Annotated in this window: 224 protein-coding genes, 3 riboswitches and 1 other annotated feature (2 of these 228 running past the window's edge); of the genes, 78 read left to right on the plus strand and 146 right to left on the minus strand. The window is 62.0% G+C overall.

Features of this window, described 5'->3' with window-relative positions:
* Positions 1-2524, minus strand: partial view of an S-layer homology domain-containing protein gene (locus AC3YUO_RS03630; RefSeq protein WP_489961691.1) — the 5' portion only. It extends 59 nt beyond the left edge of the window; only the first 2524 of its 2583 coding nucleotides appear in the window; the start codon lies at positions 2522-2524; its stop codon lies off the left edge, out of view.
* A gap of 593 nt (positions 2525-3117) precedes the next feature.
* Here AC3YUO_RS03630 and AC3YUO_RS03635 point away from each other — a divergent pair.
* A complete protein-coding gene (locus AC3YUO_RS03635; protein ID WP_489961692.1) occupies positions 3118-3522 on the plus strand; it encodes a hypothetical protein in 405 nt (134 codons plus the stop codon).
* A gap of 69 nt (positions 3523-3591) precedes the next feature.
* Here AC3YUO_RS03635 and AC3YUO_RS03640 read toward each other — a convergent pair whose 3' ends face one another.
* The 3 genes from AC3YUO_RS03640 to AC3YUO_RS03650 all read right to left on the minus strand — a co-directional run bounded on the left by AC3YUO_RS03640 (position 3592) and on the right by AC3YUO_RS03650 (position 12214).
* A complete protein-coding gene (locus AC3YUO_RS03640) occupies positions 3592-6399 on the minus strand; it encodes an S-layer homology domain-containing protein (RefSeq protein WP_489961693.1) in 2808 nt (935 codons plus the stop codon).
* 1435 nt (positions 6400-7834) lie between these two features.
* On the minus strand, positions 7835-9493 hold the full coding sequence (locus tag AC3YUO_RS03645; protein WP_489961694.1) for a ribonuclease J: 1659 nt from the start codon (positions 9491-9493) through the stop codon (positions 7835-7837).
* A 330-nt stretch (positions 9494-9823) separates the two neighbouring features.
* On the minus strand, positions 9824-12214 hold the full coding sequence (locus AC3YUO_RS03650; RefSeq protein ID WP_489961695.1) for a sugar phosphate nucleotidyltransferase: 2391 nt from the start codon (positions 12212-12214) through the stop codon (positions 9824-9826).
* 103 nt (positions 12215-12317) lie between these two features.
* On the opposite strand from AC3YUO_RS03650, the gene AC3YUO_RS03655 reads away from it, so the two are divergent.
* From AC3YUO_RS03655 to AC3YUO_RS03665, 3 genes are all read left to right on the plus strand, one after another.
* Positions 12318-12536: a DUF1653 domain-containing protein gene (locus AC3YUO_RS03655; RefSeq protein WP_199648674.1), complete on the plus strand. Its 219-nt coding sequence runs from the start codon at positions 12318-12320 to the stop codon at positions 12534-12536.
* Positions 12533-12865: an arsenate reductase family protein gene (locus AC3YUO_RS03660; RefSeq protein ID WP_489961696.1), complete on the plus strand. Its 333-nt coding sequence runs from the start codon at positions 12533-12535 to the stop codon at positions 12863-12865. The genes AC3YUO_RS03655 and AC3YUO_RS03660 overlap by 4 nt, the downstream gene beginning before the upstream one ends.
* Before the next feature lie 150 nt (positions 12866-13015).
* Positions 13016-14005 (plus strand): helix-turn-helix transcriptional regulator, encoded by a 990-nt coding sequence (locus AC3YUO_RS03665; RefSeq protein WP_489961697.1) that lies wholly within the window; start codon positions 13016-13018, stop codon positions 14003-14005.
* On the opposite strand, the gene AC3YUO_RS03670 is transcribed toward AC3YUO_RS03665, so the two are convergent.
* The 5 genes from AC3YUO_RS03670 to AC3YUO_RS03690 form a co-directional block, all read right to left on the minus strand.
* Entirely contained in the window at positions 13966-14394 is a 429-nt protein-coding gene (locus AC3YUO_RS03670; protein ID WP_489961698.1) for a hypothetical protein, read from the minus strand. The genes AC3YUO_RS03665 and AC3YUO_RS03670 overlap by 40 nt on opposite strands.
* 72 nt (positions 14395-14466) lie before the next feature.
* On the minus strand, positions 14467-17718 hold the full coding sequence (locus tag AC3YUO_RS03675; RefSeq protein ID WP_489961699.1) for an S-layer homology domain-containing protein: 3252 nt from the start codon (positions 17716-17718) through the stop codon (positions 14467-14469).
* A 287-nt stretch (positions 17719-18005) separates the two neighbouring features.
* Positions 18006-18833, minus strand: a complete 828-nt coding sequence (locus tag AC3YUO_RS03680) for an HAD family hydrolase (protein ID WP_489961700.1) — start codon at positions 18831-18833, stop codon at positions 18006-18008.
* A gap of 12 nt (positions 18834-18845) precedes the next feature.
* Positions 18846-20453, minus strand: a complete 1608-nt coding sequence (locus AC3YUO_RS03685; protein ID WP_489961701.1) for a peptide chain release factor 3 — start codon at positions 20451-20453, stop codon at positions 18846-18848.
* A gap of 144 nt (positions 20454-20597) precedes the next feature.
* Positions 20598-21851: a CapA family protein gene (locus AC3YUO_RS03690; RefSeq protein ID WP_489961702.1), complete on the minus strand. Its 1254-nt coding sequence runs from the start codon at positions 21849-21851 to the stop codon at positions 20598-20600.
* Positions 21852-22036: 185 nt separating this feature from the next.
* A riboswitch (cobalamin riboswitch) is annotated at positions 22037-22257 on the plus strand.
* A gap of 100 nt (positions 22258-22357) precedes the next feature.
* Between AC3YUO_RS03690 and AC3YUO_RS03695 the strand changes: the two genes are divergently transcribed.
* From AC3YUO_RS03695 to AC3YUO_RS03710, 4 genes are read left to right on the plus strand one after another with little or no spacing between them, the layout of a single operon-like run.
* Positions 22358-23353: a prenyltransferase/squalene oxidase repeat-containing protein gene (locus tag AC3YUO_RS03695; protein ID WP_489961703.1), complete on the plus strand. Its 996-nt coding sequence runs from the start codon at positions 22358-22360 to the stop codon at positions 23351-23353.
* Between the two features lie 23 nt (positions 23354-23376).
* Positions 23377-24210, plus strand: coding sequence for a DUF4430 domain-containing protein (locus AC3YUO_RS03700; RefSeq protein WP_489961704.1), 834 nt, complete (start codon positions 23377-23379; stop codon positions 24208-24210).
* 3 nt (positions 24211-24213) lie between these two features.
* The gene (locus tag AC3YUO_RS03705; protein WP_489961705.1) at positions 24214-25071 is read left to right on the plus strand and encodes an energy-coupling factor transporter transmembrane component T; all 858 of its coding nucleotides are present in this window, start codon (positions 24214-24216) and stop codon (positions 25069-25071) included.
* Positions 25053-27677: an ATP-binding cassette domain-containing protein gene (locus tag AC3YUO_RS03710; RefSeq protein ID WP_489961706.1), complete on the plus strand. Its 2625-nt coding sequence runs from the start codon at positions 25053-25055 to the stop codon at positions 27675-27677. Before AC3YUO_RS03705 ends, AC3YUO_RS03710 begins: the two co-directional genes overlap by 19 nt.
* Before the next feature lie 78 nt (positions 27678-27755).
* Here the strand turns inward: AC3YUO_RS03710 and gdhA are convergent, their stop codons facing one another.
* From gdhA to AC3YUO_RS03775, 13 genes are all read right to left on the minus strand, one after another.
* The gene (gdhA, locus tag AC3YUO_RS03715; protein WP_489961707.1) at positions 27756-29108 is read right to left on the minus strand and encodes an NADP-specific glutamate dehydrogenase; all 1353 of its coding nucleotides are present in this window, start codon (positions 29106-29108) and stop codon (positions 27756-27758) included.
* Between the two features lie 274 nt (positions 29109-29382).
* Complete coding sequence (locus AC3YUO_RS03720; RefSeq protein WP_489961708.1) at positions 29383-30267, minus strand: GNAT family N-acetyltransferase; 885 nt, start codon at positions 30265-30267, stop codon at positions 29383-29385.
* A gap of 57 nt (positions 30268-30324) precedes the next feature.
* On the minus strand, positions 30325-30537 hold the full coding sequence (locus tag AC3YUO_RS03725) for a PspC domain-containing protein (RefSeq protein WP_489961709.1): 213 nt from the start codon (positions 30535-30537) through the stop codon (positions 30325-30327).
* A gap of 133 nt (positions 30538-30670) precedes the next feature.
* Positions 30671-31267 carry a hypothetical protein gene (locus tag AC3YUO_RS03730; protein WP_489961710.1) on the minus strand — a complete coding sequence of 199 codons (597 nt, stop codon included), beginning with the start codon at positions 31265-31267 and terminating at the stop codon, positions 30671-30673.
* The gene (locus tag AC3YUO_RS03735; RefSeq protein ID WP_489961711.1) at positions 31264-32445 is read right to left on the minus strand and encodes a DEAD/DEAH box helicase; all 1182 of its coding nucleotides are present in this window, start codon (positions 32443-32445) and stop codon (positions 31264-31266) included. The genes AC3YUO_RS03730 and AC3YUO_RS03735 overlap by 4 nt, the downstream gene beginning before the upstream one ends.
* A gap of 275 nt (positions 32446-32720) precedes the next feature.
* On the minus strand, positions 32721-34094 hold the full coding sequence (locus AC3YUO_RS03740) for a S1C family serine protease (RefSeq protein ID WP_489961712.1): 1374 nt from the start codon (positions 34092-34094) through the stop codon (positions 32721-32723).
* Between the two features lie 205 nt (positions 34095-34299).
* A complete protein-coding gene (gene ytvI, locus AC3YUO_RS03745) occupies positions 34300-35460 on the minus strand; it encodes a sporulation integral membrane protein YtvI (RefSeq protein WP_489961713.1) in 1161 nt (386 codons plus the stop codon).
* Between the two features lie 147 nt (positions 35461-35607).
* Entirely contained in the window at positions 35608-35928 is a 321-nt protein-coding gene (locus AC3YUO_RS03750; protein ID WP_489961714.1) for a DegV family protein, read from the minus strand.
* The gene (locus tag AC3YUO_RS03755) at positions 35886-36470 is read right to left on the minus strand and encodes a DegV family protein (RefSeq protein ID WP_489961715.1); all 585 of its coding nucleotides are present in this window, start codon (positions 36468-36470) and stop codon (positions 35886-35888) included. The genes AC3YUO_RS03750 and AC3YUO_RS03755 overlap by 43 nt, the downstream gene beginning before the upstream one ends.
* A 128-nt stretch (positions 36471-36598) precedes the next feature.
* The gene (locus tag AC3YUO_RS03760; protein WP_489961922.1) at positions 36599-36808 is read right to left on the minus strand and encodes a DUF896 domain-containing protein; all 210 of its coding nucleotides are present in this window, start codon (positions 36806-36808) and stop codon (positions 36599-36601) included.
* Positions 36808-37026, minus strand: coding sequence for a DUF4177 domain-containing protein (locus tag AC3YUO_RS03765; protein WP_489961716.1), 219 nt, complete (start codon positions 37024-37026; stop codon positions 36808-36810). The genes AC3YUO_RS03760 and AC3YUO_RS03765 overlap by 1 nt, the downstream gene beginning before the upstream one ends.
* Positions 37027-37044: 18 nt before the next feature.
* On the minus strand, positions 37045-37845 hold the full coding sequence (locus AC3YUO_RS03770) for a YlmH family RNA-binding protein (RefSeq protein WP_489961717.1): 801 nt from the start codon (positions 37843-37845) through the stop codon (positions 37045-37047).
* A gap of 119 nt (positions 37846-37964) precedes the next feature.
* On the minus strand, positions 37965-38291 hold the full coding sequence (locus AC3YUO_RS03775) for a helix-turn-helix domain-containing protein (RefSeq protein WP_489961718.1): 327 nt from the start codon (positions 38289-38291) through the stop codon (positions 37965-37967).
* A 143-nt stretch (positions 38292-38434) separates the two neighbouring features.
* Here AC3YUO_RS03775 and AC3YUO_RS03780 point away from each other — a divergent pair, with 143 nt between their 5' ends.
* A complete protein-coding gene (locus tag AC3YUO_RS03780) occupies positions 38435-38602 on the plus strand; it encodes a hypothetical protein (RefSeq protein WP_489961719.1) in 168 nt (55 codons plus the stop codon).
* Between the two features lie 35 nt (positions 38603-38637).
* Here the strand turns inward: AC3YUO_RS03780 and AC3YUO_RS03785 are convergent, their stop codons facing one another.
* The gene (locus tag AC3YUO_RS03785; protein WP_489961720.1) at positions 38638-38964 is read right to left on the minus strand and encodes a helix-turn-helix domain-containing protein; all 327 of its coding nucleotides are present in this window, start codon (positions 38962-38964) and stop codon (positions 38638-38640) included.
* 156 nt (positions 38965-39120) lie between these two features.
* On the opposite strand from AC3YUO_RS03785, the gene AC3YUO_RS03790 reads away from it, so the two are divergent.
* The 6 genes from AC3YUO_RS03790 (at position 39121) to AC3YUO_RS03815 (ending at position 44165) form a co-directional block, all read left to right on the plus strand.
* A complete protein-coding gene (locus AC3YUO_RS03790) occupies positions 39121-39390 on the plus strand; it encodes a hypothetical protein (protein ID WP_489961721.1) in 270 nt (89 codons plus the stop codon).
* A gap of 529 nt (positions 39391-39919) precedes the next feature.
* Positions 39920-41719: a threonine--tRNA ligase gene (gene thrS, locus AC3YUO_RS03795; RefSeq protein ID WP_489961722.1), complete on the plus strand. Its 1800-nt coding sequence runs from the start codon at positions 39920-39922 to the stop codon at positions 41717-41719.
* A gap of 195 nt (positions 41720-41914) precedes the next feature.
* Complete coding sequence (locus AC3YUO_RS03800; protein WP_489961723.1) at positions 41915-42535, plus strand: flavin reductase family protein; 621 nt, start codon at positions 41915-41917, stop codon at positions 42533-42535.
* Positions 42536-42647: 112 nt separating this feature from the next.
* Positions 42648-43061, plus strand: a complete 414-nt coding sequence (locus AC3YUO_RS03805) for a hypothetical protein (protein WP_489961724.1) — start codon at positions 42648-42650, stop codon at positions 43059-43061.
* Between the two features lie 16 nt (positions 43062-43077).
* The gene (locus tag AC3YUO_RS03810; protein WP_489961725.1) at positions 43078-43638 is read left to right on the plus strand and encodes an RNA polymerase sigma factor; all 561 of its coding nucleotides are present in this window, start codon (positions 43078-43080) and stop codon (positions 43636-43638) included.
* On the plus strand, positions 43635-44165 hold the full coding sequence (locus AC3YUO_RS03815; protein WP_489961726.1) for a hypothetical protein: 531 nt from the start codon (positions 43635-43637) through the stop codon (positions 44163-44165). The genes AC3YUO_RS03810 and AC3YUO_RS03815 overlap by 4 nt, the downstream gene beginning before the upstream one ends.
* Before the next feature lie 56 nt (positions 44166-44221).
* On the opposite strand, the gene AC3YUO_RS03820 is transcribed toward AC3YUO_RS03815, so the two are convergent.
* A complete protein-coding gene (locus AC3YUO_RS03820) occupies positions 44222-45487 on the minus strand; it encodes an HlyC/CorC family transporter (protein WP_489961727.1) in 1266 nt (421 codons plus the stop codon).
* Between the two features lie 480 nt (positions 45488-45967).
* Between AC3YUO_RS03820 and rpmG the strand changes: the two genes are divergently transcribed.
* The 8 genes from rpmG (at position 45968) to AC3YUO_RS03860 (ending at position 52144) form a co-directional block, all read left to right on the plus strand.
* Entirely contained in the window at positions 45968-46135 is a 168-nt protein-coding gene (rpmG, locus tag AC3YUO_RS03825; protein ID WP_008980220.1) for a 50S ribosomal protein L33, read from the plus strand.
* Between the two features lie 36 nt (positions 46136-46171).
* Entirely contained in the window at positions 46172-46462 is a 291-nt protein-coding gene (gene secE / locus AC3YUO_RS03830; protein WP_489961728.1) for a preprotein translocase subunit SecE, read from the plus strand.
* A gap of 11 nt (positions 46463-46473) precedes the next feature.
* Positions 46474-46995, plus strand: coding sequence for a transcription termination/antitermination protein NusG (nusG, locus tag AC3YUO_RS03835; RefSeq protein WP_118641717.1), 522 nt, complete (start codon positions 46474-46476; stop codon positions 46993-46995).
* 121 nt (positions 46996-47116) lie between these two features.
* Positions 47117-47542 (plus strand): 50S ribosomal protein L11, encoded by a 426-nt coding sequence (gene rplK / locus AC3YUO_RS03840; protein WP_087396349.1) that lies wholly within the window; start codon positions 47117-47119, stop codon positions 47540-47542.
* A gap of 13 nt (positions 47543-47555) precedes the next feature.
* Positions 47556-48248: a 50S ribosomal protein L1 gene (rplA, locus tag AC3YUO_RS03845; protein WP_489961729.1), complete on the plus strand. Its 693-nt coding sequence runs from the start codon at positions 47556-47558 to the stop codon at positions 48246-48248.
* A 496-nt stretch (positions 48249-48744) separates the two neighbouring features.
* Positions 48745-49296 (plus strand): 50S ribosomal protein L10, encoded by a 552-nt coding sequence (rplJ, locus tag AC3YUO_RS03850; RefSeq protein WP_489961730.1) that lies wholly within the window; start codon positions 48745-48747, stop codon positions 49294-49296.
* 74 nt (positions 49297-49370) lie between these two features.
* Positions 49371-49748, plus strand: coding sequence for a 50S ribosomal protein L7/L12 (rplL, locus tag AC3YUO_RS03855; RefSeq protein ID WP_118641721.1), 378 nt, complete (start codon positions 49371-49373; stop codon positions 49746-49748).
* Positions 49749-50008: 260 nt separating this feature from the next.
* Positions 50009-52144: a C69 family dipeptidase gene (locus tag AC3YUO_RS03860; RefSeq protein ID WP_489961731.1), complete on the plus strand. Its 2136-nt coding sequence runs from the start codon at positions 50009-50011 to the stop codon at positions 52142-52144.
* Between the two features lie 69 nt (positions 52145-52213).
* Here AC3YUO_RS03860 and AC3YUO_RS03865 read toward each other — a convergent pair whose 3' ends face one another.
* Complete coding sequence (locus tag AC3YUO_RS03865) at positions 52214-53119, minus strand: AEC family transporter (RefSeq protein ID WP_489961923.1); 906 nt, start codon at positions 53117-53119, stop codon at positions 52214-52216.
* Positions 53120-53237: 118 nt separating this feature from the next.
* A complete protein-coding gene (locus AC3YUO_RS03870; RefSeq protein ID WP_489961732.1) occupies positions 53238-54014 on the minus strand; it encodes an enoyl-CoA hydratase-related protein in 777 nt (258 codons plus the stop codon).
* Positions 54015-54206: 192 nt separating this feature from the next.
* Here AC3YUO_RS03870 and AC3YUO_RS03875 point away from each other — a divergent pair, with 192 nt between their 5' ends.
* Positions 54207-55751, plus strand: a complete 1545-nt coding sequence (locus tag AC3YUO_RS03875; RefSeq protein WP_489961733.1) for an oligosaccharide flippase family protein — start codon at positions 54207-54209, stop codon at positions 55749-55751.
* Positions 55752-56532: 781 nt separating this feature from the next.
* Here AC3YUO_RS03875 and AC3YUO_RS03880 read toward each other — a convergent pair.
* Both AC3YUO_RS03880 and AC3YUO_RS03885 read right to left on the minus strand, forming a co-directional pair.
* Complete coding sequence (locus tag AC3YUO_RS03880; protein WP_489961734.1) at positions 56533-57210, minus strand: DUF2461 domain-containing protein; 678 nt, start codon at positions 57208-57210, stop codon at positions 56533-56535.
* Positions 57211-57246: 36 nt separating this feature from the next.
* Complete coding sequence (locus AC3YUO_RS03885) at positions 57247-59184, minus strand: VanW family protein (protein WP_489961735.1); 1938 nt, start codon at positions 59182-59184, stop codon at positions 57247-57249.
* 353 nt (positions 59185-59537) lie between these two features.
* On the opposite strand from AC3YUO_RS03885, the gene AC3YUO_RS03890 reads away from it, so the two are divergent.
* Positions 59538-60713 (plus strand): 5-bromo-4-chloroindolyl phosphate hydrolysis family protein, encoded by a 1176-nt coding sequence (locus AC3YUO_RS03890; RefSeq protein WP_489961736.1) that lies wholly within the window; start codon positions 59538-59540, stop codon positions 60711-60713.
* A gap of 58 nt (positions 60714-60771) precedes the next feature.
* Here the strand turns inward: AC3YUO_RS03890 and AC3YUO_RS03895 are convergent, their stop codons facing one another.
* Positions 60772-61251 (minus strand): dihydrofolate reductase, encoded by a 480-nt coding sequence (locus AC3YUO_RS03895; RefSeq protein ID WP_489961737.1) that lies wholly within the window; start codon positions 61249-61251, stop codon positions 60772-60774.
* 34 nt (positions 61252-61285) lie between these two features.
* Entirely contained in the window at positions 61286-62116 is an 831-nt protein-coding gene (gene thyA / locus AC3YUO_RS03900; protein ID WP_489961738.1) for a thymidylate synthase, read from the minus strand.
* A gap of 170 nt (positions 62117-62286) precedes the next feature.
* On the opposite strand from thyA, the gene AC3YUO_RS03905 reads away from it, so the two are divergent.
* The gene (locus AC3YUO_RS03905) at positions 62287-62874 is read left to right on the plus strand and encodes a hydrolase (RefSeq protein WP_489961739.1); all 588 of its coding nucleotides are present in this window, start codon (positions 62287-62289) and stop codon (positions 62872-62874) included.
* Positions 62875-62935: 61 nt separating this feature from the next.
* On the opposite strand, the gene AC3YUO_RS03910 is transcribed toward AC3YUO_RS03905, so the two are convergent.
* From AC3YUO_RS03910 to AC3YUO_RS03925, 4 genes are all read right to left on the minus strand, one after another.
* A complete protein-coding gene (locus tag AC3YUO_RS03910; protein ID WP_489961740.1) occupies positions 62936-64030 on the minus strand; it encodes a 2-hydroxyacyl-CoA dehydratase subunit D in 1095 nt (364 codons plus the stop codon).
* A gap of 7 nt (positions 64031-64037) precedes the next feature.
* A complete protein-coding gene (gene thiW, locus AC3YUO_RS03915; protein WP_489961741.1) occupies positions 64038-64565 on the minus strand; it encodes an energy coupling factor transporter S component ThiW in 528 nt (175 codons plus the stop codon).
* A 328-nt stretch (positions 64566-64893) separates the two neighbouring features.
* A riboswitch (TPP riboswitch) is annotated at positions 64894-65001 on the minus strand.
* Positions 65002-65028: 27 nt separating this feature from the next.
* Positions 65029-66873: an ATP-dependent zinc metalloprotease FtsH gene (ftsH, locus tag AC3YUO_RS03920; protein ID WP_489961742.1), complete on the minus strand. Its 1845-nt coding sequence runs from the start codon at positions 66871-66873 to the stop codon at positions 65029-65031.
* 193 nt (positions 66874-67066) lie between these two features.
* On the minus strand, positions 67067-67594 hold the full coding sequence (locus tag AC3YUO_RS03925; RefSeq protein ID WP_489961743.1) for a QueT transporter family protein: 528 nt from the start codon (positions 67592-67594) through the stop codon (positions 67067-67069).
* A gap of 221 nt (positions 67595-67815) precedes the next feature.
* Between AC3YUO_RS03925 and AC3YUO_RS03930 the strand changes: the two genes are divergently transcribed.
* Positions 67816-68256, plus strand: coding sequence for an SseB family protein (locus AC3YUO_RS03930; protein ID WP_489961744.1), 441 nt, complete (start codon positions 67816-67818; stop codon positions 68254-68256).
* Between the two features lie 53 nt (positions 68257-68309).
* Here AC3YUO_RS03930 and AC3YUO_RS03935 read toward each other — a convergent pair whose 3' ends face one another.
* The 7 genes from AC3YUO_RS03935 to AC3YUO_RS03965 all read right to left on the minus strand — a co-directional run bounded on the left by AC3YUO_RS03935 (position 68310) and on the right by AC3YUO_RS03965 (position 75701).
* A complete protein-coding gene (locus AC3YUO_RS03935; RefSeq protein WP_489961745.1) occupies positions 68310-69662 on the minus strand; it encodes a M56 family metallopeptidase in 1353 nt (450 codons plus the stop codon).
* Positions 69663-69678: 16 nt separating this feature from the next.
* A complete protein-coding gene (locus AC3YUO_RS03940; RefSeq protein WP_489961746.1) occupies positions 69679-71010 on the minus strand; it encodes a M56 family metallopeptidase in 1332 nt (443 codons plus the stop codon).
* A gap of 32 nt (positions 71011-71042) precedes the next feature.
* Entirely contained in the window at positions 71043-72335 is a 1293-nt protein-coding gene (locus AC3YUO_RS03945) for a M56 family metallopeptidase (RefSeq protein WP_489961747.1), read from the minus strand.
* Between the two features lie 50 nt (positions 72336-72385).
* Positions 72386-73411, minus strand: a complete 1026-nt coding sequence (locus AC3YUO_RS03950) for a M56 family metallopeptidase (protein ID WP_489961748.1) — start codon at positions 73409-73411, stop codon at positions 72386-72388.
* A gap of 3 nt (positions 73412-73414) precedes the next feature.
* Positions 73415-73768, minus strand: coding sequence for a BlaI/MecI/CopY family transcriptional regulator (locus AC3YUO_RS03955; protein ID WP_489961749.1), 354 nt, complete (start codon positions 73766-73768; stop codon positions 73415-73417).
* Positions 73769-73948: 180 nt separating this feature from the next.
* Entirely contained in the window at positions 73949-74383 is a 435-nt protein-coding gene (locus tag AC3YUO_RS03960; RefSeq protein ID WP_489961750.1) for an acetolactate synthase, read from the minus strand.
* A gap of 16 nt (positions 74384-74399) precedes the next feature.
* Positions 74400-75701 carry a phenylacetate--CoA ligase family protein gene (locus AC3YUO_RS03965; protein ID WP_489961751.1) on the minus strand — a complete coding sequence of 434 codons (1302 nt, stop codon included), beginning with the start codon at positions 75699-75701 and terminating at the stop codon, positions 74400-74402.
* A gap of 73 nt (positions 75702-75774) precedes the next feature.
* Positions 75775-75847: riboswitch (Fluoride riboswitch) on the plus strand.
* 73 nt (positions 75848-75920) lie between these two features.
* On the opposite strand from AC3YUO_RS03965, the gene AC3YUO_RS03970 reads away from it, so the two are divergent.
* Positions 75921-77132: a cation:proton antiporter gene (locus tag AC3YUO_RS03970; protein WP_489961752.1), complete on the plus strand. Its 1212-nt coding sequence runs from the start codon at positions 75921-75923 to the stop codon at positions 77130-77132.
* Between the two features lie 3 nt (positions 77133-77135).
* Here AC3YUO_RS03970 and AC3YUO_RS03975 read toward each other — a convergent pair whose 3' ends face one another.
* The 3 genes from AC3YUO_RS03975 to AC3YUO_RS03985 are packed head-to-tail and all read right to left on the minus strand — an operon-like array spanning position 77136 to position 79824.
* Complete coding sequence (locus AC3YUO_RS03975; RefSeq protein WP_489961753.1) at positions 77136-77708, minus strand: indolepyruvate oxidoreductase subunit beta; 573 nt, start codon at positions 77706-77708, stop codon at positions 77136-77138.
* A gap of 3 nt (positions 77709-77711) precedes the next feature.
* A complete protein-coding gene (gene iorA, locus AC3YUO_RS03980) occupies positions 77712-79451 on the minus strand; it encodes an indolepyruvate ferredoxin oxidoreductase subunit alpha (protein ID WP_489961754.1) in 1740 nt (579 codons plus the stop codon).
* 55 nt (positions 79452-79506) lie between these two features.
* A complete protein-coding gene (locus AC3YUO_RS03985) occupies positions 79507-79824 on the minus strand; it encodes a YerC/YecD family TrpR-related protein (RefSeq protein WP_118641762.1) in 318 nt (105 codons plus the stop codon).
* Positions 79825-80416: 592 nt separating this feature from the next.
* Here AC3YUO_RS03985 and AC3YUO_RS03990 point away from each other — a divergent pair.
* On the plus strand, positions 80417-82051 hold the full coding sequence (locus tag AC3YUO_RS03990) for a class I adenylate-forming enzyme family protein (protein ID WP_489961755.1): 1635 nt from the start codon (positions 80417-80419) through the stop codon (positions 82049-82051).
* A gap of 61 nt (positions 82052-82112) precedes the next feature.
* Here the strand turns inward: AC3YUO_RS03990 and AC3YUO_RS03995 are convergent, their stop codons facing one another.
* The 22 genes from AC3YUO_RS03995 to AC3YUO_RS04100 form a co-directional block, all read right to left on the minus strand.
* Positions 82113-83117, minus strand: a complete 1005-nt coding sequence (locus AC3YUO_RS03995) for an ATPase P (protein WP_489961756.1) — start codon at positions 83115-83117, stop codon at positions 82113-82115.
* 90 nt (positions 83118-83207) lie between these two features.
* Positions 83208-84692: a carbon starvation CstA family protein gene (locus AC3YUO_RS04000; RefSeq protein WP_489961757.1), complete on the minus strand. Its 1485-nt coding sequence runs from the start codon at positions 84690-84692 to the stop codon at positions 83208-83210.
* 141 nt (positions 84693-84833) lie between these two features.
* Positions 84834-85397, minus strand: a complete 564-nt coding sequence (locus AC3YUO_RS04005; protein WP_489961758.1) for a DUF2313 domain-containing protein — start codon at positions 85395-85397, stop codon at positions 84834-84836.
* Positions 85394-86449 carry a baseplate J/gp47 family protein gene (locus tag AC3YUO_RS04010; protein WP_489961759.1) on the minus strand — a complete coding sequence of 352 codons (1056 nt, stop codon included), beginning with the start codon at positions 86447-86449 and terminating at the stop codon, positions 85394-85396. The genes AC3YUO_RS04005 and AC3YUO_RS04010 overlap by 4 nt, the downstream gene beginning before the upstream one ends.
* 19 nt (positions 86450-86468) lie before the next feature.
* Positions 86469-86813, minus strand: coding sequence for a hypothetical protein (locus AC3YUO_RS04015; protein ID WP_489961760.1), 345 nt, complete (start codon positions 86811-86813; stop codon positions 86469-86471).
* Position 86814: 1 nt separating this feature from the next.
* Positions 86815-87216 carry a hypothetical protein gene (locus tag AC3YUO_RS04020; RefSeq protein WP_489961761.1) on the minus strand — a complete coding sequence of 134 codons (402 nt, stop codon included), beginning with the start codon at positions 87214-87216 and terminating at the stop codon, positions 86815-86817.
* A 10-nt stretch (positions 87217-87226) separates the two neighbouring features.
* Positions 87227-88177 (minus strand): hypothetical protein, encoded by a 951-nt coding sequence (locus tag AC3YUO_RS04025; RefSeq protein ID WP_489961762.1) that lies wholly within the window; start codon positions 88175-88177, stop codon positions 87227-87229.
* A complete protein-coding gene (locus AC3YUO_RS04030; protein ID WP_489961763.1) occupies positions 88174-88740 on the minus strand; it encodes a LysM peptidoglycan-binding domain-containing protein in 567 nt (188 codons plus the stop codon). The genes AC3YUO_RS04025 and AC3YUO_RS04030 overlap by 4 nt, the downstream gene beginning before the upstream one ends.
* A gap of 42 nt (positions 88741-88782) precedes the next feature.
* Complete coding sequence (locus AC3YUO_RS04035) at positions 88783-89340, minus strand: hypothetical protein (RefSeq protein WP_489961764.1); 558 nt, start codon at positions 89338-89340, stop codon at positions 88783-88785.
* Complete coding sequence (locus tag AC3YUO_RS04040; protein ID WP_489961765.1) at positions 89337-89597, minus strand: molybdopterin oxidoreductase; 261 nt, start codon at positions 89595-89597, stop codon at positions 89337-89339. Before AC3YUO_RS04040 ends, AC3YUO_RS04035 begins: the two co-directional genes overlap by 4 nt.
* Positions 89591-89974 carry a hypothetical protein gene (locus AC3YUO_RS04045; protein WP_489961766.1) on the minus strand — a complete coding sequence of 128 codons (384 nt, stop codon included), beginning with the start codon at positions 89972-89974 and terminating at the stop codon, positions 89591-89593. Before AC3YUO_RS04045 ends, AC3YUO_RS04040 begins: the two co-directional genes overlap by 7 nt.
* A 3-nt stretch (positions 89975-89977) precedes the next feature.
* Positions 89978-90367: a hypothetical protein gene (locus tag AC3YUO_RS04050; protein ID WP_118641772.1), complete on the minus strand. Its 390-nt coding sequence runs from the start codon at positions 90365-90367 to the stop codon at positions 89978-89980.
* A gap of 26 nt (positions 90368-90393) precedes the next feature.
* The gene (locus AC3YUO_RS04055) at positions 90394-91452 is read right to left on the minus strand and encodes a phage tail sheath C-terminal domain-containing protein (RefSeq protein WP_489961767.1); all 1059 of its coding nucleotides are present in this window, start codon (positions 91450-91452) and stop codon (positions 90394-90396) included.
* Positions 91449-91949, minus strand: coding sequence for a hypothetical protein (locus AC3YUO_RS04060; RefSeq protein ID WP_489961768.1), 501 nt, complete (start codon positions 91947-91949; stop codon positions 91449-91451). The genes AC3YUO_RS04055 and AC3YUO_RS04060 overlap by 4 nt, the downstream gene beginning before the upstream one ends.
* Positions 91946-92251 carry a hypothetical protein gene (locus AC3YUO_RS04065; RefSeq protein ID WP_489961769.1) on the minus strand — a complete coding sequence of 102 codons (306 nt, stop codon included), beginning with the start codon at positions 92249-92251 and terminating at the stop codon, positions 91946-91948. The genes AC3YUO_RS04060 and AC3YUO_RS04065 overlap by 4 nt, the downstream gene beginning before the upstream one ends.
* A 23-nt stretch (positions 92252-92274) precedes the next feature.
* Positions 92275-92628: a hypothetical protein gene (locus AC3YUO_RS04070; RefSeq protein ID WP_489961770.1), complete on the minus strand. Its 354-nt coding sequence runs from the start codon at positions 92626-92628 to the stop codon at positions 92275-92277.
* A 1-nt stretch (position 92629) separates the two neighbouring features.
* Positions 92630-93643 carry a phage major capsid protein gene (locus tag AC3YUO_RS04075; protein ID WP_489961771.1) on the minus strand — a complete coding sequence of 338 codons (1014 nt, stop codon included), beginning with the start codon at positions 93641-93643 and terminating at the stop codon, positions 92630-92632.
* 23 nt (positions 93644-93666) lie between these two features.
* Positions 93667-94005 (minus strand): hypothetical protein, encoded by a 339-nt coding sequence (locus tag AC3YUO_RS04080; RefSeq protein WP_489961772.1) that lies wholly within the window; start codon positions 94003-94005, stop codon positions 93667-93669.
* Between the two features lie 24 nt (positions 94006-94029).
* Complete coding sequence (locus AC3YUO_RS04085) at positions 94030-94965, minus strand: hypothetical protein (protein ID WP_489961773.1); 936 nt, start codon at positions 94963-94965, stop codon at positions 94030-94032.
* Positions 94962-96101, minus strand: a complete 1140-nt coding sequence (locus AC3YUO_RS04090) for a serine/threonine protein phosphatase (RefSeq protein ID WP_489961774.1) — start codon at positions 96099-96101, stop codon at positions 94962-94964. The genes AC3YUO_RS04085 and AC3YUO_RS04090 overlap by 4 nt, the downstream gene beginning before the upstream one ends.
* A 293-nt stretch (positions 96102-96394) precedes the next feature.
* On the minus strand, positions 96395-97651 hold the full coding sequence (locus tag AC3YUO_RS04095; RefSeq protein ID WP_489961775.1) for a PBSX family phage terminase large subunit: 1257 nt from the start codon (positions 97649-97651) through the stop codon (positions 96395-96397).
* Between the two features lie 3 nt (positions 97652-97654).
* Complete coding sequence (locus AC3YUO_RS04100) at positions 97655-97951, minus strand: XRE family transcriptional regulator (protein ID WP_489961776.1); 297 nt, start codon at positions 97949-97951, stop codon at positions 97655-97657.
* A 229-nt stretch (positions 97952-98180) separates the two neighbouring features.
* Between AC3YUO_RS04100 and AC3YUO_RS04105 the strand changes: the two genes are divergently transcribed.
* The 9 genes from AC3YUO_RS04105 to AC3YUO_RS04145 all read left to right on the plus strand — a co-directional run bounded on the left by AC3YUO_RS04105 (position 98181) and on the right by AC3YUO_RS04145 (position 113343).
* Positions 98181-99329, plus strand: a complete 1149-nt coding sequence (locus AC3YUO_RS04105) for a D-alanyl-D-alanine carboxypeptidase family protein (protein ID WP_489961777.1) — start codon at positions 98181-98183, stop codon at positions 99327-99329.
* 198 nt (positions 99330-99527) lie between these two features.
* Entirely contained in the window at positions 99528-101756 is a 2229-nt protein-coding gene (gene glgB, locus AC3YUO_RS04110; protein ID WP_489961778.1) for a 1,4-alpha-glucan branching protein GlgB, read from the plus strand.
* An 83-nt stretch (positions 101757-101839) separates the two neighbouring features.
* Positions 101840-103048: a glucose-1-phosphate adenylyltransferase gene (locus tag AC3YUO_RS04115; protein WP_489961779.1), complete on the plus strand. Its 1209-nt coding sequence runs from the start codon at positions 101840-101842 to the stop codon at positions 103046-103048.
* Entirely contained in the window at positions 103045-104160 is a 1116-nt protein-coding gene (gene glgD / locus AC3YUO_RS04120; RefSeq protein ID WP_489961780.1) for a glucose-1-phosphate adenylyltransferase subunit GlgD, read from the plus strand. The genes AC3YUO_RS04115 and glgD overlap by 4 nt, the downstream gene beginning before the upstream one ends.
* 111 nt (positions 104161-104271) lie before the next feature.
* Positions 104272-105708: a glycogen synthase GlgA gene (glgA, locus tag AC3YUO_RS04125; RefSeq protein WP_489961781.1), complete on the plus strand. Its 1437-nt coding sequence runs from the start codon at positions 104272-104274 to the stop codon at positions 105706-105708.
* A 134-nt stretch (positions 105709-105842) separates the two neighbouring features.
* A complete protein-coding gene (locus AC3YUO_RS04130; protein WP_489961782.1) occupies positions 105843-108275 on the plus strand; it encodes a glycogen/starch/alpha-glucan phosphorylase in 2433 nt (810 codons plus the stop codon).
* A 194-nt stretch (positions 108276-108469) separates the two neighbouring features.
* Positions 108470-109609, plus strand: coding sequence for a DUF4317 domain-containing protein (locus AC3YUO_RS04135; RefSeq protein WP_489961783.1), 1140 nt, complete (start codon positions 108470-108472; stop codon positions 109607-109609).
* Between the two features lie 156 nt (positions 109610-109765).
* Complete coding sequence (locus AC3YUO_RS04140) at positions 109766-110545, plus strand: polysaccharide deacetylase family protein (protein WP_489961784.1); 780 nt, start codon at positions 109766-109768, stop codon at positions 110543-110545.
* 326 nt (positions 110546-110871) lie between these two features.
* A complete protein-coding gene (locus tag AC3YUO_RS04145) occupies positions 110872-113343 on the plus strand; it encodes an S-layer homology domain-containing protein (RefSeq protein WP_489961785.1) in 2472 nt (823 codons plus the stop codon).
* 87 nt (positions 113344-113430) lie between these two features.
* On the opposite strand, the gene AC3YUO_RS04150 is transcribed toward AC3YUO_RS04145, so the two are convergent.
* On the minus strand, positions 113431-113856 hold the full coding sequence (locus AC3YUO_RS04150) for a hypothetical protein (RefSeq protein WP_489961786.1): 426 nt from the start codon (positions 113854-113856) through the stop codon (positions 113431-113433).
* A 204-nt stretch (positions 113857-114060) separates the two neighbouring features.
* Here AC3YUO_RS04150 and AC3YUO_RS04155 point away from each other — a divergent pair, with 204 nt between their 5' ends.
* Positions 114061-114936: a prephenate dehydrogenase gene (locus AC3YUO_RS04155; protein WP_489961787.1), complete on the plus strand. Its 876-nt coding sequence runs from the start codon at positions 114061-114063 to the stop codon at positions 114934-114936.
* A 170-nt stretch (positions 114937-115106) separates the two neighbouring features.
* Here the strand turns inward: AC3YUO_RS04155 and AC3YUO_RS04160 are convergent, their stop codons facing one another.
* Positions 115107-115412: a hypothetical protein gene (locus AC3YUO_RS04160; RefSeq protein WP_489961788.1), complete on the minus strand. Its 306-nt coding sequence runs from the start codon at positions 115410-115412 to the stop codon at positions 115107-115109.
* A gap of 732 nt (positions 115413-116144) precedes the next feature.
* Between AC3YUO_RS04160 and AC3YUO_RS04165 the strand changes: the two genes are divergently transcribed.
* The 7 genes from AC3YUO_RS04165 to AC3YUO_RS04195 all read left to right on the plus strand — a co-directional run bounded on the left by AC3YUO_RS04165 (position 116145) and on the right by AC3YUO_RS04195 (position 122850).
* Complete coding sequence (locus AC3YUO_RS04165) at positions 116145-117326, plus strand: cation diffusion facilitator family transporter (RefSeq protein ID WP_489961789.1); 1182 nt, start codon at positions 116145-116147, stop codon at positions 117324-117326.
* 96 nt (positions 117327-117422) lie between these two features.
* Entirely contained in the window at positions 117423-118115 is a 693-nt protein-coding gene (locus AC3YUO_RS04170; RefSeq protein WP_118641805.1) for a response regulator transcription factor, read from the plus strand.
* 272 nt (positions 118116-118387) lie between these two features.
* The gene (locus AC3YUO_RS04175; RefSeq protein WP_489961790.1) at positions 118388-119824 is read left to right on the plus strand and encodes an ATP-binding protein; all 1437 of its coding nucleotides are present in this window, start codon (positions 118388-118390) and stop codon (positions 119822-119824) included.
* A 155-nt stretch (positions 119825-119979) separates the two neighbouring features.
* A complete protein-coding gene (locus AC3YUO_RS04180) occupies positions 119980-121236 on the plus strand; it encodes a S1C family serine protease (RefSeq protein ID WP_489961791.1) in 1257 nt (418 codons plus the stop codon).
* Positions 121233-121718, plus strand: coding sequence for an NUDIX hydrolase (locus tag AC3YUO_RS04185; RefSeq protein ID WP_489961792.1), 486 nt, complete (start codon positions 121233-121235; stop codon positions 121716-121718). Before AC3YUO_RS04180 ends, AC3YUO_RS04185 begins: the two co-directional genes overlap by 4 nt.
* Positions 121715-122611, plus strand: a complete 897-nt coding sequence (locus AC3YUO_RS04190; RefSeq protein ID WP_489961793.1) for an aldose 1-epimerase family protein — start codon at positions 121715-121717, stop codon at positions 122609-122611. Before AC3YUO_RS04185 ends, AC3YUO_RS04190 begins: the two co-directional genes overlap by 4 nt.
* Complete coding sequence (locus tag AC3YUO_RS04195; protein ID WP_118641810.1) at positions 122608-122850, plus strand: hypothetical protein; 243 nt, start codon at positions 122608-122610, stop codon at positions 122848-122850. Before AC3YUO_RS04190 ends, AC3YUO_RS04195 begins: the two co-directional genes overlap by 4 nt.
* A gap of 78 nt (positions 122851-122928) precedes the next feature.
* On the opposite strand, the gene AC3YUO_RS04200 is transcribed toward AC3YUO_RS04195, so the two are convergent.
* From AC3YUO_RS04200 to AC3YUO_RS04235, 8 genes are all read right to left on the minus strand, one after another.
* Positions 122929-124032, minus strand: coding sequence for an LCP family protein (locus AC3YUO_RS04200; RefSeq protein WP_489961794.1), 1104 nt, complete (start codon positions 124030-124032; stop codon positions 122929-122931).
* Positions 124033-124213: 181 nt separating this feature from the next.
* Positions 124214-125656: a hypothetical protein gene (locus AC3YUO_RS04205; RefSeq protein WP_489961795.1), complete on the minus strand. Its 1443-nt coding sequence runs from the start codon at positions 125654-125656 to the stop codon at positions 124214-124216.
* The gene (locus AC3YUO_RS04210) at positions 125653-126126 is read right to left on the minus strand and encodes an RNA polymerase sigma factor (protein WP_489961796.1); all 474 of its coding nucleotides are present in this window, start codon (positions 126124-126126) and stop codon (positions 125653-125655) included. The genes AC3YUO_RS04205 and AC3YUO_RS04210 overlap by 4 nt, the downstream gene beginning before the upstream one ends.
* Positions 126127-126226: 100 nt before the next feature.
* A complete protein-coding gene (locus AC3YUO_RS04215) occupies positions 126227-126430 on the minus strand; it encodes a helix-turn-helix domain-containing protein (RefSeq protein ID WP_489961797.1) in 204 nt (67 codons plus the stop codon).
* 344 nt (positions 126431-126774) lie between these two features.
* Positions 126775-127788 carry an alpha-hydroxy-acid oxidizing protein gene (locus tag AC3YUO_RS04220; protein ID WP_489961798.1) on the minus strand — a complete coding sequence of 338 codons (1014 nt, stop codon included), beginning with the start codon at positions 127786-127788 and terminating at the stop codon, positions 126775-126777.
* A gap of 340 nt (positions 127789-128128) precedes the next feature.
* Complete coding sequence (locus AC3YUO_RS04225; RefSeq protein ID WP_489961799.1) at positions 128129-129820, minus strand: Na/Pi cotransporter family protein; 1692 nt, start codon at positions 129818-129820, stop codon at positions 128129-128131.
* A gap of 299 nt (positions 129821-130119) precedes the next feature.
* Positions 130120-131718 (minus strand): ABC-F family ATP-binding cassette domain-containing protein, encoded by a 1599-nt coding sequence (locus AC3YUO_RS04230; RefSeq protein WP_489961800.1) that lies wholly within the window; start codon positions 131716-131718, stop codon positions 130120-130122.
* Between the two features lie 180 nt (positions 131719-131898).
* On the minus strand, positions 131899-132786 hold the full coding sequence (locus AC3YUO_RS04235; protein WP_489961801.1) for a LysR family transcriptional regulator: 888 nt from the start codon (positions 132784-132786) through the stop codon (positions 131899-131901).
* Positions 132787-132888: 102 nt separating this feature from the next.
* Here AC3YUO_RS04235 and AC3YUO_RS04240 point away from each other — a divergent pair, with 102 nt between their 5' ends.
* Positions 132889-133911 carry a YeiH family protein gene (locus AC3YUO_RS04240; RefSeq protein WP_489961802.1) on the plus strand — a complete coding sequence of 341 codons (1023 nt, stop codon included), beginning with the start codon at positions 132889-132891 and terminating at the stop codon, positions 133909-133911.
* Positions 133912-133969: 58 nt separating this feature from the next.
* Here AC3YUO_RS04240 and AC3YUO_RS04245 read toward each other — a convergent pair whose 3' ends face one another.
* On the minus strand, positions 133970-135340 hold the full coding sequence (locus AC3YUO_RS04245) for an MATE family efflux transporter (RefSeq protein WP_489961803.1): 1371 nt from the start codon (positions 135338-135340) through the stop codon (positions 133970-133972).
* On the minus strand, positions 135333-135761 hold the full coding sequence (locus tag AC3YUO_RS04250) for a MarR family winged helix-turn-helix transcriptional regulator (protein WP_489961804.1): 429 nt from the start codon (positions 135759-135761) through the stop codon (positions 135333-135335). The genes AC3YUO_RS04245 and AC3YUO_RS04250 overlap by 8 nt, the downstream gene beginning before the upstream one ends.
* Positions 135762-135945: 184 nt before the next feature.
* Here AC3YUO_RS04250 and AC3YUO_RS04255 point away from each other — a divergent pair, with 184 nt between their 5' ends.
* Both AC3YUO_RS04255 and AC3YUO_RS04260 read left to right on the plus strand, forming a co-directional pair.
* Positions 135946-136569: a class I SAM-dependent DNA methyltransferase gene (locus AC3YUO_RS04255; protein ID WP_489961805.1), complete on the plus strand. Its 624-nt coding sequence runs from the start codon at positions 135946-135948 to the stop codon at positions 136567-136569.
* 57 nt (positions 136570-136626) lie between these two features.
* Positions 136627-137997 (plus strand): aldehyde dehydrogenase, encoded by a 1371-nt coding sequence (locus tag AC3YUO_RS04260; protein WP_489961806.1) that lies wholly within the window; start codon positions 136627-136629, stop codon positions 137995-137997.
* A 45-nt stretch (positions 137998-138042) separates the two neighbouring features.
* Here the strand turns inward: AC3YUO_RS04260 and AC3YUO_RS04265 are convergent, their stop codons facing one another.
* From AC3YUO_RS04265 to glf, 43 genes are all read right to left on the minus strand, one after another.
* Entirely contained in the window at positions 138043-138864 is an 822-nt protein-coding gene (locus tag AC3YUO_RS04265; RefSeq protein WP_489961807.1) for an amidohydrolase family protein, read from the minus strand.
* A 3-nt stretch (positions 138865-138867) separates the two neighbouring features.
* The gene (locus AC3YUO_RS04270; RefSeq protein ID WP_489961808.1) at positions 138868-139914 is read right to left on the minus strand and encodes an acyltransferase family protein; all 1047 of its coding nucleotides are present in this window, start codon (positions 139912-139914) and stop codon (positions 138868-138870) included.
* Positions 139915-139992: 78 nt separating this feature from the next.
* Entirely contained in the window at positions 139993-140574 is a 582-nt protein-coding gene (locus AC3YUO_RS04275; protein ID WP_489961809.1) for a LysE family transporter, read from the minus strand.
* Between the two features lie 173 nt (positions 140575-140747).
* Complete coding sequence (gene rplQ, locus AC3YUO_RS04280) at positions 140748-141092, minus strand: 50S ribosomal protein L17 (RefSeq protein ID WP_489961810.1); 345 nt, start codon at positions 141090-141092, stop codon at positions 140748-140750.
* 317 nt (positions 141093-141409) lie between these two features.
* Entirely contained in the window at positions 141410-142363 is a 954-nt protein-coding gene (locus AC3YUO_RS04285) for a DNA-directed RNA polymerase subunit alpha (RefSeq protein ID WP_489961811.1), read from the minus strand.
* 131 nt (positions 142364-142494) lie between these two features.
* Complete coding sequence (gene rpsD / locus AC3YUO_RS04290) at positions 142495-143097, minus strand: 30S ribosomal protein S4 (protein ID WP_118641829.1); 603 nt, start codon at positions 143095-143097, stop codon at positions 142495-142497.
* Positions 143098-143117: 20 nt separating this feature from the next.
* Complete coding sequence (gene rpsK / locus AC3YUO_RS04295; protein WP_118641830.1) at positions 143118-143519, minus strand: 30S ribosomal protein S11; 402 nt, start codon at positions 143517-143519, stop codon at positions 143118-143120.
* Positions 143520-143532: 13 nt separating this feature from the next.
* The gene (rpsM, locus tag AC3YUO_RS04300; RefSeq protein WP_118641831.1) at positions 143533-143901 is read right to left on the minus strand and encodes a 30S ribosomal protein S13; all 369 of its coding nucleotides are present in this window, start codon (positions 143899-143901) and stop codon (positions 143533-143535) included.
* Positions 143902-143919: 18 nt separating this feature from the next.
* Positions 143920-144033, minus strand: a complete 114-nt coding sequence (rpmJ, locus tag AC3YUO_RS04305) for a 50S ribosomal protein L36 (protein ID WP_008982609.1) — start codon at positions 144031-144033, stop codon at positions 143920-143922.
* Between the two features lie 245 nt (positions 144034-144278).
* Positions 144279-144497 (minus strand): translation initiation factor IF-1, encoded by a 219-nt coding sequence (gene infA / locus AC3YUO_RS04310; RefSeq protein WP_020989775.1) that lies wholly within the window; start codon positions 144495-144497, stop codon positions 144279-144281.
* Positions 144479-144772, minus strand: a complete 294-nt coding sequence (locus AC3YUO_RS04315) for a KOW domain-containing RNA-binding protein (RefSeq protein WP_489961812.1) — start codon at positions 144770-144772, stop codon at positions 144479-144481. Before AC3YUO_RS04315 ends, infA begins: the two co-directional genes overlap by 19 nt.
* 5 nt (positions 144773-144777) lie before the next feature.
* Positions 144778-145536 (minus strand): type I methionyl aminopeptidase, encoded by a 759-nt coding sequence (gene map, locus AC3YUO_RS04320; RefSeq protein WP_489961924.1) that lies wholly within the window; start codon positions 145534-145536, stop codon positions 144778-144780.
* A 5-nt stretch (positions 145537-145541) separates the two neighbouring features.
* Positions 145542-146174 carry an adenylate kinase gene (locus AC3YUO_RS04325; protein WP_489961925.1) on the minus strand — a complete coding sequence of 211 codons (633 nt, stop codon included), beginning with the start codon at positions 146172-146174 and terminating at the stop codon, positions 145542-145544.
* 23 nt (positions 146175-146197) lie between these two features.
* Positions 146198-147580 (minus strand): preprotein translocase subunit SecY, encoded by a 1383-nt coding sequence (gene secY / locus AC3YUO_RS04330; protein WP_489961813.1) that lies wholly within the window; start codon positions 147578-147580, stop codon positions 146198-146200.
* Positions 147581-147582: 2 nt separating this feature from the next.
* The gene (gene rplO / locus AC3YUO_RS04335; RefSeq protein WP_118641834.1) at positions 147583-148023 is read right to left on the minus strand and encodes a 50S ribosomal protein L15; all 441 of its coding nucleotides are present in this window, start codon (positions 148021-148023) and stop codon (positions 147583-147585) included.
* A 16-nt stretch (positions 148024-148039) separates the two neighbouring features.
* Entirely contained in the window at positions 148040-148222 is a 183-nt protein-coding gene (rpmD, locus tag AC3YUO_RS04340) for a 50S ribosomal protein L30 (RefSeq protein ID WP_118641835.1), read from the minus strand.
* 14 nt (positions 148223-148236) lie between these two features.
* Positions 148237-148737 (minus strand): 30S ribosomal protein S5, encoded by a 501-nt coding sequence (rpsE, locus tag AC3YUO_RS04345; protein WP_489961814.1) that lies wholly within the window; start codon positions 148735-148737, stop codon positions 148237-148239.
* 18 nt (positions 148738-148755) lie between these two features.
* Entirely contained in the window at positions 148756-149115 is a 360-nt protein-coding gene (gene rplR / locus AC3YUO_RS04350) for a 50S ribosomal protein L18 (protein ID WP_489961815.1), read from the minus strand.
* 17 nt (positions 149116-149132) lie between these two features.
* On the minus strand, positions 149133-149678 hold the full coding sequence (gene rplF, locus AC3YUO_RS04355) for a 50S ribosomal protein L6 (RefSeq protein ID WP_489961816.1): 546 nt from the start codon (positions 149676-149678) through the stop codon (positions 149133-149135).
* Positions 149679-149692: 14 nt separating this feature from the next.
* The gene (rpsH, locus tag AC3YUO_RS04360) at positions 149693-150091 is read right to left on the minus strand and encodes a 30S ribosomal protein S8 (RefSeq protein WP_118641839.1); all 399 of its coding nucleotides are present in this window, start codon (positions 150089-150091) and stop codon (positions 149693-149695) included.
* A gap of 737 nt (positions 150092-150828) precedes the next feature.
* Positions 150829-151014, minus strand: coding sequence for a type Z 30S ribosomal protein S14 (locus AC3YUO_RS04365; RefSeq protein WP_118641840.1), 186 nt, complete (start codon positions 151012-151014; stop codon positions 150829-150831).
* A 14-nt stretch (positions 151015-151028) separates the two neighbouring features.
* On the minus strand, positions 151029-151580 hold the full coding sequence (gene rplE / locus AC3YUO_RS04370) for a 50S ribosomal protein L5 (RefSeq protein WP_489961817.1): 552 nt from the start codon (positions 151578-151580) through the stop codon (positions 151029-151031).
* A gap of 20 nt (positions 151581-151600) precedes the next feature.
* A complete protein-coding gene (rplX, locus tag AC3YUO_RS04375; protein ID WP_489961818.1) occupies positions 151601-151918 on the minus strand; it encodes a 50S ribosomal protein L24 in 318 nt (105 codons plus the stop codon).
* A gap of 15 nt (positions 151919-151933) precedes the next feature.
* On the minus strand, positions 151934-152302 hold the full coding sequence (gene rplN, locus AC3YUO_RS04380; RefSeq protein ID WP_489961819.1) for a 50S ribosomal protein L14: 369 nt from the start codon (positions 152300-152302) through the stop codon (positions 151934-151936).
* Between the two features lie 12 nt (positions 152303-152314).
* Positions 152315-152575, minus strand: a complete 261-nt coding sequence (gene rpsQ / locus AC3YUO_RS04385; RefSeq protein WP_118641843.1) for a 30S ribosomal protein S17 — start codon at positions 152573-152575, stop codon at positions 152315-152317.
* A gap of 15 nt (positions 152576-152590) precedes the next feature.
* The gene (rpmC, locus tag AC3YUO_RS04390) at positions 152591-152788 is read right to left on the minus strand and encodes a 50S ribosomal protein L29 (RefSeq protein WP_489961820.1); all 198 of its coding nucleotides are present in this window, start codon (positions 152786-152788) and stop codon (positions 152591-152593) included.
* Entirely contained in the window at positions 152788-153219 is a 432-nt protein-coding gene (gene rplP / locus AC3YUO_RS04395) for a 50S ribosomal protein L16 (protein WP_489961821.1), read from the minus strand. Before rplP ends, rpmC begins: the two co-directional genes overlap by 1 nt.
* Positions 153219-154049 carry a 30S ribosomal protein S3 gene (gene rpsC / locus AC3YUO_RS04400; RefSeq protein WP_118641846.1) on the minus strand — a complete coding sequence of 277 codons (831 nt, stop codon included), beginning with the start codon at positions 154047-154049 and terminating at the stop codon, positions 153219-153221. The genes rplP and rpsC overlap by 1 nt, the downstream gene beginning before the upstream one ends.
* 15 nt (positions 154050-154064) lie before the next feature.
* Positions 154065-154397 carry a 50S ribosomal protein L22 gene (gene rplV, locus AC3YUO_RS04405; protein ID WP_489961822.1) on the minus strand — a complete coding sequence of 111 codons (333 nt, stop codon included), beginning with the start codon at positions 154395-154397 and terminating at the stop codon, positions 154065-154067.
* A 14-nt stretch (positions 154398-154411) separates the two neighbouring features.
* Positions 154412-154684, minus strand: a complete 273-nt coding sequence (gene rpsS, locus AC3YUO_RS04410; RefSeq protein ID WP_118641848.1) for a 30S ribosomal protein S19 — start codon at positions 154682-154684, stop codon at positions 154412-154414.
* A 14-nt stretch (positions 154685-154698) separates the two neighbouring features.
* Complete coding sequence (gene rplB / locus AC3YUO_RS04415; RefSeq protein WP_489961823.1) at positions 154699-155532, minus strand: 50S ribosomal protein L2; 834 nt, start codon at positions 155530-155532, stop codon at positions 154699-154701.
* Between the two features lie 15 nt (positions 155533-155547).
* The gene (gene rplW / locus AC3YUO_RS04420) at positions 155548-155847 is read right to left on the minus strand and encodes a 50S ribosomal protein L23 (RefSeq protein WP_489961824.1); all 300 of its coding nucleotides are present in this window, start codon (positions 155845-155847) and stop codon (positions 155548-155550) included.
* Positions 155847-156467 carry a 50S ribosomal protein L4 gene (gene rplD / locus AC3YUO_RS04425; RefSeq protein WP_489961825.1) on the minus strand — a complete coding sequence of 207 codons (621 nt, stop codon included), beginning with the start codon at positions 156465-156467 and terminating at the stop codon, positions 155847-155849. The genes rplW and rplD overlap by 1 nt, the downstream gene beginning before the upstream one ends.
* A 19-nt stretch (positions 156468-156486) precedes the next feature.
* Entirely contained in the window at positions 156487-157215 is a 729-nt protein-coding gene (gene rplC, locus AC3YUO_RS04430) for a 50S ribosomal protein L3 (protein WP_489961826.1), read from the minus strand.
* A 420-nt stretch (positions 157216-157635) separates the two neighbouring features.
* Positions 157636-157950, minus strand: coding sequence for a 30S ribosomal protein S10 (rpsJ, locus tag AC3YUO_RS04435; protein ID WP_489961827.1), 315 nt, complete (start codon positions 157948-157950; stop codon positions 157636-157638).
* A gap of 463 nt (positions 157951-158413) precedes the next feature.
* Positions 158414-159160 carry a hypothetical protein gene (locus AC3YUO_RS04440; protein ID WP_489961828.1) on the minus strand — a complete coding sequence of 249 codons (747 nt, stop codon included), beginning with the start codon at positions 159158-159160 and terminating at the stop codon, positions 158414-158416.
* Entirely contained in the window at positions 159157-159957 is an 801-nt protein-coding gene (locus AC3YUO_RS04445; RefSeq protein ID WP_489961829.1) for a permease prefix domain 1-containing protein, read from the minus strand. The genes AC3YUO_RS04440 and AC3YUO_RS04445 overlap by 4 nt, the downstream gene beginning before the upstream one ends.
* Complete coding sequence (locus AC3YUO_RS04450) at positions 159942-160691, minus strand: hypothetical protein (protein WP_489961830.1); 750 nt, start codon at positions 160689-160691, stop codon at positions 159942-159944. Before AC3YUO_RS04450 ends, AC3YUO_RS04445 begins: the two co-directional genes overlap by 16 nt.
* Entirely contained in the window at positions 160688-161482 is a 795-nt protein-coding gene (locus AC3YUO_RS04455) for a permease prefix domain 1-containing protein (RefSeq protein WP_489961831.1), read from the minus strand. Before AC3YUO_RS04455 ends, AC3YUO_RS04450 begins: the two co-directional genes overlap by 4 nt.
* Entirely contained in the window at positions 161470-161646 is a 177-nt protein-coding gene (locus AC3YUO_RS04460) for a hypothetical protein (protein WP_489961832.1), read from the minus strand. Before AC3YUO_RS04460 ends, AC3YUO_RS04455 begins: the two co-directional genes overlap by 13 nt.
* Positions 161647-161836: 190 nt before the next feature.
* A complete protein-coding gene (locus AC3YUO_RS04465; protein ID WP_489961833.1) occupies positions 161837-162187 on the minus strand; it encodes a PadR family transcriptional regulator in 351 nt (116 codons plus the stop codon).
* Between the two features lie 136 nt (positions 162188-162323).
* The gene (locus tag AC3YUO_RS04470) at positions 162324-163352 is read right to left on the minus strand and encodes a glycosyltransferase (RefSeq protein ID WP_489961834.1); all 1029 of its coding nucleotides are present in this window, start codon (positions 163350-163352) and stop codon (positions 162324-162326) included.
* 47 nt (positions 163353-163399) lie between these two features.
* Positions 163400-164572 (minus strand): UDP-galactopyranose mutase, encoded by a 1173-nt coding sequence (glf, locus tag AC3YUO_RS04475; protein ID WP_489961835.1) that lies wholly within the window; start codon positions 164570-164572, stop codon positions 163400-163402.
* A 189-nt stretch (positions 164573-164761) separates the two neighbouring features.
* Positions 164762-164994, plus strand: a binding site (T-box leader).
* A 44-nt stretch (positions 164995-165038) separates the two neighbouring features.
* Here glf and AC3YUO_RS04480 point away from each other — a divergent pair.
* Together AC3YUO_RS04480 and ileS are read left to right on the plus strand one after the other, a co-directional pair.
* On the plus strand, positions 165039-165236 hold the full coding sequence (locus tag AC3YUO_RS04480; protein ID WP_489961836.1) for a PF20097 family protein: 198 nt from the start codon (positions 165039-165041) through the stop codon (positions 165234-165236).
* Positions 165237-165308: 72 nt separating this feature from the next.
* Complete coding sequence (ileS, locus tag AC3YUO_RS04485; RefSeq protein WP_489961837.1) at positions 165309-168077, plus strand: isoleucine--tRNA ligase; 2769 nt, start codon at positions 165309-165311, stop codon at positions 168075-168077.
* A gap of 992 nt (positions 168078-169069) precedes the next feature.
* Here the strand turns inward: ileS and AC3YUO_RS04490 are convergent.
* Both AC3YUO_RS04490 and AC3YUO_RS04495 read right to left on the minus strand, forming a co-directional pair.
* Positions 169070-169216 carry a plasmid mobilization protein gene (locus AC3YUO_RS04490; protein ID WP_158579217.1) on the minus strand — a complete coding sequence of 49 codons (147 nt, stop codon included), beginning with the start codon at positions 169214-169216 and terminating at the stop codon, positions 169070-169072.
* 83 nt (positions 169217-169299) lie between these two features.
* Positions 169300-169452, minus strand: coding sequence for a ribbon-helix-helix domain-containing protein (locus AC3YUO_RS04495; protein WP_489961838.1), 153 nt, complete (start codon positions 169450-169452; stop codon positions 169300-169302).
* A 121-nt stretch (positions 169453-169573) separates the two neighbouring features.
* On the opposite strand from AC3YUO_RS04495, the gene AC3YUO_RS04500 reads away from it, so the two are divergent.
* From AC3YUO_RS04500 to AC3YUO_RS04520, 5 genes are all read left to right on the plus strand, one after another.
* Positions 169574-169759 (plus strand): hypothetical protein, encoded by a 186-nt coding sequence (locus tag AC3YUO_RS04500; RefSeq protein ID WP_489961839.1) that lies wholly within the window; start codon positions 169574-169576, stop codon positions 169757-169759.
* A 211-nt stretch (positions 169760-169970) separates the two neighbouring features.
* Positions 169971-170237, plus strand: coding sequence for a 30S ribosomal protein S15 (rpsO, locus tag AC3YUO_RS04505; protein ID WP_087395918.1), 267 nt, complete (start codon positions 169971-169973; stop codon positions 170235-170237).
* 374 nt (positions 170238-170611) lie between these two features.
* Positions 170612-172762 carry a polyribonucleotide nucleotidyltransferase gene (locus AC3YUO_RS04510; RefSeq protein ID WP_489961840.1) on the plus strand — a complete coding sequence of 717 codons (2151 nt, stop codon included), beginning with the start codon at positions 170612-170614 and terminating at the stop codon, positions 172760-172762.
* 109 nt (positions 172763-172871) lie between these two features.
* Positions 172872-173909 (plus strand): acyltransferase family protein, encoded by a 1038-nt coding sequence (locus tag AC3YUO_RS04515; protein ID WP_489961841.1) that lies wholly within the window; start codon positions 172872-172874, stop codon positions 173907-173909.
* Positions 173910-174404: 495 nt separating this feature from the next.
* Positions 174405-175922, plus strand: a complete 1518-nt coding sequence (locus tag AC3YUO_RS04520) for a M14 family zinc carboxypeptidase (RefSeq protein ID WP_489961842.1) — start codon at positions 174405-174407, stop codon at positions 175920-175922.
* 132 nt (positions 175923-176054) lie between these two features.
* Here the strand turns inward: AC3YUO_RS04520 and AC3YUO_RS04525 are convergent, their stop codons facing one another.
* Genes AC3YUO_RS04525 through AC3YUO_RS04540 form a run of 4 tightly spaced genes read right to left on the minus strand, consistent with a single transcriptional unit; the run spans position 176055 to position 180148 of the window.
* Entirely contained in the window at positions 176055-177092 is a 1038-nt protein-coding gene (locus AC3YUO_RS04525; RefSeq protein ID WP_489961843.1) for a DUF4340 domain-containing protein, read from the minus strand.
* On the minus strand, positions 177092-178468 hold the full coding sequence (locus tag AC3YUO_RS04530; RefSeq protein WP_489961844.1) for a Gldg family protein: 1377 nt from the start codon (positions 178466-178468) through the stop codon (positions 177092-177094). The genes AC3YUO_RS04525 and AC3YUO_RS04530 overlap by 1 nt, the downstream gene beginning before the upstream one ends.
* A gap of 16 nt (positions 178469-178484) precedes the next feature.
* A complete protein-coding gene (locus AC3YUO_RS04535) occupies positions 178485-179189 on the minus strand; it encodes an ABC transporter permease subunit (RefSeq protein WP_489961845.1) in 705 nt (234 codons plus the stop codon).
* Complete coding sequence (locus AC3YUO_RS04540) at positions 179186-180148, minus strand: ABC transporter ATP-binding protein (protein WP_489961846.1); 963 nt, start codon at positions 180146-180148, stop codon at positions 179186-179188. The genes AC3YUO_RS04535 and AC3YUO_RS04540 overlap by 4 nt, the downstream gene beginning before the upstream one ends.
* Before the next feature lie 188 nt (positions 180149-180336).
* Here AC3YUO_RS04540 and AC3YUO_RS04545 point away from each other — a divergent pair, with 188 nt between their 5' ends.
* The 17 genes from AC3YUO_RS04545 to AC3YUO_RS04625 all read left to right on the plus strand — a co-directional run bounded on the left by AC3YUO_RS04545 (position 180337) and on the right by AC3YUO_RS04625 (position 195581).
* Positions 180337-181113 carry a TIGR00282 family metallophosphoesterase gene (locus tag AC3YUO_RS04545; protein WP_489961847.1) on the plus strand — a complete coding sequence of 259 codons (777 nt, stop codon included), beginning with the start codon at positions 180337-180339 and terminating at the stop codon, positions 181111-181113.
* A 39-nt stretch (positions 181114-181152) separates the two neighbouring features.
* Positions 181153-182238 carry a metallophosphoesterase family protein gene (locus AC3YUO_RS04550; RefSeq protein ID WP_489961848.1) on the plus strand — a complete coding sequence of 362 codons (1086 nt, stop codon included), beginning with the start codon at positions 181153-181155 and terminating at the stop codon, positions 182236-182238.
* Positions 182235-184493, plus strand: a complete 2259-nt coding sequence (locus tag AC3YUO_RS04555) for an ATP-binding protein (protein ID WP_489961849.1) — start codon at positions 182235-182237, stop codon at positions 184491-184493. The genes AC3YUO_RS04550 and AC3YUO_RS04555 overlap by 4 nt, the downstream gene beginning before the upstream one ends.
* An 87-nt stretch (positions 184494-184580) precedes the next feature.
* Positions 184581-185237, plus strand: a complete 657-nt coding sequence (gene lepB / locus AC3YUO_RS04560; protein ID WP_489961850.1) for a signal peptidase I — start codon at positions 184581-184583, stop codon at positions 185235-185237.
* Positions 185238-186223: 986 nt separating this feature from the next.
* Positions 186224-186793: a DUF3793 family protein gene (locus AC3YUO_RS04565; protein ID WP_489961851.1), complete on the plus strand. Its 570-nt coding sequence runs from the start codon at positions 186224-186226 to the stop codon at positions 186791-186793.
* Between the two features lie 66 nt (positions 186794-186859).
* Positions 186860-187288, plus strand: coding sequence for a flavodoxin (locus tag AC3YUO_RS04570; RefSeq protein WP_489961852.1), 429 nt, complete (start codon positions 186860-186862; stop codon positions 187286-187288).
* A 126-nt stretch (positions 187289-187414) separates the two neighbouring features.
* Positions 187415-187810 (plus strand): zinc ribbon domain-containing protein, encoded by a 396-nt coding sequence (locus tag AC3YUO_RS04575; protein WP_489961853.1) that lies wholly within the window; start codon positions 187415-187417, stop codon positions 187808-187810.
* 13 nt (positions 187811-187823) lie between these two features.
* Entirely contained in the window at positions 187824-188648 is an 825-nt protein-coding gene (locus tag AC3YUO_RS04580) for a purine-nucleoside phosphorylase (protein ID WP_489961854.1), read from the plus strand.
* 33 nt (positions 188649-188681) lie between these two features.
* On the plus strand, positions 188682-188924 hold the full coding sequence (locus tag AC3YUO_RS04585) for a hypothetical protein (RefSeq protein ID WP_489961855.1): 243 nt from the start codon (positions 188682-188684) through the stop codon (positions 188922-188924).
* Position 188925: 1 nt separating this feature from the next.
* Positions 188926-190230, plus strand: coding sequence for an amidohydrolase family protein (locus tag AC3YUO_RS04590; RefSeq protein ID WP_489961856.1), 1305 nt, complete (start codon positions 188926-188928; stop codon positions 190228-190230).
* Positions 190231-190292: 62 nt separating this feature from the next.
* Positions 190293-192119: a putative polysaccharide biosynthesis protein gene (locus AC3YUO_RS04595; RefSeq protein ID WP_489961857.1), complete on the plus strand. Its 1827-nt coding sequence runs from the start codon at positions 190293-190295 to the stop codon at positions 192117-192119.
* Positions 192120-192212: 93 nt separating this feature from the next.
* Positions 192213-193013: a nucleoside triphosphate pyrophosphohydrolase gene (gene mazG / locus AC3YUO_RS04600; protein WP_489961858.1), complete on the plus strand. Its 801-nt coding sequence runs from the start codon at positions 192213-192215 to the stop codon at positions 193011-193013.
* 80 nt (positions 193014-193093) lie between these two features.
* A complete protein-coding gene (locus tag AC3YUO_RS04605) occupies positions 193094-193369 on the plus strand; it encodes an HU family DNA-binding protein (RefSeq protein WP_489961859.1) in 276 nt (91 codons plus the stop codon).
* 72 nt (positions 193370-193441) lie between these two features.
* Positions 193442-193684, plus strand: coding sequence for an RNA-binding S4 domain-containing protein (locus AC3YUO_RS04610; RefSeq protein ID WP_118641883.1), 243 nt, complete (start codon positions 193442-193444; stop codon positions 193682-193684).
* A 1-nt stretch (position 193685) separates the two neighbouring features.
* The gene (locus tag AC3YUO_RS04615; protein WP_489961860.1) at positions 193686-194714 is read left to right on the plus strand and encodes an FAD:protein FMN transferase; all 1029 of its coding nucleotides are present in this window, start codon (positions 193686-193688) and stop codon (positions 194712-194714) included.
* The gene (locus AC3YUO_RS04620) at positions 194711-195085 is read left to right on the plus strand and encodes a NusG domain II-containing protein (RefSeq protein WP_489961861.1); all 375 of its coding nucleotides are present in this window, start codon (positions 194711-194713) and stop codon (positions 195083-195085) included. Before AC3YUO_RS04615 ends, AC3YUO_RS04620 begins: the two co-directional genes overlap by 4 nt.
* A complete protein-coding gene (locus tag AC3YUO_RS04625) occupies positions 195066-195581 on the plus strand; it encodes a Gx transporter family protein (protein ID WP_489961862.1) in 516 nt (171 codons plus the stop codon). Before AC3YUO_RS04620 ends, AC3YUO_RS04625 begins: the two co-directional genes overlap by 20 nt.
* Positions 195582-195628: 47 nt before the next feature.
* On the opposite strand, the gene AC3YUO_RS04630 is transcribed toward AC3YUO_RS04625, so the two are convergent.
* The 8 genes from AC3YUO_RS04630 to recJ form a co-directional block, all read right to left on the minus strand.
* Positions 195629-196498, minus strand: coding sequence for a nuclease-related domain-containing protein (locus AC3YUO_RS04630; RefSeq protein WP_489961863.1), 870 nt, complete (start codon positions 196496-196498; stop codon positions 195629-195631).
* A gap of 616 nt (positions 196499-197114) precedes the next feature.
* Entirely contained in the window at positions 197115-199001 is a 1887-nt protein-coding gene (locus tag AC3YUO_RS04635) for a glycoside hydrolase family 13 protein (RefSeq protein ID WP_489961864.1), read from the minus strand.
* Positions 199002-199045: 44 nt separating this feature from the next.
* A complete protein-coding gene (locus AC3YUO_RS04640) occupies positions 199046-199984 on the minus strand; it encodes a uridine kinase family protein (RefSeq protein WP_489961865.1) in 939 nt (312 codons plus the stop codon).
* A gap of 42 nt (positions 199985-200026) precedes the next feature.
* Complete coding sequence (gene hemZ / locus AC3YUO_RS04645) at positions 200027-201547, minus strand: coproporphyrinogen dehydrogenase HemZ (RefSeq protein ID WP_489961866.1); 1521 nt, start codon at positions 201545-201547, stop codon at positions 200027-200029.
* 856 nt (positions 201548-202403) lie between these two features.
* Positions 202404-203018 carry an MBL fold metallo-hydrolase gene (locus AC3YUO_RS04650; RefSeq protein ID WP_489961867.1) on the minus strand — a complete coding sequence of 205 codons (615 nt, stop codon included), beginning with the start codon at positions 203016-203018 and terminating at the stop codon, positions 202404-202406.
* Between the two features lie 23 nt (positions 203019-203041).
* Entirely contained in the window at positions 203042-203485 is a 444-nt protein-coding gene (gene dtd, locus AC3YUO_RS04655; RefSeq protein WP_489961868.1) for a D-aminoacyl-tRNA deacylase, read from the minus strand.
* Between the two features lie 336 nt (positions 203486-203821).
* Positions 203822-206062: a RelA/SpoT family protein gene (locus AC3YUO_RS04660; protein WP_489961869.1), complete on the minus strand. Its 2241-nt coding sequence runs from the start codon at positions 206060-206062 to the stop codon at positions 203822-203824.
* A 155-nt stretch (positions 206063-206217) separates the two neighbouring features.
* Positions 206218-208278 carry a single-stranded-DNA-specific exonuclease RecJ gene (gene recJ, locus AC3YUO_RS04665; RefSeq protein WP_489961870.1) on the minus strand — a complete coding sequence of 687 codons (2061 nt, stop codon included), beginning with the start codon at positions 208276-208278 and terminating at the stop codon, positions 206218-206220.
* A gap of 1002 nt (positions 208279-209280) precedes the next feature.
* Here recJ and mnmG point away from each other — a divergent pair.
* The 4 genes from mnmG (at position 209281) to secG (ending at position 213254) form a co-directional block, all read left to right on the plus strand.
* Positions 209281-211167 (plus strand): tRNA uridine-5-carboxymethylaminomethyl(34) synthesis enzyme MnmG, encoded by a 1887-nt coding sequence (gene mnmG, locus AC3YUO_RS04670; protein ID WP_489961871.1) that lies wholly within the window; start codon positions 209281-209283, stop codon positions 211165-211167.
* 329 nt (positions 211168-211496) lie between these two features.
* The gene (locus AC3YUO_RS04675) at positions 211497-212408 is read left to right on the plus strand and encodes an MBL fold metallo-hydrolase (protein WP_489961872.1); all 912 of its coding nucleotides are present in this window, start codon (positions 211497-211499) and stop codon (positions 212406-212408) included.
* A 39-nt stretch (positions 212409-212447) separates the two neighbouring features.
* Positions 212448-212828: a RidA family protein gene (locus AC3YUO_RS04680; protein WP_489961873.1), complete on the plus strand. Its 381-nt coding sequence runs from the start codon at positions 212448-212450 to the stop codon at positions 212826-212828.
* 192 nt (positions 212829-213020) lie between these two features.
* Positions 213021-213254, plus strand: a complete 234-nt coding sequence (gene secG / locus AC3YUO_RS04685) for a preprotein translocase subunit SecG (RefSeq protein WP_489961874.1) — start codon at positions 213021-213023, stop codon at positions 213252-213254.
* Between the two features lie 73 nt (positions 213255-213327).
* Here the strand turns inward: secG and AC3YUO_RS04690 are convergent, their stop codons facing one another.
* The 5 genes from AC3YUO_RS04690 to AC3YUO_RS04710 all read right to left on the minus strand — a co-directional run bounded on the left by AC3YUO_RS04690 (position 213328) and on the right by AC3YUO_RS04710 (position 218529).
* Positions 213328-213942 carry a cytidylate kinase-like family protein gene (locus AC3YUO_RS04690; RefSeq protein WP_489961875.1) on the minus strand — a complete coding sequence of 205 codons (615 nt, stop codon included), beginning with the start codon at positions 213940-213942 and terminating at the stop codon, positions 213328-213330.
* A gap of 39 nt (positions 213943-213981) precedes the next feature.
* Positions 213982-215331 carry an ArsB/NhaD family transporter gene (locus tag AC3YUO_RS04695; protein WP_489961876.1) on the minus strand — a complete coding sequence of 450 codons (1350 nt, stop codon included), beginning with the start codon at positions 215329-215331 and terminating at the stop codon, positions 213982-213984.
* A 335-nt stretch (positions 215332-215666) separates the two neighbouring features.
* Positions 215667-216659: a pyridoxal-phosphate dependent enzyme gene (locus AC3YUO_RS04700; protein ID WP_489961877.1), complete on the minus strand. Its 993-nt coding sequence runs from the start codon at positions 216657-216659 to the stop codon at positions 215667-215669.
* Positions 216660-216670: 11 nt separating this feature from the next.
* Positions 216671-218104 (minus strand): Na+/H+ antiporter NhaC, encoded by a 1434-nt coding sequence (gene nhaC, locus AC3YUO_RS04705; RefSeq protein WP_489961878.1) that lies wholly within the window; start codon positions 218102-218104, stop codon positions 216671-216673.
* A gap of 56 nt (positions 218105-218160) precedes the next feature.
* Entirely contained in the window at positions 218161-218529 is a 369-nt protein-coding gene (locus AC3YUO_RS04710) for a RidA family protein (RefSeq protein WP_489961879.1), read from the minus strand.
* A gap of 175 nt (positions 218530-218704) precedes the next feature.
* On the opposite strand from AC3YUO_RS04710, the gene AC3YUO_RS04715 reads away from it, so the two are divergent.
* Positions 218705-219370 carry a helix-turn-helix transcriptional regulator gene (locus AC3YUO_RS04715; protein WP_489961880.1) on the plus strand — a complete coding sequence of 222 codons (666 nt, stop codon included), beginning with the start codon at positions 218705-218707 and terminating at the stop codon, positions 219368-219370.
* Between the two features lie 52 nt (positions 219371-219422).
* Here the strand turns inward: AC3YUO_RS04715 and AC3YUO_RS04720 are convergent, their stop codons facing one another.
* From AC3YUO_RS04720 to AC3YUO_RS04745, 6 genes are all read right to left on the minus strand, one after another.
* Complete coding sequence (locus AC3YUO_RS04720) at positions 219423-220868, minus strand: nicotinate phosphoribosyltransferase (RefSeq protein WP_489961881.1); 1446 nt, start codon at positions 220866-220868, stop codon at positions 219423-219425.
* A gap of 534 nt (positions 220869-221402) precedes the next feature.
* The gene (locus AC3YUO_RS04725) at positions 221403-221963 is read right to left on the minus strand and encodes a GNAT family N-acetyltransferase (protein WP_489961882.1); all 561 of its coding nucleotides are present in this window, start codon (positions 221961-221963) and stop codon (positions 221403-221405) included.
* Positions 221964-222063: 100 nt separating this feature from the next.
* Positions 222064-222801: a DivIVA domain-containing protein gene (locus tag AC3YUO_RS04730; RefSeq protein ID WP_489961883.1), complete on the minus strand. Its 738-nt coding sequence runs from the start codon at positions 222799-222801 to the stop codon at positions 222064-222066.
* A 166-nt stretch (positions 222802-222967) separates the two neighbouring features.
* Complete coding sequence (locus AC3YUO_RS04735) at positions 222968-223444, minus strand: cell division protein SepF (protein WP_489961884.1); 477 nt, start codon at positions 223442-223444, stop codon at positions 222968-222970.
* Positions 223445-223488: 44 nt separating this feature from the next.
* Positions 223489-224208, minus strand: a complete 720-nt coding sequence (locus AC3YUO_RS04740) for a YggS family pyridoxal phosphate-dependent enzyme (protein WP_489961885.1) — start codon at positions 224206-224208, stop codon at positions 223489-223491.
* A gap of 304 nt (positions 224209-224512) precedes the next feature.
* Positions 224513-224637 carry the 3' end of a biotin/lipoyl attachment domain-containing protein gene (locus AC3YUO_RS04745; protein ID WP_489961886.1) on the minus strand. It continues 1138 nt past the right edge of the window, so only the last 125 of its 1263 coding nucleotides appear in the window; its start codon lies beyond the right edge, outside the window — the gene reads right to left on this strand; it ends in the stop codon at positions 224513-224515.

Raw genomic sequence — 224637 nt, forward strand, 5'->3', positions numbered from 1 at the left:
CCAGCAGGATAGCGCCCTCGAAGCCGGTCACGGCAACCAGCTCCTCCAGGGTATCCACATCGTCGCCAGTGCCGCTAATGGTGTTTACGAACACGGCATTGGCAGCCTCAGCGTCAGCAGCAAACGCCGCCTGAGAACCACTGTTCACATTCACAGTCAGGGCAGTGCCCAGCTTGCTGAAGGTGATAGCCTGAGTGTTGCTGGTGTAATCATAGTAGTAGGCGTAATCGCTGTTGCCCAGAGCGGTCAGGGTGTAGTAGCCATCAGCGTCCTTCTCGAAGGAGCAGAACTTGTTGGCAAAAGAGGACAGGCTGCTGCTCTTGGAGTTGAAGGAGATCTTCTCACCCTGCAGATTGTAGGCCTCGTAGGTGTAGAACTGGTTATTACCGTCGTGGCCGCCGCCAGTCACAGCCGCAGAGGCAACATAGATGATGTCGGAAGCAACAGTGGCGCTGTAAGTGCTGTTCTTAACCAGAACCACGGACACATAGGGATCGCCGTTGGAGTCCTTCACTACCAGAGCGGCGGTGTTGGCGGCGATGGTCTTGGTGATGCCGCCGGACACAGCAGTGGTCTTATCGCCGTTCTCGAAGATGTAGGTGGTGTTGGCATCCACATAGGCCTTGGTATCGGTGCTGCCATTGGCCAGAGTGATGATCTTAGTGTCAGCCTTAAAAGCAACCTGGGCTTTCAGCTTATCAACACCAACGGTCACGCCGGAGGTGCCGACGCTGCTCCAGTTGCTGCCCAGCTTACCAGCGCCGACAGCCTTCAGGATCAGATCGCCATCGGAGTTAGTGTCAACAACATAGAAGTTATCCTCAGAAGCGGTAAGAGAGGCCTTGGAGGACAGGATCTTGTAAGTGCCATCCATGTAGACAACCTTGACATAGCTGATCTGCTCGCCAGCAGCGTTCACACTCTGATAATCGTTGCTGACAGCGTACACAACATCGTTCACGTCAGCAGTAGCAGCCTTACCCTCCAGGCCGATGATGTATCCATTCAGCAGGTAAGCAACATACTCGGTGTTGTTCACGGAGGGAGTAGAGTACTTCAGCATCAGCTCGGTGCCGTCAGCAGTAGAGTACTTGGTGCCGGCAATGCTCAGAGAAGTAACATTACTAGCAGTAGCATCGGAGCCGGTATAAGCGGTAACCTTGCCGGTAACAGACTGAGCAGCCTCAACCTTGATTACATCGGCAGCAGCGGCAGCATTAGCGGTAGCAGTGGTCTTGTTGAGATAGACAATGACATAGTCATCTTCAGCAAAATCCTTGCAGGCATAGCCGTTAATGTCAGCGTTGCTGGTCTTGGAGTAAACGGTCAGGTCGATCTTGCGATCGGCAGAAGCGGTAGCAGCGGTTACCTTATCAACCTTGGCCAGCAGACCATACTGAACCAGAACAGCATCAATGGTGCCATCATCGTTCTGGTCAACGATGTTCACAATAGCACCGTCATAGTTGGCAAACGCGCCAACCTTGGTGGTGCTACCCTTCCAGGTAAGGCTGGAGGAGTTGCCATCGCTGGTGTCAAACTTCACTTTACCGGAAGCAGCATTGCCGTTCTCCTGAATGGTGATGGCAGCGCTAGTCCACTCACCCAGCTTGTACAGATCACCAAAGGTAACCTCGGAAGCATTGGTGTAAGAAGCAACCACCTTGGCAGTGGAGTAAGTGCCGATCTCCTTGTCAGAGCCAGTGCCATACTCCCACTTGTTTCCAGTAAAACCAAAATCTGCGGCCTGGCCAGTGGTCAGCACCAGATCACCCTTATACAGCTGCTCGCCCAGCTGAACAGTGCACTTGCCAGCATTGAAGTCAGCACCAATGACATCGGCATAGCCGCCGTCAGCACAGGTAACCTGCAGAGGCACATACTTGATGGAGCTACCGATAGTCACGTCACCGATGGAAATACCATCGTTGCCCTCGGCCTCCACAACGTCGGCCTTCAGGGTGTTCAGAGCGATCTGAGCCACGTCGTTGCGGGTCATAGCGGTGGTAGCACTGGCGGTAATGCCGTCAAACAGGTTGATCTTGGTGCCCTGCTTCACGGTGGCAACCTGCCAGTCAGAGCCAAAGTCGCTGGCGTACTGGAAGTAACCCAGAGCCTTCATCATCATCAGAGCAGCCTGGGCAGTGGTGACCTCATAGTTGAAGCCATACTCAGTGGCACTGATGCCGGCAGTAATGCCGTCAGCATAGCAGGCGGCCACAAAGCCGTTAGCCCAATCGGGCACATCAGTGAAGGGCAGCTTGGTACCGGCAAAGTCGGTAGCCTTGTAGCCCAGCAGGTTGGAGATGACCACGGCCATCTCGCCGCGGGTGACCTTCTGGTCGGGGTTAAAGTTGCCCTTGTCGTCACCGGACATGACGCCAACGGCCTGCATGACCTCAATGGCTTCCTGATTGTTCTTGGAAGTCACGTCGGCATAGCTCGCACCGGTTCCGACTACCATCATGCCGAGGAGCATGACAGAAGCCAGAGCCAGGCTGAGAGCCCGCTTCAGGTTTCTCATTGGAATTCCTCCTTTTAATATTTGGTCCTCCAGTATGTAACTTTTTGGACCGTTTTCCGGGCTTCCAGACCCAGAATTCGGGTTTCAGGGAACTTTTCTGGCTTTTTAGACCAGTATAACGCCCCTTTCATCGCAAAAAACGTGTGTAAAATTGAACTAAAATTAAAAAAACAGGCTGTTTTCTAGTAAAAAAATTACCTTGGTAGACATTTGGTAGACACCCAGAAAATGGAAAAACGCGGAGCCCTTGAAACACAAGGGCTCCGCGCCTTTTTTGGTAGACATTTGGTAGACATGGTGGTTGGCTGCGCCGGAAAGCAATTCCTGCACGCAAGTTCAAGACAAATTTGGGGTGCAGGTGATGTGCGGTATAAATCTAAAACAGGGGCGGGCATGATATCATGCCCGCCCCTGCATTTACATAGTTCAAAATAGCTATAGTGCACCTTAATTTCCAGAAAATGTATTTTTACATGCTATTTTGCATCCCATCCCACCAGAGATGAGAGGAATTAGCCCTCGTGTCCTTCCGTTTTGATGGGAGGACGTAAATCCCTTATCATAACGGTTTACACAAAGAAGGAGGAATTTAGATGGCAAGCAACCAGACCAGCAATTATGGACTCAATCAGTGGGCAGCAGAGGACGCTGTACTGCGTGAGGAGTTTAATCGGGATAATGTGAGACTGGATGAAATATTGGGGGCATTAAGTGAGGAGCACATTCTTATCGGTTCATATGTAGGGGATGGTGTCGAAGAGCGAACCATTCAGCTACCTTTTACCCCTCGCTTTGTGATGCTGTCCGGATATTACAGCGTTGGCAATGCTTCTTTTGCTATATTATCGCTTGCCTTTGACAAGTACCGTCACAGCTTTAACGGGGGCGATGGGAACAGTGCCACGGGAACTATGGAAATTGTCGATGGAGGATTTAAGGTACAAGGCATTCAACACAATGCACTGGATTCGGAACAGCATTATTTTGCCATGCGGTAAGAGCAAAGGGACAGCCTATACAGGCTGTCCCTTTTGCTTTATTTGCTGGGAATTCTCAGTGCGGGTTCATTAGTCGACGGTCACAAAGATAGCGGCCACATTGGAGGTAGCAGCGCCGTCCTTGGACTCGAGAACCACATAACCACCGTTGCCATTGACTTCGAGCAGGTCGCTGTCAATGTAAACAACCTGAGTCTTGTCAGTCATGTTGTAATAGACGGTGCCAGCCTGAACCATAGAACCGGACACGGTCAGGGTAGCGTCGTACACATAGTACACGTTGGTCAAGGTGGTGTTGGTGGTACCACACAGCAGGTCGGTGCTGTTGGTCACGATCTTCTCGGAGCTGTACTTGTACAGACCAGAAGCGGCCAGAGCGGTGCTGTTGCTGGTGGTCAGGGTGATGGTGGAACCATCGGCCAGAACCGCCTCATAGCTGTAGCGGGCATCGCTGCCAGTACCGTTAACGGTGTACTTGGTGTGATCCACATAAGCATAGTTAGAGGTCTCAGCAGTCAGTGCAGAGGCGATAGTGACATAAATCACAGAGGCGGTACCAGTAGCAGTGGTAGCGCCACTGCCAGTAGCGGTCATCACAACGCAAGCATTGTCAATAGTGCCAGCAGTCACAGTGTTGGGCAGGCCGCTGTTGCCGGTGTAAACAGTGGCAGTCTTGTCATCGCTGTTGTAAATGACATACTTGGAGTTCTTGTCGACGATGACAGTATCAGAGTTGCTGCCAGTGACACTGGTCACTTCGTCAGCCAGATTATCCACATCAGCATCCAGGTACACGCTGTCAACGGTCATGCTGCTGGAAGCAGCAGCCAGACCCTCCAGGGTAATGGTGTTGTCCTCCAGGGTGTAGCCGTAGACGGAGGCCAGAGTACCAGCAGCGGTCTTGACAGTGGTATCAGTGTTAGACACAGTACTTCCAGTTCTGGGGGCATCATAGACCATGATCTTAGTGCCCTTGATGTAGTAGTCACCAGCATTGAACTTCACCTTGCTGGTGATAGAATTCCAGTCGGCATCGGCACCGCCACTATGGCTAGTAGCACTGGCACCAGCAGGACTATTGTCAGCATCGGTTCCAATCACGCCATCGCCAGCCTTGACCTTAGCAATTGCAACATTATAAACAGCCACGGAGCCGTCAGCCAGGACCACACGGGCCTCAACAGAGGGAGTGGTGCCGTCAATGGTGGTGGTCAGCTTGCCGTTGGTGTCCACAATGTAGGCATAATCGGTAGAGGCGGCGGTGGAGGTGGTGTTCACCACGTAGCCGTACTGGTCAATGTAATACACGGCTTCCTTGCTGCTGTTGTTGAAGGAAGTGAGGGCAACCTGAGTGGTGCCGGTCTGGGTGTCAACACCAGTACCAACCTTGTACTTAGTGCCGGAAATGGTGATCTCGCCATCAGTGGTCTTAGCGGTCTGAGTACCGGTCACAGAAGTGGTGGGATAGACATACAGATCGCTGCCGGTGGGCTGGACATAGGTCACGATATCGCCCTTAGCAAGCTTGCTGGCCATCACGATAGTGTCGTCGCTGCTGTCATCCACATAGTCGATGCCAGTAACGGCAGAGCCGGTGATGGGAGTCACAGTGTAAGTGGTACGATCCTTGGCGGTCACAACATTGGTAACCTCACCAACGGTGTAGGTGATGGTAACAATCTCATAGATGTGGTTGTTGTCATCCGCATACACCTCAACAACCTTGCCGTTGGCAGTCAGAGCAGCCAGAGCTTTGGCAATGGTATCGTTAGTAGCAGTAAAGTCGATCTCAGCGCCAGCATTCTTGTTGTTGTAAACCAGATTACCGATTGTGGCACTGGCATAGTTATTAATATCAGCGCTGGTGCTGTAGGTGGTAGTGTTGTTAACCTTCTGCCAGTCATCGCCAGCTTCAGCAGTGCCATTACCATTGGCATCCACATAGACATAGTAGCTGGCCAGGTCCTTTGCGACATTGTCAGCCTTAACAGCACCAGTGTAGGTCAGGACGGGAGTCTTTACAGCAAAGGTAGCATCCTTGCCCTCATAGGTCCAGGTATAGCCGGGACGGCCGAAAGCATCCTCAGTAGCGCCGTTGTTCTTCTTCAGGTCGGTGCCGTACAGCTTCTCGCACAGCTGCTGAGTACCAACGGTACCGTCGGTAGCGCCGGCACCGGCATAGTTGGCAGCACCCTCACCAGTAATAGTAATGGGATTATACTGGATGGTGTAGCCAGTGACGATAGAAGTGCCATCGGGCATGGTAATGTTGGTGCCCTGGCTGCCGCTGTAATCCACCACAGAAGCCTCCAGAGAATTCAGAGCCATCTGGGCGACCTCGTTGCGGGTCAGAGCAGAAGAAGCACCGGCAGAGATGCCGTCGAACAACTGAATCTTGGAGCCCTGCTTCACGGTGGAAACCTGCCAGTCCTGACCAAAGTCAGGAGCAAACTGGAAGTAACCCAGAGCCTTCATCATCATCAGAGCGGCCTGAGCAGTGGTGACCTCATAGTTGAAGCCGAACTCAGTGGCGCTGATGCCGGCGGTGATGCCGTCAGCATAGCAGGCGGCAACATAGGCCTTGGCCCAGTCGGGTACGTCGGTGAAGGGGATGGAAGCCCCCACAAAGTCCTCAACCTTCAGGTTCAGCAGGTTGGCCATAACAACAGCCATCTCGCCGCGGGTAACCTTCTGGTCGGGGTTGAAGTTGCCATTGGTGTCACCAACCATGACGCCAATGGCCTGGATGACCTCAATGGCTTCCTTGTTGTCCTCGGAAGTCACGTCGGCATAGCTCGCGCCGGTTCCGACAACCATCATGCCCAGGAGCATGACAGAAGCCAGAGCCAGGCTGAGAGCCCGCTTCAGGTTTCTCATTGGAATTCCTCCTTATAATTTTTGGTTCTCTGGTATTTCTACTTTTTGAACCGTTTTTCGGGAAATTTCCCGATTTTTAGAGGTTTTGGGAACTTTTTAAGGCGTTTAGGCCGGTATAACTCCCCTTGCCTCTGTACGTATCATACCAGACCCCTCCCCCAAAGTCAACGGCTTGGACCGAAGTGTAACAAAACCGTAATATTGGGGTGAATAGGCCATTTTGGAGGAATTTCATCACTTTTTTACCTGCTTTTTCCCGGTGTCCCCGGAGCACGGACAGGCTTTTGGTCACATTCACGGCACTATTCCGCGACACTTTTTTGTGTTTTCACTTAAAATATTTTTTCCACAGTCTGTGGCATCTCTGTGTGCAACTTTCTTCAAATCAGGCTCCGGTGTGGAAAGAGCACCAGAGCAGCGGCGCAGCCTTCCACCGGGTCTGAGGCTGCGGTGCGGGTCACGCAGGAGGCAAGCGGCTATGGCCCCCTGCCAGGGCCCTTCGCAGGGGCGGATATCATCCGCCCGTTCAAATTATGTGCCTGCGGGCGGGATGGGATGGTTTCGCCCTTCGGGGCGAGTAACTTTCTGTACGGACAGAAAGTCACCAAAGAACCGTCAAAGGGGAGAGGGATTTCGATTTCCCTCTCCCCTTTGAAATCCCCTCTCCTTAAAACGACCAATCAGGGGGGGCTTCGGGTCCCTACCCCCTCTGTCTTGCTTCGCTCGACATCTCCCCCTGACAGGGGGAGTCGGCCCCCTATTGGATGTACCCCCCGGGGGATGGCAGTAACCTGAAAACTTCTGCGCCGGAATAGACCCGCGGTCGACGAAACCGCCAGAGGGTGCGGACCTGGAGCAGGTGCGTGTTCACGGCAGTCTTGCCCATCCGGCACCAGCCACGGAGGCGGAGCAACTACCGAATCGCCGCGCGAGGGCGGAACGCCAGGCGCGACAGCTCTTGTAGGAGTTTAAGCCTGTTCAATCAATACGGAGCGGCAGCGGGCGGCGCGAGGAACGGTGTCCTGTCCTTTGCCCGCGCCGAATGGAGGTACAAAGCCCCTTGGTGGCTCCCCCGTAGAAAAAACAAGGGGTCCGGGGGGAGGCGGGATAGGGCATTGTTAAATGCCCGTGAGCCGCCCCCGGCGGTCTTTTGGTTCCTTTTGTACCGCTACAAAAGGAACTCGCCCGCAGGCGAAATCCACACGTGTCTTTTTGTGGCCAGGCAAAACGGGCGGATGATATCCGCCCCTACGAAACAGGATCAACATGCGGGCAAATATGGCTCCCATCCCTTAACGTATCCCCAGTCGGGCGCAGAGGCGAAGCGAAGCTTCGCACAAAGTTCTTTGCCAAGCTTTCTTTCAAGAAAGCGGGACGCCCTCCTTATATAAATATAAGGAAGGCGTCCGTATGCCGTATGCTAAGCGTACTCCGCTCAGACCTCCATGATAACCGGCAGAATCATGGGAGAACGCTTGGTCTTTTTATAAAGGTAGTTGGACAGGTCGCCCTTGATCACGCCCTTGATGGCGGACCAATCCTTGGCGTACCGGGTGTCTACACTCTCCAGAGCCTCCAGGGCCACCTGGCGCAGTTCCTCCATAAGCCCCTCCGACTCCTTCACATACACAAAGCCGCGGGTGATGATGTCCGGCCCGGACACCAGAGCGCCGTCCTCGCCCGACATGGACAGCACCACCACAATCATGCCGTCCTGCGCCAGATGCCGCCGGTCCCGCAGCACCACGCTGCCCACGTCGCCCACGCCGTAGCCGTCCACAAATACCTGACCGGCGGTGACGGTGCCGGTGATTTTGGCCGACTTCTGGGTCAGCTCCATCACCTGGCCGATGTCCGCAATGAGGACATTCCGGGGATCCATGCCCATCTGCTGGGCCAGCTTGGAGTGGATCTGCAGCATGCGCTGCTCGCCGTGAACAGGGATAAAATACTTGGGCTTCACCAGGGCGTGGACAATCTTCAGCTCCTCCTGGCAGGCGTGGCCCGACACGTGCAGGGCACGCTCCCGCTCGTTGAGCACCTCGGCCCCCTTGCGGTAGAGCTCGTTAATCACGTTGCCGATGGCGTTCTCGTTGCCGGGAATGGCGCTGGCCGAGATAATGACCCGGTCACCGGGCAGAATATCCACCTGGCGGTGGGTGTTGAAGGCCATGCGAGTCAGAGCGGACATGGTCTCGCCCTGGCTGCCGGTGGTGATGATACACACCTTGTTCTTGGGCAGGGACTTGATGTGGTTCAGGTCCATGAGCACTCCGTCAGGAATGTTCATATAGCCCAGCTCGGTGGACACCTTCATAATATTCTCCATGGACCGGCCGGTCACCGCCACCTTCCGCCCATAGCGGGCGGCCACGTCGATGATCTGCTGAATGCGGTCTACATTGGAGGCGAAGGTGGTGACGATGATCCGCTCCTCACAGCCCCGGAACAGAGCGTCAAAGGAGGCGCCCACGCTGCTCTCGCTCCGGGTGTAGCCCGGGCGCTCCACGTTGGTGGAGTCCGCCAGCAGGGCCAGCACCCCTTCGTTGCCCAGCTGGCCCAGACGGGCCAGGTCGATCATGCCGCCCTGGATGGGGGTAGTATCAATCTTGAAGTCGCCGGTGTGGACGCAGGTGCCCACCGGGCACTTGATGGCGAAGGCCACCGCGTCGGCGATGGAGTGGTTGACGTGGATGAACTCCACGCTGAACTTGCCCGCCTTGACCACGCTGCCCGGCTCGCAGGTGATGAGCTTGGTGCGGTCCAGCAGCCGGTGCTCCTCCAGCTTCAGCTTGATGAGCCCCGCGCTCATGCGGGTGGCGTAGATGGGAGCGGTGACGGAGCGCAGCACATAGGGCAGCGCGCCGATGTGGTCCTCGTGGCCGTGGGTGATGAAGATACCCCGGATCTTGCTCTGGTTCTTGATGAGATAGCTCACGTCGGGAATGACCACGTCGATGCCGTACATGTCGTCATCGGGGAAGCCCATGCCGCAGTCCACCACAATGATATCTCCGCCGTACTCGTAGACGGTCATGTTCTTGCCGATCTCATTCAGGCCGCCCAGGGAAATGATTTTCAATTTTTCTGCCATAAATACTCCTTATTCCTCAAAAATGGGTGATGTATGGGACAGAATGGCCACAAAAAGCCGGCCGTGCTCCTGGCACAGCGGCAAGACGGAAGGACGGCGTTCAATCGGCCCTGCCTCGCCGGTTGAAGCGCGCTGTCCCTTCGTCTTGGGATTCTGTCCTTTGGTTGTGCCCGCGGTCCGGCCCCGTCTGTGTGCAATTACGGCTGGGATGCGCGGAATTTATTTAGACGCGGTGGGCGGGAACCGCCGGCTGCCGCGTATAAATCCAGAATATAGCAGGTACAGTATAGCACATTTTTCAAAAAAGTACACTATGCGTTTGTAGAGAATCTATTTGTCGCTTTTTTCCGCCCCTTGGGCATCACGCCGGGCGATTTGACGGTCCAGTGCGGCGGTTCGGTGGGCATAAAAATCACACAGCTCCGCGGCCAGCTCCAGGTCGGGACCCTCCGCCACCACCCGCAGGGCCGCCCGCCGGGCCAGAGGGGCCAGGTACACCCATCCCTCCCCCGACCGCAGCCGCAGGCCGTCCCCCTGGGGCGTACAGCCACGCTCCCGGGCCAGGGCCTCCATCACCGCTCCCCGGTTGGCGGACAGGGGCACCTCCCGCTTCCAGGCGGAGAACCGGGGCGTCTTGGAGATGAGGGTCTCCAGGCTCTGCCCCGCCGTCCCCATGCGGGCGCAAATCCGGGCCGCTGCACTGGGGGCTGACCACATCCAGGGCTGCTCCCCGTGGAGGCGGCGGGCCTCCTCCCCGTCCCGGCCCAGGCGGAGGATGGTGCCGCTGTACCCGGCGGCCACCAGCTCCACTGCGGCGGTGGCCTGCTGGGGCACCGCCGCCCGGCCAAGGCCGTTTTCCATCTCAATGAGCACCGCCAGGGTGAGCAGCTGCCCGGAGTCCAGCAGGGCGCCCCGCTCATCCCGTGCGGTGAGGCGAAAGCCCCCGTGGCCGGCATAAAAGGCGGGGATACCGGGCTGCCACCGATCTTCCACATGGCAGCCCAGGGCCAGCAGCGCCTCCCGCACCGCCCGGTTTTCCGCCGTGTCCGTCCCTACCGCCGCCCGCACTCGCCGCAGAGGAGCGCGGCCCAGGGCGGCCTTGGCGGCCACCGCCTCTCCCACCTGCTCCGGGGTGATCTCCAGCCGCTCCAGCCGGCCCACCCGGTCTCCCCGGACCCTGAAAAAGTCTCCCCGGGCCAGGGTGTGCTCCAGCTGCCGCTGCCGTTCCCGCTCCAGGGGCAAGCCCAGTTGGTCAAAGAGGTGGAGGTAAACCTGCCCGCCGTCCGTCTCCTCCACAAAGAGGGAGACGGGCAGCTCCCGCTCCCGGGCCAGCCAGGCACCCTGGACCGGGCACTCCAGACCGTGGGTCAGGGGACGTCCTCCGGCGGCGGCCACTCCCGCCACCGCCGCCCGGGCCAGCATACGGGCCCCGGGCCGGTCACTGCACCCCAGCCCCACGGCTCCCGCTGCCCCCAGGGCGCTGCCCAGGGCCACCAGACTTTCCGGGCCCAGATCCTCCCCCAGCACGCCCTGGATGACCCCCTCCTCACCAAAGCGCAGGGTGCCTTTCTGGCTGCCGCTGGTCACCGACTTGGTAAGCCGGCAGCCGGCGGAGGCGCTCTGCCCCGGCCACAGGCACACCCGCTCCAGCAGCACCGACTCCTCTTCCGCCAGGGCGTTTTCGCCCAGCACCGCGCCCTCGTTGAGCACCGCGCCCCGGCGCACCGCCGCGTCCCGGCACAAAATGGCCCCGTACAGAGTGGACCGCGCCCCCACGGCCGCCCGGGGCAGCAGCACCGACCGCTGGACTATGGCCCGCTCTCCCACCCGGGCACCCCGCTCCAGCACGGTGTGGGGGCCCAGCAGGCAGCCCTCTCCCAGCTCCACGTCCTCCCCAACGAAGCAGGGGGGCACTACCTTCACGGAGCGTGGAATGGGCTTGGCGCTCCAGATGCCCGGGGCGCGCTGTTGGAGGCCAAGCTCCACCTTCAGCCTTCCGCTCAGCGCATCGCACACACACTCCAGATAGGCGCCGCAGTCCCGCAGATCCCGCCAGCAGCCCTCCAGCGGGACGCTGTGGAGCTTCTCCCCCCGGCGCAGCAGCTCCGGAAACAGGTCCCGGTTCAGATCGGGGCACTCCACCTGAGGCAACGCCTCCAGGGCCCTGGGGGAGAGAATGCAGATGCCGGTGCTGACCAGGCTGGTGCCTACCTGGCTCCAGTCGGGCTTGTCCACAAAGCCCTGCACCTGCCCCGCCCCGTCGGCCACCACCAGGCCGTACTCCGGCGGGTCGGGGCGGCGGCTGAGCACCAGGGTGGCCGCCGGGGCCATCTGACGGTGGACCTCCACCGCCCGCTTGAGGTTCAGATCGCACACACAGCCTCCTCCCATCACCAGGAAGTCCTCCTCCCCCAGATGGGGCAGGCAGTGCCGGACGCTGCCCGCGGTGCCCAAGGGTTCCTCCTCCACGTAGGTAAGCTCCACCCCCAGCCGTGCCCCATCCCCGAAAAAGGCCCGGATTTCCCGGTCCCGGCTGCCCAGGGCCACATACAGCTGGGTAAACCCGTGGCGCCGGAGCAGGGCAATGGTGTGCTCCATGACCGGCCGCCCCAGCAGGGGCAGCATGGGCTTTGGCGTACCCAGAGACATGGGGCGCAGGCGCACCCCCGCGCCCCCCGCCAGAATCACCGCCTTCATCACATCCCACCATCCTTTCTTCATTGCCCCCTAGTATTCCCGTCCCGCCCGCCTTTCATCCCCGCTTGTTCTCCGGGCGCAAGTATGCTATACTTTTCCCCAGAAATCAGGACAGGAGGCGGCGCATATGGACATCCGGCCCGGCCGGTACCGCCATTTTAAAGGCGGCGAATACGAGGTGCTGGGGGTGGCCTCCCACTCGGAGACCCAGGAGCCCATGGTGGTATACCGGGCGCTCTATGGGGAGCGGGGGCTGTGGGTGCGCCCCGCCGCCATGTGGAATGAGTGGGTGGAGCGGGACGGCTACGCCGGGCCCCGGTTTACCTTTGTGGAGGACCAGACATGAACATTCAGATTTTCGGCAAGAGCAAGTGCTTCGACACCAAGAAGGCGGAGCGTTGGTTCAAGGAGCGGCGGGTGAAGTTCCAGAGCGTGGACGTGCGCAAGTACGGCATGAGCCGCGGGGAGCTGGCCAGCGTGAAGAACGCCGTGGGGCTGGAGGCTATGGTGGACCCGGGCCATCCGGACGCGGTGCTGCTGAGCTACCTGGCCTCCAACGAGGCCAAGCTGGACAAGCTCTTTGAGGACCCCACCCTCCTCCGCACCCCCATCGTGCGCAACGGGAAGCAGGCCACCGTGGGCTACTGCCCCCAGGCGTGGGAAAGCTGGTCATAAGGAAACAGGCGGAGCCGCTTTTTTCAGCGGCTCCGCCTTGTTTTTTTGCCGTCCCGGTGGTATTCTTTGGGAAAGTCCGGTTTATGGGACACACTTTCCGGTAGGCTTTTCTTATTCCCGGCATCCTTTTGTTGTTGAGGAGGAGAAAACATGGCAAAAAGCGCCTTTCAGAAGACCAAGCTGCTCCATCTGGCCCAGCTGCTGCTGCATGAGACTGACGAGGACCACCCCATCACCGTGGCCCGGATGATTGAGGAGCTGGGCCGCTATGACATCAAGGCCGAGCGCAAGAGCATCTACGACGACCTGGAGGCCCTGCGCTCCTTCGGGCTGGACGTGCAGTGCCGGAAGGGGAAGTCACCGGGTTGGTTCATCGGGGAACGGGAATTTGAACTGCCCGAGGTAAAGCTCCTCATGGACGCGGTGCAGTCCTCCCGCTTTCTCACCCAGAAGAAGAGCGACGCCCTCATCCGCAAGCTGGAGCGGCTGGCCAGCGTCCACCAGGCCCGGCAGCTCCAACGGCAGGTGTACGTCAGCGGCCGCATCAAGGTGATGAACGAGAGCATCTATTATAATGTGGACAAGCTCCACACCGCCATCGCCGGGCAGAAGGCCATCACCTTTAAATACTTTGACTACGACATCCGCCGCCAGAAGGTCTTCCACCGGGAGGGACGGCGGTACACCGTCTCGCCCTACGGCCTCATCTGGAACAACGAGAACTACTACCTGGTGGCTTTCGACCACCTGAATCAGGAGATGCGCCACTACCGGGCGGACAAGATGTGTGAGATTGTGGTCACCAATCTGGACCGCCAGGGCCGGGAGCGCTACCCCGACTTCCAAATCGCCCAGTACGGCCAGAAGCACTTCGGCATGTACTCCGGCCGTGAGGTGACGGTCACTCTCCGGGGAAAAAACTCCATGGCCGGGGTGGTGTGGGACCGGTTCGGCCAGGAGGTCATTCTGGTCCCCGACGGGGAGGAGCACTTCACCGTCACCCTGCCGGTGGTCATGAGCCCCCAGTTTTTCGGCTGGCTCTTCGGCCTGGACGGCGGTCTGGTGCTCACCGGTCCCCGGCAGGCAGTGGAGGCCTACCGTCAGAAGCTGTCCGCCGCCGCCGCGGAGCTCTCCACCTGATTCTCCCCCGTCCCCCGCTCCTGGACGCACACCAGATCGTAAAGCCGCAGCAGTGCCGCCGCCAGCACCAGGAAGGCGGCCCCGAAATTCAGGTTGGCGGAGCACTCCGCTCGTCCCCCGGTCCCCCGGGTACTCTGCCATGTCTCCAGGCTGAGGCCGAAAAAATATGTAAGTGCCCCCACCACAATGGCGCTGGCGGGCAGGCGCAGGGGAAATACGTCGGGAAATTCCCCCTCCTCCCCGGCCAGATAGCGGCACAGGGCCTGCCTCTGGAGGGCGGTGGCCTTCCAGGAGAGAAACAGGGAGAACAGCATGAGGGCCAGAAAGACCAGGGACCCGTCCACGTCCTCCAGCTGCTTTTGAAGCTCTTCCCGCTCCGATTGTTCCATAAAAACGCACCCCCTCGGTTCAGTTTATCCCGAGAGGGTGCGTTTTGTGCGTCAATTTAGGTATTTAAGGTCTCAAGCCAGGGTGGCCAGCTCCACAAAGCGGGTGAGCATGGCGGCCACCTCGGCCCGGGTGGTGTTGGCCCGGGGATTCAGGTTGCCCAGGTTGTCTCCGGACAAAATGCCGTTGGCGCAGGCCCACTCCATGGCCTCCTCCGCCCAGGGGGAGACCTTGTCTCCGTCCCCAAAGCCGGACAGGGAGCCGCTCCCCGAGGCGATGCCCATCTGTTGTGCGCTGCGGTAGAGCATCAGAGCCAGATCCTCCCGGGCAATGGGGGCGTCAGGGGCGAAGGAATTGCCATCCACGCCGCCAGTGATGCCCTGCTCCACCGCCCAGCTGGCGGCCTGGGCGTACCAGGCATTGGAGGGCACATCCTGGAAGGTGTGGCTCTGGCCGGCGGCCGGGTTGCCCTCCAGCTTGTGGAGCACCGTGACCACCATGGCCCGGGTCATGGACAGGTTGGGGGCAAAGCGGCTGCTGTCCACGCCGGAGAACAGGTCCCGGCTGGTGACAAAGCCCACCTGAGGGGCAAACCAGTCGCTGGTCTTCACATCGCTGTGGGTCTGGGTGTTGTCCACCAGCTCAATGCGGGCGGAGCGGTCCAGACGGACGGTCAGTCCATCCTTTGTGAGGACAGACTTGGGCAGCACCTGACGGGTGCCGTCCTCCTTCACCAGCACGGCCACGGTGCCGGCCTTGGGGGTGCAGGGGATGTTCAGAGAGGCCTGCTTCACGCCCTGGGGCAGGGTGACCACGGCGCTCACCGCCCCGGTGGAGGTGGTGGTCACCACCGCGCTGGCTCCGGTCTTTTCATCGGTGACGTTGGTAATCACATCTTCGCCCGGCTCAACGGGAGGAACCTCTCCGCCGCCGGCACCTCCACCGCCGCCAGCGCCTCCACCGGCTCCACCGCCGCCGGCACCGCCTCCGCCTCCGGCGGGGGGATCCACGGGCTCCTTATCCGCGGTGGGCACCTGGAGAATGGCGTTCCAGGCGTCCCGGCGGGCCTGCTGGACCGCCTCGGCCGAGGCGGCGGTACGGATGTCGGCCTGGCCCTTCTCCAGGGCGCTGGCCAGAGCAGCCTGGCCCTTGGCGGAGTAGTCCTGCAGATTCAGGGTCTCATACTCCTGCTGGAGGGTCTGGGCGGCGCTGCGCTTGTGCCCCGCCAGCTCGTGGCGGCTGGACAGGTCGGAGCGCACACTGGCGGACATGTAATCGGTCAATGTTCTGTCCAGTCCATCATAGGAGGCCAGGGCGCTCTGATAGGCGTCCAGGTCCTCGGCGCGGACCTGGCTCATGGGCCGCTGGCTGAGGCCCTCCTCCAGGTCCTCCAGCCACTGGGCCGCCTGGCCCAGAGTCATGAGCTTCTCCACCTGGGGCTGGATCTGGGCGGACGCCGCTCCCAGCACCAGGTTCTGGTCCTCTTCTCCCTCCAGGGGGCAGTACTGGGCCAGGTTGCCCTGCCCGGCCCCCTCCAGGGCTTGCTGGGCCAGGCTGTGGGCCTGGGCGGCGTTCGATTGGGTCAGCTTGCCGCCGGAAAGATAGGCCAGGGCTTCGCTGTGGGCGCTCTCCCAGCTGTCCACCACGTGGTCAATCCGCTCCTGAGCGGTGGGAACGGCCTTCATGGCCGCAACGCCCTTGTCCAGGGCGGTCTGCATAGCGGGTTTCTCCTGGGCAGCCTTGATGTTGTCCACCGCCTTTGTATAGGCGGCAGAGAGAGAATCCCAGTCCTCCCCGGTGTAGGGCAGGGTACCCTCCGTGGCCGAGGCCAGCTCCTGGAACGCCTCCTCCAGCTGGGTCAGATAGGGCTTCTGAATCTCACTGAGGGGCTGACGCCACACGGCGTACAGGGTGACGGTGTCGGTGCCGTCGGTGAGGTTGAGCACCTGGGCCTCGTTGGGATAGCGCACCGGGCCGTCGGGCTCCAGAGCCCAGCCGGCAAACTCCATGCCGGTCTTTTTGTAGGCGTTGGCGGTGAGCTTGACGGCGGTGCCGTAGGTAGCGGAAAAGGTGTCCATCGTGCCGCTGGTTGCCCCGTTGCCGTCCAGCTGAATGGTGTAGGAGTTGGGTGTCCAGCGGGCGTAGAGGGTTACCCGGTCGCCGTCGGTCTTGGCTCCGGCCAGATTGGATACCTGCTGTTTGTCGGTGAGGGGATTATAGTCCTCCCAGCTCAGCTGGCTCCACTTCTCAAAGGTGTAGCCCCGGCGCTGGAACTTGTTTTCCGTCAGATTGAAGGTCTCTCCCCACTGGGCGGAAATGGGGTCCATGGAGCCCGTGCCGCCGTTGGGAGAAAAGTAAATGGTATACTGATTGGGAACGCGGCGGCTATACAGGGTCTGGCCCTCGGCCTTCAGCTCCTTGGGGGCAGGAGTCTGGTACTCCTCATCCAGGAACCACTCCGCCCGGTCGTGGCCCTCAATGGGGTCCTGCTCCTCGTAGTCGTCCAGATAGACGGTCAGCTGGGGGGAGTTGGGCAGCTTGATGGTCTCCACCATGTTGTTCCGGGCCACAAAGCCGCCCCCCTCCAGCTTCAGGTTGCCGCTCATGTCCAGGGTGGTCAGCTTATTGTGATCAATGTGGAGAAAGTTCAGCTCGGACAAATGGGTCACGTCAATGGAGGTCAGCTGGTTGGCGAAGGTTTCAATAAACTCCAGGGCGGTGTTGTCCGTCAGATCCAGCGTCTTAAGAAGATTGTTCCGGCAGTAGAGGGAGCGCAGGCTGGTGCAGCCGGAGAGGTCCAGCTCGGTCAGCAGGTTCATCTCGCAGTTGAGGGCAACCAGGTCCCCATGGCCCGAAACATCCAGACTGGTCAGCCGATTGTAGGCACAGTAGAGGGAAATCAGTTTGGGATTTTTGCTCACATCCAGCTTGGTCAGCAGGTTGTCGGTGCAGTACAGCCGGGTCAGGTTGGGGTTTTGGGTGAGATCCAGCTCCGTCAGCTTGTTCTGAGAGCAGTTCAGCGTCTCCAGATTGGGGAAGGCGGCCAGGCCCTCCAGGCTGGTCAGCCCCTGGCCGGACAGGTCCAGGGAGGTCACCGCCTGGCGCTCGGCCAGGGTAAGTACGCCATCCGCACCCGCACCGTTCAGGTTGCGGGCGTCCTTCAGCCAGGCGATCAGCTTGGCATCGGAAAAGGCCTGGGTGATTTCCACATCACCGGAAAGAAGCCCGGTATCGCTGCCCCCCAGGGCGGCGGCGGGCAAGGTCAGCTGGCCGGCCAAAATCAGCGCGGCCATGGCGGCGGTCATACGCCTTGCATGCAATTTCATATTTCCTCCCGCTTTTCAATAAAGATAATTATTTGTAACTCATTGTCCGCCTATTATATCGGAGGACCCCTGGACTGTCAATGGAAAAACTGCTGGAAACCCCTCCATTTTTTCCATGTTTATTAGCAGAAAGGTTTAATATTGCAGAAAATCAAAACAAAACGCCCGTTTTTTGAAGATTCACCCATCATTGTTGTAGGATTTTTATCCGGCATTTGTATCATAAAGTGCCATTTTTTGAGGCAGTGGGCAAAAAAACGTCCGCAGACGTGTCTGCGGACGTTTTTTTAAATCAGAAACCACTGGTTGAGTACCTGGGCCACTCCATCCTGCTGGTTGTCCCCGGTGACGAGGTCAGCCGCCGCCTTGGTGGCCGGATCGGCATTGGCCATGGCCACCCCCACGCCGGCGGTTTTCAGCATGGAGATGTCGTTGGTACCGTCTCCAAAGGCGGCCGTCTGGGCCGGATCCAGCCCCAGCACCTCACACAGGGCCAGCAGCCCGTGGCCCTTGGTGGCCCGGGCGTCGTTGAGCTCCAGGTTCTCCGGCATGGAGATGGACAGCACCGCCTCCGGGTACCGCGCCTCCAGCCAGGCCTTCACCCTGGCCCGCTCCTGGAGGTCCGGGAAATAGAACTGCATCTTCTGGATGTCGCTGCCCGCGGCCCGGACCGTCGCCCGAAAGTCCTCGCAGCGGTGGCGGGTCAGGCGCACCAGGCGGATGGACTCCGGGTCCCGGATGTAGTGCTCCAGGTTGTCCAGATAGCGCCCATCCATATACCCGTCGTCGTTCTGGAAGCAGTCCACCGTAGCGTCGATGGACCCCATATCGTCAAAAATGCGCTCGGCCGTGGCCAGAGGGATCTCCGCCCGGTAGAGGACCTTGTCCTCCTTCCGGTCATAGACCTTGGCCCCATTCATCAAAATGAAGTACCGCAGAAAGGGCAGCTCCCGCACCATCTCCGGAATCCCCCGGTAGATGCGCCCGGTGGCGATGACGATCTCCGCCCCCGCCCGGGCCGCCCGTTCCAGGGCCGCCCGGTTGCCCGGAGAGAGAGTCTTCTCATGGGTGAGCAGGGTGCCGTCCAGGTCGGTCAAAATAAGCTTCGGCTTCATGCCCTCACATCCTTAAAACTTGGCGCCGCCAAACTCCGCCAGCTGCAGACCCTTGTTCCGGTCCTGCACCCACTGGATGGACCACTGGGAGGCGAACAGCAGCAGCTGATTGCCCTTGTAGTCCTCCACCAGCTTGGCGTCGTTGGGCAGGAGCAGGTCCTCCTCCTTGAGGGCGGGGGCGTCCTCGTCCTCCTTCACAATCCAACGCAGGTACTCGTAGGGCAGGCCCTCCTTGTAGAGCTCCACGTTGTACTCGCTGCGCAGCCGGTACTCCAGCACGTCAAACTGCAGGGTACCCACCACGCCCACAATGACCTCCTCCATACCGGTGTAGGGGGTCTTGAAGATCTGGATGGCGCCCTCCTGGGCAATCTGCTCCACGCCCTTCAAAAACTGCTTGCGCTTCATGGTGTCGATGGAGCGGATGCGCTCAAAGTGCTCGGGAGCAAAGGTGGGAATGGGGTCAAACTTGAACTTCTTGCTGGGGGAGCACAGGGTGTCACCGATGGAGAAGATGCCCGGGTCAAAGACACCGATGATATCGCCGGCGTAGGCCTCCTCGATGATCTCCCGCTCCGCGGCCATCAGCTGCTGGGGCCGGGAGAGGCGGATCTTCTTGCCGCCCTGGACGTGGTAGACCTCCCGGTCCGCCTCAAACTTGCCGGAGACCACCCGCATGAAGGCGATGCGGTCCCGGTGGGCCTTGTTCATGTTGGCCTGGATTTTAAAGACGAAGGCGGAGAAGTCGTCGTCAAAGGAGTCGATGATCTCGTCTCCCGCCTTCCGGGGCAGGGGGGCGGTGGTCATGCGGAGAAACTCCTCCAGGAAGGGCTCCACGCCGAAGTTGGTGAGGGCGGAGCCGAAGAACACGGGGGACAGCTTGCCGTGGCGCACCCGCTCCAGGTCGAAGTCGCAGCTGGCGCCGTCCAGCAGCTCAATCTCGTCCACCAACTGGTCCCGCTTGCTCTGTCCGATAAGGTCAGCCAGGGCGGGGTCGTCGGGCTCAATGACGGTGGCGGTGGCCGCCCGGGCGTTGGTGTTGGAGGTGAAGTGGATGACCTTCCGGTTCTGCCGGTCGTAGACGCCCTTGAACTCCTTGCCGCAGCCGATGGGCCAGTTCATGGCATAGGTGTCGATGCCCAGCTCCTTCTCCAGCTCCTCGCACAGCTCAAAGGGGTCCCGGGCCTCCCGATCCATCTTGTTGATGAAGGTGAAGATAGGGATGTCCCGCATGGCGCACACCTTGAACAGCTTCCGAGTCTGGGCCTCCACGCCCTTGGCGGCGTCGATGACCATGACGGCGGAGTCGGCCGCCATGAGGGTGCGGTAGGTATCCTCAGAGAAGTCCTGGTGGCCGGGGGTGTCCAGAATGTTGATGCAGAAGCCCTCGTACTGGAACTGCATCACCGAGGAGGTTACCGAGATGCCGCGCTGCTTCTCAATCTCCATCCAGTCGGAGGTGGCGGCCCGGGTGTTCTTCTTGCCCTTGACCTGGCCGGCCTGGGCGATGGCTCCGCCGTAGAGCAGGAACTTTTCCGTCAGGGTGGTCTTACCTGCGTCCGGGTGGGAGATGATGGCAAAGGTTCTCCGGCGCTTGATTTCCGATTCGTACTGTGACAAAAGGGTCCACTCCCTTACAAAAATTCTGATTAAGCAAATTATTTTACCACAAAAGCGCCTGCTCCCGCAAGGGGAGGGGGCGTTTTTTCCAAAAAAGGACGGCGGAGGACAGGGCGTTTCTGTCCTCCGCCGGGCGGTTTCCGTTTATGCGGCCAGGTCTCCCTCCGCGCCCAGAATCTTGTGGGCGTGATCCAGGGCCTCCTGAAGCTTTCCGTAGGCGGCCTTGTCCACCAGGGTGCTGGTGCCCGCCTCATACTCCTCCATGGCCTGGTGGATGTTCAGCAGGAAGCGCTTCTCCCCCACAGGGGCGCTGTCCCGGTGAATCATGTAGTAGGGCACATAGCCCACCTTGGTGACAGAAGTGGTCCCGTCGGGGGCCTTGGTGAGCTCCAGGTCCAGGATGGCGGTGGTCATGGTGGCGGGGGCGGGGTCATACTGGTTGGAGATGAAGTTGCCCAGGGAGTAGCACACAAAGCCCTCCCGCTCCTGTCCGTCCCAGCCGGTGACCGAAATGGTCTCGTAGGGCTGGAGCACGTGAGGGTGACCCCCCAGCACCAGGTCGGCCCCCTGCTCCACCAGGAACTTGGCCAGCTCCGTCTGGTGGCTGTTGGGAGAATTCTGGTACTCAATGCCCCAGTGGATCATCACGGCGATGAGGTCGGTGTCCAGGCCACGGGCGTACTCCAGGTCGGACTTCAGCCGGTCGTAGTCCGGGTTTTCCAGGGTGGTATAGTAGTCCAAATTGAAGAGGTTGGCTGCGTACATCTTGTCCGAGTCCAGCTGGAAGCCGTTGAGGCCGTAGGTGTAGGACAAAAAGGCCACCGAGATGCCCCCCACGTCGGCCACATGGATGCCGTGGTTTTCATCCAGCTCCTCCTGGGAGCGCTGGGTACCCACGTGGGCCAGGCCGATTTCATCCAGCACGTCCAGAGTGCGGTTAATCCCGGCAATGCCCTTGTCCCGGCAGTGGTTGTTGGCGGTGGACAGCAGGTCAAAGCCCGCCTCCTTGGCCCCGTACGCCAGGGCGTCAGGGGAATTGAAGGCGGGGAAGCCGGAGTACTCCGGCCCTCCGGCCAGGGTGGTCTCCAGATTGGCCACGGCGTAGTCCGCCTCCTCCAGCTGCTGGGCGGCAAACTGGTACATGTGGCTGTAATCGTACTCCCCCGTCTCCGCCACGTAGGCGTCCTTGGTAATGGGCATGTGGCTCATGATGTCTCCGGCCACCATCAGCCGGGACACCACGGGCTCGGGCTCGGGTTCCGGCTCCGGCTGGGGGTCGGGCTGGGACTGGGCAGCGGAGGACTGGCCCTCGCCGGCGGGAACTTCGCCCCTGGGCACATGGGCACAGCCGGAAATCAGCAGCGCAAAAGCAAGCGCAGCAGCAAGCAATTTTTTCACGGGAATTCTCCATTTCCGTCGGTAAAATTTTCGCCGCCGGGGCGGACCGGACACGGGCCGGGCCGTCGAATGGCGTCGAAGCGGGTCTGACGCCCCCATTATATCTGTACCATGGGAAAAAGTAAAGCCATCCCAGAAGGAAAGGCGGTTGACAAGGGCGGCGGGATCCCGTAATATTTTCCATAGAATTTCACACACGTCCAAGTGTCCCACCGGGCGGGAAAGCCCGGCGGGAAGAATAGGAAACCGGGTGCAAAGCCCGGACGGTACCGCCGCTGTAAGCGGGGGAAAGGCGCGGGCGGCGAAAGCCGGTCATTGGGGAGACCTGAGAAGGCTCCGCGCCCCGGACCGGCTCCGGCCGGACCCTCCCGCAAGTCAGAAGACCTGCTTGGACCCCTGCTCCGCCCCGCCGGGTCGGGGCACCTTGGTACGCGGAAAACGGCCGCGGCGGCAGCTGCCGCCGCGGCCTTGTTTACACTGGAATCCAAAAAGGAGGCCACTTCCCTATGAAACGAACCATCCGTCTCTTTTCCGTTTTGGCTCTGGCCGCCGCCCTCACCCTGGGGACGGCCCTGCCCGCTCTGGGGGCTCAGACGGCCCAAATTGACCAGGCTCTGAGCCGAACCGCCGCCTATGTCTCCGCCGCCGTGCCCAGCCCCCAGGTTTCCTCCATCGGAGGGGAATGGGCGGTGCTGGGTCTGGCCCGCTGCGGCCAGCTCACCCAGAGCCAGCGCGCCGCCTACCTGACAGCCCTGGAGACCACCCTGGAGGAGACCCAGGGTGTGCTGTCCCAGCGGAAGTACTCCGAGTACGCCCGGGTGGTGCTGGCCCTCACCTCCTTGGGGGAAGATCCCAAGAGCGTGGGAGGCTATGACCTCATCACCCCCCTGCTGAACACGGAGATGGTGGAGTGGCAGGGTATCAACGGCCCCATTTTCGCCCTGCTGGCCCTGAACAGCGGGGATTACGCCGGGACGGAGGCGAAGGAGTACTACCTCCAGGCCATTCTGCAGGCCCAGGGGACGGACGGAGGCTGGTCCCTGGCGGGGAGCAAGGGAGACCCGGACGTCACCGCCCAGGCTCTCCAGGCCCTGGCTCCCTATGAAGCCACCAGCCCGGAGGCAGCCCGGGCCATCCAGCGGGGCCTTGCCTGTCTGGAGGCGCTCTTCCGGAACGGCTCCTTTGTCACCTCGGAGAGCTGCTCCCAGGCTCTCATCGCCCACGCCGCTCTGGACCGCACCGCCCCCCAGAGCTTGGTGGAGGAGCTTCTCTCCTACCAGCAGTCCGACGGCAGCTTCGCCCACCTTCCGGGTGGAAAAAGTGACCTGATGGCCAGCGAGCAGGCTCTGTGCGCCCTCACCGCTCTAGCCCGGCAGGAGCGGAACCTCTTCCCCCTCTACGACATGACCGCCGCCGGGACGGAGCAGGCCAATTCCGACTTACTCACCGCCCTGTTCCGGGCCCGTCCCGCCTGCGCCGCGCCCGACCCCCGGGCCGCCTGACCCAGGCTTAGGAGGAGACCACGTTGAAGAAAAAACAGATCATCATCGCCGCGGTGGCCGTGCTCCTTGTGCTGGCCGCCGCCTTCTGGTACGGCGGGGACGCCCCCGGCCTCCAGGGCTGGAGCCTGTCCCAGGATTCCTCCCAGAGCGCCGCCAGCTCGTCCCAGAATTCTTCCGCCGATTCGTCTGACCCTTCCTTCTCCGCGGAGCCGGAGGGGGACAACTCCGCTTCGGACGGCGCATCGGTAGAGGGCAGCACCTCCGGCGAGGGCGACCAGCCCGCTCCTCAGGAGCCTAGCTCCTCCGCCCAGGGGCAGAATGCCCCGGACCAGAGCACGTCCACACCTGACACGTCCTCCAAGCCGGAGGAGACAACGCCCCCCACCGACCCCAAGCCCGAACCGGAGACCCCCTCCTCCAGCCAGAACACTCAGCCGGAGGAGCAGGCCACCACCTGCTCCATCTCCATTGTCTGCTCCACCGTGCTGGACCACCTGGACTGGCTGACCCCGGGCAAGGAGGACATTCTCCCCGCCGGCGGCGTCATGCTGGCGGCCACCGAGGTGGAGCCCCAGGAGGGAGAAACCGTCTTCTCCCTCCTCCAGCGGGTCACCCGGGAAAATGGCATTCCCATGGAGGCCAACTTCACCCCCGGCACCGGCTCTGCCTATGTGGAGGGCATCGGCAACCTCTATGAATTCGACTGCGGCCAGCGCTCGGGCTGGCTCTACTTTGTCAACGGCATCTCCCCGGGGTACAGCTGCTCGGAGTACACCCTGAAGCCCGGGGACCGGGTGGAGTGGATCTACACCTGCGACCTGGGCCAGGACGTGGGCGCTACCGTGGCGGGGGGCTAGGCCATGACCTTTTCCAACTGCCATCCGGCGGTGCCGGCCCTGTGGTTTGCCCTGGTGCTGGCCTTCACCGTCACCACCTTCCATCCCCTGCTGCTGGGAGTGGCACTGCTGACCTGCTGGCTGTGGTGGGGACGGCTGGGGGAGCGGCCCGGGACGGGGCGGCTTCTGCCTCTGCTGGTGCTGGCCGCCCTCTTTAACCCCCTGTTCAGCCACGCGGGGGTGACGGTGCTGGCCTATTTTCCCAACGGCAACCCCCTCACCCTGGAGTCGGTGCTCTTCGGGCTGGGGGCCGCCCTGATGCTGTGGGCCGCCCTGGCCTGTGTGGGCTGTCTGGGCCGGGTGATGACGGCGGACAAGTGGATGTGCCTGCTGGGCCGGGCCGTCCCCATTTTGTCCCTGCTGCTGTCCATGACCCTGGGGGCCATTCCCCGGCTGCGGTCCCGGTTTGCCCAGGTGTCCGCCGCTCAGCGCCGGGTGGGCCACCGGGGGGATACCGGACTGGAGCGGGCCCGGCTGGGCCTTCGGAACCTGGGCGTGGTGCTGGCCTGGTCCATGGAGGACGCCCTGGTGCGCTCTGACTCCATGGAGGGCCGGGGCTACGGTCTGCCCGGCCGCACCAGCTACACCAATTACCGCCTGGAGTCCGGGGACCGGGAGCTGCTGATCTTTCTGGCCTGTACCGGGGGCTACCTGCTGCTCATGGGGCTGCAGGGTGCCCTGTCCTGGCAGTACTACCCCATGGTGAAATGGAGCGGTCTCAGTCTGTGGTCCCTGTCCGCCCTGGTGGACTGGACCCTGTTATGCGCCCTGCCCCTGTATCTGGAGTGGAAGGAGGAACGGAAATGGCACAGCTCCAACTGAATGACCTGACCTTCTTCTACCCCGGGCAGACCGCCCCCGCCCTGGACCAGGTGAACCTCACGGTGGAGCGTGGGGAATTTCTGGTGCTGTGCGGCCCCTCGGGCAGCGGAAAGAGCACCCTCCTGCGGCTTTTGAAGCCCGCCCTCGCCCCCCACGGCCGGGTGGAGGGCGCCCGCCTGTGGGAGGGCCGCCCTCTGGAGGAGCTGGACCGGCGGGAACAGGCCCAGTCCATCGGCTTTGTCCTTCAAAGCCCGGAGGAGCAGATTGTCACCGACAAGGTATGGCATGAGCTGGCCTTCGGCCTGGAGAGTTTGGGCTATTCCCAGACGGCCATCCGGGCCCGGGTGGCGGAGATGGCCGCCTTTTTTGGCCTGGAGGGCTGGTTCCACCGGGACACCGCCTCCCTGTCCGGGGGGCAGAAGCAGCTTTTGAATCTGGCCGCCGTCATGGCCCTGGGACCCCAGGTGCTGCTGCTGGACGAGCCCACCAGCCAGCTGGACCCCATGGGGGCCCAGAGCTTTCTGGACTGTCTGGGGCGGGTGAACCGGGAGCTGGGCACCACGGTGGTGCTGTGCGAGCACCGACTGGAGGAGGCTCTGCCCCTGGCCGGGCGGTGCGGCGTGCTGGACCGGGGGCGGCTTTTGGTGTGCGCCCCGCCCCGGGAGACCGCCGCTTACCTCCGGAATAACAAACATCCCATGGCCTCCGCCATGCCCACCCCGGTGCGGGTGTGGGCGGCCACGGAGGGGGAGGGAGACTGTCCTCTCACCGTGGGGGAGGGCCGGAACTGGCTCTCCGGCTATTCTCAAATCCACCCCTTGACCCCGCCGCCCCCGGCGGAGCCCTTCCCTGAGACGGAGCCCGCCCTGGAGGCCAGGGAGGTGTGGTTCGGCTACCGTCGGGAGGAGCCGGTGCTGCGGGGGCTGTCCCTCCGGGTGCCTGTGGGGTCCCTGTGCGCCCTCATGGGGGGCAACGGGGCGGGCAAGTCCACCCTGCTCCACCTGCTCGCCCGGGGAAACCGGCCTCAGAAGGGGGAGCTGCGGCTGCTGGGCCGGCCTCTGGAGGACTGGAGCGAATCCGACCTCTTTCAGGGCGCCCTGGCCCTGCTGCCCCAGGACCCCAAGGCCCTCTTTGTGGGCCGCACGGTGGAGGAGGACCTGGCGGAGGTGGAGCCCAATAAGGAGCGACGGGCCAATCTGGTCCGCCTGTGCCGCCTGGAGCATCTGCTGAGCCGCCACCCCTACGACCTGTCCGGGGGCGAACAGCAGCGTGCCGCTCTGGCCAAGGTACTCCTCACCCGGCCAAAGGTGCTGCTGCTGGACGAGCCCACCAAAGGCATGGACCAGCCCTTCCGGGAGGAGCTGGCGGAGCTGCTCACCACCCTGCGAAAAACGGGGGTCACCCTTCTGATGGTGAGCCACGACATCGAGTTCTGCGCCCGCTGCGCCACCCACTGCGCCCTCCTCTTTGACGGGGGCATCACCGCCTGGGGCAAGCCCCGGGACTTCTTCGCCCGGAACTCCTTCTATTCCACCGCCGCCTGCCGCATGGCCCGGGACCTGGTCCCCGGGGTCATTACCCCACAGCAGCTCATTGCCGCCTGCGGCGGAACCGAGGCCGCGGTACAAACCTCTGAATCCCCCGGGGAACCGGAACAAGTCCCCCGTTGTACAGCCCAAACGCCTCCCTCCACCGGTCGGCGCTCTCCCATTTCCCAGCGGCTGGGCCTTCTGGCCCTGGTAGTCTGTCTGGCGGCGGGAGTGCTGGCCTGGCGGGGCGTGCCCTGGCTGGCGGGGCTGGCATCGGGGGCCTGGCTGCCCTCCCTGCTGTGGCTGGGTGCGGCCGCTGTGACCCTGTGGCTGCTGGGGCTGGGACGGCGGGCTCTGACCCGGCCAAAGCCTGTCCGGGTCAAAGGCGAGGGCCGGTGGCTCACCGCCCTCTTCCTCCTGGTACTGTGCCCCCTCACCCTGCTGGCGGGCATGTATCTATTGCAGGACCGGAAGTACTACTTTATCTCCCTGCTGGTGCTGCTGGAGGCCCTCATCCCTCTGCTTCTGAAGACGGAGCGTCGTGCGCCCCCTGCCCGGGAGCTGGTGGTGCTGTCGGTGCTCATCGCCCTGGCGGTGGCCGGGCGGGGCGCCCTCTTCATGCTGCCCCAGTTCAAGCCGGTGGTGGCCGTGGTCATTGTGGCCGGGGTGGCGCTGGGCGGACAGGGGGGCTTCCTGGTGGGGGCGGGCGCCATGCTGGTGTCCAACTTCTTCTACGTCCAGGGGGCCTGGACCCCCTGGCAGATGGCCGGGGCCGGGCTAATCGGCCTGCTGGCGGGCTGGCTGGCCCCAATGGTAGGCCGAAATCGGGTGACCCTGTGTCTCTTCGGCTTTGTATCCACCGTGGTGGTGTATGGCGGCCTTCTGAACACCGCCTCCCTGCTTATATTTCAGCCAAACCCCACCTGGGAGATGCTGGTCACCTCCCTGGCCCTGGGCTTTCCCCTGGACCTGGTCCACGGGGCGGCCACCGCCTTCTTCCTGTGGGCGGCGGGACCCGCCCTGCTGGAGAAGCTGGAACGGGTCAAATTAAAATACGGCCTCAACGGACCGGAATAAGGCATAAAACAAGCGGTGCCGCTCTCCTGAGAGAGCGGCACCGCTTTGTTACATTCTAAGGGATTTTTAAGGAGTGGCTTAGAAAATACCCTGAGCCATCATGGCGTCGGCAACCTTCTGGAAGCCCACGATGTTGGCGCCGGCCACCAGGTCATAGCCCAGGCCATAGCGCTCAGCAACCTCAACGGAGGAGTGATAGATGTTCTTCATGATGCCCTGCAGCTTGGCGTCCACTTCCTCGGCGCTCCAGTACAGGCGCTCGGCGTTCTGAGCCATCTCCAGCTCGGACACGGACACGCCGCCGGCGTTGACAGCCTTGGAGGGAGCAACCACCATGTGCTTCTGGCTCTTCAGGAACTCCAGAGCCTCGTTGGTGGTGGGCATGTTGGCAACCTCGATGTAGTACTTCACGCCGGACTCGGCAATCTTCTTGGCCCAATCCAGGTTGACGTCGTTCTGGGTAGCGGCGGGCATGTAGATGTCCACGTCCTTGACGCCCCAGCACTTCTGGCCTTCCACGAACTCGCAGCCGAACTTCTCAGCATAGGGCTTGCAGTGCATGGGATCCTTGGCGCGCATCTCCAGGATGTAGTTGAGCTTCTCCTCGGTGATAACGCCGTCGGGATCGTGGATGTAGCCGTCGGGGCCGGCAAAGTAGGTAACCTTGGCGCCCAGCTCAGCAGCCTTCTTCATGATGCCCCAGCCCACGTTGCCGTAGCCGGAAATGGCGATGCGCTTGCCGCTGATGTCCTCGCCGTCGTGCTTCAGAGCCTCGACCAGGTAGTAGACAGCGCCGTAGCCAGTGGCCTCGGGACGCAGGATGGAACCGCCGGTGCACACAGCCTTGCCGGACAGAGCGCCGAACTCGGCAGCGCCCACCAGACGGCGGTACTGGCCATACATATAGCCGATCTCACGGCCGCCGCAGCCCAGGTCGCCGGCGGGGCAGTCGATGTCCTGGCCGATGTGGCGATACAGCTCGCTGATGAAGGCCTGGCAGAAGCGCATGACCTCGGCGTCGCTCTTGCCGCGAGGATCGAAGTCGGAACCGCCCTTGGCGCCGCCGATGGGCAGGCCAGTCATGGCGTCCTTGAACACCTGCTCAAAGCCCAGGAACTTGATGATTGACAGGTTGACGGAGGGGTCAAAGCGGATGCCGCCCTTGTAGGGGCCGAGGGCCGCGTTGTACTGAACGCGGTAGCCGCGGTTGACATGCCACACGTGGTTGTCGTCCTCCCAGGTCACGCGGAACTCGATGGCGCGCTCGGGCTCGACCATGCGCTCCAGCAGAGCAGCCTTCTCATACTCGGGGTGAGCGTTGATGACGGGCTCCAGAGAGGTCAGAACCTCCTCCACAGTCTGCAGAAACTCGGGCTCGTTGGCGTTCTTCGCTTTGGTGTCGGCCAGGACGCGTTCGATGTACTTGTTCATAATTGCATTCCTCCTAAATAATTCATGCGTGGATGACGGATTTCCTGCATTTATGGGATTTTTTCGGGGTGCAAGGGGAAAAAATGTCGTTTTTTTCCTTCTTTATGTATAGCATACCACAATTTCCGAAAGAGTAAAGCATAATTTTTGTGGAGGTCACCACAACCAAATAGTTGTGGTAAAATAGCTTCATCACTTTACCGTGTTGGTGAGCCACGAAAAAACAGCCCTTCCTACAAAAAAGAAGGGCTGTTTTTGTATAAAATGCAAGTTTTCAGTCAAATGCCAGACCCAGATAGGCGGTGGAGGACCAATCCCAGCTCCGGGACAGCTCCGGATCCAGCCACTTGAGCATGCCGAATTGCCCCTTTGCCCGGTTGGCGGCGCACTCATCGGGCGTCCGGGGACCGCGGACCAGCCAGCGCTGGGCGGGGGCCACCCGCCCGAGGTCGGAGAGGGCCAGCCGGCAGGCCTCCGGGCTGCCCAGATACTCCTTGAGCACCACCAGGCCATCCCCCGCCTCCTCGGCGCACAGGCACACCGGACCGGCGGCGGTGTTCCCCACGAACAGGCCTCCTGTTCCCAGGGCACAGCACCCGGCCTGATACCGGAGGGCGTCCTCGGGGAAGGCGATGTGGGGCAGGTCCGCCAGCAGCGTCTCCCGCACTCTGCCGTACTCCGCCGGCTCGGCCTTCTGAAGGACGGGTTCCCTGGCCGGGGGCAGCTCCTCCGGGGTGAGGGCCAGCTCCACATGGCGGAAGCACTCCCCGAAGCCGTTGGCCCCGAAGAAGTTGTGCAGGGAGGGCTGGGCGGGGACGGTGGTCACCGCTGGGATGCCCAGGGAGCGGAAGTAGTCGTCCGCCCAGGCCAGCAGCCGCCCGGACAGACCGCGGCTGCGCCAGTCGGGGTGGGTGGCCACGGCGTAGAGGTAGGCGGCCCGGTACTCGCCCCGGCCGGGCACCACAAATTGGGTGTCAAACCAGGCGGTCATGGCCCGCACAGCCCCCTCTGCCTCCAGCACCAGCACCCGATCCGGGCGGTAATAGGTGGCAAAAAAGTTGTCCACATAGGCCCCGTCGTCGCCGAAGGCCAGGTACCAAAGCTCCCGCAGGGCAGGGATGTCCTCCGCGCGGGAGAGGCGAATGAGTTCTGTCTCCATATTGGTTCCTCCAAACGAAAATGCGCCCCCGCAGTGGGCGGGGGCGCGGATAGGTTCTCAGTAGCCGGGATAGACGTCGCTCTTCTTGGGAACGATGAAGGCGCAGGCCACATAGATCCAGAAGGCGGCGGAGAAGGTAAAGAAGATACCCACCAGCCACAGGATCCGCACCAGAGAGGGATCTACATCAAAGTACTCCGCGATGCCGCCGCACACGCCGGCCAGCATCTTGTAGGGGCCCTCCGTCCGATAAAGCCGTTTTCCGTTCATATCCAATCTCCTTTCCGGGATGCCACGTCCCGCCCAGGGGGCAGATGCGGCACGTCCCACTTCAGGGGTTTCTCTTCTCTTTCAGGATACGCGAACGGGATTGAAAAATCCATAGGGGAAACATTAAAAATCCTTAAAATTTCCCTTTCCTCCGCCGCAGCAGCCACAGCCGCCGTGCCAGCAGGGCAGCGGAGATGGTAAAAAACACCTCCAGCGCACTGGTGACCATGCCCCCGGCGGCAAAGAGGACGCCGGAGAAAAAGACGATGCCGCCCCAGTCCCGCAGATGATACCTCCAGCCCTCCAGCTCCTCCCGGCGGCAGGCCAGGCACACCGCCAGCAGCGCCAGCATCAGCAGCACGCAGGCCAGGGCGGCCAGCAGCACATGGAGCTTGGCAAAGCGCGGAAAGTTATCCGGCAGGTAGGGCACCAGCAGGGCTCCGGCCAGACACAGGCAGGCGGTGCTCCCCAGCGTCCGAACGACAATCCGGCCCCTCCGCTGGGGCAGGGTGCGGGCCAGGGCCAGCAGGATGGTGAAAAAGTAGGCGGCCGCCAGAATTCCCCACAGCACAAAGCCCCGGTAGGCGTCCTTGCCCGCCACAGCCAGGACGGAGAAATTGGTGCGGAACCAGGCCATACTGCCCGCAAAGAGCAGGGTGTAGGCGGGAATGAGAAAGCAGGCCGTGAGATCCACCAGCAGCCGGGGCCAGTCCGTTTTCCGCCCTCTCAACTCCGCTCCACCTTGGCCACCAAGTCGCCCTTCTCATTGAAGCGGACGGCACGGATGTCGTTGCCGGTGTTCTTCTTAATCTCATCCAGCCGCAGGCCCTCGGGCACCGAGGACACCAGGGAGAAGGCCACGCCGTGGCGCTTGGCCCGTCCGGTACGGCCGATGCGGTGGATGTAATACTCGTTTTCGTCGGGCACGTCGTAGTTGAAGACGGCGTCCACGTCGTCAATGTCCAGGCCACGGGCGGCCACATCGGTGGCCACCAGCACCCGGATCTGGCCGTCCCGGAACTTCTTCAGGGTCTTCTCCCGGGCGGACTGCTGGATGTCCCCGTGGATGGCCTGGCAGGAGATGCCCCGCATGGACAGAAGGCCCGCGAGCCGGTCGGTCATGTTCTTGGTGTTGCAGAAGGCAATCACCCGCTCATAGCCCCCCATGGCCAGCAGCCGGGCCATGGTGTCCGCCTTCTCGCCCCGGTCCACCTCCAGGCGGTACTGGGCGATGTCGGGCTTGTTCTCCTGGTCGGCGGGGACGGTGATCTCCACCGGCTGACGCTGGTACACCCAGGAGATGTCCAGCACCTCCCGGGAGATGGTGGCGGAAAAGAGGCCCAGGTTGCGCCGCTTGGGCATCTTGTCCAGAATGTGGGTCACGTCCCGGACAAAGCCCATGTCCAGCATCCGGTCGGCCTCATCCAGCACCACGGTCTGCACCTTGTCCAGCCGCACGGTGCGCCGCTTCATGTGGTCCATCAGCCGCCCGGGGGTGGCCACCACAATCTGGGGGTCCTTCTTCAGCTGGGTGATCTGCTTGTCAATGGGCTGTCCGCCGTAGAGGCACACCACCCGCACGCCCTCCTTGAAGGCGCACAGGTCCCGCAGCTCGTCCTGGATCTGGATGGCCAGCTCCCGGGTGGGGGCCAGCACCAGGGCCTGGATGTCCCCGTTCTCCGGGTCAATGTGCTCCACCATGGGGATGCCGAAGGCAAAGGTCTTGCCCGTGCCGGTGGGGGCCTTGGCAATGACGTCCTTCCAGTCCATAAAGTAGGGGATGGCCCCGGTCTGGATGGGGGTGGCCTCCACATAGCCCTTCTTCTCAATGGCCCGCATCAGCTCGGGGGACAGGCCCAGCTGGTTGTAACGGGCGTGCTCGTTTACCGTCTGTCCGTTGATTTCCATGGATTCATCGTTCCTTCCTCTGTCTGTTGTGATCCAAGGCCTACCCAACCACACAGAAGATGTGAAACGCCGTTTTTCCCGGCGCGGCCCCGAATCCCGGGGGCAGCTCAGCCGCCCCATAACAATCCAGAATATATTATATCCGTTTTTTTCGTCTTTGTCCACGGTTTTGGTCCTTTCTCAGGCAAAAAGCGCCTGTCCGCCGGAAATACACGGCGGACAGACGCTTTTCTTAGGAGGAAAATAAAGATAAGAAACCAAAAGGGGAATGGAATTTACCAGTTGAAGCCGCCGAAGGGCCACTGATAGTAGTAGCCGTTTCCGCTCTGACCCTGCTGGTTCTGCTGGGAGTCCTGCTGAATCTGGTTGGCGGACTCGGTCTGCTCATTCTTCTCGTCGAAGGTAATGGTGAGCTTCTGCTCCTGCTGGTTCCGGACAATGGTGAGGGTTGCGGTATCGCCGGCCTTGTAGTTGGTGGACAGGGCGGCGGTGAGGGCGGTGGAGGAGTCAATGGCGGTGTCGTCAATGGCGGTGATGATATCATCCACCTGCAGGCCGGCCTTCTGGGCGCAGGAGCCCTCGGCCACATAGCTCACGCGGGCGCCGGCGGTAATGCCGAAGCTCTGGAGCTCGTCGGACACATCCTTGACCTGGATGCCCATGTAGGGCTTACCGGTGACATAGCCGTGCTCAATGAGCTCGGTGAAGATCTCCTTCACGTCGTTGATGGGGAGGGCGAAGCCCAGGCCTTCGGCGCTGACGCCGGACTGGGATTGGGTGTACTTGGCGGAGACGATGCCCACCACGTTGCCGTAGCTGTCAAAGAGGGGGCCGCCGGAGTTGCCGGGGTTGATGGCGCAGTTGGTCTGCAGCACGTTGAGGGTGGTGGAGACGGTGTTGCCGTTGGAGTCGGTGCTGGAGGTGGTGATGAGCCGGTCCAGAGCGGAGACAATACCGTCGGTGAGGGAGTAGGTCAGCTCGCCCAGGGGGTTGCCGATGGCGTAGACCGTCTCGCCCACCACCAGCTGGTCGCTGTCGCCCAGGGTAACGGGCTGCAGGCCGGTGGCATCAATCTTGATGATAGCCACGTCGTTGTCCTGCTCGCCGCCCACCAGCTTGGCGGTATACTTGTCGCCGTTGGCGAAGGAGACCTCGATGGTGACGGAGGAGTCCTCGGCCGCGTCCTCAATGACGTGGTAGTTGGTGACGATGTAGCCGTCCTGGGTGAGCACGAAGCCCGAGCCGGAGGCGGCAGAGGTGGTGGTCTGGCCGAAGATGTTCACGGTGGTGTTCACCGTAATGCCCACGCAGGAGGCCAGGTTGGCGGCGTACAGCTGCTCGGCGGTCATGGGCTCGCCGTTATTGTTATTGACCACGGTCTGGACCTGAGGGCGCTCGCCCTCATAGACGACGGTCTCAGGCTGGTTCATCTGGGCGTAGAGGGCTGCGCCTCCCACGCCGGCTCCGCCGCCCAGCACCACGCAGGCCAGCAGCAGAGCTGCAATGCGCAAACCGGTCTTCTTCTTTTTGGGGCCTTTTCCGGGTTCAACAGGGCCGCCGGTTGTGGGAATGGGGTCGGTGTAATCACCGAAGCTGCCCCGATAACCATCATTTTCACTATTGTAGAAATTGAATTCGTTGTTCTCCATAATTCCTACGCTCCTTTGCTTACAACCGGGCCTGTGGAGGTCCGGCTCCTTTTTACAGTGCCTATCTTAACGCCGAAATATGAAAAAATCGTGAAGAAAAAAACACGCTTTTTTGAACTTTCCCAAAATAAACTTTGACCGTGCCGAAAAACGAGGCTGTCCGCCGGCCAAACGCCCTGCGGACAGCCTTGTTTGCTCCGCCCCTTCAGTCCTTGGGCGGGTGGTGGGAGAGGATGGCGGCGGTGTCCCGTGCGGCGGCGGCCAGGTCCAGCCGCAGCCCATGGAACATGCCCATTCCCGCCAGATTCAGCAGCACCAGAAGGCAGATGGGGCCCAGAATCATGCCCAGGACCCCCGCCACCTTCATGCCCACATAGATACTCACCAGCGAGAGGATGGGGGACAGCCCCGTCTGGTCGCCCACAAACTTGGGCTCCATCACCCGGCGGAACAGGGCGATGACGCCCCAGATGGCCATAAGCTCAATGGCGGTCTGAAAGTCCCGGGTAAAGAGGGCAATAGCTGCCCAGGGGACCATGACGGTGCCCGCACCCACAATGGGGATAAAATCCAGGATGGCCAGCCCCAGGGCCAGCAGCAGGCCGTAGGGCTGCCGGATGAGCAGAAATCCGCCCAGCAGAATAAAGAACACGCCCACGGACAGGAGAAGCTCCGCCTTCAGGTAGCCGCCGAAGGCCCCAAGGGCGGTGGAGCGGACCTGGCGGCAGAAGTGCAGCAGGTTATCCCCCATGCTCTGGGCTGCCCGGGAGCGCAGATAGGGGTAGTCGGCGGTGAGGAAGTAGGTGGCCATGAGGAAGATGACCAGGGCAATGACAAAGGAGGGTACACCCATGGCCTTGGTGGTGGTGTAGTCCACCAGGGTGTTGAGCAGATTAGGGGTGGCGGTGGACAGCCATTCCAGCAGCCCGTCGATCACCGACTGCACCGTCTCGTTCAGCTGGGGCGGCACCAGGGTCCACAGGCGGGCAAACAGCTCCTCCGTCTGGTCCAGGGCCCCCTGGAGGCCGTCCAGCAGCCCCTGCCAGTTCTGGGCCAGGGAGACCAGCTCGTTGGCGGCGGCATAGCCCAGAAATCCGATGGCCGCGCCCAGCGCGCCGAACACCAGCACCAGCAGAAGCCCAGTCAGAACGGGCCGGGACAGGCCCAGGCGGCGCTGGAACCACTTCACCAGAGGGTTGAGCAGCGCCGCGGTCACCAGCGCGGCAAGAAAGGGCGCAAACAGGGACAGCAGTGTAGGGCCGAACAGGGCCAGCAGCACCACCGTGACAACGGTCAGAACCAGACGGATTCCCAGCCGGAACCACAGCCAGCCCCGCTCCCGCCAGGTCAGTTGTCCGGGATTCATGAGACAGTCCTCCTCCATGTGTGTCTTGTGTATTGTGTCCAGCATACCACAAAAAAGATGAATAAAATGTAAAACCTGTCCCGCTCCAAATTAAAACTCTATTAAAAAGCGGCTGGCCGGGGACAGTCCCCGGCCAGCCGGCACAAATCAGGTCCAGTATACGACCCCCACGAGGTTGGGGCCGGCGTTGATGGCGATGACGCCGCCGATGTGGTACTCCATGGCAGGCTCCTGGCCCAGGGCGTGGACCGCCGCCTCGTGGAGCTTGTCCGACTGTACGTCGTTGTTGCCCCGGATGAGCAGGTAGGGGCTGTCGGGACGGCGCTCCTTCTGGCACAGGTCCAGCAGGGTGGGGATGACGTTCTTCTCCCCCCGCACCTTGGTGAGGATCTTGGAGTCCCCGTTCTCAAAGGTCATAATGGGCTTCAGGCCCAGGGCGTCGCCCACAAAGGCGGCCGCGGCGGGCACCCGGCCCGACTTCTTGGCAAAGCGCAGGTCCAGGGGGCGAACACCACCCGCACCCGGTCGATCCAGTCCTGGATAAAGGCCACAATCTCCCCGGCCTCTTTCCCCTCGGCCGCCATCTTGGCGCCCTCCACCACGGGGTAGCCGTAGCACATGGTATAAGTACGGGAGTCGATGATGTGGATATGGAAGGTCTCCTTGGCCTCGGGGTGGTCCTCGAAGAATTCGTCCCGGGCCTGAATGGCATTCTGATAGGTGGCCGAGCCCTTGGAGTTGATGGAGGTGTGGATGAGGTCGGTGTACCCCTCCTCCCAGGCCTGCTCAAAGCACTCCTGGAACAAAAAGGCGGTCAGCTGGGCGTGGGTGGGAATCTGGGGGGCCGCCAGAAGCATGCCGTAAAACTCCTCGGGGGTAAAGTCCACGCCGTCCCGGTACTCCTTGTCTCCCATGGCGATGGGGAAGGGAAGTACCTGGATGTGCAGCTCCTCCCGGAGAGCGGCGGGAATATCAGCGGCGGAATCAGTCAAAAATTTAATGTGAGCCATAGTGGCCTCCTTCATTAATATATGGAACTGCCTTTCCTGGGAAAGGGCGGTCTCTGCCGCAACATGGCCATTATCCCAGAAAGCCGCGTCCTTGTCAATGCGGGAAGGCGTTCCGAGTCTCTCCAGATTCAGGGCTTTTTGGGCCGGAGAGGACGGCGGCTGCCGTCGGGGTACTGGATGATGGTGCTGTTGAGCTGGGCGGTGAGGCTCTTCTTGTAGGCCTCAATGTATTCCCGCCGCAGGGTGTCCCGCTCGGCAATTTCCTCCGGGGTCAGTCCCTCGGGGGTCTTGGCCTTCCGGGCCAGGATGTTAATCCGTTCGATTTTTTCCTTTGTCATCATGGCGTCTGTGCCTCCCGCTCAAAAATCAAGTCAATGCGGTCAATCTGTCCGGTGGCCCGCTGGGTGGTGGGCAGCCAGCCCACATAGCGCCAGCCCTCCGCCGCCCGCTGGGCGATGATCTCCCGGTGCCCGCTGGTGTCGATGCGCACGCCCCCAAAGAGGCTGTATCCCGTTCCCCAGTCGGTATCCAGGGAGACAAAGTCGTATTCCAGCATGCCGCTCCGCTCCTTTTCTCAAATATACCGCTCCAGCACCAGCATGGTGCGGCCCTTTTTGGACTGGCCGGGGACCTCCTTCACCACGCACTTGCCCAGACCCCGGCAGGTGAGCACGTCCCCCTCCTCAATCAGCTTGTCCCCTTTCAGGCACTCCCGGTGGTTGACGGCCACCTTGCCCGCGGAGATGTAGGCGGCGGCCTTGGATCGGGACAGGGAGAAGCCCGCTCCCAGCACCGCGTCCAGCCGGGGGGAGGCCACCGTGTCCCGGATGGTCTTCACCTGCACCGGGGCGGGGGTGAGCTGGTCCAGGGGAATCTCTTTGAGGCGCACCTTGTACCGCCCGGCTCCCTCCCACTGGGAGAGGAGAATGGGCAGCGCCTCCCGCAGGGCCACCACCTGGCAGCGGCCCGGACCGGGCAGCAGGATGTCCCCCAGCTTTTCCCGGGTCAATCCCAGGCCCATGAGGGAGCCCAGAATGTCCCGGTGTCCCAGGGAGGCCTCGGCGGGGAAGGCGGCCTCCAGGGCCCCCAGCGGCCCCTCCGGGTCGGCGACGGCATCGTCCTCCTCCTGCCAGTCGGGGAGAAAGAGGCACACCTGCCGCTCCGCCCCCTCATAGCCCCCCCAGAACCGGTGGCGGGGGTGTCCCCAGGCGGCAAGCAAATCGGATACCGAGGCCTGCTCCCCCGGAGAGAGAAAGGGAGTGTGGGCGGGGACGCCCCGGTCCTGGGCCAGCTCCAGCTTGTCCAGCGCCCGGGCCAGCAGCACCCGCTCCTCGCCGCTGCGGGCGCAGCGGTCCAGCAGCTCCTTTTTGTTCAAGCGCTCCTCCCCTTTCCAAAATCGTATGACCAGTATATGCGAGCCCCGCCGCCCTTGTCAATGGCGGAAGGACAGCAGAAAGGCAGCCGTCCTACGGACGGCTGCCCGAAAAATGCACCTTACAGCTTCTGCCCGGACACCCAGGTAATAAAGCGGTCGGCCAGCTCCAGCTGCTTTGGGTCCAGCCCCCGCAGCTTTTCGGCCACATCCTTCCAAGCCTCGTCGTGTCTGCGCACCGAGCCCACCAGAAATTCGTCGGGGGTGGTGTCCAGGGCGATGGCCAGACGCATAATCAGTTCGGTGGAGGGGATGGAGTTGCCCCGCTCCACATTGGACAGATATTTATAGGCCATGTCCGCCCGCTCTTCCACCTCGCTCTGGGTCAGCCCCAGTTCCTTTCTCCGGCGGGCAATGTGTCTGCCAATCTGTTTGTAATCCAGTTCCATGTCCACCACTCCTTTTCTCCTTTTATGTTATGGAACTGGATGCTTAATCAAACATAATTAGAAGTGGTTTCCATCTTGACATACAGAAAATCCGTGTTTAAAATTGAATTACTTCTTATAGCACGAAAAGGAGGCGTCCCGGCATGTACCAAAAGATGTACTACACCCTCTTCAACGCCATTACCACGGCTCTGGGCCAGCTGGAGCGGGGTGCCGTCCCGGCGGCCGTTCTTACGCTGAAAACCGCCCAGATGGACGCCGAGGACCTGTTTCTTGACGGGGAAGAACCAGAAGACGGCCACTGCCCGTAATGGACAGCCGCCGCCCTGCTTTTCCGGTTTTCCGGTTATTTAAACTGAGAGACCCAGGAAATAAAGGAGTCTGCCATGTCCAGCTGCTCCTGGTTCAGCCCCCGCAGCTTTTCCGCTACATTCTTCCAGCTTTCCACATCTTCCCTGCGTGCCGCCCCGGCCAAAAGCTCGTCCGGTGTGGTATCCAGCGCCCGACAGATGCGGACAAAGACCTCCAGGCTGGGGATGGACTTGGCCCGTTCTATGTTGGAGAGATAGTTGCTGTTGATGTCACACCGTTCACACACCTGAATCTGTTTGAGCCCGAGGGCACGCCTGCGCGCCGCAATCCGCTGCCCGATCTGCCGATAATCCAGAGCCATAGCCTCACCCCTTAATGTCCTATTCTTTTTTCTTTTTATTGTATTACTTTCCTCTTCTGGAAAAATAATCTATAAGTTGTTTTTACACTTGACAAGGTAATTTTTGGAGATTATAGTTGCTTTATATACTTTTAAGTCGAATTGAGAGAGTTTAATATGAGTACTTCCCATCCGGAACTGCTGGAATATCTGGCCAGCCTGGTAAACTGCGAATACATCTCCGACCTGCGCTGCCGGGTGCCTGCCGCCGCCGTGGGACGTGCCCTGGGCTCCATCCCCGCCGGGGACTTTCCCGAGGAGCAGTGGCGTGAAACCGCCTCCTACCTCACGGGTGAGGACTGTACCGGGAAAAACCGGGAGAGCTGCCGGCAGACGCTGCTGGATTCTTACCCCGCCCGGGGCAAGAAAAATAGTTCCCGCCCTTGACACCGGCCGCGCCGGGTGATATAGTGTCTGCGTAAAATGGCGCAGACGGAGAAGAGGCCGCGTCTGCCGCGCTCAGAGAGGGGCATGCTTGGTGTGATTGCCCCGCGCAGGTATGCGGCCGGTACCACTCCTGAGCCGCTGGCGAATGCAGAATGCAGAATGCAGAATGCAGAATGGGTTTTCCCCCCTCTGCCCTGTGCTCTCCTTCGGCAGAAAGCCGGGCCGGGTCCTCCCGTTACAGAGGTCACAAGCGACGGCTTTTTGTTTGCCGTAAGCAGGGTGGAACCGTGGAGCATCAGAGCGCGGAAAATAGACACGCAGGGAAGCTTGGAGCAAAGCGAGGGCGCGAAACCAAGGCCGCCGCAGGCGGGCTGTTTCAAGTCCGAGTCGGAGCGAAAGCGACCCGGCCGCGTGTCCAATTTGCAGCGTGACTAGGATACGATGCCTCACCCCTGACACACCATCAGGGGTGGGGCATTTTTTGTTTGCCTTCCGCCCCGGAAACGAATCTGCGAGGAGGTCTTTTATCATGTCCGAAGAAGTGAAAAACGAGTTTACGTTCGAAAATCCCGAGTACCGCAAGACCTATTGGCACACCTGCTCCCACGTCCTGGCCCAGGCCATGAAGCGCCTGCACCCCGATGTGAAGCTGGCCATCGGTCCCGCCATTGAAAATGGCTTCTACTATGACTTTGACACCCCCCGCCCCTTCACCCCCGAGGACCTGGAGGCCCTGGAGGCTGAGATGCGGAAGATCTGCAAGGAGAAGCTGAAGCTGGAGCGCTTTGAGCTGCCCCGGGCCGAGGCCCTGAAGCTGATGGAGGAGAAGGAGGAGCCCTACAAGGTGGAGCTCATCAACGACCTCCCCGAGGACGCGGTCATCTCCTTCTACAAGCAGGGCGAGTTCACCGACCTGTGCGCCGGCCCCCACCTGGACTCCACCGGCCGCATCAAAGGCAACGCCGTCAAGCTCACCAGCGCCACCGGCGCCTACTGGCGTGGCGACTCCAGCCGCAAGATGCTCCAGCGCATCTACGGCGTGGCCTTCCCCAAGAAGGATGAGCTGGACGAGTACCTGGCCAAGCAGGCCGAGGCGCTGAAGCGGGACCACAACAAGCTGGGCCGCGAGCTGGAGTACTTCACCACCGTGGACGTCATCGGCCAGGGCCTGCCCGTGCTGCTGCCCAAGGGTGCCCGCGTGGTTCAGCTGATGCAGCGCTGGATTGAGGACACCGAGCAGAAGCGGGGCTACCTGCTGACCAAGACCCCCCTTATGGCCAAGCGGGACCTCTACAAGATCTCCGGCCACTGGGACCACTACCTGGACGGCATGTTCATCCTGGGCGACCCCTATGACGAGACCAAGGAGTGCTTCGCCCTGCGTCCCATGACCTGCCCCTTCCAGTATCAGGTCTTCCTGAACCGCCAGCGCTCCTACCGCGACCTGCCCATGCGCCTGGGTGAGACCTCCACCCTGTTCCGCAACGAGGACTCCGGTGAGATGCACGGCCTCATCCGTGTCCGCCAGTTCACCATCTCCGAGGGCCACCTCATCCTCCGCCCCGATCAGCTGGAGGAGGAGTTCAAGGGCTGCCTGGACCTGGCCAAGTACTGCCTGGATACCCTGGGCCTGCTGGACAAGTGCACCTTCCGCTTCTCCCAGTGGGACCCCGCCAACCCCAACAACAAGTACGAGGGTACCGCCGAGCAGTGGGAGCATGCCCAGAGCGTCATGGCCCAGATCCTGAAGGACCTGGACGTGGAGTACACCATCGGCATCGACGAGGCCGCCTTCTACGGCCCCAAGCTGGACATCCAGTACAAGAACGTCTACGGCAAGGAGGACACCCTGGTCACCATCCAGATCGACATGCTCCTGGCCGAGAAGTTCGGCATGTACTACATTGACGAGAACGGCGAGAAGAAGCTGCCCTACATCATCCACCGCACCTCCATGGGCTGCTACGAGCGCACTCTGGCCTACCTCATCGAGGAGTACGCCGGCGCTCTGCCCACCTGGCTGGCTCCCGAGCAGGTCCGCTTCCTCCCCGTCACCGACCGCGCCGCCGACTACTGCGCCGACCTGGCCCGCAAGCTCTCCGACCAGGGCTACCGGGTTGAGGTGGACTATCGCAACGAGAAGATCGGCAAGAAGATCCGCGAGGCCCAGCTGGACAAGGTCCCCTATATGCTGGTCATCGGCGACCGGGATATGGAAAACGGCACCGTCTCCCCCCGCCACCGCGCCGACGGCGATCTGGGCGCCATGTCCTTCGAGGACTTTGCCGCCCTGCTCAAGGACGTGGTGGACTCCAAGGCCAAGAAGTAATTCCACCTTATCTGTGCATAACCGGTCCGTCTCAGGGAACGCTGAGACGGACCGGTTTCTTGTTCTTAAGAAATAAATAAGAATTATTCTCATTTTCTTCTGGACTTCTGCCCCAACCTGTGCTATGCTTCAAACAGAAGAAAGCACACCATTCCGCCGCCCTTCGGGGCCGCTGTTTTGAGGAGGAACTCCGCCATGAAAAATCCCAAGGCTATGTATGCCCTGAGCTATGGCCTGTTTGTGCTCTCCGCCCGCCAGGGGGAGAAGGACAACGGCTGCATCATCAACACCGCCATGCAGGTCACCACCGAGCCCAACCGCATCATCATCACCGTCAACAAGAGCAACTATACCCACGATATGGTGCTGGCCACCGGCCGCTTCACACTGTCCGTCCTGTCCGAGAAGGCGGAGTTTTCCACCTTCCAGCGCTTCGGCTTCCAGTCGGGCCGGGATGTGGACAAGTTTGCCGGCTTTGAGGAGCACGCCGTCCGGGGGGACAACGGCATTCTCCGGGTGACCAAGGGCGTCTGCGCCTGGCTCAGCGCCAAGGTGGTTTCCACCATCGACCTGGGCACCCACACCCTGTTCCTGGCCGATGTGGAGGACGGAGACGTGCTGAACTCCGATCCCGCCGTCACCTACACCTACTATCAGGCCAACATCAAGCCCAAGCCCCAGGCCGCCGCTCCCTCGGAGAAGAAGCGCTGGGTGTGCGTGGTGTGCGGCTATGTGTACGAGGGCGATTTCCTCCCCGAGGACTTCATCTGCCCCTGGTGCAAGCACCCCGCCTCTGATTTTGAGCCCCTGCCCTGATGAAACTCCCATTTTCCGCCGGAAGCTTCCTTCCGGCGGAATTTTTTTGCACATTTTGCGCAACCAACCGCTCCGCTGTGCGTCTAATGGAACAGAGAGGAGGCAAACCGCCGTGGGAAAACGAATTATGGTAATTTTGGCCGGACTGGCTCTTGCCCTGGGGCTTCTCATATGGTACGTTTTTTTCCGGGGAGGCCGCCCCTTTGCCAGTCTGGAGGCAGGCGACCTCCGGTCCGCCTCGGTCCGCCTGTCTCCCCCGGATGTGACGCTGGAACTGACGGGGGCGGAGCGGGAGGAGCTGGCGGGGCTCCTTCAAATGGCGGTCACCCACCGCCGGGATGACAGCTGGCGGGAGTACGCTGGCCAGGGCGTGACCTACACCCTGGAGTTTACCGACGGCACCGTCCGCACGGTAACGGAATTTTATCCCTTTTTAATTGTGGACGGGGTGGGCTACCGGGCGTCTCACGACCCCTGCCAGGCCTTGAGCCAATTTGGAAACCGAATTTTGTCGGCGCGCGGATAGGGAGAGGAGGTTCCCTGTGGAAGACAGCATGATTGTGGATCTGTACTGGGCCCGCTCGGAGCAGGCCATCGAGGAGAGCGACCGGAAATACGGCCGCTACTGCCTGTCCATCGCCCGGAGCATTGTGGAGCTGGAGGAGGATGCGGAGGAGTGCGTCAACGACACCTGGCTGCGCTCCTGGAACGCCATGCCGCCCCAGCGTCCGGGGGTGCTCTCCGCCTTTTTCGGCAAAATTACCCGGAACCTGTCCCTGGACCGGTGGCGGAAAAACCGGGCGGCCAAGCGGGGCGGCAGCCAAGTGGAGGTGGCCCTGCTGGAGCTGGAGGACTGCCTGCCCGACCGGAACACCCCGGAGCGGCAGCTGGAGGCGGCGGAGACCGCCCGGATTATCTCTGACTTTCTGAGAAATCAGCCGGAGCTGGACCGGACCTTATTTGTGCGGCGGTACTTCCATCTGGACTCGCTGGAGAAGCTGCAGGCCCGCTTCGGTCTCACCGAGGGCCAGGTGAAGTCCCGGCTCTACCGCACCCGCAAACGGCTGAAGCACATTCTGGAGGAGGAGGGAGCCGGCCTATGACATCGGAGCATTTACTGGAGGCTATGGGCCTTCTGGATGACGACCTCATTCTCCAGGCGGAGCGGTCCCCCGCCCGGAGGCCCGTCCCCTGGCAGCAGTGGCTGGGGCTGTGCGCCTGTCTGGCCCTGGTGTTCCTTGTGGGCCGGGGCATGGTGGAAAACTGGAGCGGCAGCAGCAACACCTCCAGCGGAGCGTCGGCCAGCACCTCCGCCGGGGCTGGGGAGTCCTCCGGTGATGTGGGAAGTGTCGGCGCCTCCTCTGGTTCCACCGCTCTCCCGGACGGCTCTGTCTACATTCTTGTGGAAAACCGGAGCTACCTCTCCACCGGAGAGACCGTCCCGGAGCTGCCCACCGGAGCAGAGGAACTGGGCGTTCTGTCGGCGGTTGAGGATGGCGTCTCTTCTCCCAGCACCAATGGAGCGGAGTATGTGGGCTGTACCCTCTATGCCGGGACGGACGGGCTGCTGTATGTCCAGTCTGACCAGGGGGACTATGCGGTCTTTGCCCTGGCGGAGCCCTCCCCTTGAGCCTTATGAAAAAACGCAGGCCCGCGCAAATGCGCGGGCCTGCGTTTTTAAATCCATTATTTTTCCGTTTTTTCCTGGTCCTCCATGACCTGGACCTGAATTTCCAGCACCCGGCGGTGCTCCACCTTGGTGACGGTGACGTCCAGACCCTCGGCCTGGAAGTGATCGCCCTCCTCGGGCACCCGGCCCACCTGCTCCATTACCCAGCCGGAGACGGTGGCCGCGTCGCACTCTCCCTTCACCTGGAACAGGTCGTACATGTCGTCCAGGTCGGCGGAGCAGGCGATGAGATAGCTGCCGTCGGACTGCTTCTGGAAGGTCTCGATGACCTCGTCATGCTCATCCCAGATTTCGCCCACCAGCTCCTCCAGGATGTCCTCCAGAGTGGCGATGCCCTCGGTGCCGCCGTACTCGTCCACCACCACGGCCATGTGGGCCTTATTCTTCTGCAGGATCCGCAGAAGCTCGGAAATCTTGGTGTTGCCGGTGGTGTAGAAGACGGGGGCCTTCAGGTTCTTCAGCATGGTCTCGCCCCGGTAGCGGGCGGCATAGAAGTCCTTCTCGTGGATAACGCCCACGATGTTGTCAATGGTCTCATGGTAAATGGGAATGCGGGAATAACCGCTCTCCACAAACAGGGAGGCCATCTCCTCCATGGAGCTGTCCTCCTCGGCGGCCACCAGATCCACCCGGGGGGTGAGAATCTCGGAGACCTCCAAATCATTGAACTCGATAGCGTTGCGGATGAGGTCGCTCTCGTGCTCGTCCAGACCGCCCTCGGTCTCGGCCTGGTCCACCATGCCCACAAGCTCCTCCTCGGTGATGCCGTCGCCGCCGCTGTTGCGGATAACCATAGACAGCAGCCGCTTCCACTGGCCGAACAGGAAGTTCAGAGGCGCCAGCACCAGCAGGAACAGCCGCAGGAGGGGAGTGGCAAACATGGCCCAGCTCTCCGGGTGCTCCTTGGCCAGGCTCTTGGGGGACACCTCGCCGAAGATGAGGATGACCACCGTCAGCACAATGGCGGACACCGTGGGGCCCCGGAGGTCATCAATGAGCTTGATGAACAGCACCGCGCCGATGGTGGTGGCCACGTTGTTGACAATGTTGTTGCCGATGAGGATGGTGGACAGCAGCTTGTCGTAGTCCTCCGCCAAAGCTAGGGTCTTGGCCGCCCGCCGGTCGCCGGCGTCCGCCTTGGTACGCAGGCGGATGCGGTTGAGGGAGGTGAAGGCCGTCTCGGTGGCGGAGAAGTAGGCGGACATGGCCACCAGGAAGATAAGTGCGACAATCATGCCTATACTGGCACTGTCAAGTTCCATGTGGAAAATATCAACTCTGCTTTCTTCTTAAAATTAAACACATAATATTATGTATTTGGTCTGGAGTATATCATACCTTTTCCGGGAATGCAACGGATTTTCCCGGGCAAAAGGCTGGATTTTCGCCTTCCGGCGCAATTTTATCAGGAATTTAACACAAAAAAGGCCAAAAAAAGACTTGACTGCCCTCTGTAACCTGTGGTATAGTAATTCTACCTGTGAAAAGGGGCTTTTTTGTCGTGCGCATTTTTACGGTGTCTGCGCCCGAACCCCTCCCCCATATGAGGACACAGGGAGGCAATCGGCCGGACCCCACCGTAGCGTCTGACACTGGTATTGTGTCCTTGCGTCGCTGGATCCGGCCTGCGGGCTGAATCCGGCGTTTTGCTTTTTTCGGCACTCGCCCGTGTTTTTGACCCGACCACACGGCGGCCCACCACCGGGACGGACCGCCCAACTTTAAAAGGAGGTGCCGAACAAATGGCAAGCAAGGCCGGCGCGCGCATCAAGATCACCCTGCGGTGCTCTGAGTGCAAGCAGAGAAACTACAACACCATGAAGAACAAGAAGAATACCCCTGACCGCCTGGAGCTGAACAAGTATTGCCCCTTCTGCAGAAAGCACACGGTCCACAATGAGACCAAGTAATTGGGTCTCTCAGGCTGAAAGGAAAGAAGGGTAACAATGGCTGAAAACGAAAAGCTGGAGCAGACCACTCCGTCTGGCTCTGACAAGGCCGCCAAGGCCAAAAAGGACAAGAAGTCCGACAAGAAGCCCGGTTTCTTCGCCCGCATCGGCAAGTGGCTCAAGGAGATGAAGGTCGAGCTGAAGAAGGTCCAGTGGCCCACCCGCAAGCAGACGGTCAACAATACCCTGATCGTAATTGCCTGCGTGATCGTGGTGGGTGTGTGCATCTGGATTTTCGACTACCTGGCCGGCAGCGTCATCGACATCATCATTAATCTGCTGGGTTAAGGGTGACGGACATGGCTGACAACGCGAATTGGTATGTGGTGCACACCTATTCCGGCTATGAGAATACGGTGAAGGCCACCATCGAGAAGTATGTGGAAAACCGGAACATGCGGGATTTGATTCATGAAATCAGCATCCCCATGGAGACGGTCACCGAAATTACCGACAACGGCCCCAAGGACGTGGAGCGCAAGGTATTCCCCGGCTACGTGCTGGTGAAGATGGTCATGAACGACGAGACCTGGCACGTCATCCGTAACATCCGGGGCGTCACCGGCTTTTTGGGCGAGGGAAACAAAGCCATCCCTCTGTCCGACGCCGATGTGGCCGCTCTGGGCGTAGAGAAGCGGGAAGTCGTGGTCAGCTATCAGGTGGGCGACAGCGTGCGCATCACCGACGGCGCCCTGGAATCCTTCCTGGGCACTGTGGAGGAAATCGACCTGGACCGCAGCAAGGTCCGCGTGGTGGTGTCCATGTTCGGACGCGAGACCCCCGTGGAGCTGGAGCTGGACCAGGTGGAGCCCGCCAACTGAGTTTTCCCGCATTGCGTTTCCCCGCGGCCTAAAGAGGCCGCCCAACGTGGGAGGGACAAAAAAGTCCCGCCAATGGGCCTCCGGCCCAACCAAACCACATTTATAATGGAGGTGCTCTTTCGTGGCACAGAAAGTAACTGGATATGTAAAACTGCAGATTCCCGCCGGCAAGGCAACCCCCGCCCCCCCTGTTGGTCCCGCTCTGGGCCAGCACGGCGTGAACATTGCCGCCTTCACCAAGGAGTTCAATGAGCGCACCAAGAACGACGTGGGCATGATCATCCCCGTCATCATCACCGTGTACGCCGACCGCTCCTTCACCTTCGTGACCAAGACTCCCCCCGCTGCCGTCCTTATCAAGAAGGCCTGCAACATCGAGTCCGGCTCCGGTGTGCCCAACAAGACCAAGGTGGCCACCATCAGCAAGGAAGACGTGCGCAAGATCGCCGAGACCAAGATGCCCGACCTGAACGCCGCCAGCGTCGAGGCCGCCATGAGCATGATCGCCGGTACTGCCCGCTCCATGGGCGTCGTCGTGGGCGAGTAAGGAGGGTGCAGAAATGTTTAGAGGCAAGAAATATCAGGACAGCGTCAAGAAGATTGACAAGAATACTCTGTATGACACCAACGAGGCCATGGGCCTGGTCGTAGAGACCGCCACCGCCAAGTTCGACGAGACCGTCGAGCTGCACGTGAAGCTGGGCGTTGACTCCCGTCACGCTGACCAGCAGGTCCGCGGCGCCATCGTGCTGCCCCACGGCACCGGCAAGACCCAGCGCGTGCTGGTCTTCGCCAAGGCCGGCAAGGCTGACGAGGCCCGTGCCGCCGGCGCCGACTACGTAGGCGAGATGGATCTGGTGGAGAAGATCCAGAAGGAAAACTGGTTCGACTTCGACGTGGTCGTGGCCACCCCCGATATGATGGGTGTTGTGGGCCGTCTGGGTAAGGTTCTGGGCCCCAAGGGCCTGATGCCCTCCCCCAAGGCCGGCACCGTCACCATGGACGTGACCAAGGCCGTCAACGAGATCAAGGCCGGTAAGGTGGAGTATCGTCTGGACAAGACCAACATCATCCACTGCCCCATCGGCAAGGTCTCCTTCGGTGCTGAGAAGCTGGCCGAGAACTTCAACGCCATCATGGGCGCCATCATCAAGGCCAAGCCCGCCGCTGCCAAGGGTCAGTATATCAAGAGCTGCACCGTGGCCGCCACCATGGGCCCCGGCATCAAGATTAACGGTGCTAAGCTGGCCTAAGAAGCGCCGGATTCCCGAGCAGGGGAGCTAAGGACAAAGCGGATGGGCAAAGCCCAGGACTGCCGCAGGCAGGCCGGGTTTGCCCGGAGTCGGCGGACTTAGCGACCCGGCCGTGAGGGAACAGAGGCGTGACAAAAAGCGTCTGAGCCGTTGCGAGCAGCACGGATGGACCGGAGCGAGGTCTGCAAACCAGGATGGGCAAATGCCCGGCCGTTTGCGGGCCAAGTCGCAGGGAAGCCGTGCGTTGCGAGCAGGCGAGGCGTGATATTTGGCTGACAGCCCGAATTTTTCCCAATTTGTTCTCTCTCCCGGACAGGTTTTGCTTGACAAAGCCTGTCCGGGATGATAGAATCTCCTATGCGTTCAAAGACAGCAGGTATCCGGCTTGCCGGATGTAAGTCCTGCCGAGAGTGCTTTCAGAAGAATACTTTTGATTGTACTGTCCTCCTGTCCTTTGACGCGGAGGATTTTTATTTTGTTGGAGGTGAATCCAAAAATGCCTAACGCAAAGGTCCTTTCCGAGAAGCAGGCCATTGTTGCCGCCCTGACCGAGCAGCTGCAGGGCGCCGCCAGCGGCGTTCTGGTTGACTACAAGGGCATCACCGTGGCTGAGGATACCGCTCTGCGCGTGGAGCTGCGGAAGAACGACGTTCAGTACGGCGTGGTGAAGAACACCCTGGCCCGTTTCGCTATGAACAATGTCGGTCTCAGCGAGCTGGACGACGTGCTCAACGGCACCACTTCTCTGGCTACCTGCGCCAACGACCCCATTGCCCCCATGCGCGTCATCAACAAGTACGCCAAGCAGCTCAATGGTAAGTTCACCATCAAGGGCGGCTTCATGGACGGCAAGGTGCTCTCTCTGGAGGAGATCATGGCTCTGGCCGAGCTGCCCTCCAAGGAGGTCCTGCAGGCTCAGGCTCTGGGCATGATGCTGGCTCCCATTACCAGCCTGGCTATCGTCCTGAAGGCCATCGCCGAGAAGGATGGCGAGCCCGCCGCTGCCGAGGAGGCCGCTCCCGCCGAGGAGGCCCCCGCTGCCGAGTAATTCGGCCCATTGCTCCCGCGAGGAGCTTACAAACATTTTAAAATCAAACCATTTATTTAGGAGGTATTTTCACCATGGCTAGTGAGAAGATTACTGCCCTCATCGAGGAAGTGAAGGCCCTGACCGTTCTGGAGCTGTCCGAGCTGGTTAAGGCTCTGGAGGAAGAGTTCGGCGTGTCCGCCGCCGCTATGGCTGCTCCCGCCGCTGGCGGCGCTGCTGCTGAGGCTGTTGAGGAGAAGACCGAGTTTGACGTGGTTCTGGCTGGCTTCGACGCTGCTGCCAAGATCAAGGTCATCAAGGCTGTCCGTGAGATCACCGGTCTGGGTCTGGCTGAGGCCAAGGCTGTTGTCGAGGGCGCTCCCAAGGCTCTGAAGGAGGCCGTATCCAAGGACGAGGCCGAGGAGATGAAGAAGAAGCTGGAAGAGGCCGGCGCCAAGGTCGAGCTGAAGTAAGCTTCCTTTTCTCCCATTCATCTGCAACGAAAAAGACCAATGGCAAGCACTTGCCATTGGTCTTTTTTAACTTTTTTGCCCTGTCTGTCGTCTTCGCGGCACCCCTCCGCTTTATTTTGTTTGTTTCTACCAGGCCACCTTGTTTTTTTCTTAAATATATGGTATAAATTGTATATATCCTATGCCGCTCTTGGGACAGAGCGGCCGCTTCGTTTCGCCGGAAACAACGAAATTGAGGGAACAGTGAAAGGAGAATCACAATGAAACGATGGACCTGGAAGAAGTTGCTCACAACCGGGGTCGTCACCGCAGCCCTGGTTATGGCAAGCGTAGTTGGAGCCTCCGCCTGTACCACCATCTACGTGGGCGGCAACCTGGTGGAGGAAGGAACTCCCTTTGTGGCCCGCACGGAGGACTACGGCTCCGACATGAACAAGCTGTGGTTTATCTGTGAGGCCGGAAAGTGGAAAGAGGGAGATACCTACACCAGCTGCCCGGCATACGGCGCCATGGAGTGGACCTTCACCCACGACAGCTACCGGTTCACCCACTTCACCAATGACATCTACTACGACGGCGTCTGCCCCGAGTGCGGAGAAAAGGTTGTAACGGACGATCCCAGCGATTTTCATTTCTCCTACACTGAGTTCGGCACCAATGAGAAGGGCGTGTCCGTGTCCGCCACCGAGACCATCGGCGGCAACAGCGAAGTAAAGGCTATCGACCCCAATGTCAAGACCGGCGAGAAGGGCGGCGGTATCGAGGAGACCGATATCCCCACCATCATCCTGGCTGAGGCCGCCACTGCCCGTGAGGGCGTGGAGCTGCTGTGCGACATCTATGACACTTACGGCGCATATTATGACTCCGGTCTCTTCATCTGCGACCAGAATGAGGTCTGGTACATCGAGAACTGCTCCGGCACTCAGTACATCGCTCTGAAGCTCAATGACGACATGATCTTCATCGAGCCCAACATTGCCATCATCGGCGAAATCGACCTGGATGACACCGAGAACGTCATCGCCTCCGACCGTCTCATCGAGGTGGCCAAGCAGGCTGGTACCTTCGTGGGCAACGAGGAAGAGAACATCATTGACTACAAGGCCTCCTACGCCACCAACAGCTCGGGCAACGCCCGTATGCCCGACGGCCTGAAGTTCCTGAATCCGGAAAAGTACGGCTCTGTGGACAGCGAGTACCTCAATGAGAACAACGACATCTTCACCATCTCCAACGTGAAGGACGGCAAGATCGTCCCCCTGTATACCAACATCCAGGCCGATCGGATGCTGGACAAGAACGACATCTTTGACTTCTACAAGCTCAGCTCTGTGGGTAAGCCCAGCAACCAGGAAATCGAGATCTTCCAGCTCTTCAAGGACGAGCCCGTGGAGACCGGCACTGTGGGTTGGGTCGGCGTTGGCAACATGTCCAACAACGTCTTCGTCCCCTACTACCCCATGCTTCTCACCGATATGTATGACGGCTATCAGGTTTCTACCCCCGTGGTGACCCAGTCCGCCACTCGTCCCGATGGCTTCTGCACCTGGACCACCAAGAACGACGGTAAGTTCGTGGTCTATCCAGAAAACTGGAGAGATTCCTATTACTTCACCTTTGAGGGTCTGGGCGGCTACATCCTGTACGCCGAGCAGATCACCGGCCAGCCTGTCAGCAACACCGACAAGCAGTACGTTCTGGACCAGCTGGACGCTCTGCAGCAGGAGATCAACACCCAGTTCGCGGCCATGGATCCCAAGGACACCACCAAGGTAGGTATGGAAATGGCCGAGAAGGCCCACAAGAAGGGCCTGGAGCTCATTGACTATCTGATGGACAAGGCTCCCTCCTTCCTGGACGTGCAGTCCAGCGCCTGGTACTATAACGCCGTGGAGTTTGCCAACGAGAAGGGCCTGCTCAGCGGCATCGGCAACGGCAAGTTCGGCCCCAACACCACCCTGACCCGCGGCATGGTGGCCCAGATTCTGTATAGCATGGCCGGCAAGCCCGCCGTCTCTGAGGCTGACCGTGGTACCCCCTATACCGACGTTGCGGACAACGCCTGGTATGCCGACGCCGTGTATTGGGCCCGCCAGAAGGGCATCGTCAGCGGCGTCAGCGAGAATCAGTTTGCCCCCGAAGCTGCCATTACCCGGGAGCAGCTGGCTGTGATGCTCTACAACTACGCCGGCAAGCCCGATGTGCCCAATCTGGCCCTCACCTTCACCGACAAGGACAGCGTCAGTCCCTTCGCGGATTACGCCATCCGCTGGGCCGTGGACGAGGGCATCCTGGGCGGTACCGATGACAACCGCCTGCTGCCTCAGGGCTCTGCTACCCGTGCCGAGGCTGCTCAGATGATCATGAACTTCTATAACCTGACCCATACCTGATAAGCGCGCTTTTCCTGAATCCATAAAATAAAAAAGGCTCCCGGCCATCAGCCGGGAGCCTTTTTTCGGTTAAAGAAGAAGGGCAATGAGCGGAAGGGTTACCATACACAGCAGGCTGGACAGGCACACCGACCGGGCGGCCAGCTCCGTGCAGCTTCCGTAACGCTGCGCCATAGCGGTGGTCACCGAGGCACTGGGCATAGCCATGATAATCAGTGTCACGCAGGTGACCAGAGGATTCTCCACTGGAATGGGAAGCAGCAAAACCCACGTCAGCAGCGGCAGCAGGACCAGACGGGTAATGACACAGGTGATGGCGTCCCGGTCCCGGAACAGGCTGGACAGAGGGCTTCCCGCCAAAGTCATGCCGGTAATCAGCATGGACAGGGGAGTGGTGATGTTGGAGAGCTGCTCCAGGGGCGAAAAAATAACCTCGGGTACGGGAATCTGGGCGGCATAAAAAATAAGACCCAGCAGGATGGAGGCGTTGACGGCACTGAACAGCACCTGTTTGACGGACAGCCGCTCCTTTGTCCCGTCTTCACACCGGTCCAGGGATACCTGGCTGGCCCCCAGGCTATACATCAAAAGATTGGAGGGGATGCCCAACATAACCGCCAGCGCCAGCCCCTCATCTCCAAACAGAGCATAGGCGACGGGAAATCCCATGAATCCGTTGTTGGAGAAGGTGGTACCAAGCATCCAGATGCCCCGCCGTCCCTCCGGCACCCGAAAGACCCGCGTCAGCCCGGCGCTGACGGCCGCGTAGAGGAAAAACAGCACCGTTCCAATTCCTACGATAATCAGGGCGTCCCGGGCGAAGCTGGGGTCGAAGGGACGAATCATAGAGGTGAAAATAGTAGCGGGCAGAGTTACCTTCAAAAGCAAGCTAGTCAATGCCTCGGCTGCTGACAGAGGGAGCAGACCGCCCCGCACCACGCCGTAGCCCACTCCTACGAGCAAAAACAGTCCCACCAAATTAGACAGTAATACCTGAATTGACAGCTGCGTATTCCACGCCCCCTTATTTGATCCAAGGAAAACCGCCGGCAGTGCCGGCGGTTTTCCAATCCGGTTTTATTGAAACCGGGACTCAACGATTCTTAAAGCCGGGCAGCTTTTCCTTGTTCAGGAAAGCGGCCATGGCGTCCTTCTGATCTTCGGTGGCAAAGCACAGGGCGAAGGCCTCGCTCTCGTAGGCCACACCGGTGTTCATGTCGGTCTGCAGGCCCTTGCGGATGGCGGCCTTGGACTGGCGCACAGCCACCTGGGCGTTGGCGGCGATGGCGTTTGCCAGCTCCAGCGCCTTGTCCATCAACTCCTCGGGGGGATAGACTTCGCTCACCAGGCCAATCTCCTGGGCCCGGGCAGCGTTGATGTTCCGGGCGGTGAGGATGAGCTCCATGGCCCGGGAGGCCCCCACAATCCGGGGCAGACGCTGGGTTCCGCCAAAGCCGGGGGTAATGCCCAGTCCCACCTCGGGCTGGCCGAACTTGGCCTTCTCGCTGGCCAGACGGATGTCACAGGCCATGGCCAGCTCGCAGCCTCCACCCAGCGCGAAGCCGTTGACCGCGGCGATGGTGGGCTTGGTCAGGTTCTCCAGCTTCAGGAAGACCCGGTTGCCCAGCACGCCGAAGGCCTTGGCCTGAGCGGCGGTGAGCTGAGACATCTGGCCGATGTCCGCGCCGGCCACGAAGGAGCGGCCCGCGCCGGTGAGCACGACGGTGAGAATGTCCTCATTCTCCTCCACCTGGTCCAGTACGGCATCCAAATCCCGGAGCACCTGGTCATTCAAGGCATTGAGGGCCTCCGGCCGGTTCATAGTGATAACGGCCACAGGGCCTTTCTGCTCGAGGGTCACAAAAGCCATGGTTGTTTCCTCCTTAAAACGTTCCGTTTTCCCGGGGGCGCCCTGGAGGCACGCATCCCGGTGCTTCAATGGCATTATTATAATGCGTATGGAAAAAAACCTCAAGCCTCTTTTCCCGCTTTTCCCCCATTTGCCTCCAGCGGGCATGAACGGGCCGGGGCGTGAATACTCTGTTGAAGAGGGGGGATGACCGTGGAGGAGCGCAGACTGTCCGCAGGGCAGGGGGCCCTGTTTTTAACGGTGCTGGGGGCAGCATCCCAGCTGCTGGGGTTTGGGTACCGGGTGGCCCTGTCCCGGCTGGTGGGGGCCCAGGTGATGGGGCTTTATCAGCTCATTATGCCCGTCTACTCGGTGCTGCTGTCCCTGACGGCGGTGGGACTGACGGCGGCGGTGTCCAACCTTATCCCCCAGCATCTGGCCCTGCACAACAGCCAGGGCGCCCGCCAGACCCTCCGCACCTGCCTGCGGATGTTTTTTCTTCTGCTGCTCCCCCTTGGCGCAGCCGTCATTGGGGCCTCGGACTTCATCTCCGTTCGCTTTCTGGGCGACGCCCGGACTCAGCTGGGACTGATACTTCTCATTCCCTGCACCGCCCTCACCGGGGTGGAGAACATGCACAAGCACTTCTTTTACGGCTCCGGGCTGGTAAAGCCCCCGGCGGTGGTGGAGCTGCTGGAGCAGCTCATCCGCACCGCGGCGGTGCTGGGTCTGCTGGTGCTGTTTCTACCCCAGTATCCCGAGCGGGTGGTGGGACTCATTGTATGCGGCATGGTGGTCTGCGAGGTGTTTTCCGCCCTCACGCTGCTGATCCTGTGCCGCCGCGCACTGCGCCGTTCCGGCCTCTCCGGCCCCGGGGAGCCCGCCCGCGTACGGCGGCACCGCATCGCTGCCATCGCCCTGCCCGTGGGGGCCAACGCCCTGCTGGGCAACCTGATGGGGGCGGCCAACGCCGCCCTCATCCCCCAGAAGCTGGTGGAGGGGGGAATGGCCCGGGAGGCGGCCATGTCCCAGTTTGGCGTCATCTGCGGTATGACCATGCCCATGCTGGCCCTGCCCACCGTGTTCCTGGGGCCGCTGAACCTGGTGCTGGTCCCCCGGCTGGCCCGGGCCTGCGCTCTGGGGCGGAAGGGCGAGGTCAGCCGCCTGGCCGGGCGGGCCATGGGGGTGGTCTCTCTGCTCACGCTGCCCTCCATGGCCCTGATGGTGGTGCTGGGGCCCGACCTGGGGCGGGTCATGTTCAACCAGCCGGATGTGGGGGAGTTTCTCATCCCCCTGGCCGTCACCATGGCCCTGAGCTGCTACTGCTCGGTGCTGGGCTCCATCCTCAACGGCATCGGGCAGCAGAAGGCGGTGGCCGCCGTCTCCCTGCTGGGGGGCGGACTGCAGCTGCTGTTTACCATGGCTCTGGTTCCTCTGCCCGGGGTGGGCATGAGCGGCTACGTGGCCGGAGCCGGCGCGGCGGCCGTGGTGGAGACGGCGCTGTGTCTGTGGCTGGCGGTGCGCCGAGCCGGACTGCGGCTGGCCCTCTTCCAGTGGCTGACCGCCCCGGGGCTGGCCGCTCTGTTGGCCGCCCTGAACGCCAACCTGCTGCTCCGGGTGCTGAAGGACAACGGCCTGTCCTCTCTGGCCGCGGGGCTTGTCTGTCTGCTGTTCGCCCTGGTGCTGTATCTGGCCGCGCTCCACGCCCAGGGGGTCTCGCTGCCTCAGGCGCTGTCTGTGGGCCGGGCAAAAAAATAAGACGCCCCTCCGGCGTCCTGTTTGCCCGGCCCTCCCGGCCGCTCCAGACAAAGAAATAACCCTTGACTGCCCGTTTTGTAATCCGCTGCAGCCAAGGGTTATTTCTGTGAACTCTTGTTATCTAACATCATATGGTTACCTCTCTTTCTATTGAATCGCCACATACCTTTTTCTCTGCTCGGCCTCCCTGAAATCCAATTCTCAACCTGATTTGTAACCACGATTGCGGTTCTAAACTCCTCATACGTGAGGCAACGGACGTTGGAATGTTCTCTTTGGATAGCCTGCTTTTTGAGGTATGCGCATACCCTGTGTCAAATTGCCTGGTCTACATTCGAATCGGATGTGGCGTTTGGGTTCTCCTTTCCTGGGTCAGGGTTCCTTGCTATTTGCGGAGGTTCCTTTCCTCTGGTCAAGGGTCCTGTTTCGGTGCCGCACCTTGGTTTTATTCGGATGCGCGTTTTGCTTGGATTTTCATTTTCTTGCGTCTGACCTTGCATTCTGACGTCAGGTGCTGGGGTTCTACTTAGTACATGGGACTCATCCTTTCTGGCTATAATGTACCACATCACCACGCTAATGTCAAGCAGTTTTTGTGTGAATTTTTAAAAAGTTTTTTATGTAGAATATTGTCTTGTGCAGATTGCTCAGCTCTCCTCGTTTTTTCGGATTCGGCAGCCTTTCGCCCCCGTTCCGCCATTTTGCAGGCAGAGCGGCAGAAACAGTCAAAACGCGCGGCCCGGTTCTGCCCGGGCCGCGCGTTTTTGGAATTGGGGTCGTGTTACGTCTGGGGAGGAGGCGGGTCGCCCGCCAGGGCCTCCATCCAGCGGTAGTAGGGCTCCAGGAACCGGAAGCCGGCCAGCACCTGGTCGGCAAGCTCCGGGGTGAACAGCAGCCCCTCACAGTTGTGATCGCTGGACAGCACAATCTGTCTGCGGTTATACCAGGGGAAGAGCAGGGGACCGGGGTCGCCCTTGGGTCGCTTATATTCCGCGCCCTCCAGCACAAACTCCTTCTGCCGGTTCAGCCGGCGGGCCAGCGTCTCCAGGGGCTTGGGGTCCCGGTCAATGCGGGCCCGGAGCTTGGCCATGGTCAGGGGTGTGGGGTCGTAGGCCCCCATACCGTAGCTATAATACTCCGGAGCCAGCTCAAAGTAGAAGCAGGGGGTGCCGCCCTCCGACTGGCCGGGCCGCCGGAGGGAGAACCACATGTGGTCCTTGTAGGGCCCGCGGCCATAAAGCCGCCGGGCGTCCCGGTAAATACGGCTGACCTTCAGGGTGAGGCCCAGCTTGGGATAAGCCTCGGTCATAGCCTCCCCCACCTGGTCGGCCAGCTCCCGCAGGGGAGCGTCCACCAGGGTGAGGTATTCCTGCTTATGCTCTAAAAACCAGCTGCGCTCGTTGTTGAATCGAATCCCCCAGAGAAAGTCCACACTGCCCTGGGAAAAGCCTTGAAACATGCGTTAGTTCCTCTTTCTTTTGGTGGTATGCGCGCCTCAGGCAGCCTGACTGCCCGAGGGGTTCTGGGTGGAGGAGGAGCTGCTGGCTCCGCCCTGGCCACCCTCTGTGCCGGGGTCTGTGGTTCCGGTACCCGGGTCGGTGGTACCCGTGCCGGGATCGGTGGTGCCGGTGCCCGGATTTGTCGTCCCGGTGCCGGGATCGGTGGTGCCGGTACCAGGATCCGTGGTACCCGTGCCGGGATCGGTAGTGCCGGTGCCAGGATCCGTCGTTCCGGTGCCCGGGTCCGTGGTGCCAGTCCCCGGATCGGTGGTTCCGCCGGGCTTGGGAGGCTGTCCGTCCACCCAGGTGGAGGGATCGCCGTCAGCAGGATTATACAGGATGGTCTTGGGGCGCATCTTGTACTTGCTGAAGCCCATGTCCTGCTTCTCCAGCAGGTTTCCGTCCTTGTCGTACACATAGCGGTAGGTCTGAGAGGACCAGCCGATGTAGGCGTTCTGCTTGGAATCCACCTTGGTGGTACCCTGGGGGATGGAGGAGTCCGCCTTGTACTGGGTAGTGGGGTCCACCCGGTCAAAGACGTTGCTCTTGGGCACGGCGTAGACACCCTCGTCATTGGTGCCGTAAATCTGCACGGTGAGGTAGCGGGCGCCGTTTTTGTCGTAGCTCTTGGTGACAATCTTCACCGGGTAATTGGTGCTGTTTTTAAAGCGGAAGTCAGCCGCGCCGTAATACACGGTGGCGTCCATGCCCTGGGTGACGTAGCCGGTGTTGTAGGTATGGGCGTGGCGCTCCACCACCTCCAGATTGGTGTGGAGGACGGCGTAGTAGATGGTGGAGGAGGTCTGACAGATACCGCCGCCCACCTCGTCCACCGAGTCGCCGCCGGAATACACCGGGGCGGCCAGATAGCCCTTGTCGGCGGAGCGGCTGCCGGTGGTGTTGTTGTAGGAGAACACCTCGCCGGGCATGAGCACCACGCCGTTGCAGGCAGAGGCGGACAGCTTCACGTTATGCTTGCGGTTGGAGGAGCCGGACACCTTGGTGGTGCCCTCTCCCAGCAGGTCCCGGAACAGCTTGGCCTTCAGGCTCTCCTGGGTCTCCTTGGGCTGGGTGATGGTCAGGGGAATGCGCACTGTCTCCCCCTCGGCGGCCTGGGCAAAGGCAGCCTTGGCCGCTTCCACGTCAAAGTCCACGCCCACCACGTGCTCGCTGACCTCCAAAGTCTCCGGATCCACCTGGGCATCCTGGGGCTCGGTGTGCAGCTCGGCGTACATGGCGTCAAAATCGGGGTCCTGGGGCGCCGTCTCGTGGGCGGGCAGCTCCACCGACTGGGGCTGCTGGGCGTCCTCGGCCCCCATGGTGGCGGCCACCGCCTCGCCCAGGGCGTTCAGAACGGCCTCCTGGGCGGCCTGGCGGTCAATGGTGACGCCGGTGACACCCTTGGTCAGCACCAGCTCCTCGCCCTCCACGGCGTAGCTGGCGTCCACCAGGGCGCCGCCCACCTGCTGGTCGGCCTCGTCCATCAGCGCATCAAACTGCTGCTGGCCGCTTTCGCTCAGGGCAAAGTCAGGGGCCAGATCATAGTCCGCGCCCATCAGGCGGCCCAGATAGGTCCCGCCCTGGAGCAGGAAATTCTCCCGGCCGGAGGCCCAGGCGCTCTGGGCCCAGGCGTCGGCGTCCAGTTCCACCGCACTGCCCTCCAGGGTGCCCTCCCAGTGCCCGTAGGTCAGGGAGAGAGACACCGACGAGGTGGCCTTCTCCAGCTCCTCGGACAGCTTCTCGGCCGCCTGGGCGGTGGTCATGCCGGATACATCCACCCCGGCCACCGAGGTGTGGGGGAAAATGCTCTGGGACTGGCCCGCCCAGAGGCACACCCCCAGGTAGGCTGCCACCAGCACCCCAACCACGGCGCCGGCAATGATCAGGCCCTTCTTGGGCACACCCGGCTTTTTTTCCATACGTTGTCCTTCCATATGCTTCCCTCCACGTTCCGCCGGAGACGGAACGCATTTTTTCTACAATGACGGTCAAAAAAGGCCGTGCTTAGCGTCATTATAGCACCTCATTCCGGCGGATAGCAATTACAGAACAGTTACAACTGCCCGTTTCCCCCTGGGACGGGCCGTATTCCGCAGCAAAGGCAAAAAATTACCGTCTTCAAGCCATTTACATTTTCCGCCCGCCGCAGTATGATAATACAAGCGAGAGGGACGGTAGTTTCTTCATGGAATTTTAAGGAGAAATCAATCTCCCTTTGAGCGAGATCTGTTACTCTTATGTGGGAACAGGTTGGAAAAGACTATCCAAGTTGCGCGGAGGGAGATTCATGTCAGACTATCAGGACCGGGGAAGCCGGGGCGGCGGTTGGATCTACTGGGTCATTGCCATTATGCTGCTGGTCACCGGCTTTGCCGCCCCTATCGGTTTTTTAATGATTGTGATTCGGCTGCTGGGCGGTACCAAACGCAGCACCAAGCGGGGCCGTCACCCCTATTACGCCCAGCAGGCGGGACAGGGCCCGGTGGGCGCCCGCACCTCTGCCCCCTATGCAGAGCAGGAGCCCGCCGCCGGTAAGAAGAAAACGGCCCGGAGCCGGAAGGCCTCCGTTCAGGACCAGATTTCTCAGCTCAACGACCGCGCCAAGAAGATGACCATTATCGGCGGCATTCTGGCTGCCCTCTTCGGCTTTGCCTCTCTGACCGCTGTCAGCAGCAGCCTGTGGATTCTGCCCGACGTGGCCTGGTTCCTGGAGGAGACGCTGCCTGTGGTATGCTGCTTCTTCGGCGGTCTGGGCTGTCTGTGGGTGGGCGTACACAAGCGTAAGCAGGCCAACCGCTACCGCAGCTACATGGCCATGATCGGCAGCAACAAGTCGGTGTCCATCGCCTCCCTGGCCTCGGCCACCGGCCGCTCCGTGGGCCGGGTGCGGGACGACCTGGAGGATATGCTGGAGGACGGCATGTTCCCCCAGGGCTATCTGGACTACGGCGCGGGCACACTGGTCCTCTCCGGGGGAGGCATCAGCTCCAAGCCAGAGGAGCCCGCCCAGCCCAAAAAGCCCGCCAAGGAGGAAGCCAAGCAGGAGCAGGACGCCATTCTGCTGGAAATCAAGGCGGTCAACGACGCCATCGACAACGAGAAGCTCTCTGCCCAGATTGACCGCATCGGGGTCATCACGGCCAAGATTCTGGACTATCAGCGGCAGCACCCGGACAAATCCCCTCAGCTTCACAGCTTTTTGAGCTACTACCTGCCCACCACCCTGAAGATTCTCCGGGCGTACAGCCAGCTGGAGGACCAGGAGGTGTCCGGTGAGAACATCACCTCCGCCATGGCCCGCATCGAGGGCATGATGGATAAGGTGGTGGAGGGCTTTGAGAAGCAGCTGGACCAGCTCTTCCAGGGCGACGCCATGGACATCACCACCGATGTGGAGGTACTGGAGCGGATGCTGGCCAAGGACGGCCTGGCCGACCACCAGGGCATGACTCTGAACCTCTGATCTTTAAAAACAAAAAAACGCCGCCGGGCACCAAGCCTGGCGGCGTTTTCTTTTGGATTCACTTGACCCGGCGGTAGGTCACATACTGATAGCGGACCCCATCCTGCTCCATAATCTCCGAGGGCTCCTCCGCCTGCCAGGCCGGGTCCTCGTCCAGGTTGGGGAACCAGCAGTCGGCGGGAAATCCCTTGTGGATTTTAGTCACGTAGGCCGTGTCGCACTGGCCGATGAGGGCGTGATACACCGAGGCGCCGCCGATGACAAAGGCGTCCTCGGGCGCCTGGGCCAGCAGCTCCTCCATGGTGTGGTACACCTCGCCCCCCTCGGGGGCAAAGTCCGGGTTGCGGGACAAAATCAGGTTCCGCCGCCCCTTCAGGGGCTTCCCCCCGGGGAAGGTGGCCATGGTCTTCCGCCCCAGAATCAGGGGATGGCCCATGGTCAGGGCCTTGAAGCGCTTCAAATCCTCCTTGAGGTAGATGAGCTGGTCTCCATCCTTCCCGATGCCCCAGTTCTCATCCACCGCCACAATAACATTCATAGCTGTGCCTCTCTCCACTCTTCACGTTCTGTGCTTACACCGCAACAGGGATCTTTTCCCCGATGGGGTAGGCCTGGTAGCCCTCCAGGGAGACGCTGTCCTTGGTGAAGGCGTAGAAGTCGGTCACCGTGGGGTCCAGGGTGAATTTGGGGGCGGGGTAGGGCTCCCGCTCCAGCATCTGCTCCACCACAGGCACATGGCGGTCGTAGATGTGGCAGTCGGCGATGACATGGACCAGCTCCCCGGCCTCCAGGCCGGACACCTGGGCGATCATGTGCAGCAGCACGGCGTACTGCATCACGTTCCAGCCGTTGGCGGTGAGCATGTCCTGGGAGCGCTGGTTCAGGATGCCGTTGAGGGTGTTGCCGCTCACATTGAAGGTCATGGAGTAGGCGCAGGGGTAGAGGGCCATCTCGCTCAGGTCGTGGTGGTTATAGAGGCTGGTCAGGATGCGCCGGGAGCCGGGGTCGTGCTTCAGGTCCCAGAGCACCTTGTCAACCTGATCCATGTCCCCCTGGGGGTAGTGGTGCTTCACCCCCAGCTGGTAGCCGTAGGCCTTGCCGATGGAGCCGTTCTCATCCGCCCAGGCGTCCCACACGTGGCTGCTCAGGTCATGGACGTTGTTGGACTTCTTCTGCCAGATCCACAGAAGCTCGTCCACCGCCGACTTGAGGTACTGGCGGCGCACGGTGAGGATGGGGAACTCCTCCTTCAGGTTATAGCGGTTGACCACACCGAAGAGCTTGATGGTGTGGGCGGGGGAGCCGTCCTCCCACCGGGGCCGGACGGGGCGGTCGGTGTCCCAGACCCCCTGGGAAAGAATGTCCTTGCAGTTCTGAATAAACACCTCATCGGCGTAGCTCATGACAAAATCCTCCTGTTCTTTGGCTGAACGGTGTCCTATTATTTTACCACAGGCGGGGAGCGTTGGAAAGTGGGATTTTCCGTTGCATCTTTCCCCGGTCCATGCTACACTTTTCTTACGTCAATTTACAGGCCCGCCCCGGAAGGGGCGGCCCGTTCGGAGGTTATTGTATGTCCTGCAAAGAGGAATTTATCGAGATTTTTAAGGAAAACATCACCCGGGACGGGGCGGACAAGCTGCTTGACTACCTGGAGCACAAGAGCGACTTCTTCACCGCCCCCGCCTCCGCCCGGTACCACGGGGCCTACGAGGGCGGGCTGTGCGAGCACAGCCTCAACGTGTACCACTGTCTGGTGGACTACCTCCAGCGGGAGCGGGTGCAGGAGCTGTACGGCCTGGAGTACAGCCCCGAATCTGTGGCCATTGTTTCCCTTCTCCACGACCTGTGCAAAATCGGCTGCTACAAGAAGGGCTTCCGCAACGTGAAGAACGACGCCACCGGCCAGTGGGAGAAGGTGCCCACCTACTCCTTCGACGACCCCCTGCCCTACGGCCACGGGGAGAAGAGCGTGTACATCACCAACGGCTTCATCCGCCTCACCCGGGAAGAGGCCATGGCCATCCGCTGGCACATGGGCTTCTCCGGCCCCGAGGACAACCGCACCGTGGGACAGGCCTTTCAGAAGTACCCCCTGGCCTTTGCCCTGGCCACCGCCGACATGGAGGCCTCCTACTTTCTGGAGGGGGAGGAGAACTGACCTCCACCCATTGAACGCAACACGCCGCGGCACCGGAACCGTTCCGGCGCCGCGGCGCGTTTTATGCTTGGGCCTCCCGGCGGGCGGCCATCAGCTCAGTGAGGGTGTCCAGCCGGGTCTCAAACTGGGCAGGGGAGAAGGCCCCCGGATCCCCCTGGTCGCCGTCAAAGCTGACCACGGGGACCTCCAGCTCCTCCCGCAGCCGCCGCTCCACCTCCTGGAGGTCGCCGCACCAGGGGCGGCAGGAGCGGTTATAGTGGATGAGCACCCCGTCCACCCCATAGCGCCGGCACAGCTCCGCCCGCATGGCCACGCCCTCCTCCAGGGACACGCCGTTGATGGTCTTACAGTAGGCCCGGGCCAGGCTCTCCAAATCGTGGCAGCGAAAGCCCAGGGAGTGGCTGATGGGGTCGGCCACTACCCGGATGTGCCGCTTGTCCATCAGGTCTACCACCTGGCCCAGCACCGGCCAGCAGGGGGTACCCTCCCAGTAGATGCGGTACTCCTCCCCCTCCGGTCTGCGGGCGGACAGCTCCCGGGCCAGCTCCAGCAGCCGCCCCTCCGTCTCTGTGCGGCAGCGGCCGGTGACCATGAGGGGCATGTAATCAAAGATCTCCATGCTCCGCAGGGGAGAGGGGCGGGCCATGGCACAGTCCAGCACCCGCTGCCAGGCCTGGGCGGACCGCTCCTCCCGGAGGCAGACCTCCTGAAACTTCTGCGGGTCCCACCGCTGTCCCGTCAGTTCCTCCAGCTGGAGGATGGCCGCTTTCAGCTGCCCCAGCAGATAATTCACCTGCCCTTGGGAGACCTGGCTCTGGCGGTAGGGGAAATTCAGCAGCACCAGGGGAACCTGCAGCGTCCGGGCCATGGCCTCATACCACTGCACCATGCCCGAGCAGATGTTGTCGCAGCACAGCAGCACATCGGGCTTTGGCATGCCTCCGTCCCGGGCCAGGACCACGCCCATGCGCACATAGGAGCACAGGTCGGCGCAGTAGCCCAGCCCCTCGGCCCGGCGGCAGAGCTGGGCGCTTTTTCCCTTTCCGGCGGCGGCCGCCCCCGCGCTCTCCGGGCAGATGACCTCCATGCCGAAGGCGGCGGGAATCTCCAGGGGGAATTTGGTGGACATCCAGGCCACCGGCTTACGGGCGTTCATGGCCGCCTCAGCTCCGCTGGACGGCCCGGCTCATGGCGGACATGGCCCCGTTCTTCTTCAGAATATACACCAGCACCCAGGCGATGATCGACCCGGTGACCGCCACGGTCATGAAGGGGATGAAGTAGGTGAAGAGGCCGCAGGCCTTGCCCAGGAAATACCGGGCAATGGGGAAGGCCAGGATGGAGGCCACCACGCCCGTTCCAATCATCTCGCCCAGGCAGGCCGCCCACACCCGGTGGAACCGCTGGTACAGAAGGCCCGCCAGCAGAGCGCCGCACATGCTGCCAGGGAAGGCCATGATGGTACCGGTGCCCAGCAGGTTGCGGATGAGACTGACGCAGAAGGCCATGCCCAGGGAGTACCAGGGGCCCAGGAAGACACCGGCCACCACGTTGACCACGCTCTGGGTGGGGCAGCAGCGGGTGAAGCCCACGGGGATGGACAGAGTGCCTCCCACCACGCCCACGGCGGTGAGAATGCCCGCCAGCGCCACCGACAGGGCCAGGCGGTTCTCCTTCGTGTAATTGGACATAAAAAACACCTCTCTTGTAAAGTCATGGGGGAATACCGCAAAACAGAGCAGCGACATCCCTCCGGCGGCATAACGCCGCATACAGGGTCCCCGGGCCGGACACACACCGCCCCGCGGAGTTCGGTCGAGGCTTACTGGCCTCCTCTCACGCCGGAACACGGCTTCCCATCGCTGCACTTCTGGCCCGGGCACAGGGCGCTCCCCCTCTGCCCGCTCCCGGCTCTGAGCCGGGGCGCCGCGGTATTCTCCTCCCACGTCCTTTCCAAAAGAAGTGTAAGTGGACAAACAAAAACAGGGCGGCCCAACCTGGGCCGCCCCGCAATGCAATCATACAATCCCTATGACTTCCTACGGTGGCATTACCCACATCAGGTTAGAGGGTCGAGGCGCCAAGCCTCCTCTCAGCCCGCTGCCGCGAGCTCCCCTGTTTGCGCTGTTATCATACGACCTTTTCGTCCCCGTGTCAAGTCTGGCTTTCCCCGGGAAGCTCCTTCTGCTCCAGGATGTCCATGAACTCCTGGCCGGTAATGGTCTCGTGGTCGTAGAGGTACTGGGCCAGCTGGTGGAGCTTGTCCTCGTTCTCCTCCAGGATGGCCATGGCCTTCTGATACTGGTTGGTGACCACCTGGGTGACCTTCCGGTCCATGCGGGCCTGGGTCTCGGGGGAACAGGCCAGGGAGGCGTCGCCCCCCAGGTACTGGTTGGACATGGTCTCGAAGGCCACAAATCCGAACTCGTCGCTCATGCCGTAGCGGGAGATCATGGCCCGGGCCAGCTTGGTGGCCTGCTCAATGTCGTTGGAGGCCCCGGTGGTGATGGAGTGGAACACCAGCTCCTCGGCGGCCCGGCCGCCGGTGTAGGTGGTGATCTTGTTCAGCAGCTCCTCCTTGGACATGAGGAAGTGGTCCCCCTCGTCCACCTGGAGGGTGTAGCCCAGGGCGCCGGAGGTGCGGGGAATGATGGTGATCTTCTGCACCGGGGCGGAGTGGGACTGCATGGCCGCCACCAGGGCGTGGCCTGTCTCGTGGTAGGCCACAATCTTCTTCTCCTCGTCGGACAGGACCCGGCTCTTCTTCTGGTAGCCCGCGATAACTACCTCCACGCTCTCCTGCAGGTCCTCCTGGGTGGCGTACTTCCGCCCGTCCCGCACCGCCCGCAGGGCGGCCTCGTTGACGATGTTGGCCAGCTCCGCGCCGGAAGCGCCGGCGGCCGTCTTGGCAATGGGAGTGAAGTCCACATCCTCCGCCAGGCGGATCTTCCTGGCGTGGACCTTCAGAATGTCAATGCGGCCCTGGAGGTCGGGCAGCTCCACGGGGATGCGCCGGTCAAAGCGGCCGGGGCGCAGCAGGGCGGGGTCCAGGGAGTCGGGACGGTTGGTGGCGGCCAGCACCACCACGCCCTTGGAGCCGTCAAAGCCGTCCATCTCAGTGAGAAGCTGGTTCAGGGTCTGCTCCCGCTCGTCGTTGCCCATGGCCTGACCGTCACGCTTCTTGCCGATGGTGTCGATCTCATCGATGAACACAATACAGGGGGCCTTTTCGTTGGCCTGCTTGAAGAGGTCCCGCACCTTGGCGGCGCCCCGGCCCACAAACATCTCCACAAACTCGCTGCCGGCGATGGAGAAGAAGGGGACGTTGGCCTCACCGGCCACCGCCTTGGCCAGCAGGGTCTTGCCGGTGCCCGGAGGGCCCACCAGCAGCGCGCCCTTGGGCAGGCGGGCGCCGATTTCCCGGTACTTCTCCGGGTCGTGGAGGAAGTCCACAATCTCACCCAGCAGTTCCTTGGCCTCGTCCTCGCCGGCCACATCGGCAAAGCGGATGCCGGTGGAGGAGGGGACGTACACCTTGGCTCCCGAGCCGCCGCCCATACCGAACATCATGCCGTCGGCGCCGCCCATGCTCTTCTGCATCCGCTTGCGGATGAAGTAGCCGATGAGCAGGAAGGGCAGCAGAGGCAGCACCCACCCCACCAGAATGGAGGTGAGCAGGCCCGGCTGGGTGTCGATGCGGTTGAGCTGGCCCCCGTGGTCGTAGACCCGCTGGACCAGGTCGGTGTCGCTGTCAATGGCGATGGTCTTGTAAATGTTCTCCTGGGCCTTGTCGGTGAAGGTGATCTCATCCCCCTCAATCTGCACAAGGCCGATGTTGTCGTCGTAGGTCATGGACATGAAGTCGGTATAGCTGACCTCTTTGACCTGTTTTTCCAGCACCGACGGGAAAAAGGTCATGTTCAATACCATCAAAATCAGCATAGCCATCACATAATAAAAAATCAGCGGCTTTTTGGACGGTTTCTTCACTTCCTGCACACAGTATCATCCTCTCAAATTATAGATGCGGGCTCCGCCGCATCGGGTTTTATTAACGGGTTAATTAACAGTATAGTCTACCCGTGAAGAATTTCCATGAGAGTATGTGAATAATTTGTGTCCGGTTTGTAAACACGGGAGCTTTTTTATAAAAAATCGCCGGATGGAACTCCATCCGGCGAAATGATGCAGGTTACACGTGGGCCAGCTGCTCCAGGCGGCGCTGGGGGATGCGCTCCCGGAAGAAGGAAATGCGGGGCAGCACCCGAATGAGCAGGGATCCGAGAATGTAGCAGGCCAGCAGCTCACCCAGACCCACGGTAAAGGCGTTGAAGGCGTAGGCGGGCCAGAAAGCGGGACCAAAGCCGCCCGCCTGGTACCAGGCGCACTCAGCGCCCACAATGACGGCGTTGCACAGCACAGGGGGCAGGGGAGCCAGCCACTGGTTGGGCATCCGCTGGGTCATGAGACAGGCAATGAGGGTAGCTGCGGTGCCGAAAATCACATCCAGGGAGTAGGGGGAGAACAGGTTGGCGATGAAGCAGCCCACCACCAGCCCCGGCGTGGCGGCGGGGAAGAAGAAGGGCAGCACGGTGAGGGCCTCGGACAGGCGGGCCTGGACAGGGCCATACTGGGGGATGGGCAGCGTCACCGTCAAGACGGCGTACACGGCGGCCAGAGTGGCGGCAAAGGTGAGATCACGGGTGTTGAATTTGGACATAAAAAAACCTCCATTTTTTGTTTAGAGAACGGCGAAGCCTTGGGCTTCCCGAACGAACACGGCAGGCTATGCCGCCGTGCTTGGACGAGATGGTATAAAACTCGTCAACAGGCATCTTACCACACCCCAATCCGTTTGTCCAGACGGAATTATGCCTGTCCCTTGCGGGAGGGAGGCGGAGTGTAGTACAATGGGGAAAATCACACCTTTGGAGGCGTCCCATGGAGCAAACAACGGAATTGAACAACCAAGCCCTGCTCTCGGCGGTGGAGCGGATGGGCCGGGAAAATACCCGGGAGAGCCGGGAGGCGGTGCTGGACGCGGTCATCTCCTCCGCCCGGTTTCTGGCCCCGGTGAACATTCTCTCCCCGGAGGAGGCCACCGTCTCCGGCGGGGAGGGCACCGCCATCCAGTTCCAGCTGCTGCCCAATCAGGAGGGCCAGCCCTTCTTTCCCGCCTTCACCGGCTGGGAGGAGCTGCGGAAGCTGTGCGGACCCAAAAACCAGCAGACGCTGCTGTTGTCCTTTGACGACTACGCCGCCATGATTCTCCGGGACAACCGGGGGGCGGGCTTTGTCATCGACCCCTTCGGCTGCTGCCTGTCCTTTGACCGGGCCATGGTGGAGCACCTGGTGGGCCGAAAGGCGGATCAAACCCGATAAAGGAAACCCATCCCCGGCTCGTCACGAGCCGGGGATGGGTTCTTTTGTTGGTTCTAAACCAGACGGGTACAGCCGGCAAGATCGGGGACCCCCGCCAGCCGCTGGGGGTCACTTCCGCGGAAGGAGACCCGTTTGGCATCCCAGGAAAGCCCCACGGCGTACCAGCTTCCGTCCGCCCCCTGCACCAGCAGGTACTCCTCCTTCTGGCCGGTCCAGGGCAGCCGCCCCTCCAACCAGCGGCTGGCGCACCAAATTTCTTCCGCCTCCAGGGCAGCGCCGGTCTCCTCCACACACTGCTCCACCGCCTGAACAAAGGCCTCGGTGCCGCCGTCCTCCCGCTGGTAGGCCAGCAGAATGTCCTGCGCCCGGCAGAGGTCATGGGGACCGCCCGCCAGGAAGAGCCCCAGCAAAAGGCACACCGCCCAGGCTGCCGCCTGACGGTTCCGGTTCTGCCGGCTGGGTTTCCAGGCCGCAATGGCCCGCACCCGCCGGGCGATGTCGCACTCGCCGAAGGCCGTGGGCACATCCCACAAAAGCCTTCCGCTGCCCAGCTCCACCAGCATCCGGGCGTACTCCCGCCGTTCGTTTCCGTCCAGCCGCTCCAGCACCGCCCGGTCGCAGGCCAGCTCCAGATCCCGGCAGAAGCACCGGTAGCCCAGCCACATCAGGGGATTGTACCAGTAGAGCAGGACCCCGCTGAGATACATCTTGCACCAGCAGTGGCGCAGGCGGATGTGCTGCGCCTCGTGGAGCAGCACCAGACGCATCCGCTCCGGGGGCAGTTCCTCCTGGACGTAGATGCCGTAGCTGGCCCCGGTCTCCCGGGCGGTCCCGCCCCACAGGACAAAGCTGGTGGGCAGGTCTTTGCACACCCGAATCATGGTGGTCTCCCGCTCCAGCTCCGGGATCCCCCGGCGCAGGGGGTCCTCCCGGGAGAGCAGCCGACCCTCATGGGCCTTCCGCTCCAGTCTCTCACTCCGCCGGGCACACCACCAAAGTAGCCCCAGCGTGACGGCCGCCCACAGGACCGTCAGGGTGGTCATCACCCCGTCGCTGAGGGAGACGGCTACCAGCCTGCCTCCGGGCAGGGCCAGGTGATAGAGCCCCGGGCTCTGATATCTTCCGGGCAAAATGGCGGGGAGTTCGCCTGCATAAGAGCCAAAATCCGAAGTCCGGGTGACCAGCAGTGTGCGCAGGGTGGCGGGCAGCAGGTTCAGCTGGTTGGCCAGGGCATAGGCCCAGGGGAGATAGGCGGAAAGCCACACAAGCGCCCACAGCACCACCCGCTGCTGGGGCGTGCAGATCCGGCACAAAAGGGGACGCAGCAGGAGCAGCACCCCGATTCCCGCCCCCAGCACCAGACCAAGATTGAGGAGCTGGAGAAACAGATCGATCAAAAATTCCATGGTCCGCTCCTTTCCGTCACGCCGCTCCGGACGTTTTCTCCGCCTCTTCCCAGGAAATAGGGTCGCAGCCCGACAAATCCGGTGTGTCCGGAAGGTCCATCCGGTCCAGATGGGCGTCCAGATGGCCCCCATACAGGCTGCGGCGGATGAGGGCGCTCCACCAGGAGCCCTCCTCATCCTGAATGTAAATCTTGGCGTAGCTGCTGCCGTCGCCGCGAATCCACAGGGGCTCCTCCTCATCCGGGACGACGTGCTGCTCCGCCACCTCCCCGGCCAGCCAGCCCCAGCCCCCGTCCCGCTCCAGGTCGGACACCAGGTCCACGGTCAACGCCCGGTCCCAGGGGCCGCCCAGAAACAGCGAGGCGGCCAGCAGCAGTACCACCACCCACCCCAGCAGCCGCCGGGCGTCCAGATCGTCCGACTCGTCCTCAGGCGCCCAGCGGGTGGCCGCCTTCACCCGTCGGGAGGCATCGCACTCCCCGAAGGTGGTGAACCCGCCCCACCGGGGCTTGTCGCAGGCCAGGTCCACCAGAGTGTGGGCGTAGGCCCGGCGTTCTTCCTCCCCCAGGCGGCGGAGCACCCGCTGGTCACAGGCCAGCTCCATGTCCCGCCGGGTAAAGTGGTAGGCCAGCCAGACCACAAGATTCCAAAAGAAAATACACACCACCACCACAGCCAGCCCCTGGAGCCAGGGGTCATGGCGGCGCACATGCTCCCGCTCGTGGAGGAGCACCAGCCGCAGCTGCTCCTCCGTCAGCTCCTTCTGAAGGGCAATCTCATGCCGTCCCCAGCTTCGGACCACAAAGCTGGTAGGCAGGTTGGGGCACAGGCGGACCACCAAATCGTCCTCTTGGTCCACCCGCAGACGCTGGTACTGCTCCCGGTCCAGCTCCGTGCCGGACCGGGCCATCCGCTTGACCCCCCAGTCACTGCGGGCGGCCAGAAACAGGGTTACCGCCAGGAAGAGAAGCCCCAGCCACCCCAGGGCATCAATTCCCTCCTGGGTAATGGAAAAGGGGATGGTCGTCCCGCCGGGCAGCACCAAACGGTAGGTGCCCGCCTCCTGCATCACGGGCATAAAGAGGGGCCAGCCCCGCTCCGCCCGTGGAATGAGCAGACTGCGCAGGGTGGGCACCGGCAAGGAAATCCGGGCCAGGGGCAGAAACAGCTGGGGCGCAAAGCCCCCGATCCAGCCCACGCCCCACAGGAACACCCGCTGCCCCGGGGTGAGCAGGCGGCAGAGCACCGGCCGCAGGAGCAGAATCATTCCCATGACCATGCCGCACCACAGCCCCAGATTGAGGTACAGGTTGAAATAACTGTGAAAAAAACCATCCAGCAGTTCCATACCAGCCCCGTCCTTTCCTGTCGATTGTTCTCTCAGCTTACCCGGGTATAGCCGTCCAGAAAGGCCTGTCTCATAGGCCCCACACTGACCCAGTCGTATTTCTCCCCCGTCCAATCGGAAAAGGAGATGCTGTACCACTGGCCCGTCTCGTCCAGCACCACCAGAGCCTCCGCCCTCTTGCTCCAGACTTCCCTCGGCTGCCAGTCCGGCTGTTCCAGCTTTTGGGCCACCTGGTCCATCCAGGCCCCGCTCTCCAGATATTCCGGCCACCGCGGAGGCTCATAAGCAGGCTTCCAGCTCTGATACACCGGGCCGCCGCAGAAGAAAAACACAAACAGCACCGATGCCAGCAGCAGGGACAGGGCCTCCAGCTCCTCCCGAACCGGCTTCCACCGGGCCGCCCGGCGCACCCGCAGCGCGGCGTCGCACTCCCCGAAGGAGGTAACGCTCCCCCACAGGTGCTTGCCCGAGGCCAGCTCCACCAGGGTGCGGGCATAGTCCCGCCGCTCCGCTGGCTCCAGCTTCTCCAGCACCGCTGCGTCGCAGGCCAGCTCCATGTCCCGGCAGGTGAGCCGGCAGGCCAGCCACAGGATGGGATTCCACCAGTACAGCGCGGTCAAGCTGCCCACCATAAGTCCCTTATAAGCCGGATGATGCAGGCGGATGTGCTCCAGCTCGTGGAGCAGCACCAGACGCATCCGCTCCGGGTGCAGCTCCTTCTGGAGGCAGATGACATAGCGAATGCCGTCCTTTCTTCCGGTGTCGTGGCCCCGGCGAACAAAGCTGGTGGGCAGGTTTTCACACAGGCGCACCGCTACCCGTTGGTCGGTGATGCCGTACTCCGCCAGGGCCGCCCGGTCCATGCGCTCACCTGCCAGGCTCAGCCGCTTCAAGCGCCTCTCCTGCCGGTTCTCCCAAAGCACCACGCCCACCACGGTCACCAGCCAGACCAGGGCAAGCACCATCAGCAGCGTCCCATAGCGGGGGATGGCCACTTCCGTCCCTCCGGGCAGCATCAGCTGGACCTCCGTTCCGGCCTCGCTCCAGAAAAAGGCGGGGTAGGAGGATTGCCCTCCTCTCTGCGCCACCCGCGGAACCACCAGAGAGCGGAAGGTAACGGGCAGCAGCTGGTAGCGCCCCAGGGAGCTGTACGTCGTCGCCAGCACACCCAGCAGCCAGCCCGCATACCACAACATAACCTGGTGCTGGGGCCGCAGCAGCCGTCCGGTCAACGGGCGCAGAAGGATCAGCGCCCCGAAGGTGAGGCCCAGCACCAGCCCCATGTTCAAATAGAGGACCGCCAGTTCCACAAGCCAGTTCAGCATACCTTATCCCTCCTCCGTGGTGTTCCTGTCCGGGGGCACGGATGGCTTCGTTACCGTCCGCCGCAGTAGAAAAAGAGAAACAGCGCCGCCGCCAGAACAAAGGAGCAGGCGGCGTTCGCCCATCCGGTGGGTCTCCACCGGACGGCGGCCTTCACCCGCAGGGCGGCGTCGCACTCCCCGAAGGAGGTGACGCTCCCCCACATGTGTCTGCCCGAGCCCAGCTCCACCAGGGTGCGGGCATAGTCCCGCCGCTCCGCTGGCTCCAGCTTCTCCAGCACCGCTGCGTCGCAGGCCAGCTCCATATCCCGGCAGGTGAACCGGCAGGCCAGCCACAAAATGGGGTTCCACCAGAACAGCAGGGTCAGCCCCATTACCGCAACCGCCTTGAAGTAGGGGTGATTGAGCCGGATGTGCTCCGCCTCGTGGAGGAGCACCAGGCGCATTTGCTCGGGAGGCAGCTCCTTTTGGAAGCAGATGACATAGTGGATGCCGTCCTTCCCTCCCGTGTCGTGGCCCCGGCGGACAAAGCTGGTGGGCAGGTTTTCGCACAGGCGCACCGCCACATCGCTCTCCTCCAGGCCGTACCGGGCCATGGTCTCACGGTCCATAAGCTCCCCGGCCCGGCCCAGCTTCTTCCACTGCCGGCTGCGCCGGAGGTGCCATATGGCCATCGCGGCCACTCCAACGACCCACAAAATAGCCGCCGCTGACATCCACAGCTGGTAGTTGGGGACGGCCATGCTCCATCCCCCAGGCAGGACAATCTCCCCCACGCCGCCGGAGGAGGCCTCCAGAGGCAGGAAAAAGGGGAAATGGTCCGTTCCGTTCGTTACCCCCACCCGGGATATCATCAGGGAGCGGAAGGTGACGGGCAGCAGCCGGATGCTGCCCATAAGGTCATAGCCAATGCCCAGAATCGCCGACCACCAGCCCAGATACCACAGCGCCACCCGGTGCTGAGGGCGCAGCAGCCGAACGGTCACCGGCCGCAGGAGCATCAGCGCCCCAAAGGTAAGCCCCAGCATCAGGCCCATGTTCAGGAAAATGATGACAAAGCGCCGCAGAACCCACAGCACGCCTTATCCCTCCCCCATGGTCCGGTCGATGAGCTCCTTCAGCTCCTCCGCCTCCTTCTGGGTCAGCTTCCGCCCGCTTAAAAAGGCGGTGAGGAAAGGGGAGAGGCCCCCGGCCATCTTCTCCAGGTGCTCGCCCTCCGCCCGCACCGCCTGGGCCCGGGTGAGAAGGGGAGTGACTAAGGTGTCCTCGTGGCGCACCGCACCTTTGTTCTTCAGCTTTCGCAGCACGGTGTAGGTGGTGGATTTGTTCCACCCCAGCTTCTCCCCGCACAGCTCCACCAGGCGGGTGGAATTGACCGCCCCGCTGTCCCACAGCACCTGCATCAGCCGGTATTCTCCGTCAAAAAGCTTTTCCATGTCCGTCCCTCCTGTCTGTTTGGTTTTGTAAGTCTCTTGTCACTGTCAGTTTATCACAATAAACCTCCTTCGTCAACGAAAAGTTTATCGAAATAAACCGCACGTAAAAACGCGTCCCGCTCCGGCCAGAGCCAGAGCGGGACGCGCTCGTTTAAGCTGTGGGGTCTGAGGGAAAGAACCTTACAGGTTGTCCATTTCCTCCTGCTCCACCACCCGGATGCCCCGGGCAGTGAGGGCGGCGGTGGCGGCGGCGGGGTCCTCCACCCGGAAAATCATGTAGGCGTGGTCCACGTCCTTGCCGCCCAGGAAGGCGTACATGTACTCCACGTTGACCCGCTCGTCGGTGAGTACCTGAAGCACCCGGTTCAGGCCGCCGGGGGTGTCGGGGATGGCCACTCCCACCACGGGGGTGACGGAATGGACGTAGCCGGCGTCCTTGAGAATGGTGGTGGCGGCGTAGACGTTGTCCACAATCATGCGCACGATGCCGAAGTCCTTGGTCTCGGCCAGGGACAGGGCGCGCATGTCCACCTTATTCTGGGCCAGTACCCCGGTCATGGCGTACAGGGCGCCGGGCTGGTTCTCCAAAAAGACGGAAATCTGCTTGATGCTCATGCAAGTCTCCTCCTTATCAAATCTTGCGCTTGTCGATGACGCGTACGGCCTTGCCCTCGCTGCGGACGATGGACTTGGGGGCCACCAGGGTGACCTTGGCGGCCAGGCCCAGCATGGAGCGCAGCCCGTCCACCAGCTCCTTCTGCCGGCGCTCGATCTCGCCCAGGTTGTCGGTGAACATCTCGGGGGTCATCTCCACCTGCACGTCCAGGGTATCGGTGGAGCGGACACGGTCCACAATAATCTGGTAGTTGGCGGGGTAACCGTGGTTGAGGAGCACCGTCTCGATCTGGGAGGGGAAGACGTTGACACCCCGGATGATGAGCATGTCGTCGGAGCGGCCCATGGGCTTGCACATCTTCACGTGGGTGCGGCCGCAGGAGCACTTCTCGTGGCTGAGCATGCAGATGTCACGGGTGCGGTAGCGCAGCAAGGGGAAGGCCTCCTTGGTGATGGAGGTGAACACCAGCTCACCCTTGGAGCCCTCGGGCAGGACCTCGCCGGTCTCGGGGTCGATGATCTCGGCAATGAAGTGGTCCTCGTTGATGTGCATGCCGTTCTGGGCGGAGCACTCAAAGGCCACGCCCGGGCCGGACAGCTCGGTAAGGCCGTAGATGTCGTAGGCCTTGATGCCCAGGGTGTTCTGGATGTCCTGGCGCATCTCCTCGCTCCAGGCCTCGGCGCCGAAGATACCCGCCTTCAGGGGGATCTGGTCGGGGGTGAGGCCCATCTCCTTCATGGTCTCGCCGATGTAGGCGGCGTAGGAGGGGGTGCAGCAGAGGATGGTGGCGGAGAGGTCCCGGATGAACATGATCTGCCGCTCGGTGTTGCCCGAGGAGGTGGGGATGGTGAGGCAGCCCACCTTGTGGGAGCCGCCGTTCAGGCCGGGTCCGCCGGTGAAGAGGCCGTAGCCGTAGGACACCTGGCACACGTCCTCGTTGGTGCCGCCGGCAGCCACGATGGCCCGGGCGCAGCAGTCCTCCCACAGGTCGATGTCGTGCTGGGTGTAGAAGGCCACCACCCGCTTGCCGGTGGTGCCGGAGGTGGACTGGATGCGGACGCAGTCCTTCAGGGGCCGGGCCACCAGGCCGTAGGGATAGGCCTCCCGCAGGTCGGCCTTGGTGACAAAGGGCAGCTTATGAAGGTCTGCCACACCCTTGATGTCGTCGGGGGTCAGGCCCTTCTCCTCCATCTTCTTGCGGTAGTAGGGCACGTTGTCCCACACATTGCGCACCTGCTTTACCAGGCGCTCGTCCTGCCAGGCCTTGATCTGCTCCCGGGAGGCGCACTCAATTTCCGGCTGATAATACCGTTCCATCGGAATCATCCCTCTCTAAGAAAAAAGTTTTATGTTGCGAAGGGGTTGCATTCCCGGCGGTTCCCCGCTATAATAGGGCACCGGGAATGAAGTTCTCCCTTGGGTAACCTAAACCGCTTTTGTAAGCTGATGACTTCTGCGATGACGACGTCGCGGGGGTATCAGCTTTTTTTGTGCCCTGCGCGGGGCCGTACACTCATTGGGAAAGGATCTGTTTGTATGCTCACATCCCTGGCCTATGTCTTTCTGGTGGGGCTGGCTGCCGCCGCCCTGTGCCAGAAACTCCGTCTGCCCCGCATCATCGGCATGCTGTTCACCGGCATTCTGTTGGGGCCCTATGTGCTCAATCTGCTGGACCCCTCTATTCTCTCCGTCTCCGCCGACCTGCGCCAGCTGGCCCTGGTCATCATCCTCATGAAGGCGGGACTGTCCCTCAACCTGGGAGATTTGAAGCGGGTGGGCCGTCCGGCCCTGCTCATGTCCTGCCTGCCCGCCACCTTTGAGATTCTGGCCTATACTCTGCTGGCCCCGGTGATTTTCGGCGTCAGCTGGGTGGAGGGCGCCGTCATGGGGGCGGTGCTGGGGGCGGTATCCCCGGCGGTGGTGGTCCCCCGGATGGTCACGTTGATGGATGGAGGCTGGGGGACGGAAAAGAGCATCCCCCAGATGATTCTGGCCGGGTCCTCCATGGACGACGTATATGTCATCGTCCTCTTCTCCACCTTCGTGGGAATGGCCCAGGGGGGAACCGTCTCCCTCAGCGCCTTTGCGGGCATCCCCGTCTCTATTCTTCTGGGCATCGCCGTGGGCGCGGGCGTGGGCTGGCTGCTGGCCGTCTTCTTTGAGTACAACTACAACCACCAAGCCCACATCCGCAACAGCACCAAGGTCATCATCCTCCTGGGCACTGCCTTTCTCCTCCTGGCGGTGGAGGACTGGCTGGAGGGGATTGTTCCCTTCTCCGGCATCCTGGCCGTCACCGCCATGGCCTGCGGCGTCCACCTCAAGTGCCCCCAGCCCGTGTCCGCCCGCCTGTCCGAGAAGTTCGGCAAGCTGTGGCTGGCGGCGGAGGTAGTGCTCTTCGTGCTGGTGGGTGCCGCGGTGGACATCCGCTACACCATGGAGGCCGGTCTGGGGGCCGTTCTCATCATCTTTGCCGCCCTGGCCATCCGGGCCGTGGGCGTCTCGCTGGCGGTGTCGGGCACCGACCTCACCGCCAAAGAGCGGCTCTTCTGCGTCATTGCCTACCTGCCCAAGGCCACCGTTCAGGCGGCCATCGGCTCTGTCCCCCTGGCCCTGGGGCTGCCCTGCGGCAATCTGGTGCTGTCCGTGGCCGTGCTGGCCATTCTCCTCACCGCGCCCCTGGGGGCCTTCGGCATGGACCACACCTACCGCCGGCTGCTCCGCCGGGCCGGGGAAGGGGAAGGCTGATGCTCAGGCGTTCTTGCCCAGCTCAAAGGCCTTCTTGTTGAGCTCCAGGAACTTGGGGGGCACCATGGCCTCCAGCGACTTCTGCCAGGCCTCCTCGGGGAGGTCGAAGTAGTGGGACAGGCGGCCCATGAGGACGATGTTCACCGCCTTGCTGCTGCCCGCCTCCTCGGCCAGCTTCAGGCAATCCAGGGCATCCACCTTGGCGCCGGCGGCCTTCATCTTCTCCACCAGGTTCTCGGGGTACTGCGCCGCCCCGGTGATGACGGGCATGGGGTCAATCTGCTGGGTGGAGGTGACGATCTGTCCGTCAGGCTTTAAGTACTCCAGCCAGCGGGCGGCCTCCAGCAGCTCGAAGGAGACGATGTAGTCGGCCTCGCCCTTGTCGATGACGGGGGAGTTCACCTTGTCTCCGTAGCGCACGTAGGTGACCACGCTGCCGCCCCGCTGGGACATGCCGTGGACCTCGGACACCTTCACGTCATAGCCCTGCTCCATGAGCAGGTGGCCCAGCAGCTTGCTGGCCAGCAGGGAGCCCTGGCCCCCCACGCCTACAATCATAATATTTTTCGTTTCCATGGCTTACTCCTCCTTGCCGGTGCTCTCAAAGGCACTCACGGGACACAGCTGCTCGCAGACGCCGCAGCCCACGCACAGGGTGTTGTCCACATGGGCCTTGCCCTCCTTGATGGAGATGGCGGGGCAGGCGATCTTCATGCAGCTCTTGCAGCCGATGCACTTGTCGGTGTTCACCTTCAGGGGCGCCTTGTGCTTGACGTACTTCAAGAGGGCGCAGGGCCGGCGGGAGATGATCACCGAGGGCTCCTTGGCCGCCAGCTCCTCCTTCACCGCCTGGTCGCAGGCCTTCAGGTCGTAGGGGTCCACCACACGGACGCGGTTAAAGCCCATGGCCCGGCACAGGGCCTCCAGGTCGATCTTGCCCGCCGGGTCGCCCTTGATGTTGTAGCCGGTGGTGGGATTCTGCTGGTGGCCGGTCATGCCGGTGATGGAGTTGTCCAGGATAATCACGGTGGAGTTGGACTGGTTGTAGGCAATGTTGGCAAGGCCGGTCATGCCGGAGTGCATGAAGGTGGAGTCGCCGATGACGGCCACGGTCTTGCCCTCGCTCTCCTCACCCAGGGCCTTGTTGAAGCCGTGGATGGCGGAGATGGAGGCGCCCATGCACAATGTCATGTCCATGGCGGACAGGGGGGCCACAGCGCCCAGAGTGTAGCAGCCGATGTCGCCCAGGACAGTGCACTTATTCTTGTTCAGGGTGTAGAAGAGGCCGCGGTGGGGGCAGCCGGCGCACATGACGGGGGGACGGGGAGGAATGGCATCGGAGAGGGCCTTGCCGGTATGTACCGTGCCGCCCAGCTTGGCGGCCACCAGGTTCTGGGAGAACTCCCCCTCCATGGGCAGCACGTCCTTGCCGGCCACATCCAGGCCCAGGCGGCGGCAGTGCTCCTCGATGATGGGGTCCAGCTCCTCCACCACCACCAGCTTTTCAACCTTACTGGCGAAGTCCTGAATGAGCTTCACGGGCAGGGGGTTGGCCATGCCCAGCTTGAGGACGGACACGCTGTCCCCGAACACTTCCTTCACGTACTGGTAGGAGGTGGAGGAGGTGATGATGCCCAGCTTGGTGCCGCCCATCTCCACACGGTTGATGGGTGCGGTCTCCGCCCACTCGATGAGCTTGCGGGTGCGCTCCTCCACCACGGGGTGGCGGCGGATGGCGTTGCCCGGCATCATGACGTACTTGGCGATGTTCTTCTCGTAGCTCTTCACGGGCACGGTGCGCTCGCCCGTCTCCACCAGGGACTGGGAGTGGGCCACACGGGTGCACATCTTCAGAATGACGGGGGTGTCAAACTCCTCGGAGAGCTCATAGGCCAGCTTGGCAAAGGCCAGGGCCTCGGCGGAGTCGGAGGGCTCCAGCATGGGCACCTTGGCAGCGATGGCGTGGCGGCGGGAGTCCTGCTCGTTCTGGGAGGAGTGCATCCCGGCGTCGTCGGCCACGCCGATGACCAGACCGGCGTTGACGCCGGTGTAGGACATGGTGAAGAGGGGATCGGCGGCCACGTTCAGGCCCACGTGCTTCATACCGCAGAAGGAGCGCTTGCCGGCCAGGCACGCGCCGAAGGCGGCCTCCATGGCTACCTTCTCGTTGGGGGCCCACTCGCAGTAGATGTCGTCGTACTTGACGGCCTCCTCGGTAATTTCGGTGCTGGGGGTGCCGGGGTAGCTGGAGACGACACAGCATCCGGCCTCATACAGTCCCCGGGCAACGGCGGCGTTGCCCAACATCAGTTCTTTCATGGCTTTCCCTGCTTTCTTTCCGTTGTTCTGTCTGTGTTCTCAAGGTCCCGGAGCCTCACTCCGGCTGGTTTTCGGCCTTGTCCAGCCCCTCCCGGACAATGACCTCCTGCATCACGCCGCCGGCGCCGTTGTCCAGCATGGACCGGCGCACCCGGCTGATGGTGGCGCTGCTGGCCCCGGTCTTCTCCAGGATGTCCAGATACACCAGACCCTGCTGGAGGTAGACCGCCACGTCAAAGCGCTGCTCCAGAGAGCGCAGCTCCGTGGGGGTGCACAAATCGTCAAAAAACTTGCAGCACTCGTCCAAATCCTTCAATTTCAGGATGGTCTCGTACAGCGCCAGGCTCCGGGCTCTCTTTTCCGCTTTCGCCATGGTACCACTCCTTTTCCGGCAGCCCCTCCAGGGGGCTAATTCATTCCCTTAAAGTGTAGCACATAAAAGCGCAAAGGTAAAGAGAATTCCCTCCAATTCCCCGTTCGGGGCAAAAAGGGTACAAAAAAACCTCTGGCGTCCAAAGACTGCCAGAGGACGGGGAACATCTCCCGCGGTACCACCTCTATTTGCCGCCCCCTCGCGGAGCACGGCCTCGCCGGGTGTCCCACAACACCCTGCCCCTGTAACGGGAGGCCCCCGTTCCGCTCTACTTGGCCCCACGGCCGTTCCTCGGACAGCTCGGAAGATGAAATTTCACACACAGCGCCATGCCCCTCGCACCAGCCGGGAACTCTCTGAATTGGCGGATCTGTACGCTACTTTGTCTTCGTCATCACGTTTATTGGTTGCATTATACACCCGCCGGACCATTTGTCAAGGGCCTTTTTGCGCCGTCCCGCCCGGTCCCCGGGGAAATTTTTTGCCCCTCTTGACATTTGGGGAAAAATTGGGTATGATACTTTAACGGTTTAAAGATTAAAACCATTGAAGCACAACGGGGTCCACCCCGTTTGGAAAGGAACGACTGGTTATGCCCATTACCGATCTGCTGGAGCGCAACAGCAAGCTCTACGGCGAGGAGATCGCCCTGGTGGAGATTAACCCGGAGATCCAGGAGGAGCCCCGGGTCACCTGGCGGGAGTACGCCCTCATTCAGCCCACCTCCTCCACCCCCTACCGCCGGGAAATCACCTGGTCGGTCTTTGACGAGAAGGCCAACCGGGTGGCCAACATGCTGCTGGGTCGGGGCCTGAAGAAGGGCCAGAAGGTGGCCATTCTGCTGATGAACTGCCTGGAGTGGCTGCCCATCTACTTCGGCATCCTGAAGGCGGGGGCCATCGCGGTGCCCCTGAACTTCCGCTATACCGCCCAGGAGATCGAGTACTGCGTCAAGCTGGCCGACGTGGACGTGCTGTTCTTCGGCCCGGAGTTTATCGGCCGTGTGGAGGACGTTGTCCCCTCCATCGGCCGGGACCGTCTGCTGTTTTTCGTAGGGGAGACCTGCCCCTCCTTTGCCGAGGACTACCACCGGGCCACCGCCAACTGCTCCTCCGCCGCCCCCAAGGTGCTGGTGGATGACGAGGACGAGGCGGCCATCTACTACTCCTCCGGCACCACCGGTTTCCCCAAGGCCATTCTTCTGCGCCACTCCTCCCTCCTCCACGCCGCCCGGATGGAGGCCATCCACCACGCCACCACCCATGAGGACGTGTTCCTGTGCATCCCGCCCCTGTACCACACCGGAGCCAAGATGCACTGGTTCGGCTCCCTGTTTACCGGCAGCAAGGCGGTCCTCCTGAAGGGCAACACCCCCCAGGCCATCTTTGACGCCGTATCCCAGGAGCGCTGTACCATCGTGTGGCTGCTGGTGCCCTGGTGCCAGGACATCCTGGCCGCTCTGGACCGGGGAGACTTGAAGGCAGAGGAGTACCAGCTCAGTCAGTGGCGGCTCATGCACATCGGCGCACAGCCCGTGCCCCCCTCCCTCATCAAGCACTGGCTGAGCTACTTCCCCCACCACAAGTACGACACCAACTACGGCCTGTCCGAGTCCACCGGCCCGGGCTGTGTCCACCTGGGGATGGAGAACATTGACAAGGTGGGCGCCATCGGCGTGCCCGGCTACGGCTGGAAGATTAAGATTGTGGATGAGCAGGACCAGGTGGTCCCCCAGGGCGAGGTGGGCGAGCTGTGCGTCAAGGGCCCCGGCGTGATGATCTGCTACTACCACGACCCGGAGGCCACCGCCGCCGTGCTCAAGGACGGCTGGCTCCACACCGGCGACATGGCCCGCCAGGATGAGGAGGGCTTCTACTACCTGGTGGACCGTAAGAAGGACGTCATCATCTCCGGCGGCGAAAACCTGTACCCCGTGCAGATCGAGGACTTCCTGTCCGCCTACCCCAAGATCCACGACGTGGCCGTCATCGGCCTGCCCGACAAGCGTCTGGGCGAGATTGCCGCCGCCATCATCCAACTCAAGGATGGCATGACCTGCACCGAGAGCGAAATCAACCAGTTCTGCATGGATCTGCCTCGCTATAAGCGCCCCCGGAAGATCATCTTTGCCGACGTACCCCGCAATCCAACGGGCAAAATTGAAAAGCCCAAGCTGCGGGAGAAGTACTGCGGCGTGCGCCTGGTGGAGGCCCAGGCCCAGGGCTGACGCTTCCTTCCTTACAAGCAAAAAAACCCGTCCGGCTGTGCCGGACGGGGCTTTTTTATGGTTATTGGTAGTCCTCGTTGAGGAACATGGCCTTGATGGCCACCACCTCGTCGTACTCCTCCTGATCCACCTCCACGTTGGAGTTGAGGGCCTGGAGGTCTTTTTTGACCACCTCCAGGGCCTGCTCTCCGTTGGCGGCCCGGCCATACTCCAGGGCGCGCACCATCCGCCGCAGCACCACCGGGTGGGCGTAGCGGGCGGGGAGGGGGAAGTCAGGCCGGGAGGCCAGGTAGTCCTCCATGGCATTCTGGGCTCTCTCGGCCCGGCCCATCACCACCTTGCGGTTATTCTGGGCGGTGGGCAGGACGCTGGCGCCGGAGAAGAGGAAAATGGCCGCCAGACCCAGCAGCAGGAAGTAGACGGCAAAGCCGCCCCCATTGAGGATGGAGTAAATTCCAAAGCCCAGGGACACCACGCCCAGCAGGGTGATGGCCATGGCCACCCAGCGGTAGCTGGGGTTGGTGCACAGGTAGGCCCGCTTGCGCCGGGCCGCCTGGGAGAGCTCCAGGGTGAGCTCCGGCCGCCCCTCCAGGAAGGCGGAGGCCTCCTCCAGCCGGGCAATTTCCGCCCGGGCCTCGGGGGTAATCTCCGGCTTTTTCTCCTTCCGCCTGGCCTTCTCCCGCTCGGCCAGCCGCTTTTCCGCCGCGGCGCTCACCCGTTTAATCTCCGGGTGGGACTGCTCCAGCAGGGCCAGCAGCTGGTCCACCTGCTCCTCATACTTGAAGTTGCACTGCTTCTCCTTCCCGCCGTCGTACTCCACCACCAGATAGGCCATGGAGGCGAAGACCCCCTTGCGGGTGAAGCCGCCCTTGCTCATGGCCACCCGCTTGAAGACCCGGGTGATGGCGGAGTAGGGGATATAGTACCGACGGTCAATGTAGAAGCTGTTGAGGTACAGGGCCTTTTCTCCCAGGCCGCAGGGCCCCACCCGGCGGCAGCGCTTTTTGTCCTCCGCCAGGACGGCGGGCTCCAGCGAGGCGGAAGAGAGCTGTATGGGCTTGAACATGCAATCCACTCCATAGAAAAATCTGCCAGCTGCCGCGCTCGGGCAGCAGCTGGCAGGCCGTGTCTCAGCACAGCGGGAGATTTTGTTTGATTACTGGTTCACCGGCTGCTTCTTGGTGGCGCGGATGAAGATGAACAGCAGCAGCGCGGCGAAGATGACGCCGATGGGGTAGGCCACCACGGTGTTGTAGCCGCCCGCAGGATTCACCAGGCCGCCCAGGCACTCGGGGGCCAGGATGAAGTAGGTGCAGGACACAGCGCTCATGAAGGTGGCGGGAACAGCAGTGATCCAGTAGTTCTTCTTCTGCTGGTAGAGGTACATGCTGCCGGCCCACAGAACGATCATGGCCAGGGTCTGGTTGGTCCAGCTGAAGTAACGCCAAATGACGGTGTAGTCGATGTACCCAAGGGCGTTGCCCACACCCAGGAAGGTGCCCACGCCCAGCACGGGGATGCACAGCTTCAGGCGGTTGACCCAGGAATCCTGATCCAGGTGAATCCAGTCAGCCAGAGTCAGACGGGCAGAACGGAAGGCGGTGTCGCCGGAGGTGATGGGGCAGACCACCACGCCGATCATGGCCAGGGCGATGCCGATGCCGCCCATGGTCTTGGAGCACACGTCGTAGATGGCGGCGGACTGGCCCTGAGCCAGAACCTCAGCCAGGCCGGTGTTCAGGCCGTCGGTAACAGCGTAGATGGCGCAGCCGGCAGCGGCCCACACCAGAGCGATGACGCCCTCACAGACCATGGCGCCGTAGAACACCATGTGGCCCTGACGCTCGGACTTCATGCACCGGGCCATCAGAGGAGACTGCGTGGCGTGGAAGCCGGAGATGGCGCCGCAGGCCACGGTGATGAACATGAAGCTCCAGATAGGAGTTCCAGAGGGATGCATGTTATAGAAGTGGGTCCAGATCTCGGGGATGACGAACTCAGACTTGGTGATGACGCCGAAGCCCACGCCCACAGCCATGATGATAAGGCAGATACCGAAGATGGGGTAGACCTTACCGATGATCTTGTCAATGGAGATAAAGGTTGCGATGAAGTAGTAGACCAGGATAATGACCAGCCAGAACAGGGTGGTGGTCAAAATGCCGCTGTGACCGCCGTTCTTGAACAGGGTAACCAGCAATCCGGCAGGACCCACAGCGAACACGGTACCTACCATGACCAGCAGCACCACGGAGAACACACGCATGACATTCTTCATCACGGGGCCCAGGTACTTGCCGGTAATCTCGGCAATGGAGGCGCCGTCGTTGCGCTCACTCATCATACCGGAGAAGTAGTCGTGAACACCGCCGGCAAAGATGGTGCCGAAGGTAATCCACAGGAACACCACAGGTCCCCACAGGGCACCCTGCATAGCGCCGAAGATGGGGCCGAGGCCGGCGATATTCAGCAGCTGCACCAGGAATAGCTTCCACTGGGGCATGACGACGTAGTCAACACCGTCGTTGATGCGGACAGCGGGAGTTTCGCGATCATCCGGGCCAAAGGTGTTGTCGACCACTTTGCCGTAGGTAAAGTAGCCGCCTACCAGGATGATCAGACACAGAAAGAAACTGATCATAAAGAACCCTCCCTTTTTATTTACGGCGCGTACAAACCGGACCGCGCACCGCTTTCCACAGGCTATTATAGGATCTTTTTCCAAAAATGCAACCCCGCGCAGCCAACATTTCGGATAAAAAAGAGGGTTCCTCGTTCCATTTCAGCTCACATAGGTTTCCAGCTGTTCCCAAGTCAGGTTCAGGGCCTCAATGTCCGCCCAGCAGGAGAATTTTTTCTCCAGCTCCGCCCAGGTGAGGTACCAGAACCAGTACTCGATGGTCAGGTGGGCAGGGAGGATGTCCTCCACATTTTTCTTCAGCTGTTCAAAGTCCCGGGGCACGCCGGCGGTGCCGGGGAAGCGCACCTGTACCGTGCCCACGCCGGTCTCCTCCACCCGGGCGGGAATGCCGCAGCCGGAGATGGTGTCGTTGATGGCCTCCGGAGTAAAGCTGTCCCCGCCGATGCGCAGCAGGGCGGCCAGCGCCTGGCCCAGCTCCTCCGGGCTGCCCGCCGCCGGGTGGCGGACAAAGAGGCCGGCCAGCCGCTCCAGGCCCCAGTCCCGGGCGGAGGTGAGGTCCACCTCCCGGCCCACCTCCTCCAGCGTTTCTTCGGCTCCGTCCAGAGCCTGCCCTTCCGTGTCCAGCTCGCCTCCGGAGAAGGGGGCCTCCAGGTCGTAGACCCCCAGGGGGCGCAGCAGCTCTTTGAGATATTGGGCGTAGCTCATACCAATTCCTCCACCGTCAGCGTACCCAGCACAGGCAGCACGTCAGACTCCACCGCCACGTCGGAGGCGGGGGCGGAGATGGCGTAGTTCTCCACGCCCTCACAGCCGTAGACGAGGCTGCCCAGCTTGGCCAGCAGCACGCTCTGGCCCAGGATTTTTCCGGTGAACCAGTCCCGCAGGGCCTGCTCCACTGCCTGTTCCACCGCCTGCTGGTCCCGGCCCTCCCTGGCCTTTACCCGGACGGTCACATCCACCGATACCGTCTCCGGGGCCCGCACCTGCACATCCACGGCAATCTCCCGCCGGGCCTGGAAGTACTCCGTCAGCTCACGGAGCAGATCCTCCCCAGGCAGGCCGGAGGGGGTGGCCACCACCACGTCCACACTGCCTGTCCCTCTGGGGCGGGGCACTACCGCCGCCGCGGCCACTCCGTCGAAGGACAGGGCGCTCTGTTCATAGAAGGCGGCGTTGGCCCCGTTGGGCAGGCGCTTGAAGGTGTCCAGCACCCGGGCCCGCAGGGTCTCGTCGTCCTCCGCCTCCTCTCCGCCGGTGCAGGGCTGGGGATTGGTGCAGGACAGCACCCCCACCGGAGCCACCGCCATGGTCACAATGGTGCCCGCCCCCACGTTGCCCGCCGCACCCTCGGTGAGCGCCCGGACGGGCACATCGGCGGTCAGTTCTCCCGCGGAAATGACGCCCTCCTGGGTGGTCTCAAAGCGCACCAGGCCCACCGTCATGCACACCGTCCCCTGGGGAATGATTCGGTCCTCCGCCGCCGTCTCTCCTGCAGTGAAGCGCACCACACCCTGGGCGGCCACCGCCCCCTTCCGCTCCAGGCTCCTCAGCTGGGCGTGGCGGTCCAGATACTCCCCCTGGGCGGTCTGAGGAAAGGCCTGCCGGGCCACCCAGTCGGCCTGGACGTACAGGGCATACACCTGGGCAGCTACGGCGTACAGCCGGGCGGACAGGTCACAGCCCTCCACCGGCTCCAGCCCCGTGCGGGTGCCGAACTGCTCCAGCATCTCCTCATAAATGGTCTCAACCGTTTTCAACTTGCCGTCACCTCATTTTTCACAGATCCACCTGGGCGGTGAGGGTCTCCCCCCGCCACTCCAGGCGCACCACCACCCGGCCGCCATCCTCTGTGTCCTGCCACTCCACTCCGGAGAGCTTCAAATCCGTCTCCTCCTCCAGGGCCTCGGCGGCGTACTGGGCGGCCAGGGCCTGGCGGGCGGAGGGCTTCTCCCTCAGCACCTGGTAGAGCCGGCTGCCCAGATTGGGCCGGAAGGACAGGCCGCCCCGCCGGGCGGTGAGGCGGAACAGCACCCGGGCCAGCACCTCCTGGGCCCCCTCCAGGGTGGTCAGTCCCCCCGCCCCGTTGGGTACATATTCGCCGTTTATCAGCTTCCGCTCCATGTTAACCTCCCAGGGCGCCCAGCATCTCGCCCACAATCTCCCGGATATACAGCTCCAGATCCATTCCGTTTACCTTGATGCGGCCGCTGAGCTCCAGATTGTCCTGTCCCAGATACACCTGGCTGCTCCCGCCCCGGAGGCTCACCTCACCGGGTTTCAGACCACTGCCGTTCTGGGCGGTGCCCACGATGCAGGGCAGCTCCCGCTCGCCCCCCGCCTTGAGCACCAGCACCTTTTCCCCCACCGACGGGCGCCAGCTGTACCCACCGGGGGCGTAGACGTTCAGCCATCTCCGCTCCCCGCCCAGGGCCACGCCCGCGGGGTCGCCCCCCAGGGTCACCGCGCCCAGTTCCGCGGCCGGCTCCTCCTGAGCCGGTCTCCGTGTCCGTTCCGATGTCCACATACCCCTCACCTCACACCACAAAGTCCGGCCGGGCCAGATCCAGCCGCGTCCAGCTGCCCCGCTCGTCCATGCCTACGGTAGCCTGGGCCACCCGGTAGCGGCCGTTCCGGTCCCAGTTGCTGCGCTCCAGCACCACCAGGTCGCCGGGCCAGGCACAGAAGGGCAGGGCCACCTCCACCTCCAGCCGCTCCAGCTGGGCCTCCGACTTGTCCAGCTGGAACTGCCCGGAGTAGCGCATGGTCTTGTAGGTGCTCCGCCCGGGCATGGTAATGACCCGCCGGGCCATGCCTCCCAGGGCCAGAAAGTCCCCGTTTTCCACCGTCTGCACCGCTCCGGAGTACCGGTCCCGCACCAGTACCTGGGACAAAACTCCGTACCGCCGGTTCCGGCACAACAGCTTGGTCACCGGGACGCTGTCTCCCAGCACCCGCTCCTCCCCCTCGGTCCAACCGGTGAGCACCAGCCGCCCCAGCTTGTCAAAGCGGGGTGCCACGCCGCCGTAGTACCGTGCAAAGTCGTAGACCACCGACCACTCGCTGCTGCCCACGGCCACCGAAAATTGGGACACGGCGGGCAGGCTGGCCCCCGGGGCCACCGTGATGCCGTAGGGGGTCACGTGGTCCCGCAAAATGTCCGCCAGGGTGGCGGTGGCATAGTCCTGCCCCAGAGCCTCGTTGTCCAGAAGGCGGGCGGCCATCCCCCGGCCGGAGATCTCCATGACCTCACCGCCGCTGTCCCGGGTGCGTTCGCACTCGTCCACCAGACCGGTGAAGACCCGCTCACCATTTTCTTCCGCCTGAAATTCCACCCACTCCCGTGGATTGGTGTCCGCCCCCTGCTTCCAGAGGAAGCGCAGCCAGAAGCTGTCGCAGGGCACCCCGGCGGTGTAGTCCAGCTGCCAGGCCAGCAGAGGGGGCAGCTGCCAGCGCACCCCGGCCCGGTCCATGACATAGCCCGTCACTTCACTCTCACCTCGTCTCCCACATAAATGAGGTTGGGATTTTTAATCTGGGGGTTGAGGGCGATGAGCTCGCTGAGGGTAAGGCCGTAGGTCTTGGCCAGCGCCCACAGGGTGTCCCCCTTCACCACCCGGTGGTACTGGGGTGCGGAGGAGGCAGCCGTACTCTGTGTGCCCCCTTCCGTCCCACCGGTGGAGCCGGTGACCCGGAGCACCAGGTCGCCCGCCTGGCTGTAATCCTCCCAGAACACAAAGGAGTAGCGCACATAGTCGGGCCGGGGCTCCTGCTCTAAGCGCAGGGAGACAAAGTAGGCGTTGGACACCTGCCACAGGGGATGGACCAGCAGCCCAGGGGTGTCCTCATAAAAGACGTTGGCCAGCATCCCGAACTGGCTGTAAGCGTCCTCCCCCACAAACTCCCCCTCTCCCGCCATAATCCGGTTGGTCCGGCCCAGATTCTGCAGGCGGTAGAGCCCATAGGGAATCTTGTGGGCCACCAGCGTCTTCCCGTAATCAATGGAGTACACCCTGGGGTTGTGGGGCCAGATATAGTTTTTGTATCGCATGGGGGACAGCATCCTGTGATCGCTCCCTTTCCGCTCGCTGTCTTAATAGAGGAAAAATCCGCCGTCGTAGCGGCGGCTGTCCCGGCGGAAGGCCCGGTCCACCTGTTGGGCGGTGTCCAGCTCCCCGCCGGTGCCGTCCCGGCCTCTCTGGGCCCGCCCCATGGCGGTCCGGGCCAGGTCCTCCGCCTTCGTCCGGTCTCCGGTGGGGGGGACGGCAGACGCGCCGCGGGTCAGCACATCCGCCTGTGCGGCGCTCCGGTCCGCCTTTTGGAGGGCCCCGGCCAGGGGCTGGGCCTCAGACTGGGCAAATTCCGGGGAAAAGCCCTCTTCCGCCCCGCCCCGGAGGGCCGTGTTTCTCTCTTCCTGTGTGGATTCCCGGGGCAGGCCCAAGAAACGTCCGGCCCGCTCCCCAAAGGAGCGGACCGTCTCCAACCGTTCGTCCTCAGGCTCCGCCCGGGCCGCTTCCCTCCCGGGGGAGGGTTTCTCCTTCGCCTCGGCTTCCTTCGCGCTCCCCCCGGCCAGGGCGTTCTCCGCCCTTCGAATGGCCCGCTCCAGGGCATCCTCCTCCGGGCGCAGAAGTTCGGTCAGATAGTCGGTCACCGGGTCTCTCCCCCTCTCATCCGTTCAAACCGGTCCTGGTCAAAGGCGGTATTCACCGCTCCCTCCCCCCAAGCGCCTCGGGTCCGTCCGCACACCGGACAGCGCGCCTCCTCCGCCCGGGCCCGGCACTCCGGGCACAGGCGGGAAAGCTCCTCCTCCCGGTCCAGCAGCTGATGGACCAGGCACCACAGATAGTCCCGGTCCTTCATCTCCCGGGCCCGGGGCTCGGTGGGAAGAGCCCCGAAGTCCCTCAGCACCCGCCATCGAAGCCGCTCACCGGGGCTGTCACGGAGTTTTTTTTTAGCTCTTCCAGCTCCCCGTCGGTGAGGTTCAGCCCAGGGTTATTCTCCTGCCGGAACCGGGCCCACCGCCCGGCCAGGGCGGCAATCTCCTCCACGGTGAGGGCGGAGAGCACCGCCCGGCCGTCTGCAAACACGGGGGTGTGGTCCTCCGCCTGCTCCAGGGCCCGGGCCAGCAGGCAGGCGTTGGAGCACAGGGCCCGCTCCCGGTCCTCCTGGGCCAGCTCTCCCGCCTCCCGCCGGGCCTGGAGGACCTCCAGGGCGGACAGCAGCCGAAGCTCCATGCCGTTATTCAGGGGCAGCCGGTCCTGTCCCGCCAAAATGGAAGGGGCCACCGGTTACACCTCCGTCTCAATGCGCCGGGTGGCCACCAGGGTGACCTCCTCCAGCACCATGCTGCCCAGAGTGGCGCTCTCCTCAATGGAGCTCCACTGGCAGCCGCTGTAAATGATTTTCCGGTCCGGCTTGCAGATGACCAGGGAGAAGCCGGACATGTTGTAAAAGTCGATGCCGTCCCGGATGGCCTCGTCGGTGGCGTACAGCCGCTTGAGCTGTACGGTGTGGACGGCCTGGCCGGGGATGGTGGCCACCGGCTCCGATTCGCCGAAGGCCTCCACGGCGGTGCTGCTCTTGGTGGTCTTAGCGGTGTAGCTCTGCACCACGGCCACCCGGGTGCCGTCCACCTCCAGATAGATGTCGCTGCTGGTGGGGAATCCTGCCACGCTCATAGAAACTTCCTCCTATTCCTGCCCGCTCACACGGTGATGTGGGCCGTGAGCCAGATCTGGTTGATGCCGTGGGCCACGGTGAAGGAGAAGTCCACCAGGCAGCGGGTGGGATCCTGGGTGTCCGCAGACACCTCCACGCCCTCATAGCCGGTGATAATCTCCTGCTTCAGCTTGTTTTCCAGCTCCAGCACCACCTGGGCCCGGATGGCGCTGCGGCTCTGGGCGGTGTTTTTGGCCCGGGCAAACTTGGTGCGCAGGGCGGTGCGGAGGGAAGGAATCACATCGTCCACCACCCGAATGGTGGCCAGGTCCCGCCAGGTGGCGTCCTGTACCTCGCCGGTCTTGGTCCGGGTGGTTACCCCCCGCACCACGGACACGATGCCGGACACACTCTCAACAGGGGTGACGCCCCCCAGAATGAGCAGGTCCAGGGCGTTGTCGTCGTAGCGCTGCTCCAGGCCATAGAGGCCCTTCAGCTCCGCACCACCCAGGGGGATGGCGGGGTCGCTTTCCCCGGCCAGCACGCCTGCCACCGCCGCGGCCACACCCAGTCCGGAGATGGCCTCCCCGTCCCGGTCCAGCCCGGCGGGGGCCACCAGCACCACCCGCTCACTGTTCATGGCCTCCGCCCGGGCGATGAGGGCCTCCTCATCTTCCCCGGCGGCTCCCGCCACCACGCACAGCCGCTCCCGGCGGTTCTCCGCCGCCGTCACCGCGCTGTCCCGCAGCTTTTGCTGCACACTCTGGTCAGTGCTGCCGCACAGCACTACCGCCAGGTCCTCCTCCTGCTCCAACAGGGCAAAGGCGGCGTCGTAGCCCTCCTCGTTGGCCACCGCCACCGCCTTCACGCCGCCGGCGCCGTTTTTCAGGGCCAGGCGGATGAGCTCGGCCATGTCCTCGTCCCCGTCGGAGCCGAAGACGGCCACCGCCTTCTCATAACTGGTGATAGTCTGTATCTCACCCGCCGTGGCCACGGTATTCACCGCCGCCAGGCCCACCAGTCTGCCCCCGCCGCTGCCCGAGACGATGGTGCTGGCGTCATAGGCCGAGTACACCCCCGGCCGCTGATGGGTTGTCACATTCATGCTTTTATGCCTCCTCGCAGTTCAAAATCGGTAAACAGCCCGTCGGCCTGCTCCGCCGCGCAGAGGTAGGCCCGGCACACCGCCTGGGCGCTCTGGCGCAGCAGCCGCTGCTGGGTGTCGAAGGTAAGCTCCCCCCAGGAAAACTCCTCCACCGCCAGCCCCTCGGGCGCGCCCGCCAGCAGGGCGGCGGACAATTGGTCTAAAAGGGCCTGGAAGGCCCCGTCCTCCGTCCCCTCCGGGGCGCAGAGGTCCAGGCCGAAGGTGAGGGTGGCCTCCCGGCCGTACCAGTCCTCCCACACGCCGTCCTCCCGCTGCCGCTGGCCCAGGTAGTCCTGAAAGCCCACCGGGGCCACCCGGCATCCCCGCAGGGACACCACCGCCGTGGGTCCGCTGAGCTTCTGCCGCGCCCCGGTGTTCCAGGCGGGTACCGCCGCGGCGCCCTGCTCCGTCAGGTAGTCGGCAAGGGCCTTGGTGATGTCCTGTACGCCCCCATTCATAGGGTCCCCTCCTCATCCGTGGGCCGCAGCAGGGCCCAGAAGTGTCCGCCCGTCTCCGGCCCCACCGGATGGGCGGACTGGATGGCATAGCGCCCGCCCTGCCATTCCACCTGGTCTCCGTCCGCCAGAGGCACATCGGCGGGCCCCAGATATAAAAAGCGGTCCTCCCGCCGAAGGCCCAGGGGAGAGGGAACCTGCTGGTCCTCGCTCTTCTGGAGCACCGGCTGGAGAAAGGCTTTTAGCGAAATTCCCTCGCCGCCCCCGGCGGGGTGGAGGGTAACCTCCTGCCCGTACCGGCTCAAAATGCTCCTCCACGCCCGGTCCGTCATCCCTCCACCCCCCGGAAGGCAAAGCCCGTCTCCCGCAGCCAGGGGGCCAGCAGGCGCTCGGCCTGCTCTCTCCGGCCGCCGCCGCTTTTCTCCCGCAGCTGGACGGACACCTCGCCGGCGGAAAAGGAGCTCACGTCCCCCTCTCCGGCGGCCCCGCTGAGGCCGTCCATGGCCGTAAGGGCCACCGCCAGGGGGAAGGCGGAGCCGCAGTCCTGGGGCGAGACGCCGGCCTTCAGCCTCCGCTGAAGGCTGTCCTGGGCGGCCTCAATGAGGGGGAGGAGCAGCGTGTCCTGCTCCTCCCCGGCGCCCATTTGGCGGCACAGGGCCAGAATTTCCTCGCCCAGCTCCATCTCAGACCTCCAGGACCCGGCTGGCGTTCTGGAAAATCTTCGCAAAGCCGCTGATGGTGGTGATGGCGGCCCGCTCCAGCTGGCGGTCAATGAGCTTGTCGTACTCCACGGTTACGTCGCTGCCCTGCACCATCTCCAGGGCGAAGCGCTTGTCCAGACCGATGGCCGTGCCCTCGGGGAGGACGGAGGTGCGCAGCAGGGTGGCCCCCAGGGGGGTGGTCAGCTTGCCGGTGCCCTGGAAATTGAGGCCGGTGAGGGGATTCTGGAACTCGGTGAGCTTCAGCAGCTTCACCATCACGTCTCCGGACACCAGCAGAGCGTTCATCTCGTAGGGGTCAAACTTGGCCCAGAAGTCCACCAGGTCGTCATAGGTCAGGGTGCCGGAGGAGGACACCTCGTCCACCTGGGCGGCGTTGCCGTTGCCGTCGCCGTTCATCAGCACGTCCACCGCGTCCTCCAGGTGGGCCCGGGCGATGTGGGCGCCAATCTGGCGCAGGGTGACGGAAAAGAGGTCCAGCTTCTGGTAGCGGACGGCCTCGTAGGAGGCCACCAGCATGCGGCCCCGCTTGCGCAGCTTCACCAGGTTGGCCTGCACCTTGATGGTAGTGGCGGGGATGGAAGCGCCCTCGTCCACCTGGCGCAGCTCCTTCTCCTCGCCGCCGGCCTCGGAGGCGATGGAGCGGTAATCCATGCCGTCGAACTTGGTGACGGCGGCGGTGATGTGGGGGAGGATGTCGCCCTCCTCCATGCCCTGGCGGACGGAGCGGGCGATGTACTCGGGGAAGAGGACGGCGGAGTCGGCGGTGCGGAAGAACTTCTCCACCACGTCGCTGCCGGCGCCCTTCACCTTGATGTCAAAGCGCTTGAGCTGGCGCTGGAAGGCGTCCAGGCCCTCCAGGGAGGTGCCCTTGTACTGCTCGCTGGGGTCCTGACGCTCCAGCACCTGAGTAAAGGTGGACCCGGCCTCCTGATACATGCCCTTGTCCAGTCTCAGATTGTCATAGGAAAAAGCCATTTTTCTTCACGCTCCCTTTCTTCTCACAGACACAGTACGGCGGAGTTTTCGCTGGCGCTGACCACCAGCACGGGGATGCCGCCGTCGGCGGAACTCTGCACGCCGCCGTTGCCGTCGGCCTCCACATTGGCCCAGCCGGGGGTGAGGGAGCCGGTGGTGCTGACGGTGACAAAGCCCTTCACCTGGACGGCGGCGCCCCCCTTTCGGGGCTCCATGGCCACGCCGCAGAACTTGTCCTTGGCCGAGCACAGGCCCACTGTGCCGTTTTCGGTGACCTTGACCACCTTGCCGCCGGTCACGTCCTCGCCGCAGGCGAAGGTGGCCACCACGGCTCCAATGTCCTCAAAGGAAAACTTGCTCATGGTTTGTTGACCTCCTTAAAAAAATCAAATCAGAAAAGCGCCGTCCCGGCTGTCGTCGGGCTGGCCGCTCTTTTCTCCGTATTCCAGCTGGGGACAGATGGGGTAGCGCCGGGCGGCCTTGGCCCCCCAGGCCTCCTTCAGGGCGGTAAGCTCGGCGAGGGAGAGCTTCTCCGTCATGCCCAGCAGCAGCTCCCGGTCCATGCCCAGCCCGGCCAGCAGGCCCAGGCGTACCGTCTCCTCTTTGAGTTCCTTGCGGTACTGCCGTCCCGCTTCCGCCTCCCGCTCCAACTCTTCCAGCTCTCCGGCCAGGCCGGGATTCCGGCGAACCAGGTCCTTCAGGGTCCGGGCACTGCCCGCTCCTTTCACCACGCCCGCCTCGGGCTGGGCGGGCACCGCCACAAAGGAGAACTCATAGGCGTCGCTGGCCCCCTCCAGGCTGGCGTAGCACAGTCTGCCGTCGTAGTACTCGCCCTTCTTGTGGCCGCACTGCCCCTGACGAAGGTCGGCCCCGCAGATGGAGCACACCGACTTTTCCACGGCGCAGCCCACGCTGACCTCCTTTTTGATGCCCGCCTCAATTTCGGCAATCAGGTCCTTTGAGCCCTCGGTCCGTGCCATGTAGGCCCAGCCCTTCAGCCAGCAATAGCCGTCCCCGGCCTTGGTGGTGCGCTCCGGCTGGAAAATGACCTCGGTCTTATAGATGCGGGCGGCCTGACCCCGGGCGGACCACTGGTGGTCAAAGATGCCGCTCTTGCCCACAAACAGCCTGGAGAGCTCCTCCAGGGTCTGGGGTGCAAAGCGCTCCTGGTCCCGGTCCACCTCGTTGTCGCAGAGGCGCAGGGAGAAGACGTACACGTCCTCTTCCTTCAACTCCTTCCGGGAGAGCAGGTTGATGAGGGCCAGATCCTCTGCCGTCACCGCCGCCTGCTGGCCTCCCTGGGATTCCTTCAATACCTTCATTCGGCTTCCTCCTTCATTTTCTCCGCCTGAGCGCGGTAGAGCTCCGCTCTCGCTTCTTCTACGATGTCCTGGAGATTGATGTCCTCCCACTCCAGGGTCACCCGGGGGTCATAGCCCCGCAGCCCAAGCCACAGCTGGGCCACCCTCTGGAGCGCTGGCTCCACGCTGCGGCGGATGGCGGTAATCTCACTGGTGAGCAGGTCGGCCTGCTGGGCGCTCATGCGCTCGGTGGAGGACCAGGAAAGCCCCAGCATGAAGGGGGGGATGCCCGTCCGGGCCACCAGCTGCTCCAGAATCTGGCGCACGGGCACCTCACTGTCCAGAATGGGGCTGTCGGCGCCGATGACCTTGATGTCCACGTCGCCCACGGCCACAAAGTCCCGCACTGTCCCCTCCCGGCCGGCCTGCATGGCGGCGGACCACTCCTGGGCAATCTGGCTGCACCGCTCCTGGGCAAAGGCCTCCTCGCCCTCCCCAGGCTTACAGACCACCGCAAAGCGCAGGTTGCCCGCCCGCTCCCAGTTCTGGCCCATGGCCTGGTAAATTTTCAGCAGAATGCCCGTCAAAAAGGGCATGGACCGCATGAGGGACACCCCGAAGGGGCTGTCGGAGGTGGGCTGGAAGGGGGTGAAGAGGAGCAGCTCCTGCCAGGGCAGCTCCCTGGGCTCCCCCACCTCCCGGCGGCACAGCCGGAAGTCCAGGGGGGTGTCCCCCTCCCGGGCCTCCACCTGCTCCGGGTCGGCGCACAGCACTGCCGCCACATCCCGTCCGTCTCCGGTGAGCACAATCTCGCCCAGGGCGTGGCCGCAGGTAAAGAGGTCGTCCAGATACCGGTCCAGAAAGGACTGCATCCCCTGCTGGCCCCAGCCGGTGTTCACCCCCTGCCAGAAGGCATCCAGTTCCTCCTGCGCCCTCTTGTCCCGGCAGATGGGATGTACCCCGCCGCACAGCCGAACCAGCTTCCACACGGCGGCCTCCACCACGGGCACGCCCTCCCGGATGGCCCGGTACAGCTCCACCGAGCCGCCGCCCAGGGGGGTGTACCGGTCCAGTACGCCGAAGGGGTGCCCCTCCGTCCGGCGCACCTGCACCACGGGAGAAGCCGCCTCCCGGTGTCTCTGCTTCCACCATCTCATGTTGTCCCGCTCCCTTTTTTGTCAATTTTCAGCGCGTTTTCCGCTCCACGCAGCCGGCAAAAAAACCGCCGTTTCGCTCCTTGCCCACAATGGTGGAGGCAAAGTAGCGAATTTCATCCATCGCGTGGTCGTATCTCCCCGCCGGGCCAAGCCCCGTCGGGGGCCCCGTCTTTTCATATCCTCGGGCGAAGTGAATTCGCCCTCCGGAAATTCTCCGCCTGCGGCTCCGAATTTACGGCGCTTACCGCGCCGCCCCATTTGCAATGGGGCCCCAAAAGAATACGACCGCGCCGTCAAAGCCGGCGCTCCACGCAACCTGCAAAAAAACCGCCATTTCGCTCTTTGCCCACAATGGTGGAGGCGAAGTAGCGAATTTCATCCATTGCGTGGTCGTATTCTTTTTTCACCCGGTCCTGCCCGTCCCCCTTGTCCTCCCAGCGGTAGAGGGAAAACTCCCGGATGGCGTCCTTGCAGGGCTGGCAGATGACCAGCTTTCTTGCCTTCAGCAGCCGGGCGGTGAGGCGGATGCCCGAGAGCACCTCGTTGTCCGCCCGCCGCACCCGCCAACCCCGGCGGCGGAGGGTCTCCAGAAAGCTGGCGGCGGAGGGGTCGGCCACCACCGCCACAATCCGCCGCCCCCCGGCAAGCCGTGCCAGGGCGTCGGCGTGTTCCTCGTCGGTTTTCTGCCGCCGCTCCTGCCGGGCGTCGTAGTAGTACTCCGCCACCCGGTACCACACCCCGTCCTGCTTGCCCCACAGGCCCATGGAGGTGGGGTTCACCGTGCCGTAGTCGCAGGAGATGTACCACTGCTCCATCTCCCCCTCCGGCACCGGGGATACATAGCTCTCGTCAAAGAAGTCGTAAATGATGCCCTCGGCAGCCACCCACTCTCCCAGCACAAACCGGCGGTAGAAGGTGCCCTCAAACATGGTCTGGTAGCGCTCCAGCACCTCCGGGGAGAGGCCGGGGTTGTCGGTCATGGCAAACTGGAGCCGCAGCACCTTTTTCTCCTCCGCCTTCTCAATCCACTCCCGGTAAAACCAGTGTCCGGGGGACTCGGGGTTGCAGGAGAACCACAGCCTACTCCCGGTCACCGAGCACCGGGCCGCGGTCTGCTCCACGAAGGAGCGGGGCATCAGGGCCACCTCGTCCAGCAGGGCCCCCGCCAGAGTAATGCCCTGGATGAGGGCGGCCGAGCCCTCGTCCTTTCCCCCGAAGAGGTAGAAGGTGTTTTTTCGCCGTCCCAGTCGCACCTGAATGAGGTTTCGCCCGTTCTGCATCCTGCACCGGAAGCCCATATTCTCCAGCAGGGGAATGAGCTCCGAGAGCAGGTTTCGCCGCAGGGACGAGATGGTCTTGCCGCACAGGGCGAAATTCCGGTTCTGGAAGGAGCGCATGGCCCAGCAGAAAAAGGACAGGCCGGTGCACAATGTCTTGCCGCTGCGCACCGCCCCGTCGCAGATGATGGCCTGCCTGTCCCGGTCGGGGGAGCCGGGCCGCCACCAGGTAAGCACCCGGCGCTGTTTGGGGGAAAAGACCAGATCCTCCACGGCTTATTCCCCCTTCTCCTCCATGGCCCGCAAAAAGCGGTCCACCTGCTCCTCGCCGCTCTGGTCGGCGGCGTCCAGCAGCCGCTCCAGCAGCCGGGCCCGGTCGGCAAATTTCAGTTCAATGACGCCGTTGGCGCCCCGTTTAAACTCGGTGAGGGCGTCCAGATCCAGCTTTTGAAGCCCGCCCCAGTCCTCCTCCGGGAAGCAGGCCAGGCGCACCGCGTCGCCCACGTCGGCGTTGGCCAGCTTCCACATGCGCTTTAAAATCTGCTCCCGTCCCGGGAGCGTCTCTCTGGCCATTCCATCCCTCCTCACCCCTGGGTGCAGGGGCCGGAAAGTTGTATGGTGCCGGACACGCAAGAAAAAAAGAAGGGACTCGCCCTTCTTCGTCAGATCTCACGCCCGGTTGGGATTAAGGTAATATATATGCCTGTCCAGAAAAAAATACCGGCTTTGCCCGCTGTATAGAACCGGCAGTCTCTCCATATCCTGTTTTCATCCACAAATGATGGAGCAGGAGGAACCATTTATGAAGCGCATTTCCACGTTGATTCTGGCGGCGCTGCTGCTGGCGGCCGCCATACCGGCTGCGGGGGCGGAGGAGGCTGGTGGACTGTCTCTCTCCTGTGCCTCCGCTCTTTTGATGGAGAAGGAGACGGGGACCGTGCTGTACGACCAGAACAGCCACCAGCAGCTGGAGCCGGCCAGCGTGACCAAGATCATGACCCTTCTTCTGGTGATGGAGGCTCTGGACGACGGACGGCTCTCCCCGGATGACATGGTGACGGTCTCCGCCAACGCGGCGGGGATGGGCGGCTCCCAGGTCTATCTGAAGGAGGGGGAGCAGATGCCGGTGCGGGAGCTCATCAAGTGCGTCACGGTGGTGTCGGGCAACGACTGCGCGGTGGCGCTGGCGGAGCACCTCTACGGCAGTGAGGGGGCCTTTGTGGCGGAGATGAACCGCAAGGCCCAGGAGCTGGGCATGGCGGACACCAATTTTGTCAACTGCACCGGCCTGCCCGCCGACGGCCATGTGACCACCGCCTACGATATCGCGCTCATGTCCCGGGAGCTTATTTTGAACCACCCGGATATTCGGGACTATACAACCATTTGGATGGACTCCATCCGGGACGGCACCTTTGGTCTCACCAACACCAACCGGCTCATCCGCTTTTATGAGGGGGCCACGGGCCTGAAGACGGGTTCCACCGACTCGGCCCTCTACTGCATGTCGGCCACGGCAGAGCGGGACGGCATGGAGCTCATTGCCGTCATCATGAAGGCCCCCACCAGCGCCCAGCGCTTTGAGGACGCCAAGGCCCTTCTGGACTACGGCTTTGCCAACTATACCCTGGTGAACGTCTACCCCGAGACCCCTCTGGCCCCGGTGGACGTGCTGCTGGGAACGGCGTCCCAGGTGCAGCCCCAGCTGAAGGAGGACTGCCGCCTGCTGGTGGAGAAGCGCCAGGCGGACCAGGTGACCACCAAGGTGACAATCGCCCAGGATGTGGAGGCTCCGGTGGACCAGGGCCAGACCCTGGGTCAGCTGGAGGTCTATGTGGGGGAGGAGCTTCAAAAGACCATTCCCATCGTCTCCGCCCAGGGCGTGGACCGGCTGACAGTGCCCGGAATCTTCTCCCGGATGCTGCGCCAGCTGCTCATGGCGGAGGGGTAAATGGGGAACCGGTTTCCCCCGTTCCGCCCGCCGGGATTTTCCCGGCGCTTACATAATTTTCATATTCTTTTGATCATTTGTACAAAATCTTGCTTTACCGCTATTTTACTTGACTGGCTATGCCGTGCGTTGTATAATTTATATAAATATCCGGCATCATTTTCGTCTGCATATTGTGCTTTTTGGCTCGACGCGGCGATGAAATTTACCACAGAGGTGATCACATTGTCCAAATATCAGGAAAACCTTTCCGCCAACGACCTGTTTTTGGAGCTGGAGGCCTTCTCGGAGGGCCGTTCCACCCGGGCCTGGCGGTGCTTCGGCGCTCATCCGGCCAAGGCCGAGGACGGAACAGAAGGGTACTTATTCCGGGTCTGGGCGCCCAACGCCCCCCGCATTACCATCATTGGTGACTTTAACGGCTGGGACCTGGAGGCCACACCCATGGAGAAGGTGGAGGGCGGCATCTGGGAGGCCTTCGTGCCCGGCCTGCAGCGCTACGACGCGTACCAGTACGCCATTCACCACGAGGACGGCACCTATGTGGGCAAGGCCGATCCCTTTGGTTTCCACAGTGCCACCCGGCCCGACGTGTCCACTAAGATCTACGACCTGAATACGGGCTACCAGTGGGGCGATAAGAGCTGGATGGAGTACCGGGCTCAGAATCCGCTTTATACAAAGCCCATGAATATTTATGAGTGCCACCTGGGCTCCTGGCGGCGCACGGGGGAGGGGGAGTTCCTCTCCTACCGGGACATCGCCTCCTATCTGGTGCCCTACGTGAAGGAGATGGGCTTCACCCATGTGGAGCTGCTGCCGGTGACGGAGCATCCCCTGGACGCCTCCTGGGGCTACCAGTGCACGGGCTACTTCGCGGCCACCAGCCGCTTCGGCATCCCCGACGATCTGAAGTACCTCATCGACCAGCTCCACCAGGCGGGCATCGGGGTCATCATGGACTGGGTCCCCGCCCACTTCCCCCGGGATGCCTTCGGCCTCTACCACTTTGACGGCACCCCCACCTATGAGTACGCCGACCCCCGGAAGGGGGAGCACCCCGATTGGGGCACCCAGGTCTTTGACTTCGGGCGCAACGAGGTGCGGTCCTTCCTGTTCTCCTCGGCCATGTTCTGGCTGGAGGAGTACCACATGGACGGCCTGCGGGTGGACGCGGTGTCCTCCATGCTGTACCTGGACTACGGCCGGAAGGACGGGGAGTGGATGCCCAACATCCACGGGGGCAAGGAGAATCTGGAGGCCATTGACTTCTTCCAGAAGCTGAACACCGCCGTCTTTGCCGACCACCCCGACGTTCTGATGATCGCCGAGGAGTCCACCGCCTGGCCCAAGGTGACCTATCCGGTGGACGAGGGCGGCCTGGGCTTCAACTTCAAGTGGAACATGGGTTGGATGAACGACATCTGCCACTACATCAAGCTGGACCCCTACTTCCGGCAGTTCAACCACCGGGACATCACCTTCTCCCTCATGTACGCCTTCTCGGAGAACTACATCCTGCCTCTGTCCCACGACGAGGTGGTCCACATGAAGGGATCCTTCTTCGGCAAGATGCCCGGGGACAACCCCCAGAAGTTTGCGGGCGTCCGTGCCTTCTACGCCTACATGATGACCCACCCGGGCAAGAAGCTCACCTTCATGGGGGCGGAGCTGGCCCAGTGGAACGAGTGGCACTACGAGTACTCTCTGGACTGGCATCTGCTGCAGTATGAGCCTCACCGCCAGACTCAGGCCTTCTTCCAGGCCATGAACGCCTTCTATCTGGAGCAGCCCGCTCTCTGGGAGCAGGACGACTCCTGGCAGGGCTTCCAGTGGATCTGCGCCGACGACAACACCGCCAATACCGTCTCCTTCCTGCGCTGGGACAAGAGCGGCAAGCCCCTGGCCATTGTGTGCAACTTCTCGCCCAACCACCGGGAGGGCTACCGCATCGGTGTGCCCTTCGCGGGCACCTGGTCTCCGGTGTTCAACACCGACGAAACCCGCTTCGGCGGCCAGGGTCTGGGCGACCACGATCCCATCAAGACGGAGAAGGTCGCCTACCACGACCAGGAGCAGTCTCTGGTTCTGGACCTGCCTCCCATGTCGGTGATGATCTACCGCTGCACCCGCCGCGCCCCGGTGCGCAAGCCCAAGGCAGAGAAGGCCGCTTCCGCCGCCGAGGCGAAGGCTCCCGCCAAGGAGAAGAAGACCGTCAAGGCCAAGGCCGGGACGGAGGAGGCCCCCAAGACCCGGGCCAAGACCACCCGGACCAAGGCGGCCAAGGCCGCCAAGGAGGAGGCCCCCAAGGCCGAGGCGAAGCCCGCCGCGGAGGAGGCCCCCAAGGCTGAGGCGAAGGCCCCCAAGGCCAAGCGCTCCGTGAAGGCGGCCGCCAAGAAGGCCGCCCGGGACAAGTCCACCCCCTAAGCATCAGGAATTCCAGGGCCCGCCGTTTCGGCCCGCCTTGTTCCATAGTTCCCCGCGTGAAACAGACAAGAGGTGACAGACGTATGAAGAAAGAAGTCGTTGCCATGTTGCTGGCCGGCGGACAGGGCAGCCGCCTGCACGCACTGACCAGCCATGTGGCAAAGCCCGCCGTACCCTTCGGCGGAAAGTATCGCATCATCGATTTTCCCCTGTCCAACTGTGTCAACTCGGGCATTGACACGGTGGGCGTGCTGACCCAATACCGTCCGTTGGAGCTGAACAGCTACATCGGCAACGGCCAGCCCTGGGACCTGGACCGGTCCGACGGCGGCGTCCACATTCTCCCCCCCTACATGCGGGAGGGGGACCAGGGCACCTGGTACAAGGGAACCGCCAACGCCATCTACCAGAACATCGGCTTTTTGGACCTCTATGACCCGGAGTACGTGGTGATTCTGTCCGGTGACCACATCTATAAGATGGACTACACGGACATGCTGGACCTGCACAAGAAGGAGAACGCAGCCTGCACCATCTCCGTGCTGGAGGTCACCATGGAGGAGGCCACCCGCTTCGGCATCATGAACGTGGATGAGAACGACCGCATCTACGAGTTTGAGGAGAAGCCCAAGCACCCCAAGAGCAACCTGGCCTCCATGGGCATTTACATCTTTACCTGGAAGAAGCTGCGTCAGGCCCTCATTGATGACGAGGCCGACCCCAACTCTTCCAACGACTTCGGCAAGAACATCATTCCCAACCTGCTGGCCGCGGGGGAGAAGCTGATGGCCTACCGCTTCCACGGCTACTGGAAGGACGTGGGTACCATCGACTCCCTGTGGGACGCCAACATGGATATGCTGGCCCCCCGCAGCAGCATTGACCTCTACGACCCCAGCTGGCCCATCTTCGCCCGCTCGCCCATCAAGCCGCCCCATGTCACCGGGCCCAATGCCCGCATTTCCCACTCTCTGGTCACCGGCGGCAGCCAGGTGGACGGCCTGGTGGAAAACTCGGTGCTGTTCCACTCGGTGACGGTGGAGGAGGGCGCCAGCGTGCAGTACTCCATCCTCATGCCCGGCGCCGTGGTCAAGGCCGGGGCACAGGTGGCCTATTCCATCGTGGCGGAGAACGCGGTGGTGGAGGCCCGCGCCCTGGTGGGATCGCCGCCGGATGATAACCCCGACTGGGGCATCGCCGTGGTGGCCAGCGGAGTCACCGTAGGCGAGGGGGCCGTGGTGTCGCCCAGCGCCATGGTCCGGGAAGATGTGAAGGGAGGTGAGCAGGTATGAACGATCTCCACGGAATTTTGTACGCCTATCGCTCGGACGCCAATTTAGGTGAATTGACCCGTCCCCGTAACACCTGCTCTCTGCCCTTCGGCGGCCGGTACCGCCTCATCGACTTCATGCTGTCCAACTATGTAAACGCGGGAATTTCCAGCGTGGGCATCATCGTCCACGAGAGCTATCAGTCCCTGCTGGACCACCTGGGTTCTGGCAAGGACTGGGACCTGAGCCGCAAGCACGGCGGTCTGCGCATCCTGCCCCCCTTCAGCTACGCGGAAAAGGGCGGCGGCGAGTACCGGGGCGACATGGCCGCTCTGGCGGGCGTTGCCAACTACCTGCAGAACATCCGTGAGGACTATGTCATCATGGGCCGCGGCGACATGGCCATCAACCTGCCCGTGAACAAGGTGCTGGAGCAGCACATCGCCACCGGCGCGGACATCACTCTGGTGTGCACCCCCATTCTCCACGGGGCGCCCCGCTACTCGGAGTATGTGGAGGTCAATGACGAGGGCCGGATCACCGACCTGTCCATCCACCCCTCCTCCGCGGCCAACAGTCTGGAATCTCTTCGTCTGTACGTCATCTCCAAGCAGCTGCTGCTGGACATGGTGGACTACTGTGCCGCCCACGACATCCAGCACTTCAGCCGCGGCGTGCTGCAGCCCCGCATCAAGTCCCTGAAGCTGTGCCCCTATGTCCACGAGGGCTATGTGGCTCAGTTCCAGTCCATCAGCGACTACTACCAGCGCTCCATGGACCTGCTGGATCCGGCGGTGCGTGCCGACCTCTTCAACCCAGCCCGTCCCATCCGCACCAAGGACCAGTCCAACCCCTCCACTTACTACGGTCCCAGCTCGGTGTCCCGGTGCTCCCTGGTGGCCGACGGCTGCTACATCGAGGGCGAGGTGGAAAATTCCATTCTCTCCCGCGGCGTAATTGTGGAGAAGGGCGCCAAGGTGTCCAACAGCGTACTCATGCAGGGCACGGTAGTCAAGGCGGGGGCCTCCCTGTCCTATGTCATTACCGATAAGAACGTCACGGTCCAGGAGGACCGGATGCTCATGGGTCACCACACCTATCCTCTGGCCATTGCCAAGGGCTCCGTGGTGTAACCGAAACAGCAGCAGCCCCACCGGGGGCGCGGCGGAAGGATCCGCCCCCGCGGTGGGGCTTCACCCTATCTCAGCATCCGCGCATGTCATGAGGAAAGGAAAGGGATCGGAATGAAAATTTTGTTTGCTGCCTCGGAGGTGGCCCCCTTCATCAAAACCGGCGGCCTTGCAGATGTAGCCGGCTCTCTGCCCCAGGCTCTGGCCAGGGAGGGCCATGAGGTCAAGGTCATCCTGCCCCTGTACGAGGGGATCAACGGGGACTGGCGCAGCCAGATGACCTTCCTGAAGTACTTCAACGTCACCCTGTCCTGGCGGCAGGTGTACTGCGGCATTTTCGAACTGGAGCGTGAGGGCGTCACCTACTGGTTCGTGGACAACGAGTACTATTTCAAGCGCTGGCAGCTCTACGGCCACTTTGACGACTGCGAGCGGTTCGCTTTCTTCTCCCGTGCCATTGTGGAGACGGTGGGCCAGCTGGACTGGGCGCCGGACATCATCCACTGCAACGACTGGCAGACGGCGCTGGTGCCGGTGTACCTGCTGGAGGAGCGGTACCGCATCCCTCAGCTGGGCAATACCAAAACCGTGTTTACCATCCACAACATCGAGTACCAGGGCCGTTACAGCGACCAGGTGCTTCAGGACGTCATCGGCCTGGACCGGAGCTATTTCAACGAGGGCATGCTGGCCTACTTCGGGGACGTAAACCTGATGAAGGGCGCCATTCTCTCCTCCACCTTCGTCACCACCGTCTCGCCCACCTACGCCCAGGAGCTGCGCACTCCCTTCTACGGCCGCGGCCTGGACGGCGTGGTGAACCAGCAGCAGGAGAAGATCGAGGGCATTCTCAACGGCATCGACATGGACCTGTACGATCCGGCCACCCATCCCGGCCTGGCGGCCAACTTCTCCGTCAAATCCCTGGTCAAGGGCAAGGCGGAGTGCAAGCTGGCTCTGCAGCAGGCGGTGGGCCTGCAGGAGAGCGCGGACACGCCCATCATCGCCTGTGTCTCCCGCCTGGTGGGGCACAAGGGCTTCTCCCTGGTCACCGACGTGCTCCACGAGATTATGAGCATGGACGTGCAGATGGTGGTGCTGGGCACCGGCGACTGGCAGTATGAGGAGGCCTTCCGCCACGCCCAGAGCCAGTATCCCGGCCGCTTTGCCGCCCAAATCACCTATTCGGCCCCTCTGTCCGACATGATCTACGCGGGGTCCGACCTGTTCCTCATGCCCTCCATCTCCGAGCCCTGCGGACTCTCCCAGATGATCGCCATGCGCTTCGGCACGGTGCCCGTGGTGCGGGAGACGGGCGGTCTGAAGGACACGGTCATCCCCTACAACAAGTTCACCGGCGAGGGCCGGGGCTTTACCTTCAGCAACATCAACGCGGGGGATATGCTCTGGGTACTGCGTGAGGCGGTGGAGCTGTATTCTGAGGACAAGAAGGTCTGGCGCGGACTGCAAAAGGCGGGCATGACGGCGGATTTCTCCTGGACCAATTCGGCCCGGCAGTATCTGGATATCTATCAACGGATCCTCGGCTGAAGCCCTGTGTTTTCAGTCCTTCCGCCAGTTGACGCTCCTGTGCAAAGCTGATAAAATGGAAAGCTGTGGGAAAGACTTTCTTTTCCACAGCTTTTTCATGAAATTTAGTTCAAAAATTTTAGGGAGGTACTGCTATGGCTGAATATACCAAGGCCCAGCTTACCGAAATGATTATAGGCAAGCTCCAGCGCAACTTCGGCCGCACCGTGGAGGAAGCCACTGACAGCCACATGTTCAAGGCCTGTGCTCTGGTTCTCCGGGACATCATGTCCCGCCGTCAGATGGAGACGGACAACCGGGTGTGGGAGGGCCAGCAGCGTCAGGTCCACTACCTGTCTCTGGAGTTCCTGATGGGCCGTTCTCTGGAGAAGAACGCCTACAATCTGGGCCTTCTGAACACTCTGAAGCAGGCTCTGGAGGGTCTGGGCTTCTCCGCCTCCGACCTCTTCGAGTCCGAGCCGGACGCCGGCCTGGGCAACGGCGGTCTGGGCCGTCTGGCGGCCTGCTACCTGGACTCCATGACCACCCTGGAAATCCCCGCCACCGGCTACTCCATCTGCTACGAGCTGGGCATCTTCAAGCAGAAGATCATCGACGGCAAGCAGGTGGAGCTGGCAGACAACTGGCTGGGACTGGGCGACGCCTGGCTCATCCCCAAGCTGGATGAGACCGAGGAGGTCCGTTTCGGCGGCAAGATCGAGGACAGCTGGGACGAGAACGGCCACAACCGGCCCGTCCACACCGGCTACACCACCGTGCTGGCCATTCCCCGGGACATGGAGATCGCCGGCTACAAGACCCGGCACACCAACGTGCTGCGCCTGTGGGACGCCAAGAGCCCGGTGCCCGTGGACATGTCCCTCTACTCCCGTGGCGAGTATCTGAAGGCGGTGGAGCAGCAGGCCATGGCCGAGGTCATCGCCAAGGTGCTCTATCCCGATGACAACCACTACGAGGGCAAGTCCCTGCGTCTCAAGCAGCAGTACTTCTTTGTCTCCGCCACCGTGCAGTCCATTGTGCGCAAGCACCGCTCCCAGTACGGCACCCTGCGGAACTTCCACGAGAAGCACGTCATCCAGATCAACGACACCCATCCCACCCTGGTCATCCCCGAGCTCATGCGGATTCTGCTGGATGTGGAGGGCTACACCTGGGACGAGGCGTGGCACATCGTCACCCACACCGTCTGCTACACCAACCACACCGTCCTGGCGGAGGCGCTGGAGCGCTGGCCCCAGTCCCTCATCGAGACTCTGCTGCCCCGTATCTGGCAGATTCTGAAGGAGATCGCCCACCGCTACCAGGGCGAGCTGGAGCGCCGCTACGGCAACGACATGGGCAAGATCGCCCACATGGCCATCATCTGGGGCGGCGAGGTGCGCATGGCCAACCTGTGCGTGTGCGCCTGTGAGTATATCAACGGCGTTTCCGCCCTCCACTCGGAGATCCTGAAGCAGGACGTGTTCCGGGACGCCTACCAGGCCGAGCCGGACAAGTTCACCAACGTGACCAACGGCGTGGACCACCGCCGCTGGCTGTCTCAGATCAACCCCAAGCTGGACGCTCTCATCCGGGACTGCACCGGCGGCCCCGCCTACCTGCTCCACCCGGAGAAGCTGAGCAAGCTGGAGAAGTACAAGGACGACAAGTCGGTGCTCCAGCAGCTGGAGGCCATCAAGTCGGAGAACAAGCGCCGCTTTGCCTCCTGGGTGGCCCGGGAGTCCGGCGTGGTGCTGAACACCGATGCCATCTTCGACGTGCAGGTGAAGCGTCTCCACGAGTACAAGCGTCAGCTTCTGAACGTGCTGCACATCATCTACCTGTACCAGCAGCTGCGGGATAACCCCAACATGAACTTCACCCCCCAGACCTTCCTCTTCGGCGCCAAGGCAGCTCCCGGCTACCACGTGGCCAAGGAGATTATCCAGCTCATCAACTCCCTGGCCGCCCAGATCGACGCTGATCCCATCTGCAAGGATAAGCTGCAGGTGGTCTTCCTGGAAAACTATCGGGTGTCCCTGGCAGAGAAGCTCATGCCCGCCAGCGAGCTCTCCGAGCAGATTTCCACCGCCGGCAAGGAGGCCAGCGGCACCGGCAACATGAAGTTCATGATGAACGGCGCCCTGACCATCGGCACGCTGGACGGCGCCAATGTGGAGATGCACCAGCAGGTCGGGGACGAGAACATCTTCCTCTTCGGCCTGACCGCCGACGAGGTGGTGGAGCGCAAGCGCCAGGGCTACCGTCCTCTGGACATCTACCAGCATAACCCCGCCCTCAAGCGGGTCATTGACCAGATCTCCTCCGGCTTTGCCGACGGCGTTTCCTACTCCGACCTGACCAACCGCCTGCTCTTCGGCGCCGGCGGCAGCCCGGCTGACGAGTATATGCTGCTGGCCGACTTTGACAGCTACTGCCAGGCCCACCAGCGCGCTCTGGCCACTTATGCCAACCGCCAGCAGTGGAACCAGATGTCCCTCATCAACATCGCCCGGTCCGGCATCTTTGCCGCCGACCGCTCCATCAGCGACTACGCCAAGAACATCTGGCACGTGCCCACCCGCTGATATCCGTTTCCTGTTGTTTCGCCCCGCGGCCCAAACGGGCCGCGGGGCTTTTCTGTGGGCGCGCCTGCCCGGCCCCGGATTTTGTCGGACAAGTCTGTTTGCAATTTGGGCCGGCGTAGGCTAAAATAGTGTCTGCTGAATCAGCCGGCCCGGCCGTCCTTGCCGGGCCGAATTTTTCCCATGGAGGAACCACCATGAACAAAAAAGAACTGGGCGAGCTGCGCCGCCGTTTCCGTGCGGACCGGAGCGCCATCAGCCGGGTCTACGGCTGTTTTGTCAACTGCAACGGAGAGATTGTCTCCGACCTGGATATTTCCCTGGGCATGACCTCCCAGGAGACGGCGGAAAAGTACCTGGGCTTTCTGAAAAAGTCTCTGTCGGGGGGCCTGGGCAAAAATCTGGTGGATATTTCCTTTTCCACCCAGCAGGTGATGGACAGCCCGGAGCATCGGCTGCTCACCACCCTGCGGAAGTCCCGCCTGCAGGATGAGCAGGCCCGCCAGGCCTTCTACCAGCAGGTCATCTCCAGCGCCCCTCTGGAGGGCAACTATCTCATTCTCCTAGCCCATGACGCCTACGACGTCCCCCACCACGGGGAGGACGGGGAGCTGGACGCCGAGGGCTCCGACCAGGTGTTTTCCTACATCGTGTGCGCCGTCTGCCCCATCAAGGACGGCAAGACGGAGCTGGGCTACTTCCCCGGGGAGAACGCCTTCCGCTGCGTCTCCGGGCAGACGGTGGCCCAGCCCGAGCTGGGCTTTCTCTTCCCGGCCTTTGACGACCGGGCGGCCAACATTTACCACGCCCTGCTTTACTCCCGGGACACCGAGGAAATCCCCCAGAGCTTTCTGGACGCCATCTTCCACACCCAGCCGCCCCTGTCCGCCGGGGAGCAGAAGGAGAACTTCCGGGGCGCTCTGGTGGAGGCGCTGGGGGAGGAGTGCCACATGGACGTGCTCCAGACCCTCCACCAGCAGCTGGCCGAGCGGGTGGAGGAGCACAAGCAGAGCAAGGACCCGGAGCCTCTGGCCATGACGGCGGGGGAGATCGCGGGCATTCTGGAGGACTGCGGGGTCTCCCAGCCCCACGCCGACGCCTTCCGGGAGATTTGCTCCCAGCAGTTTGGCCCCGACGCCGCCCTCCAGCCGGACAACCTCATCGACACAAAGAAGGTGGAGCTCAAGACCACCCAGGCCACCATCTCCCTGGACCCCGAGACCTGTTCCATGGTGCAGGAGCGGATCATCGACGGCCGGCGGTACCTGCTCATCCCGGTGGGGGAGGGCCTGGAGCTCAACGGCCTGCCCATCCGGGTAAAGCGCGTCAGCGAGTAAGCCCCCAAATTTGTCCATAATACGAAAAGCCGCTCCTTTCGTGGAAAGGGGCGGCTTTTTTGCGGCACTTCCGGGCCGCCTTTGGGGAATGCCCGCATGACAGGCGGGGCGGAGGCATACATATGAAACACATCGAATCAGAATGGAGCTGACCATATGAAACCGACCAAAAAGCCCTTTGTTGTCTTTCTCACCCGAAAAAAGTGGTGGACCGCCGGGCTGTGCCTGTGCCTGGCGGCGCTGATGTTTTATGTTGTGAACTATCCGGCGGTGGTGGGGGCGTCGGCCACCACCCGGCAGCTGCCCATCTACTGCGTCCAGCGGGACCAGAAGCTGGTGTCCATCAGCTTTGACGCAGCCTGGGGGAACGAGGACACCCAGCAGCTCATCGACATTCTGGGACAGTATAACGTGAAGGCCACCTTTTTTGTGGTAGGGGAGTGGGCGGACAAGTACCCGGAGTCGGTGAAGGCGCTGTCGGACGCGGGGCACGAGGTGATGAACCACTCCAACACCCACGCCCATTATCCCCAGCTGTCCGCCGACGAGGTGGTGGCGGATCTCAATGCCTGCAACGATAAAATCGAGGCCATCACGGGGGTTCGGCCCACCCTGGTCCGGCTGCCCTACGGGGACTATGATGACAATTCCATCAACGCGGTGCGGTCCATCGGCATGGAGCCGGTCCAATGGGACGTGGACAGTCTGGACTGGAAAGAAATTTCGGCGGAGGAAATTACCCAGCGGGTGACCTCCAAGGTGCAGCCCGGATCCATTGTCCTCTTTCATAACGCCGCGCTCCATACCCCCGAGGCTCTGCCCACCATTTTGTCCACCCTGCTCCAGGAGGGCTATACCTTCGTTCCCATCTCTCAAATCATCCTGTGCCAGCCCTATACCATTGACCATACGGGACGGCAGTGTCCGTGTGCATAACCCGGCCGTCCCAGGCCGCAAGACGGACCATGTCTACCAAATGTCTACCAAAAAAGGCGCGGAACCCTTGTGTTTCAAGGGCTCCGCGTTTTTCCATTTTCTGGGTGTCTACCAAATGTCTACCAAGATAACTTTTTTAAGATAAAACATAGCGTTTTCACCTCCTTTTGGCCGAAAATTGCCACATTTTTCACGATGCAAGGGGCGTTATACCGGCCTAAACGCCTAAAAAAGTTCCTGAAACCTCTGAAAAGCGGGAAATTTCCCGAAAAACGGTTCAAAAAGTAGAAATACCAGAGAACCAAATTTTAAAAGGAGGAATTCCAATGAGAAACCTGAAGCGGGCTCTCAGCCTGGCTCTGGCTTCTGTCATGCTCCTGGGCATGATGGTTGTCGGAACCGGCGCAAGCTATGCCGACGTGGATTCCAAGGACAACCTGGAAGCCATTGAGGTCATGCAGGCTGTTGGCGTCATGACTGGTGATACCAACGGCAACTTCAACCCCGACCAGAAGGTCACCCGCGGCGAGATGGCCGTGGTCATGACCAACATGCTGGGTCTGAATGTCAACGACTACGCCAGCACCACCCTGACCTTTACCGACGTGCCCGACTGGGGCAAGGGCTTTGTGGCCGCCTGCCTGGCCAACGGCATCGCCGCTGGCTACAATGACAAGCAGTTCGGCTTCAACGACTCCGTTACCACTGCTCAGGCCGCTCTGATGATGATGAAGGCTCTGGGCTACTTCCAGTATGCCAGCGACTTCGATGGCGACTGGCAGCTGGCCACCGTGAAGCAGGGCTCCAAGATCGACCTATTTGACGGTATCGAGGCCGGTGCTTCTGTTGCCATGACCCGCAACGATGTGGCTCAGATTGCTCTGAACACCCTGGAGGCTACTATGGTTGAGGCTGAAGGCAGTGATGGCATCACCATCGGTGATGTGACTGTTGGCAGCACCATTAAGTATGTCGAGCTTGAAAAGGATGATGAGGCCTACACCAAGATTAGCGGTGAGAACTATGCCTCCGGCACTAAGTACACCGTTCAGCTTGGCGAGCAGCTGTACAAGGGCGAGCTGAGCAAGGCCACCTCCGACCCTGATGACTACGGCCGTCCCGCTACCACCTGGAAGTATAAGGATGCCACCGTCACTGTCGCCGACGAGGCCGATTACACTTACACCACTGCTGTATCCGGCAAGGACCTTTACAACACCGTGGGTAAGACTGTGGCTGGCTACACTTGGAATGGTGCAACCGCTCCTGTGAAGACTGACTCCGATGATTGGGGCAATACTGCCAATGGTGTTTTGACTCAGATTTTCGTGAACAAGGCTGACGAAGAGGTCAAGGTTACTTATGTTTACTCCTACCTGGCCCAGGTGACCAAGGTAGCCGAGAACAAGGATGACAAGGATCTGCTGGATGTCACTCTGAAGGTTTACAAGGATGCTTCCGGTTCTGAGGTGAAGTTTACCCAGTTGGAGTCCTTCGACTTTGCCGAGGATGCTTGGGTCATTGTCTATGCCACCAGCGATGCAAACGCCATTGATAACACTGAGATCGTGGTAGACGACATTGTGGCTGCCACTGTTGCTAAGGACCTGGTTGTGACCCGCTACTCCTCCAGCTCCGTCACCGCCGGCGGCACCAAGTACGACAATGCCGCCAAGGCTAAGAATGTGGTTGGCTCCTACACTCTGGGTTCCGATGCCTCCTACACTCTGTACCTGGATACCTATGGCTATGTCCTGGGCTCTGAGCTGTATGAGGGCAACGAGAACACCAACCTGGTCTATGTCCTGGCCTCTAGCTCTGGACAGCAGGGCGGCACCGACATCGACGATGACGGCTACGCCAATGTAAAGTACGTCACTCTGGACGGCACCGTTGCTACTGTTAAGGCCGCCTGGGGCTCTGGTGTCAATAACATCTCCGGCTGGTATGTAATGGCTGAGGACAGCGACAACGAGGGTTGGTACACCTTCACTTCCGCCGATGATCACGACGATTATAAGGCCGAGGTCACGATTGCTGGCAGCACTACCGTGAAGCCCTCTCAGCCCACCCTGACCGATGGCGTGATTGCCAACAGCAAGACCGTGTTCATTCTGGACGACGACGGCAAGATTACTGTTGTCACTGGTATCAAGAATCTGCCCGAGTACACCCTGAACGCTTCTGCTGGCGGCGCTGGTGTTGCCGAGACTGACAGCACCTATGCCTACGCTGTGTACCTGAACATCAAGGACGCCACTGGCGGCACCACTTCTGCCAAGGATGTCATCTATGTTCTGAACAGCACTGCCACCTCCACCGCCATTGATGAGAACGGCAAGACCTACTATGTCTATGACGCTATCGTCGACGGCAAGATCGGTGAGGTTTACACCGCTGAGAGCAATACCTTTGCCGCTGCTGGTCTCTACAAGATTAACAGCTATAATGCCAATGGTTACATCACCAAGCTGAGCGATGGTAGCGGTGTAACTGCTTTCAACGGCAGCAACATCGATGACTGGACCAAGGCTGATCTGACCGCTGGTACTGTTGCCTACTCCGACGGCACTCTGACCATCGATGTTGATGGTGCCACTGAGACCGAGGACCCCGCCAGCTTCGTCCTGGCTGACAACGCCAAGATCTTCACTGTGGACGGCACCGCTAAGGATGCTGAGACCGCTACTGCTGATGATCTGAAGGGCACCTGGACCACTGGCTCCCTGGTCTACTTCGTTGACAGCAACGACGAGATCTCCGTTATCTACGCTGTCGATCTGGTTGCCGCTCCTTAAAAGGGACAAGGCACAGATGACTCTCACCAAGTGAGTGTTAACTAAAAAGGAAGGGCGTTCTATTTAGAACGCCCTTCCTTTTACGCTTTATAAAGACATTATAAACGCCGTATAGTAGTAGGTTTCTCCCTCAGCATTTTGTTGGGAATATGCATACTGCGTGTTGTACCATGATACGGTGTTTCCTGTCCAAGTGAAAAAATTGCATCCAGTATTATCGGGCATAGCGGTCGAAGAGCCTTCATCTTTTAGGCCGGAAAAAATAATTGTATATTTTCCATTGATAATAAAAAATGCTGGTCTAGACGAAAATGTTAATTTATTTGGATTGGTTTTCCCATAGTTTCCCGTTCCCACATAACTGCCAGATAAAACCGTTATACCCGATAAACCTTTTAATGCAGCAAGCGCTGTCTCCAGCTTCTCATTATCCCGATTAAACTCCTCCCTTAAGACCACATCCTCCGCCGCCCATTGATTGAGCCCATAATTCTCTGTCTGTCCGCTTGCCATGTTGCATCCTCCTTTACAAATTGGGCTTTCACCCCTGGTGGGCATTGGGCCAAAGGAGGATATCTGCATACAGATATTGGAAATTACGTTGCAACTATCTCATTTCCCGGGAAAGGGCGGCGTCCTGTCCCTTGACTTTAACACCCAAATGTGTTAAAGTGTCCGACAGCAGCTCCCCACAGGGAGCAAATCGGAGGGACAGCTATGAGCAAGCACATCGTCATTGTAGGACTGGGACTCATTGGGGGCTCCATGGCCCGGGCGCTGGAGGGCTTTCCCGGCTACGACCGCATCGGTGTGGACGTAAGCGAGCCCACCCTGCGCTACGCGGTGGAAAACGGCGTGGTGGACCGGGTGGAGGCGGACCCGGTGCGGGCACTGGGGGAGGGCGACCTGGTCTTTTTGTGCATGCACCCCCGGGGCATTGTGTCCTTCCTGGAGAAGCACCGGGACCACTTCAAGCCCGGCGCCATGGTCACCGACGTGTGCGGCATCAAGGGGGCCATTCTGGAGGCTGCCAAGGTGCTGCCGGACACGGTGTCCTTTGTGGGCGGGCACCCCATGGCGGGTCTCGAGACCTCGGGCATCCAGCACTCCCTGCCCAACATGTTCCACAAGGCCCACTACATTCTCACCCCCAACGGCCAGTCCAGCCCGGAGCACATCGCCCTCATGGAGCAGGTGGCCCGGCATATAGGCTGTGCCGACGTGGTGAAGACTACCCCGGAGCAGCACGACGCCATCATCGCCTACACCAGCCAGATGATGCACATCATCGCCGTGGCGGTGTGTGACGATGAGAACCTGTTTCAGTACCAGGGCTTTGAGGGGGACTCCTTCCGGGGCTGCACCCGGGTGGCGGCGCTGGACGTGCCGCTGTGGACGCAGCTCTTTTCCATGAACCGCCCGGCTCTGTGCGCCGCTCTGGAGCATCTGGAGGACCACCTGCGCCAGTACCGCCAGGCCATCGAGGTGGGGGACTGCGATGCCCTCTCGGAGAAGCTGGCTTTCTCCGCCGCCCGCAAGCGGAAGATGAACCGTCTGGAGCGGGAGAGCGGCGCGGTGGGCCGCAACGGATAACAGCAAGGGGCCCCGGCATCTGGCCGGGGCCCCTTTGCTTGTGTGTGTTGTAAAGGAGAGGGAGAAATGGGAGATATCGTTTTATCTTCTGGGTACGGTACTATCATAACCAAGAAACTTTGCGGAATCGTGTCCCGTTCGTGAACGATTTGTGAATTTTCAGCTTATTTTCACACAAAGAGCCCCGGCCTTGGCCGGGGCTCTTTGCTGTGTGTGTTGTAAAAGAGAGGGAGAAATGGGAGATATTGTTCTTTACTTCCTGGGTACGGTATTATGATACCCAAGAATTTTTGCGGAATCATGTCTTCTTCTTGAACGTTTTGTGAACTTCTCATTCCGGTGGACACAAAAAGCCCCGGCACGGGGCCGGGGCTCTCTGCTGTGTGTGTTGTTGTAAAGGAGAGGGAGAAATGGGAGATATCGTTTGCACTTTCTGAGTACGATGTTAGGATACCCGAGAATTTTTGCAGAATCATGTCTTCTCTTTGAACGTTCTGTGAATTCCTCCTTCAAATTGCGACAAAAGGCCCCGGCGCGGGGCCGGGGCCTTCTGCTGTGTGTGTTGTTGTAAAGGAGAGGGAGAAATGGGAGGTATTGTTCGTTGCTTCCTGGGTACGATGTTAGGATACCTGAGAATTTTTGCAAAATCATGTCTTCCTCTTGAACGTTTTGTGAATTCCCTTCTCTAACTGCGACAAAGGACCCCGGCACGGAGCCGGGGTCCTCTGCTGTGTGTGTTGTTGTAAAGGAGAGGGAGAAATGGGAGATATCGTTCTGTACTTCCTGGGTACAATGATAGCATAGTCAATAAAAATTGCAAAATCGTGTCCACTTCGTGAACTTTTTGTGAACTTCATCCCCCGGTTTTGACCGATGCGGGAAAACGGCTCATTTACGAGGTTCTTTCAGTCTTCCACGGTTGTAAACGCAAGAAAAGGGCTCCGGCAAACCGTCGGAGCCCTTTTCTTGTGTGTGTAAAAAGAGAGGGGAAAAAGGAGATTATCTTGAAAGGCTGGGTACAAGTGTATGGTAAAGCAGAAAGGTTTCCATTTCATGACACCGGTGTTAATTTTTTGTTAACAGGCGGCGATCCCTCCGCGTCACACACTGTCTTTCCCTTGACGTTCGACCTCCCAAATGGGATAATATTTCTATGCGTTTTTCGCCGGGTTCGGCCGCTGAATTTTCGGAACCGAGGTGCATTCGATTTGATTCGACTGCTGATTCACGCCTGTCTGAAGGACGGCAATCCAAACTCACCCGCAGTCCGCCGCCGCTGCGGCACGGTAGCGGGCGGCATAGGCATTGGGCTCAACGCCCTGCTGTTTCTCAGCAAAATCATCGCCGGTCTGGCCACTGCCTCTGTGGCTATGGTGGCCGACGGCATCAACAACCTATCTGACGCCGCCTCATCGGTGGTCACCCTCATTGGCTTCCGCCTGGCAGGGCAGGAGGCGGACGCGGAACACCCCTTCGGCCACGGACGCATGGAGTACGTCACCGGCCTTATTGTGGCGCTGGCCATTCTGCTCATGGGCATCGAGGTGGGCAAGTCGGCGGTAGACGCCCTGCTCCACCCCCAGCCCGTCCAGGCCAGCACCCTGTCCCTGATCATCCTGGCGGCGGCCATCGCCGTCAAGCTGTGGATGTTCTTCTTCAACCGTGCCCTGGGCCGTGCCATCGGCTCCCAGGCCATGGAGGCCACCGCCGCCGACTCCCTGTCCGACGTGGCCTCCACCTCGGTGGTGCTGCTGTCCGCCCTGCTCAGCGGCCGGGTGAACTTCCCCATCGACGGTCTCGCTGGTCTGGCGGTGGCCCTGCTCATCTTGAAAACGGGCTGGGAAGCCGCCCGTGAGACGCTGGATCCCCTGCTGGGCCGGCCCATGGACCCGGACCTGGCGGAGGACATTGACGAGCTGGTCATGTCCCACGACAACATTCTGGGCATCCACGACCTGGTGTACCACGACTACGGCCCCGGCCGTGCCATGATGTCCTTCCACGCGGAGGTGCCCGCCGATGGAAACTTCCTGGAGCTGCATGACCTCATCGACCACATTGAACGGGAGCTGAAGGCCAAGCACCACATTGAAGCGGTCATCCACATGGACCCGGTGGTGTGCGACGAGCGCACCTCCCAGCTGCGGGAGCAGGTGGCGGCTCTGGCCCGGGAGATCGACCCCGCCCTTACCATCCACGACTTCCGCATCACTCCCGGTCCCAGCCACACCAATTTAATCTTTGATGTGCTGGTGCCCTACGGCTTCCGGCTCACGGACGGTCAGGTGCGATCCCAGCTGGGCCAGCGGGTCAAAGAGCTCTCGGACCGGTACTATCCGGTCATTCAGGTGGACCGCTCCTATGTGGAGAACCGGGTAGCGGGTAAATAAGGAGCTGCCCGGCGGTAATTTACAAAAAATTCACCCAAGCAAAGAGTTTGGCGTTATAATAGATCTAAGGATTCCATACAGAAACGGGGGATTACTGTGCCCAAAAAGGTATTGATCGTGGAAGACGATGGAAACATAGCGGAGCTGCTCCATCTCTACCTGGAGAAGGAGGGCTTTGAGACCAAGGTGGCCAAGGACGGCGGCAAGGGCGTGGAGTATTTCCGCTCCTTCCAGCCGGACCTGGTGTTGCTGGATATCATGCTGCCGGTGATGGACGGCTGGACAGTCCTGAAAAAGATCCGGGAAAACGACAAGACGCCCGTCATCATGCTCACCGCCAAGGGCGAGACGGAGGACAAGGTCACCGGCCTGGAGGGGGGCGCGGACGATTACATCGTCAAGCCCTTCGAGATGAAGGAGGTCCTGGCCCGTATTCATGCGGTCATGCGCCGCACCGGCGTGGAGGAGGAGCAGGGGGAGAAGAAGCTGTCCTTTGACAAGCTGGTCATCAACCTGGACTCCTACGAGCTGCTGGTGGACGGGCAGCGGGTGGACACGCCTCCCAAGGAGCTGGAGCTTTTGTACCACCTGGCCTCGGCGCCCAACCGGGTCTTTACCCGCAACCAGCTGCTGGACGAGGTGTGGGGCTTTGACTACTTCGGCGACAGCCGCACGGTGGACGTGCACATCAAGCGCCTGCGGGAAAAGCTGGAGGGCGTCAGCGACCAATGGCGGTTAAAGACCGTCTGGGGCGTGGGCTATAAGTTTGAAGTGGGCACCGCCGGCTGACCTCCCCTGTCGCTGACGCCCTCCCATTCCCCGTTATCCCGGCGCGCGGCCCAGCAAGGCGGGCGCGGGCCGGAGAGGAGCCGCAGCAGAATGAGCGACCGTTCGCCTTTGGCGGACGGGAGGGATATGACGCTTGCGGCGACGAAGCGACCAGTGGCGTCTGAAGATCGTCTGGGGCGTAGGCTATAAGTTTGAAGTGGGCACCGCCGGCTAAGCCCACCCTCCCACATTCGGAATCCACCTCCTGAACGGAAAATCGAGGTGAATGAACCATGAAATCTCTTTACAAACGGCAGCTTGCCATGATGGTAGGCGTAATGGTGCTGTCCTTCACGCTGCTCTCCACAGCCTTCATGCTGTTGTCCTACCGCTATATTATCTCGGAAAAGCGGGAGTCCATGGAGCGCAATGCGGGCTACATCGCCAACTTCACTGCCTCCAACTACCAGTTGTTTCTCAATGTGCGCAACGAGCTCTACCAGAGCTACGTGGCCTCCATCGCCCTGATCTCCGACTCCTATGTGATCATGGCCAACCCCGATGGCAGTATTATTTACGCCACGGACGGCGTAAACTTCTATGACTACAAAGACACCGTCATTCCTTCCTCCGTGGTGGAGCAGGTGCTGGACAAGGGCTCTTACACCGGAATCACCAGCCTGGACGGCATCTATCCGGAGCGGCGGTATGTAGCCGGTCTGCCCATCACCTCCACGCTGGGCAACGTAACGGTGGCCCAGGGGCTGGTGCTGGTTTCGGCGGATACCTCCAGCCTGTCGGAGATGTGGGCGGCCACGGCCACCATATTCTTCTTCTCCGCGGTGGTGGTGCTGCTCATCGCGGTCATTGCCAGTACCATTACCTCCGCCCACCAGGCCAGGCCGCTGAATGAGATGGCGGAGGCCGCCCGAAAATTCGGACGGGGCGAGTTTGACGTGCGGGTCACCAGCTACAAGGGGCGGTGCGACGAGATTGGCACGCTTGCGGAGGCCTTCAACTCCATGGCCAACTCCCTGCAAAAGGTGGAGACCCAGCGATCGGAATTTATCGCAAATGTCTCCCATGAGCTGAAAACACCCATGACCACCATTTCGGGCTTTGCCGAGGGCATTTTGGACGGCACCATTCCGCCGGAGCGGGAACGGGAATTTTTACAGATTATCGTCTCGGAGACCCGCCGTCTGAGTCGGCTGGTGCGGAAGATGCTGGATCTCAGCCGGCTTAACGCCCTGGCAGAGGATTCCATCACCGCCCAGGAGCAGTTTGATCTGACGGAAATCATGTCCCAGGTGCTCATCAGCCTGGAGAGCAAAATCACCCAGCGCAATCTGGACGTGGACGTGCAGATGCCCGAGGATAAGCTGATGGTGTGGGGCGACCCGGATTCCATCACCCAGGTGTGCTATAACCTGCTGGATAACGCGGCCAAGTTTGCCACCCCCGGCACCGCCATCACCATTCAGATCACCAAGAAGGACGGGAAGGCCTATACCAGCGTCAGCAACCTGGGCGCCACCATCCCGGCCGACGAACTGCCCCTTCTCTTCGAGCGGTTCCACAAGGCGGATTACTCCCGCTCCATGGACCGGGACGGCGTGGGCCTTGGCCTGTATATTGTCAAAACTATTCTGGGCAATCTAAAGGAAAACATCACGGTGAGCAGTGAAGACGGCGTCACCAAATTTACCTTCACCCTCACGCTGGCCTGAGAACGCACACGTTTGTGTGATGTTTTCTTTGGTCCCCGCCGGGAATCTCCCGGCGGGACCAAACATTACTGTTTCCAGTGAAGACGGTGTCACCAGGTTTACCTTGGCGTAATTACCCCCAAGCTTTCATACTCCTCACGAAAAGAGGTGTCTCTTTGGACCATCGAACCGACGATCTTTGGCAGGGCGGCCCCTGGGAGCAGCCCGCGCCCGACTTTACGCCGCCGCCGGCGGTCTTTATTCCCCCCGTCTCCCGCTCCCGGCCCAAGCTGGCCACCCGGCGGCGCCGCCGTCGCTGGCCGGCCTTTGTTGGGCTGACTTCCCTGATTCTGGCCATCTGCCTGTCGGTGGCTGTCCTGGGCTGGATGGACCAGCCCCTTCCCTCTTTTGCCCCTCCGGGCGGCTCCTCAGGGGAGCAAACCCGTCAGGAGGAGCACAGCACCGAGCCCCCCTCCATTCCCCGTTCCGAGACCGGCACCGGGGTAACGGTGGAGCTGCGGGACGCGGGGAACACCCCTCTAAGCTACCGGGAGATTTATGAGAAGAACGCCCCTTCCATCGTCTCCATTGAGGCGACGACCTCCTATGAGTACAGCACCGGCACCGGGGTGGTGCTCACCCAGGACGGCTACATCGTCACCAACGCCCATGTGGTGGCGGGGGCTGACAGCGTCAACGTGGCCTTTTCCGACAACCAGGTCCTGCCCGCCAGCCTGGTGGGCTTTGACGCGGAGGAAGACCTGGCGGTGCTGAAGGTGGACGCCCAGGGCCTCACCCCGGCGGAGTTCGGTGACTCCTCGCAGCTCCATGTGGGGGACCCGGTGGCCGCCATCGGCGACCCGCTGGGCTACCGCTCCACCATCACCGACGGCATCATCTCCTCCCTGGACCGGGAGGTGGATGTGGAGGGCGTCACCATGGTGCTCATCCAGACCAGTGCCGCCATCAACTTCGGCAACTCCGGCGGCGCTCTCATCAACCAGTACGGCCAGGTGGTGGGCATCACCACCATCAAGATTGTCACCGATGACGGCTCGGCGGAGTCTCTGGGCTTTGCCATTCCCTCCCGCCGGGTCAAATATGTGGTGGACTCCCTGATTGCCGGGGAAGAGGTGGGAACCGGCGTCTTTGGCTTCACCGTGTCCACCAAGGCGCTGGACGGCGGCGGGCTGGAGATTATATCGGTGGACAAAGCCAGCGATGCCGCTGCCAAGGGCATTCAGGCGGGGGACATTATTCTGGCCGCTAACGGCCAGACCGTCACCACCACTCAGGACCTGGCCCGGCTCAAGCTGTCCATGGGGCCCGGCGACCTCATTACCCTCACCATCCGGCGCGGGGAGGAGACCTTCACCGTAGAGGTGGCCCTGGTGGACGAATCCCTCATTGACCAAGGAGGGCTGCTGGGATGATCAACACCACTCTGTGCTACATCCAGCGGGGCGAGGACTATCTGATGCTCCACCGGGTTAAGAAGCAGAACGACCTGAACCAGGACAAGTGGATCGGGGTAGGGGGGAAGTTCGAGGACAAAGAGAGCCCGGAGGACTGCCTTCTGCGGGAAGTGCGGGAGGAAACCGGCCTCACTCTCACCTCCTACCGCTACCGGGGCATTGTCACCTTTGTCTCCGACCGCTGGCCCACGGAATATATGCACCTGTTCACCGCCGACGGCTGGACGGGGACGCTGAAGGAGTGCGACGAGGGCGTGCTGGAATGGCTGCCCCGCCGCCGCCTGTTGGAGCTGCCCCACTGGGAGGGGGACGCCATCTTCCTGGACCTCATCGCCCGGGAGGACACTCCCTTCTTCTCCCTAAAGCTGTGCTACGAGGGGGAAACCCTCACCCAGGCGGTGCTCAACGGCACCTTTCTGAAAGGAGGCCCCAATTCATGACTGTAACCTTGCAGAACGGCCGCCTGCGGGCGGAAATTGACACCCTGGGCGCCCAGCTCACCTCCGTGCAGGACGTCCACGGCACCGAGTACATCTGGCAGGCCGATCCCGCGGTGTGGGGGCGGCACGCCCCCAACCTCTTTCCCTTTATCGGGCGTCTGAAGGACGGGCAGTACACCCTGGGCGGGGAGACATATGCGATTTCCGCCCATGGCTTTGCCCGGGACTCGGAGTTTACCGTGGCGGAGCAGAGTGACACCTCTGTCTCCTTCCGTCTCACGGACAGCGAGGCCACCCGGAAGGTCTATCCCTTCCCCTTTGTCCTCACCATTACCTACGCACTGGAGGATAACCGCCTTTTGAAGGCCTGCACCGTGGAGAACCCCTCGGCCCGGGAGCTTTTCTATGAGTTCGGCGGCCACGACGGCTACCGGGCCCCACTGGAGCCGGGGGAAGCCATGGCGGACTACTCCATCCGCCTCCAGGGCGCGGAGACACTGGAGCCCTACGGCATGGACCCCACGGGCCTGCTCACCCCCAAGGAGGCCTCCTTCCCCCTGGAGGAGGGCCGGATTGCCCTAACCCCCTCCGTCTACCACCTGGACACCGTGATTGTGGACAACCTGCCCCAGCGCCGGGCCAGTCTGGTGGACAAGGCGGGCCGGGAGCGGGTGCGGGTGGACTTCCCCGACTTCCCCTACCTGGGTCTTTGGACCCCGGACAAGCCCTTTGACACGGGCTTTGTGTGCATCGAGCCCTGGTCCTCTCTCCCGGACGCCCACTTTGTGGGCCGGGGCCTGGAGGACAAGGAGGGGGTGCGCCGTCTGTCCCCCGGCGGACAGGAGACCCTGCGCTATACCGTCACATTTTTTGAGAGGAGCGAGAACGCATGAAGCCTGAGTACGCCAATACCTTCGGCATCCGGAAGGTGTCCGACAAGGAGGGAGAGGTTCTGGAGGTCACCCTGGACATCTCCTACAAATACATGGAAAACGCCGTCACCTTCACCTCCAAGGGGATGGAGAATGTGTCCACCCCCGCCGCCGAGCAGGTGGCCTCCATCGTCATGAACCGGCAGAGCGCCATTTCCCTGCGCAATCTGCTCATTCAGACCCTGGGCGTGGAGAACTGACCGTCCACTGATAAAACCAATGAAAACGCCCCATCCCGTCTGGGATGGGGCGTTTTGTTTTCTGTTCCGGCCGGTTTCTCAGTCCGGCACCATCAGGTGGAGATCCTCTTCGGTCAAAGGCTCGTTGTAGGGATTGACCTGCTCGTTTAGGACGGGCAGAATATCCTCCGCCTCATAGACAAAGCAGTAGCGGTAGCCCTTGCAGGTGGCGTTTCCGTCCCCTTCCAGGGTGCCCTGGGTCACACCGGTGGCCATATCCACCTGGAGGGCCTGAGTGGCGAAGTAGGCCATATCGGTGGCAGAGAGGTCCGTCTTCACATACTTGTTGAAGATGTCAAGGAAGGACATGACTTTGGGCACCGAGTTCCAGGAGATCACCTTCTTGGCCAGCTGCATCAGCACCTGCCGCTGCATTTCGCCTCGCTGTACGTCGCTGTACCACATATTGGCGTGGTAGTTGGGGCTGCTCTCGTTGTCGTGGCGGTAGCGCACCACCTCCATGGCCTCCTGGCCATTGAGGGTCTGGGTACCCTTTTTAAAGTGGATGTGCAGGTTCTGATAGGGGTCGTCGTAGTTCATATCCAGGGGGATATTGACCTCCACGCCGCCCAGCTCGTCCACCAGGGCCACGAAGCCCTCCAGATCTACCAGAATATAGTAATCGATGGGGATGCCGAAGGTGTGTTCAATTTCCTCCTTCAGCACATCCGCCCCCGCGCCGTAGAAGGCGCCGTTGATCTTGGGATTGCTGCGCCAGGTGCGCTCCACGGCGGTGTCCCGGGGGATGGAGATCATACCCACCTTCTGGTTGGGCACGTCGTAGCTGACCACGGTAATGGAGTCGGTGTTGCCGCTGCCCACATCCTTGCCCAGCAGGACAAAGTTATAGACACCGTCCCGGCGCTGCCTGCCCTGTACCTCCTGGCTGTCATCCACATTGACCACGGGTCCGGTCTGACCGCCCTGATTTCCGGTCTGGGGAATCTCCGGGGGACGGATGAGGGCACTGGCCCCCACATAGACCGCCACAATCAGGGCGGACACCACCACCAGGAATTTATAGAAGGCCCAAAAGACCGCCTTGGGTCCTGAACGCCTCCGCGGCCGCTTGGATGCCTTGGGCCGCTGTGCCGGCTGGGGCCTGCGCTGGGGCGCGCGGCCCTCCCGCCGGGACACATTCATATATCGCTCTTCCAGAGTCTCTCACTCCTACTTGCTGTTTCCGGTTCAACTGGTTTCGATTGTTCTCCGGGCACCGGCATTCTATACCCCGCCCAGAGCGTGTCTTTTTTTAGTATATCGGCTTCGACCGGTTTCGGCAAGAGGGACAACCTTCTATTCATGAAAATTTAAAATTTACCAGTCAGGCTTTGGGGAGCGTGGGCTCCACCAGGGACCACATCTCCTCCACGGAGAGCCCCTTGGCGTCATACTGCACCAGGGTGTTGTCCGGGTGGAGAACGGAAAAACTTATCCGCACTCCGTCGGTGTCCCCGGCGTCCTCCACGGTGTAGGCCCGGGCGGCCACCAGCTCCCGGCTCATGTCCTCCGCCCGAAACACCGGATTGTCCACCGTCTCCCGGTACTCCTCGGGCACGCTGTCCGCCCGGGGGACGGGATAGAGGCGCACGTCGTAGGTCTCCGGCTTATCCGTATCCACCACGTTGCCCCACACCGTCTCCCCCTCGGGCAGGTATATCATCATGGTCACATCGTCATAGCCCCGGCTCCACCGCAGGTACAGCGTGTGCTCCAGGCCCTCCTGATAGGTCATGCGGCCATAGAACTCCCCATAACCGGCCAGGTTCTCCTCCGGCAGCCAGGGGACAAAGTCGGCCTCTTGACGGGCAGCCTCCAGGGAGGCAAACTCCTTCTCCCGCCACTCCGGCACGTCCTCCGCCGTCAGCAGGTGGTCCAGGGTAAAGCCCCCGTCCGTGGACAGGGCCTGGTTCACCAGCAGGGCGTTGAAGATCTGGGCCTTTCCCGCTCCGTCCTCTTCCCCAAAGAGGGACCCCCGGTTTTCAAACCGGACGCCCACGTCCCCGGCCATAAACTCGCTGCAGCACACCGTGGTGCCGTTCTCCTCCTGGCTCCAGCCGGTGACGGGGACGCCAAAGACCTCCGTGGTCTCCAAATCGGAGTAGAGCCCGCAGTTGAAGGGCAGCTCTCCCGGGCGGAGGGTGAGGGTAAAGGAACTGCCCGCCTCCTTATGCTCTCCCCACAGGTTCACCCACAGCAGATTGCCGCCGTGGTCATAGAGGGCCGTTCCCGTCAGGGTGTAGCCCTCCCAGAACAGCATCCAGGGCAGGTTCTCTGTGGTTCCCCCGGCGCTGCCGCTCTCCGTTGTTTCCTCCGTTCCCCAAAAGATGGTGCAGATGTCCTCCCAGGTCAGGTCCCGGGTAAAGGAGCCCTCCGTCATCCACCGGGCCGGGGCACCGTCCATCTCCAGCTGTCCTTCCACACTCTGGTAGTTGATGTAGGGAATGCAAGGCAGCATCCAGGTCTCGCCCTCTGACCCCTCCACCAAAAAGCCCTCCTCCGGCTCCTCCTCTCCGGGGCCGTAGTGGTCCTTGATGCCCGGGTACAGGGCATCGGAGGCCGTCTGGGGCTCCTCTGCCGGGGCGGTGAGCCGCCATACCCCCAGGCCCAGCACCAGGGCGCAGCAGGCCGCCAGCGCCCCCCAGCACTTCCAGGGACGGGGGTTGGACCCCCGCCGGGCGGGCGGCTGCTCCCCCAGCTCCAGCAGCTTGCGGTGTCCTTCCGGGGACATCTGCTGCCGTTCCATATACTCTTTGTAGTATTTCATGAAAATTCTCCTTCCAGCAGTCGCTTCAGCCTGCCCCGGGCCCGGAACAGCCGGGCCCGAATGGTCCCCGGCCGCTGGCCCAGCAGCTGCGCAATCTCCCCGGTGGAGTACCCCTGGTAGTAGTGCAGATGGATGACCGCCCGGTCCTCGGGGGACAGGGCGTACAGCTCCTCCAGCTCCTCCCGTTCCTCCTCCTGAGGGGCGGGGAGGGTGTCGGGCAGGGGCCCCACCCGCCGCCAGCTCAGGCGCAGGCGGCTCTTGCAGCCGTTGACCAGCACCCGCATGAGCCATGCGCCGGGGTGCTCCAGATCCTCCGGGGCCTTCTCCAAAAACTTCAAAAAGGCGTCCTGCACGGCGTCCTCCGCCTCCTGGGGGTCTCCCAGGATGGCCAGGGCGGCCCGGTACAGGACCTGCTCATGGTCTGTGACCAGAGCCTCCCAATCCACCGGCCGGTTGGATTTCGGAGCCATGGTGCCACCTCCTTCCTCTCTGTCTATTAGACGTATGAGGGCGCTGAGTTGCTGCATGGGTGGGAAAATTTTAAAAAACGGAGGGCACCGCGCCCTCCGCTCATCTCTGGTCGCTTCTTCCCACCAGATAATCCAGACTGACGTGATAAAACTCACACAGCTGAATCAGGATATCAATGGGCACCAGAATCTTTCCCAGCTCATATTTGGAATAGGTCGTCTGCTTGACGCCCAAAAACTCCGCCACCTGGGTCTGTGTCAGGTCATTATCCTCCCGCAGGTCGCGAATTCTTCTGAATTGCATAGCCATCACCCGCATTTATTCTACAATAGTCTTTATATGACTATTGACTTTTAGTCATTTTACGACTATCATGTTTTATGAGGTGATACGATGCAGCAAAATTGCTATTTTTACTCCAGCATATGCGGTAACTGTGACCACTTCCGCCTTCATTACATCTGGGACGGCAGCCGTTTTATCCCCACAGGGGTGGGGCATTGTGTCTACCCCAGGCTGAAGGATCGGTTTATCGGGCAAAGCTGCCGCAACTGGCGTCCCCAACCTCATGCGGGAAATAAACCGGAAACTCCCTAAACAAAAACGCGGGGAGGCCGTTGCCTCCCCGCGTTTCATTTCCTCAAAAATCAGAAAATCATGTCCCGGCTGATCTCCTTCAGGCTGTGCACGCCGCACATGGCCATGGTGTCCTGGAGCTCACCCTTCAGCTTATCAGTGAGCAGCTTGACGCCCTCGGCTCCGCCGCCGTACACGGCGGTGACATAGGGCCGGGCCAGGATGCAGGCGTCGGCGCCCAGCGCCAGGGCCTTGCACACGTCCACGCCGGAGCGGATGCCGCCGTCCACCATGACCACCATCTGCCCCTTCACCGCGTCGGCGATGGCGGGGAGCACAGCGGCGGTGGAGGGCACGCCGTCCTGGACGCGGCCGCCGTGGTTGGACACCACGATGCCGGCGGCGCCGGCCTCCAAAGCCTTCTTGGCGCCCTTGACGGTCATGACGCCCTTGATGATAAAGGGCACACCGGCGTACTCAATGACCTCCCGGAGCTCAGCCACGGTTTTGGACCCGGCAGGAGGATTGAGGCCCTTCAGGAAGGGCAGACCGGCAGCGTCAATGTCCATGGCGAACACCTTGGCGCCGGAGGCCTTGGCGGCGTCCAGCTTGGCAAAGAGGGTATCCCTGTCCCAGGGCTTGACGGTGGGAATGCCCTTGCCGCCGTTGCGGCCGATGGCCTTGGAGGCGGCGTCAAAGACAGCGGGGTCGGTGCCGTCGCCGGTGAAGGCGGCGATGCCCACCTGGGCGCAGGCGTCCACCAGAATCTCGTTGTACTCCATGTCGGTAAACTTGTCCCCGTAGTGGAGCTTCACCGCACCCACCGGTCCGGCAAAGACAGGCAGGTCATAGTTCTGGCCGAAGAAGGAGTAGGTGGTATCCACCGGTCCGTTTTCGCAGATGGTGTCCATATTGAGGCACACGTTCTGCCAGGCCTCATAGTTGCGGATGGCCACGGTGCCGCTGCCCTTGGCGCCGGGGCCGGGCATGGTGCTGCCGCAGGCCCGGCCGTTGCACACGGGGCAGGCCTTGCAGTAGGGGCCGCTGCAGGTGCGGGCGGCCTGAAGAACTTCCTGATACGTCATGGGAAAATCCCCTCCTTATACTCTTTACAAATCATACTCTCCCCACCCTTTTTCGTCAAGGGAGGGCAGAAAAAAGCGCCCTGGTAGACGCTGGGGCTTATCAAAAAGCCCTCCTGCAAGGAGTTCCGCCGTCCGCAGGCGGCGGAATAAATCTTAAAGCCGTCATTTCCGGCGACATGCGCGTCGGAAATGACACTTCTCGCGCAGGATGGGCCGACTTTTCCGTAAGGAATCGAGGCCTATCCTGCGTGCAATCCTTCTCGAAAAAGTGGCTGTGCCACTTTTTCGAAAGCAAAAGCGCCCTCGGATGAGGGCGCTTTGCGTCTGTGAAACCCGTGGCTTACAGGCCGGTCTGGGCCTTGGTCAGCTCCTGGGCGATGTTCAGCACGTGGTCGCCGATACGCTCGAAGTCGGTGAGCAGCTCGGAGTAGAGGATACAGGCCTCCTCGTTGCACACGCCCTCTTTCATCCGCTCCAGCTGGCTGCGGCGGAACTGGGCGGTCATGTCGTCGATGCGCTGCTCCATCTGGGCCACGTCCATGAGCCAGTCGGGCTGTCCGGCCTGGTGGTAGAGCAGGGAGGAGATAGCCTCCAGACAGATGTCCCGCATCTGACGGATCTCGCCCTGGGCCACCTCGGAGAACTCAATCTGCTTGGCGGTGAGCAGGCGGGTGTAGCCGGCCAGGTTGTCGGCGTGGTCGCCGATACGCTCGATGTTGCCGGAGATGGTGAAGAAGCTGCTGACCACCGCAGAGCCCTGCTCGTTGGTCTCGATGGAGATGAGGTGGGAGACGTAGCGGGAGATCTCCCGGTTGAGGAAGTCAATATACTCCTCCCGCTCCTCCACCTGGGTGAGCTGATTCTCATCCCGGGCCAGCACAGCCTCAAAGCTGTCGGAGACGTTGTCCCGGGCCATGGAGAGCATGCGGTTGAGCTCATGGCGCAGCTGGTCGATGACGATGGCGGACACACCCAGGCCGCCCTCCTTGCCGGTGGAGCCGATGGGGGTGAGGTAGGCCAGGGTCATGGCGCCCTCCTCCGCCTCGGGCTCAGGCTGCTCGGGCAGGATGCGCACGGCCAGCTTGGCCAGGTAGTTGCCCAGGGGCAGCAGCAGGATGGTGGTGACAATGTTGAAGGTGGTGTGGGTCAGAGCGATCTGGCCGGCGGGGGTGCCGGGCACCAAGCCGCTGATGGCCGCGCCCAGCTGCCCGGGCAGGACCAGGGAGCCGTCAATGACGCTGGCGATGGGGAACAGCAGGAACAGCGTGGTAAAGATAATGGTACCGATGATGTTGAACATCAGGTGGATGATGGTGGCCCGCTTGGCGTTGCGGTTGGTGCCGATGGAGGCCAGCACGGCGGTGATACAGGTACCGATGTTCTGGCCGAACAGCACAAACACCGAGCTGGAATAGGCGATAATGCCGGAGTTGGCCAGGGCCTGAAGGATACCCACCGAAGCCGAGGAGGACTGGATGACGGCGGTAAACAGGGCGCCGGCCAGAATTCCCAGCACGGGGTTGGAGAAGTTGGACATGATGTTGATGAAGGCCTCGGATTCCCGCAGGGGCACCATGGAGGAGCTCATCATGTCCATGCCGATGAACAGTACACCCAGACCGGTGAGGATCTGGCCGATGTGCTGGAGCTTAGGCTCCTTGATGAAGACCATGAGCACCACACCGATGAAGGCGATCATGGGGGCCAGGGCGCCCACATCCAATGCGATGAGCAAGCCGGTGACGGTGGTACCGATGTTGGCACCCATGATGATCCAGACCGCCTGGTTCAGGGTCATCATACCCGCGTTGACGAAGCCAACCACCATGACGGTGGTGGCGGAGGAGGACTGAATGACGGCGGTGATAGCCGCGCCCACCAGCACGCCCAAAAAGCGGTTGGCGGTCAGTCGCTCCAGGATCTCTTTCATTTTGCTGCCGGCCGCGGCCTCCAGGCCGGAGCTCATCATCTGCATGCCGTGCAGAAACAGGGCCAAGCCGCCCAGCAATCCCAATATGTCTGTAATTCCCATTTTCCTTTTTCCTCCCGCGCAGCGTGGGAAAGCAAGAAAAAAGACATAGCCCGCACCCAGAATTCCAGGCGCAGGTTATGTCCCGCTTGTCCTACTTTCCTGGGACTGTCGTCCCCAAATATGCTGCGTCATAGCGTTCTTCCTCTTTTATTCTTTCAAATTACTCCAGTTTTATTATAAGGAGGGGGAGAGGGACCGTCAACACTTTTTACCCAGATTTAACACTGTCCTTACACTTCCCCTGAAAGGCGCAAAAAAGCGGCCCAGTGGGGCCGCTTTTTTGTCCATATCGTCCTGTCTCAGGCCTGCTCCTTCTGGGCGGCCAGGTACTCGTCGTAGGAGGTCTTGCGGTCAATGAGCTTGCCGTCGGCGGTAAAGTCAAAGACCCGGTTACACACCGTCTGAATGAGCTGGTGGTCGTGGGAGGCCAGCAGCACGTTGCACTTCACGGCCTCCAGCCCCTTGTTGAGGGCGGCAATGGACTCCAGGTCCAGGTGGTTGGTGGGCTGGTCCAGCATGAGGACGTTGGCGCCGGAGAGCATCATCCGGGAGAGCATGCACCGCACCTTCTCGCCGCCGGAGAGCACCTTCACGGGCTTGTAGACCTCGTCGCCGGAGAAGAGCATCCGGCCCAGGAAGCCCCGGAGGTACTGCTCCTGGGGGTCGGGAGAGAACTGGCGCAGCCACTGCACCAGGTTGTCGTCGTTGTCCTGGAAGTAGGGGGTGTTGTCCTTGGGGAAGTAGGAGAAGGTGGCGGTCTGGCCCCACTTCACGGTGCCCTCGTCGGGCTCCATCTCCCCGGCCAGAATCTTGAAGAGGGCGGTGTGGGCGTTCTCGTTGTCGCCCACGAAGGCGATCTTATCCCCGTGGCCCACGATGAAGGACACCTTGTCCAGCACCTTCACCCCGTCGATGGTCTTGCTGACGTCGGTGACAAAGAGGATGTCCTTGCCCACCTCCCGGTCGGGGGTGAAGCCCACCCAGGGGTAGCGGCGGGAGGAGGCGGGCATCTCCTCCACGGTGAGCTTGTCCAGCAGCTTGCGGCGGGCGGTAGCCTGCTTGGACTTGGACTTGTTGGCGGAGAAGCGGGAGATGAAGTCCTGCAGCTCCTTGATCTTCTCCTCGTTGCGCTTGTTCTGGTTCTTGATGAGCTGCTGCACCAGCTGGGAGGACTCGTACCAGAAGTCGTAGTTGCCCACATACATCTTAATCTTGTTGTAGTCGATGTCCACAATGTGGGTACAGACGGTGTTGAGGAAGTGGCGGTCGTGGCTGACCACGATGACGGTGCCCTCGAAGTCCAGCAGGAAGTCCTCCAGCCAGTTCACCGCGTCGATGTCCAGGTTGTTGGTGGGCTCGTCCATCATCAAAAGGTCGGGATTGCCGAACAGCGCCTGAGCCAGCAGCACCTTCACCTTCAGACGGGCGTCCAGAGTGGCCATGTCGTTGTAGTGCAGCTCGGTGCCGATGCCCAGGCCCTGGAGGATGCGGCTGGCGTCGGACTCGGCCTCCCAGCCGCCCAGCTCAGCGTACTCCTCCTCCAGCTGGCAGGCCAGCATGCCGTCCTCGTCGGTCATCTCCTCTTTGGCGTAGAGGGCCTCCTTCTGCTTTCCGATGTCATAGAGGCGCTGGTTGCCCATGATGACCGTGTCCATGACGTTGTAGGCGTCGTAGGCGTTCTGGTCCTGCTTCAGAACGGACATGCGGATGTTGGGGAGGATGTTCACCTCACCGGTGGAGGGCTCCAGCTGGCCGGAGAGGATTTTCAGAAAGGTGGACTTGCCGGCGCCGTTGGCGCCGATGATGCCGTAGCAGTTGCCCCGCAGAAACTGCAGGTCCACATGGGAAAACAGCGGAGTGCCGCTGTAATTGAGGCTCAGATCGGTGACCGTGATCATAGCTTGTTCTTCGCTCCTTCTTCAAAACCGGTAAATGGTCAAAGTCGTTCGCGTACCATCTTACCACAGCCTTTGGGAAAAAGATAGGCCCTTTTCCCAAGAAAATGTTCCGACTTTTTCGGGATTTCTCCCAAATTCTTGCCGCAATCCGCCAAACACCCCGGTTTTCTCCCGCTCGGCTCAGCCCTCCCCGGCCACCCGGCGGAAAAACGCCTCGCAGGAGCGGCGGGTCATGCTGTTTTTGGGGTAGGCGAAGTACAGGGGCCGCCGGATGGGGAAGCCCTCCGCCTCCAGCCACACCAGCTCCCCCGCCTCCGCCTCCCGCTGGGCCACCTGGCGGTACAGAAAGCTCACCGCCTGGGTACGCTTTAAAATCTCCTTGATCATCTGAAAGCTGCCGCACTCCAGCACCTGGGCAAAGGCCTGGGCCGTCCGTCCCTGCTGAAAGAGGTGATTTTCCAGGATGGCCCGGGTGCCCGAGCCCTTCTCCCGCAGCACCAGGGGATAGGGGAAGAGCTCCTCCAGGGTGCAGGTCCGTCCAGCCAGGGGGTGGCCTGCCCCGGCCACCGGCAAAAAGTCCTCGGTGAGCAGGACGTGGCGGCAGAAATCCTCCCCGCCGAACATCCCCTCAATAAAGGCGCAGTCCAGCTCCCCCCGGGCGCACTTGTCCAGCATCTCCTCCGTGTTGCCCACCTGGAGGCTCAGCCCCCAGCCCCGCTCCCCCAGGTGGGGGCCCAGCAGAGCGGGGAGGTAGTAGTCGGCGATGGACAATGTGGCCCCCACCCGCAGGGTGCGGCTCACGCCCTCCATCTGCTCCAGCATGGAGCGCTCGTTGGCCTGCTGGAGGGTGCCGTACCGCAGCAGCAGCTCCCCCGCCGCCGTCAGCCGCAGCTGGTGTCCGGTGAAGTCGATGAGGCGGCAGCCGTAGTACTCCTCCAGCTTCCGCACGTGCTGGGTGACGGCGGGCTGGGTGATGTGCAGCTCATTGGCGGCCAGGGTGTAGCTCCCCAGCCGTGCCACGGTGAGAAAGGTCTCCAGCTTGCTGTCCAGCATGTCGATTTCCTCCATAACGTTTCGTTATTAAATATAATGTATCATAATTTGATTTTATAGTCAATTCTTGGTACACTGACATCACCAAAACCCGTGTGTGAAAAGGAAGGAATTGTTATGACTGCTGTAAAATCCCTCCCCGGACTGCTGCCCGGCTTCGCCGCCGCCCTGGCCATTGCCGCCGTGGCCAAGCTGGTGGAAGACCTGCTGCCCATCCCCCTCATCGGCGCTTCGGTCATCGCCCTGTTTTTGGGCATGATTCTGAACCAGATTCGCCAGCCGGGCGCCAAGATGGCCCCGGGCCTGAAGTTCACCTCCAAGAAGATTCTCAAGTTCGCCATCATCCTGCTGGGTGCCTCCCTGAGCATGGGCACGGTGCTGCACATCGGCCGGTTGTCCCTGACGGTGATGCTCTTCACCCTGCTCACCTGCTTCGGCGGCGGCTACTTCGTGGGCAAGGCCCTGGGCCTCAACTGGCGGTTGTCCAACATGATTTCCGCCGGCACCGGCATCTGCGGCGGCTCCGCCATCGCCGCCATGGCCCCGGTCATTGACGCCGAGGACACCGACATCGCCTACGCCATGTCCGCCACCTTCCTCTTCGACATGGTGATGATTGTCCTCTTTCCCATTATGGGCCGGGCCATGGGCCTGTCCGATGTAGCCTACGGCCTGTGGGCCGGTACCGCAGTGAACGACACCTCCAGCGTGGTGGCGGCGGGCTACGCCTTCTCTGAGGCCGCCGGCGACTTTGCCACCATGGTCAAGCTCACCCGCACCCTGTCCATCATCCCCACCGTGCTGGTGTTCAGCGTCATCGCCCTCCGGGAGCGCCGGGCCGCCGGAGTGGGGGAGGACAATGAGCGGGTCCACCTCACCACCATCTTCCCCTGGTTCATCCTGGGCTTCCTGGCCATGGCCGGTCTCAACAGCCTGGGGCTGTTCCCCGCCGTGTTCTCCGAGAGCATGAAGGAGCTGAGCAAGTTCCTCATGGTGGCTGCCCTGGCCGCCATCGGCATGAACACCGATTTTAGACAGATGCGCAAGTCGGGCATCAACCCCATGATTCACGGCTTCATCATCTCCCTGCTGGTGGTCATTGTGGCCATCGCCGTGGAGTGCGCCATCGGCCTGGTGTAACATCCAATCACAAAAAGGGCCCCCGGACAGCTTGTCCGGGGGCCCTTTTCTGTTTGATTCAGTTCACCATGTCGGCCACGCTGCTGCGCATCCACTTGCCGCTTTTCACCCGCAGCAGGGAGACGGAAGCGCCGATGGCCCAGCCGGCGGGGATAGACCACCAGATGGAGTTGGCTCCCAGGGGGGTGAGGTAGGCCAGGACGTAGGCGATGGCCACCCGGGAAAAGAGGTTGGCCATGGAGCTGAGGGTAAAGGCCCCCATGTCGCCGGCGCCCCGGAGCATGCCGTTGGGCACAAAGAGCATGCCCATGAGGATGTAGAAGACGGACACGGTGTGCATGTAGGCAAGGCCGTAGCCCAACGCGCCGGAGGTGTCCCCCGGATCCAGGAACAGGGACAGCAGCTGGTTTCCGAAGAGGAAAATAATGATGGTAATGAGCAGGGAGAAGACCACCACCATGAAGATGCAGGCCTTCAGGCCCTCCTTCACCCGGTCGTACTTGCCCGCGCCGATGTTCTGGGCGGTGTAGCTGGACATGGCGTTGGAGAAGTTCATGTTGGGCAGCATGGCCAGGGTGTCGATCTTGGTGGCGGCGGTGTAGCCGGCCACCAGCACCTTGCCGTAGGAGTTGACCAGGCCCTGCATAAGCATCATGGACAGGGAGACCAGGGACTGCTGGAGCATGGAGGGCAGGCCAATCTGGGCAATGCGCCGCACAGCCAGGGAGTGGAAGAGGGGGATTTTCTTCCCCTCCATCTCCTTTTCGCAGGGCATCCGCTTCATCCGCCGGAACATCACCACCAGGGAGGCCACCGCGCACATACCCTGGGCAATGAGGGTAGCCCAGGCCACCCCCGCCACCCCCATGTCAAACCGGATGACAAAGAGGAGGTCCAGCACGATGTTGGTGAGGCTGGAGATCATTAGAAAGACCAGGGGGGTGCGGCTGTCGCCCTGGGCGTTGTAGATGCCGTTGAGGGTGTTGTAGAGGAAGAGGAACACCGCCCCGCCGAAGTAGATGCGCAGATAGAGCTGGGAATCGGCCATAATATCCGGGTCGGTGCCCAGCAGCTGGAGCAGAGGCCCGGCCAGCAGGGTACCCAGGCCCATGATAATGAGGCCCAGCACGCTCAGGGAAATGATGGCGGTGGAGATGGTGGATTTCATCTCATGGATGCGCTTGGCACCGAAGAGCTGGGACACCACCACGTTGCAGCCCATGGACAGTCCGGAGGCCACGGCCACCGACAAAAACACGATGGGGAAGGAGGAGCCCACCGCCGCCACGGCGTCCTCGCCCACAAACTTGCCCACCACCGCGGTGTCCACCATGTTGTAAAGCTGCTGAAACAGATTGCCCGCCACCATGGGCAGGGCAAAGAAAAAGAGCAGCGGAAGGGGCTTCCCCTCCGTCATATTCTTAACCATTTTGTTCCTCCCTCTTAAACTTCACCACATTCTCGGTAATCCGGGTCAAAAAGGCGTCGTACTCCGCCCGCTCCTCCGGCGAGAAGCTCTGGTAGCAGATGCGGTTCCACTCCTGGAGCGCCGTCTCAATGGCCTGAAACACGTCCTCCCCCGCCGGGGTGAGGGAGACCAGCTTCTCCCGGCGGCACCGGTCGGGCACCACCCGTTCCACCAGGCCCCGCTCCTCCAGCCGGGCCACCGCCCGGGCCACGGCGCCCTTGTCCAGCACCACCCGCTTGGCGATGTCCTCCTGGCACATGCGGCCCTCCCGGGCCGCCAGCCGCAGCACCATGCCATCCACCGTCTGCAGGCCCAGGGCCCCCAGCTTGTCCCGCAGGTACTGCCGCTCCACCCGCCGGTAAATCTCAATCCGGTCCTGCACGGCACCCGCCTCCTTTGTTGTCATTTGCAACTGTTGCATTTTACAACAGTTTCCCGAAAAAGTCCAGCCTGTTTTCCTTCTTTTTTCAAAAGGGGCCTTCTTCCGGTGGTAAAGTGAGAAAAAAGGAGGTATAATGAAACAAATCCGGCCTCAGAGCCGACATGCAGGGAAAGGACGTGCAAGTATGATTACCCCCCAGGACTTCTGGAACCAGCGTTCCCGCACCTATGACCAGTCGTCTGGCTCCCAATATGCCGCGGCCTATGACAAGACGGTGGCCAATACCCTCAAGTACCTCAAGCCGGAGGACAACGTGCTGGAGTTTGCCTGTGGCACCGGCATCGTCACCCTCCAGGTGGCCCCCCATGTGGCCCATCTGCGGGCCATCGACATCTCCGACCAGATGGCCTCCAAGGCGGCGGCCAAGGTGGAGGCGGCGGGTCTTTCCAACACTCTGGTCACCAACACCGACCTCTTTGACCCCTGCCTGGAGGAGGGGAGCTTTGACGCGGTGCTGGCCTACAACGTGCTGTGCTATGTGGACAACCCCCAGCAGGTCCTCTCCCGCATCCGCTCCCTGCTGAAGCCCGGCGGGCTGTTCCTCTCGGCCACCGACTGCCTTGGGGAGCAAATTACCAAGGTGGGCATCAAGAAGTTCTGGAAGAGCCACACCGGATCCATGCCCTATGTGGCCTTCTACTCCATGAAGAAGCTGGAGGAGGAGATTGCCCGGAACGGCTTCACTGTCCTGGAGCGGGAGAACCTGTTCCCCGCTCCCCCCAATCTGTTCGTAGCTGCCCGGGCCTGACCTCTTTTAAGCCGTCCCAGGCACATCTTACATCCCCACCCCCGAAAGGAGACTCCCATGGATATTCAAGCCCTCGTTTCCGCCCAGCGCGCCTATTTCCGCACCGGCGCCACTCTGGACCTGGCCTTCCGGCAACAGGCCCTGGACACCCTGGAGGATGCCCTCCGGGCCCGGGAGGACGCCCTGCTGGACGCCCTCAAAGCGGATTTGGGCAAGTCGGCGGGGGAGGGCTATCTCTGCGAGGTGGGCCTCACCCGCTCGGAGCTGTCCTATGTGAAAAAGCACTTCCGCCGCTGGGCCAAGGCCAAGCGGGTGGCCACCCCCATGTCCCTCTTTCCGGGCAAAAGCTTCACCCTGCCCCGGCCCTACGGGGTGTCCCTCATCATGGCCCCCTGGAACTACCCCATCCTTCTCTCCCTGGAGCCTCTCATCGGGGCCATTGCCGCGGGCAACTGCTGCATTCTGAAGCCCTCAGCCTACGCCCCCGCCGCCTCGTCAGCCCTCCGGGAACTGGTGGAGGCCTGCTTCCCCCCGGAGTACGTCTCCGTGGTGGAGGGAGGCCGTGCGGAGAACCAGGCCCTGCTGGAGCAGCACTTCGACTATATCTTCTTCACCGGCGGGGTGGAGGTGGGCAAGCTGGTGATGGAGAAGGCGGCCAAACACCTCACCCCCGTCACCCTGGAGCTGGGGGGCAAGAGCCCCTGCGTGGTGGACGCCACCGCCCGGCTGGACCTGGCCGCCCGGCGGATTGTCTTCGGCAAGCTTTTAAACTGCGGCCAGACCTGCGTGGCCCCGGACTACCTGCTCATCGACCGGCGGGTGAAGGACGCCTTCCTGGAGCGGGCGGAGCACTGGGTCCACCGCCTCTACGGCAAAAACGCCCTGGACAACCAGGGCTACGTCCACATGATCAACGAAAAGCACTTCCACCGGGTGTGCTCCCTCATTGACCCGGACAAGGTGGTCTTTGGGGGCGGCTGGAATGAGGACACCCTGCGCATCCAGCCCACCATTCTGGACAACGTGAGCCCGGAGAATCCGGTGATGCAGGAGGAAATCTTTGGCCCCGTCTTGCCCGTTATCCCCTTTGACCGCCTGGAGGAGGCGGGGGACTTCATTCTGGACCGCCCCCGGCCCCTGGCCCTCTACCTCTTCTCCCAGGACAGGGCCGTCCGGCGCCGCTTCGTGGAGCGGGTGCCCTTCGGCGGCGGCTGCATCAACGACACCATTCTCCACCTCACCAATCCCCGCCTGCCCTTTGGCGGGGTGGGGAACAGCGGCATGGGCCGCTACCACGGCAAATACAGCTTTGACACCTTCTCCCACGTGAAGGGAGTGCTCCAGTCCTCCTCCCGGGTGGACCTGCCGGTGCGCTACCCGCCCTACACCCCGGAGAAGATGAAGCTGGCCCGCCGCTTTTTGAAGTAACAAAACGGAGTTTCCCCATTTCCCGGGGAAACTCCGTTTTTCTCTTTATAAGCCAAGACCGTACATCCGGTTGGCGTTGTGGAAGAACACCTTCTCCCAGTGCTTCTCAGGCACCAGGCCTTTCACAAAGTCGATGTACTCCCCCAGGTTCACAATGGGCCAGTCGGTGCCGTAGAGGATGTCATCCCACTGCCCGATGGCGGTGAGCCAGGTGCGCAGCAGCCCCGCGTACCCCGCCTGCTCCCGGAAGTAGGTCTCCACATCCACCCTACCCTCCAGCAGGCCGGACAGGTCAGCGGCCACGTTGGGATTTTTCTCCACCACCGCCGCCGCGCTCTCCAGAAAGGGATTTCCGAAGTGGCACATGACAAACCGGGTGTGCCGGTGGTCGGCGGCGGTCTCATCCAGCACCAGGGGGTGGCTGTACTTCAGATGGGCCCGGGGAAAGGCGGTGAGCCCCATGTGGACGGCCACCGGCTTGTCGTACCGGGCGGCCAGCTGGTAGATGGGCTCATACATGGGGTCGGACAGCCAGATGCGGTTGTAGCCGGGGTAGAGCTTCACCCCGCAGCAGTTCTCCCGCTTCAGGTGCTCCTCCACCCGGTCGGGCAGGTCGGGAATCTGCCGCTTGCCTCCCTCCAGCAGGGAGCTGTCCAGCCCCACGCAGTAGTGAAACAGGTCCCGGGGGTAGTCGTGGTAGTCCGTCTCCAGACTGTGGTTACCCATCACCACCCCGTGGACCATGTTCAGCTTCCCGTACACCTGCCGAAGGTGCTCCGTGCTGTTCTCGTGGCCCACCTTTTGGGCCATCTCATCTGTGCGTGGGGAGGAGGGAAACAGGTGCAGATGGGCGTCAATGATCTTCATGCTTTAACTCCTCTTTGCTTTCAGCCCCCGCCGCCACTGGGACAGCTCATAGATACCCAGCGCCGCCAGGGTGGACAGGACGGAAACCAGTGGAAAGAGGGTCACCCGATGCTGGTACAGCCATACAAAGGCCTCCACCTGATCCCGCCACTCCAAAATGACACCGTAGATGGGGACATGGAGCACATAGATGAAAAAGGTCAGCTCCCGGCCGCAGAAGCAGGCGGTGCGCCGCAGCAGGGGGCTTTCAACGCCCGGACTGGCCAGGGCGATGGCCATAAGGATCAGGGCCAGCAGGGTGGTGCCCAGCAGCACATCCACGACCTCCACCTGGGAGAACTCCACCAGCGCAAGCCCCACGCACAGCACGGCCCCCACCCACAGGGGCTTTACAGGCAGGCTCTGGATGCGCGCCCGGTGCCGGGCCATGAATGCCCCCAGAGCGAAGAAGGGGAATCCATCCAGCCAGGCGTTGCGCACCAGCTTGCTGTCCCAGGCCGTCCCGCCGGTGAGCACCTGCCACTCCACGTGGTACATGTGGAAGACCAGCAGGGCCACCGCCACCAGGGCCAGCAGGTTGTAGGGCAGGGACTTGCCCAGCTTTTTCGCCACCCAGGCCAGCACCATCCACAGCAGGTATACCACAAACTGGGAGGCCAGGTACCACATGGGCCAGGAGTAGGGGAGGGGGAGGAGCTGATAGAGCACAATCTCCTTGAGAAAGAAGGGGTCCATCCGCCCCAGGAGATAGGCGGACACGGTCGTCCCCTGGCGCACCGCCAGCACACAGCCGAAGATCAGCAGCCCCACCGAGGTAAGCAGCAGCAGCCGTCCGGTTTTGACCGCGCTGCGGGCCAGGGCGGCGGGGGATTTTTCATAGGAGAAGTAGCCGGCGGTGAGGAAAAACAGCACCACCGAAAACTTGGCCAGGGCGCACAGGGCCAAGCCGAACCGCCCCGGCAGTGGAACGTGGGCCACCACCACGGCGTAGATGGAAATACACTTAAAGAGGTCCAGCTTGTCGTTGTGGCCCCCTCCGCTCTTTGACATGGTTTTTTCTCCTCTCCCGATTGTTCGTTCGGGAGTTATTATACCAAAGTTCCGTCCGAAAAAAAAGCCTCTTCCCGGTTAGCCCAGGAAGAGGGAAATAGCGCAGTAGACCAGCAGCAGGGCCATCACGGTGTTGACCGCCCGGGCGTGGCGGGAGAAGAGACGGCGGAACAGTGCCCCGAATGCGGACCAGCACAGGGTGAACACAAAGCCGATGGTGGAGAGCAGCAGCGCAAACGCCAGCAAAATCAGGGGCTGGCCGTGGTAAACGGGCAGGATGTAGGCCTCCATGGACAAAATGCAGTAGATGTAGATTTTGGGGTTGATGAACTGAAGGAGCAGCCCCGACCGGAAGCCCTCCCGGGAGTGGTCCTCCTCAATGTCCCCGGAGCCCCGGAAGGTCCCCCAGGCCAGATAGAGCATGTAGGCCGCCCCGGCGATGAGCATGGGCAGCTTGATTTTGGGAATCAGAGTGGCGAGGCCGGAGCAGAAGGCGGTGCACAGCACCATCACCACTGAAAATCCCACCCAGATGCCCAGGTTAAAGGGCAAGGCGCCCCGGAAGCCCAACCGGCTTCCGTTGGACATGGACATGATATTGTTGGGGCCCGGCGTGGCGGCGGTGATAACTGCGTAGACCAGAAAGGATAGCCAATTCATCTCCTTACCCCCTCTGAATTTTTTGCACATCTCATTGTGCCGTGGATTAACCCGTCTGTCAAGCGCTGATGCAGACAGGTTTACAGGTCTCGCGGGCCCCCTTCTGCCCGCCGCGGCGACGCAAAAAAAGTCCCGTCCAAAATGGACGGGACTTTTCGTTATCCTGTGATGGATTACACCAGCTGGATGATGGCCATCTCAGCAGCGTCGCCGCGGCGGGGGCCAATGCGGACAATGCGGGTGTAGCCGCCGTTACGGTCGGCATACTTGGGACCAATCTCCTTGAAGAGCTTGTTGGTCACATCCTCCTTGGTGATGAAACCAAGGGCCTGACGGTAAGAAGCCAGGGTGTTGTCCTTAGCCAGAGTAATCATCTTCTCGGCCACGGGAGCGACTTCCTTGGCGCGGGTGACAGTGGTCTTGATCTGGCCGTTCTCCAGCAGGTAGGTAACCATGGCACGGAGCATAGCCTTACGCTGATCGCTGGTGCGGCCCAGCTTACGGTTCTTCAGAGACATGAGAAACACTCCTTCGACCTCGCGTGGCGAGATCTGATAAAATTCGTTCATTGGGTTCCCTGTGGAACCCGGGACACCCTTTCGGGACGGCCGACGGCCGCACGGGAAGCGGAACGTTACATACCTTCCACGCTGCCCCTCAGAAGCGCTTCCGCCTTTTCAGGGATTCGGCGCTTCGCATTATCACGCTGCGGATTGGGCGCACGGCCGGGTCGACAACTTCTCCGACTACGGGCAAACCCAATCCCGCTGTGCGGGCTCTGGGCTTTGCCCATTCGCTCCGAAGTCTGTCTCCCCTGTGCGCCTATCCTTCGCGCTTAGTTGTTATTGTCGTCGCTGGCCAGGGACAGGCCCATCATAGCCAGCTTATTGATGACCTCTTCCAGGGACTTGCGGCCCAGGTTCCGGACCTTCATCATCTCTTCCTCGGTCTTGGAAATCAGGTCCTCCACCGTGTTGATGTTGGCCCGCTTCAGACAGTTGTAAGAGCGGACGGACAGGTCCATGTCGTCGATGGTCATCTCCATCACCTTGTCGCGCTGAGTCTCAGCCTTCTCGACCACGGTGGACTTGTTGCCCATGGTCTCGCTGAGGTCGGTGAACAGGGTGAAGTGGTCGCAGAGGATGCGGGCGCCCAGGGACACCGCGTCGCGGGCGTCGATGGTGCCGTTGGTCCACACCTCCAGGGTCAGCTTGTCATAGTCAGTGGCGTCACCCACACGGGTGTTCTCCACGGTGTAGTTGACCTTGCGCACGGGGGTGTAGATGGAGTCCACGGGGATCAGGCCGATGATGGACTGGGCGGGCTTGTTCTTGTCCGCGGAGACATAGCCCCGGCCGTGGGACAGGGTCAGCTCCATGGACAGGGTGGCGTCCGGGCCCAGGGTGGCGATGTGGAGGTCGGGATTGAGGATCTCCACGTCGGCGTCCGCCTTGATGTCGCCGGCGGTGACCTTGCACTCGCCCGCGGCCTCGATGTGGACGGTCTTCACGCCATCGCAGTACAGCTTGGCGATGATGCCCTTGACATTCAGGACGATCTCCGTGACGTCCTCCTTGACGCCGGGGATGGTGGTAAACTCATGCTGGACACCGGCGATCTTGATGGAGGTCACCGCGGTGCCAGGCAGAGAGGACAGCAGAATCCGGCGCAGGGAGTTGCCCAGAGTGGTGCCGTAGCCTCGCTCAAGGGGCTCCACCACGTACTTGCCGTAGGAGGTGTCGCCGGGATTCTCTACACATTCGATACGGGGCTTTTCAATTTCTACCATATGCTAGGATACCCTCCTTATCTCGGCGGCGTCTTCAGGCCGCCTCATTCAGCTCACCAATATCTGAGGGTTGTCTAAGTGGATGCCGCCGGGCCGCTCCGGCCTGAGCCGAAGCGGCAGGCGGACAGAGATTACTTAGAATACAGCTCGACGATGAGGTGCTCTTCCACGGGGAAGTCGATGTCGTCCCGGGTGGGCATGGCAACGACGGTGCCCTGGAGGGTATTCTTGTTGCGGTCCAGCCACTTGGGCACGTTGACCACGGGGGCATCCTCGCCCAGCAGCCGCTTAAACTTCACAGAGGAGCGGCTCTTCTCCCGGACCTCGATGACGTCACCGGCCTTGACCAGGTAGGAGGGGATGTCCACCCGCTGGCCGTTGACGGTGAAGTGACCGTGGGTGGTCAGCTGACGGGCCTCGCGGCGGGTCTGAGCAAAGCCCAGGCGATACACCACGTTGTCCAGACGGCGCTCGATGAGGGTCAGCAGGTTCTCACCGGTCTTGCCCTGCATGCGGGAAGCCTTCTCATAGTACATATGGAACTGCTTCTCCATGATGCCGTAGACAAACTTGACCTTCTGCTTCTCGGTCAGCTGCATAGCGTACTCAGACTGCTTCTTGCGCATCTGGCCCTTGGGGTTACGATTGGTAGTCTTCTTGGCATAGCCCATGGCGGCAGGGGACAGGTTGAGAGCCTTGCACCGCTTGGCAATGGGCTGCATATTTCTGGCCATGTGTCAAAACCTCCTTCTAATCAGACGCGGCGGCGCTTCGGGGGACGGCAGCCGTTGTGGGGAACGGGAGTCACGTCCTTGATCAGGGTGACCTCCAGGCCCACGGCCTGCAGTGCCCGGATAGCAGCCTCACGGCCGGCGCCGGGGCCCTTCACGAAGACCTCAACGGTCTTCAGGCCATACTCCATCGCGGCCTTGGCAGCCGTCTCGGCGGCAGTCTGAGCGGCGAAGGGGGTGGACTTACGGGAACCACGGAAGCCCAGGCCGCCGGAGGAGGCCCAGGACAGGGCGTTGCCCTGCGCGTCGGTGACGGTGACCATGGTGTTGTTGAAGGAAGAGCGGATATGCACCTGGCCCTTCTCTACGTTCTTACGCTCGCGGCGCTTACGCACCACTTTCTTACCCTTGGTATTCGCAGCCATGTGTTATCCCTCCTTACTTCTTCTTGTTGGCGACGGTACGCTTGGGACCCTTGCGGGTACGGGCGTTGGTCTTGGACCGCTGACCGCGGACGGGCAGACCCTTGCGGTGACGGATGCCGCGGTAGCAGCCAATCTCGGTCAGGCGCTTGATGTCCATCGCCACGTTACGGCGCAGGTCGCCCTCTACGGTGTACTCATGGGCAATAACCTCGCGCAGCTTGGCCTCATCGTCCTCGGTGAGGTCCTTCACGCGGGTGTCGGGGTTAATCCCGGCCTTGGCCAGGATCTTGTTGGCGCTGGTGCGCCCAATGCCGTAGATATAAGTGAGGCCGATTTCGATTCTCTTCTCTCTCGGCAGGTCAATACCGGCAATACGAGCCATTTTTTACAGCACCTCCAATTAACCTTGTCTCTGCTTATGCTTGGGGTTTTCGCAAATTACCATGACTTTGCCCTTGCGCTTAATGACTTTGCACTTCTCGCACATGGGCTTCACGGACGGTCTGACTTTCATTGTTAAAACCTCCTGATGAATGCCTTTATGGCCCCTCGTCGTCGCGGGCTCCATATCCCTCGCCTCCCCTACACGGGGAAGGCTCGCTCATTCCGCCGCTCCTCCTCTCCAAATGCGACCCGCTACGCTGGGCTCGCATTTGGGAGCGGCCTTGCGGCCGCTTGTCCCCGCGGGGGGACGGGAGTCTGGTCGGACCCCGGAAGGCAAGGCTTCCGGAGAAAGCCGGACGATTCGGTCGTTGATAGTTACTTAGAACGCCAGGTAATACGGCCTCGGGTGAGGTCGTAGGGTGACATTTGAACGGTCACCTTGTCTCCGGGCAGGATGCGGATGAAGTTCATACGCAGTTTGCCGGAGATATGTGCCAGGATGATATGGCCGTTTCCGATATCCACATGGAATGTGGTGTTGGGAAGGGATTCGGTGACGACTCCCTCCAACTCGATCATATCGTCTTTCGCCAAGCGTGATTCCCTCCTTGAAAGGCGGCCAGCGCCCGTCTCAGTTCCCGGTCAGACACCGGTTTTCCTTCTTTCAGCTTTCCGATGGCCGGATGGTCAAATTCGGCCCGGTCCAGGGGCCGGACGTGGCCCAGCTTTTTCCGCTTGGGGTGGGAGACCTTCCGCCGCTTGCCGTCGGCCAGCAGCAGCCGTTCTCCCTCCACGCCCACCACGCAGAATACTCCGCCCTTGTCCCGTCCGGCATCTGCCAGGACGATCCAGCCGGTGTAATCATACATGGATTTCACTCTCCGGTGACGGTGAGAATTTCCGGCTCACCGTCGGTGATCAGGATACTGTTTTCATAGTGGGCGGTGAGCGAGCCGTCCAGGGACACGGTGGTCCACTTGTCGGCCAGTACCTTCACCTGCCAGTCTCCGGCGCACACCATAGGCTCCACCGCCAGGGTCATGCCCGGCAGCAGCCGGGGGCCGTGGCCTGCGGGGCCGAAGTTGCGCACCTCGGGGGGCTCGTGGAGCTTGGCGCCCACGCCGTGACCCACGAAGTCGCGGACCACAGAGAAGCCGTTTTGTTCCACATACGCCTGCACAGCGTGACCGATATCGGAGACGCGGCAGCCCTCTCTGGCATACTTGATGCCCTCCCAGAAGCTCTGCTCGGTGACCTTGATGAGGCGCATGGCCTCGTCGCTCACCTGTCCGCAGGGGTAGGTGCCGGCGCAGTCGCCGTGGAAGCCGCCGATGTAGGCGCCCACGTCCACGCTGACGATGTCCCCCTCCTTCAGCTTCCGGGGACCGGGGATGCCGTGGATGACCTGCTCGTTGATGGAGATGCAGGCCGATCCGGGAAAGCCGGCGTAGCCCAGGAACGAGGGCTTGGCGCCATGGCTTTCAATAAACCGACGCACCGCCGTATCGATTTCGTGGGTGGTGACGCCGGGTCGAATCATGGAGGCGGCCAGGGCACGGGCCTGGGCGGTAATCCGTCCGGCCCGGCGCATAGCCTCAATCTCCCGGGGCGATTTCAGTGAGATAAGTTCCATTGCCATCAAATCCCCAGGGCCTCCACAATCACTTGGGTGGTCGCCTCAATGGTGGGCTGATTGTCCACCGGGACGAGCACGCCCTTCTTCTCATAGTAGCCCTTCAGGGGCTCGGTCTCGGCATGATAGACCTCCAGGCGGTGGTGGACGGTCTCAGCCTTGTCGTCGTCCCGCTGCATGAGGGGGCCGCCGCAGGCGTCGCACACGCCCTCCTGCTTGGGGGGCTTGGCCTTCACGTGGTAGGGAGCTCCGCACTTGGAGCACACCCGCCGGCCGGACATACGCTGCTCAATCTCCTCATCGGAGATTTCGATGGACAGCACATGGTCAAAGGAGACACCGTGCTGGTCCAGGGCCTCGGCCTGGGGGAGGGTGCGGGGCACCCCGTCCAGGATAAAGCCTTCGGCGCAGTCGGGCTGGCTCAGCCGCTGGGCCACAATGTCGATGATAATAGAGTCGGGGACCAGCTTGCCGGCGTCCATATAGGACTTGGCCTGCAGGCCAATCTCGGTACCCTCTTGAATGGCAGCGCGCAGAATGTTGCCGGTTGAGATGGTCGGGATGCCCAGCTTGGCGCTGAGGATCTCAGCCTGAGTGCCTTTGCCGGCGCCGGGGGCGCCCAGCAGGATCAGCTTCATTCCCATGACAACCTACTCCCTTCTCACTCCAGGAAGCCCTTGTAGTGCCGCATCAGCATCTGGGCCTCCATCTGCTTGACGGTCTCCAGAGCGACGCCTACCACGATGATGATGGAGGTGCCGCCGATAGCCAGAGAGCTGTACCCCACGATGTTGCCGGTGATGATGGGCGCGATGGCGACCACGGAGAGGTACAGAGCACCGAACATGGTGATCTTGGACAGAACCTTGGTGATGAAGTCGGCGGTGGGCTTGCCGGGACGGAAGCCGGGGATAAAGCCGCCGTTCTTCTTCAGGTTGTTGGACACCTCAATGGGGTTGAACTGCATGGTGGCGTAGAAATAGCTGAAGCCCACAATGAGGAGGAAATAGAGCACGCTGTAGAAGGGCTTGGTGGTGTCGAACAGCCGCATCATGCCGCCGCCGAAGCCCTCGCTCTTAACCGTCCAGCCGGCGAAGGCGCCGATGGTAGCGGGCAGGGAGGCGATGGACTGGGCAAAGATGATGGGCATAACGCCGGACATGTTCACCTTCATGGGGATGTGGGTGGACTGGCCACCGTACATCTTGCGGCCCACAACGCGCTTGGCGTACTGCACGGGCAGACGGCGCTCAGCGTTGGAGATGAAGACGATGAACACCACCAGGACCAGAAGGCCGATGATGATCAGGGGAATCATCCAGGGGGCCAGGGCCTTGTTCAGGTAGGCCGCAGCCTGGTCGGCGGTGTAGCCGGCCTCAGTGAGGGTCTCGGTGGTAACGGTACCCTTCTGCACCTGGTTCCACAGGGTCACGCCGCTGATGCAGTCGCTGACCATGCGGGGGAACCGGGAGACGATACCGGCGAACAGCAGAATGGAGATGCCGTTGCCGATGCCGAACTCGGTGATCTGCTCGCCCAGCCACATCAGGAAGGCAGAGCCGGCGGTGAAGGAGAGGACGATGACGATGCCCACCCAGATGGCATTCATGCTGCCGGTCTCAACAAGGCCGTAGCTCTTGATGAGGGAGTAGTAGCCGAAGCCCTGGAGCAGGGCGATGGCCACGGTGGTGTACCGGGTGATAGAGGCAATCTTCTTGCGGCCTTCCTCGCCGCCCTCCTTGGCCAGCCGCTCCAGAGCGGGGATGGCCACGGTGAGCAGCTGGATGATAATGGAGCTGTTGATATAGGGCTGAATGCTCAGGGCAAACAGGGTAGCCATGGAGAAGGCGGAGCCGCTCATGGCATTCATCAGCCCCAGGATGGTGCCACTCTGGAGGGCGAGGTGCTGCTCCAGTGCGGCGGAATCGATATAGGGGACGGGGATGGCGGAACCCAGGCGGAAGATGAGCAGCGCGAAGACGGTAAAGAGCATCTTCTTGCGCAGCTCAGGCACAGCCCAAGCGTTGCGGATTGTCTGAATCATACTCAGACCACCTCCACCTTACCACCTGCAGCTTCGATCTTTTCCTTAGCGGAGGCGGAGAAGGCGGAAGCCTGGACGGTCAGCTTCTTGGAGATGCTGCCGTTGCCCAGAATTTTAACGCCGTACTGGCACTTGGACAGGATGCCCTTCTCCAGCAGGGCCTGGGCGTTGACAACAGCGCCATCCTCGAACTTGTCGAGAGCGGAGACGTTCACAGCCTCCAGGGGCTTGGCAAAAATGTTGTGGAAGCCCCGCTTGGGGATGCGGCGGGCCAGAGGCATCTGGCCGCCCTCAAAGCCCACGCGCACGCCGCCGCCAGAGCGGGCCCACTGGCCCTTGTGGCCGCGACCGGCGGTCTTGCCGTTGCCGGAACCGGCGCCGCGGCCCTTGCGGTAAGCCTTGGTGTTGGAGCCGGCGGCGGGGGAGAGTTCATGCAGATTCATTGTCTCGCGCCTCCTTTTAGTTTTCCTCGGTAACCTGGAGCAGGTAGCCGATGTGGGCGATCTTGCCGCGGGTAGCCTCGTTGTCGGGCTGCACGGTGGTGTCGCCAATCTTACGGAGGCCCAGGGCCTCGGCGGTCGCCTTGTGCTTGGCAATGCGGCCGTTCAGGCTCTTGACCAGCTTAATGTTCAGATTCGCCATTGTGAATGACCTCCTTAACCCACGATCTCGTCCACGCTCTTGCCGCGGGTACGGGCCACTTCCTCGGGGCTGCGCAGGGACTTCAGGCCCTCGAAGGTAGCGGAGACCACGTTCTGCGGATTGTTGGAGCGCAGGCACTTGGTACGGATGTCCTTGATGCCGATGGCTTCCATCACGGCACGGACGGGGCCGCCGGCGATAACGCCGGTACCGGGAGCAGCGGGCTTCATCAGCACGCGGCCGGCGCCGAACTCGCCGATCACCTCGTGGGGGATGGTGGTGCCGGACAGGGACACGGTGATCATGTTCTTCTTGGCGTCCTCGATGCCCTTGCGGATCGCCTCAGGCACCTCGGCGGCCTTGCCCAGGCCGAAGCCCACGCGGCCCTTCTCGTCGCCGACCACCATCAGGGCGGAGAACTTGGCCACACGGCCGCCCTTGACGGTCTTGGATACACGGTTCAGGAACACCAGCTTCTCAACGAACTCGCTGGGCTCTCTCTCAAATCTAGCCATTATCTGTTTCCTCCTCCCTTAGAACTGCAGGCCGCCCTCACGGGCGCCCTCGGCCAGAGCCTTCACGCGGCCGTGATAGACATAGCCGCCGCGGTCGAAGACCACGGTCTCAATGCCCTTGGCCTTGGCGCGCTCGGCAACCAGCTGGCCAACCTGCTTGGCGGCGTCGGTCTTGGTGCCGTCGCAGGAGAAGTCCTTCTCCAGGGAAGAAGCGGAGACCAGGGTCTTGCCGGCCACATCGTCGATGATCTGGGCATAGATGTTGGTCTCGCTGCGGAACACGTTCAGGCGGGGACGCTCGGGCGTGCCGGAAATCTTGGCGCGCACGCGCTTATGGCGCTTAAGCCGCTGGGAACGGGTATCGGGTCTGTTGATCATAGTGGCACACCTCCTTCTTACTTCTTGGCGCCGGTCTTACCAGCCTTGCGGCGGATGACCTCGTCGGTGTATTTGATGCCCTTGCCCTTATAAGGCTCGGGGGGACGCTTCTCTCTCACTTCGGCGGCAAACTGGCCCACCTGCTGCTTGTCGCAGCCGTGGATGATGATCTTGTTGGGGCCGGGCACCTCGATGGTGATGCCGGGGACCTCCTCCATGGTGACCTGGTGGGAGAAGCCCAGGTTCATGACCAGCTTGTTGCCTTCCTTGGCCACACGGTAGCCAACGCCGTTGACGTCCAGCTCCTTCTTAAAGCCCTCGGTCACGCCCAGAACCATGTTGTGGATCAGGGTGCGGGTCAGGCCGTGAAGAGCACGGTTCTCCTTGGCGTCGTTGGGACGGGTGACATGCAGCACGTTCTCCTCAACGGCGATGGCCATGTTGGGGTTGAACTGCTGGGTCAGGGTACCCTTGGGGCCCTTGACGGTGACAACGTTGTTGTCCTCTACCTTAATCTCCACTCCGGCGGGAATGGCGATAGGAGCTCTACCAATTCTAGACATTCCTATAACCCTCCTTACCAGACAAATGCCAGGACTTCGCCGCCGACATGGGCCTGACGGGCCTTCTTGTCGGTCATGACGCCCTTGGAAGTGGAAACGATGGCGATACCCAGGCCGCGCAGGACCTTGGGCAGCTCCTCAGCGCCGGCGTACACACGCAGACCGGGCTTGGAGACGCGGCGCAGACCGGAGATGACCTTCTCCTTGCCGGGGCCGTACTTCAGAGTGATGCGGATAACGCCCTGAGTACCATCGTCGATGAGCTGGAAGTTCTTGATATAGCCCTCATCCAGCAGGATCTGCGCGATGGACTTCTTCATGTTGGACGCGGGGACGTCCACGGTGTCATGCTTGGCGTTGTTCGCGTTGCGGATACGAGTGAGCATATCCGCAATGGGATCGGTGATTTGCATGAGTCTTACCTCCTATTCAGATTACCGGTTTTCAGGCCGGTACAGACGGCAAGGTATCGGGGGTAGGCGTTCCCCGACCTGTTAACCGCCTTTGCGCCTGGTTGGGGCAGGCGCGGAATCTATATCAAAACCGCCCGTTCAGGACGGATTTGACCGGATAGGGCCCTTTTTTGTTCTCCTTTTGAAGACCGCCGGACGGGACGCCTTTTCGCGCCGGTCTCCGGTCACTGGCCTTCGGGACAAACAGGGCAAATCCCCGCAGCCGTGGTTTTTTCTCAAAACCCCGGTTCCGGGTGCGCACTCCCGACTGCGTTGGGAGTTTCTTAAATTGTGCCTGGCGGCGCAATCGACTAATTATACCCCATATTTTTAAGGTTTACAAGAGTTTTTTGCTCCGCACACACGAAAGCGTGGAAAGATTATTCCGGGAAGGAGCCTTTCGGCCCCTCCCCGGGGAACATCTTATCCAATTTTTCCCGGCTGCCCGGCAGGGGAGAGGAGCGGTCACACCCCGTGCACGGGGCGGCGTTCCAGGGTCCTGAACCGCTGGGCAGGGATTGATGAAGAACGTTTCGTCAGGCGAGGGGGCGCGGCGACGGCGTACTTTGTGTACCCGGCCGGCACCCAGCCTCAAGGAAACGATCTTGGTGAGGAAAATGTTCCTGGGCGATGTGCGGGCCGCGCCGCCGTACTTTGTGTACGGCAAGCGGACCTCACGAAGCACAGGGGCATTTCACTTACCAAGAAGCCTTCTTCACGCCGGGGATCTGTCCCTTATAGGCCAGCTCACGGAAGCAGATACGGCAGATGCCGTAGTCCCGGAGGTAGGCGTGGGGACGGCCGCACAGCTTGCAGCGGTTGTACTGGCGGCTGGAGAACTTGGGAGCGCGCTGCTGCTTCAGAATCATAGATTTCTTAGCCATTGTTCTTCCTCCTATCAGCGGCCGGCGAAGGGAGCGCCGATGAGCGTCAGCAGCTCACGGGCCTCCTCATCGGTCTGGGCGGTGGTGCACATCACGATGTCCATGCCGCGGATCTTGTCGATCTTGTCGTACTCGATCTCGGGGAAGATCAGCTGCTCCTTGACACCCAGGGCATAGTTGCCGCGGCCGTCGAAGGCGTCGGCGGAGATGCCGCGGAAGTCACGGACGCGGGGCAGGGCCACGTTGAACAGGCGGTCCAGGAACTCCCACATCTTGTTGCCGCGCAGGGTAACCTTAGCGCCGATGGGCATGCCCTCACGGAGCTTAAAGTTAGCCACGGACTTCTTGGCCTTGGTGATGACGGCCTTCTGACCGGTGATAGTGGTCAGGTCGTTGACGACGGCGTCCAGCACCTTGGCGTTCTCGCGGGCCTCGCTGCAGCCCACGTTGACCACGATCTTCTCCAGGCGGGGAATCTGCATGGTGGACTTGTAGCCGAACTTCTGCATCAGAGCAGGAGCGACCTCGTCCTGATACTTCTTCTTCAGGTTGGGCGTGTTAGCCATTTGGAATCACTCCTCCTCTCTCAGATTTCAGCGCCGCACTTCTTGCAGACGCGGACCTTCTTGCCGTCGGCCAGCAGCTTGTGGGCGGCACGGGTGGGCTTGTTGCACTTGGGGCAGACGCGCTGCACCTTGCAGGCGTAGATGGGGGCTTCCTTCTGGAGGATGCCGCCCTGGTCGCCCTGCTTGCGGGGCTTGGTGTGGCGGGAGACCACGTTGACCTTCTCCACGACCACCTTGCCGTCCTTGGGCATGACTTCCAGGACCTTGCCCTGCTTGCCCTTGTCCTTACCGGACAGGACGACAACCAGGTCGTCCTTGCGAATGCTCATTTTATTCATCTCACTCGACCTCCCTTACAGCACTTCGGGAGCCAGGGACAGGATCTTCATATAGTCCTTGTCACGCAGCTCGCGGGCCACTGGGCCAAAGATACGGGTGCCGCGGGGGTTCTTGTCCTCCTTGATGAGGACGGCGGCGTTGTCGTCAAACCGGACGTAGGAGCCGTCGGCACGACGCACGCCACGGCTGGTGCGGACGATAACGGCCTTCACGACCTCGCCCTTCTTCACGGTGCCGCCGGGCTGAGCCTTGCGGACGGAAGCCACGATGACGTCGCCGATGTTGCCGAACTTGCGCTTGGAGCCGCCCAGCACACGAATGGTCTTAATCTCCTTGGCGCCGGTGTTGTCGGCAACCTTCAGATAGCTTTCCTGCTGAATCATACCGACACCTCCTTACTTCGCCTTCTCGATGATCTCAACCACGCGCCAACGCTTATCCTTGGACAGGGGGCGGGTCTCCATGACCTTGACGCGGTCACCGATGCCGCACTGGTTGTTCTCATCGTGAGCCTTCAGCTTATAGGTTCTCTTGACAATCTTCTTATACAGAGGATGGGCCACGCGGTCGGCGATGGCGACCACAACGGTCTTATCCATCTTGTCCGAAACCACCAGGCCGACTCTGGTCTTACGGGAAGAAGTTCTGTTTTCCATCTTCTATTCCTCCTCTTAGCGGCCGGCGAGCTGCTGCTCGCGGATGATGGTCTTAACCCGGGCGATATCCTTCTTGACCTGGGCGATCCGGATGGGGTTATCCAGCTGGTTGGTGGCGTGCTGGAGGCGGAGGTTGAACAGGTCCTTCTTCAGGTCCTGCAGCTTGGTCTCCAGCTCGGCGCTGGACATCTTGCGGACTTCATTGGCCTTCATTACGCTTCACCACCCTTCTCGGTTTCCTCACGCTTAACGATCTTGCACTTGACAGGCAGCTTGTGGCTGGCCAGGCGCAGAGCCTCGCGGGCGACCTCTTCGGAGACGCCAGCGATCTCGAACATCACGCGGCCGGGCTTGACCACGGCCACCCAGTACTCGGGGGAGCCCTTACCGGAACCCATGCGGGTCTCAGCGGGCTTCTCGGTAACGGGCTTATCGGGGAAGATCTTGATCCACACCTTACCGCCACGCTTGGTGTAACGAGTCATGGCGATACGGGCGGCCTCAATCTGGTTGCTGGTGATCCAGCTGGGCTCGGTGGCCTGCAGGCCGAACTCACCGTAGGTAACGGTGTTGCCGCGGCTGGCCTTGCCCTTCATGCGTCCGCGGTGAACGCGGCGATACTTAACGCGCTTAGGCAGCAGCATTACTGAGCGCCTCCTTCCTTAGGAGTATTGGCCTGACCGGCGGGGCGGGGGCCACGGTTGTTGTTGAAACCACCCTGACGGCGGTCACGGTTGAAGCCGCCCTGGCGGCGGTCGCCGTCCCGACGGTCACGACGGGGACGCTCGCGGCGCTCCTGGTAGGGCTTGCTGGTGTCCAGGGTGCGGGGGGTGGTGCGCAGGGCCTGAGTCAGGACCTCGCCCTTGTAGATCCACACCTTGATGCCGATGCGGCCGTAGGTGGTGGCAGCCTCAGCAAAGCCGTAGTCGATGTCGGCGCGGAGGGTCTGCAGGGGGATGGTGCCGTCGTGATAGTGCTCGGTGCGGGCAATCTCGGCGCCGCCCAGACGGCCGGCGCAGGAGATCTTGATGCCCTTGGCACCGGCGCGCATGGCCCGGCCCATGGAGTTCTTCATGGCGCGGCGGAAGCCAATGCGCTTCTCCAGCTGCTGGGCGATGTTCTCGGCCACCAGCTGAGCGTTGGTATCGATGTCGCGGACCTCAACGATCTTCAGGTCCACGGGCTTGCCGACCATCTTGACCAGCTGAGCCTCGATCTTCTTGATGTCCTCGCCGCCCTTGCCGATGACCACACCGGGACGGGCGCAGTGGAGGTAAATGCGGACCTTGGCGTTGTCCCGCTCGATCTCGATCTTGGGGATGCCGGCGCCGTAGAGGGTCTTCTTCAGGTAGTCACGGATCTTCTTGTCCTCCACCAGCAGATCGCCCACCAGCTCGTTGCGGGCGTACCAGCGGGAGTCCCAATCCTTAATCACACCCACGCGCAGGCCGTGGGGATTCACTTTCTGTCCCATATTGTTCCTCCTCCCTTAGCGCTCGCTCACGACGATGGTGACGTGAGAGGTACGCTTGTTGATGCGGTACGCACGGCCCTGGGCCCGGGGCATGATGCGCTTGATGATGGGGCCGGGGTTGGCGTAGCAGGCGCTGACGTACAGCTTCTCAGGGTCCATCTGGTGGTTGTTCTCGGCGTTAGCGGCGGCGCTCTTCAGCAGCTTGAGCACGGGCTCAGAGGCTGCCTTGGGGGTCTGCAGCAGAATGGCGGTGGCGGTGGCCACGTCCTTGCCCCGGATGAGGTCCAGGACGATCTTCACCTTACGGGGAGAGATCCGCAGATATTTCAGATTAGCAACAGCTTCCATGTTCTCTCTCCTCCTTACTTACCGGTCTTGCTGCCCGCGTGACCCTTGAAGGTGCGGGTGGGGACGAACTCGCCCAGTTTGTGGCCGACCATATCCTCGGTGACATAGACGGGCACGTGCTTGCGGCCGTCGTGGACGGCAAAGGTGTGTCCCACGAAGGAGGGGAAGATGGTGGAGGCGCGGCTCCAGGTCTTCAGCACCTTCTTCTCGTTCTTAGCGTTCATTTCATCGACCCGCTTCAGCAGCTCAGGGGCGCAAAAGGGGCCTTTCTTAATGCTTCTGCTCATCTTTCACTGCCTCCTTACTTGCTGTTACGACGCTTGACAATGAACTTGTCAGTGCGGTTCTTCGTCTTGCGGGTCTTGTAGCCCAGGGCGGGCTTGCCCCAGGGGGTGACAGGGCCGGGACGGCCGACAGGGCTCTTGCCTTCGCCGCCGCCGTGGGGGTGGTCATTGGGGTTCATGACGGAGCCGCGGACGGTGGGCCGCCAACCCATGTGGCGCTTGCGGCCGGCCTTACCAATCTGGATGTTGGCCCAGTCGGTGTTGCCGACCTGGCCGATGGTGGCCTTGCAGTTCTCGCGGACGTAGCGGACCTCGCCGGAGGGCAGACGGACCTGAGCCATGCCGTTCTCCTTGGCCATCAGCTGGGCGGCCACGCCGGCGGCGCGAACCAGCTGAGCGCCCTTGCCGGGGTAGAGCTCGATGTTGTGAATCATTTCACCAACGGGAATGTTGGCGATGGGCAGGCAGTTGCCGGGCAGAATGTCGGCATCGGGGCCGGTCATGATGATGTGGCCAGCCTTCAGGCCGTTGGGGGCCAGGATATAGCGGCGCTCGCCGTCCTCATACTCGATGAGGGCGATGTTGGCGGAACGGTTGGGGTCGTACTGGAGGTTAATCACGGTAGCCTTGCCGTTCTTGTCCCGCTTGAAGTCGATGATGCGGTACTTCTGCTTGTTGCCGCCGCCGTGGTGGCGGACGGTGATGCGGCCATAGCTGTTGCGGCCAGCGTGCTTCTTCAGCACCTCAGTGAGGGCGCGCTCGGGCTTGGCGTTCTTGTCGATCCCCTCGAAGGCGGACACAGTCATGTGACGGCGGGAGGGGGTAGTGGGCTTAAAAGTCTTAATAGCCATTTCTCAATCTCCTCCTTACACCATACCCTCGAAGAACTCGATGGACTTGGAATCGGCGGTCAGGGTGACCATGGCCTTCTTCCAGTTGGCGCGGCGGCCAGCGGGCCGGGCGCCCATGCGCTTCATCTTGCCCTGCATGTTCAGGGTGTTGACCTTGGCGACCTTGACGCCGAAGATCTCCTCAACCGCCTTGGCGATCTCGATCTTGTTGGCGGTCTTGGCGACCTCGAAGGTGTAGCGCTTCATCTCAGTCTGCTCCATGGACTGCTCAGTGATGATGGGGCGCTTGATGATGTCATAAGCCTTGGTAGCCATTACGCGTACACCTCCTCGATGATAGCCAGGGCAGCCTTGTCAATGACCAGCTGCTTGGCGTTGACGATGTCGTAGACGCTGAGGATCTTGGCGGTGGTGGTGACCACGCCGGGGATGTTGCGGGCGGACTTGACCACGATGTCGTCCACCTCGGGGGTGATGACCACGGACTTGGTGGCGCCCACAGCGTTCAGCAGGCCCTTCATGGTCTTGGTCTTAATCTCGTCCAGCTTCAGACCGTCCACCACGATAACGGCGCCCTCGGCAGCCTTGGCGGACAGAGCGGACTTCAGAGCCAGACGCTTCACCTTCTTGTTGAGGGTGTAGCTGTAATCGCGGGGCTTGGGAGCGAACACGATACCACCGTGAGTCCACTGGGGAGCGCGGGTGGAACCCTGACGGGCGTGGCCGGTGCCCTTCTGGCGCCAGGGCTTCTTGCCGCCGCCGGAAACCTCGGCGCGGGTCAGAGCGCTCTGGGTGCCCTGACGGCAGTTGGCCAGGTGATTCTTGACCACCTCGTGGACCACAGCCTGGTTGGGCTCGATACCGAAAACAGCCTCGGAGAGCTCGATCTCACCGACCTGCTGGCCGGCCATGTTAAACACATTTGCTTTTGCCATGATTTACACTCTCCTTTCCTTACTTGTTGCGGGCGGAAGCCTTCTGCGGGTTGACACGGGCAGAGGCCTTCTGCGGGTTGAGGCTGATACCGGCAGCGCCCTTCTTCTCGGCGTTGTGCTTGACGGTGTTCTTCACGAAGACGATGCCGCCCTTGGGGCCGGGGATAGCGCCGCGCACGGCGATGAGGCCCAGCTCGGCGTCCACCTTGACCACGTCCAGGTTCAGAACAGTGACCTGCTCGTTACCCATCTGGCCGGCGCCGATCTTACCCTTGAAGATGCGGCTGGGGTCGGTGCCGGAGCCCATGGAGCCCGCGTGGCGGTGAACAGGGCCGGTACCGTGGGTTTCCTTCAGGCGGGCGGCGCCGTGGCGCTTCACAACGCCCTGGTAGCCGTGGCCCTTGCTGATGCCGGTGACGTCAACGAAGTCGCCCTCGGCGAAGAGGTCGGCCTTCACCTGGTCGCCCACTTCAAACTTGGAGCAGTCCTCCAGAGCGAACTCCTTCAGGACCTTCTTGAACTCCTCCAGACCAGCCTTCTTCTGGTGACCCAGCTCAGGCTTGGTGAGCTTGCGCTCAGGAACGGTCTCGTAGCCCAGCTGAATGGCGTTGTAGCCATCCTTCTCGGCGGTCTTCTTCTGCACCACGGTGCAGGGGCCGGCCTCAATCAGGGTGACAGGCACCACATGGCCGGCTTCATCGAAGATCTGGGTCATGCCGATCTTTTTGCCGATGATCGCTTTCTGCATTTGGATTTCCTCCTACTTCAAAGGTTATTGGTCGGAGTAGTTGACGGAAGGGCCCCGTTGGGCTGGGCCCTGTCACGCCTCACCTGCTCACAACGCACGGCTTCCCTTCGACTCGGGACACAAACATCCGGGCTTTGGCCCTTCTTGGTTTGTATCCCTCGCTCCGGTCCATCCGTGCTGCTCGCAACGGCTCGGTCGCTTCGTCATTGCTACGACGACTTGACCCGTCCGCCTCAATGACGCGGCGGACTGCGGTACTGATGAAATCAGGTGAGATTGGCTGTCCTCACGCTTCGCCTGTTCGCGACGCGCGGCTTCCCTTCGACTCGGGACACAAACATCCGGGCTTTCAGCCCTCCTTGGTTTGTATCCCTCGCTCCGGTCCATCCGCGCTGCTCACGACGGCTCAGACGCTGGTTTTTACAGCTTAATCTCGATCTCCACGCCAGCGGGAAGTTCCAGGCTCATCAGGGCCTCGACGGTCTTGGGGGAGGGCTTGACCACGTCGATGAGGCGCTTGTGAGTGCGGCGCTCAAACTGCTCGCGGGAATCCTTGTACTTGTGGGTCGCGCGCAGGATGGTGACGACTTCCTTCTTGGTGGGCAGGGGGATGGGGCCGGAGACGGAAGCGCCGGTGCGCTTGGCGGTCTCCACAATCTTCTCCGCGCTCTGGTCGATGAGCTGGTGGTCATAGGCCTTCAGGCGGATGCGGATCATTTCTTTCTGAGCTGCCATTGGGATTTCCTCCTTAAATACATACGAAAGTTGACTTTGTCCAGCCTTCGTACGGTGAGAGCATTTCGTGTGTCCACGCTTTCGTGCGTATCACTCCTGGCCACGAAAAAACCGGCGCATAGACAGGCCGGTTTCCTCCCTGCCGGGCGATATACGCCGTGGCACGGATCTCTCAGCCGCCCGATTTTACGGACATACTCCGCGGAAGTTACCGGTTTTCACCGCAATCTCCCGCATCATCGCAGACTGCGCCCTTACAGGCGCTCTGATATTCTACAACACAGTCCCGTGTGTGTCAAGAATTTTTTCGAAAAATTTTTACACGTTTTTTACAGGCCTCGGGTTAGGGAATTTGGGCACAATCCCTTGTGGCCCAGGCTTTTGCCTTCCACAAGCCCCACAAGCAGGGAAGGAGGGCAGAGGCCCGGCCCCTGCCCTCTACCTTATATATAATGAGCGATTCTCACAGCGGCTCAGGGATGGTGCCCTCCCGCTCCAGCAGCGGTTCGCCTGCGCTATCATAGAGTTTCAGGGTGTAATCCACTCTCCGATACCATGCGGCGTTAAAGACATCCTCTGTCTGTTCCACAGGGGCCAGCCAAATGCCGTTTCCCAGGTCGAACAAAGGGGCAACCTGGTGAAACTCCCCATCTTCCCATTCTGTAATCTTCAGCTCCATTTCGCCGCAGGCCGCCTCCTCGGGCACCCCTATCAGCAGAAGCGGGATTGCAGTACTGTAAAAACTATCCTCCTGTCCCTCCTGTACCACACCCATCCAGGACACAAAATTGGGATGGAGAGGGACGGGGGTGGGGCCGTCTTCCCGCTCATAGCACCGCAACTCATCGAAAGGATGGTCAGTCCGGTTGGCGTAGCCCACCAGCACCTGGTCATCCGTCACCCCGACCATCATGGGGCGGACAAAGATGTGCCTGCTTCCATCCTGGGCCTGCACCTCCAGATTCTTGCCCAAAGACAGCACCAGCTCCGACCGCTCCTCCAGGCTGGCCCGCTCCAGCCGACGAAACTCCATCTCCGCCGTGGGCAGGGGATAGCCCGCCAGCCCCCACAGCCATGCTCCGGCCACCGCAATGATCACCAGATTGAGGGCCAGTCTTTTTCCTCGGCTCAGCCGCCAAAGCCGTGGAAGCCGGTCTATCCGAGCCTTCCACTTGCTTTGCTCCCACCGGGTCTGCAATTTCTCTCTCATTCCATCACCACCCGTTCCAGCTGTCCCGCGTCCAGGGTAAAGCTGCCCTTTCCAAAGTCAAACTCCAGACAGACTGATTCGCCCTCCGGCCACTCCAGATCTCCATAGGCTACATAGGTGTCGTGGAACAGCCCCCACTCCGCCCGCCGGAGGCCGCACAGCGTCTGATTTATCCCCAGCTCCCAGTTGGCGTTCATTTTTCCGCCGTCCATCTCCCAGGCCCATCCCTCCGGGCCGGTCATGGTAAGGGCAGACTTGAGGCTCCCATCGTTGATCCGCTCCCAGAACCGTGGGGTGGACACCCGAAAGGCTACCTGCACGCCATTCATGTAGGGGCTGTCCTCGGGGTACTCCACATAGGCAGCCCCTACAATCTGGAAGGTGTAGCCGCCCAACTGGATTTTCTCTCCCTCCGTCTGGCCGTACACCGTACTGAATTGGCCCCAGAGGGGATACCCGGCGGACTGAAAGTAGTCGTTTTTCAGCACGTTGATGGCCACAAGGACCAGCACCAGTGCCGCGGCCGCCCACTTGCTGGCCCGCCATAGGTACCCCAGCCAGGGCTTGTGGAGCCGTGCCAGCTCTTTGCCGATCTCCGCCGCATCGCCCATCTCCTCCACGGCCCGTGCCTCCGCCTCCTCTGGGGAAATGTCCGGAAAAATCCGCTGGAAATCCGCCGTCTTGTCCTCCAGGTGGGCCGCCAGCTCTTCCCGCACTGCCTTCCGGTCCGGTCCAAAGCGGATACCGCCCACCGCTGTGTTCAGCCACTGCTGCATCCTGTTCAGTTTCCGGTCCACGGCGCTCCCCCCTGTTCGGTTGTGGCCAGCTGGGCCCGGCCCAGCTCCTGGCCCGCCCGGTCATAGAAGACCGCTTCCATATGGCAGTCCACCGCCCGCCGGTTCTGCTCCGCCCAATAGAGATCCCACTCATAGGCGTAGCTCAAAATCAGGCTCTCCATCTCCTGATTCTCCCACTGCTCCTCTTCCGCGGCCACATGGAACACCGCGGCTCCGTCCTCCAGCAGCTGCCCCTGGGCGGAGTAGCTCTTTTCCCACCGCTCCGTCAGCGTCGAGCCTCCGGGCTGTTCCGGCTGGCTGTCAATGGTCCAGCCATCGGCATTTCTCCGGTACCAGCAGCGGACCGTCAGCTCCAGCTGGGCGGAGGCGGTTCCCTCCGGCACATCTGCCGCCGCCACCCAGACCTCGCCCATGTCCACCCGTCTCTCAGGCACCGGGACCAGCGTGGTCCCCTCCTCCGCCCGGGGCCAGTACTCCAGGTCGGTCCCGCCGTCCCGCCAGACAATCAGCTGGTCCTGACAGGAGGCCACAACCCATCGGTCATAGCGGGTGTCAACAACCCCCTGAACATCCGAGGGCCCCGCCCAGTTGGCCTGCTCCGCCATCCGGAACCGGCCCCGCACCGTGGGCGCGGAAAAGCCCGTCAGCCCCCACACCAACACGCCCAGGAGGAGCAGCAGAATCAGGTTGCGGGCCAGCTTTGCCCCGTGGGGCAGCTCTTTTTTCCGTTTCATGCCTCCGCCTCCTCCGTCAAATCTACCCGCAGGGAAAAGCTCCGGCCCAGACAGTCGTAGTTCAGCTCAATCCACCGGGCCTCCGGGTCAATGCCGCTTATCCGCAGCAAATAGGTCTGGTGAAAAGGGCCCCAGCCGTCCCGCCGCACGGAGATGTAGCCCTGCGCCGACCAGCGGTCCATCCGGGTCCACTCATACTGGCTGGAATAATAGCCGCCCAGATCGTCCCGGGCGGAAACCAAGTCAAACTGTCCGCCGCCCTTTCGCCAGAAGCGGAGATCCTCCACCCGCAGGGCCACTTCAAGTTCCTTCTCCTCCTCGTAGGTCCAGACCACCGCCTGGGGGACCGTAATGGTGCAGCCCTCCACCGTCACTTCTTCCTCCACCGGAGCCAGAAATACCGCGCCATCCTGCTCGGTCCGCCGGTCGCTTTCTCCGTCGTACCAGCCGCCCAGGCCGTAGCCATTGATGAGCGTATTGGCTCCCACAACGGTCATCACCAGAAGCAGGAGGGCCAGGGCCCCCTGGCTGGCCCGCCACAACCAGCCCAGCCAGGGCCGGTGGATTTTTGCCAGGGCGGAGCGAAGCTCCTCCGCGTCGCCCATCTCTCCAATGGCCCGGGCCTCCGCCTCCTCCGCGGTCATATCCGGAAAAAACCGCTGAAGGTCCGCTGCCTTGTCCTCCAGGTGAGCCTCCAGCTCCTCCCGCACCGCCCGGCGGTCATAGCCGAAGCGGATGCCGCCCACCGCGGTATCCAGCCAGCTCTCCCAGTTTTGTCTCAAGTTGTCCACCGGCGTTCCTCCTCTCTATCCCTCTCCAACCCCAGCTTTACCCAGGCATTAAAAGGAGCGGCAAAATCTTCTGGAACGTTTTTCTCTTCCAGCCAACACGCCGCCTTCCCTGCACTCTCCTTGTGGTTCCATACCGGTGCCAAAGAAATAAAATGCAGTTTCACAGAACATTTTTGTTTCTTTCCCCCTTCGGGGACGCCGCTTCTTTCTGCCAACGCACCAGTCTGCCTCCGCTGCGCCCTCTTTGCAGGTCCACACTGGTATTAAAGAGGCGAAACGAAGTTTCGCATAAGTTCTTTTGCTCCTTTCCCCCTTCGGGGACGCCCTCCGCCCCCTGGGCGTCGGGACAGTCTTTTAAGAAAAGGAGAGGGCGTTGGCACCGCCGGAGAGGACATCCTCCACGCCCTTGTGGAAGGCGGCCCACTCGGCCCGCTTCTCGTCCAGGAGGTTTTTCCCCCTCCGGGTCAGCCGGTAGTACTTCCGCTGCCGCCCGGTGGGGGCCTCCTGCTGGTAGGACGCGAGGTACTTCCCCTTCTCCAGCGCGTGCAGAATGGGGTAGAGGGTCCCCTCCTTCATCTGAAACGCGTCGTTGGAGCGGCGGGCCAGCTCCTCAATCATCTGGTAGCCGTACATGTCGCCGCCCTCCAGCAGCGCCAGCACCAGCAGCGTGCTGCTGCCCGCCACCAGGCCCTTGTCAAACTTCATACAAACCATCCTTTCCCGGGAAATGCTCCCGACAATATGATGCCTAGACTTTCTAGGTATATGATACCTCGGCTTTCTAGGTATGTCAAGGACAAAAAAATCCCCCGTCCGGCGGGGCGGGGGGGAGAGGTGCTTTTTAGTTGAACTTGTAGATCTTCCGGGCCAGGCGGTACAGGCCCACGGACAGCCGCCGTCCCTGGTAGCCGGGGAAGGCGGTGAAGGCGGAGACGGCGCGGTATTTCATCTTGTGGTAGATGCCGCTGTCCACGCCGCGCAGGTACTCCCACAGCTGGGTGCGCTTGCCCAGAGCCTCGGGGGAACCGTCGATGACCAGGAAGATGGAGGAGATGGCCATCATCATGGCCAGGTAGCTGAACATATAGCGTCCCAGCTTCTTGTGCTGGGCATAGACCTCCCGCAGATCGTGGGAGTCAATCATGTGGTAGGTGACCCGCAGCTGCTGGTCCACCCGGGTGACCATGACCTTTTCGTTGACACTCTGGTCGGAGCGGCCGATGAAGTAGCGGTACAGGTCCACATCCAGGTAGTACATGTTGCGCACGGAGGGCAGGGGCTGGTAGACGAAGATGTTGTCCACATAGAAGGTGTGCTTGGGCAGCTCCAGGTTGCAGTCCCGCAGCAGCTGGGTGCGGTAGATGACCGAGTGCATCAGCAGGTACTGGGAGGGGCGGAAGCGGCCAATCTGGTCCCAGCCGAAGACCTTGTTCCGGGGGAACACGTTGCGGTAGTGCATGACCCGCTGGGTGTTGGTCTCGGCGTGCTCATAGACGTAGTTGCAGATCATCATGTCGATGGGCTTGCCGTCCCGCTGGAACTGGCGCAGCTTGTCCAGGGCCTTGTGCAGGGAGGGCACGTCCACCCAGTCGTCGGAGTCCACCACCTTGTAGTAGAAGCCCCGGGCGTTGCGGATGCCCTGGTTGACGCCCTCGCCGTGGCCGCCGTTCTCCTGGTGGATGGCCCGGACAATGTCGGGGTACTGCTCCTGGTAGCGGTCGCAGATGGCAGGGGTGTCGTCCTTGGTGGAGCCGTCGTCCACCAGAATAATCTCAATGTCGTCCCCACCCTGAAGCAGGGTCTCCACGCAGTGCTCCATGTAGGCTGCGGAGTTGTAGCAGGGGACGGCAAAGGTAATCAGCTTGTCCATTGGATTGTCTCTCCTTATTGTTCCGGCCGTCGTTCTCTCCGCCGGACTTATTTGGTCAGCAGGGCCTCCGCCAGGTCCAGCGCCCGGCCCGCAATCGCATCCATGTTATAATATTTGTACTCGGCCAGGCGGCCCAGCAGGTGCAGGTTGGGGAAGCGGTCAGCCAGCGCCTTGTACTGGCCGTAGAGGGCGTTGTTCTCCGGGTTGATGATGGCGTAGTAGGGAATCTCCCCCAGAATGCCGCCGTAGGCCCGGGAATATTCCTTGACGATGGTGGTCTTGCCGGGGAGCACCTGCCCGGTGAGGTGCTTGAACTCGGTGATGCGGGTGTAGTCCTGGTCCACGGTGTAGTTCACCGTGCCGTAGCCCTGGAAGTCGTCCTTCTCCAGGGTCTCGAAGCGGAAGTCCAGGGTGCGGTAGGGGAGGGGGCCGTACTGGAAGCGGAAGAGCTCGTCGGCCTGGCCGGTGTAGATGACCTCCCCCTCAAAGGGGACGCCGTCCACCTTCAGCACGTCGCCGGACAGGTCCAGCCGCTCCAGGGCGTCCGCTCCCAGCTCCACCTTGATGTTGGGGTGGTCCAGCATCTTTTGGAACATGGGGGTGTAGCCCTCCAGAGGCATGCCCTGGCAGGCGTCCTGGAAGTACCGGTCGTCCCGGGAGAGGAACACGGGCACCCGGGCGGTGGTGTTGGGGTCGATATCCTCGGGCTTCTGTCCCCACTGCTTCATGGTGTAGTGGACAAAGACGTGCTCATAGACGTAGTCGGCCAGGGCGGAAATCTCCGGGTCGGGGTTCTGGCGCAGCTCCAGGATGGTCACCTTTTTCTCCGCACCGTAGGCGGCGATGAGCTTGTCCCCCAGGCGCTTGCCCTCCTCGGGGCCGAAGGCGGTTTCCAGAGAGGTCAGGTTGAAGGGGACAGGGTAGCGCATGCGGCCGCCCTTCTCGTCGGGGATGTCGGCCACCACCCGGTGCTGGTAGTCCCGCCACTGGGTGAACCGGGACAGCCAGGCAAAGACCCGGCTGTCGTTGGTGTGGAAGATATGGGGACCGTACTGGTGGATGAGCACACCGGCCTCGTCCGGGCAGTCGTAGGCGTTGCCGCCCACGTGGCTGCGGCGCTCCAGCACCAGCACCCGTTTTCCGCCCTCGGCCAGGCTGCGGGCGCACACCGCCCCGGCGTAGCCCGCCCCTGCAATCAGTACGTCAAAGCTCTGCTCCATGGGATTGCTCCTTCCCGGCCCGCCTGCGGGAGGGGCCGAATCCGTTTCATGTCTATCAGTCAGTATAGCATAGATCTGGAAAAAAAGGAATTAAAAATCCTTGAAGATTGGATAAAATCCCCCCTGAGACAGGGGACTTTCCGCTTGACAATTGGGGTGCAAGCCGATAAGATAATAAGGTATATTTGGATTTATGCGCGGATGAGGACAGTAGCCCCGCTCCAACCCGCCCAGAGAGCCGCCGTTTGGTGCAAGGCGGCCGGGGGAGCAGGCGTGAAGATCACCTCGGAGCAGGGGGGCCGAACCCGTTTCGGTACTAAGCCCCTCCGGACGCCCCCGTTACCGGGCAGTCTGAGGGGCCGGACCTTCCGTCCGGCAATAAGAGTGGTACCGCAGAGGCTTTTGCCGCCTTTGTCTCTTAAGGGAGACAAGGGCGGTTTTGTTTTTGCAAAGGAAGTGTTTGAACATGAATTGTCCCGTATGCGGCGCTCCCATGGAAGAGGGCTACCTGGGAGCCAAATTCCCCCTGGTCTGGTCGCCCCAGCCCAAGCGCGTGCTCATCGTCTCCGGCAAGGAGGATGAATCCATCCGGGGCGGCTTTGCCGCCAAGCCCGTACCCGCTTTTCTCTGCCGGGCCTGCCGCAAGGTAGTGCTGGACTACTGACGTCCCGCCCCACGGGGCATATTTAGAAGGTAAATCAACAGAAACTGTAAGATAAACGGAGGAACACGAGACATGGACTACAACAAGACCATCAATCTCCCCAAGACCGACTTCCCCATGCGGGCGGGCCTGCCCAACCGGGAGCCGGGCATGCTGGAGAACTGGAACAAGCTGGACCTTTACAATGAGATGCTGAAGAAGAACGAGGGCAAGCCCCGCTTCGCTCTCCACGACGGTCCTCCCTTCTCCAACGGCAACCTGCACATGGGCCACGCCCTCAACAAGTCCCTGAAGGACTTCATCACCCGTATGTACGCCATGCGTGGCTACTACACCCCCTATATCCCCGGCTGGGACAACCACGGCATGCCCATCGAGAGCGCCATCATCAAGGAGCAGAAGCTCAACCGCAAGAAGATGAGCGTCCCCGAGTTCCGCACCGCCTGCCACAACTACGCCCAGAAGTATATCGACATCCAGATGGCCGGCTTCAAGCGCATGGGCGTGCTGGGCGACTGGGAGCACCCCTACAAGACCATGGACCCCGGCTTTGAGGCTGAGGAGGTCAAGGTCTTCGGTGCCATGTATAAGAAGGGCTACATCTACAAGGGCCTGAAGCCCGTGTACTGGTGCCCCAAGGACGAGACCGCTCTGGCCGAGGCGGAGATCGAGTATCAGGACGACCCCTGTACCACCGTGTACGTGAAGTTCCCGGTGAAGGACGACCAGGGCAAGCTGAGCCAGTACGGCGATCTCAGCAAGATGTACTTCCTCATCTGGACCACCACCATCTGGACCCTGCCCGGCAACCTGGCCATCGCCGTCCATCCCCGTGAGAGCTACGTGCTGGTGAAGGCGGACAACGGCGAGATGTATATCATGGCCGAGGCCCTGTGCGCCAAGGTGATGAAGATCGGCGGCTTTGACCACTACGAGATCATCAAGCAGTTTGTGGGCTCCGACTTTGAGTATATGCTGGCCCAGCACCCCTTCCTGGACAAAACCTCCCAGCTGTGCTGCGCCGAGTACGTCACCATGGACTCCGGTACCGGCTGCGTCCACACCGCTCCCGGCTTCGGTGCCGACGACTACGAGACCTGCAAGCGCTACAAGATCGACATGGTGGTGCCCGTGGACGACCAGGGCCGCCACACCGACTACGCCGGCAAGTACGCCGGTATGAAGACCGACGAGAGTAACCCCGTCATCCTCCAGGACATGAAGGAGAGCGGCATGCTCTTCGCCAGCGAGGACATCGTCCACTCCTACCCCCACTGCTGGCGCTGCAAGAACCCCATCATCTTCCGTGCCACTCCCCAGTGGTTCTGTTCCGTGGATGCCTTCAAGGACGAGGCCGTGGCCGCTACCGACGACGTGCGCTGGGTGCCTGCCTGGGGCAAGGACCGCATGATCTCCATGATCCGGGAGCGCGCCGACTGGTGCATCAGCCGTCAGCGCCGCTGGGGCCTGCCCATCCCCGTGTTCTACTGCGCCGACTGCGGCAAGCCCATCTGCACCGACGAGACCATCGAGGCCGTCTCCAAGCTCTTTGCCGAGAAGGGCTCCAACGCCTGGTACGAGCTGGAGGCCAAGGACATCCTGCCCGCTGACTTCGCCTGCCCCCACTGCGGCAGCAAGGCCGGCTTCACCAAGGAGGAGGACACCCTGGACGGCTGGTTCGACTCCGGTTCCACCCACTTCGCCTCCATGCAGAAGGATCAGGGCTTCTGGCCCGCCACCATGTACCTGGAGGGTCTCGACCAGTACCGCGGCTGGTTCCAGTCCTCTCTGCTCACCGCCGTGGGCGCTCTGGGCAAGGGCGCGCCCTTTAAGGAGTGCGTCACCCACGGCTGGACCGTGGACGGCGAGGGCAAGGCCATGCACAAGTCCCTGGGCAACGGCGTGGATCCCGCCGACATCTTCAAGAAGTACGGCGCGGACCTGCTCCGTCTGTGGGCGGGCTCTGCCGACTACCACGTGGACGTGCGCTGCTCCGACGCCATCTTCAAGCAGCTCTCTCAGAACTACCTGAAGTTCCGCAACACCGCCCGGTACTGCCTGGGCAACCTGGAGGGCTTCGACCCCAACCAGCTGGTGAAGCCGGAGGAGATGCTGGAACTGGACAAGTGGGCCGTCTCCCGCCTCAACCAGCTCATTGAGAAGTGCTTCGCCGCCTACGACAACTATGAGTTCCATGTGGTCTCCCACGCCATCAACGACTTCTGCGTGGTGGATCTCAGCTCCTTCTATCTGGACATCATCAAGGACCGCCTCTACTGCGAGGAGCGTGACGGCCTGAAGCGCCGCTCCGCCCAGACTGCCCTGTGGCTCATTCTGGACACCATCACCAAGCTCTTCGCCCCCATCCTGGCCTTCACCTGCGATGAGATCTGGCAGGCCATGCCTCACCGCGAGGGGGATGACGGCCGGAACGTGGTGCTCAACGAGATGAACAAGCCCTTTGCCGAGTATGCCCTCTCCGAGGAGCTGCTGGCCAAGTGGGACAAGATCATCGCCGTGCGCACCGCCGTCAACGGCGTTCTGGAGAATGCCCGGAACGAGAAGAAGATCGGCAAGAGCCTGGAGGCCGCTGTGGCCCTCACCGTGCCCGCCGAGGACGCCTTCCTGGCCGATATGGATCAGGACGAGCTGGCCGACCTGCTCATCGTGTCCCAGGCCTCTGTGGATGTGGGCACTGAGCTGAAGGTGGAGGTCACCCCCGCCCGCGGCGAGAAGTGCGAGCGCTGCTGGAAGCATCACCTGAAGGTGGGCGGCAACGCCGACCATCCCACCCTCTGCCCCCGCTGCGCCGCCGTTATGCCCGCCGTGGTTGTGGAGTAAATTTCATTTGTATTTTCCCCGGGGGGCGGTTGTTTTCAACCGCCCCCTCCGCTTTCTTGAAAGAAAGCTTGGCAAAGAACTTTCTGCGAAACTTCGTTTCGCCTCTGCGCCCGTAAGGAAAGACCAGGGTAGACGCAACCCTTCTCCTCGCCTTCGGGCTTTCCTTTTTACGTAGGGGCGGCCTGCGGCCGCCCGCTGCGGGCAGTTTTCCTTTTTGGGGTGGGGGCGGATATCATCCGCCCGTTTTATCAGGGGAGAAATGGGTGCGTGGGGATTTCGCCTGCGGGCGGGGGAGAGGATATTTCGCCTCCGGGCGAGTAACTTTCTGTGCAGACAGAAAGTTACCAAAGAACTGTCTAGGGGAAGGGGGATTTCGATTTCCCCCTTCCCCTAGATACCCCATCCCCTTGAAACGACCAATCAGGGGGGACTGCGGTCCCCCCTATTGGATGTACCCCCCGGGGGTTGGTGGTAACCTGAAAACCCCAGTACCGAAATAGGTGCCGAGGTCAACGGACCAAAGGACTGCTGCAAACCAAGAGGCGTGGAGCGCTGCACCCACTTCCTGCCCTAAGCACCAGCCCCGGAGACGGACCGACCACCGAACCGCTGTGCGATGGATGGAAGCCAGGCGCGACGACCCTTGTAGGAGCAAGTACCTGTTCAAGCAACATGGAGCGGCAGCGGGCGGCACAAGAAATGGTATCCTGTCTTTTTCCCGCGCCGGACAAATTTTTTCCACACCCCTTGGTGGCTCCCCCGTAGAAAAAGCAGGGGGTCCGGGGGAGGCGGCATAAAAACACGGAGTGTTTTTCGAGACGCCGTCCCCCGGCGGCGTTTTGCCTACTTTGCCGACGCGGGCAAAGTAGGTCGCCCCGCAGGGCGAAACGCTCCCCCTTTCCATCCCGCCCGCAGGTGAAACATCCCCCGTTTCATCCCCATCCTGCTCACAAAAAGGAAAGACCCGCGGCACATTCTGCCGCGGGTCTTCTTCACTTCTTCTGTTGTTCCAAATAGTCCTCCATCACCTTCAAAATAAGGGTGGAGACACTCATTTTTTCCTGCTTAGCCTGGACCTCCAGGGCCTCTTTAAACTCCGGGGTGGAGCGGAAGCTAATCTGCGCGCTGTATTTCGCCACGGCGGCTCCTCCTTTTGTGCACCCGGCAGCCGGGCGTTTTTTCCATTATACTCCGCCCCAATCCGACCTGCAAGCATCCGGTCTTACGGCTTCTCCTGCTGTTCTTTCAGGTAGTCTTCCATCACTTTCAAAATCAAATTGGAAACGCTCCGACGCTCTTTCTGCGCCTGAGCTTCCAGCTGCTCTTTGAACTCCTTGGTCACGCGAAGTCCAATCTGTGCGTCCGTCTTTGCCATACAATGCTCCTCCTTGTTAAACATCATATAGCATTTCTTTTACTTTGATTGACAAATATTGTTTAACTTTACTATACTTAGTATATCAAAGTTAAACCATATTATTTTAGGGGGTTATGTTATGGAAGAAAACAATTCTATGCTGACTGCGGAACAGTATAACGAGCTGTACTGCAAGGCCTTTGCCCGGCTGGACGACGTGGTCCGCCTGGCGGTACAGGCTATGCAGGAGCTGGAGGAGCTCCAGCTGGCCATGGGCGAGTGCCCTCCGCCCGCCCAGAGCGGGTCAGAGAGCGGAAAAATATGAAAATTTTCCCGGAAAACCTGGAGTTTTTCCTTTACAGCGGGGAAGAATTATGATATAGTATCACAGCATGAAAATGCGTAAGCCTGCCCATCTCCTTCGTTCCGGGGTACGGCCCGGGCAAGAGTCCGGGGCTTCACCCGCCCGAGACGCAGAAGATTGGTCCGCTTTTGGGCGGCCTGTGGGCAAAATATGATGAAAGGTGGAAATTCCCATGATCCGTAAGGACGAAAAGACGGCCGTTATCGAGGCCAACCGCACCCATGAGACCGACACTGGTTCTCCCGAGGTTCAGATCGCTATTCTGACTGCTCGCATCAACGAGCTGACCGAGCACCTGAAGGTGCACATCCACGACAACCACAGCCGCCGCGGCCTGTACAAGATGATCGGTAAGCGCCGCAAGCTGCTGGACTACCTGATGGCCAAGGACATCGAGCGCTATCGTGCCATCATCGCCAAGCTGGGCATCCGTAAGTAAGAAGAAGCGCGTAGGATAGGCGCGCAGGGGAGCTTGGACTGGAGCGACGGATACAAACCAAGCGGGGCAACGCCCGGCTGTTTGTGTCCGGAGTCGCAGGGAAAGCGACCCGGCCGCGCGCCCAATCCGCAGCGTGACATCACGAGGTGCGGATCGCCCGAGCCGCATCGTGATAAAGTTTGTGCCGCATAGGGCAGCGTTTTAACGCGCTGCCCTATGTTCACATATAAAACCAAACAAAAATCCGGAGCCCCGCCGCTTTTTTAGCAGTTGAAAGCAGGCTTGAGCGCCGTTCAAGCCCGGTTTCAAGTGCTAAAGAGTTGGCTCCCGGCTCCGGAACCATCCATCAACACATCAAGAAAAGGAGTAAGGACATGTCAACGATTATTAAGCACAAGCAGTTCCCCAAGTACAAGACCTGGACCATGGACCTGTGCGGCCGTCCCCTGACCATTGAGGTGGGCAAGGTGGCCGAGCTGGCCAACGCCAGCGCCCTGGTGAAGTACGGCGACACCACCGTCATGGTGGCCGTCACCGTGGCCCCCCGTCCCCGTGACGGCGTGGACTTCTTCCCCCTGAGCGTGGATTTCGAGGAGAAGCTGTACGCCGTGGGCCGCATCCCCGGCTCCTTCATGCGCCGTGAGGGCCGTCCCTCTCTGCCCGCCGTGCTGGCCAGCCGCCTCATCGACCGTCCCATGCGTCCTCTGTTCCCCTACGACTTCCGCAACGACGTGTGCATCCAGTGCACCGTCATGAGCGTGGACTATGACTGCTCCCCCGAGGTTGCCGCCATGATCGGCGCTTCCGCCTGCGTGAGCTACTCCGAGATCCCCTTCGCCGGCCCCATCGGCTGCCTGGAGGTGGGCTACTGCGACGGCCAGATCGTGCTGAACCCCAACCAGGAGCAGCGCAAGACCTCCCGCATGGACGTGACCGTGGCCGCCACCCAGGAGAAGGTGGTCATGATCGAGGCCGGTGCCGACGAGATCCCCGACGAGATCATGTACGCCGGCATCGTGAAGGCCCACGAGGAGATCAAGAAGCAGATCGCCTTCATTAACCAGATCGTGGCTGAGATCGGCAAGCCCAAGATGGAGTACGAGCATGCCCAGTTCAACCAGGAGCTGTTCGACAAGATCGTCTCTGAGTTCATGGACGAGGCCAAGGCCGCCATGGACACCGACGACAAGAACGTGCGCGAGGAGCGCTGGAACGCCATGATCGACCACTGGCACGAGAAGTATCTGGAGGAGTATCCGGATATGGATCAGTACCTGGAGGAGTTCACCTACAAGTTCCAGAAGAAGATCGTCAAGGCCTGGCTGCTGGAGGGCCACCGTGTGGATGGCCGTGCCAAGAACGAGATCCGTCCTCTGGCCGCCGAGGTTGGCGTGCTGCCCCGCGTCCACGGCTCCGGCCTGTTCACCCGCGGCCAGACTCAGGTACTGTCCGTTGCCACTCTGAACACCCTGGCCGCCTGCCAGAAGCTGGACACCATCTGGGAAGAGGACGAGAAGCGCTACATGCACCACTACAACTTCCCGCCCTACTCCGTGGGCGAGGCCAAGCCTCCCCGTTCCACCAACCGCCGCGAGTACGGCCACGGCGCTCTGGCCGAGCGCGCTCTGGTGCCCGTGCTGCCCTCCGTGGAGGAGTTCCCCTACGCCATCCGCGTCGTGTCTGAGGTTCTGTCCTCCAACGGCTCCACCTCTCAGGGCTCCATCTGCGGCTCCACTCTGGCTCTGATGGACGCCGGCGTGCCTATCAAGGCCCCCGTGGCCGGCATCTCCTGCGGCCTCATCCAGGACGACGACGGCTCCTTCCAGACCTTCATCGACATCCAGGGCGTGGAGGACTTCCACGGTGAGATGGACTTCAAGGTGGCCGGCACCAAGTCCGGCATCACCGCCATCCAGATGGACCTGAAGAACGACGGTCTGACCCACGAGATCATCAAGGAGGCCCTGGGCATCACCCGGGACGCCCGCTTCGCCATTCTGGACGAAATCATGCTGCCCTGCATCTCCGCCCCCCGGGCTGAGGTGAGCAAGTACGCTCCCAAGATGATCACCATGAAGATCGACCCCGACAAGATCCGTGAGGTCATCGGCAAGGGCGGCTCCGTCATCCAGAAGATCACCGCCGAGTCCGGCGCCACCGTGGACATCGAGGACGACGGCACCATCCACATCGCCTCCCCCAACGCCGAGGCCTGCGACGCCGCCAAGAAGATGATCGACACCATCGTGTTCGTTCCCCAGGTGGGCGAGCTGTACTACGGCAAGGTAGTACGCATCCTCCAGTTCGGCGCCTTCGTGGAGCTGGCCCCCGGCAAGGACGGCATGGTCCACATCTCCAAGCTGGCTGACCACCGGGTGGAGAAGGTGGAGGACGTGGTGAACATCGGCGATATGATCTGGGTCAAGGTCACCGATATCGACGACAAGGGCCGCGTGAACCTCTCCTACAAGGACGCCCTGAAGGAGATCAAGGCCAAGAAGGCCGCCGGCGAGAGCGTCAAGTAAGCAAAGTATTTCTTCAGCCGGCGGGGTTCCCCGCCGGCTGTCTTTACAGCGGCGCCCCTCCGGGGCCCGCCGCTTCATTTTTACCGTACCGGTAAAGCGAGGGATTTTTATGGATTACGGGCTGCTCAGCCGCCGCCGCTCGGAGCTGATGGGCGTCGCCATCCTGTGGGTGATGTTCTTCCACGCCCTGGACCTGGATTTGGGACACCCGCTTCTCAATCTCATCCGGGCCGCCGGCTTCGGCGGGGTGGACATCTTCATTCTCCTGTCCTCCATGGGACTGGTCATGTCCCTGTCCCGGCGGGAGCAGGACTACTCCGCCTTCATGACCCGGCGGGCCGAGCGCATTTTGCCCGCCTACTTCCTGGTCATGGTGCCCTACACCATCTTCCTGGTCTTCTACCAGGGGATCGGCTGGTCGGTGCTGCTGTGGAACAGCCTGCTGCTCTACTACTGGGTGAGCCCCACCGGGGCCTTCAACTGGTATGTGGCCGGGGCCATGACCTTCTACTCGGTCACCCCCCTGTGCTACCGCCGCCTGCGGGACAGCCGCCGCCGCACTCTCCTCACCGCCGGAGCCATTGTGGTGTCCCTGGCCCTGTGCCAGCTGCTCATCCACGAGGGCTACTGGTTCTATATGGACGTCTTTTACCGGGTGCCCGTCTTCTTCCTGGGCCTGCTCATGGGCTTTTACGTGAAGGAGGAGAAGAAGCTTACCCCGCTGTCTCTGCTCTTCTGGGCCGGCAGCCTGGTGGTGGGGGTGGTTTACATGTGGGTGAGCCTCAACCTGGACTGGGGCGACTGGCTCATCTTCTTCCCCCAGTGCCACATGTTCCTCTTCACCACCGTGCCCATGTGTCTGGTAATTGCCCTGTGCTTTGAGAAGCTGCCCCTGGGGTTGGTGGCCAAGTTCTTCCGCCTGCTGGGCAAGAACAGCCTGGAGATCTACCTGCTGAACGTGAGCGTGTTCTCCCAGATTGAGCTTTTGCGGAAGCTGGTGTCCTTCGGGCCCTCCAACCGGCTCTACTTCCTCCTTATGTTTGCGGTAAACATTGTGCTGGGCTGCCTGCTCCACCAGCTGGTGGAGTGGGGAAAGAGCCAGTGGAAAAACCGCCGCCGGGCGGTGTCCTCCTCCCAGCCCTCCTGACCTGTTCTGACGATTATCCCTCTGCGCATCGATGAATTTGACGCGCAGAGGGATTTTTTTACATAAAATCCCATCCCGCTTTTTGTGTATTCATACAATTTGTAAGGTTATATTAAGGGTTCTATATTGCTTTTTTACCGATATGGCGTTATGATCAAATCACGGTACACAAAAATCGGCCCGCATCCCGTCCGAAGCTCCCCTGCGGACCGGATACAAAACGTTCCATCCACCGGCGCGGCGCGCTGCCTTTCAACACGGAATGGAAGGAGGTTTCCCAGGCTTCGCCGCCGCGTCTCCGGGCGTTTCGCCCGTTTCGCAACCCTTCATCTACAGCAGTCCCCTTTTTTTCACAGTACGTATTGGTCTTATCCTGCGCTCGCTCTGTGCAGACTTGTACCATTCCGATGTTGTGTGCCGTCAGGGCAGCAGGATCCGTCCGTTCTTGAACCGAACCACCAAACATTCTGAGAAAATGAAAGGACGTCTTGCAGCATGAAACGAATTCAGATGAAACGAGCCCTCAGTCTCTGCCTGGCATTGGCACTGTCCCTGACCCTGGCATCCTGTAACTCCACCACCTCCAGCGGCAGCAGCTCCAGCTCCGCGGGAGATGGCTCCGCTGCCGGCGGCGCCGCGGCGCTGCTGTCCATGGAGAACCGCCCCGATGTCCCCGCCGAAATCCCCGAGGGACTGGACATTGACTGGAACAAGCAGTACCGCTTCGACGAGATTGAAGGCTTCCTGGAAGCTATGGCCGAGCAGTACCCCGATGTGACCGAGCTCTACTCCATCGGCCGCACCCACCAGGAGCGCGACCTGTGGTGTCTGGAGATCACCAACGAGGCTACGCCCAAGGAGGGCAAAACCGGCATCGGCGTGCTGGCCAACATCCACGGCGGCGAGCGTGAAAGCGCAGCCTCCGGCCTCTACACCGCCTGGTGGCTGACCCTGTGCTCCTCCGACGAGTATGTGAAGAGCCTGCTGGACAACTACGTCGTCTACGTGGTGCCCGTCATCAACCCTGACGGCTATGAGCAGTCCTTCGTTATCAACACCCGTCAGAACCTGCGTCCCCGCGACCTGAACGGTGACGGCATCCCCTTCAGCGATCCCTACACCGATCTGGACGGCGACGGCTACATCGCCACTCTGTACCGCGGCACCGCCGACTCTGAGCCCTCCACCGACCTGCCCCGCTTCGGCATGGAGAGCCCCGACTGGGACGACAACGGTATCCTGGGCGACGATCCCCGCAACAGCGGCATCGATATGAACCGCACCTTCAACTACCAGTGGAACCGCTATGACATCGACACCGACGTAGAGGGCGGCCAGGTCATCGGCAACAACTCCTGGAGCTCCGCCGGCCCCGGCCCCGCCACTGAGCCCGAGATTCAGGCTCTGCAGGAGTTCATGTATAACACCCCCATGAACGCCCTGGTCACCCTGCACACCGGCATCCAGTGCGTGCTCTACCCCTGGTGCTACCGTCCCTACGACGCCAACAACCCCGACGACGCCGAGATCCCCTTTATGAAGGAGACCGCCGCCAAGATGGCCCAGGTCTATCAGGACTACACCGGCCGCGGCTTCTACACCAAGTCCTCCTATGAGGATTATCCCACCTCCTCCGAGCTCATCGACTACGCCTACGGCCGTCTGAACATCCACGCCTACACCATCGAGGTCTATGACGGCGGCAAGTCCGAGGACGGCGACATCTCCGCCTGCAAGTGGGAGAACACGCTGCCCGAGGCCACCTGGGTGTTCTACTCCCAGGACGAGCTGAAGGAAATGGGTCTGGATCCCGCCGCCATCACCGACGCGGACGGCAAGGGTCTGGCTGCCAATGAGGGCCTGTGGTTCTACACCAGCTCCGACGCTCAGATGGCCGACCAGGCCCCCGAGGATCAGGACATCATGGTCCGCGGCTGCCGCGACGCCATCCTCACCATGATCCACAGCGAGCCCAGCGGCGAAGGCCCCCAGGTTCCCCTTTACTACAAATAAACCAAACCGCATGGTTTTCTTCCTTGACCGGTGGGGGAGCCTTTTGGGCTCTCCCACCCCTTTTTCTGTCATTCCCAGAATAAAAACGTCCCCCGCAGCCCCGGACATGGGGCTGCGGGGGATGTTTTGCGCTTATTCCTCGCTGTCGGGCACAGCGGTCCAGTCGGCCTGAAGCAAGCGGGAGAGGGTATCGGCCGTGGAGGAACTGAGGGCATGGACCATGTCCGCGCCCTCCTGCATGGCGTAGACGCGGTCGCTCTCTTCGCCGGTGAGGCTGCCGCACAGCAGCTTCAGGGTCTGTCCGTCGCCGTAGGTCACGGTGAGGGTGAGGGTGTCTGTCCCGGCAAGGCCCATGGCGTCCAGCTCCTCCTGAGCGGACTTATAGGCCAGACACTCCGTAAAGCTCAGCTGGGCCAGGGCGGAGAGCAGGTCGTCCACCGCCTGGCTGTCCTGGGGCAGCTCGGTCCCGTCCAGATACCAGGTGTACTCGGTAATCTCCTCGGTGATGGGGTTGCCGTCCTCGTCGTTCTCACCGGTCTCAAAGGTCTCGGTGCGGGCGGTCTTGGTGAGGGACACCGTCTGTCCGTTCTGGCTGAGCTCCACCGCCTCCACATTCTCCTCCTTCAGGGAGGGGAGCTGCTCGGCCTGGCCCAGCTGCAGCAGGGTGCAGTCGGTCTTGTCAAAGAGGTCGGAGGTAATAGTGTAGACCGTCTCCTCGTCTCCCTCCAGCATGGCGTAGTAGGCTCCGTCCACCTCATCCCCCAGCAGAATGGTCACGGAGGCGGCGCTCTCGCCGTCGGTGGGCTGGCCCTCCGCCGTCACGGTGCGCTGGGGCTCATCCAGGCCGTAGGAGGACAGGTCCTCGGGCTCTCCGATGACCTTCTGGGCCTCCAGGCTCTCAAAGAGCTGGGCAATGGCGTCCAGGTCCTCCCCGTTCAGGGGGAAGGTCTCGTCCCCGTCGTAGGTCCACACCGCGTCCCCGTCATAGGTGAAGGACATCTCCAGTCCGTCCTTGTCGAAGGTAATGTGGCTCACGTCGCTCAGCTGGGCCAGGTAGGTGTGCTCCGCCTCCTCCTGGGCCTGGTTCCAGCCCTTCAGGGCAAAGTAGCCCCCCAGGCAGGCCACCACCAGGACGGCCAGCACCACCAGGGTTCTGGTCTGTTTTTTCATCAGCGGCGCCTCCTTCTCAGCCAGATGACCAGGCCGATGATGAGGGTGCCCACAGGCAGCACCAGAACAAAGAGGAAGCTGAGGGGCCCGGCCAGGGTGATGGTGTTATAGGTCTCCTCCAGGCTCTTGGAGGGAATGGAGAAGGTGCTGGTCTGGTCCATATGGGCGGTGACGGCGTTGATAAACAGCTGCTCGTTGCCCATGCTGGGGTAGTAGGTGAGCACCGCCTCGTTGACGAGGGCGGCGGAGAAGACCGTCATGGTGCCCTCGTTGTCCCCCAGGGTGGCGATGGCTCCCAGCAGATACTGGCCCTGGACCTGCTCGGTCTGGGTGACGGCGTAGGCCTCCTCGGAGGTGGTGAGCACCTCCTCAATGGTCACGTCGTCGGGCAGGGTCTCCAGCTGAGTGAAGCCTCGGCTGTTGAGGATCATAAACTGGCTGTCGGCGGACAGGCTGTCGGACAGGGAGCCCATGGTGAAGTTGGGCGCCAGGCTGTAATAGCTGTCCTGGCCCTGGAGGCTGCGGTAGCAGCGCTGGGGGTCGGCAATATAGCCCGAGGCCATGGTGAGGCCCGCCCGCTCCATGAGGCCCTCCAGGTTGGGCAGCGCGCCCTTGTCCTGGTCCACCAGCAGCAGGAGGTGTCCGCCGCCGGTGACGTAGTCCTCCAGCAGCTGGACTTCCTCAGCGGCCAGGTCGGAGGTGGGTGCGTTCACCAGCACCAGGGAGGCGTCCTCCGGGACGGCCCCCTCCATGAGGAGGCTCAGGTCGCTGACGGTGAGGTTGGCCTTTTCCAGGTCCTCGGACAGGGCGGTGGGCAGCGCGCTCTCCCCGTGGCCGGTGAGGGTGTAGACGGTCTGGGTGCTCTCGCTGGTGACGTAGCTCACCGCGGAGGTAAGCTGACCCTCGGCGTCAAAGGCACTCTCGTAGCTGTACCAGTAGTTGTAGTCCATCTCATAGACGATGAGGTCATTCTGGGTCAGGGTGCGGGAGCGCCCGGTGTCCTCACAGGTGACCACCAGGCTGCCCGACTCGGACTGGTACTCCGCCGCCGCGGCGGGGCTGGCCACCGGGTCAATATAGGTGACGGTCAGGTGGTCGCTGAGGGCCTCATAGAGCTCCAGAAACTTGGTGATCCGGCCGTCCATGGAGCCCTCCTCGGCCAGCACCACAATCTCCACATCCTTGTCCAGAGAGGACAGGAAGTCCCGGGAGGTGTCGGTAATCTCATAGAGGCTGTTGTCGGTCAGGTCCTTCTCGGTAACCGAGGAGGGCAGCTGGCCCACCATCAGATTGAGGGCCACCACCAGGGCCACCGCTAGGGCGGTGGCGCCCGCCAGATAGCCCCCCCGGGCCAGGGAACGGAAGTGTTTTTTCATGATACGCCTCCTTCTCTCAGGCCCAGCGGCGCTTCTGCAGCGTCTGGACGGTCAAAAACAGGAACAGGCCCGCCATGGACAGGTAGAGCACCACGCCGCCCAGGTCAAAGAGGCTGTAATTGACGACGTTGTCCATGGGGGCGGTGAAGGAGAAGCGGGCGGCCAGCTCCCCCAGCACGCCGGGGAGGAAGTCGGCCACGTTGTCCCACAGGTACAAAATGAGCAGGGCGGCGAAGGTGCCCACGGCGGCGATGACCTGGCTCTCGGTGAGGGAGGAGAGGAACATACCCACCGCGGCAAAGACGCAGGCCAGCAGGAAGAAGGTGAGCAGGGCCGCGTAGTCGGCGGTGAGGTGGGCGGTGCCGCACATGGCCAGAATCATGGGGCACAGGGCGCTTATCACCATGGGGACGGCCAGCACGGTGACCATGGCCAGGTACTTGCCCCACACGATGCCCCAGAGGGTGACGGGGCTGGTGAGCAGCAGCTGGTCGGTGCGGCTGCGGCGCTCCTCGGCCATGCTGCGCATGGTGAGGATGGGCACGGCCAGCAGCAGAACCACCACCTGGCTGTAAAGAGCATAGGAGTAGTGGGTGTAGCCGTAATTGAGGTTGTAGGCCATGAAGTAAAAGCCGTTGAAGAACAGCAGCACGGCCATATACACATAGCCAATCATGGAGTGGAAGTAGGCCCCCACCTCCCGGCGGTAAATGGCTCTCATCCTTCCTCGCCTCCCTTCTCTTCCGAGGAATCGTCGTCGGTGAGCCGCAGGAACACATCCTCCAGGCTCACGGCGTCATAGTGCATGTCCAGAAGGGGCAGATCCGCCCCGGCGCAGGCGCGGAAAATGGTCTCCCGGGGGTCGCTGCCCGGGGTGGGCTCCACCCGGAAGGCGCTCTCCGCCCCGTCTCCGGCCAGGTGGATGACCCGTCCCCCGGGGACGGCCCCCTCCAGCAGGGTCTGGGCCTTCTCCGCCTCGCCCCGCACGGTCACCAGCAGTGCGGAGGCCCCGGTGAGCATGGCGGTGAGCTGGGCTGGGGTGCCGTCGGCCACCTTTTTGCCGTGGTTGATGATGAGCACGTGGTCGCACACCTCCTGCACCTCGGAGAGGATGTGGGAGGAGAGGAGAATGGTGTGGTCCTTGGCCAGCTGGCGGATGAGGGTGCGCATCTCCAGAATCTGCTTGGGGTCGAGGCCCACGGTGGGCTCGTCCAGAATGAGCAGTTTGGGGAAGCCCAGCAGGGCCTGGGCCAGCCCCACCCGTTGCTTATAGCCCTTGGACAGGTGGGCGATGAGGCGGTCGGCCACCGCTCCCGTGTCCGTCATCTCCATCACCCGGTCCACCTGGCTCTCCCGCTCCCCCTTGGGGACCCGCTTGAGCCGGGCGCAGAAGAACAGGTATTCCTCCACCCCCATGTCGGGGTAGAGGGGGGGCAGCTCGGGCAGATAGCCGATGGACCGCTTGGCCCGCTCCGGCTCCTCGGTCACGCTCACCCCGTCCACCAGCACCTGGCCCGACGTGGGGCCCAGATAGCCCGTCATCAAATTCATGGTGGTGGATTTTCCCGCGCCGTTGGGCCCCAAAAAGCCATACACCTGGCCCGGTTCCACCGTAAAGCTCAGGTGGTCCACTGCCAGGTGATTTCCATACCGCTTTACAAGGTCGTTTACCTCAACCAAGGCTCGTACCTCCTTTTCAAACTGGTTTCGCTCCATCTTACCCCCCGGTGCTGAAGGTAATCTGAATTATTTCTAAATTCTTTGTAAACTTCCCCCGCGGCGCTTTTCGGTTGCGCGGGGCTGGAAAATCCAGTATAATGAGATGTTAAGGCGCCCCGGAGGGGGCGCGGAGAGAGGAGCTTTTGCCTATGCTGCTGAACATACTGGCGGTTGGCGACGTGGTGGGCGAGGGGGGCCAGGACATCCTGGCCCGCCGGCTCATGGAGCTGCGGGAGGAGACCGGCGCCCACTTCGCGGTGGTCAACGGGGAGAACGCCTCGGGGGTGGGCATCACCCCCGCCCAGGCCCGGCGGATGCTGGACGCGGGGGCGGACGTCATCACCCTGGGCAACCACACCTGGAACCGCATTCAGATTGGGGACTACCTGGACAAGGAGCCCCGCATTCTCCGTCCACAGAACTACGCCGGGCGGGTCCCCGGCCGTGGGATGGGGATCTACTCCTGCAAGGGGTACCGCATCGCGGTTTTGAACCTGATGGGCCGGGTGGAATTAAACCCCAACCTGGACAGCCCCTTCAAGGGGGCAAACCGCCTGCTCCGGGAGGAGGGGTACGACCTGGCGGTAGTGGATTTCCACGCCGAGGCCACCAGTGAAAAGGGGGCCATGGGCTGGTACCTGGACGGCAAGGTCCAGGCCCTGTGGGGCACCCACACCCACGTGCCCACCGCCGACTGCCAGATTCTCCCCAAGGGCACCGGCTTTGTCACCGACCTGGGGATGACCGGCCCCAGCCGGTCCGTGCTGGGCATCAAGCCCGAGCACTCCATTAACCTCTTCCTGGGGGGCCTGCCCCGTCGGTACGAGGAGGCGGAGGGCCCCTGCAAGCTCAACGCCTGCCTCTTCACCATCGACACGGACAAAAAGCGCTGCACGGCGGTGCGCCGGGCGGACATCCAGGAATGATTCCCCTTACTTCACCCTAGGAAAGGCAGGCCTTTGCCCATGCTTCGAATCTTACATGCCGCCGACTTTCATCTGGACAGCCCCTTTGCCGGCCTCACCCCGGAGCAGGCCCAGCGCCGCCGGGGGGAGCAGCGGGAGCTGCTGGAGGACCTGGCCGCCCTGGCCCGAGCCCAGCAGGTGCAGCTGGTGCTCCTGCCCGGCGACCTGCTGGACGGGGACCGCTTCTACCCGGAAACCGCCCAGGCCCTCACCCGGGCGCTGGGCTCCATCCCCTGTCCCGTCCTTCTTTCCCCGGGCAACCACGACTTTTTTTCTCCCCAGAGCGTGTACGCCGCCCTCACCTGGCCGGAGAACGTCCATGTCTTTTCCTCCGGTGAGCTGGAGCGCTTTGACCTGCCGGAGTTAAACTGCGCCGTGTGGGGCCGGGCCTTCACCGCCCCCCGGGAGGATGGTTCCCCGCTGGCGGGCTTCTCCGCCCCCAGGGACGGAGTTTTCCACATCGGCTGTCTTCACGGAGACGTGATGGGGGGGACGGACTACGCCCCCATTTCCCCGGAGGAAATCGCCCAAAGCGGCCTTGCCTATCTGGCTCTTGGCCACATCCACCAGTACTCCGGCCTTCAAAAGGCGGGGGGCACCCATTGGGCCTATCCCGGCTGTCCCCAGGGCCGGGGCTTTGACGAGACGGGGGAGAAGGGCGTACTCCTGGTGGACGTGGACGCGGATTCGGTCAGCGCCCGCTTTGTCCCCCTGGCCCGGCGGCGGTACGAGATTCTCTCCGTGGACCTCACCGGGGCGGAGAGCGCCCTCGGGGCCATTGAGGCCGCCCTTCCCCCGGACACCCGGGACCACATCTACCGCATTCTGCTCACCGGAGAGGGGGAGACCCCCGACCTGGCCGCCCTGGAGCGGGCCCTGTCCGGCCGGTTTTACGGCCTCACCCTCCGGGACCGCACCCGCCTGCCCCGGGACCTGTGGCGGAGGAAGGAGGAGGACACCCTGACGGGGCTCTTCCTCCGGGAGTTATGGCCCCTCTGTGAGCAGGAGCCGGACAACGAAGTCTATCAGCTGGCGGTGCGCTTTGGCCTGGCCGCCCTGGAGGGAGGGGAGGACGCCGCCCTATGAGAATCAAATCCATGACCGCCACCTTCGGCAAGCTGGAAAAGGCCCGGCTGGAGTTGGGGGAGGGCTTAAATCTCATCGAGGCCCCCAACGAGGGGGGCAAATCCACCTGGTGCGCCTTCTGGCGTGCCATGCTCTACGGCATCGACACCCGGGACCGGGACAAGAAGGGCCATTTGGCGGACAAGAACCGCTACCAGCCCTGGTCGGGTGCCCCCATGGAGGGGGAGGTGGAGCTGGAGTGGCAGGGGAGGGCCATCACCCTCCGCCGCGGCCCCCGGGGAAACACCCCCTTCGGCTCCTTCTCCGCCGTCTACACCGGCACGGAGGAGCCAGTACCCGGCCTCACCGCCCAGACCTGCGGGGAGCTGTTGACCGGAGTGGGCCGGGAGGTCTTTGAGCGCTCGGCCTTCATCGGGTCCGGGGGTAATCTCACTGTCACCGCCGCCCCGGAGCTGGAAAAGCGCATCGCCGCCCTGGTGTCCTCGGGGGAGGAGGACGTGTCCTACTCCCAGACGGAGGGGCGGCTCAAAGAGTGGCTCAACCGCCGTCGGGTGAACAAGAGCGTGGGTCTCATTCCCCGGCTCACCCAGGAGCTGGATGAGGTGGAGGAGGCTCTCGCCCAGGTGGAGGAGACCGCCGGGCAGATTGCCGCCCTGGAGGCCCGCCGCGCCGCCCTGGAGGAGGCCCTTCGCCAGCTGGAGGGAGAGCGTGCCATCCACCAGCGCCTTGCCCGGCGGGACCTGGACCGCCGCTGCGCCCAGGCGGGGGAGGAGCTCCGGAAGGCCCAGGAGCAGCTGGATGCCCTCACCGCCGAGCAGGCCAAGTACGGCCCCATCCCCGACGGGGAGCGGCTCAAGAAGGCCCAGGGGGAGCTTCAGTACCTGAAGGTGCTGGATGAGGAGATCCGCCGGGGGGAGGAGGCCCTGAAGGAGGCCGACGAGGCCTATGTCCAGGCCCAGATTGCCGCCCAGGATCCCCACTTCCAGGGTCTTTCCGCCGACGAGGCGGCCCAGCGGGTGCAAAAGGACAAGTCCGACCTCACATCTGCCCTCCAGGGGGCGGAGAGCCGGGGCAAGCGGGCAAAGCTTTTCCCCATTCTGGGGGTAATTGCCGCCCTGGCTCTGGGGGCTGTGGGCTATGTCCAGGTGGGACAGCTGCTGTCCTACCCCCTGTATGCCGGTCTCGCCCTGTTGGTACTGGGTATCGCGGCGGGACTGTTCAGCGCCGGACAGACCAAAAAACAGCGGGACTGGGCGCAAAAGCGCCTTTCCGCCTATGGCGTGGACGAACTCTCCCAGCTGGATGCCCTTTTGAACGACTATCAGGCCCGGTGCCGCCGGGCCCAGGAGGCTGCCGACCACGCCAAGGTGGTGCGGGGGGACCTGAACGGCCGGAAGGCCCGCCGGGACAACAGCCGCGCCGCCCTTCTGAACTTTGTCCACACCTTTGCACCCCAGGTGCGGGACCTTTTCGGCGTCTCCGCGGCCCTGTCCCGGGCCCTGAACCTGGGACACGAGCTGGCTCTGGCCAAGGATCGGGTGGAGGAGCGCCGCCGCCGCCGTGAGGACCTGCTGGCCCAGGGGGGAAAGGACTTTGACACCCTGGAGGCCATCGTTCCCCCGGAGCGCTCCCCGGAGCAGACCCTCCGGGCCCTGGAGGAGGTGTCGGGGCGGCTGGAGCAGGTGCGCCAGGCCCTCAACCAGGCCCTGGGCCGTCAGAAGGCGGTGGGCGACCCCGCCGCCCTGGCCGCCCGGAAGGAGGAGCTGCAGGAGGCCCTCCGCCGCCGGGAGGGGGAGTATGACGCCCTCACCCTGGCCATGGACGCCCTGAAACGGGCCAACACCCGCCTGCAGGAGCGCTTCTCCCCGGAATTGAACCGGCTGGCCGGGCAGTACCTGAGCCGCCTCACCGGGCAGCGGTATGCCTCGGTCACCCTCAACCGGGAACTGGAGGGGGCCGCCGCCCGGGCGGGCGACGTGCTGCCCCGCAGCGCCCTTTACCTGTCCCGGGGCACGGCGGACCAGCTCTATCTGGCGGTGCGGCTGGCGGTGTGCCGGCTGTGCCTGCCCGAAAAGCCGCCCCTGGTGCTGGATGACGCTCTGGCCGCCTTTGACGATGAGCGACTGGGGCTGGCCCTGGGACTTCTGGAGGAGCTTTCCAAGGAGCAGCAGGTGCTGCTCTTCACCTGCCAGAGCCGGGAGGGTACCCTTCTGGAGGGCCGTCCCGGGGTCACCCGGCTGGCGCTGCCGCTATAAGAGTTGCATTTCCCGGGAAAAAAGCATATAATGCTCCCATTCCCGTATCTGTCCGTCCCCTGGCGGGACGAAGGAGGCGACATACCCTTGTCCGAAGAATTTGAAAACCGCACCCAATCCCAGCCGGAGGAGGAGCCCTTCCTGCCGGAGGAACCCGCGCCCAGACGGAGGCACTCCCGTCAGGCCGTCCCGGAGGAGGCGGAACGGAAGCCCGGTCGGGAGCTCTTCGAGTGGCTTCAGATGATCATGGGCTGCGTGCTGGTGGCGGTGGTGCTCTTTAACTGCTTTGCCCGGCTCACCCGGGTGGACGGCGATTCCATGAACAACACCCTCCAGGACGGCGAGCTAATGCTGGTCTGGTCCCTGGGCTACACCCCCAAGCAGGGGGACATTGTGGTGCTGAACAAGACCACCGCCGATTTCCTGGGCAACCGCGCCATTGTGAAGCGGGTCATTGCCACCGGCGGCCAGACGGTGGATATCGACTACAACACCGGCACCGTCTATGTGGACGGGGAGCCTCTGGACGAGCCCTATATCCGGGAGGAGATGTACCTGCCCTATGTCTCCACCATGCAGCAGACCCACTGGGAGGTACCGGAAGGGTCCATCTTTGTGATGGGAGACAACCGCAACGCCTCCACCGACAGCCGGGATGACCGGCTGGGCACCATTGATGAGGACTATGTTCTGGGTAAGGTGGTGCTGGGGCTGTGGCCCCCGTCCCGGGTTGGGACTATGTGAGAGATTGCCGTCTCTTTGCGTTTGGAACAAACCATTTTGCGTGAAATCAGGACCTGCTTTGCCGGCCGCCCGTTGGGGCGGCCGGTTTTTGCTGTGATCAGTATTGAATCCTTTGGGGACGAAAACGGGATGTGTGGATTTCGCCTGCGGGCGGGACGTGGGAAGGGGATGTTTCGCCCCCGGGCGAGTGACTTTCTGTGCAGACAGAAAGTCACCAAAGAACTGTCTAGGGGAAGGGGGATTTCGATTTCCCCCTTCCCCTAGATACCTCATCCCCTTGAAACGACCAATCAGGGGGCCTCGGCCCCCTATTGGATGTACCCCCAAGGGTTGGCAGTAACTTGAAAGCCCCCACACCAAAATAAGTCTGAGGATAACGAAACCGCTGGCGGGTGCGGACCTGGAGCAGGTACGTGTTCAAGGCAGTCTCACATATCTGGCATCAGCCACGGAGGCGAATCGACCACCGAACCGCCCCGCGATGGCTGAAAGTTAGGCGCGATGGCCCTTATAGAAACACAAGTGAGTTCAACCAACACGGAGCGGCAGCGGGCGGCGCAAGGAACGGTATCCCGTCCTTTGCCCGCGCCGAGCAAATTTTTTCCACACTCCTTGGTGGCTCTCTCGTAAATCAAATAGGGGGTCCGGGGGAGGCGGGATAGGGCATTGTAAATGCCCGTGAGCCTCCCCCGGCGGCGCTTTGCCTACTTTGCCGACGCGGGCAAAGTAGGTCGCCCCGCAGGGCGAAACCATCCCCACCCCCGCCCGCAGGCGAAATGGCCCGTTTGTTCCGCTCAGCAAGCAAAATAGTCGGACAGACAACTCACATCCTCCTGCAGATTTCTCTTGACAAGGCCTCTCCGTTATGGTATTTTGTCATTAGTTAGCAAACGCTAACCGTCAAAAACAAACACCTTCCACCTGCCCCTTGGGCAGTTTCTTTTCCCTTACAAGTTAGCAATAACTAACCAAAAGGAGGCCCACCCATGGAACCCCACTCTCTCAATTTTGAACGTACCCTGGCCTGGCTGTGCGCCCCCTCCCTGGCGGGCATCAAGCCGGCGGATCTCATCTCCTACCACCCCGAAGAGGGGGACCCGGCGGATCTCCCCGCCCGGTACGACCGCATGCTGTCCGCCCGGGGCATCCGGGTACGGGAGTTGTGCCGCTGTCCCCGGGGCTGTCTGCTGCTGGTGTACCGGCCGGAGCGGCTGGAGCGCTCTCTGTCCGACCCCCGGGTGCGGGCGCTCCTCACCCAGGCGGGCTATCCGGCCCAGGGCAGTCTGGAGACCATGCTGACGGTGCTGTCCGGGCGGCTGGGGCAGGGGGGACCCTTCCCCCACGAGGTGGGGCTCTTCCTGGGCTATCCCCCGGAGGACGTGGAGGGCTTCTGCCGCAACGGCGGCCGCAACTACAAGCTGAGCGGCCCCTGGAAGGTGTACGGCCGGGTGGAGGAGGCCAAGGTCCGGTTTGAGACCTTCCGCCGCTGCCGGGACGCTCTGTACCGCCATGTGGAGGAGGGCCGCACCCTGGCCCAGCTCTTCCCGGCGGCCTGACGCCTGTAACCGCCCTGGCGGATTGCAGATATACCACTTCACCAAACCGAATTGGAGGTTCTGATTATGAGTAAAATGGCTGTTATCTACTGGTCCATGTCGGGCAACACGGAGGCCATGGCCAGCGCCATCGCCGAGGGCGCCCGGGGCGCTGGGGCCGAGGTGGACCTGATGCAGGTGAGCGAGGTGTCGGTGGACCAGGCCCTCAGCTATCCGCTGCTGGCTCTGGGCTGCCCGGCCATGGGGGCCGAGGTGCTGGAGGAGTCGGAGTTTGAACCCTTCTTTGCCCAGCTGGAGGGCCGGCTCAGCGGCAAGAAGGTGGCCCTGTTCGGCTCCTACGGCTGGGGCGACGGCCAGTGGATGCGGGATTGGCAGGCCCGCACCGAGGGGGCCAACGCCAACCTCTACCAGGAGGGGCTGATGGTCAATGAGACCCCGGACGACGACGCCCTAGAGCAGTGCCGCGCCTTCGGCGCCGGTTTCGCCGCCTTTTGATCTGAATTTTTCCCCTTTGTGGGCCCGCGCTTTTGCAGCGCGGGCCCCTTTTTATTGCATTTGGGCCCGCTTTGGTGTAAAATAGGGGTACCCTGAATTTGGAAACAAGGAAAGGAGCGCATTCCTATGGACGACAAGGTAAAGGAACTGATGGACCGAATCCGCGGAACCGCGTCGGTGGCGGCCGACGCCTGCGCCGACACTGCCCGGGTAGCGGGGAAGAAGGCCGGACAGATGGTGGACGTGGCAAAGCTCAACGTACAGCTCTTTGACCTGAACGGGGAGTTCAACGACATCCTGCGTCAGCTGGGCCAGGTGATGTATAACACGCACAAGGGCCAGGCTCCGGAGGAGGACCCCCTGCCCCAGCTGCTGGCCCAGGCGGATGAGACCGCCGGCAAGATTGCCGACATCAAGGCCCGCATTGCCGACCTGCGTCAGGCCCAGACCTGTCCCGGCTGCGGCGCTCCCTGCGGCAAGGACGACCAGTTCTGCCGCCAGTGCGGCACCAAACTCTCCTGAAGGAGCACATTCTATGACCCATACAATGGAACACTACCGCCAGAGTGCCGGGGCCATCCGGTCCCGGCTGGGCGGCTTTACGCCTAAAATCGCCCTGATCCTGGGCTCCGGCCTGGGCTTTCTGGGGGACGAGGTGGAGAACCCCATCGCCGTGGACTACAAGGACATCCCCTACTTCAAAACCTCCACCGCCCCCGGCCATAAGGGCCGCCTGGTCTTCGGCACCCTGGAGGGGCAGCAGGTGGCGGTGATGCAGGGCCGGATGCACCACTACGAGGGCTACTCCTACGAGGAGGTGGCCTACGCTGTGCGGGTGCTGCGGCTTCTGGGCTGCGACACCCTCATTGTCACCAACGCCGCCGGCTGCGTGCGCACCGACTGGCAGGCAGGGGACCTGATGCTCATTACCGACCACATCAAGATGTTCTCCGAGTCCCCTCTGCGCGGGGAAAACCTGCCGGACTTCGGTCCCCGGTTCCCCGACGCCTCCCATCTCTACACCCCGAGGCTCCGCCAGCTGGCCCGCGAGGCCGCCGACGAGCTGGGCATTCCCCTGCGGGAGGGCGTCTACTTCTACTGCTACGGCCCCCAGTATGAGACCCCGGCGGAGATCCGGGCCGCCCGGATTCTGGGCGGGGACGCGGTGGGCATGTCCACCGCTCCGGAGGTCATTGTGGCCGGCCACTGCGGCATGGAGGTGCTGGGCTTCACCCTGCTCTCCAACATGGCCGCCGGCATTCTGGACCAGCCCCTCAGCGAGCAGGAGGTGCTGGACGCCGCCGAGGCCGCCCGGGAGAAGTTCTCCGGCCTCATCCGGGCCTGCCTGCGGAAGCTGTAACCCTTCCTTTTTGCGGCAAAGGAGCTGTTGAAGATGAGCACCCCCTTTACCCGCGCGGAATTGCTCATCACCCACGACTTAACCCGCTTCAGCCAGGTGCGTGACGCCCTGGCCGGGGCGGGCGTGGATTATACCTACCGCTGCAAGGACCGGACCTGGGACACCCGGGGCCGCACCGGCACCCTGGGCATGAACCAGGAGGTCCGGGTGGAGTACAAGCTGTACGTCCGCAAAAAGGACCTGGACCGGGCCCGGGCGGTAATACAAGGAGTTTAATATGGCCATTTTATTCCAATCCGTCACCGTTCTTCCCATGGACGGCGGGCGGAAGGTCCTTCGGGACTGCTTTGTGGCGGTGGAGGGGGAGCGCATCACCCACGTGGGCCCCACCCGGCCCGCAGGGGACTTTGAGCGGGTTGTGGACTGCGCCGGGCTTGTGATGCTGCCCGGCTTTGTCAATGCCCACACCCACCTGCCCATGACCCTCATGCGGGGGTACGGAGGCGGGTGCGACCTGCACACCTGGCTCAACGACTATATCTTCCCCGCCGAGGCCCGGCTGGACGACAAATCGGTGGCGGCGGGCACCGCCCTGGGGCTGGCGGAGATGATTGCCTCGGGCGTCACCTGCGTGGCCGACATGTACGACCACTGTGACGCCATCATCGGGGAAATTCTGAAGGCGGGGCTCTCGGCCAACATTGCCCGGGGCGTCACCCTCTTCACCGACGACTACTCCTTTGACTCCTTCCCCGGCTGTGTGGAGACCCAGGATCTTACCCGCCGGTGGAACGGCTACAACAACGGACAGATTAAGGTGGACGCCTGCGTCCACGGGGAGTACACCTCCCGCCCCGCCCTGTGGAAGGACATGGGGGCCTGGGCCAAGGAGAACAACCTGGGCATGCACGTCCACGTGTCCGAGACCCGCTCGGAGCACCGGGAGTGTCAGGAGCGCTGGGGCAAGACTCCCATTCAGGTGCTGGACGAGTACGGGGTGTGGGACTGCGGCCGGGCTCTGGCCGCCCACTGCGTGTATACTACCCCGGAGGACTGGGCTATCATGAAGGAGAAGCACATCTCCTGCATCCACAACCCCTGGTCCAACCTGAAGCTGGGCTCCGGCGTGGCCCCCATCCCCGCCATACAGAAGGCGGGAGTGAATGTGGCCCTGGGCACCGACGGCATGTCCTCCCACAACAGCGCCGATTTCTTCTCGGACATGAAACTCACCGCCGTCCTCCACAATGGAGTGGGGGAGGACCCCTCCGCCCTCTCCGCCTGGGACGCCCTGGAGATGGCCACCGTCCGGGGGGCCGCCGCCCTGGGCCGGACGGACACCGGAGTCATCGCCCCTGGAAAGGTGGCCGACCTCATTCTGGTGGACTTCACCGCCCCCAACCTCACCCCCTGCCACGACGAGGCGGAGAATCTGGTCTTTGCCGCCCACGGCTCCAACGTGGCCATGAATATGTGCCGGGGCCGCGTCATATATGAGAAGGGCGAGTTTTTGACCCTGGACCTGGAGCAGATCCGCGCCCAGGTAAAGGAGTACGCCCTGCCTCTCGTCTTCGGCGGGTAACCGCCCAATCCGCTTTCAATAGGAGGAGACCTATGTCCTCACACGGTCAAGCCCCCCGCCGGGTGGCAAAACAGAAACAGAATACCTTCTTCGGCGGCGCCGCTGTTCTGGCTGCCGGCATTCTGATTGTCAAGCTCATCGGAATGTTCTATAAAATCCCCCTGGTGTGGGTCATCGGGGACCAGGGCAGCGCCGACTTCTACAACGCCTACAACATCTACGCCGTGCTGCTCACCATCTCCACCGCGGGCCTGCCTGTGGCCGTGTCCAAGCTGGTGAGTGAGGCCAGCGCCACCGGACGCCACAACCAGGTGCGGCGGGTCTTCCGCCTGTCCCTGGCCCTGTTCCTGGTGCTGGGCGTGCTGTCCTTCACGGTGATGTTCTTCCGGGCCGACTGGCTGGCCGGGCTGATGCACGACACCAAGGCCGCCCCGGGTATCCGCGCCCTGGCCCCCGCGGTCATCTGCGTGGGCTGTCTGTCCGCCTTCCGGGGCTACTCCCAGGGCCACAGCAACATGACCCCCACCGCCGTCTCCCAGATCATCGAGGCCCTGTGCAAGCTGGTGGTGGGCCTGGGCCTGGCCTACTGGCTCATCAAGGGGGGCCAGGATGAGAGCGTGGCCGCCGCCGGCGCCATCACCGGCGTCACCGTGGGTACCATCGTGGCCCTGGCCTACATGGTGCTGGCCTTCTTCGCGGGCCGCGGCAACGAGCCCCTCAGCCGGGACGTGCCCGACGCCCCCCGGAGCATTCTCACCGACATCCTGCGCATCGCCATCCCCATTACCATCAGCTCCTCCATGGTGGGTATCGTCACCGTCATTGACTCCTCCCTGGTCCAGGGCCAGCTGCAGCGGGTGCTGCTGGAGAACCAGGACAGCTGGAAGCTCTACACCGACTTTGTGGACTTCTCCACCCTAAAGGAGGCCTTCAACGCCTGGACCGCCTCTCTGCCCTCCGGCGGAGCGGTCACCCTGTCCGCCCTCAGCCAGCAGGTACAGCAGGAGCTGGCCTCCGGCACCACCCAGAGCGCCGCTCAGACCCTCTACACCACCCTGGAGGATGTGAGCCGCTCCCTCTACGGCAACTACTCCGGCGCATTGAACATCTATAACCTGCCTACCTCCCTGATGGCGGCCATCACCTCCGCCGTCATTCCCGCCGTCTCAGCCACCCTGGCCCGGCGGGACCGCCGGGGCACCGCCCGGATTACCGGCTCCGCCCTGCGCATCACCGCCCTCTTGGCCTTCCCCATGGGGGTGGGACTCTTTGTCATGGGCGAGCCCATCATGCAGCTGCTCTTCGCGGGCAAGCTGGAGGTTGGGCTGGCCGGTCCTCTGCTGTCCACCCTGGGCCTTGCCACCGTGTTCGTGTGCATGATGCTGGTGTGCAACTCCATCCTTCAGGCCCACGGCTTTGTGAACCTGCCCGTGTTCATCATGGTGGCGGGCGGCGCGGTGAAGATTTTCGCCAACTATAACGTGGTGGCTCTGCCCGGCGTGGGCATCTACGGCGCCCCCCTGGGCAACATCCTGTGCTTCGGCCTGTGCCTCATTCTGGACCTGGTGGTCATCTCCCGGGTCATTCCCGGACGGCCCCGGTACCTGCCCATCTTCCTCAAGCCCCTTGTGGCCTCCGCCATCATGGGCGGCGCCGCCTGGGCGGTGTACGGCCTGCTGGCCCGTCTGCTGCGCAAGACGGTGGAAACCGACGGCGTACTCACCTACGTCCTCAGCTGGAAGGGCAACGCCATTGCCGCCCTGGCGGCCATTGTAGTGGCCGTGGCGGTGTACGGCGTGCTGGTGGTGGCCCTGCGCTGCCTGTCCCGGGACGATTTGGCTCTGATGCCCAAGGGCGACAAGATTGCACGGCTGCTCCATCTGGATTAAACTTGATTTTTCCTAAAAAATGCCTGTTTTTGGGCGCATGTTTCCTTTCCAAAGGGTAAATATTGAAATTTAACTTGATAAGGACGACAAACTGTGGTAGATTTTCATTACGCGAATTCTTACAAGATGGAGGATCTCCTCCGGATCATGGAGCTGCTCCGCGCCCCCGGGGGCTGTCCCTGGGACCGGGAGCAGACCCATCAGTCCATCCGGCGCAACATGCTGGAGGAAGCCTATGAGGTGGCCGAGGCCATCGACCAGCAGGACCCCGCCCACCTGAAGGAGGAGCTGGGGGACGTGCTGCTCCAGGTGGTTTTCCACGCCCGCATGGCTGAGGAGGACGGCCAGTTCACCTTTGACGACGTGGTGGACGGCATCTGCAAGAAGCTGGTCTTCCGCCACCCCCACGTGTTCGGCGGGGTGGACGCCCAGGACTCGGATAAGGCCCTCTCCACCTGGGAGGAGCAGAAGAAGGCCGAGAAGGGCCAGAAGACCGCGGGGGACACCCTGGACGCGGTGGCCCGGTCCCTGCCCGCCCTGATGCGGGCGGAGAAGCTCCAGGACAAGGCCCGGAAGGCGGGCTTTGACTGGAACGAGGTGGGTCCCGCCCTGGATAAGCTGTCCGAGGAGGTCAGCGAGCTCCGTCAGGCCGTGGAGGCGAACACCAATCCCCAGGAGGAGCTGGGGGATGTGCTCTTCGCCGCGGTGAAGGTGGGGCGCTTCTTGGGTGTGGACAGCGAGCTTACCCTCCACGCCGCCTGTGAGAAGTTCATCGGCCGCTTCCGGAACATGGAGGCGCTGGCCGGCGGCTCCCTGGAGGGCCTGGACCTGCCCCGGCTGGAGGAGCTGTGGTGCCGGGCCAAGGAGCAGGAGCACACCCAGACAACGACTTAAAGTTCCCGCTGTGGGAATTTAAGTATATTCTTTCGACAGTCGCCCCGGCGGCACTGTCCATTTACAGGAGGAAAACAAGCATGAACAAAACCGAGCTCATCGCGGCTGTCGCCGAGAAGGCCGAGCTGTCCAAGAAGGATGCTGAGGCCGCCGTTTCCGCCACCGTTGACGCCATCACCGAGGCTCTGAAGCAGGGTGAGAAGGTGCAGCTGGTTGGCTTTGGCTCTTTTGAGGTAAAGTCCCGCGCCGCCCGTACCGGCCGCAACCCCAAGACCATGGAGACCATCCAGATCCCCGCCTCCAAGACCCCCGTGTTCAAGGCTGGCAAGGCTCTGAAGGACATCGTGGCTGAGTAAATCAAGTTCATCCGACGGGGGCGCTGTTCAGCGCCCCCGTTTTCTCAATTTTCCAAAGAAGGAGCGTACCCTATGCGTCTGGATAAATGGCTGAAAGTCTCCCGCCTCATCAAGCGCCGCACCGTGGCCAACGAGGCCTGTGACAACCAGCGGGTCACTGCCAACGGCCGCCCTGTGCGGGCCAGCTACGAGGTGAAGGAGGGCGACCTGCTGGAGCTGCGCTTCGGCGAGCGCACCGTCAAGGTGGAGGTGCTGGTGGTGGCGGACAACGTGGGCAAAAACGACGCCGCCGCCATGTACCGGGAGGTGCTGTAAGGTGTCCCGGCGTTGTTTGGCCTTTGGGGCGGCCCTGGCCCTGATGATGGGGCTGCTCACCAGCTGCCGGGCCAAGGCCGCGGAGAGCACCGTCTTTGCCATGGACACCGTGATGTCCCTCACCGTCTACGGCGGGAAGGGGGAGGAGGCGGTGGAGGAGGCCACGGAGCTTATCTACAACCTCCAGGACCTGCTGACGGCCACCGACGAGAATAGCCCCCTCTACGCCCTCAACCACGCCGGCGGGGCCTGGACCACCCTGGACGGGGACCTGCTGGCCCTCCTGTCCGACAGCAAGGCGCTGTGTGAGAAAACCGGGGGCGCCCTGGACATTACCGCCTACCCGGCGGTGCAGGCCTGGGGCTTTATCTCCAAGGACTACCGGGTGCCCGACGAGGAAGAGCTTGCCGACCTGGCCTCCCGCATTGACTACACCGCCCTGGAGCTGGACTTGAAGGGCAGCCGGGCCCGCCTCCCCGAGGGCATGGAGGTGGAGCTGGGAGCGGTGGCCAAGGGCTACACCGGGGACCGCCTGGCCCAGCTCATGGCTGAGCTGGGGGTGGAGAGCGCCATTTTCAGTCTGGGCGGCAACGTCCAGGCGGTGGGAAGTAAGCCCGACGGCTCCTCCTGGCGGGTGGCCATCCAGGACCCGGACGGCCAGGGGAACCTGGCCATCGTGGAGGTCACCGACAAGGCCGTGGTCACCTCGGGGGGCTACCAGCGGTACTTTGAGCAGAACGGCGTGACCTACTGGCACATTCTGGACCCGGACACCGCCGCCCCCGCCCGCACGGGGCTCAAGTCGGTCACCGTCATCGGCCCGGAGGGCCTGGTGTGCGACGGACTGTCCACCGCCCTGTTCGTCCTGGGGGAGGAGCAGGGGATGGCGTTCTGGCGGGACCACCCGGAGCTGGGGGTGGAGCTGGTCTTTGTCCGGGAGGACGGCTCGGTGGCCATCACCGCCGGACTGGAGGACTCCTTCACCCTGGGGGACGGGTTTACGGACCGGGAAGTGCAGGTGCTGTCATGAGCCGGAACGCCAAAATCATTCTCCTGCTGCTGGTGCTGGTGGGGGCGGCCTGCGCCGCCTTTGTGCTGCTGCGCCCGGCAGGGGAGGGGACCGTTGCCCGCATCACCCTGGACGGGAAGCTGGTGGAGGAGATTGACCTGTCCGCCGTCACCGAGCCCTATACCTTTACGGTGGAGGGCCCCGGCGGCTTTACCAACACCATTGAGGTGGAGCCCGGCCGCATCCGGGTGCGGGAGGCGGGCTGCCCGGACCAGGTGTGCGTCAACCAGGGGTATATCTCCGACGGCACCGTGCCCATCGTGTGCCTGCCCAACAAGCTGGTCATTGAGATTACGGGGGGAGGGGACAGCCTTGACGCCGCCGCCGGCTAAGGGGGCAAGGCGGCTCACCCGCCTGGCTCTGCTCACCGCCATCGCCCTCACCATCTTCCTGGTGGAGGCCCAGCTGCCTCCCCTCACCGCTGTGCCCGGCATCAAGCTAGGCCTTGCCAACATCGTCACCGTGTACGCCATGTTTACCCTGGGGCCCGGGGATGCCCTGCTCATTCTGTGCGCCCGGGTCTTTCTGGGGGCGGTCTTTTCCGGGCAGATGATGACCCTCATCTACTCCGCCGCCGGGGGGCTTTTGAGCTGGTGCGTGCTGCTCCTTCTGCGGCGGCTCCTCACTCGGGAGCAGATCTGGCTGTGCAGCCCGGTGGCAGGCGTGTTCCACAATCTGGGCCAGCTGCTGGCCGCCGCCGGGGTGATGAAAACCTGGGCGGTGCTGGCCTATCTGCCCTATCTGGTGCCTGCGGGCATCCTGGCCGGACTGTTTACCGGCCTGTGTGCCCAGTTTCTCATGGCCCGGCTGGACAAGCTGGGACGGTAATAATAGAAGCGGAAAGAAATTTTTAAAAATTTCTTTCCGCTTCTATTTTATGGTTTAAATGTATTCTCCTGATTCGCTAACCTCTGCGTATAGCGGCATCGAGGATAGTTTGAACAGCCCCAGAATTTCTGTCCTGCTTGCGGCCCTTTCGACGCGGTCCGGAGTAAAAGCCGCCCTCCGCACCTGGGGCACATCAGGCCATCCCCTTCCCATTGGTAAGTTCCCTCTCGTTTCCTTCGCACACTTTCCCCATGGATAAACCTCGACAGGTCATCCGCCTGTGTAAAAGGATAAAGTTTCTCGTACCATACGTCAATTTGTTCGGGCAGAAGCTGCCCTCCCGCCATCTGCGATGTATACATAACGTGAGAAAGAACATTTCCGTAATGCGTTACAAAATGCCGGCCGCTTGTCAATGTCACATCCTTCAACGTACAGTTGTCTCCAAATACGATGTATGAATAAATGGGGATCGTTGGTTCATTCAAAATTCTCTGAAGGCATTTTATGTGTACTTCATTTTGAATGATGGGGTTAAAAAAACGGTATTTCTGGATCCCGCTTCTTCCTGCCGGAAGTGTTTGTGTCCAATATGTTTGATTTTCTGAGCCAAAAATCCATCCGCTGTAATTCTTAGACTCAAATACGTAGATTCCAGATTCATGGAGCAGAATAACATCCGCTTCCGTCGTTTCTCCATCCTCTTTGGGCAGATAGCAGTTGAATAAGAATCGCTTGTATCCTTCCAACGGACTCAGGCACCGATAAAGGTCATATTCTCCTCCCGTCCCTTTATCCCGGTTCACCGTGCCATAGGAATGGTGGGTCTGCGCAAAATACTCTGTTTTTTCGTATGCTCTTCGGCGTATGTAATAAACAGCAAGGGCAATTCCTATCACCAAAGCAAAAATTGCCATGATGCTCCCCCTCTTTTCCTTTTGCTGTTATTATATCATACCGCTCTGAAAATCTCACTCTTTCGGATTCACATGTTATAGAACCGCCGCACTTGCATCTACCAGATCATCGCGCCGCGGTTCGGTGGTCGTTTCGCCTCCGTGGCTGGTGCTGGATATGCAAAACAGCCGTGGTCACGCACCAGCTTCAGGCCCGCACCTACTAACGGTTTCGTTGACCGCAGGCCTATTCCGGCGCGGAAGTTTCCAGATTACCGTCCCCCGGGGGTACATCCAATAGGGGTGCCGCAATGGGGACCCAATGGAAGCCCAGCGCAGCGGGTTCCATTGGGAGAGGACGAGCGACGGAATGAGTGAGCCTTGCCCTTTCGGGCGAGGCGAAGGATATGAAGTCCGCGAGGACGAGGTTGGTCGTTTCAAGGGGATGGAATTTCAATCAGAGGGAAATCGAAATCCCCCTTCCCCTAGACAGCTCTTTGGTAACTTTCTGTCTGCACAGAAAGTTACTCGCCCGGAGGCGAAACTATCCTCATCCCGCCCGCAGGCGAAACCTCTTTTCCGCCCCAGAATAACACAAAGGGACGGATGGCGGCTACCATCCGTCCCTGTCAGCGTGTCAATCAGCGGTTGCGTCCCACTCGTCCCAGGGAAATTCCTCCCCCAGCTCCAGAGCCACCCCCGAGCGGGGCGGCACGGTGAGGGACAACCCCTCCCACCGGTGCTCCACATGGGCACGGCCCAGCAGCGCCCGGGCGGGACACCACAGCTCCAGCGTCTTTTCCACCGGCTCCTCCCCAGCGTTGAAGGCGCACAGGATGCGCTCGCCCTCAAACTCCCGCAGGAAGATCAGGAGCGACCCCTGTCCGGCCAGATACCGGATGGACCCCCGGCGCAGGGCGGGGTGGCTGCCCCGCAGGCCGCCCAGAGCCCGGTACCAGTCCAGCAGCTCCCGGTCCTCGTGGCCCCAGGGGTAGGTCTGGCGGTTGAAGGGGTCCTCGAAGCCCTCCATCCCCGCCTCGTCCCCGTAGTAGACGGTGGGGGAGCCGGGGAAGCAGAAGAGGAGCAGGCTGGCCGCCCGCAGCAGGTCCTTGCCCCGCCGACGCTGCTTGGGGGAGAGGCGGAAGGAGGCCCGCCAGTCCCGGGACTGGTCCCGGCACTCGCTGCCCGTCCCCAGCAGGGTGAGGATGCGGGGGGTGTCGTGGGTGCCCAGGGAGTTCATGGCGGAGTAGAAGGCGAAGGGGGGATAGTTCTCCTGGATGGTCTCCATGGCCTCCACAAAGTGCTCGCCGCCGCCCCCCAGGAAGAAGGAGAGGATGGCGTTGCGGAGGGGATAGTTCATCAGGCCGTCACAGTGGCCCCCCAGGATGTGCTTGCGGCGCACGCCGTAGGCAATTTTGGTGGAGCCGTCCTCCCACACCTCGCCAATGACCACCGCCTCGGGCTTCTCCGCCCGGGCGGCCTCATGGATGCCGTGGACAAAGTCATCGGGCAGCTCGTCGGCCACGTCCAGCCGCCAGCCATCCGCCCCCGCCCGCAGCCAGCGGCGGACCACGCTGTCCGCGCCGCCGAAGATGAAGTTGCGGTAGTCGGGGTTCCCCTCGTTGACGGCGGGCAGGGAGTAGATGCCCCACCAGCTCTCGTACTTCTTGGGCCACTCGATGAAGTTGAACCAGGGGCGGTAGGGGGAGTCCCAGCTCTGGCTGGCTCCCACCGTGGGGTAGAAGCCGTCCCCGTTGAAGTAGCGGCTCACGAAGCCGGTGTGGTTAAAGACCCCGTCCAGCATCACCCGCATGCCCCGCTTGTGGGCCTCGTCGCACAGACGGGTAAAGTCCTCGTTGGTGCCCAGCATGGGGTCGATGCGGTCATAGTCGGCGGTGCCGTAGCGGTGGTTCTCGGCGGCCTCGAAGATGGGGTTGAAGTAGAGGGTGTCCACTCCCAGCCCCTTCAGATAGTCCAGCTTCTCCAGCACGCCCTTGAAATCCCCGCCGAAGAAGTCCCGGTTGCGGATCTCCCCCTTGTGGTCGGGGCGGTACTCGGGCATCTCCTCCCAGCTCTGGTGGACGGTGCGGCCGCCCACCATGCCGGCGGGGTCGGGGATGCGGCTGCGGCGGAAGCGGTCGGGGAAGATCTGGTAAGTGACTCCCTCTCCGAACCAGGTGGGCACCTCCTCCGCGCCGTCATAGACGGTGAGCTGGTGGTGGCCCAGCTCCCGCTTGCGCCCGTCGATGCCCTCCATCACAAAGGAATACCACACCAGGCCCACATAGTCCCCGGTGTCCAGAGTAGCCCGAAACAGGTCCCGGCCCAGCTCCATGCCCACCCAGGGCATGGGCAGCTTGACCACCTGGCCGTCCCGGCTCTCAAAGCGGGCGGTCAGGGTGGCCCGGGAGAAGCCCTCCGCCCGTGGGGGCCGAAGGGTAAAGGTGACGGCAGTCCCGGAGGGCACCGCTCCGTAGGGGCTTTTATACCGGATGTCGCGGGAATCATAGGTTGGTTGGTACATGGAATCACTCCGCGTTTTCTAGGATAAAAAAGGTCTCAGGGCCCTCAGTGGTACTTGTAGCTGCCGCCGCCGATGAACTCCCGCAGCAGGGAGTCCTTGGGCACCAGGGCGGGGTCAATGGGCTCAAAGAACTGGAAGGCGTCAATGAGCTGCAGCAGCTCGTCGTGGCGGTCGTTCTCCTCGGGCACAGACTGGAGAATGGGGACGGCGTAATTGCGCATCACGGACACCTCGTAGGGCAGGGAGGAGTCGAAGATGATGTCCGCCCGGGTCTTGTAGGGGGAGATATAGAGCTTCTCGCCCCGGCGGACGTTGGCCCACATCTCCAGGGTCTCGGCCACGCCGGTGCCCCGGAAGTTGTAGTCCCGGACCGCACGGCGGGTCAGCCGCATCCAGGTCCCCTTGAACCGCAGGGTGGAGCCCTCGTTCACATTGGACCGGGCGGAGATATAGAGCTTGGTGGCCTCGGGATGGCGGCCGGCGATGTCGTCGTTGAGGGCGTGGATGCCCTCGAAGATGGCGATCTCGTTTTTCTCCAGCTTCATGGGCGTGCCCAGGGAGTCGTTGCGCATCTGCCGGGCAAACTCAAACTTGGGGATGATAATTTCCTCCCCCCGGCTGAGGGCGGCAAAGTGCCGGTCCAGCAGCTCCATGTCCAGACACAGGGGGGATTCGTAGTCGATGTCGCCCTCGGGGGTGCGGGGGGCGGTTTTGGGGTTCATGGTCTTGAAGTAGTTGTCCATGGCCACCGCCCGGGACTCCACGCCCCGGCGGCGCAGCTCCTCGGCAATTTTCATGGCCGTGGTGGTCTTGCCTGAGCCCGAGGGGCCGGAGAGCAGCACAATGGGGCTCTTGTCCAGGTTGGAGAGAATCTTGTCCGCCGCCAGGGACACCCGCTGGGCGTAGCTCTCGTCGCACTCGGCCAGGAAGGCCTCCACGTCCGTCTGAATCCGTCGGTTGATTTCCTGCAGTTGATAAGCCATAAAAGCTCCTTTCCATCGGGGCCGCCGCGCCCCGGCAGGGATTTATCGGGGCCGGGCCCCGGCGTAAAACCGGACCAGCTCCTCCTTCTGGGCCAAAACCTTGTCCAGGGAGGTGAGGTAGTCCTGGGGATATTTGGGGTTGGGCAGGCGGACAATCTGTCCTTTTTCCGGGTCCACCAGCTTGGTGACCCCGCCGCCGCCGATGGAGACCACGGTGTGCAGCTCCTCCATCATGGCGATGTTGTAGACGCTCTCCAGTCCGGGCAGGGTCCAGCCCACGTTTTCCAGGGAGCCGGACATGTACTTCTGCCGGTAGAGGTAGTAGGGGCGGTAGCCCCCGCCCCCCAGGGCGTCCAGGGAGTACTCCAGCATCCGGGCGGTCTCCTCGCCGGAGGGAAGAGTCCCACCTTTTTCCATCAGGGTGGAGCCCTTTTTCAGCGCCAGGGTGTGGACGGTGATGTTCTCCGGGGCCATGGCCAGCACCCCGTCCAGGGTGCGGCAGAAGCCCTCATAGCTGTCCCGGGGCAGTCCGGCGATGAGGTCCATATTAATGGAGTCAAAGCCCACCTCCCGGGCCAGGGCGTAGGCTTCCCGGATGTCCTCCGCCGTGTGCCGCCGGCCGATGGCCCGCAGCACCTCGTCCTCCAGGGTCTGGGGGTTGATGGACACCCGGCCGATGCCGTGGGCCTTCAGCACCTCCAGCTTTTCCCGGGTAATGGTGTCCGGCCGTCCGGCCTCCACCGTGTATTCCACACAGTGCTCCAGGGGCAAATGGGCCTTACAGGCGGCAAGCACCCGGTCCATCTGTCCGGCGGACAGGGTGGTGGGGGTTCCGCCTCCCATGTAGAGGGTGCGCACGGTGAGGCCCGCCTGGTTCAATGCCTTTCCGGTGGCCTCAATCTCCTTCAGCAAAGCCTCCACATAGGGGTCCACCAGCTTCATAGTCCGGCCCACATCGGCGGAGACGAAGGAGCAGTAGGCGCAGCGGGTGGGGCAGAAGGGGATGCCCACATACACCGACACCGTGCCCGTGCCCAGCACCTGCTGGGCCGCCAGGCTGGCTTTGGCGCAGTCCAGGGCTAGCTGGGCCCGGCGGGGGGACACCCGGTACTCCTCTTCCAGCTCCTGTCGTGCCTCCTCGGGGGAGACCCCCTCCTTCATGGCCCGGGTGGGCAGCTTCACGGGACGCACGCCGGTGAGGGCGCCCCAGGGGGGCTCGTGGCCCAGCAGGGCGGTGCCCGCCTGGTAAAAGGCCAGCTTCAAGGCGTGCTGCACCACGTGGTAGACCGCGTGGGGGTCCTGGTCAAGGTCCGCGGCGGGGAAGGTGCGCTTCCCCTGAGCGGTTTTGCCATCCCAGGCCACCTGGGCGGAGAGAACGGCGGTGTCTCCCTGGGGCTCCAGGGCGAAGAGGGCGGCGGAGGGCTCTCCCTCCAGTGTACGGGGGAGGTCCTCCGGGTATTCCGGCCGCTCCCCGGGAAAGAGGGTGAGCATCATCTGCTCGGCGGAGTAGCGGTAGCGCTCCGGCTGCCAGGGGGTGGAGGTTTCCTGAAAATAGAGCTTCATGCTTCACCTTCTCAATGGTTTCGGCCTGTGGGCCGGTGGTTTGTGTGGAAAAATTGGAACGATGGATGCCCCCGTCTTATGTCGGCTTACTCGTAGGGGCGGATATGATCCGCCCGCTCTGCTCTGGCAGGCTGCAGAAGGGGGACGTGGGAATCTCGCCTGCGGGCGGGTAGGGATGGTTTCGCCCTGCGGGGCGACCTACTTTGCCCATGTCGGCAAAGTAGGCAAAGCGCCGCCGGGGGACGGCGTCTGGAAAAACACTCCGTGTTTTTATGCCGCCTCCCCCGGACCCCCGTTTATTTACGGGGGAGCCACCAAGGGGCGAGTTATATCCATCCGGCGCGGGCAAAAGACAGGATACCGTACCTCGCGCCGCCCGCTGCGCAGCCGTTGGCGGCTTTGCCGCCTTACGGATGCGGCGTACCCCTTGCGGGTACTGCCGCTCCGTGTTGGTTGAACAGGCTTGCACTCCTACAAGAGCCGTCGCGCCTAGCTTTCATCCATCGCGGGGCGGTTCGGTAGTTGCTCCGCCTCCGGGGCTGGTTCCGCATGCACAAAGACTGCCGCAAAAACGCAACTGCTCCAGGCCCGCACCCGGCAACGGTTTCGTCAACCGCAGGCCCATTCTGTCACTGGCCTTTCCAAGTTACCGTCCCCCGGGGGTACATCCAATAGGGGGGCCAAGGCCCCCCTGATTGGTCGTTTCAAGGGGATGGGGTATCTAGGGGAAGGGGGAAATCGAAATCCCCCTTCCCCTAGACAGCTCTTTGGTGACTTTCTGTCTGCACAGAAAGTTACTCGCCCGGGGGCGAAACACTCTTCAAAACTCTAGCGCAGCAAATAACGCATGTTTTCCTCAGTGCGCCATAGCCTCCCGCAGGAAGGGGTTGCTTCTCCGCTCCCGCTCCAGGGTGGAGGTGACATCGTGGCCGGGGCAGACGTGGTAGTCCCCCTCCAGCTCACCCAGCCGCTTCAGGGAGGCCATAATCTCTGCATAGCTGCCTCCGGCCAGGTCGGTGCGGCCGCAGGACCCGGCAAAGAGGGTGTCGCCGCAGAAGAGCACGTCGCCCACCTTCAAAACCACGCTGCCCTTGGAGTGCCCGGGGGTGTGGATCACCTCAATGGTGAGGGAACCCAGGGTGAGCGTGTCCCCCTCGTCGTAAAAGAGCAGGCCGTCCACCTGACCGGCCAGGGGGAAGAGCTGGGAGCCAGCCCCGTTGGCGTCGGCCTTATGGATATAGATTTTGGCCTTGGGCAGGGCGCGGTGGAGCTCCGGCACGGCGGTGGTGTGGTCGTAGTGGCCGTGGGTAAGCAGAATGTACTCCACCTCCACCTTGTCCTCCTCCAGCGCCTTTAAAATCCGCCCGGCCTCGTCGCCGGGGTCAATGACCGCGGTCTTGCCGGTGGTGTCGTCCTCCAGAATATAGCAGTTGGTGCCGATGGGGCCCACCTGCATTACTTTCACCTTCATTCCAGCACCTCTTTCATGGTCCGTCAGGGTTTGTCCGTATCAAATAAAATGGTCACCGGGCCGTCGTTCACCGAGGCCACCTTCATGTCGGCGCCGAACTGGCCGTGCTCCACCTGGAAGCCCCGCTGGCGGCACCGCTCCAGGAACCGCTCGTAGAGGGGGATGGCCAGGTCGGGCTTGGCCGCCCGGGAGAAGCCGGGGCGGCGGGAGGAGGTGTCGGCGTAGAGGGTAAACTGGCTGATGACCAGCATCGCTCCGCCCACCTGTTCCAGGCTCAGGTTCATCTTCCCGTTCTCGTCCTCAAAGACCCGCAGGTTGCAGATTTTCTCCGCCAGCTTGTCGCAGATCTCCTCGGTGTCCTCCGGGCCCACGCCCAGCAAAATCAAATATCCTTTTTCGATGGCGCCCTCCACCGCTCCGTCAATGGTGACGGAGGCAGAGGACACCCGGGTCACAACCGCCCGCATGGTTTCACATCCTTTAATTTCTTCTTATCGCCCCGCGGGCTAAGCCTTGTTCCTGTTCGCCGCCATTCCTTCAGCCGCCGAAGGCGGCCACAAGATCGAAGCCCAGCCAAGCGGGTTCGATCTTGAAAGGAGGAGCGACGAAATGAGTGAGCTTTGCCCATGGGGGCAAAGCGAAGGATATGCAGTCCGCGACGACGCTGTCATGCTCCGGATTGGACGCACGGCCGGGTCGCTTTCCCTCCGTCTCGGCGCACAAACATCCGGCCCACTGGGCCTTCTTGGTTTGCACGCCTCGCTCCGGTCCAAGCTCCCCTGTGCGTCTATCCTCCGCACTTCTCATTTCCCAGACGCTCTTGCCACATGGTACACGCCCTGAATGTTGTTGAGCTTGTTGATGACCGCGTTCAGCTCCTCCTTGTCCTTGACCTCCACCACGATGTTGACCGTGGCGTAGCCGTCGGGCTGGGAGCGGGCAGAGAGGGCGGACACCTTCACCTTGGCGGAGGAGAGGGCCATGGCCACGTCCAGGGTCAGGCCGTCCCGGTCCTTGGCAGAGAGCTCCAGAGCCGTCTTGTAGTGGGGCAGACTGCTGTTGACCCAGGAGACCTTCACCCAGCGGTCGGCCTCCTCGGGCTTGCGCTTGTCGGGGGCGGCGTTGGGGCAGTCGGCCCGGTGGACGGAGACGCCGTAGCCCCGGGTGATGAAGCCCACCACCGGGTCGCCGGGGACGGGGGTACAGCACTTGGCAAACTTCACCAGGCAGTTGCCCAGGCCCTCCACGATAATGCCCGAGTCGGTGTGCTTGTTGGAGCCCTTCAGCTGTCCGGCCTCCACGGGGGCGCTCATGCCGGGGACAATGACGCTCTCGGCGGTAGTCTTGGCGGCGGCCGCCGCCTTCTCCGCCTGGAGCCGGCCCAGGCGCAGCAGCTCATCCTTGATCCGGGCCACCGCCTTGGCGGCGGTGGTGCCGCCGTAGCCGATGGTGGCATACAGCTCATCCAGGGTGCCAAAGCGCACCTTGCGCAGGATGTGGGGCAGGACCTCCTCGCCGGTGATGGCCGACATGGGGATCTTCATATGCTTGAGCTCGGCCTCGAAGGCGGCCCGGCCGGTGGCGATGTTCTCCTCCCGGCGCTCCTTCTTGAACCACTGGCGGATCTTGTTCCGGGCCTCGTTGGACTTGCAGATTTTCAGCCAGTCCCGGCTGGGGCCCTTGGCCGCCTTGGAGGTAATGACCTCCACAATCTCGCCGTTTTGCAGCTGGTAGTCGAAGGGGACCATCCGGCCGTTCACCCGGGCGCCCACCATGGTGTTGCCCACGGCGGAGTGGATGTTGTAGGCAAAGTCGATGGGGGTGGCTCCGGCGGGCAGGTTCACCACGTCGCCGTTGGGGGTGAACACAAAGACCTCGTCGGCAAAGAGGTCCACCTTCAGGGTGCGGACAAACTCCTCCGCGTCGGTGTCCTGCTGGTTTTCCAGCAGCTTTCGCACCCACTCGAACTCGTGCTCGGTGCCCAGGTTCTTGTTGGCCAGCCCCTGCTTATACTTCCAGTGGGCCGCCACGCCGTACTCCGCGGTCTGGTGCATCTCCCAGGTGCGGATCTGCACCTCGAAGGGGATGCCTTCCCGGCCGATGACGGTGGTGTGGAGGGACTGGTACATGTTGGGCTTGGGGGTGCCGATATAGTCCTTGAACCGGCCCAGCACCGGCTTAAACATGTCGTGAATACAGCCCAGGACGTTGTAGCACTCGGGGATGTCGTCCACAATCACCCGGAAGGCGTACAGGTCGTAGATCTCGTCCAGGGTCTTGTTCTGGGTGAACATCTTGCGGTAGATGGAGTAGATGTGCTTCACCCGGCCGTAGACGGTGCAGTGGATGCCCTCCTGGGCCAGGCGCTGCTGGATGCGGTGCTGGATGCCCGCCAGGAACTCCTCGTGGGCGGAGGAGCGCACAGCCAGCTCCTCCTCAATCTCCTTATAGCCCACCGGGTCCAGATACCGCAGGGCCAGGTCCTCCAGCTCCCACTTCAGCTTCTGCATACCTAAGCGGTGGGCGATGGGGGCGTAGATCTCCATGGTCTCCAGGCTCTTCTCCCGCTGCTTCCGGGGGGACTGGTACTCCATGGTGCGCATGTTGTGCAGCCGGTCGCAGATTTTGATGAGAATCACCCGGATGTCCTGGGCCATGGCCATGAGCATCTTGCGGAGGTTCTCCATCTGCTCCTCTTCCTTGGTGACATACTGCACCCGGGTCAGCTTGGTGACGCCCTCCACCAGGTCAGCCACCGTCTCGCCGAACTTTTTGGCGATCTCCTGGTGGGTGGACGCGGTGTCCTCGATGCAGTCATGGAGCAGGGCAGCAATGACGCTGTCCACATCCAGCCCCAGGTCGGCCACGATCTCGGCCACCGCCAGGGGGTGGATGATATAGGGCTCGCCGCTTTTGCGCAGCTGGCCGTTGTGGGCGGCGTCGGCGTAGGTGAAGGCGTCGTACAGCCGCTTGGTATCCAGATTGGGGGTGTAGGTGGCTACCTTGTCTTCCAGGGCATGATAGCGCTCCAAAATGGGATCCATAAAATCACCCTCTTTGTGAGATAGGAGTTATGAAACGAAATAGGAGACAGGGAATGGCCTTCTCTCTTCTCCTGGACATTCATATATGTTCCCGCGGATTGTTCTGCAATTTTTCCCCCGCGGGTCATTCTGCATTCTGCATTCTGCACTCTGCATTATTCCTGCCCCAGCGCTTCCCGCAGGCGGCAGAGAATTTCGGAGGCCTGCAAATCCACCTTTTTCTCCACATGGTTGATGGTAATGCGGATGCGTCCGGTGTGCTGGACCAGGGAGATGAGGCCCCGCTCCTCCATGACCTCCAGGCACAGCATGGTGCGGGCGGGAATCTCCCGCTGGCCCGCCGAGCGGGCCACGCCCCGTGCAATGCGTGGGAGGGTGTCCTCCACGGGGACGCCGGGGGCGCTGTGGCGCTCCAGATAGCGCCAAAGGTCCACAAACTCCCACCGCTCGGGGAGCAGGAACCGGGCCTCCTGAGGGGTGAGGGGCTCCTGACGGCGGAATTTTTCATAAATAGCCCGCTCCATCTGGGCCCGGGACAGGGCCAGGCGCAGGTCCACCACCTGGAGCTGCACGGAGCGCTGGCCGCGGAATTCGTTGATCTGGGGGTAAAAGGCCACATCCACCCGGCAGTCGGGGTACAGGCCCAGCTGGCTCCCGTCGGCGGAGAACCAGATGGCCTCCAGCACCGTCCCCCGGGACTCCAGCCGCAGCTTCAGATGCCGCCCCTGGCCCACCTGGCACAGGGACTGCACCCGGGCGCCCCGCAGCACCAGCAGGGGCCGGGGGTTGCCGGTGCCCCAGGGCTCCAGCCGCTCCAGGCTCTCCACCGCCTCCACGGTGAGCTCCCGGGCCTCCACCGCCGCGTCGGCCTCCAGCTGGGAGACGTACTCCTCCTCCCGGCCCGTCAGCAGCCCCCGCAGGGCCTGGGCCAGGGCGGGGATATTCTCCTCCCGCACGGTGAAGCCGGCGGCCAGAGCGTGGCCTCCGAAGTTCTCCAGCAGGGGGGCGCAGGCCTGAAGCAGTTCAAAGAGGTTCACTCCGCCCCAGGACCGGCAGGAGCCCTTGCCCACGCCCTTGTCCAGGCAGATCATGAAGGCGGGGCAGCCGTAGCGCTCCGTAAGGCGGGAGGCCACAATGCCCACCACGCCCTGGTGCCAGTGCTCGTCGGCCAGGACGATGGCCCCGGACTGGGGGCTCCGGTCCAGACGGCGGACGCACTGCTGGAAGATGTCTCCCTCAATGGCCTGCCGCTCCCGGTTGAGCTGGCACAGCTCCTGGGCCAGCTCCTGGGCCCGGGCGCGGTCGTGGGTGAGCAGCAGCTCCACCGCCTCCATGGCACGGCCCATCCGCCCCGAGGCGTTGAGCCGGGGGGCCAGGGTGTAGCCCACAAAGACGGAATTGACCGCCCGCTCATCGCTGGCGGCGCAGTGGAGAAGCTCTCCAAAGCCCAGCCGGTGGGGCGGATTGAGGGCACTGAGGCCCCGGCTGACGATGCGCCGGTTCTCCCCGGTCATAGGCATGACGTCGGCCACCGTGCCAACCGCGGCCAGGTCGCAGAAGCGGGCGAACAGCTCCTCCGCCCGGTCCGGTCCGGCCACCGCCATGGCCAGCTTCAGCGCCACGCCCACTCCCGCCAGACCCTTGAAGGGGTAGGGGCAGTCGGGGCGGCAGGGGTCCACCACTGCCGCAGCGGCGGGGATGGCCTCCTTGCAGGCGTGGTGGTCGGTGATGATGACGTCCATCCCCAGGCTCTGGGCATAGGCGGTCTCCTCCACGGCGGTAATGCCGCAGTCCACGGTCACAATCAGGGTAACCCCCCGGGCCGCCAGGGCGGCCACCGCCTCCCGGTTGACGCCGTAGCCCTCCTCCAGGCGGCAGGGGATGTAGGGCAGGACCTCCAGGCCCTCCCCCCGGAGAAATTCCGTGAGCAGACAGGTGGCCGTGATGCCGTCCACGTCGTAGTCGCCGTAGACCGCCACCCGCTCTCCCTTGCGGATGGCCAGGCGCACCCGCTCCACCGCCTTGTCCATGTCCGCCATAAGCAGGGGGTCGCACAGGGGCTCCCACTCCGGGGCAAAGAGGTGGGCGGCCTCCGTGGCCGAGGTCACGCCCCGGGCGGCAAGCACCGCGCTCAGCAGGGGGGACAGGCCGGCCTCCTCCAGAGCCTGCCGGGCCTCCGGCGCACCCTGGGAAACCTTCCATCGCTGGTATTTCATTGTCCTGCCGCCCCCTTTCCAAAACCAGCCCTTCCCCCGAGGGGGTAGACTGGGGCAGTATCAACTTATAGTATAGCATATTTGCAGGTCTTCCTTCAAGTGAAAATACATTCCCGCCGCCTCCTGCAGGCCCCGTCTGCAGTTTTTCCCGGGGGTACACCGTGTGCAATCGCCCGCAGAGGGTCTTCCGTAGGGGCGGTCCTTGCGGCCGCCCGTCCCCACGGAAAACAGCTTGGAAGCACAGGAGATTTCGCCTGCGGGCAGGGTGGGGGATGGGGATGTTTCGCCTCCGGGCGAGTGACTTTCTGTGCAGACAGAAAGTCACCAAAGAACTGTCTAGGGGAAAGGGGATTTCGATTTCCCCCTTCCCCTAAACACCCCATCCCCTTGAAACGACCAACACAGGGGGGCCTCGGCCCCCCTATTGGATGTACCCCCCAGGGGGATGGTAACCTGGAAGTTCCAGCACCGTAATGGGTGTGGAAGGCAACGAAAACGCTGGCAAGTGCGGACCTAGAGCAGGTGCGTTTTTGCGGCAGTCTTTGTGCATCCGGGACCAGCCACGGAGGCGGAGCAATCACCGAACCGCCCCGCGAGGGCCGAGCATTAGGCGCGACGGCTCTTGTAGGAGCAAGCACCTGTTCAAGGAACACAGAGCGGCAGCGGGCGGCGCGAGGAGCGATATCCTGTCTTTTGCCCGCGCCGGATGGATATAATTGCGCCCCTTGGTGGCTCCCCCGTAGAAAAAACAGGGGGTCCGGGGGAGGCGGGATAGGGCATTGAAAATGCCCGTGAGCCGCCCCCGGTGGCGCTTTGCCTACTTTGCTGACACGGGCAAAGTAGGTCGCCCGCAGGCGAAACCTCTCCCCCCATTCCCTTCCCACAAGCCGTCAGCTCTTGTCCTTGTTGAAAATTCGTGGTAAAATATTTTTTACTTTTTTGGGTGGATATCCCCCTCTGGGGTCATCCACACTCCAACAATCAGTAAGGACGGAAACCCCAATGGACACCTACTTTGCCGGACAATTTGACATCGCCGTCATCGGCGCGGGCCATGCGGGCATCGAGGCCGCCCTGGCCGCCGCCCGCATGGGCCTTCGCACCCTGTGCTTCACCGTCAACCTGGACGCGGTGGGCAACATGCCCTGTAACCCGGCCATCGGCGGCACGGGGAAGGGCCACCTGGTGCGGGAGCTGGACGCCCTGGGGGGCGAGATGGGCAAGGCGGCGGACAAGGCCTGCATCCAGTACCGGCTTCTGAACCGGGGCAAGGGCCCGGCGGTCTGGTCCCTCCGGGCCCAAGCGGACCGCCGCACCTACCAGCGGGTGATGAAGGCCACCCTGGAGGACCAGGAGAACCTGTGGGTGAAGCAGGCGGAGGTAGTGGAAATCCGCACTGAGAACGGGGCGGTGTCCGCCGTGGTCACCCACACCGGGGCGCTCTACCAGGTGCGGGCCGCCGTGGTGGCCACAGGCACCTATCTGGGGGGCCGCACCATTGTGGGCGAGGTGGTCCGGGACTCCGGCCCCGACGGCCTGGCCGCCGCCCTGCCGCTCACTCAGTGTCTGGTGGACCTGGGCCTCTCCATCCGCCGCTTCAAGACGGGCACGCCCCCCCGGGTCCACGCCCGGAGCGTGGACTTCTCCAAAATGGAGCTCCAGGAGGGGGACGAGGACGGCCTGCGCTTCTCCTTCCAGACCGAGGTGCCCCCGGAAAACCGTGCGGTGTGCTACCTCACCTACACCAACGAGAGGACCCACGAGATTATCCGGGCCAATCTGGACCGCTCCCCCCTGTACGACGGCACCATCGAGGGGGTGGGTCCCCGGTACTGCCCCTCCATTGAGACGAAGATTGTCCGCTTCCCGGACAAGGAGCGCCACCAGCTCTTCGTGGAGCCCATGGGGCTGGACACCCGGGAGCTCTACATCCAGGGCTTTTCCTCCTCTCTGCCCGAGGACGTGCAGATTGAGATGCTCCACACCATCCCCGGCCTGGAGCAGGCGGAGATGACCCGGGCGGCCTACGCCATCGAGTACGACTGTGTGGACCCCACCCAGCTGCTGCCCACCCTGGAGTGCAAGGAGATTCCCGGCCTCTACGGGGCAGGGCAGTTCAACGGCTCCTCCGGCTATGAGGAGGCCGCCGTCCAGGGCTTTGTGGCGGGGGTGAACGCGGCGCTGAAGCTGCTGGGCAAGCCCCCCTTCATTCTCCGCCGGGATCAGGGGTACATCGGGGTGCTTATCGACGACCTGGTGACCAAGGGCACCAACGAGCCCTACCGCATGATGACCTCCCGCACGGAGTACCGCCTCCTCCACCGCCAGGACAACGCCGACCGGCGGCTCACCCCCCTGGGGTACCAGCTGGGTCTGGTGTCCCGGGAGGTCTATGAGAGGGTAGAGGAGAAGTACCGGGCCGTGGACCGGGAGGTAAACCGTCTGGAGCACACGGGCACGCCCCCCACGCCGGAGCTGGACAAGCTGCTGGAGGAGCGGGGAGAGCCCCGGGTGAAGGACGGGGCCCGGCTGGCCGACCTCCTGCGCCGTCCCCGGCTGACGTACGCGGATCTGGCCCCCTTTGACCCCCAGCGGCCCGACCTGGACAGCGCTGTGGCGCGGGAGGCGGAGATCACCATTAAGTACGCCGGCTACATTGACCGGCAGCTTCGGCAGGTGGAGGAGATGCGCCGCCTGGAGGAGCGCCCCCTGCCCGATGACGTGGATTACCTGTCTTTGACGGGCATCCGCCTGGAGGCGCGGCAGAAGCTCCAGGAGATCCAGCCCCTGAACCTGGGCCAGGCCAGCCGGGTGTCCGGCGTTTCCCCGGCAGACGTGGCGGTGCTCATGGTCTACCTCAAACAACGGGAAGATCACACGCTTTCTTGAAAGAAAGCTTGGCAAAGAACTTTATGCGAAACTTCGTTTCGCCTCTATGCCCGCCCCGCTTTCTTGAAAGAAAGCTTGGCAAAGAACTTTATGCGAAGCTTCGCTTCGCCTCTATGCCCGCCTGAGAGGCTTGAAATGGGACACGGATAGCAGCCCGCCTGAGATCGTTCCGTAGGGGCGGATATCATCCGCCCGCCGTTCCAAGGTTTCGCCGAAGGCGGAACACCTTAATTTCTCATTTGCAATCCGTTCCGGTTATTTCCCGGGGCAAGTCACATACTACCCAAAACGCGTTGGGGCGGCCTGTCCGCCCCGTGGAGGCAACACCAATGAAGCTCTCACAAGTAAAAGGAAACACCTGGGTGGCCGAGGGAATGGAGCTCATTCCCTTCTACAACCTGGACGAACACCGGTGTATTTTACTGGACACCGGCCTTTCGGAGGAGCGGGAGGAGCTGGAGGCCGCCCTGCTGGAGAACGGGCTGACCCCGGCGGGCGTTCTGTGCTCCCACGCCCACATCGACCACTGCGGCAACAGCGGCTACTTCCAGCAGAAGTACCACATCCCCGCGGCGCTCAGCGCTCCGGAGGCGGCCATCTGTCAGAATCTTCTCACCCTCAAGTGCTATTTTCTCACCCTGTCTCCCGCCATGGTGGAACAGGAGTCCTCCTGCATGATCCACACCCCGGATGTGCTCCTGCCCCCCCAGGACGGTCCCTTTTCCTTTGCCGGGGCGGAGTTCACTCTCATCCACACCCCCGGCCATTCGCCGGGCCATGTGTGCACCGTCACGCCGGACGGGGTGTGCTACCTGGCCGACGCGGTGCTGAGCCACGAGCTGCTGGGGGCCAAGCTGCCCTACAACCTCTCCATGGCCATGTGCATGGAGAGCCGTGAGAAGCTGCGGGGGCTGCCCTATGACACCTACATTATGGCTCATCACGGGGTGTGCACGGGGGAGGAGCTGCCCCATCTGCTGGACGAGAACCAGGCTCTCATCCGCACCCGGGCGGAGGAAATCCGCTCCCTCATCACCCATCCCATGACCAGCAGCCAGATTGATGCCGCCGTGTGCGCCTACTACCAGCTCTTCACCCACAAGCCCAACCGGGCCCTGCGCTTTGAGCGCAACATCTGCTTTTTCGTGGAGTACCTGGTGGACAGCGGCCTCCTGGAGGTGCGCTGCCGGGGCGGCGTGGCCCGCTATTGTCCCCCCTCATCCAAGACCGCGGCCCAGTGACCGCCGCGTGACACCACCATACCGAAAGGAGTCTTTTTCATGAAAACCGTTATTTCCACCTCCAACGCCCCCTCCGCCATCGGGCCCTACTCCCAGGCCATCAAGGCGGGCAACCTGCTCTTCGTCTCCGGCCAGATCCCCCTGGATCCGGCCACCGGCAACCTCACCCCCGAAGAGACCATCCAGGCCCAGACCACCCAGGCGCTGAAGAACCTCTCCGCCATCCTGGCGGAGGCCGGGGCCACCCTGGACAATGTGGTCAAGACCACCGTGTTCCTCAAGGACATGGAGGACTTCGCGGAGATGAACCGGGTGTATCAGACCTTCTTTGCCGCCGACTGCCCCGCCCGCTCTGCGGTGCAGGTGGGCCGTCTGCCCAAGGACGTGCGGGTGGAAATCGAGGCCATCGCCGTCCTGTAACCCGGCCTATCTTGTGCTCTCCAGCCCGGATGAACCCCATATGGGCGAAACGCCCTGGGAATGTTGGATTTTTCCCAGAAAGGGCTTGCATTTGTCCCAATTTTATGATATCCTTGTTTCTGCGTCCGGATTACTCCCGGGGCTTTTTGTGATTTTTCGCCCGCTGCGGGCTTTGAAAGGAACGATTTTACCATGCTGAAGCTCATTGTGACCATCATTCAGGTGCTTTGCGGCCTGGTCCTCATCGCCGTTGTCATGCTCCAGTCGGGCAAGAGCGCCGGCCTGTCCGGTGCCATTTCCGGTGCAGCTGACACCTTCCTGTCCAAGAACAAGGCCAAGTCGGTGGACGCCAAGCTGGCCAAGGCGACCAAGTGGGTGGCCATCGCCTTCGTGCTGCTCACCCTGTCCCTGAGCATCATCCACTAAGTTTGGAAATTGAAAAAAGCGTGCGCTCCGTTGGAGCGCACGCTTTTTTTATTGTTTCCCGGGGGAGGAGAGGTCATTCCTCCACGGGGCGCATGGTGTGAATCCGGTCGCGGATGTACCGCTCCAGCAGGTCCACCGTCCCCTGAATGCCCAGCTTGGCGCTGTTGATGCACAGGTCATAGCTCCGGGAGTCGCCCCACTTGCCCTTGCAGTACTGGTTGTGGTAGCTCTTACGCTTGCGGTCCCGGCGGGACATCAGCTCCAGGGCCTCCGACTCGGGGATGGCGCCCCGGGCCATGGTCCGCTGTACCTTGAACCACCGGTCCGCCAGCACGAAAATGGAGACACGTCCGGGGTAGTCCTTCAGCACCTCCTCGGCGCACCGGCCCACCACCACAAAGGAGTCTCCCGCAGCGGCCCGGTCCCGGAGATACTGAAACTGCATCTCGGCAATCACATCCTCGGGCGCATTGCTGAATCCGTTCACCGTGCGGTAAAACACCCGGGTTCTGGGCGCCTCGTCGTACCGCTCCATGCGCTCGGGATTCAGGCCCTTCTCCTCGGCGATGTGCCGGAGCATGTTCTCCTCCAGCAGGGGCAGGGAGAACCGCTCGGCCAGCCGCCGGGCAATCTCATGGCCGCCGCTTCCAAATTCCCGTCCCAGAGTGATAATCAGTTGTTCCGCCATATGACTTCCCCCTTTTCAACAAATCAGCGGTCAGCCGCCTCAGAAGTAACGGACAAACATAAAGAGCATGGAGATCAGAATCACAATCACGGTGGCGGGGGCCATAATCCTGCAGTACTTGCCCCAGCTGATGGGGTGGCCGCTCTTGGCGGCAATGGAGGTGCCCACCACGTTGGCGGAGGCACCGATGGGTGTGGCGTTGCCGCCGATGTCCGTGCCCATGGCCAGGGCCCAGGCCAGGGTGTCCATGTGGATGCCCTGCACCTCCGCCAGGCTGCGGATGACGGGAATCATAGTGGCGGCAAAGGGAATGTTGTCAATGAAGGCGCTGGCCAAGGCCGAGCCCCAGATGATGATGGCAATGACCAGCATGGGGTTGCCGCCGCTGGCCTTGCTGATAAAGCCGGCCAGAATTTCCAGTACGCCGGTCTGCTCCAGGCCGCTGACCACCACGAAGAGGCCCACGAAGAAGAGCAGGGTCTTGTAGTCCACCCGCCGCAGCAGGCTCCCGGCCCGCTTTCCAGCCGTCAGCAGGGTGGCCAGGGCAGCCAGCACACCGATGCAGGAGACGGTGAGGTGGGTCTGTGCATGGGTCACCAGCAGCACCACCGCACAGAGGAAAATCACACAGCTGGTGACAAAGGCCCGGCGATCAACAATCGCCTCCTTGGGGTCGGGGTAGTGGGTGGGCCGCACCGCGCCGGAGGCGGGCTGCAGCTCCTTTCGGAAGCAGAAGTAGAAGTAAATCAGCACAAACACCAGGGAAATGGCTGCCATGACGCCGGTGTTGGTAATGAAGTCCACGAAGGAGTAGCCCAGGGAGGTACCGATGATGATGTTGGGCGGGTCGCCGCACATGGTGGCCGAGCCGCCCAGGTTGGCGCAGAAAATTTCCGAGAGAATGAGGGGCACCGGGTCCAGCTTCAGCATCCGGGCCAGCTCCACGGTGACGGCGGCCAGGAACATGATGACGGTAATGCTGTCAATGAACATGGCCAGGCCCGCAGACATCACCATAAAGGTGATGAAAATGGGCACCGTGCGGTAGTGCACCGCCTTGGCGATGGTCATACACAGCCAGCGGAAAAAGCCGCTGTCTCCCATGCCCTCCACCATGATCATCATGCCGGCGATGAAGGTGATGGTCTCCCAGTTGATGCCGGTGGAGCTGGAGGCTCCGCCCGCCTGGTACCAAAAGCCGATCTGCGTAAAGCTGTGGAGACTCAGAGCTTCCAGCACGGCCTCCTTGCTGTTCATAATCAGTCCGAATACCACTACCAGGGTGAGCAGCGCGCAGCCTAGGGTGACGATGTGCCGTTCAATCTTTTCAGATACAATGAGGACAAACATAGCCAGGAAAATGATCGAGGCCGCAATCTGAGCCATCATGGAATCCGCCTTCTTTCCGCTCTTTGGCGCGCCGGTCCCAACCGGGCGCATCGGTCATTATACCCTTGGGCGGAATAAAAAAGCAAGCGGCATTTCCCCACCTTTTTGTTCAGATTGCGCTAAGATTCCCCCCGTTTCCCCCGCCATCTCCGGCGTTCTGCCCGTTGTCCCCGGGATCCGTCCGTCCCCATTATACTCCAAAACCGCCGGGCTTACAAAGGGAATGGGAGAAATTTCCCCCCGGTCGTGAAAACCGACGGCACGGAAGGGCAAGGCCTCCGTGCCGCCGGAAATATTTCCGCACACAGCGGTACTGGTCCAGGAAAACAATTCCTTCAGGCGTACTGATAGAACAAAGACGCGAATCCTCCCGAGTGGACAAGGCAGGCCCCCTCGCTCTCCACTTTCCCGCTGGAGAGGAGATCGCACATCCCCCAGGCCGTCTTGCTGGTGTAAATTCGTTCCAGGAAAATGCCTTCCCACCGGGCCATTTGTCTGAGCATTTCCTCAGATTCCGTTGTGGGAATACCCCAGCCCTCGCCGCGGTACTGCTCATGGAGCGTCATGACCGCGTCCAACGGTACCTCGGGTGTAAGTCCGGTGTACTCCTCCAGTCCCCGGAACAGCTTGTCCAGAATGGCCCGCAGTTCCATTTTGGTGTTTTCCACTGTGATCACATGCACGTGGAAAGGGCCGCCCAACAGTGCGGTTCCAAACACCACCCCAGCTGCCAATCCTCCGTTCCCTCCCGGAACGAACAAATCATGGATGCCTTGCCCCACAGCGCTTTCCGACAGCTCAACAGGCAGATGAAAGTATCCAACCGCCCCCTGTACCGTTGTCGCTCCGTTTTCCACCACATAGGGTCTCCTGCCCTCCTGACGCAGCCGTGCGGCAAGCTCCTCCACATAGAGATTTCGTTCCTCCTCAGGCATTGGACCGACATAGTGCTCCTCCGTGCCTGAGAGCCGATTGAGCAGCATATTGCCCGCCAAGCGCTGGGGGGAAGGATTGTTGTGCACTAGGATACACCGTATGCCCAGCCGACAGCAGGCGGATGCGGCAATGGCGCACAGGTTGGAATTTTCTTGCCCTGAGGCGATTACCACATCGCAGCCCTGAGCCAGCGCCTCCCCCAGCAAATATTCCAGGGGGCGGACTTTGTTTCCGCCCGGCCCTACTCCGTTCAGGTCATCCCGTTTTATATAAACCGGACCGGTTTTCAGCTCCTGCTCCAGGCGATACAGCCGCTGCACAGGGGTGGCAAACCCGCAAAGCCGCCTTCTTGGAAAGGCAGACAACGCGGCCTCCAGTTCTTTTCTCGTCATGCTCCCACTCCTTAGACAGGTTTTCCGGTCTGCTTGTCATATTTCTTGCGCTTAAGCGTCAGGTGTACCGCTTCATCACTTTTGAATACACCAAATCCGACGTAGGCTGTAACCACCGCCAAAACAGGGGAAAGGATGGCCAGCAGATTGAAGGGCAGATACTGTATCACCGATACGCCAAACAGCCCGGTATAAAGGATGGCAGACGCATCCCAGGGAACAATGGAGCCCAGGACCGTTCCGGTACACTCCAGTGTCCGGGACATGACACAGGGATTGACGTCCATGTCATCAAAGGCGTCCCGGAAAGCGATGGCCGGCAGGCTGAGGGTACAGGACTGTCCCGCACCGCCAAACATCAGCGCAATTCCCGTCACCGTAAGGGACAGCACCAGGCCGCCCACAGATTTGACCACCTTGCACAGGCTGTCCATCAGCCGGTGCAGCACGCCGGTGCGCTCAAAGACGCCGGAAAACATGCCCGCGCCGATACACAGGAAAATGGTCTCCGCCATACCCAGCGCGCCGCCTCTGGAGAGCAGCTTGTCCACATCGGCGTTGCCCGTATTGCTCACAAAGCCGCTGATGGCCGCGGTAATCACACCGTCGAGAGACGCCCCCTGGAACACCATGGCCCATACGCAGCCCAGCACCAATCCGCCCGCAAACACAGGAATGGTGGGCTTCTTCATGGCGGAAAGCACCAGTACAAAAAGCAGCGGCACCAGCATAAGGATGCCCACGTTGCACGACCCCAGCAGGCTGTCGGAGAGCACTTTCACCGCAGAGAGATCCGCCTCTCCACTGCCGTAGCGCAGCCCAAGCGCCCCATAGACCACAATCGCAATGATGGAGGCCGGCACTGTCACATACAGCAGGGACACAATGTGATCAAACAGCTTAACCCCCGAGGTGGCAGAGGCCAGAAGGGTCGTATCCGAAAGCGGCGAGAGCTTATCACCCACCAGGGCGCCCGAGATAATGGCGCCGGCAGCCATCTCCACCGGTACCCCCAGGCCCTGGGCGATGCCGATGAGCGCGATGCCCATGGTTCCAGCCGTGCCCCAGGAGGTACCTGTGACGATAGAGGTAATAATACAAATAATAAACGCTACCGGCAAAAACAGCTTGGGATTGATCAGATTTACGCCGTAATAAAGCATAGTCTGGACACTGCCGGCAGAAATCCATACGCCTATGAGCATACCAATCAGAATCATGACAATAACGGTCTGGTTCACCCGGCCAATTCCTTTCATGGCCGATTCCTCCAGCTCCTCCCAGGTATAGCCCAGGAAAATGCCAAACAGTCCCTCCACGCAGATGGCTGCTGTCAGGCCCAGCATAATGCTGACCCCAAGGAAAATGAGTATCAGAAGTACAACCAAAGGAGCAAAAAATCCGAACAGTGCCAGGCCTGCGGTAAGTTCTCTCTTTTTTCTCATGTCAATGTCCCCCTTACTCAGAATAAGTTCCCGCTTCTCTACGCGCCTGCTTCCACTCAGACGCAGGCAATTGCCTCAATCTCGCACAGCACGCCCTTTGGCAGCTCCCGCACGGCCACGCAGGATCGGGCGGGCTTCTGGGTGAAGTACTCCTCATATACGGCGTTGAAGGCCCCAAAATCCCCCATGTCCGCCAGGAAGCAGGTGGTCTTGATCACCTGGTCCAGACTGCTTCCGCCCTCTGCCAGCACCGCGGCCACATTTTTACAGGCCTGATGAGCCTGGGCCTCAATGCCCTGGGGAATGCTGCCGCTCTCCGGGTCCACGGGGATTTGACCGGAGGTAAAAATCAACTGTCCCAGGGCAATGCCCTGAGAATAGGGTCCAACGGCGGCAGGCGCCTTGCTGGTATGAATTTTTTCCATAATCATTCCTCTTTTCTTTAGCCGGCTAGCGTACCACCATTATAGTAATAAAATTTTATTTAGTCAATAGTATTTTATTCATTCACAAAACTTTTTTTCATTCAGCCGTTGCGGCTGGAAAATTTTTTCGCTATAATAAAAAAAACATTTCTTGAACACGCGGGAAGGATTCAGAATGAGAGCGGAAGAATTGACATTGACAAAAACGGACCGGGCAATTCTGGCCTCCTATGAGACCATGCTGGATGGGCTGGCCCTCTATCTGGGGGACGGCTATGAGATCGTCCTGCACAGCCTGGAGGACCTGAGCCACTCGGTCATTAAAATTATCAACGGCCACTATACCCAGCGCACGGTGGGCGCCCCCATTACGGACTTGGCCCTCACCATGCTCCACGATATCCAGACCAAGCAGACCCCCCAGGCCATGGTCTACTTCAACCACAAGGACGGCCGCCCGCTGAAATCCACCACAATCCCCGTGGTAGGGGAGAAGGGGCGGATCATCGGGCTGGTGTGCATGAATTTTCAGTGTGACATGCCTCTCTCCCAGTTTGTAGCCGGGCTGTTCCCCCAGACCGTTCCCTCCGCCCCACCCAAGGAGACGGAGCGCTTCAACGCGGACATTGAGGACGTCATCTCCGTTTCCCTGGAGAAGGCCCGCCAGCAGGTGTACGCCTCCCCCGAGGTGGCCTCCGTCAACCGCAACAAGGAGATCGTCCGCCTGCTCTACGAGCAGGGGGTGTTCAACATCAAGGACGCGGTCATTCAGGTGGCTGACCGGCTGGGTATCTCCAAGAACACCGTCTACCTCCACCTGCGCAACCTGAAGCACGACTGAGCAGAAAAAAGCGGACCCGCCAAAGCGGGTCCGCTTTTTTACTGAAATTTACTCACATTTCGTGGGAGTTGAGCAGATCGTGCTTGATGTTCCACAGCTTCTGGGAGAGATCCACATAGTAGTTGTGGGGATTTTCGAAGCGCTTCACCTCGTCCCACAGGGAGTCCACCTGCCGCTGGCAGTAGGCGCGGCTGGTCTGCAGGTCGGGCACCTCGTACACCAGCTTGCCTCCCTGGAAGATGGGCACCATCAGCTCCCGGGCCTCCACGTTGGTAAAGACCTTCCGCTTCCAGGTGGCATCCGGGTCAAAGAGCTCCAGGGGCTGGTCAAAGTCAATCTGCTCGTCATGGACGCAGATGAGGTCGGCCTCCGCCTTGCCGGTGTCCTTGGAGAAGATGCGGTACACCTTCTTGAAGTGGGGGGTAGTAATTTTGGCCGGGTTTTCGCTGACCTTAATCTTGGGGATGATGTTGCCCTGGTCGTCCTCGATGGCGGCCAGCTTATAGACCCCGCCGAAGACGGGCTCAGACCGGGAGGTAATGAGCCGCTCGCCCACGCCGAAGGAGTCAATGCGGGCGCCCTGGCGCACCAGGTCCCGGATGATGTACTCGTCCAGGGCGTTGGAGGCCACAATCTTGCACTCGGTGAGGCCGGCGTCATCCAGCATCTTCCGGGCCTTCTGGGACAGGTAGGTGAGGTCGCCGGAATCCAGGCGGATGCCGCACTTGGTGATGCCCCTGGGGAGAAGGACCTCTTTAAACGCCCGGATGGCGTTGGGCACGCCGGACTTCAGCACGTTATAGGTGTCCACCAGCAGGGTAGCGTTGGTGGGGTAGAGCTCGCAGTAGGTCTTGAAGGCGGTATACTCGTCGGGGAACATCTGCACCCAGGAGTGGGCCATGGTGCCGGTGGCGGGAGAGCCGTAGCGCTGGTCGGCCATGGTGCAGGCGGTGGCGGAGCAGCCGGCAATGTAGCTGGCCCGGGCGCCCAGCAGGGCGCCGTCGGAGCCCTGGGCCCGGCGGGATCCGAACTCGGCCACGGGCCGGCCCTCGGCGGCCCGGACGATGCGGTTGGACTTGGTGGCGATGAGGGACTGGTGGTTCAGGGTGAGGAGGATGAAGGTCTCCACAAACTGGGCCTGGATGGCGGGGGCCCGGACGGTGAGGATGGGCTCGCCGGGGAAGATGGGGGTGCCCTCGGGCACGGCCCAGATGTCGCCGGTGAAGCGGAAGTCCTTCAGGAAGGTCAGGAAGTCCTCGCTGAAGCAGCCCTTGGAGCGCAGGTAGTCCACATCCTCCTGGTCAAAGCACAGCTCCTGGATGTACTCCACCACCTGGGCAAGGCCCGCGGCCAGGGAAAAGCCCCCGTTGTCGGGGACGGAGCGGTAAAACACGTCAAAGTAGCAGATCCGGTCCTTCAGCCCGGTCTGAAAATAGCCGTTGGCCATGGTCAGCTCGTAAAAGTCACAGAGCATGGTCATGTTGGTCTTCGCTTTCATTGCAGAGGAGACCTCCTTCAAGAAAAGGGGGTGACAAGACACCCCCGGTATTGTTGTCATTATACCCTTCGGTGGAAGAAAAGGCAAGAAAAACCGCCCCCGCTTTCTTGAAAGAAAGCGGGGAAAAGAACTTCCTGCGAAGCTCCGCTTCGCCTCTGCGCCCGTAAGGAAAGGTTGGGGTAGACGCAGCTCTCCTCCTCGCCTTCGGGCTTTCCACAGTTCCGTAGGGGCGGATATCATCCGCCCAATCCGGTTATGGAACCTCCGCCGCAAGGGGCGATATCTTATCAGCCCGTCACGCAATGTAGGGGCGGATATCATCCGCCCAATCCGGTTATGGAACCTCCGCCGCAAGGGGCGATATCTTATCAGCCCGTCACGCAATGTAGGGGCGGATACCCTCCGCCCGCCGTATCCCGTTTCCGTAGGGGCGGATACCATCCGCCCGACTCGGTCACGGAAACTCCGCCGCAGGGGGCAATGTTTTATGGGCCCGCAGCAAGGCAGCGCCCGGTCCGTTGCTCACCGCAGGTTCTAACCCCTGTATTCCGTCTCTTTCTGCTGCCGGGCCCAGTCCGCCCGGGTGAGGACGCTGATATGCTCGGTGCGCGTCTCGTCCAGCATGGAGCAGGGCACGTTTTCCCGGGTGTACTGGTAGACAAAGCCGCACTTCTCCTGCACCCGGCGGGACTTCTCGTTGCCGTCAAAGTGGCCGCACCAGATTGCCTCCAGCCCCAGCTCCTCAAAGCCCCGGCGCAGCAGTGCCCGGGACGCCTCGGGGATGAGGCCCTGTCCCCAGTAGGGGACCCCAATCCAGTAGCCCAGCTCCCCCTGGGTGTCGGGCAGGCCGATGTTGCTGGCCGCCCCTACCATCAGCCCCACGCTGCCTACGGGACGGTTTGTGGATTTGAGGACCACGGCATAGGTCTCGGGGGCGGACAGCACGCCGTGGATAATTTCCAGGCTGTTTTCCACACTGGTGTGTACCGGCCAGCCGGCCGCGGGCCCCACCAGGGGCGAGCTGGCATAGCGGTACAGGTCCTCTGCGTCCTTGTCCTCCCAGGGACGCAGCAGCAGACGTTCAGTTTCTATCACGGCAAGTTCCCTCCTTCTTCCGCCATTATGGGCGGTGAGAATAAAAAAATGGCCGCCGCAGCGGCCATTTTGATGGTACAAGCAAGCGCAGCTGCGCTTCTTACTTAATTTCGTAGTCCCGGCCGAACTGGAGGGTGCCGAAGTCAATGCGGCTGCCCCGCACCGGCTCGTCCTCTTCCTCCTCGTCCTCCTGCTCGGGAACCTCCACGGGGTCAAACTCCGCCGTGTCGCTCAGATCCTCAGGCTCCTCCCGGGTCTCCTCCTGGCGGGCCTTCAGGTTCTCGGCGGTGGCGTCCATCATGGCCTGCTGGAGCAGACGCTGTACGCTGTCGTCAATCTCCTCCACGGCCTCTTCCACCGGGTCCTCCTGCACCTCCTGCTGGGGCGGGCACAGCTGTTCCAGCTGGTCCAGGAAGGAAGCCTGCTGCTGGGTGAGGGCACGGATCTTCGCCACCATGGCGGCGGTGGCCTTCTGGGCCTCCTGCAGACGGTATTCCTCCGCCTGCAGCTCCCGGCTGATCTCCTCCTTGCGGCGGACGGCCTCGCCCTCCGCCTCCTTGAGGATGTCGGCCTTCTTCTGCTCGGCCTCCTTCACCAGGTCCTCCGCCATCCGCTGGGCGGCCATGAGGGCCTTGCGCATGGCCTCCTCGGTGGAGCGGTACTCCTCCACCTTGTCCACCAGCACCTTCATCTTGCTTTTCAGCACGGCGTTCTCGCTGTATAAGGTGGAGTAGTCCCCGGTGAGAATGTCCAGAAATTCGTCCACCTGGGACATGTTATAGCCGCCGAAGGACGCCTTCTGAAAGGCGCGCTCGGATACTTCCTGTGGTGTAAGCATACGAAAAACCCCCTTGTTTTGGCAGGGCACGCGCCGCCGTGGAACCCCCTCCGGGCGGTTCCGCCGCGCCCCTGCACCTTCTCTCTCTGCCGGGCCGCCTCACGCGGCAGGGGGCGCACTGGTCCCCTTGTCTCTCTCCTCAGCCTCCGGCGCAGCGGCCCTTCTCTCAGAAGTAGAGCCCGTTGTTCTCCAGCTCATCGATGAGATCGCCCAGAATGTCCACGTTGTAGGGCGTGATGATGTAGGTGGAGATGGCGACCTTCTTGATCTTGCCCTCGTTGGCGTAGGCCACGCCGGACAGGAAGTCCAGCAGACGGCGGGCAATCTCCTTGTTGGTGGACTCCAGGTTGAGCACCACGGTGCGCTTCTCCCGCAGGTGGTCGGCGATGGCGGAGGCATCCTCAAACTTCTCCGGCTTCACCAGCACGACCTGCAGCTGGGTGGCGGCGCGGATGTTGACCACCTTGTTGCTGCGGCGCTCGTTCTCCTCCATGGCGGGGCTATTGTATACCGGCTCGGTATTTCGGCTGCGCTCCCGGCGCTCCACCGGACGGGGGGATACGTCGAAGTCGTCCTCAAACTCCTCCTCGTCCTCATCCTCGTAGGGATGGGCCAGGCGCTTGAACTCGTCCAAAATTCCCATAGCTTAGTTCCTCTTTTCTTTTGTGTATCACTCCGGCCTGTCTCTTACCGGGCGGCGCCCATGGGGGGACGGGGCCCGAACAGAGCGGTACCCACCCGGACCAGCGTGGCGCCTTCCGCCACGGCGTCCTCATAGTCGCCGCTCATGCCCATGGACAGGCAAGTCATATCAGTTTGATTATCCGACATTTTTTCCTTTATGTCAACAAAAAGCTGCCGCATGGCTGAGAAATATGGACGGTTGGCGCCGGGCTCGTGGGAAACCGGGGGAATTGCCATCAATCCCCGCAGACGCACATGGCTCATAGCCTGGGCCGCCTCCACCAGCTGGGGCAGATCCCCAACGAGACAGCCGCCCTTGCTCTCTTCTCCGGCAATATTTACCTCCAGCAGAATGTCCTGCCGCAGGCCAAGCTTCTCCGCCTGGTGCTCAATGGCCTGGAGCAGGTGGAGGGAGTCCACCGACTCGATGAGCTCCGCCTTGCCCACCACCTTGTTCACCTTGTTGGTCTGGAGGTGGCCGATGAAGTGGAGCCGGGCGCCCGCGTAGGCTCCGGCGGCCAGGTGGGCAGTCATCTCCTGCACCCGGTTCTCTCCGCACACCGTGATGCCTCCGGCAATGGCCGCGCGGATGGTGTCGTCCGTCTGTACCTTGGTGGCGGCGCACAGGGTAATCTCCCCCGGGTCCCGGCCCGCCGCCCGGGCGGCGGCGGCAATCTTCCCCTGAACGGTCTCAATCCGCTTCTTCAGTTCTGTGGTGTCCATACAATTACCTTCTCTCTTTCTTCGGCCTCCGCGCTTTCTTGAAAGAAAGCGCGGCAAAGAACGTTATGCGAAGCTTTGCTCCGCCTCTGCGCCCGCACGCTTTCTTGAAAGAAAGCTTGGCAAAGAACTTTGTGCGAAGCTGCGCTTCGCCTCTGCGCCCGCCTGGCAGGCTTGAAACGGAAAACAGGTTACAGCCCGCCTGGCGTCATTTCCCAGGGGCGGACAGCATCCGCCCGCCGTCCCAAGGTTCTGGTGTTCGGTCTTAAATCAATCTTTTCATTCTTGATTCGCTGTGTTTATGTTCTCAGAATTCCAGCAGCTGGCCGTCATAGAGGCCGGTGGCCCGGGTGATGACCTCGTCCCCGGCCCGCAGAGCGCTGCTGCTGGTGTCGGTGGCCGCCACCACGTAGTAGTCGCTGCCCTCGGTGA

This window comes from Pseudoflavonifractor sp. HNCC25GI2 (assembly GCF_058136395.1).

Coding starts and splice junctions, on each gene's coding strand:
- AC3YUO_RS03635 (WP_489961692.1), top strand. CDS start 3,118: ATGGCAAGCAACCAGACCAGCAATTATGGACTCAATCAGTGGGCAGCA.
- AC3YUO_RS03640 (WP_489961693.1), bottom strand. CDS start 6,399: ATGAGAAACCTGAAGCGGGCTCTCAGCCTGGCTCTGGCTTCTGTCATG.
- AC3YUO_RS03645 (WP_489961694.1), bottom strand. CDS start 9,493: ATGGCAGAAAAATTGAAAATCATTTCCCTGGGCGGCCTGAATGAGATC.
- AC3YUO_RS03650 (WP_489961695.1), bottom strand. CDS start 12,214: ATGAAGAAAGGATGGTGGGATGTGATGAAGGCGGTGATTCTGGCGGGG.
- AC3YUO_RS03655 (WP_199648674.1), top strand. CDS start 12,318: ATGGACATCCGGCCCGGCCGGTACCGCCATTTTAAAGGCGGCGAATAC.
- AC3YUO_RS03660 (WP_489961696.1), top strand. CDS start 12,533: ATGAACATTCAGATTTTCGGCAAGAGCAAGTGCTTCGACACCAAGAAG.
- AC3YUO_RS03665 (WP_489961697.1), top strand. CDS start 13,016: ATGGCAAAAAGCGCCTTTCAGAAGACCAAGCTGCTCCATCTGGCCCAG.
- AC3YUO_RS03670 (WP_489961698.1), bottom strand. CDS start 14,394: ATGGAACAATCGGAGCGGGAAGAGCTTCAAAAGCAGCTGGAGGACGTG.
- AC3YUO_RS03675 (WP_489961699.1), bottom strand. CDS start 17,718: ATGAAATTGCATGCAAGGCGTATGACCGCCGCCATGGCCGCGCTGATT.
- AC3YUO_RS03680 (WP_489961700.1), bottom strand. CDS start 18,833: ATGAAGCCGAAGCTTATTTTGACCGACCTGGACGGCACCCTGCTCACC.
- AC3YUO_RS03695 (WP_489961703.1), top strand. CDS start 22,358: ATGAAACGAACCATCCGTCTCTTTTCCGTTTTGGCTCTGGCCGCCGCC.
- AC3YUO_RS03705 (WP_489961705.1), top strand. CDS start 24,214: ATGACCTTTTCCAACTGCCATCCGGCGGTGCCGGCCCTGTGGTTTGCC.
- AC3YUO_RS03710 (WP_489961706.1), top strand. CDS start 25,053: ATGGCACAGCTCCAACTGAATGACCTGACCTTCTTCTACCCCGGGCAG.
- gdhA (WP_489961707.1), bottom strand. CDS start 29,108: ATGAACAAGTACATCGAACGCGTCCTGGCCGACACCAAAGCGAAGAAC.
- AC3YUO_RS03720 (WP_489961708.1), bottom strand. CDS start 30,267: ATGGAGACAGAACTCATTCGCCTCTCCCGCGCGGAGGACATCCCTGCC.
- AC3YUO_RS03725 (WP_489961709.1), bottom strand. CDS start 30,537: ATGAACGGAAAACGGCTTTATCGGACGGAGGGCCCCTACAAGATGCTG.
- AC3YUO_RS03735 (WP_489961711.1), bottom strand. CDS start 32,445: ATGGAAATCAACGGACAGACGGTAAACGAGCACGCCCGTTACAACCAG.
- AC3YUO_RS03740 (WP_489961712.1), bottom strand. CDS start 34,094: ATGGAGAACAACGAATTCAATTTCTACAATAGTGAAAATGATGGTTAT.
- ytvI (WP_489961713.1), bottom strand. CDS start 35,460: ATGAATCCCGGACAACTGACCTGGCGGGAGCGGGGCTGGCTGTGGTTC.
- AC3YUO_RS03755 (WP_489961715.1), bottom strand. CDS start 36,470: ATGGCTCACATTAAATTTTTGACTGATTCCGCCGCTGATATTCCCGCC.
- AC3YUO_RS03760 (WP_489961922.1), bottom strand. CDS start 36,808: ATGACAAAGGAAAAAATCGAACGGATTAACATCCTGGCCCGGAAGGCC.
- AC3YUO_RS03765 (WP_489961716.1), bottom strand. CDS start 37,026: ATGCTGGAATACGACTTTGTCTCCCTGGATACCGACTGGGGAACGGGA.
- AC3YUO_RS03775 (WP_489961718.1), bottom strand. CDS start 38,291: ATGGAACTGGATTACAAACAGATTGGCAGACACATTGCCCGCCGGAGA.
- AC3YUO_RS03780 (WP_489961719.1), top strand. CDS start 38,435: ATGTACCAAAAGATGTACTACACCCTCTTCAACGCCATTACCACGGCT.
- AC3YUO_RS03785 (WP_489961720.1), bottom strand. CDS start 38,964: ATGGCTCTGGATTATCGGCAGATCGGGCAGCGGATTGCGGCGCGCAGG.
- AC3YUO_RS03790 (WP_489961721.1), top strand. CDS start 39,121: ATGAGTACTTCCCATCCGGAACTGCTGGAATATCTGGCCAGCCTGGTA.
- thrS (WP_489961722.1), top strand. CDS start 39,920: ATGTCCGAAGAAGTGAAAAACGAGTTTACGTTCGAAAATCCCGAGTAC.
- AC3YUO_RS03800 (WP_489961723.1), top strand. CDS start 41,915: ATGAAAAATCCCAAGGCTATGTATGCCCTGAGCTATGGCCTGTTTGTG.
- AC3YUO_RS03815 (WP_489961726.1), top strand. CDS start 43,635: ATGACATCGGAGCATTTACTGGAGGCTATGGGCCTTCTGGATGACGAC.
- AC3YUO_RS03820 (WP_489961727.1), bottom strand. CDS start 45,487: ATGGAACTTGACAGTGCCAGTATAGGCATGATTGTCGCACTTATCTTC.
- rpmG (WP_008980220.1), top strand. CDS start 45,968: ATGGCAAGCAAGGCCGGCGCGCGCATCAAGATCACCCTGCGGTGCTCT.
- secE (WP_489961728.1), top strand. CDS start 46,172: ATGGCTGAAAACGAAAAGCTGGAGCAGACCACTCCGTCTGGCTCTGAC.
- nusG (WP_118641717.1), top strand. CDS start 46,474: ATGGCTGACAACGCGAATTGGTATGTGGTGCACACCTATTCCGGCTAT.
- rplA (WP_489961729.1), top strand. CDS start 47,556: ATGTTTAGAGGCAAGAAATATCAGGACAGCGTCAAGAAGATTGACAAG.
- rplJ (WP_489961730.1), top strand. CDS start 48,745: ATGCCTAACGCAAAGGTCCTTTCCGAGAAGCAGGCCATTGTTGCCGCC.
- rplL (WP_118641721.1), top strand. CDS start 49,371: ATGGCTAGTGAGAAGATTACTGCCCTCATCGAGGAAGTGAAGGCCCTG.
- AC3YUO_RS03860 (WP_489961731.1), top strand. CDS start 50,009: ATGAAACGATGGACCTGGAAGAAGTTGCTCACAACCGGGGTCGTCACC.
- AC3YUO_RS03870 (WP_489961732.1), bottom strand. CDS start 54,014: ATGGCTTTTGTGACCCTCGAGCAGAAAGGCCCTGTGGCCGTTATCACT.
- AC3YUO_RS03880 (WP_489961734.1), bottom strand. CDS start 57,210: ATGTTTCAAGGCTTTTCCCAGGGCAGTGTGGACTTTCTCTGGGGGATT.
- AC3YUO_RS03885 (WP_489961735.1), bottom strand. CDS start 59,184: ATGGAAGGACAACGTATGGAAAAAAAGCCGGGTGTGCCCAAGAAGGGC.
- AC3YUO_RS03890 (WP_489961736.1), top strand. CDS start 59,538: ATGTCAGACTATCAGGACCGGGGAAGCCGGGGCGGCGGTTGGATCTAC.
- AC3YUO_RS03895 (WP_489961737.1), bottom strand. CDS start 61,251: ATGAATGTTATTGTGGCGGTGGATGAGAACTGGGGCATCGGGAAGGAT.
- thyA (WP_489961738.1), bottom strand. CDS start 62,116: ATGAGCTACGCCGATGAGGTGTTTATTCAGAACTGCAAGGACATTCTT.
- AC3YUO_RS03905 (WP_489961739.1), top strand. CDS start 62,287: ATGTCCTGCAAAGAGGAATTTATCGAGATTTTTAAGGAAAACATCACC.
- AC3YUO_RS03910 (WP_489961740.1), bottom strand. CDS start 64,030: ATGAACGCCCGTAAGCCGGTGGCCTGGATGTCCACCAAATTCCCCCTG.
- thiW (WP_489961741.1), bottom strand. CDS start 64,565: ATGTCCAATTACACGAAGGAGAACCGCCTGGCCCTGTCGGTGGCGCTG.
- AC3YUO_RS03925 (WP_489961743.1), bottom strand. CDS start 67,594: ATGTCCAAATTCAACACCCGTGATCTCACCTTTGCCGCCACTCTGGCC.
- AC3YUO_RS03930 (WP_489961744.1), top strand. CDS start 67,816: ATGGAGCAAACAACGGAATTGAACAACCAAGCCCTGCTCTCGGCGGTG.
- AC3YUO_RS03935 (WP_489961745.1), bottom strand. CDS start 69,662: ATGGAATTTTTGATCGATCTGTTTCTCCAGCTCCTCAATCTTGGTCTG.
- AC3YUO_RS03940 (WP_489961746.1), bottom strand. CDS start 71,010: ATGGAACTGCTGGATGGTTTTTTTCACAGTTATTTCAACCTGTACCTC.
- AC3YUO_RS03945 (WP_489961747.1), bottom strand. CDS start 72,335: ATGCTGAACTGGCTTGTGGAACTGGCGGTCCTCTATTTGAACATGGGG.
- AC3YUO_RS03955 (WP_489961749.1), bottom strand. CDS start 73,768: ATGGAAAAGCTTTTTGACGGAGAATACCGGCTGATGCAGGTGCTGTGG.
- AC3YUO_RS03960 (WP_489961750.1), bottom strand. CDS start 74,383: ATGAGCATCAAGCAGATTTCCGTCTTTTTGGAGAACCAGCCCGGCGCC.
- AC3YUO_RS03965 (WP_489961751.1), bottom strand. CDS start 75,701: ATGGAACGGTATTATCAGCCGGAAATTGAGTGCGCCTCCCGGGAGCAG.
- AC3YUO_RS03970 (WP_489961752.1), top strand. CDS start 75,921: ATGCTCACATCCCTGGCCTATGTCTTTCTGGTGGGGCTGGCTGCCGCC.
- AC3YUO_RS03975 (WP_489961753.1), bottom strand. CDS start 77,708: ATGGAAACGAAAAATATTATGATTGTAGGCGTGGGGGGCCAGGGCTCC.
- iorA (WP_489961754.1), bottom strand. CDS start 79,451: ATGAAAGAACTGATGTTGGGCAACGCCGCCGTTGCCCGGGGACTGTAT.
- AC3YUO_RS03985 (WP_118641762.1), bottom strand. CDS start 79,824: ATGGCGAAAGCGGAAAAGAGAGCCCGGAGCCTGGCGCTGTACGAGACC.
- AC3YUO_RS03990 (WP_489961755.1), top strand. CDS start 80,417: ATGCCCATTACCGATCTGCTGGAGCGCAACAGCAAGCTCTACGGCGAG.
- AC3YUO_RS03995 (WP_489961756.1), bottom strand. CDS start 83,117: ATGTTCAAGCCCATACAGCTCTCTTCCGCCTCGCTGGAGCCCGCCGTC.
- AC3YUO_RS04000 (WP_489961757.1), bottom strand. CDS start 84,692: ATGATCAGTTTCTTTCTGTGTCTGATCATCCTGGTAGGCGGCTACTTT.
- AC3YUO_RS04005 (WP_489961758.1), bottom strand. CDS start 85,397: ATGAGCTACGCCCAATATCTCAAAGAGCTGCTGCGCCCCCTGGGGGTC.
- AC3YUO_RS04015 (WP_489961760.1), bottom strand. CDS start 86,813: ATGGAGCGGAAGCTGATAAACGGCGAATATGTACCCAACGGGGCGGGG.
- AC3YUO_RS04020 (WP_489961761.1), bottom strand. CDS start 87,216: ATGTGGACATCGGAACGGACACGGAGACCGGCTCAGGAGGAGCCGGCC.
- AC3YUO_RS04030 (WP_489961763.1), bottom strand. CDS start 88,740: ATGCGATACAAAAACTATATCTGGCCCCACAACCCCAGGGTGTACTCC.
- AC3YUO_RS04050 (WP_118641772.1), bottom strand. CDS start 90,367: ATGAGCGTGGCAGGATTCCCCACCAGCAGCGACATCTATCTGGAGGTG.
- AC3YUO_RS04055 (WP_489961767.1), bottom strand. CDS start 91,452: ATGAATGTGACAACCCATCAGCGGCCGGGGGTGTACTCGGCCTATGAC.
- AC3YUO_RS04060 (WP_489961768.1), bottom strand. CDS start 91,949: ATGAATGGGGGCGTACAGGACATCACCAAGGCCCTTGCCGACTACCTG.
- AC3YUO_RS04070 (WP_489961770.1), bottom strand. CDS start 92,628: ATGGAGCTGGGCGAGGAAATTCTGGCCCTGTGCCGCCAAATGGGCGCC.
- AC3YUO_RS04075 (WP_489961771.1), bottom strand. CDS start 93,643: ATGGCTTTTTCCTATGACAATCTGAGACTGGACAAGGGCATGTATCAG.
- AC3YUO_RS04080 (WP_489961772.1), bottom strand. CDS start 94,005: ATGAGCAAGTTTTCCTTTGAGGACATTGGAGCCGTGGTGGCCACCTTC.
- AC3YUO_RS04085 (WP_489961773.1), bottom strand. CDS start 94,965: ATGAAGGTATTGAAGGAATCCCAGGGAGGCCAGCAGGCGGCGGTGACG.
- AC3YUO_RS04090 (WP_489961774.1), bottom strand. CDS start 96,101: ATGAGATGGTGGAAGCAGAGACACCGGGAGGCGGCTTCTCCCGTGGTG.
- AC3YUO_RS04100 (WP_489961776.1), bottom strand. CDS start 97,951: ATGGCCAGAGAGACGCTCCCGGGACGGGAGCAGATTTTAAAGCGCATG.
- AC3YUO_RS04105 (WP_489961777.1), top strand. CDS start 98,181: ATGAAGCGCATTTCCACGTTGATTCTGGCGGCGCTGCTGCTGGCGGCC.
- glgB (WP_489961778.1), top strand. CDS start 99,528: ATGAAATTTACCACAGAGGTGATCACATTGTCCAAATATCAGGAAAAC.
- AC3YUO_RS04115 (WP_489961779.1), top strand. CDS start 101,840: ATGAAGAAAGAAGTCGTTGCCATGTTGCTGGCCGGCGGACAGGGCAGC.
- glgD (WP_489961780.1), top strand. CDS start 103,045: ATGAACGATCTCCACGGAATTTTGTACGCCTATCGCTCGGACGCCAAT.
- glgA (WP_489961781.1), top strand. CDS start 104,272: ATGAAAATTTTGTTTGCTGCCTCGGAGGTGGCCCCCTTCATCAAAACC.
- AC3YUO_RS04130 (WP_489961782.1), top strand. CDS start 105,843: ATGGCTGAATATACCAAGGCCCAGCTTACCGAAATGATTATAGGCAAG.
- AC3YUO_RS04135 (WP_489961783.1), top strand. CDS start 108,470: ATGAACAAAAAAGAACTGGGCGAGCTGCGCCGCCGTTTCCGTGCGGAC.
- AC3YUO_RS04140 (WP_489961784.1), top strand. CDS start 109,766: ATGAAACCGACCAAAAAGCCCTTTGTTGTCTTTCTCACCCGAAAAAAG.
- AC3YUO_RS04145 (WP_489961785.1), top strand. CDS start 110,872: ATGAGAAACCTGAAGCGGGCTCTCAGCCTGGCTCTGGCTTCTGTCATG.
- AC3YUO_RS04150 (WP_489961786.1), bottom strand. CDS start 113,856: ATGGCAAGCGGACAGACAGAGAATTATGGGCTCAATCAATGGGCGGCG.
- AC3YUO_RS04155 (WP_489961787.1), top strand. CDS start 114,061: ATGAGCAAGCACATCGTCATTGTAGGACTGGGACTCATTGGGGGCTCC.
- AC3YUO_RS04160 (WP_489961788.1), bottom strand. CDS start 115,412: ATGATTCTGCAAAAATTCTCGGGTATCCTAACATCGTACTCAGAAAGT.
- AC3YUO_RS04175 (WP_489961790.1), top strand. CDS start 118,388: ATGAAATCTCTTTACAAACGGCAGCTTGCCATGATGGTAGGCGTAATG.
- AC3YUO_RS04185 (WP_489961792.1), top strand. CDS start 121,233: ATGATCAACACCACTCTGTGCTACATCCAGCGGGGCGAGGACTATCTG.
- AC3YUO_RS04190 (WP_489961793.1), top strand. CDS start 121,715: ATGACTGTAACCTTGCAGAACGGCCGCCTGCGGGCGGAAATTGACACC.
- AC3YUO_RS04195 (WP_118641810.1), top strand. CDS start 122,608: ATGAAGCCTGAGTACGCCAATACCTTCGGCATCCGGAAGGTGTCCGAC.
- AC3YUO_RS04200 (WP_489961794.1), bottom strand. CDS start 124,032: ATGAATGTGTCCCGGCGGGAGGGCCGCGCGCCCCAGCGCAGGCCCCAG.
- AC3YUO_RS04205 (WP_489961795.1), bottom strand. CDS start 125,656: ATGAAATACTACAAAGAGTATATGGAACGGCAGCAGATGTCCCCGGAA.
- AC3YUO_RS04210 (WP_489961796.1), bottom strand. CDS start 126,126: ATGGCTCCGAAATCCAACCGGCCGGTGGATTGGGAGGCTCTGGTCACA.
- AC3YUO_RS04215 (WP_489961797.1), bottom strand. CDS start 126,430: ATGCAATTCAGAAGAATTCGCGACCTGCGGGAGGATAATGACCTGACA.
- AC3YUO_RS04220 (WP_489961798.1), bottom strand. CDS start 127,788: ATGACGTATCAGGAAGTTCTTCAGGCCGCCCGCACCTGCAGCGGCCCC.
- AC3YUO_RS04225 (WP_489961799.1), bottom strand. CDS start 129,820: ATGGGAATTACAGACATATTGGGATTGCTGGGCGGCTTGGCCCTGTTT.
- AC3YUO_RS04230 (WP_489961800.1), bottom strand. CDS start 131,718: ATGATCACGGTCACCGATCTGAGCCTCAATTACAGCGGCACTCCGCTG.
- AC3YUO_RS04235 (WP_489961801.1), bottom strand. CDS start 132,786: ATGGAGGAAATCGACATGCTGGACAGCAAGCTGGAGACCTTTCTCACC.
- AC3YUO_RS04240 (WP_489961802.1), top strand. CDS start 132,889: ATGACTGCTGTAAAATCCCTCCCCGGACTGCTGCCCGGCTTCGCCGCC.
- AC3YUO_RS04245 (WP_489961803.1), bottom strand. CDS start 135,340: ATGGTTAAGAATATGACGGAGGGGAAGCCCCTTCCGCTGCTCTTTTTC.
- AC3YUO_RS04255 (WP_489961805.1), top strand. CDS start 135,946: ATGATTACCCCCCAGGACTTCTGGAACCAGCGTTCCCGCACCTATGAC.
- AC3YUO_RS04260 (WP_489961806.1), top strand. CDS start 136,627: ATGGATATTCAAGCCCTCGTTTCCGCCCAGCGCGCCTATTTCCGCACC.
- AC3YUO_RS04265 (WP_489961807.1), bottom strand. CDS start 138,864: ATGAAGATCATTGACGCCCATCTGCACCTGTTTCCCTCCTCCCCACGC.
- AC3YUO_RS04270 (WP_489961808.1), bottom strand. CDS start 139,914: ATGTCAAAGAGCGGAGGGGGCCACAACGACAAGCTGGACCTCTTTAAG.
- AC3YUO_RS04275 (WP_489961809.1), bottom strand. CDS start 140,574: ATGAATTGGCTATCCTTTCTGGTCTACGCAGTTATCACCGCCGCCACG.
- rplQ (WP_489961810.1), bottom strand. CDS start 141,092: ATGTCTCTGAAGAACCGTAAGCTGGGCCGCACCAGCGATCAGCGTAAG.
- AC3YUO_RS04285 (WP_489961811.1), bottom strand. CDS start 142,363: ATGGTAGAAATTGAAAAGCCCCGTATCGAATGTGTAGAGAATCCCGGC.
- rpsD (WP_118641829.1), bottom strand. CDS start 143,097: ATGGCCAGAAATATGCAGCCCATTGCCAAGCGGTGCAAGGCTCTCAAC.
- rpsK (WP_118641830.1), bottom strand. CDS start 143,519: ATGGCTGCGAATACCAAGGGTAAGAAAGTGGTGCGTAAGCGCCGCGAG.
- rpsM (WP_118641831.1), bottom strand. CDS start 143,901: ATGGCTCGTATTGCCGGTATTGACCTGCCGAGAGAGAAGAGAATCGAA.
- rpmJ (WP_008982609.1), bottom strand. CDS start 144,033: ATGAAAGTCAGACCGTCCGTGAAGCCCATGTGCGAGAAGTGCAAAGTC.
- AC3YUO_RS04315 (WP_489961812.1), bottom strand. CDS start 144,772: ATGTATGATTACACCGGCTGGATCGTCCTGGCAGATGCCGGACGGGAC.
- map (WP_489961924.1), bottom strand. CDS start 145,536: ATGGAACTTATCTCACTGAAATCGCCCCGGGAGATTGAGGCTATGCGC.
- AC3YUO_RS04325 (WP_489961925.1), bottom strand. CDS start 146,174: ATGAAGCTGATCCTGCTGGGCGCCCCCGGCGCCGGCAAAGGCACTCAG.
- secY (WP_489961813.1), bottom strand. CDS start 147,580: ATGATTCAGACAATCCGCAACGCTTGGGCTGTGCCTGAGCTGCGCAAG.
- rplO (WP_118641834.1), bottom strand. CDS start 148,023: ATGAATCTGCATGAACTCTCCCCCGCCGCCGGCTCCAACACCAAGGCT.
- rpmD (WP_118641835.1), bottom strand. CDS start 148,222: ATGGCGAATCTGAACATTAAGCTGGTCAAGAGCCTGAACGGCCGCATT.
- rpsE (WP_489961814.1), bottom strand. CDS start 148,737: ATGGCTAGATTTGAGAGAGAGCCCAGCGAGTTCGTTGAGAAGCTGGTG.
- rplR (WP_489961815.1), bottom strand. CDS start 149,115: ATGATCAACAGACCCGATACCCGTTCCCAGCGGCTTAAGCGCCATAAG.
- rplF (WP_489961816.1), bottom strand. CDS start 149,678: ATGTCTAGAATTGGTAGAGCTCCTATCGCCATTCCCGCCGGAGTGGAG.
- rpsH (WP_118641839.1), bottom strand. CDS start 150,091: ATGCAAATCACCGATCCCATTGCGGATATGCTCACTCGTATCCGCAAC.
- AC3YUO_RS04365 (WP_118641840.1), bottom strand. CDS start 151,014: ATGGCTAAGAAATCTATGATTCTGAAGCAGCAGCGCGCTCCCAAGTTC.
- rplE (WP_489961817.1), bottom strand. CDS start 151,580: ATGGCTAACACGCCCAACCTGAAGAAGAAGTATCAGGACGAGGTCGCT.
- rplX (WP_489961818.1), bottom strand. CDS start 151,918: ATGAATAAAATGAGCATTCGCAAGGACGACCTGGTTGTCGTCCTGTCC.
- rplN (WP_489961819.1), bottom strand. CDS start 152,302: ATGATTCAGCAGGAAAGCTATCTGAAGGTTGCCGACAACACCGGCGCC.
- rpsQ (WP_118641843.1), bottom strand. CDS start 152,575: ATGGAAAACAGAACTTCTTCCCGTAAGACCAGAGTCGGCCTGGTGGTT.
- rpmC (WP_489961820.1), bottom strand. CDS start 152,788: ATGAAGGCCAATGAAGTCCGCAAGATGTCCAGCGCCGAGCTGGAGACC.
- rplP (WP_489961821.1), bottom strand. CDS start 153,219: ATGCTGCTGCCTAAGCGCGTTAAGTATCGCCGCGTTCACCGCGGACGC.
- rpsC (WP_118641846.1), bottom strand. CDS start 154,049: ATGGGACAGAAAGTGAATCCCCACGGCCTGCGCGTGGGTGTGATTAAG.
- rplV (WP_489961822.1), bottom strand. CDS start 154,397: ATGGAAGCTGTTGCTAATCTGAAATATCTGCGGATCTCTCCCCGTAAG.
- rpsS (WP_118641848.1), bottom strand. CDS start 154,684: ATGAGCAGAAGCATTAAGAAAGGCCCCTTTTGCGCCCCTGAGCTGCTG.
- rplB (WP_489961823.1), bottom strand. CDS start 155,532: ATGGCTATTAAGACTTTTAAGCCCACTACCCCCTCCCGCCGTCACATG.
- rplW (WP_489961824.1), bottom strand. CDS start 155,847: ATGGCTACCAAGGCTTATGACATCATCAAGCGCCCCATCATCACTGAG.
- rplD (WP_489961825.1), bottom strand. CDS start 156,467: ATGGCAAAAGCAAATGTGTTTAACATGGCCGGCCAGCAGGTCGGTGAG.
- rplC (WP_489961826.1), bottom strand. CDS start 157,215: ATGCAGAAAGCGATCATCGGCAAAAAGATCGGCATGACCCAGATCTTC.
- rpsJ (WP_489961827.1), bottom strand. CDS start 157,950: ATGGCAGCTCAGAAAGAAATGATCCGCATCCGCCTGAAGGCCTATGAC.
- AC3YUO_RS04440 (WP_489961828.1), bottom strand. CDS start 159,160: ATGAGAGAGAAATTGCAGACCCGGTGGGAGCAAAGCAAGTGGAAGGCT.
- AC3YUO_RS04450 (WP_489961830.1), bottom strand. CDS start 160,691: ATGAAACGGAAAAAAGAGCTGCCCCACGGGGCAAAGCTGGCCCGCAAC.
- AC3YUO_RS04465 (WP_489961833.1), bottom strand. CDS start 162,187: ATGAAGTTTGACAAGGGCCTGGTGGCGGGCAGCAGCACGCTGCTGGTG.
- AC3YUO_RS04470 (WP_489961834.1), bottom strand. CDS start 163,352: ATGGACAAGCTGATTACCTTTGCCGTCCCCTGCTACAACTCCGCAGCC.
- glf (WP_489961835.1), bottom strand. CDS start 164,572: ATGGAGCAGAGCTTTGACGTACTGATTGCAGGGGCGGGCTACGCCGGG.
- AC3YUO_RS04480 (WP_489961836.1), top strand. CDS start 165,039: ATGAATTGTCCCGTATGCGGCGCTCCCATGGAAGAGGGCTACCTGGGA.
- ileS (WP_489961837.1), top strand. CDS start 165,309: ATGGACTACAACAAGACCATCAATCTCCCCAAGACCGACTTCCCCATG.
- AC3YUO_RS04495 (WP_489961838.1), bottom strand. CDS start 169,452: ATGGCAAAGACGGACGCACAGATTGGACTTCGCGTGACCAAGGAGTTC.
- AC3YUO_RS04500 (WP_489961839.1), top strand. CDS start 169,574: ATGGAAGAAAACAATTCTATGCTGACTGCGGAACAGTATAACGAGCTG.
- rpsO (WP_087395918.1), top strand. CDS start 169,971: ATGATCCGTAAGGACGAAAAGACGGCCGTTATCGAGGCCAACCGCACC.
- AC3YUO_RS04510 (WP_489961840.1), top strand. CDS start 170,612: ATGTCAACGATTATTAAGCACAAGCAGTTCCCCAAGTACAAGACCTGG.
- AC3YUO_RS04515 (WP_489961841.1), top strand. CDS start 172,872: ATGGATTACGGGCTGCTCAGCCGCCGCCGCTCGGAGCTGATGGGCGTC.
- AC3YUO_RS04520 (WP_489961842.1), top strand. CDS start 174,405: ATGAAACGAATTCAGATGAAACGAGCCCTCAGTCTCTGCCTGGCATTG.
- AC3YUO_RS04525 (WP_489961843.1), bottom strand. CDS start 177,092: ATGAAAAAACAGACCAGAACCCTGGTGGTGCTGGCCGTCCTGGTGGTG.
- AC3YUO_RS04530 (WP_489961844.1), bottom strand. CDS start 178,468: ATGAAAAAACACTTCCGTTCCCTGGCCCGGGGGGGCTATCTGGCGGGC.
- AC3YUO_RS04535 (WP_489961845.1), bottom strand. CDS start 179,189: ATGAGAGCCATTTACCGCCGGGAGGTGGGGGCCTACTTCCACTCCATG.
- AC3YUO_RS04545 (WP_489961847.1), top strand. CDS start 180,337: ATGCTGCTGAACATACTGGCGGTTGGCGACGTGGTGGGCGAGGGGGGC.
- AC3YUO_RS04550 (WP_489961848.1), top strand. CDS start 181,153: ATGCTTCGAATCTTACATGCCGCCGACTTTCATCTGGACAGCCCCTTT.
- AC3YUO_RS04555 (WP_489961849.1), top strand. CDS start 182,235: ATGAGAATCAAATCCATGACCGCCACCTTCGGCAAGCTGGAAAAGGCC.
- AC3YUO_RS04565 (WP_489961851.1), top strand. CDS start 186,224: ATGGAACCCCACTCTCTCAATTTTGAACGTACCCTGGCCTGGCTGTGC.
- AC3YUO_RS04570 (WP_489961852.1), top strand. CDS start 186,860: ATGAGTAAAATGGCTGTTATCTACTGGTCCATGTCGGGCAACACGGAG.
- AC3YUO_RS04575 (WP_489961853.1), top strand. CDS start 187,415: ATGGACGACAAGGTAAAGGAACTGATGGACCGAATCCGCGGAACCGCG.
- AC3YUO_RS04580 (WP_489961854.1), top strand. CDS start 187,824: ATGACCCATACAATGGAACACTACCGCCAGAGTGCCGGGGCCATCCGG.
- AC3YUO_RS04585 (WP_489961855.1), top strand. CDS start 188,682: ATGAGCACCCCCTTTACCCGCGCGGAATTGCTCATCACCCACGACTTA.
- AC3YUO_RS04590 (WP_489961856.1), top strand. CDS start 188,926: ATGGCCATTTTATTCCAATCCGTCACCGTTCTTCCCATGGACGGCGGG.
- AC3YUO_RS04605 (WP_489961859.1), top strand. CDS start 193,094: ATGAACAAAACCGAGCTCATCGCGGCTGTCGCCGAGAAGGCCGAGCTG.
- AC3YUO_RS04610 (WP_118641883.1), top strand. CDS start 193,442: ATGCGTCTGGATAAATGGCTGAAAGTCTCCCGCCTCATCAAGCGCCGC.
- AC3YUO_RS04620 (WP_489961861.1), top strand. CDS start 194,711: ATGAGCCGGAACGCCAAAATCATTCTCCTGCTGCTGGTGCTGGTGGGG.
- AC3YUO_RS04630 (WP_489961863.1), bottom strand. CDS start 196,498: ATGGCAATTTTTGCTTTGGTGATAGGAATTGCCCTTGCTGTTTATTAC.
- AC3YUO_RS04635 (WP_489961864.1), bottom strand. CDS start 199,001: ATGTACCAACCAACCTATGATTCCCGCGACATCCGGTATAAAAGCCCC.
- AC3YUO_RS04640 (WP_489961865.1), bottom strand. CDS start 199,984: ATGGCTTATCAACTGCAGGAAATCAACCGACGGATTCAGACGGACGTG.
- hemZ (WP_489961866.1), bottom strand. CDS start 201,547: ATGAAGCTCTATTTTCAGGAAACCTCCACCCCCTGGCAGCCGGAGCGC.
- AC3YUO_RS04650 (WP_489961867.1), bottom strand. CDS start 203,018: ATGAAGGTGAAAGTAATGCAGGTGGGCCCCATCGGCACCAACTGCTAT.
- dtd (WP_489961868.1), bottom strand. CDS start 203,485: ATGCGGGCGGTTGTGACCCGGGTGTCCTCTGCCTCCGTCACCATTGAC.
- AC3YUO_RS04660 (WP_489961869.1), bottom strand. CDS start 206,062: ATGGATCCCATTTTGGAGCGCTATCATGCCCTGGAAGACAAGGTAGCC.
- recJ (WP_489961870.1), bottom strand. CDS start 208,278: ATGAAATACCAGCGATGGAAGGTTTCCCAGGGTGCGCCGGAGGCCCGG.
- mnmG (WP_489961871.1), top strand. CDS start 209,281: ATGGACACCTACTTTGCCGGACAATTTGACATCGCCGTCATCGGCGCG.
- AC3YUO_RS04675 (WP_489961872.1), top strand. CDS start 211,497: ATGAAGCTCTCACAAGTAAAAGGAAACACCTGGGTGGCCGAGGGAATG.
- AC3YUO_RS04680 (WP_489961873.1), top strand. CDS start 212,448: ATGAAAACCGTTATTTCCACCTCCAACGCCCCCTCCGCCATCGGGCCC.
- secG (WP_489961874.1), top strand. CDS start 213,021: ATGCTGAAGCTCATTGTGACCATCATTCAGGTGCTTTGCGGCCTGGTC.
- AC3YUO_RS04690 (WP_489961875.1), bottom strand. CDS start 213,942: ATGGCGGAACAACTGATTATCACTCTGGGACGGGAATTTGGAAGCGGC.
- AC3YUO_RS04695 (WP_489961876.1), bottom strand. CDS start 215,331: ATGATGGCTCAGATTGCGGCCTCGATCATTTTCCTGGCTATGTTTGTC.
- AC3YUO_RS04700 (WP_489961877.1), bottom strand. CDS start 216,659: ATGACGAGAAAAGAACTGGAGGCCGCGTTGTCTGCCTTTCCAAGAAGG.
- nhaC (WP_489961878.1), bottom strand. CDS start 218,104: ATGAGAAAAAAGAGAGAACTTACCGCAGGCCTGGCACTGTTCGGATTT.
- AC3YUO_RS04710 (WP_489961879.1), bottom strand. CDS start 218,529: ATGGAAAAAATTCATACCAGCAAGGCGCCTGCCGCCGTTGGACCCTAT.
- AC3YUO_RS04715 (WP_489961880.1), top strand. CDS start 218,705: ATGAGAGCGGAAGAATTGACATTGACAAAAACGGACCGGGCAATTCTG.
- AC3YUO_RS04720 (WP_489961881.1), bottom strand. CDS start 220,868: ATGAAAGCGAAGACCAACATGACCATGCTCTGTGACTTTTACGAGCTG.
- AC3YUO_RS04730 (WP_489961883.1), bottom strand. CDS start 222,801: ATGCTTACACCACAGGAAGTATCCGAGCGCGCCTTTCAGAAGGCGTCC.
- AC3YUO_RS04735 (WP_489961884.1), bottom strand. CDS start 223,444: ATGGGAATTTTGGACGAGTTCAAGCGCCTGGCCCATCCCTACGAGGAT.
- AC3YUO_RS04740 (WP_489961885.1), bottom strand. CDS start 224,208: ATGGACACCACAGAACTGAAGAAGCGGATTGAGACCGTTCAGGGGAAG.